The organism is Actinoallomurus sp. NBC_01490, from assembly GCF_036227085.1.
GTDB lineage: Bacteria > Actinomycetota > Actinomycetes > Streptosporangiales > Streptosporangiaceae > Actinoallomurus > Actinoallomurus oryzae.
The window spans coordinates 8,698,573-8,924,043 of record NZ_CP109433.1; the positions used below are offsets into that span (position 1 = coordinate 8,698,573).

At 71.8% G+C, this 225,471-nt stretch carries 214 protein-coding genes and 1 pseudogene (1 of these 215 only partly in view); 104 read left to right on the forward strand and 111 right to left on the reverse strand.

What is annotated here, in order from left to right; genetic code table 11:
• Window positions 1–104: 104 nt before the first annotated feature.
• The 6 genes and pseudogenes from OG417_RS54630 to OG417_RS40105 all read right to left on the reverse strand — a co-directional run bounded on the left by OG417_RS54630 (window position 105) and on the right by OG417_RS40105 (window position 4,314).
• Window positions 105–610: pseudogene (locus tag OG417_RS54630) on the reverse strand (DUF6069 family protein).
• 220 nt (window positions 611–830) lie between these two features.
• Window positions 831–1,175: a hypothetical protein gene (locus tag OG417_RS40085; RefSeq protein ID WP_329240331.1), complete on the reverse strand. Its 345-nt coding sequence runs from the start codon at window positions 1,173–1,175 to the stop codon at window positions 831–833.
• On the reverse strand, window positions 1,073–1,477 hold the full coding sequence (locus OG417_RS40090; RefSeq protein WP_329262953.1) for a sigma factor: 405 nt from the start codon (window positions 1,475–1,477) through the stop codon (window positions 1,073–1,075). The genes OG417_RS40085 and OG417_RS40090 overlap by 103 nt, the downstream gene beginning before the upstream one ends.
• Before the next feature lie 9 nt (window positions 1,478–1,486).
• Window positions 1,487–1,645: a hypothetical protein gene (locus OG417_RS40095; RefSeq protein ID WP_329240333.1), complete on the reverse strand. Its 159-nt coding sequence runs from the start codon at window positions 1,643–1,645 to the stop codon at window positions 1,487–1,489.
• Between the two features lie 935 nt (window positions 1,646–2,580).
• Window positions 2,581–3,999: an MFS transporter gene (locus tag OG417_RS40100; RefSeq protein WP_329240335.1), complete on the reverse strand. Its 1,419-nt coding sequence runs from the start codon at window positions 3,997–3,999 to the stop codon at window positions 2,581–2,583.
• A gap of 63 nt (window positions 4,000–4,062) precedes the next feature.
• Entirely contained in the window at window positions 4,063–4,314 is a 252-nt protein-coding gene (locus OG417_RS40105; protein WP_329240337.1) for a heavy-metal-associated domain-containing protein, read from the reverse strand.
• 90 nt (window positions 4,315–4,404) lie between these two features.
• Here OG417_RS40105 and OG417_RS40110 point away from each other — a divergent pair, with 90 nt between their 5' ends.
• Both OG417_RS40110 and OG417_RS40115 read left to right on the forward strand, forming a co-directional pair.
• Window positions 4,405–4,710, forward strand: coding sequence for a metal-sensitive transcriptional regulator (locus OG417_RS40110; RefSeq protein WP_329240338.1), 306 nt, complete (start codon window positions 4,405–4,407; stop codon window positions 4,708–4,710).
• 31 nt (window positions 4,711–4,741) lie between these two features.
• Window positions 4,742–5,122 carry a DUF6632 domain-containing protein gene (locus OG417_RS40115; protein WP_329240340.1) on the forward strand — a complete coding sequence of 127 codons (381 nt, stop codon included), beginning with the start codon at window positions 4,742–4,744 and terminating at the stop codon, window positions 5,120–5,122.
• A gap of 158 nt (window positions 5,123–5,280) precedes the next feature.
• Here the strand turns inward: OG417_RS40115 and OG417_RS40120 are convergent, their stop codons facing one another.
• Window positions 5,281–5,922 carry a phosphatase PAP2 family protein gene (locus OG417_RS40120; protein WP_329240342.1) on the reverse strand — a complete coding sequence of 214 codons (642 nt, stop codon included), beginning with the start codon at window positions 5,920–5,922 and terminating at the stop codon, window positions 5,281–5,283.
• A 150-nt stretch (window positions 5,923–6,072) separates the two neighbouring features.
• On the opposite strand from OG417_RS40120, the gene OG417_RS40125 reads away from it, so the two are divergent.
• The 4 genes from OG417_RS40125 (at window position 6,073) to OG417_RS40140 (ending at window position 9,836) form a co-directional block, all read left to right on the forward strand.
• Window positions 6,073–6,486, forward strand: coding sequence for a BlaI/MecI/CopY family transcriptional regulator (locus OG417_RS40125; RefSeq protein WP_329240345.1), 414 nt, complete (start codon window positions 6,073–6,075; stop codon window positions 6,484–6,486).
• A gap of 536 nt (window positions 6,487–7,022) precedes the next feature.
• The gene (locus tag OG417_RS40130; RefSeq protein WP_329240346.1) at window positions 7,023–7,586 is read left to right on the forward strand and encodes an RNA polymerase sigma factor; all 564 of its coding nucleotides are present in this window, start codon (window positions 7,023–7,025) and stop codon (window positions 7,584–7,586) included.
• Window positions 7,587–8,389: 803 nt separating this feature from the next.
• On the forward strand, window positions 8,390–8,758 hold the full coding sequence (locus OG417_RS40135; protein ID WP_329240347.1) for an STAS domain-containing protein: 369 nt from the start codon (window positions 8,390–8,392) through the stop codon (window positions 8,756–8,758).
• Window positions 8,759–9,299: 541 nt separating this feature from the next.
• Window positions 9,300–9,836, forward strand: a complete 537-nt coding sequence (locus OG417_RS40140) for a DUF6069 family protein (protein ID WP_329240348.1) — start codon at window positions 9,300–9,302, stop codon at window positions 9,834–9,836.
• Between the two features lie 70 nt (window positions 9,837–9,906).
• Here the strand turns inward: OG417_RS40140 and OG417_RS40145 are convergent, their stop codons facing one another.
• Both OG417_RS40145 and OG417_RS40150 read right to left on the reverse strand, forming a co-directional pair.
• The gene (locus OG417_RS40145; protein WP_329240349.1) at window positions 9,907–10,566 is read right to left on the reverse strand and encodes a DUF6069 family protein; all 660 of its coding nucleotides are present in this window, start codon (window positions 10,564–10,566) and stop codon (window positions 9,907–9,909) included.
• 21 nt (window positions 10,567–10,587) lie between these two features.
• Window positions 10,588–11,586: an RNA polymerase subunit sigma-70 gene (locus OG417_RS40150; protein WP_329240351.1), complete on the reverse strand. Its 999-nt coding sequence runs from the start codon at window positions 11,584–11,586 to the stop codon at window positions 10,588–10,590.
• Window positions 11,587–12,046: 460 nt separating this feature from the next.
• Here OG417_RS40150 and OG417_RS40155 point away from each other — a divergent pair, with 460 nt between their 5' ends.
• From OG417_RS40155 to OG417_RS40170, 4 genes are read left to right on the forward strand one after another with little or no spacing between them, the layout of a single operon-like run.
• A complete protein-coding gene (locus tag OG417_RS40155) occupies window positions 12,047–12,997 on the forward strand; it encodes an acetaldehyde dehydrogenase (acetylating) (protein WP_329240353.1) in 951 nt (316 codons plus the stop codon).
• Window positions 12,994–14,013, forward strand: coding sequence for a 4-hydroxy-2-oxovalerate aldolase (gene dmpG / locus OG417_RS40160; RefSeq protein WP_329240356.1), 1,020 nt, complete (start codon window positions 12,994–12,996; stop codon window positions 14,011–14,013). The genes OG417_RS40155 and dmpG overlap by 4 nt, the downstream gene beginning before the upstream one ends.
• Window positions 14,014–14,026: 13 nt before the next feature.
• Window positions 14,027–15,634, forward strand: coding sequence for a FadD3 family acyl-CoA ligase (locus OG417_RS40165; protein WP_329240358.1), 1,608 nt, complete (start codon window positions 14,027–14,029; stop codon window positions 15,632–15,634).
• Window positions 15,631–16,479, forward strand: a complete 849-nt coding sequence (locus OG417_RS40170) for an enoyl-CoA hydratase (RefSeq protein ID WP_329240359.1) — start codon at window positions 15,631–15,633, stop codon at window positions 16,477–16,479. The genes OG417_RS40165 and OG417_RS40170 overlap by 4 nt, the downstream gene beginning before the upstream one ends.
• 23 nt (window positions 16,480–16,502) lie before the next feature.
• On the opposite strand, the gene OG417_RS40175 is transcribed toward OG417_RS40170, so the two are convergent.
• From OG417_RS40175 to OG417_RS40190, 4 genes are all read right to left on the reverse strand, one after another.
• Window positions 16,503–18,044, reverse strand: coding sequence for an ABC transporter substrate-binding protein (locus OG417_RS40175; RefSeq protein WP_329240360.1), 1,542 nt, complete (start codon window positions 18,042–18,044; stop codon window positions 16,503–16,505).
• A gap of 79 nt (window positions 18,045–18,123) precedes the next feature.
• Complete coding sequence (locus OG417_RS40180; RefSeq protein WP_329240361.1) at window positions 18,124–18,978, reverse strand: ATP-binding cassette domain-containing protein; 855 nt, start codon at window positions 18,976–18,978, stop codon at window positions 18,124–18,126.
• Window positions 18,975–19,991 (reverse strand): ABC transporter ATP-binding protein, encoded by a 1,017-nt coding sequence (locus OG417_RS40185; protein ID WP_329240362.1) that lies wholly within the window; start codon window positions 19,989–19,991, stop codon window positions 18,975–18,977. Before OG417_RS40185 ends, OG417_RS40180 begins: the two co-directional genes overlap by 4 nt.
• Window positions 19,988–20,842 carry an ABC transporter permease gene (locus tag OG417_RS40190; RefSeq protein ID WP_329240364.1) on the reverse strand — a complete coding sequence of 285 codons (855 nt, stop codon included), beginning with the start codon at window positions 20,840–20,842 and terminating at the stop codon, window positions 19,988–19,990. The genes OG417_RS40185 and OG417_RS40190 overlap by 4 nt, the downstream gene beginning before the upstream one ends.
• Window positions 20,843–20,937: 95 nt before the next feature.
• Between OG417_RS40190 and OG417_RS40195 the strand changes: the two genes are divergently transcribed.
• Complete coding sequence (locus tag OG417_RS40195) at window positions 20,938–22,128, forward strand: RNA-guided endonuclease InsQ/TnpB family protein (RefSeq protein ID WP_329240365.1); 1,191 nt, start codon at window positions 20,938–20,940, stop codon at window positions 22,126–22,128.
• A gap of 42 nt (window positions 22,129–22,170) precedes the next feature.
• Here OG417_RS40195 and OG417_RS40200 read toward each other — a convergent pair whose 3' ends face one another.
• The 3 genes from OG417_RS40200 to hsaA (OG417_RS40210) form a co-directional block, all read right to left on the reverse strand.
• Window positions 22,171–23,115, reverse strand: coding sequence for an ABC transporter permease (locus tag OG417_RS40200; RefSeq protein ID WP_329240367.1), 945 nt, complete (start codon window positions 23,113–23,115; stop codon window positions 22,171–22,173).
• A gap of 63 nt (window positions 23,116–23,178) precedes the next feature.
• Window positions 23,179–23,913, reverse strand: a complete 735-nt coding sequence (locus OG417_RS40205; RefSeq protein ID WP_329240369.1) for an SDR family NAD(P)-dependent oxidoreductase — start codon at window positions 23,911–23,913, stop codon at window positions 23,179–23,181.
• Between the two features lie 17 nt (window positions 23,914–23,930).
• Window positions 23,931–25,085 carry a 3-hydroxy-9,10-secoandrosta-1,3,5(10)-triene-9,17-dione monooxygenase oxygenase subunit gene (gene hsaA / locus OG417_RS40210; protein ID WP_329240370.1) on the reverse strand — a complete coding sequence of 385 codons (1,155 nt, stop codon included), beginning with the start codon at window positions 25,083–25,085 and terminating at the stop codon, window positions 23,931–23,933.
• 163 nt (window positions 25,086–25,248) lie between these two features.
• On the opposite strand from hsaA (OG417_RS40210), the gene OG417_RS40215 reads away from it, so the two are divergent.
• Window positions 25,249–26,403 carry a Rieske 2Fe-2S domain-containing protein gene (locus OG417_RS40215; RefSeq protein ID WP_329240372.1) on the forward strand — a complete coding sequence of 385 codons (1,155 nt, stop codon included), beginning with the start codon at window positions 25,249–25,251 and terminating at the stop codon, window positions 26,401–26,403.
• A complete protein-coding gene (locus tag OG417_RS40220; RefSeq protein WP_329240373.1) occupies window positions 26,400–26,666 on the forward strand; it encodes a ferredoxin in 267 nt (88 codons plus the stop codon). The genes OG417_RS40215 and OG417_RS40220 overlap by 4 nt, the downstream gene beginning before the upstream one ends.
• A gap of 3 nt (window positions 26,667–26,669) precedes the next feature.
• Here the strand turns inward: OG417_RS40220 and OG417_RS40225 are convergent, their stop codons facing one another.
• The gene (locus OG417_RS40225) at window positions 26,670–28,154 is read right to left on the reverse strand and encodes an FAD-dependent oxidoreductase (RefSeq protein WP_329240375.1); all 1,485 of its coding nucleotides are present in this window, start codon (window positions 28,152–28,154) and stop codon (window positions 26,670–26,672) included.
• A 195-nt stretch (window positions 28,155–28,349) separates the two neighbouring features.
• Between OG417_RS40225 and OG417_RS40230 the strand changes: the two genes are divergently transcribed.
• The gene (locus tag OG417_RS40230; RefSeq protein ID WP_329240377.1) at window positions 28,350–28,907 is read left to right on the forward strand and encodes a flavin reductase family protein; all 558 of its coding nucleotides are present in this window, start codon (window positions 28,350–28,352) and stop codon (window positions 28,905–28,907) included.
• Here OG417_RS40230 and OG417_RS40235 read toward each other — a convergent pair whose 3' ends face one another.
• Together OG417_RS40235 and OG417_RS40240 are read right to left on the reverse strand one after the other, a co-directional pair.
• A complete protein-coding gene (locus OG417_RS40235) occupies window positions 28,908–29,792 on the reverse strand; it encodes a TIGR03619 family F420-dependent LLM class oxidoreductase (RefSeq protein ID WP_329240379.1) in 885 nt (294 codons plus the stop codon).
• Complete coding sequence (locus OG417_RS40240) at window positions 29,792–30,568, reverse strand: SDR family oxidoreductase (protein ID WP_329240380.1); 777 nt, start codon at window positions 30,566–30,568, stop codon at window positions 29,792–29,794. Before OG417_RS40240 ends, OG417_RS40235 begins: the two co-directional genes overlap by 1 nt.
• Before the next feature lie 137 nt (window positions 30,569–30,705).
• Here OG417_RS40240 and OG417_RS40245 point away from each other — a divergent pair, with 137 nt between their 5' ends.
• The gene (locus tag OG417_RS40245; RefSeq protein ID WP_329240382.1) at window positions 30,706–31,773 is read left to right on the forward strand and encodes a DUF1214 domain-containing protein; all 1,068 of its coding nucleotides are present in this window, start codon (window positions 30,706–30,708) and stop codon (window positions 31,771–31,773) included.
• A 6-nt stretch (window positions 31,774–31,779) separates the two neighbouring features.
• On the opposite strand, the gene OG417_RS40250 is transcribed toward OG417_RS40245, so the two are convergent.
• From OG417_RS40250 to OG417_RS40265, 4 genes are read right to left on the reverse strand one after another with little or no spacing between them, the layout of a single operon-like run.
• On the reverse strand, window positions 31,780–32,691 hold the full coding sequence (locus OG417_RS40250; RefSeq protein ID WP_329240384.1) for a VOC family protein: 912 nt from the start codon (window positions 32,689–32,691) through the stop codon (window positions 31,780–31,782).
• Window positions 32,692–32,717: 26 nt separating this feature from the next.
• On the reverse strand, window positions 32,718–33,902 hold the full coding sequence (locus OG417_RS40255) for an acyl-CoA dehydrogenase family protein (RefSeq protein WP_329240386.1): 1,185 nt from the start codon (window positions 33,900–33,902) through the stop codon (window positions 32,718–32,720).
• A 9-nt stretch (window positions 33,903–33,911) separates the two neighbouring features.
• Window positions 33,912–34,943: a ferredoxin--NADP reductase gene (locus OG417_RS40260; RefSeq protein WP_329240388.1), complete on the reverse strand. Its 1,032-nt coding sequence runs from the start codon at window positions 34,941–34,943 to the stop codon at window positions 33,912–33,914.
• 14 nt (window positions 34,944–34,957) lie between these two features.
• Window positions 34,958–36,646, reverse strand: a complete 1,689-nt coding sequence (locus OG417_RS40265) for an FAD-binding protein (protein WP_329240390.1) — start codon at window positions 36,644–36,646, stop codon at window positions 34,958–34,960.
• 154 nt (window positions 36,647–36,800) lie between these two features.
• On the opposite strand from OG417_RS40265, the gene hsaA (OG417_RS40270) reads away from it, so the two are divergent.
• The 3 genes from hsaA (OG417_RS40270) (at window position 36,801) to OG417_RS40280 (ending at window position 40,133) form a co-directional block, all read left to right on the forward strand.
• Window positions 36,801–37,973, forward strand: coding sequence for a 3-hydroxy-9,10-secoandrosta-1,3,5(10)-triene-9,17-dione monooxygenase oxygenase subunit (hsaA, locus tag OG417_RS40270; RefSeq protein WP_329240392.1), 1,173 nt, complete (start codon window positions 36,801–36,803; stop codon window positions 37,971–37,973).
• A gap of 50 nt (window positions 37,974–38,023) precedes the next feature.
• Window positions 38,024–38,875, forward strand: a complete 852-nt coding sequence (locus OG417_RS40275; RefSeq protein WP_329240393.1) for an IclR family transcriptional regulator — start codon at window positions 38,024–38,026, stop codon at window positions 38,873–38,875.
• Window positions 38,876–38,966: 91 nt separating this feature from the next.
• Window positions 38,967–40,133, forward strand: a complete 1,167-nt coding sequence (locus OG417_RS40280) for an NADH:flavin oxidoreductase (RefSeq protein WP_329240395.1) — start codon at window positions 38,967–38,969, stop codon at window positions 40,131–40,133.
• 6 nt (window positions 40,134–40,139) lie between these two features.
• Here the strand turns inward: OG417_RS40280 and OG417_RS40285 are convergent, their stop codons facing one another.
• From OG417_RS40285 to OG417_RS40300, 4 genes are read right to left on the reverse strand one after another with little or no spacing between them, the layout of a single operon-like run.
• The gene (locus tag OG417_RS40285; protein WP_329240396.1) at window positions 40,140–40,889 is read right to left on the reverse strand and encodes a glucose 1-dehydrogenase; all 750 of its coding nucleotides are present in this window, start codon (window positions 40,887–40,889) and stop codon (window positions 40,140–40,142) included.
• Between the two features lie 8 nt (window positions 40,890–40,897).
• Window positions 40,898–42,148 (reverse strand): sulfate adenylyltransferase subunit 1, encoded by a 1,251-nt coding sequence (locus tag OG417_RS40290; protein WP_329240398.1) that lies wholly within the window; start codon window positions 42,146–42,148, stop codon window positions 40,898–40,900.
• Entirely contained in the window at window positions 42,148–43,056 is a 909-nt protein-coding gene (cysD, locus tag OG417_RS40295; protein ID WP_329240400.1) for a sulfate adenylyltransferase subunit CysD, read from the reverse strand. Before cysD ends, OG417_RS40290 begins: the two co-directional genes overlap by 1 nt.
• A gap of 4 nt (window positions 43,057–43,060) precedes the next feature.
• Window positions 43,061–44,317, reverse strand: a complete 1,257-nt coding sequence (locus tag OG417_RS40300; protein WP_329240402.1) for a sulfotransferase family protein — start codon at window positions 44,315–44,317, stop codon at window positions 43,061–43,063.
• 314 nt (window positions 44,318–44,631) lie between these two features.
• Between OG417_RS40300 and OG417_RS40305 the strand changes: the two genes are divergently transcribed.
• Window positions 44,632–45,402, forward strand: a complete 771-nt coding sequence (locus OG417_RS40305) for an SDR family NAD(P)-dependent oxidoreductase (RefSeq protein WP_329240403.1) — start codon at window positions 44,632–44,634, stop codon at window positions 45,400–45,402.
• On the opposite strand, the gene OG417_RS40310 is transcribed toward OG417_RS40305, so the two are convergent.
• The 7 genes from OG417_RS40310 to OG417_RS40340 are packed head-to-tail and all read right to left on the reverse strand — an operon-like array spanning window position 45,399 to window position 54,175.
• The gene (locus OG417_RS40310; protein WP_329240404.1) at window positions 45,399–46,577 is read right to left on the reverse strand and encodes a sulfotransferase family protein; all 1,179 of its coding nucleotides are present in this window, start codon (window positions 46,575–46,577) and stop codon (window positions 45,399–45,401) included. The genes OG417_RS40305 and OG417_RS40310 overlap by 4 nt on opposite strands.
• A 30-nt stretch (window positions 46,578–46,607) precedes the next feature.
• Window positions 46,608–47,405 (reverse strand): SDR family oxidoreductase, encoded by a 798-nt coding sequence (locus tag OG417_RS40315; protein ID WP_329240406.1) that lies wholly within the window; start codon window positions 47,403–47,405, stop codon window positions 46,608–46,610.
• A complete protein-coding gene (locus tag OG417_RS40320; RefSeq protein ID WP_329240408.1) occupies window positions 47,402–48,976 on the reverse strand; it encodes an ABC transporter substrate-binding protein in 1,575 nt (524 codons plus the stop codon). Before OG417_RS40320 ends, OG417_RS40315 begins: the two co-directional genes overlap by 4 nt.
• Entirely contained in the window at window positions 48,973–49,419 is a 447-nt protein-coding gene (locus tag OG417_RS40325) for a nuclear transport factor 2 family protein (RefSeq protein WP_329240409.1), read from the reverse strand. Before OG417_RS40325 ends, OG417_RS40320 begins: the two co-directional genes overlap by 4 nt.
• A 27-nt stretch (window positions 49,420–49,446) precedes the next feature.
• The gene (locus OG417_RS40330; RefSeq protein WP_329240411.1) at window positions 49,447–50,295 is read right to left on the reverse strand and encodes an SDR family NAD(P)-dependent oxidoreductase; all 849 of its coding nucleotides are present in this window, start codon (window positions 50,293–50,295) and stop codon (window positions 49,447–49,449) included.
• The gene (locus OG417_RS40335) at window positions 50,292–51,824 is read right to left on the reverse strand and encodes an FAD-binding protein (protein WP_329240413.1); all 1,533 of its coding nucleotides are present in this window, start codon (window positions 51,822–51,824) and stop codon (window positions 50,292–50,294) included. Before OG417_RS40335 ends, OG417_RS40330 begins: the two co-directional genes overlap by 4 nt.
• Window positions 51,821–54,175, reverse strand: coding sequence for a sulfatase-like hydrolase/transferase (locus OG417_RS40340; protein ID WP_329240414.1), 2,355 nt, complete (start codon window positions 54,173–54,175; stop codon window positions 51,821–51,823). The genes OG417_RS40335 and OG417_RS40340 overlap by 4 nt, the downstream gene beginning before the upstream one ends.
• A gap of 122 nt (window positions 54,176–54,297) precedes the next feature.
• Here OG417_RS40340 and OG417_RS40345 point away from each other — a divergent pair, with 122 nt between their 5' ends.
• The gene (locus tag OG417_RS40345; RefSeq protein WP_329240416.1) at window positions 54,298–54,714 is read left to right on the forward strand and encodes a nuclear transport factor 2 family protein; all 417 of its coding nucleotides are present in this window, start codon (window positions 54,298–54,300) and stop codon (window positions 54,712–54,714) included.
• Window positions 54,715–54,718: 4 nt separating this feature from the next.
• Here OG417_RS40345 and OG417_RS40350 read toward each other — a convergent pair whose 3' ends face one another.
• Entirely contained in the window at window positions 54,719–55,687 is a 969-nt protein-coding gene (locus tag OG417_RS40350) for an alpha/beta fold hydrolase (protein ID WP_329240418.1), read from the reverse strand.
• A gap of 16 nt (window positions 55,688–55,703) precedes the next feature.
• Window positions 55,704–56,564, reverse strand: a complete 861-nt coding sequence (locus tag OG417_RS40355) for an alpha/beta fold hydrolase (protein WP_329240420.1) — start codon at window positions 56,562–56,564, stop codon at window positions 55,704–55,706.
• A 128-nt stretch (window positions 56,565–56,692) separates the two neighbouring features.
• Here OG417_RS40355 and OG417_RS40360 point away from each other — a divergent pair, with 128 nt between their 5' ends.
• A complete protein-coding gene (locus tag OG417_RS40360; protein WP_329240421.1) occupies window positions 56,693–57,439 on the forward strand; it encodes an SDR family NAD(P)-dependent oxidoreductase in 747 nt (248 codons plus the stop codon).
• A gap of 70 nt (window positions 57,440–57,509) precedes the next feature.
• Here the strand turns inward: OG417_RS40360 and OG417_RS40365 are convergent, their stop codons facing one another.
• The 4 genes from OG417_RS40365 to OG417_RS40380 form a co-directional block, all read right to left on the reverse strand.
• Window positions 57,510–58,040 carry a transposase gene (locus tag OG417_RS40365; protein WP_329240423.1) on the reverse strand — a complete coding sequence of 177 codons (531 nt, stop codon included), beginning with the start codon at window positions 58,038–58,040 and terminating at the stop codon, window positions 57,510–57,512.
• 1 nt (window position 58,041) lies between these two features.
• Window positions 58,042–58,188, reverse strand: a complete 147-nt coding sequence (locus tag OG417_RS40370) for a hypothetical protein (protein WP_329240426.1) — start codon at window positions 58,186–58,188, stop codon at window positions 58,042–58,044.
• A 103-nt stretch (window positions 58,189–58,291) separates the two neighbouring features.
• Complete coding sequence (locus tag OG417_RS40375) at window positions 58,292–59,074, reverse strand: 2-keto-4-pentenoate hydratase (RefSeq protein ID WP_329240429.1); 783 nt, start codon at window positions 59,072–59,074, stop codon at window positions 58,292–58,294.
• Between the two features lie 60 nt (window positions 59,075–59,134).
• Window positions 59,135–60,040: an SDR family oxidoreductase gene (locus OG417_RS40380; RefSeq protein ID WP_329240430.1), complete on the reverse strand. Its 906-nt coding sequence runs from the start codon at window positions 60,038–60,040 to the stop codon at window positions 59,135–59,137.
• Between the two features lie 47 nt (window positions 60,041–60,087).
• Here OG417_RS40380 and OG417_RS40385 point away from each other — a divergent pair, with 47 nt between their 5' ends.
• Genes OG417_RS40385 through OG417_RS40400 form a run of 4 tightly spaced genes read left to right on the forward strand, consistent with a single transcriptional unit; the run spans window position 60,088 to window position 63,456 of the window.
• Complete coding sequence (locus OG417_RS40385) at window positions 60,088–60,843, forward strand: enoyl-CoA hydratase family protein (protein ID WP_329240432.1); 756 nt, start codon at window positions 60,088–60,090, stop codon at window positions 60,841–60,843.
• 8 nt (window positions 60,844–60,851) lie between these two features.
• Window positions 60,852–61,679, forward strand: a complete 828-nt coding sequence (locus OG417_RS40390; protein ID WP_329262955.1) for a CoA transferase subunit A — start codon at window positions 60,852–60,854, stop codon at window positions 61,677–61,679.
• Window positions 61,676–62,401, forward strand: a complete 726-nt coding sequence (locus OG417_RS40395; protein WP_329240434.1) for a CoA-transferase subunit beta — start codon at window positions 61,676–61,678, stop codon at window positions 62,399–62,401. The genes OG417_RS40390 and OG417_RS40395 overlap by 4 nt, the downstream gene beginning before the upstream one ends.
• Window positions 62,398–63,456, forward strand: coding sequence for an NAD(P)H-dependent flavin oxidoreductase (locus OG417_RS40400; RefSeq protein ID WP_329240436.1), 1,059 nt, complete (start codon window positions 62,398–62,400; stop codon window positions 63,454–63,456). Before OG417_RS40395 ends, OG417_RS40400 begins: the two co-directional genes overlap by 4 nt.
• On the opposite strand, the gene OG417_RS40405 is transcribed toward OG417_RS40400, so the two are convergent.
• The 3 genes from OG417_RS40405 to OG417_RS40415 are packed head-to-tail and all read right to left on the reverse strand — an operon-like array spanning window position 63,440 to window position 66,023.
• Window positions 63,440–64,579 carry an acetyl-CoA C-acetyltransferase gene (locus OG417_RS40405; protein WP_329240438.1) on the reverse strand — a complete coding sequence of 380 codons (1,140 nt, stop codon included), beginning with the start codon at window positions 64,577–64,579 and terminating at the stop codon, window positions 63,440–63,442. The genes OG417_RS40400 and OG417_RS40405 overlap by 17 nt on opposite strands.
• Window positions 64,580–64,588: 9 nt before the next feature.
• Window positions 64,589–65,212 carry a TetR/AcrR family transcriptional regulator gene (locus OG417_RS40410; RefSeq protein ID WP_329240440.1) on the reverse strand — a complete coding sequence of 208 codons (624 nt, stop codon included), beginning with the start codon at window positions 65,210–65,212 and terminating at the stop codon, window positions 64,589–64,591.
• A 16-nt stretch (window positions 65,213–65,228) separates the two neighbouring features.
• Complete coding sequence (locus OG417_RS40415) at window positions 65,229–66,023, reverse strand: SDR family oxidoreductase (RefSeq protein WP_329240441.1); 795 nt, start codon at window positions 66,021–66,023, stop codon at window positions 65,229–65,231.
• A 40-nt stretch (window positions 66,024–66,063) separates the two neighbouring features.
• On the opposite strand from OG417_RS40415, the gene OG417_RS40420 reads away from it, so the two are divergent.
• The 3 genes from OG417_RS40420 to OG417_RS40430 are packed head-to-tail and all read left to right on the forward strand — an operon-like array spanning window position 66,064 to window position 68,881.
• Entirely contained in the window at window positions 66,064–67,194 is a 1,131-nt protein-coding gene (locus OG417_RS40420) for an acyl-CoA dehydrogenase family protein (RefSeq protein WP_329240444.1), read from the forward strand.
• The gene (locus tag OG417_RS40425; protein ID WP_329240446.1) at window positions 67,191–68,144 is read left to right on the forward strand and encodes an acyl-CoA dehydrogenase family protein; all 954 of its coding nucleotides are present in this window, start codon (window positions 67,191–67,193) and stop codon (window positions 68,142–68,144) included. Before OG417_RS40420 ends, OG417_RS40425 begins: the two co-directional genes overlap by 4 nt.
• On the forward strand, window positions 68,144–68,881 hold the full coding sequence (locus OG417_RS40430) for an SDR family oxidoreductase (protein ID WP_329240447.1): 738 nt from the start codon (window positions 68,144–68,146) through the stop codon (window positions 68,879–68,881). The genes OG417_RS40425 and OG417_RS40430 overlap by 1 nt, the downstream gene beginning before the upstream one ends.
• Here OG417_RS40430 and OG417_RS40435 read toward each other — a convergent pair.
• Complete coding sequence (locus tag OG417_RS40435; RefSeq protein WP_329240448.1) at window positions 68,860–69,678, reverse strand: MaoC/PaaZ C-terminal domain-containing protein; 819 nt, start codon at window positions 69,676–69,678, stop codon at window positions 68,860–68,862. The genes OG417_RS40430 and OG417_RS40435 overlap by 22 nt on opposite strands.
• Window positions 69,665–70,228, reverse strand: coding sequence for a CGNR zinc finger domain-containing protein (locus OG417_RS40440; protein ID WP_329240449.1), 564 nt, complete (start codon window positions 70,226–70,228; stop codon window positions 69,665–69,667). Before OG417_RS40440 ends, OG417_RS40435 begins: the two co-directional genes overlap by 14 nt.
• Before the next feature lie 53 nt (window positions 70,229–70,281).
• On the opposite strand from OG417_RS40440, the gene OG417_RS40445 reads away from it, so the two are divergent.
• Window positions 70,282–70,923 (forward strand): LysE family translocator, encoded by a 642-nt coding sequence (locus tag OG417_RS40445; protein ID WP_329240450.1) that lies wholly within the window; start codon window positions 70,282–70,284, stop codon window positions 70,921–70,923.
• Between the two features lie 62 nt (window positions 70,924–70,985).
• Here OG417_RS40445 and OG417_RS40450 read toward each other — a convergent pair whose 3' ends face one another.
• On the reverse strand, window positions 70,986–71,870 hold the full coding sequence (locus OG417_RS40450) for a LysR family transcriptional regulator (RefSeq protein WP_329240452.1): 885 nt from the start codon (window positions 71,868–71,870) through the stop codon (window positions 70,986–70,988).
• Window positions 71,871–72,039: 169 nt separating this feature from the next.
• Here OG417_RS40450 and OG417_RS40455 point away from each other — a divergent pair, with 169 nt between their 5' ends.
• The 3 genes from OG417_RS40455 (at window position 72,040) to OG417_RS40465 (ending at window position 74,251) form a co-directional block, all read left to right on the forward strand.
• Window positions 72,040–72,522: a PAS domain-containing protein gene (locus tag OG417_RS40455; RefSeq protein WP_329240455.1), complete on the forward strand. Its 483-nt coding sequence runs from the start codon at window positions 72,040–72,042 to the stop codon at window positions 72,520–72,522.
• A 397-nt stretch (window positions 72,523–72,919) separates the two neighbouring features.
• The gene (locus OG417_RS40460; protein WP_329240458.1) at window positions 72,920–73,900 is read left to right on the forward strand and encodes an NADP-dependent oxidoreductase; all 981 of its coding nucleotides are present in this window, start codon (window positions 72,920–72,922) and stop codon (window positions 73,898–73,900) included.
• A gap of 30 nt (window positions 73,901–73,930) precedes the next feature.
• Window positions 73,931–74,251: an NIPSNAP family protein gene (locus tag OG417_RS40465; protein ID WP_329240461.1), complete on the forward strand. Its 321-nt coding sequence runs from the start codon at window positions 73,931–73,933 to the stop codon at window positions 74,249–74,251.
• 59 nt (window positions 74,252–74,310) lie between these two features.
• On the opposite strand, the gene OG417_RS40470 is transcribed toward OG417_RS40465, so the two are convergent.
• Window positions 74,311–77,118, reverse strand: coding sequence for a helix-turn-helix transcriptional regulator (locus tag OG417_RS40470; protein ID WP_329240465.1), 2,808 nt, complete (start codon window positions 77,116–77,118; stop codon window positions 74,311–74,313).
• 168 nt (window positions 77,119–77,286) lie between these two features.
• On the opposite strand from OG417_RS40470, the gene OG417_RS40475 reads away from it, so the two are divergent.
• Both OG417_RS40475 and OG417_RS40480 read left to right on the forward strand, forming a co-directional pair.
• Window positions 77,287–78,201 (forward strand): MBL fold metallo-hydrolase, encoded by a 915-nt coding sequence (locus tag OG417_RS40475; RefSeq protein ID WP_329240468.1) that lies wholly within the window; start codon window positions 77,287–77,289, stop codon window positions 78,199–78,201.
• Window positions 78,202–78,246: 45 nt separating this feature from the next.
• Window positions 78,247–79,713, forward strand: coding sequence for a carboxylesterase/lipase family protein (locus OG417_RS40480; protein WP_329240471.1), 1,467 nt, complete (start codon window positions 78,247–78,249; stop codon window positions 79,711–79,713).
• A gap of 20 nt (window positions 79,714–79,733) precedes the next feature.
• On the opposite strand, the gene OG417_RS40485 is transcribed toward OG417_RS40480, so the two are convergent.
• Window positions 79,734–80,654, reverse strand: coding sequence for an alpha/beta hydrolase (locus OG417_RS40485; protein ID WP_329240475.1), 921 nt, complete (start codon window positions 80,652–80,654; stop codon window positions 79,734–79,736).
• A 175-nt stretch (window positions 80,655–80,829) separates the two neighbouring features.
• On the opposite strand from OG417_RS40485, the gene OG417_RS40490 reads away from it, so the two are divergent.
• From OG417_RS40490 to OG417_RS40515, 6 genes are all read left to right on the forward strand, one after another.
• Window positions 80,830–81,849, forward strand: a complete 1,020-nt coding sequence (locus OG417_RS40490) for a LacI family DNA-binding transcriptional regulator (protein WP_329240478.1) — start codon at window positions 80,830–80,832, stop codon at window positions 81,847–81,849.
• Between the two features lie 20 nt (window positions 81,850–81,869).
• Window positions 81,870–83,465: an FAD-dependent oxidoreductase gene (locus OG417_RS40495; RefSeq protein ID WP_329240480.1), complete on the forward strand. Its 1,596-nt coding sequence runs from the start codon at window positions 81,870–81,872 to the stop codon at window positions 83,463–83,465.
• A gap of 10 nt (window positions 83,466–83,475) precedes the next feature.
• Window positions 83,476–84,735 carry an ABC transporter substrate-binding protein gene (locus OG417_RS40500; protein WP_329240482.1) on the forward strand — a complete coding sequence of 420 codons (1,260 nt, stop codon included), beginning with the start codon at window positions 83,476–83,478 and terminating at the stop codon, window positions 84,733–84,735.
• Complete coding sequence (locus OG417_RS40505) at window positions 84,735–85,685, forward strand: carbohydrate ABC transporter permease (protein WP_329262959.1); 951 nt, start codon at window positions 84,735–84,737, stop codon at window positions 85,683–85,685. Before OG417_RS40500 ends, OG417_RS40505 begins: the two co-directional genes overlap by 1 nt.
• Window positions 85,675–86,496 (forward strand): carbohydrate ABC transporter permease, encoded by an 822-nt coding sequence (locus OG417_RS40510; RefSeq protein ID WP_329240486.1) that lies wholly within the window; start codon window positions 85,675–85,677, stop codon window positions 86,494–86,496. Before OG417_RS40505 ends, OG417_RS40510 begins: the two co-directional genes overlap by 11 nt.
• A gap of 65 nt (window positions 86,497–86,561) precedes the next feature.
• Window positions 86,562–88,490 carry a hypothetical protein gene (locus OG417_RS40515; RefSeq protein ID WP_329240490.1) on the forward strand — a complete coding sequence of 643 codons (1,929 nt, stop codon included), beginning with the start codon at window positions 86,562–86,564 and terminating at the stop codon, window positions 88,488–88,490.
• A 131-nt stretch (window positions 88,491–88,621) separates the two neighbouring features.
• Here OG417_RS40515 and OG417_RS40520 read toward each other — a convergent pair whose 3' ends face one another.
• Together OG417_RS40520 and OG417_RS40525 are read right to left on the reverse strand one after the other, a co-directional pair.
• Window positions 88,622–89,293, reverse strand: a complete 672-nt coding sequence (locus OG417_RS40520) for a response regulator transcription factor (protein WP_329240495.1) — start codon at window positions 89,291–89,293, stop codon at window positions 88,622–88,624.
• Window positions 89,290–90,492 carry a sensor histidine kinase gene (locus tag OG417_RS40525; RefSeq protein ID WP_329240498.1) on the reverse strand — a complete coding sequence of 401 codons (1,203 nt, stop codon included), beginning with the start codon at window positions 90,490–90,492 and terminating at the stop codon, window positions 89,290–89,292. The genes OG417_RS40520 and OG417_RS40525 overlap by 4 nt, the downstream gene beginning before the upstream one ends.
• Before the next feature lie 223 nt (window positions 90,493–90,715).
• Here OG417_RS40525 and OG417_RS40530 point away from each other — a divergent pair, with 223 nt between their 5' ends.
• Window positions 90,716–91,426: an ABC transporter ATP-binding protein gene (locus tag OG417_RS40530; RefSeq protein ID WP_329240503.1), complete on the forward strand. Its 711-nt coding sequence runs from the start codon at window positions 90,716–90,718 to the stop codon at window positions 91,424–91,426.
• A complete protein-coding gene (locus tag OG417_RS40535) occupies window positions 91,423–93,759 on the forward strand; it encodes an ABC transporter permease (RefSeq protein ID WP_329240506.1) in 2,337 nt (778 codons plus the stop codon). Before OG417_RS40530 ends, OG417_RS40535 begins: the two co-directional genes overlap by 4 nt.
• Window positions 93,760–93,786: 27 nt before the next feature.
• On the opposite strand, the gene OG417_RS40540 is transcribed toward OG417_RS40535, so the two are convergent.
• Window positions 93,787–97,002: a BTAD domain-containing putative transcriptional regulator gene (locus OG417_RS40540; protein ID WP_329240509.1), complete on the reverse strand. Its 3,216-nt coding sequence runs from the start codon at window positions 97,000–97,002 to the stop codon at window positions 93,787–93,789.
• A 118-nt stretch (window positions 97,003–97,120) separates the two neighbouring features.
• Between OG417_RS40540 and OG417_RS40545 the strand changes: the two genes are divergently transcribed.
• From OG417_RS40545 to OG417_RS40555, 3 genes are all read left to right on the forward strand, one after another.
• On the forward strand, window positions 97,121–97,768 hold the full coding sequence (locus OG417_RS40545) for a hemerythrin domain-containing protein (RefSeq protein ID WP_329240512.1): 648 nt from the start codon (window positions 97,121–97,123) through the stop codon (window positions 97,766–97,768).
• Window positions 97,769–97,809: 41 nt separating this feature from the next.
• A complete protein-coding gene (locus tag OG417_RS40550) occupies window positions 97,810–98,238 on the forward strand; it encodes a DUF4267 domain-containing protein (RefSeq protein ID WP_329240515.1) in 429 nt (142 codons plus the stop codon).
• A 170-nt stretch (window positions 98,239–98,408) separates the two neighbouring features.
• Window positions 98,409–99,713: an FAD-binding oxidoreductase gene (locus OG417_RS40555; RefSeq protein ID WP_329240518.1), complete on the forward strand. Its 1,305-nt coding sequence runs from the start codon at window positions 98,409–98,411 to the stop codon at window positions 99,711–99,713.
• Between the two features lie 78 nt (window positions 99,714–99,791).
• Here the strand turns inward: OG417_RS40555 and OG417_RS40560 are convergent, their stop codons facing one another.
• From OG417_RS40560 to OG417_RS40575, 4 genes are all read right to left on the reverse strand, one after another.
• Window positions 99,792–100,994: an epoxide hydrolase family protein gene (locus OG417_RS40560; RefSeq protein ID WP_329240521.1), complete on the reverse strand. Its 1,203-nt coding sequence runs from the start codon at window positions 100,992–100,994 to the stop codon at window positions 99,792–99,794.
• 207 nt (window positions 100,995–101,201) lie between these two features.
• A complete protein-coding gene (locus tag OG417_RS40565; RefSeq protein ID WP_329240524.1) occupies window positions 101,202–102,077 on the reverse strand; it encodes an NmrA family NAD(P)-binding protein in 876 nt (291 codons plus the stop codon).
• An 81-nt stretch (window positions 102,078–102,158) separates the two neighbouring features.
• The gene (locus tag OG417_RS40570; RefSeq protein WP_329240527.1) at window positions 102,159–102,758 is read right to left on the reverse strand and encodes a TetR/AcrR family transcriptional regulator; all 600 of its coding nucleotides are present in this window, start codon (window positions 102,756–102,758) and stop codon (window positions 102,159–102,161) included.
• 167 nt (window positions 102,759–102,925) lie between these two features.
• The gene (locus OG417_RS40575) at window positions 102,926–103,171 is read right to left on the reverse strand and encodes a hypothetical protein (protein WP_329240530.1); all 246 of its coding nucleotides are present in this window, start codon (window positions 103,169–103,171) and stop codon (window positions 102,926–102,928) included.
• 455 nt (window positions 103,172–103,626) lie between these two features.
• Here OG417_RS40575 and OG417_RS40580 point away from each other — a divergent pair, with 455 nt between their 5' ends.
• Window positions 103,627–104,490 (forward strand): alpha/beta hydrolase, encoded by an 864-nt coding sequence (locus OG417_RS40580; RefSeq protein ID WP_329240533.1) that lies wholly within the window; start codon window positions 103,627–103,629, stop codon window positions 104,488–104,490.
• A gap of 178 nt (window positions 104,491–104,668) precedes the next feature.
• On the opposite strand, the gene OG417_RS40585 is transcribed toward OG417_RS40580, so the two are convergent.
• Both OG417_RS40585 and OG417_RS40590 read right to left on the reverse strand, forming a co-directional pair.
• Window positions 104,669–105,709: a hypothetical protein gene (locus tag OG417_RS40585; protein ID WP_329240536.1), complete on the reverse strand. Its 1,041-nt coding sequence runs from the start codon at window positions 105,707–105,709 to the stop codon at window positions 104,669–104,671.
• The gene (locus OG417_RS40590) at window positions 105,670–107,130 is read right to left on the reverse strand and encodes a hypothetical protein (protein ID WP_329240539.1); all 1,461 of its coding nucleotides are present in this window, start codon (window positions 107,128–107,130) and stop codon (window positions 105,670–105,672) included. Before OG417_RS40590 ends, OG417_RS40585 begins: the two co-directional genes overlap by 40 nt.
• Window positions 107,131–107,307: 177 nt before the next feature.
• Between OG417_RS40590 and OG417_RS40595 the strand changes: the two genes are divergently transcribed.
• Window positions 107,308–108,501: a hypothetical protein gene (locus tag OG417_RS40595; RefSeq protein ID WP_329240542.1), complete on the forward strand. Its 1,194-nt coding sequence runs from the start codon at window positions 107,308–107,310 to the stop codon at window positions 108,499–108,501.
• Window positions 108,502–108,637: 136 nt separating this feature from the next.
• On the opposite strand, the gene OG417_RS40600 is transcribed toward OG417_RS40595, so the two are convergent.
• Window positions 108,638–109,462, reverse strand: a complete 825-nt coding sequence (locus tag OG417_RS40600) for an alpha/beta fold hydrolase (RefSeq protein WP_329240546.1) — start codon at window positions 109,460–109,462, stop codon at window positions 108,638–108,640.
• 11 nt (window positions 109,463–109,473) lie between these two features.
• A complete protein-coding gene (locus tag OG417_RS40605) occupies window positions 109,474–110,136 on the reverse strand; it encodes a DUF4097 family beta strand repeat-containing protein (protein ID WP_329240549.1) in 663 nt (220 codons plus the stop codon).
• 222 nt (window positions 110,137–110,358) lie between these two features.
• Between OG417_RS40605 and OG417_RS40610 the strand changes: the two genes are divergently transcribed.
• The 3 genes from OG417_RS40610 to OG417_RS40620 all read left to right on the forward strand — a co-directional run bounded on the left by OG417_RS40610 (window position 110,359) and on the right by OG417_RS40620 (window position 112,869).
• On the forward strand, window positions 110,359–111,093 hold the full coding sequence (locus tag OG417_RS40610; RefSeq protein WP_329240553.1) for a GbsR/MarR family transcriptional regulator: 735 nt from the start codon (window positions 110,359–110,361) through the stop codon (window positions 111,091–111,093).
• 188 nt (window positions 111,094–111,281) lie between these two features.
• Window positions 111,282–111,773, forward strand: coding sequence for an Lrp/AsnC family transcriptional regulator (locus tag OG417_RS40615; RefSeq protein WP_329240557.1), 492 nt, complete (start codon window positions 111,282–111,284; stop codon window positions 111,771–111,773).
• Between the two features lie 109 nt (window positions 111,774–111,882).
• Window positions 111,883–112,869: a DMT family transporter gene (locus OG417_RS40620; protein WP_329240560.1), complete on the forward strand. Its 987-nt coding sequence runs from the start codon at window positions 111,883–111,885 to the stop codon at window positions 112,867–112,869.
• Here OG417_RS40620 and ligA read toward each other — a convergent pair.
• The 3 genes from ligA to OG417_RS40635 form a co-directional block, all read right to left on the reverse strand.
• On the reverse strand, window positions 112,811–114,835 hold the full coding sequence (gene ligA, locus OG417_RS40625) for an NAD-dependent DNA ligase LigA (RefSeq protein WP_329240563.1): 2,025 nt from the start codon (window positions 114,833–114,835) through the stop codon (window positions 112,811–112,813). The genes OG417_RS40620 and ligA overlap by 59 nt on opposite strands.
• Before the next feature lie 75 nt (window positions 114,836–114,910).
• The gene (locus OG417_RS40630) at window positions 114,911–115,351 is read right to left on the reverse strand and encodes a YybH family protein (RefSeq protein ID WP_329262962.1); all 441 of its coding nucleotides are present in this window, start codon (window positions 115,349–115,351) and stop codon (window positions 114,911–114,913) included.
• A gap of 92 nt (window positions 115,352–115,443) precedes the next feature.
• Window positions 115,444–116,928 (reverse strand): serine/threonine-protein kinase, encoded by a 1,485-nt coding sequence (locus OG417_RS40635; protein ID WP_329240567.1) that lies wholly within the window; start codon window positions 116,926–116,928, stop codon window positions 115,444–115,446.
• Between the two features lie 193 nt (window positions 116,929–117,121).
• On the opposite strand from OG417_RS40635, the gene OG417_RS40640 reads away from it, so the two are divergent.
• Window positions 117,122–118,078 carry a DUF1259 domain-containing protein gene (locus OG417_RS40640; RefSeq protein ID WP_329240570.1) on the forward strand — a complete coding sequence of 319 codons (957 nt, stop codon included), beginning with the start codon at window positions 117,122–117,124 and terminating at the stop codon, window positions 118,076–118,078.
• A gap of 268 nt (window positions 118,079–118,346) precedes the next feature.
• On the opposite strand, the gene OG417_RS40645 is transcribed toward OG417_RS40640, so the two are convergent.
• The 5 genes from OG417_RS40645 to OG417_RS40665 form a co-directional block, all read right to left on the reverse strand.
• Window positions 118,347–118,715, reverse strand: a complete 369-nt coding sequence (locus OG417_RS40645) for a VOC family protein (protein WP_329240574.1) — start codon at window positions 118,713–118,715, stop codon at window positions 118,347–118,349.
• 91 nt (window positions 118,716–118,806) lie between these two features.
• The gene (locus OG417_RS40650) at window positions 118,807–119,511 is read right to left on the reverse strand and encodes a helix-turn-helix transcriptional regulator (protein WP_329240577.1); all 705 of its coding nucleotides are present in this window, start codon (window positions 119,509–119,511) and stop codon (window positions 118,807–118,809) included.
• Window positions 119,512–119,556: 45 nt separating this feature from the next.
• Window positions 119,557–120,555, reverse strand: a complete 999-nt coding sequence (locus OG417_RS40655; protein ID WP_329240580.1) for a cation diffusion facilitator family transporter — start codon at window positions 120,553–120,555, stop codon at window positions 119,557–119,559.
• A gap of 13 nt (window positions 120,556–120,568) precedes the next feature.
• Window positions 120,569–121,201, reverse strand: a complete 633-nt coding sequence (locus OG417_RS40660; RefSeq protein ID WP_329240584.1) for an amino acid-binding protein — start codon at window positions 121,199–121,201, stop codon at window positions 120,569–120,571.
• A gap of 69 nt (window positions 121,202–121,270) precedes the next feature.
• Entirely contained in the window at window positions 121,271–122,119 is an 849-nt protein-coding gene (locus OG417_RS40665) for an AraC family transcriptional regulator (protein ID WP_329240587.1), read from the reverse strand.
• Between the two features lie 77 nt (window positions 122,120–122,196).
• Between OG417_RS40665 and OG417_RS40670 the strand changes: the two genes are divergently transcribed.
• A complete protein-coding gene (locus OG417_RS40670) occupies window positions 122,197–123,045 on the forward strand; it encodes an alpha/beta fold hydrolase (RefSeq protein WP_329240590.1) in 849 nt (282 codons plus the stop codon).
• Window positions 123,046–123,063: 18 nt separating this feature from the next.
• Window positions 123,064–124,299, forward strand: a complete 1,236-nt coding sequence (locus tag OG417_RS40675; protein ID WP_329240593.1) for an FAD-dependent monooxygenase — start codon at window positions 123,064–123,066, stop codon at window positions 124,297–124,299.
• 31 nt (window positions 124,300–124,330) lie between these two features.
• On the opposite strand, the gene OG417_RS40680 is transcribed toward OG417_RS40675, so the two are convergent.
• Both OG417_RS40680 and OG417_RS40685 read right to left on the reverse strand, forming a co-directional pair.
• A complete protein-coding gene (locus OG417_RS40680) occupies window positions 124,331–124,834 on the reverse strand; it encodes a MarR family winged helix-turn-helix transcriptional regulator (RefSeq protein WP_329240597.1) in 504 nt (167 codons plus the stop codon).
• 22 nt (window positions 124,835–124,856) lie between these two features.
• A complete protein-coding gene (locus OG417_RS40685) occupies window positions 124,857–125,879 on the reverse strand; it encodes a PHP domain-containing protein (RefSeq protein WP_329240599.1) in 1,023 nt (340 codons plus the stop codon).
• A gap of 106 nt (window positions 125,880–125,985) precedes the next feature.
• Here OG417_RS40685 and OG417_RS40690 point away from each other — a divergent pair, with 106 nt between their 5' ends.
• From OG417_RS40690 to OG417_RS40730, 9 genes are all read left to right on the forward strand, one after another.
• Complete coding sequence (locus OG417_RS40690) at window positions 125,986–127,173, forward strand: sensor histidine kinase (RefSeq protein WP_329240603.1); 1,188 nt, start codon at window positions 125,986–125,988, stop codon at window positions 127,171–127,173.
• Window positions 127,170–127,826 (forward strand): response regulator transcription factor, encoded by a 657-nt coding sequence (locus tag OG417_RS40695; RefSeq protein WP_329240606.1) that lies wholly within the window; start codon window positions 127,170–127,172, stop codon window positions 127,824–127,826. Before OG417_RS40690 ends, OG417_RS40695 begins: the two co-directional genes overlap by 4 nt.
• A gap of 155 nt (window positions 127,827–127,981) precedes the next feature.
• Window positions 127,982–128,905, forward strand: a complete 924-nt coding sequence (locus OG417_RS40700) for an alpha/beta hydrolase (RefSeq protein ID WP_329240608.1) — start codon at window positions 127,982–127,984, stop codon at window positions 128,903–128,905.
• A gap of 184 nt (window positions 128,906–129,089) precedes the next feature.
• Window positions 129,090–130,211: a PucR family transcriptional regulator gene (locus OG417_RS40705; protein ID WP_329262964.1), complete on the forward strand. Its 1,122-nt coding sequence runs from the start codon at window positions 129,090–129,092 to the stop codon at window positions 130,209–130,211.
• A gap of 80 nt (window positions 130,212–130,291) precedes the next feature.
• Entirely contained in the window at window positions 130,292–131,221 is a 930-nt protein-coding gene (locus OG417_RS40710) for an ACP S-malonyltransferase (RefSeq protein WP_329240612.1), read from the forward strand.
• Window positions 131,218–132,183 (forward strand): beta-ketoacyl-ACP synthase III, encoded by a 966-nt coding sequence (locus tag OG417_RS40715; protein WP_329240615.1) that lies wholly within the window; start codon window positions 131,218–131,220, stop codon window positions 132,181–132,183. The genes OG417_RS40710 and OG417_RS40715 overlap by 4 nt, the downstream gene beginning before the upstream one ends.
• Before the next feature lie 53 nt (window positions 132,184–132,236).
• On the forward strand, window positions 132,237–132,488 hold the full coding sequence (locus tag OG417_RS40720) for an acyl carrier protein (protein ID WP_329240617.1): 252 nt from the start codon (window positions 132,237–132,239) through the stop codon (window positions 132,486–132,488).
• 44 nt (window positions 132,489–132,532) lie between these two features.
• Window positions 132,533–133,795 (forward strand): beta-ketoacyl-ACP synthase II, encoded by a 1,263-nt coding sequence (fabF, locus tag OG417_RS40725; RefSeq protein WP_329240620.1) that lies wholly within the window; start codon window positions 132,533–132,535, stop codon window positions 133,793–133,795.
• Entirely contained in the window at window positions 133,792–135,258 is a 1,467-nt protein-coding gene (locus OG417_RS40730; RefSeq protein ID WP_442875607.1) for an acyl-CoA carboxylase subunit beta, read from the forward strand. The genes fabF and OG417_RS40730 overlap by 4 nt, the downstream gene beginning before the upstream one ends.
• Before the next feature lie 336 nt (window positions 135,259–135,594).
• Here the strand turns inward: OG417_RS40730 and OG417_RS40735 are convergent, their stop codons facing one another.
• Together OG417_RS40735 and lnt are read right to left on the reverse strand one after the other, a co-directional pair.
• Complete coding sequence (locus OG417_RS40735) at window positions 135,595–136,089, reverse strand: DUF3145 domain-containing protein (RefSeq protein WP_329240623.1); 495 nt, start codon at window positions 136,087–136,089, stop codon at window positions 135,595–135,597.
• A 75-nt stretch (window positions 136,090–136,164) separates the two neighbouring features.
• On the reverse strand, window positions 136,165–137,796 hold the full coding sequence (lnt, locus tag OG417_RS40740) for an apolipoprotein N-acyltransferase (RefSeq protein WP_329240626.1): 1,632 nt from the start codon (window positions 137,794–137,796) through the stop codon (window positions 136,165–136,167).
• Window positions 137,797–137,935: 139 nt separating this feature from the next.
• Here lnt and OG417_RS40745 point away from each other — a divergent pair, with 139 nt between their 5' ends.
• The 8 genes from OG417_RS40745 to OG417_RS40780 all read left to right on the forward strand — a co-directional run bounded on the left by OG417_RS40745 (window position 137,936) and on the right by OG417_RS40780 (window position 146,177).
• Window positions 137,936–139,102: a S8/S53 family peptidase gene (locus OG417_RS40745; RefSeq protein WP_329240631.1), complete on the forward strand. Its 1,167-nt coding sequence runs from the start codon at window positions 137,936–137,938 to the stop codon at window positions 139,100–139,102.
• 151 nt (window positions 139,103–139,253) lie between these two features.
• Window positions 139,254–139,976: an alpha/beta hydrolase gene (locus OG417_RS40750; protein ID WP_329240634.1), complete on the forward strand. Its 723-nt coding sequence runs from the start codon at window positions 139,254–139,256 to the stop codon at window positions 139,974–139,976.
• Between the two features lie 53 nt (window positions 139,977–140,029).
• Window positions 140,030–140,833, forward strand: coding sequence for a class I SAM-dependent methyltransferase (locus OG417_RS40755; RefSeq protein WP_329240638.1), 804 nt, complete (start codon window positions 140,030–140,032; stop codon window positions 140,831–140,833).
• A 185-nt stretch (window positions 140,834–141,018) separates the two neighbouring features.
• The gene (locus OG417_RS40760) at window positions 141,019–141,885 is read left to right on the forward strand and encodes a DUF6282 family protein (protein WP_329262970.1); all 867 of its coding nucleotides are present in this window, start codon (window positions 141,019–141,021) and stop codon (window positions 141,883–141,885) included.
• Between the two features lie 147 nt (window positions 141,886–142,032).
• Window positions 142,033–142,557 carry an RNA polymerase sigma factor gene (locus tag OG417_RS40765; RefSeq protein WP_329240639.1) on the forward strand — a complete coding sequence of 175 codons (525 nt, stop codon included), beginning with the start codon at window positions 142,033–142,035 and terminating at the stop codon, window positions 142,555–142,557.
• 203 nt (window positions 142,558–142,760) lie between these two features.
• Window positions 142,761–143,222: a hypothetical protein gene (locus tag OG417_RS40770; protein ID WP_329240641.1), complete on the forward strand. Its 462-nt coding sequence runs from the start codon at window positions 142,761–142,763 to the stop codon at window positions 143,220–143,222.
• On the forward strand, window positions 143,215–145,710 hold the full coding sequence (locus tag OG417_RS40775; RefSeq protein ID WP_329240644.1) for a CHAT domain-containing protein: 2,496 nt from the start codon (window positions 143,215–143,217) through the stop codon (window positions 145,708–145,710). Before OG417_RS40770 ends, OG417_RS40775 begins: the two co-directional genes overlap by 8 nt.
• Window positions 145,711–145,805: 95 nt before the next feature.
• Window positions 145,806–146,177 (forward strand): DUF2203 domain-containing protein, encoded by a 372-nt coding sequence (locus OG417_RS40780; protein ID WP_329240647.1) that lies wholly within the window; start codon window positions 145,806–145,808, stop codon window positions 146,175–146,177.
• A 49-nt stretch (window positions 146,178–146,226) separates the two neighbouring features.
• On the opposite strand, the gene OG417_RS40785 is transcribed toward OG417_RS40780, so the two are convergent.
• Window positions 146,227–147,162, reverse strand: coding sequence for an SDR family oxidoreductase (locus OG417_RS40785; protein WP_329240649.1), 936 nt, complete (start codon window positions 147,160–147,162; stop codon window positions 146,227–146,229).
• 124 nt (window positions 147,163–147,286) lie between these two features.
• On the opposite strand from OG417_RS40785, the gene OG417_RS40790 reads away from it, so the two are divergent.
• Entirely contained in the window at window positions 147,287–147,871 is a 585-nt protein-coding gene (locus tag OG417_RS40790; protein WP_329240652.1) for a TetR/AcrR family transcriptional regulator, read from the forward strand.
• Between the two features lie 160 nt (window positions 147,872–148,031).
• Here the strand turns inward: OG417_RS40790 and OG417_RS40795 are convergent, their stop codons facing one another.
• The 4 genes from OG417_RS40795 to OG417_RS40810 form a co-directional block, all read right to left on the reverse strand.
• Window positions 148,032–148,850: a sulfurtransferase gene (locus OG417_RS40795; RefSeq protein ID WP_442875785.1), complete on the reverse strand. Its 819-nt coding sequence runs from the start codon at window positions 148,848–148,850 to the stop codon at window positions 148,032–148,034.
• Window positions 148,851–148,900: 50 nt separating this feature from the next.
• Entirely contained in the window at window positions 148,901–150,013 is a 1,113-nt protein-coding gene (locus OG417_RS40800) for an alkaline phosphatase family protein (protein WP_329240659.1), read from the reverse strand.
• Window positions 150,010–150,600 carry a DUF5998 family protein gene (locus tag OG417_RS40805; protein ID WP_285580151.1) on the reverse strand — a complete coding sequence of 197 codons (591 nt, stop codon included), beginning with the start codon at window positions 150,598–150,600 and terminating at the stop codon, window positions 150,010–150,012. Before OG417_RS40805 ends, OG417_RS40800 begins: the two co-directional genes overlap by 4 nt.
• 262 nt (window positions 150,601–150,862) lie before the next feature.
• Window positions 150,863–153,253: a bifunctional acetate--CoA ligase family protein/GNAT family N-acetyltransferase gene (locus tag OG417_RS40810; protein WP_329240662.1), complete on the reverse strand. Its 2,391-nt coding sequence runs from the start codon at window positions 153,251–153,253 to the stop codon at window positions 150,863–150,865.
• Window positions 153,254–153,393: 140 nt separating this feature from the next.
• On the opposite strand from OG417_RS40810, the gene OG417_RS40815 reads away from it, so the two are divergent.
• The gene (locus OG417_RS40815; protein ID WP_329240665.1) at window positions 153,394–154,287 is read left to right on the forward strand and encodes a carbohydrate kinase family protein; all 894 of its coding nucleotides are present in this window, start codon (window positions 153,394–153,396) and stop codon (window positions 154,285–154,287) included.
• Between the two features lie 44 nt (window positions 154,288–154,331).
• Here the strand turns inward: OG417_RS40815 and OG417_RS40820 are convergent, their stop codons facing one another.
• From OG417_RS40820 to OG417_RS40830, 3 genes are all read right to left on the reverse strand, one after another.
• Complete coding sequence (locus tag OG417_RS40820; RefSeq protein ID WP_329240668.1) at window positions 154,332–155,402, reverse strand: GvpL/GvpF family gas vesicle protein; 1,071 nt, start codon at window positions 155,400–155,402, stop codon at window positions 154,332–154,334.
• 208 nt (window positions 155,403–155,610) lie between these two features.
• Complete coding sequence (locus OG417_RS40825) at window positions 155,611–157,698, reverse strand: RecQ family ATP-dependent DNA helicase (RefSeq protein WP_329240671.1); 2,088 nt, start codon at window positions 157,696–157,698, stop codon at window positions 155,611–155,613.
• A gap of 57 nt (window positions 157,699–157,755) precedes the next feature.
• Window positions 157,756–158,085, reverse strand: coding sequence for an ArsR/SmtB family transcription factor (locus OG417_RS40830; protein ID WP_329240674.1), 330 nt, complete (start codon window positions 158,083–158,085; stop codon window positions 157,756–157,758).
• 208 nt (window positions 158,086–158,293) lie between these two features.
• Between OG417_RS40830 and OG417_RS40835 the strand changes: the two genes are divergently transcribed.
• Window positions 158,294–159,715 (forward strand): MFS transporter, encoded by a 1,422-nt coding sequence (locus tag OG417_RS40835; RefSeq protein WP_329240676.1) that lies wholly within the window; start codon window positions 158,294–158,296, stop codon window positions 159,713–159,715.
• Window positions 159,716–159,741: 26 nt separating this feature from the next.
• Here the strand turns inward: OG417_RS40835 and OG417_RS40840 are convergent, their stop codons facing one another.
• Window positions 159,742–160,881: a lactate 2-monooxygenase gene (locus OG417_RS40840; RefSeq protein WP_329240677.1), complete on the reverse strand. Its 1,140-nt coding sequence runs from the start codon at window positions 160,879–160,881 to the stop codon at window positions 159,742–159,744.
• A gap of 111 nt (window positions 160,882–160,992) precedes the next feature.
• Between OG417_RS40840 and OG417_RS40845 the strand changes: the two genes are divergently transcribed.
• On the forward strand, window positions 160,993–163,491 hold the full coding sequence (locus tag OG417_RS40845) for a DNA gyrase/topoisomerase IV subunit A (protein ID WP_329240680.1): 2,499 nt from the start codon (window positions 160,993–160,995) through the stop codon (window positions 163,489–163,491).
• Window positions 163,492–163,730: 239 nt separating this feature from the next.
• On the opposite strand, the gene OG417_RS40850 is transcribed toward OG417_RS40845, so the two are convergent.
• Entirely contained in the window at window positions 163,731–164,087 is a 357-nt protein-coding gene (locus OG417_RS40850) for a hypothetical protein (RefSeq protein ID WP_329240683.1), read from the reverse strand.
• A gap of 238 nt (window positions 164,088–164,325) precedes the next feature.
• On the opposite strand from OG417_RS40850, the gene OG417_RS40855 reads away from it, so the two are divergent.
• The gene (locus OG417_RS40855) at window positions 164,326–164,667 is read left to right on the forward strand and encodes a DUF5713 family protein (RefSeq protein WP_329240685.1); all 342 of its coding nucleotides are present in this window, start codon (window positions 164,326–164,328) and stop codon (window positions 164,665–164,667) included.
• Between the two features lie 28 nt (window positions 164,668–164,695).
• On the opposite strand, the gene OG417_RS40860 is transcribed toward OG417_RS40855, so the two are convergent.
• The 4 genes from OG417_RS40860 to OG417_RS40875 form a co-directional block, all read right to left on the reverse strand.
• Window positions 164,696–165,352, reverse strand: coding sequence for a response regulator transcription factor (locus OG417_RS40860; RefSeq protein ID WP_329240688.1), 657 nt, complete (start codon window positions 165,350–165,352; stop codon window positions 164,696–164,698).
• A complete protein-coding gene (locus OG417_RS40865; protein WP_329240692.1) occupies window positions 165,349–166,524 on the reverse strand; it encodes a sensor histidine kinase in 1,176 nt (391 codons plus the stop codon). Before OG417_RS40865 ends, OG417_RS40860 begins: the two co-directional genes overlap by 4 nt.
• Window positions 166,524–167,000: a hypothetical protein gene (locus tag OG417_RS40870; protein WP_329240695.1), complete on the reverse strand. Its 477-nt coding sequence runs from the start codon at window positions 166,998–167,000 to the stop codon at window positions 166,524–166,526. The genes OG417_RS40865 and OG417_RS40870 overlap by 1 nt, the downstream gene beginning before the upstream one ends.
• A gap of 216 nt (window positions 167,001–167,216) precedes the next feature.
• The gene (locus OG417_RS40875; protein ID WP_329240698.1) at window positions 167,217–169,310 is read right to left on the reverse strand and encodes a DNA gyrase/topoisomerase IV subunit B; all 2,094 of its coding nucleotides are present in this window, start codon (window positions 169,308–169,310) and stop codon (window positions 167,217–167,219) included.
• Window positions 169,311–169,477: 167 nt separating this feature from the next.
• Here OG417_RS40875 and OG417_RS40880 point away from each other — a divergent pair, with 167 nt between their 5' ends.
• The 4 genes from OG417_RS40880 (at window position 169,478) to OG417_RS40895 (ending at window position 172,764) form a co-directional block, all read left to right on the forward strand.
• A complete protein-coding gene (locus OG417_RS40880; RefSeq protein WP_329240701.1) occupies window positions 169,478–170,380 on the forward strand; it encodes an ABC transporter ATP-binding protein in 903 nt (300 codons plus the stop codon).
• A gap of 114 nt (window positions 170,381–170,494) precedes the next feature.
• The gene (locus tag OG417_RS40885; RefSeq protein WP_329240704.1) at window positions 170,495–171,559 is read left to right on the forward strand and encodes an ABC transporter permease; all 1,065 of its coding nucleotides are present in this window, start codon (window positions 170,495–170,497) and stop codon (window positions 171,557–171,559) included.
• 133 nt (window positions 171,560–171,692) lie between these two features.
• On the forward strand, window positions 171,693–171,926 hold the full coding sequence (locus OG417_RS40890) for a DUF7455 domain-containing protein (RefSeq protein ID WP_329240707.1): 234 nt from the start codon (window positions 171,693–171,695) through the stop codon (window positions 171,924–171,926).
• Between the two features lie 115 nt (window positions 171,927–172,041).
• Entirely contained in the window at window positions 172,042–172,764 is a 723-nt protein-coding gene (locus OG417_RS40895; RefSeq protein ID WP_329262973.1) for a YaaA family protein, read from the forward strand.
• On the opposite strand, the gene OG417_RS40900 is transcribed toward OG417_RS40895, so the two are convergent.
• The 5 genes from OG417_RS40900 to OG417_RS40920 form a co-directional block, all read right to left on the reverse strand.
• On the reverse strand, window positions 172,751–173,227 hold the full coding sequence (locus OG417_RS40900) for an NUDIX hydrolase (protein WP_329240710.1): 477 nt from the start codon (window positions 173,225–173,227) through the stop codon (window positions 172,751–172,753). The genes OG417_RS40895 and OG417_RS40900 overlap by 14 nt on opposite strands.
• Window positions 173,228–173,392: 165 nt before the next feature.
• On the reverse strand, window positions 173,393–175,024 hold the full coding sequence (locus OG417_RS40905) for an RNA polymerase sigma factor (protein ID WP_329240713.1): 1,632 nt from the start codon (window positions 175,022–175,024) through the stop codon (window positions 173,393–173,395).
• Window positions 175,025–175,213: 189 nt separating this feature from the next.
• Window positions 175,214–177,271 (reverse strand): SpoIIE family protein phosphatase, encoded by a 2,058-nt coding sequence (locus OG417_RS40910; protein WP_329240715.1) that lies wholly within the window; start codon window positions 177,269–177,271, stop codon window positions 175,214–175,216.
• Between the two features lie 749 nt (window positions 177,272–178,020).
• Window positions 178,021–178,590, reverse strand: coding sequence for an HhH-GPD-type base excision DNA repair protein (locus OG417_RS40915; protein ID WP_329240717.1), 570 nt, complete (start codon window positions 178,588–178,590; stop codon window positions 178,021–178,023).
• Window positions 178,591–178,667: 77 nt separating this feature from the next.
• Window positions 178,668–179,783 (reverse strand): MFS transporter, encoded by a 1,116-nt coding sequence (locus tag OG417_RS40920; RefSeq protein ID WP_442875786.1) that lies wholly within the window; start codon window positions 179,781–179,783, stop codon window positions 178,668–178,670.
• Between the two features lie 158 nt (window positions 179,784–179,941).
• Here OG417_RS40920 and OG417_RS40925 point away from each other — a divergent pair, with 158 nt between their 5' ends.
• The 9 genes from OG417_RS40925 (at window position 179,942) to OG417_RS40965 (ending at window position 187,282) form a co-directional block, all read left to right on the forward strand.
• Window positions 179,942–180,631 (forward strand): molybdopterin-dependent oxidoreductase, encoded by a 690-nt coding sequence (locus OG417_RS40925; RefSeq protein ID WP_329240722.1) that lies wholly within the window; start codon window positions 179,942–179,944, stop codon window positions 180,629–180,631.
• Window positions 180,628–181,263 (forward strand): cytochrome b/b6 domain-containing protein, encoded by a 636-nt coding sequence (locus OG417_RS40930; protein WP_329240725.1) that lies wholly within the window; start codon window positions 180,628–180,630, stop codon window positions 181,261–181,263. The genes OG417_RS40925 and OG417_RS40930 overlap by 4 nt, the downstream gene beginning before the upstream one ends.
• Before the next feature lie 75 nt (window positions 181,264–181,338).
• Window positions 181,339–181,590, forward strand: coding sequence for a hypothetical protein (locus OG417_RS40935; protein WP_329240728.1), 252 nt, complete (start codon window positions 181,339–181,341; stop codon window positions 181,588–181,590).
• 183 nt (window positions 181,591–181,773) lie between these two features.
• The gene (locus OG417_RS40940; RefSeq protein ID WP_329240730.1) at window positions 181,774–183,264 is read left to right on the forward strand and encodes a hypothetical protein; all 1,491 of its coding nucleotides are present in this window, start codon (window positions 181,774–181,776) and stop codon (window positions 183,262–183,264) included.
• Window positions 183,265–183,399: 135 nt separating this feature from the next.
• Entirely contained in the window at window positions 183,400–184,176 is a 777-nt protein-coding gene (locus tag OG417_RS40945) for a thioesterase family protein (protein ID WP_329240733.1), read from the forward strand.
• A gap of 124 nt (window positions 184,177–184,300) precedes the next feature.
• Window positions 184,301–185,095, forward strand: coding sequence for a putative hydro-lyase (locus tag OG417_RS40950; protein WP_329240735.1), 795 nt, complete (start codon window positions 184,301–184,303; stop codon window positions 185,093–185,095).
• Window positions 185,092–185,835 (forward strand): LamB/YcsF family protein, encoded by a 744-nt coding sequence (locus tag OG417_RS40955; protein WP_329240739.1) that lies wholly within the window; start codon window positions 185,092–185,094, stop codon window positions 185,833–185,835. The genes OG417_RS40950 and OG417_RS40955 overlap by 4 nt, the downstream gene beginning before the upstream one ends.
• Window positions 185,832–186,452: a 5-oxoprolinase subunit PxpB gene (gene pxpB / locus OG417_RS40960; RefSeq protein ID WP_329240741.1), complete on the forward strand. Its 621-nt coding sequence runs from the start codon at window positions 185,832–185,834 to the stop codon at window positions 186,450–186,452. Before OG417_RS40955 ends, pxpB begins: the two co-directional genes overlap by 4 nt.
• Window positions 186,449–187,282 (forward strand): biotin-dependent carboxyltransferase family protein, encoded by an 834-nt coding sequence (locus OG417_RS40965; protein WP_329240744.1) that lies wholly within the window; start codon window positions 186,449–186,451, stop codon window positions 187,280–187,282. The genes pxpB and OG417_RS40965 overlap by 4 nt, the downstream gene beginning before the upstream one ends.
• Window positions 187,283–187,291: 9 nt before the next feature.
• Here the strand turns inward: OG417_RS40965 and OG417_RS40970 are convergent, their stop codons facing one another.
• Window positions 187,292–187,555 carry a BON domain-containing protein gene (locus OG417_RS40970; protein ID WP_329240747.1) on the reverse strand — a complete coding sequence of 88 codons (264 nt, stop codon included), beginning with the start codon at window positions 187,553–187,555 and terminating at the stop codon, window positions 187,292–187,294.
• A gap of 449 nt (window positions 187,556–188,004) precedes the next feature.
• Between OG417_RS40970 and OG417_RS40975 the strand changes: the two genes are divergently transcribed.
• A complete protein-coding gene (locus tag OG417_RS40975; protein ID WP_329240750.1) occupies window positions 188,005–189,228 on the forward strand; it encodes a glycosyltransferase in 1,224 nt (407 codons plus the stop codon).
• Between the two features lie 46 nt (window positions 189,229–189,274).
• Here the strand turns inward: OG417_RS40975 and OG417_RS40980 are convergent, their stop codons facing one another.
• Window positions 189,275–189,871: an antibiotic biosynthesis monooxygenase gene (locus OG417_RS40980; RefSeq protein ID WP_329240753.1), complete on the reverse strand. Its 597-nt coding sequence runs from the start codon at window positions 189,869–189,871 to the stop codon at window positions 189,275–189,277.
• Window positions 189,872–190,013: 142 nt separating this feature from the next.
• Here OG417_RS40980 and OG417_RS40985 point away from each other — a divergent pair, with 142 nt between their 5' ends.
• Window positions 190,014–190,976, forward strand: coding sequence for an NAD(P)H-dependent flavin oxidoreductase (locus OG417_RS40985; RefSeq protein ID WP_329240756.1), 963 nt, complete (start codon window positions 190,014–190,016; stop codon window positions 190,974–190,976).
• A gap of 3 nt (window positions 190,977–190,979) precedes the next feature.
• Here OG417_RS40985 and OG417_RS40990 read toward each other — a convergent pair whose 3' ends face one another.
• Window positions 190,980–191,555 carry a TetR/AcrR family transcriptional regulator gene (locus tag OG417_RS40990; RefSeq protein WP_329240758.1) on the reverse strand — a complete coding sequence of 192 codons (576 nt, stop codon included), beginning with the start codon at window positions 191,553–191,555 and terminating at the stop codon, window positions 190,980–190,982.
• 94 nt (window positions 191,556–191,649) lie between these two features.
• On the opposite strand from OG417_RS40990, the gene OG417_RS40995 reads away from it, so the two are divergent.
• Both OG417_RS40995 and OG417_RS41000 read left to right on the forward strand, forming a co-directional pair.
• Window positions 191,650–192,063, forward strand: a complete 414-nt coding sequence (locus OG417_RS40995) for an ester cyclase (RefSeq protein ID WP_329240761.1) — start codon at window positions 191,650–191,652, stop codon at window positions 192,061–192,063.
• A 44-nt stretch (window positions 192,064–192,107) separates the two neighbouring features.
• The gene (locus tag OG417_RS41000) at window positions 192,108–192,785 is read left to right on the forward strand and encodes an ADP-ribosylglycohydrolase family protein (RefSeq protein WP_329240764.1); all 678 of its coding nucleotides are present in this window, start codon (window positions 192,108–192,110) and stop codon (window positions 192,783–192,785) included.
• A 33-nt stretch (window positions 192,786–192,818) separates the two neighbouring features.
• Here the strand turns inward: OG417_RS41000 and OG417_RS41005 are convergent, their stop codons facing one another.
• The 5 genes from OG417_RS41005 to OG417_RS41025 all read right to left on the reverse strand — a co-directional run bounded on the left by OG417_RS41005 (window position 192,819) and on the right by OG417_RS41025 (window position 198,911).
• Window positions 192,819–193,427, reverse strand: coding sequence for a hypothetical protein (locus OG417_RS41005; RefSeq protein WP_329240769.1), 609 nt, complete (start codon window positions 193,425–193,427; stop codon window positions 192,819–192,821).
• Between the two features lie 134 nt (window positions 193,428–193,561).
• Window positions 193,562–194,623: a DNA glycosylase AlkZ-like family protein gene (locus OG417_RS41010; RefSeq protein WP_329240772.1), complete on the reverse strand. Its 1,062-nt coding sequence runs from the start codon at window positions 194,621–194,623 to the stop codon at window positions 193,562–193,564.
• 248 nt (window positions 194,624–194,871) lie between these two features.
• Window positions 194,872–197,253, reverse strand: coding sequence for an AAA family ATPase (locus OG417_RS41015; protein ID WP_329240775.1), 2,382 nt, complete (start codon window positions 197,251–197,253; stop codon window positions 194,872–194,874).
• A gap of 279 nt (window positions 197,254–197,532) precedes the next feature.
• Window positions 197,533–198,165: an endonuclease gene (locus tag OG417_RS41020; protein WP_329240778.1), complete on the reverse strand. Its 633-nt coding sequence runs from the start codon at window positions 198,163–198,165 to the stop codon at window positions 197,533–197,535.
• Between the two features lie 38 nt (window positions 198,166–198,203).
• Window positions 198,204–198,911 carry a sugar isomerase domain-containing protein gene (locus tag OG417_RS41025; RefSeq protein ID WP_329240781.1) on the reverse strand — a complete coding sequence of 236 codons (708 nt, stop codon included), beginning with the start codon at window positions 198,909–198,911 and terminating at the stop codon, window positions 198,204–198,206.
• Window positions 198,912–199,037: 126 nt separating this feature from the next.
• On the opposite strand from OG417_RS41025, the gene OG417_RS41030 reads away from it, so the two are divergent.
• From OG417_RS41030 to OG417_RS41040, 3 genes are read left to right on the forward strand one after another with little or no spacing between them, the layout of a single operon-like run.
• Window positions 199,038–200,243: a sensor histidine kinase gene (locus OG417_RS41030; protein ID WP_329240784.1), complete on the forward strand. Its 1,206-nt coding sequence runs from the start codon at window positions 199,038–199,040 to the stop codon at window positions 200,241–200,243.
• The gene (locus tag OG417_RS41035) at window positions 200,240–200,845 is read left to right on the forward strand and encodes a response regulator transcription factor (protein ID WP_329240787.1); all 606 of its coding nucleotides are present in this window, start codon (window positions 200,240–200,242) and stop codon (window positions 200,843–200,845) included. The genes OG417_RS41030 and OG417_RS41035 overlap by 4 nt, the downstream gene beginning before the upstream one ends.
• 20 nt (window positions 200,846–200,865) lie before the next feature.
• A complete protein-coding gene (locus OG417_RS41040; RefSeq protein WP_329240790.1) occupies window positions 200,866–201,729 on the forward strand; it encodes a hypothetical protein in 864 nt (287 codons plus the stop codon).
• A 7-nt stretch (window positions 201,730–201,736) separates the two neighbouring features.
• On the opposite strand, the gene OG417_RS41045 is transcribed toward OG417_RS41040, so the two are convergent.
• Window positions 201,737–202,453, reverse strand: coding sequence for a ribonuclease HII (locus tag OG417_RS41045; RefSeq protein WP_329240794.1), 717 nt, complete (start codon window positions 202,451–202,453; stop codon window positions 201,737–201,739).
• A 246-nt stretch (window positions 202,454–202,699) separates the two neighbouring features.
• Between OG417_RS41045 and OG417_RS41050 the strand changes: the two genes are divergently transcribed.
• Window positions 202,700–203,512, forward strand: coding sequence for a DoxX family protein (locus OG417_RS41050; RefSeq protein ID WP_329240798.1), 813 nt, complete (start codon window positions 202,700–202,702; stop codon window positions 203,510–203,512).
• A gap of 45 nt (window positions 203,513–203,557) precedes the next feature.
• On the opposite strand, the gene pgi is transcribed toward OG417_RS41050, so the two are convergent.
• Entirely contained in the window at window positions 203,558–205,195 is a 1,638-nt protein-coding gene (gene pgi / locus OG417_RS41055) for a glucose-6-phosphate isomerase (RefSeq protein WP_329240801.1), read from the reverse strand.
• A 75-nt stretch (window positions 205,196–205,270) separates the two neighbouring features.
• Window positions 205,271–206,320 carry a lipoate--protein ligase family protein gene (locus OG417_RS41060; protein ID WP_329240804.1) on the reverse strand — a complete coding sequence of 350 codons (1,050 nt, stop codon included), beginning with the start codon at window positions 206,318–206,320 and terminating at the stop codon, window positions 205,271–205,273.
• A 131-nt stretch (window positions 206,321–206,451) separates the two neighbouring features.
• Here OG417_RS41060 and OG417_RS41065 point away from each other — a divergent pair, with 131 nt between their 5' ends.
• Window positions 206,452–206,940, forward strand: coding sequence for a MarR family winged helix-turn-helix transcriptional regulator (locus OG417_RS41065; RefSeq protein WP_329240807.1), 489 nt, complete (start codon window positions 206,452–206,454; stop codon window positions 206,938–206,940).
• A 77-nt stretch (window positions 206,941–207,017) separates the two neighbouring features.
• Window positions 207,018–208,469, forward strand: a complete 1,452-nt coding sequence (locus OG417_RS41070) for a DHA2 family efflux MFS transporter permease subunit (RefSeq protein WP_329240809.1) — start codon at window positions 207,018–207,020, stop codon at window positions 208,467–208,469.
• A 78-nt stretch (window positions 208,470–208,547) separates the two neighbouring features.
• Here OG417_RS41070 and OG417_RS41075 read toward each other — a convergent pair whose 3' ends face one another.
• Window positions 208,548–209,366 carry an isocitrate lyase/PEP mutase family protein gene (locus tag OG417_RS41075; RefSeq protein ID WP_329240812.1) on the reverse strand — a complete coding sequence of 273 codons (819 nt, stop codon included), beginning with the start codon at window positions 209,364–209,366 and terminating at the stop codon, window positions 208,548–208,550.
• Window positions 209,367–209,453: 87 nt separating this feature from the next.
• Entirely contained in the window at window positions 209,454–210,023 is a 570-nt protein-coding gene (locus OG417_RS41080) for a YceI family protein (RefSeq protein WP_329240815.1), read from the reverse strand.
• A 137-nt stretch (window positions 210,024–210,160) separates the two neighbouring features.
• Here OG417_RS41080 and OG417_RS41085 point away from each other — a divergent pair, with 137 nt between their 5' ends.
• The 3 genes from OG417_RS41085 (at window position 210,161) to OG417_RS41095 (ending at window position 213,765) form a co-directional block, all read left to right on the forward strand.
• On the forward strand, window positions 210,161–210,550 hold the full coding sequence (locus OG417_RS41085) for a winged helix-turn-helix transcriptional regulator (RefSeq protein WP_329240819.1): 390 nt from the start codon (window positions 210,161–210,163) through the stop codon (window positions 210,548–210,550).
• A 41-nt stretch (window positions 210,551–210,591) separates the two neighbouring features.
• On the forward strand, window positions 210,592–212,088 hold the full coding sequence (locus tag OG417_RS41090; protein ID WP_329240823.1) for a cryptochrome/photolyase family protein: 1,497 nt from the start codon (window positions 210,592–210,594) through the stop codon (window positions 212,086–212,088).
• A gap of 219 nt (window positions 212,089–212,307) precedes the next feature.
• Complete coding sequence (locus OG417_RS41095; protein WP_329240825.1) at window positions 212,308–213,765, forward strand: MFS transporter; 1,458 nt, start codon at window positions 212,308–212,310, stop codon at window positions 213,763–213,765.
• An 87-nt stretch (window positions 213,766–213,852) separates the two neighbouring features.
• Here the strand turns inward: OG417_RS41095 and fusA are convergent, their stop codons facing one another.
• Entirely contained in the window at window positions 213,853–215,946 is a 2,094-nt protein-coding gene (gene fusA, locus OG417_RS41100) for an elongation factor G (protein WP_329240828.1), read from the reverse strand.
• Between the two features lie 168 nt (window positions 215,947–216,114).
• Window positions 216,115–217,026, reverse strand: coding sequence for an AraC family transcriptional regulator (locus OG417_RS41105; RefSeq protein WP_329240832.1), 912 nt, complete (start codon window positions 217,024–217,026; stop codon window positions 216,115–216,117).
• A gap of 119 nt (window positions 217,027–217,145) precedes the next feature.
• On the opposite strand from OG417_RS41105, the gene OG417_RS41110 reads away from it, so the two are divergent.
• Window positions 217,146–218,264 carry a saccharopine dehydrogenase family protein gene (locus OG417_RS41110; RefSeq protein WP_329240834.1) on the forward strand — a complete coding sequence of 373 codons (1,119 nt, stop codon included), beginning with the start codon at window positions 217,146–217,148 and terminating at the stop codon, window positions 218,262–218,264.
• Here the strand turns inward: OG417_RS41110 and OG417_RS41115 are convergent.
• The 4 genes from OG417_RS41115 to OG417_RS41130 are packed head-to-tail and all read right to left on the reverse strand — an operon-like array spanning window position 218,251 to window position 221,709.
• Window positions 218,251–219,438, reverse strand: coding sequence for an ABC transporter permease (locus OG417_RS41115; protein WP_329240836.1), 1,188 nt, complete (start codon window positions 219,436–219,438; stop codon window positions 218,251–218,253). The genes OG417_RS41110 and OG417_RS41115 overlap by 14 nt on opposite strands.
• Window positions 219,435–220,133: an ABC transporter ATP-binding protein gene (locus OG417_RS41120; protein ID WP_329240838.1), complete on the reverse strand. Its 699-nt coding sequence runs from the start codon at window positions 220,131–220,133 to the stop codon at window positions 219,435–219,437. The genes OG417_RS41115 and OG417_RS41120 overlap by 4 nt, the downstream gene beginning before the upstream one ends.
• Window positions 220,130–221,203, reverse strand: coding sequence for a peptidoglycan-binding protein (locus OG417_RS41125; protein ID WP_329240842.1), 1,074 nt, complete (start codon window positions 221,201–221,203; stop codon window positions 220,130–220,132). Before OG417_RS41125 ends, OG417_RS41120 begins: the two co-directional genes overlap by 4 nt.
• Window positions 221,200–221,709, reverse strand: coding sequence for a hypothetical protein (locus OG417_RS41130; RefSeq protein WP_329240845.1), 510 nt, complete (start codon window positions 221,707–221,709; stop codon window positions 221,200–221,202). Before OG417_RS41130 ends, OG417_RS41125 begins: the two co-directional genes overlap by 4 nt.
• Window positions 221,710–221,852: 143 nt before the next feature.
• Here OG417_RS41130 and OG417_RS41135 point away from each other — a divergent pair, with 143 nt between their 5' ends.
• Both OG417_RS41135 and OG417_RS41140 read left to right on the forward strand, forming a co-directional pair.
• Window positions 221,853–222,509: a response regulator transcription factor gene (locus OG417_RS41135; protein ID WP_329240848.1), complete on the forward strand. Its 657-nt coding sequence runs from the start codon at window positions 221,853–221,855 to the stop codon at window positions 222,507–222,509.
• Window positions 222,506–223,738 (forward strand): sensor histidine kinase, encoded by a 1,233-nt coding sequence (locus OG417_RS41140; RefSeq protein ID WP_329240851.1) that lies wholly within the window; start codon window positions 222,506–222,508, stop codon window positions 223,736–223,738. The genes OG417_RS41135 and OG417_RS41140 overlap by 4 nt, the downstream gene beginning before the upstream one ends.
• A gap of 10 nt (window positions 223,739–223,748) precedes the next feature.
• Here OG417_RS41140 and OG417_RS41145 read toward each other — a convergent pair whose 3' ends face one another.
• Window positions 223,749–224,672 (reverse strand): helix-turn-helix domain-containing protein, encoded by a 924-nt coding sequence (locus OG417_RS41145; RefSeq protein WP_329240854.1) that lies wholly within the window; start codon window positions 224,670–224,672, stop codon window positions 223,749–223,751.
• Window positions 224,669–225,471, reverse strand: partial view of a hypothetical protein gene (locus OG417_RS41150; RefSeq protein ID WP_329240857.1) — the 3' portion only. It continues 187 nt past the right edge of the window; 803 of the gene's 990 nt are visible here — the last part of the coding sequence; its start codon lies off the right edge, out of view; the stop codon is at window positions 224,669–224,671. The genes OG417_RS41145 and OG417_RS41150 overlap by 4 nt, the downstream gene beginning before the upstream one ends.

Sequence of the window (225,471 nt, forward strand, 5' to 3'; positions counted from 1 at the left end):
CACCGCCTCCGCCGCCTGCCGCAGGGTCGACGAATAGGAGGTCAACCGGGGCCACGTGAGCGCCCGCACGTCCTTGCGCCGCGCGTTGTCCGGTTGCGGGATCGTCAATCGGTCCGGGTGCGGAGGCTCCGCGCCAGGGTGGGGATCATCACCGTCGCAGGGACGAGGTGTAGCCCGAGGAGGGCGCTGGTGGTGGCGGTGTTCGCGCCGGAGAGGAGGGGCGGGACCAACGAGATCGCGGTCAGCGACACTGCCGTCCACACGAATCGCGCGGCGGGGCGAGCGCTCCAACGAAGAAGAGCGACGGCAATGACGATGCCCACGACCGAGAAGAGCCGGTCACCACGGCGAACCCGGACAACGGGACCGACTCGCCACCATCGGGCACCTCGAAGTCGACGCCGACGGCCTGGGCAAGCGCAGCGGCGAGAGTGGTGGCCACCATCGCTGCGAGCGTGGCAACGAAGCCGGTGCCGACGAGCCCGCGGAACCGGTGGGTGTGGCTGGTCTGGCCCAATGCCGGGCCTGCGACGACCCCGGTGTCATTCATGCTGTTCATGTACTTCCTCCATCGTTCGGTAACTGGCGTACGGGGTGTGTTGACCGGCATGTGACGGAACTGGCCCTGGGCGTGAGGATGTGCTGGCCGTGCGACGGCCGGGGTTCCGCAGGGCGCGGACGCCGGTGCCGCGGAGCCAGAACCCGGCGTCGAGTCCGAGGACCGGCTCGGGCTCGCCGCCGCGCAGTTCCAGCTGCACCCGCCTGCGGGTGACGACGCCGAACGGCTCACACCACTCGGCCGCGACCACCCGCGAGCGTCCGCACCGGGACTACTCCGTGCCGTCCGCCGGCAGGCGCTCCGGCAGCCCGAGCCGCGGGAACCGGTCGTCGTGGAACGTGACGATCTCGGTGATCGCCCCTGCGGTGACGCGCAGGACGTCGATCGTCAGCGGCAGGTACGCGCCCTCCCGCTTCCGCCAGAGATAGAAGGCGACGGCGGGCTGCCGGTTCACCGAGGTGAGGACGGCCCGCAGGTGCTTCAGGCCCTCGAAGCCGCTCTCGACCCAGCCGTTCACCACCGTGTCGCGCCCGACGTACAGGCCCGGCGTGGGCGGCATCGAGAAGCGGACGTCGTCCCGCAGCAGTGCGGCGAGCCCGTCGACGTCCGTGGCCACGCTGGCGTCGGTATAGCGGCGCACCAGCTCGCGCGTCCCGGCGTCCTCCTCACCACCGGTCCAGCCAGCTCGATCGTCTCCCTCGCGACCGCGACGGCCTCCGGCTCCTCCACCTCGCCCACGGCCAACTCGTCGAGCAGCCCGTCCGGATAGGGCTGCAGCCACAACACCTCACCACCGGCCGCAGGCTCCGGGCGACACCTGGCGAGCAGATCCAGGCAGGCGTTGGTGGCGATCCGGTACAGCCAGGCCCGGAACGTCGACCGCCCCTCGAAGGTCTCCCGCCGCCGCCAGGCACGCAGAAACGTCTACTACACGGTGTCCTCGGCGTCCTCGAACGACCCGAGCATCCGGTAGCAGTGCACGTGCAGCTCCCGCCGGTGCCGCTCAGCCAGCCCCGAGAACGCCGGCTCATCGACCTCGCCCAGACCGCCCACGCCCAGCTCCTCCAGCCGCGTGTCCCCACTCATCACGTCATCCTTCCGCCTCGTCATGTCCCGTCGTAGATATGACGGATGCGGGCGCGACAACTCATCACCAGGCCCGGCCGGCACCGAGCGTGCCCCGGATAGCGTGCGCTCGCCAGGCGCAGACGGCGACGTCATGGCCGCTGTAGCTGAGAGGGCAAGATCAGCGAGGGCTTCGTCTGCCAGCTCGTAGGGCTGCCGCGATCAAGCGCCAGTGTCCGTCCTCTGGCCACCCAGTCGGCGTGGCCCATCCACGACGCTGGCCTTTCCACAACTGAGAGAACGCCCTGTTCCGCCAGGACGCCAATCTCGCCGATAGCGCCTCGATGAAGTGCTCCACTGCCACGGCCGGACTGTGCGACCTGCCAGATGTCCCTTGTCGGGCACGATGTCCCTACGATCCGCGGCCCTCGGACGAGCCTCAGACTGCACCCTCTCCTGATTACCGTGCCGATTAGTTGCCCAAATCCCGTCGGGGCTGACTGGATGTGTAAGTATTTTCGCAGGTCAGCGACGGTATCGGATCCTTGATCACACTGGTCTTACAAACCAGGAGTCGCTGGTTCGAATCCAGCTGTGCCCACGTCTTGATCAGCATGCGAAATGGCGCCTGACCTGCGACTTCGAGGTGAGGCGCCGTTTGTGTGAGGTTCGGCCGTCTCTGGCTGTGACCGGCTCCCGGCGGCCATCCGCGCCCAGGATGCGGAAGGCGAACTCCCCCATGTCGGTGCGGGTGTTCGTTGCCTCGGTGCTTGCCCTGATGGGGCCGGCCAGATGACCGGCCCCATCAGGCCACGCCGAACACCGTTGCCGGCCCGAGTGCGAAGACGCTCAGCTTAAACCGGGCCGGAGGCCAGGTCGACCTGGACATCGGTGACGCCGTTCAGCCGGCCGGGGGTATTGTCGCGACGTGATACCGGTCAGGCGATCGTTGCTGGTCAGACATTGACGGTCTCCGGGTCGGGTGTCGGTGCCGACCGTGGGGTGCGAAGTGAGATCAAGCCGAGGATCGCACCGGCGAGGGCGACGACGCCGGCACCGATGAAGGCGGCCTGGAATCCGTTCGTGAGAGAGTGCGGGTCGCCGAGGTGGCTCGCTCCCTTCGAGGTCGCGATGGCGGTCATGACGGCCAGGCCTACCGCCGAGCCGATCTGGTAGGTCGTATTGACGATTCCGGAGGCCAGCCCGCCCTGCTCCGGCGGGACGGCTCCGATCGCCGCCATGGTGGCCGGGATGAAGACGAGCGCCATCCCCACCGCGGAGATCAGTGAGCCGGGTAGCACGTCGGCGAGGAAGGTACCGTGCGCGCGGACGGTGGACAGTACGCCGAGCCCGCCGGCGAGCACGACCAGGCCGGTGACGATGAGCGGCTTGGTGCCGAAGCGGGCGATGAGCCGGCCGGTCACCCCGACCATCAGGATCATCATCAGCGCGGTCATCGGAACCAGCGCGGCGCCGCTGGGGAACGCGCCGTATCCGACGACCTGTTGCAGGTAGAGGTTGAGGAAGTACCACATCGGGATCCATGCCGCACCCAGCAGCGTCATCGCCACGTTGGCTCCGGCGAGGTTGGGCGTGCGCCAGACCGACAGCGGCATGAGCGGCCGTCGTACCAGTCGCTGGATGAGCACGAACGCGGCCAGCAGGACCACCGCGCCGGCGAGCTGGAGGATCGTCGTGCTCGTGCCCCAGCCGCGCTGGGGCGCCTGCACGATCGCGTACACCGCCAGCGCCAGGCCGCCGGTGACCGCGACGGCTCCGGCCAGGTCCAGACCCGCCTTCCGGCCCGGGACGGCCGGCAGCAGGGCTGGGGTCATCAGAAGGCTCAGCAGGCCGATCGGGATGTAGATGATGAAGACGTACGGCCAGCTCAGCCACTCGGTGATGACACCGCCGAGGAAGACGCCGGCGGTCCCTCCGGCCGGTGCGGCGGCACCGTAGAAGGCCATCGCCTTCGGCAGTTCGTTCGGCTGCCCGGCGAACAGAACCATCAATAGCGTCATCGCCGCAGGCGCGATCAACGCCGCTCCGACACCTTGGACGGCCCGGCCGGTCACCTCCAGCGCGGGACCGTTCGCCGCCGCCGCGACGACCGACCCGGCGATCAACGCCAGCCATCCGATGGCGAAGACGCGGCGGGCGCCGAGCAGGTCCGACAGCCGGCCACCCAGCAGTAGCAGGCCGCCGAACGCGACGACGTAGGCGTTGAACACCCACTGCAGGCCGCCCGGACTGAAGCCCAGGGCGTGCTGCATGTCGGGCAGGGCCACCCCGATGATCGAGGTATCCATGATGACCATGAACTGGGCACCGGCGAGCACGACCAGTGCCCACCAGCGCCGAGGATCAGCAGACATCCCAATTCCCTTCCGCGGGGCGCGGCGCGCAGGCCGCGCCCCGGATGAAGACCGCCGAAACGGTCAGATCGTGGCGATCTCGTAACCGGCGCCGGTGACGGCGCTGTGAATCGCGGAGTCGGTGGCGGTGCCCGCCACCGCGATGCGTCCGGCGGCCAGGTCGACGGTGACAGCGGTGACGCCGTCGACCTGCTCGACCGCCGCGGTGACCTTTGTCGCGCACGGTTGACAGGTCATGCCCGTGACCGTGTAGGTGCGGCCCGTCGATTCGGTCGGCGCGGCCGTCGAGGCGGCGCCGGTCTCACATGTGCACATGTCTGCTCCCTTGATACGGATACCCCCTACGGGTACTTGCCAGGACGAGAAGGTAACATACCCCTAGGGGGTAGAGGTACAGTGGGAAACATGACGCCTGCCAGCACCACCGCGCCGACTCGCGGCTATACCGCAACCAAGGACCAACTGCAGACTCGGTTGCGCCGCGTCGAAGGTCAGGTCCGCGGGATCCAGAACATGGTCGACGAAGACCGCTACTGCATCGACGTGCTCACGCAGATCTCCGCCATCCAGGCGGCCCTCGACAAAGTCGCCCTCGGCCTGCTCGACGACCACGTACGCCACTGCGTCAAGGAGGCGACCGCCGAAGGGCGCAGCGACGAGATGACGACGGAGATGATGTCGGCGATCGGACGCCTCATGCGACGCGGATAGTCTCGCGGCGGCCTGCGCGGAAGGTTCGTAAATGACTCAGGAGCGGCGCCTTCGAATCGCCCTCATCGCGGTCGGGATCATCTTTGTCGCCGGCGTGTATCCGATGATCAACCTTTGGCACGCCGGTTTCCGCTGGCATCCAGGGCAACCCGAGTACGAACAGATGATCGCGGTGGTCTACGCGACACTCGGAATCTTCCTGATCCGAGCTTCCCGCGACCCGTTCGGCCACCTGTCTCTGATCTGGTTCACCGTGTGGTCCAGCCTGGCGCACGCCGCCGTCATGGCAGTGCACGCCGCAATGGACCCCAACGCCTGGACCCATCTGATCGGCGACGTCCCCGCGCTGGTGATCGTGGTGGTGGTGCTTGCCGTACTCACTCCCCGGCGAGGTCCTTCGCAAGCGCCATAGCCCGCCGGAAATCGGGGTGCTGGAGGCGGGCGCCAAGGCCGGCACCGGCGAGGCCATCCGGGCGCTGCCGGGCATGCAGGCCCGTACCGCCCGGGTGGTGCGAGGCGGCGCCGACGATGGGCCAGGTTCGGGTCGGCCGGGCCTGTCGGACCCGGGCTTCAGCGGGTGCCGGTGAGGAGCAACCGGAGCGGCGTGCGTACGAACCAGTGAATCAGGTACGCGAGAGGCCGGCGCGTCAGCGGCCAGCCGCCGAAGGTGATGAGGGCGGCCAGAGCCAGTGCGGCCAGCACGTCGTGCGGGTAGTGCTGACCGAGGTAGACGCGGGAGAAGCCTTCCAGCAGGGCCAAGACCGCTGCGATCAGGCCGAGTCTGCGGCTGGCCAGCCAGATGCCCGCGGCGAGCGCGGCGGCGAGGGCGGTGTGGTTGGAGGGGAAGGCGTAGTCGCTCGGGCCTGGACAGGGCTGCACGGTGGTCACATGGGCGATCGCCAGACAGGGGCGGCCCTCGGCGAACACCTGCTTGAGCGCCGTGGCCACGGCGACGCAGACCAGAGTGCCGACCCCTGCCCACGCGACGGCGGTGATGGCGGCCAGGTCACCACGGCGGCGGGCGTTCCACCAGGCGAGGACCAGCAGAGCGCACAGCAGGAGGACGCCGACGGTGGTGTAGGCGGTCATCAGAGGCTGAAGCCAGGGAGTGCGCTGAGCGAAGCCGGTCATGCCGCGGTACCACGTGCCGTCGATGGAAGGCCCGTTCAGGGCGAGCAGGTGATCGGCGGAAGCCGCGGCAGGCGATGTCATCGGCGGACGGTCCTTGTTCTGACAGGAGGCCCCAGGGCCTGCGGTGGTGCGGCGGGTGGCCGAGCGTGACACACTCGGACAGCACGCTTCTTCTACTCAGGTGTAGAAGTTTGCTGCGACTGTAGAGGATGAACGGACGGTGATCAAACCGTGAAGGCGGGCAGCGGCGGGACGGCCGGCGGGCGACGACCCAATGGAGCGCTTGCCTCCGAGGTCCTTACGGTGCTGCAGGAGGCGTCCGAGGCGTTGACCGCTGGGCAGGTGCTGGAGCGCCTGGGCGGTGGCCTGGCCTACACCACGGTGGTGACCACACTTTCGCGGCTTTATGACAAGCAGGTCCTGTCGCGGGTCTCGTCCGGACGGGCGTTCGCGTACGCGCCGGTCACCGACGCCTCGGGGTTGACCGCGCGCCGGATGCATCAGGTGCTGGCCTACGGTCCGGATCGCGAGCAGATGCTGACGCGTTTCGTCAGCGACCTTGCGACCAGCGATGCGACGTTGCTGCGGGCCCTGCTGGAAAACGGCGTGGAGCGTGCGCCTGAACGGCTGGAGCGGGAGGAGTAATGCGGTTCGCCGTCTACCTGCCGTTGATTGTTCCGGTGGTGGCGGGGCTGACCAGGGAACCGACCAGAGGCAGGGCAACACCTGCCCGACGAGGGGGTCCACACCGGTCATATCCGCCACGGGCGGATAGGGGGACACGCGCTTCTGCTCCGGGGCATGGTGAGCGGTACTAAAGGACCGGCCACCCTGGCCTGCGTGGCGCCGCATGTACGGCCGCGGCAGGCCGGCCCCGCTTCCCCGGCCTGCCGCGCCCGTGACCGCACGACGCCTCGATGAGGAACCCGGCGCCGTGCGGCGCCTATCACTCCTCCACCGACACCTTCAGCGCCGAGGAACTCGCCGGTGTTACCGCTACGGTGGTGGCCAGCCGATACGGCTCATCCGTACGCCAGACCGCCAAGGCCCATGCTCCGTCAGGCCATCCGCACTCGCCGGTCGGCCCAAGGAATTCCAGGCAAGTTGCCCGGAAATGACCCATCATGGCGTCGATGGGTCACGTACACGGGCTCGACCGCGCACCTCGGCTGAGCAGCGGAGTGGACACCTCACCGCCGGTCGATCTCGACCGTGCTCTGGAAGCGGCGCGGGAGGGGGACGAAGAGGCCTTCCGCACGCTGTACCGCCAGGTCCAACCCCGACTCCTGCGCTACCTTCGGACGCTGGTCGGTCAGGAAGCCGAAGACGTCGCCTCGGAAGCATGGCTGCACATCGCCAAGGACATCGGCTCTTTCAGCGGAGACATCGACCGCTTCCGAGCCTGGACGGCGACCATCGCACGCCATCGCGCCCTGGACCACCTGCGCTACCTTCAACGCCGCCCGACCGAGAACACACCACACGGCCACCTGCCGGAACGGCCCGCACCCGAGAACCCCGAGAACCAGGCGCTGGACACCCTGTCCACCCAAGCCGCCCTCAGTCTGATCGCGTGCCTGCCACGCGACCAAGCGGAGATCGTCGTGCTTCGTGTCGTGGTCGGCCTGGATGCCAAGACGGTCGCGAGAATTGTCGGTAAGCGCCCCGGAACCGTACGCACGGCGGCGCATCGCGGGCTACGCCGCCTCGAGCGTCTTCTCAACGATGTGGGGCATCCGGTATGAACGAAAGCACGCTCACGCCGCGCCACTCCGCCTCGCTCACAACGGCCGGCAACGTCGGCCGGCATCAAAGCGATCCTGCTCACACTCACGGGAGGTATCACCGCGGCGGCCGCGTCATATCGTCTCCCCGGCCCGCTGGGCTACCCGCACACCCCGAGCACCCGTACCCCGGCGACGTCTCGAACGTTCGCGACCCACGCGTCGAACTGACCGCCCTCGCATCCCCTTCCGACACGACAAGCATGGAGAACGGCCACACGGTACGGCCCATGGCCAACGGCACCCGCACCCAACGAAGAAGCCGAAGACCGATCCGAAAAAGCCCCTGCCCCACAAGCCCAAGAAGTCGGTCCCTCACCCGGCAGACCGATGAACATCGCAGAGGCTCGACAAGCCGGGCCCTGCCCATCGAGGGCTCGAAGGGCAGGGCCCGCCACCACGCGTCCAAGCAAGCCGGCAGCTCCGACCTCGCGAGCGGTCACTGGGTCGAGCCGCCGCCGCGGGACTCCCTCGCTCCCAGCCGTGGCCGACACCGGGATGGAGACTCCGTCATATGAGGATCGCGCGTTGAGGCACAGCAGTTGATAGTGCCTCAATCGATTACACCGCCAGACCGGTCGGCCACGTCACCGTACGCGGCCTCGCGCCGAATCTCGAGCCGTCCCGCGCCCCTTCACCCTGCGCCCGGTGGACTCGCCGACTCCAGCAAGCCGGTGAACATCCACGGCCGCGCCCGGCTATCGAGCTGTTACGTTCTAGGCATCATGCCGTTTGGCTCACCGCCGAGGGCTGGAGGATCCCGCATGGATTTCGACGTCACCCACCATCTGGTCGGCGAGATCGCAGTCATCGAAGTGAGCGGATGGATCGAGATAGCGTCCGCACCGAAGCTTCGCGACACTCTCATCAACGTGATCGACGAGGGCCGCGTGCACCTGGTGATCGACCTGTCCGGCGTCGTCTTCCTGGACTCCACCGGGCTGGGCGTGCTCATCGGCGCGTTGCATCGCCTGCGCTCACGCGATGGCTCCCTGGCACTGGCCGGCGCCAGCGACCGCGTGTACAAGGTGTTCCACACCACTCAGCTCACCAAGGTCCTTACGATCACCGAGACCGTCGACGACGCGATCGCCGCCATCAACTCAGGCAAGGCGGGCGGCAAGGCGCCGTGAGCAGCCGACCTCACACGTACGCACACCGCCGGAACTCCGCACTGACGGACGGCTCCGCGTAACGGTCGGCCGCTCTCCATGCAGAGCGAGGACAGCCATCGGCCGGCGTTCGCCCTCCGTCGGACGGCTCCGCTCTGTGGGTGGCCACGGAACAACGACCGGCCTGTAACGGATCTGACCCGCGTGGCGCTGTAGGTGATGTGCGGCGGTCACCCCCTGTACCGCTTCGCATCCATGCTGTCCCGGGGTTTGCCCCCGTAACCCCGGGGCGGCCTCGCCCGCAACGGGACTCGAAAATCCGAGCAGCGGCCGGCGGATCACCCCGGGGCGCCGCAATGGGCACCGCCCGATCGGCTTGCCGGACGACGCGCGGGCGCCGGCCCACAGGCTCATGAGTCGAGTTCGCCGGTGCCACTGTGCGTTTGGGCGAGAAGTGAGTTACCACCGTGTTGACGTTGCGTAACGCTTCGACGCGCTGGTGACGTTCCGAACCGATGAGAGGCCAAACCCTTTAGGCACGGCCTCGCCTGAGGAGAGAACAATGCGATCGACCGACATGTCATGGGACGAGCAGACCCGCGCCGACGCGAGCCGGCTATGGGCCGGAGGCGCGGCGACCGCGCTCGTCGCCGCAGGCGTGGCGCTCATCGGCGTCATGGTCTTGCACAAAATCCTCCACGCGCCCATCCTCAGCCCCGGCGGCCTGCGACAGGCCGCCGACTACGCCATGTTCGCCTTCCCGGTCTCGGCCGCGATCCTGACCCTGCTCGCCACCGGCCTGCTGCACCTGCTGATGTCGACCACGCCTCAAGCCTCGCAGTTCTTCACCTGGATCGCCTCACTGTTCATGGTCCTCGTCGTCCTCCAGGTGTTCCTCCACGACACCGACCTGCTCACCCAGATGGAAACCGCAGCCTTCTACCTCCTGATCGGCATCGCCATCATCACCTCGCTGCTGGGCGTCTCACGCTCCGCCGTCCGGCACCACCGCCACCAGGCCTACCGGGACGACCACGCGGACGGGTACGCGAACCCGTACGCCGACCGGTCCGGGTACCGCCAAGAGCCCTGGCGGTAAACCGGCCTTCGCGAGGGCGGCACCGCCACCGACGGCGCCGGGCGGGGCGGGCGCAACATGCTGCGCGCCGTCACCGGCGGCGTCGACGAACTCGACCAGGCCACCCTGGGAGGCTCCGCGTCAGGGTGGGGATCATCACCGTCGCAGGGACGAGGTGTAGCCCGAGGAGGGCGCTGGTGGTGGCGGTGTTCGCTCCGGAGAGGAGGGGCGGGACCAACGAGATCGCGGTCAGCGACACTGCCGTCCACACGAATCGCGCGGCGGGGCGGGCGCTCCAACGAAGAAGAGCGACGGCAATGGCGATGCCCACGACCGAGAAGAAGCCGGTCACCACGGCGAACCCGGACAACGGGATCGACTCGCCACCATCGGGCACCTCGAAGTCGACGCCGACGGCCTGGGCAAGCGCAGCGGCGAGAGTGGTGGCCACCATCGCTGCGAGCGTGGCAACGAAGCCGGTGCCGACGAGCCCGCGGAACCGGTGGGTGTGGCTCGCTCGGTGACTGGCGTACGGGGTGTGTTGACCGGCATGTGACGGAACTGGCCCTGGGCGTGAGAATGTGCTGGCCGTGCGACGGCCGGGGTTCCGCAGGGCGCGGACGCCGGTGCCGCGGAGCCAGAACCCGGCGTCGAGTCCGAGGACCGGCTCGGGCTCGCCGCCGCGCAGTTCCAGCTGCACCCGCCTGCGGGTGACGACGCCGAACGGCTCACACCACTCGGCCGCGACCACCCGCGAGCGTCCGCACCGGGACTACTCCGTGCCGTCCGCCGGCAGGCGCTCCGGCAGCCCGAGCCGCGGGAACCGGTCGTCGTGGAACGTGACGATCTCGGTGATCGCCCCTGCGGTGACGCGCAGGACGTCGATCGTCAGCGGCAGGTACGCGCCCTCCCGCTTCCGCCAGAGATAGAAGGCGACGGCGGGCTGCCGGTTCACCGAGGTGAGGACGGCCCGCAGGTGCTTCAGGCCCTCGAAGCCGCTCTCGACCCAGCCGTTCACCACCGTGTCGCGCCCGACGTACAGGCCCGGCGTGGGCGGCATCGAGAAGCGGACGTCGTCCCGCAGCAGTGCGGCGAGCCCGCCGACGTCCGTGGCCACGCTGGCGTCGGTATAGCGGCGCACCAGCTCGCGCGTCCCGGCGTCCTCCTCGCCGCCGGTCCAGTCCTGCCGCTCGGCGGGCAGGTGCTCCCGCATTCCGGCGCGGGCCCGCTGCAGCGCGCTGTTCACGGAGTTGACGGAGTCCCCGAGGAGCTCCGCGACGTCCTTCGCCGGCCAGCCGAGCACGTCCCGCAGGATCAGCACGGCCCGCGGACGCGGCGCGAGGTGCTGGACTGCGACCAGGTACGCCAGCTCGATCGTCTCCCTCGCGACCGCGACGGTCTCCGGCTCGTCCGCGTCGCCCGCGGGCAGCTCGTCGAGCAGCCGGTCCGGGTAGGGCTGCAGCCACAGCACCTCGCCGCCGGTCGCAGGCTCCGGACGGCACTTGGCGAGCAGGTCCAGGCAGGCGTTGGTGGCGATCCGGTACAGCCAGGCCCGGAACGTCGACCGCCCCTCGAAGGTCTCCCGCCGCCGCCAGGCACGCAGGAACGTCTCCTGCACGGTGTCCTCGGCGTCCTCGAACGACCCGAGCATCCGGTAGCAGTGCACGTGCAGCTCCCGCCGGTGCCGCTCAGCCAGCCCCGAGAACGCCGGCTCATCGACCTCGCCCAGACCGCCCACGCCCAGCTCCTCCAGCCGCGTGTCCGCACTCATCACGTCATCCTTCCGCCTCGTCATGTCCCGTCGTAGGTATGACGGGCGCGGGCGCGACAACTCATCACCAGGCCCGGTCGGCACGGAGTGTGTCCCGGACAGCGTGCGTTCGCTCGGTGAAGTAGGTGCCGGCCTCGGGAAAGAACCGGGCCGCCGGCGCGCGTGTGGCCGGCGCGGTACTGGACGCCGCCGTGCAGGCCGTCGATGCGGTTCGCCACGGGGCCGCGATCTCACGGGCCTGGTTCCAGGTGACGCCGACCTCCCAGCCGAGCCGATCCGCCTGATCCCGAATCGGCCCCATCGCCGCGAACAGCCGCCTGGAGGACGAAGACGTCTCGCGATCCCGATGAGTGGAACTCCGGGCACACGTCCTTCCTCCGTCGAGTCAGGCTGTGCTGGCAGCCATGTCCACGCTCGGGGCGGTGCGGGCCCTGGTCACGACCTCGCGAAAGGATCCGAGATGAGCTCGACCGGCAGGACCAAGGTGGCGATCATCGGGTCAGGCAACATCGGCACCGACCTGATGATCAAGGTGGTGCGGCTTTCCGGATCCCTCGAGATGGCCGCGATGGCCGGCATCGACCCCGAGTCCGACGGGCTCGCCCATGCTGCCCGGATGAAGGTGCCGACGACCGCCGACGGAGTGGACGGGCTGGTCGCGATGGACGAGTTCGCGGACATCAGGATCATCTTCGACGCGACCTCCGCCAAGGCCCATGTCGCGAACGCGGCACGCCTGGCACCGTACGGGAAGCGGCTCGTGGACCTCACCCCCGCCGCCATCGGCCCATATGTCGTGCCGCCGGTCAACCTCGACGAGCATCTCCGGCACGACGCGGCCAACGTCAACATGGTGAGCTGCGGAGGCCAGGCCACCATCCCGATCGTGCATGCGGTGTCCCGCGTCACGCCCGTGCCGTACGCCGAGATCGTCGCCTCGATCGCCTCCAAGTCGGCCGGTCCCGGAACCCGGGCGAACATCGACGAGTTCACCGAGACCACCGCCGCGGGGATCGAGCGGGTCGGCGGCGCCGGCCGCGGCAAGGCGGTGATCGTCCTCAACCCGGCCGAACCGCCGATCATCATGCGCGACACCGTCTTCTGCCTCATCGGCGACGCCGATCACGAGGCGGTCAGCACCTCGGTCAAGGAGATGGTCGAACGGGTCAGGGAGTACGTCCCGGGCTACCGGCTCAAGCAGGAGGTCCAGTTCACCTCGGTCGACGGCGATCCGGTGCACACCCTCCTGCCGGACGGGGCCGGCCCGGTCACCACCAAGGTGACGGTCTTCCTCGAGGTCGAGGGCGCCGCGCACTACCTCCCGGCGTACGCCGGGAACCTCGACATCATGACCTCGGCCGCACTGCGCACCGCCGAGCACATCGCGAACCGCACGGAGGTGGCCCGGTGACCGCGCCGACGCTCTACGTCCAGGACGTCACCCTGCGGGATGGCATGCACGCGATCCGGCACCGGATCAGCCCGGAGAAGGTGGCGCGCATCGCGAGGGCCCTCGATCGGGCCGGTGTCGACGCGATCGAGGTCGCACACGGTGACGGGCTCGCCGGCGGCAGCCTCAACTACGGTCCGGGCAGCAATACCGACTGGGACTGGGTGGAGGCCGTGGCCGCCAACGTGGAACGGGCCGTGATCACGACGCTGCTCCTTCCGGGGATCGGCACCATCGCCGAGCTGCGGCGTGCCTACGCGCTGGGCGTCCGGTCGGTGCGGGTGGCCACGCACTGCACCGAGGCCGACGTCTCCGCGCAGCACATCGCGACGGCGCGCGAGCTGGGCATGGACGTCGCCGGCTTCCTGATGATGAGCCACATGGCCCCGGCCGGCGAGCTCGCCGAGCAGGCGCGGCTGATGGAGTCCTACGGCGCGCACTGTGTCTACGTCACCGACTCGGGTGGCCGGCTGACCATGGACGGCGTGCGCGAGCGGATCCGCGCCTACCGCGCCGTGCTCGACCCCGCGACCCAGATCGGCATTCACGCGCACCAGAACCTCTCCCTGGCCGTGGCCAACTCCGTCGTGGCGGTCGAGGAAGGGGTCACGCGCGTGGACGCGTCGCTCGCCGGCCACGGCGCCGGGGCCGGCAACTGCCCGATCGAGGCGTTCGTCGCCGTGGCCGACCTGCAGGGCTGGCGGCACGGCTGCGACGTCTTCGCCCTGCAGGACGCCGCGGACGATCTCGTACGGCCTCTACAGGACCGGGCGGTACGCGTCGACCGGGAGACGCTCACACTCGGTTACGCCGGCGTCTACTCCAGCTTCCTCCGGCACGCCGAGGCCGCCGCCGAGCACTACGGCATCGACGTGCGCACGATCCTCCTCGAGGTCGGCAGGCGCGGCCTGGTCGGCGGCCAGGAGGACATGATCGTCGACATCGCGCTCGATCTGGCCGCCGCCGGCGCCTCGTGAGACGGGAAGACGAATGGACACGCCTCGCACCGTGCCCGCCGTGCTGCGTGCGGCGGCGACCGCCCATCCCGCCCGGCAGGCGCTGGTCGACGACGAGGTGTCCCTGTCGTACGCGGACCTGCACGCCGAGGTACGGACGACCGCACGCGCGCTCGTCGCACTCGGTATCCGGCCCGGCGACCGGGTCGGCATCTGGGCGCCGAACTCCTGGCAGTGGGCGGCCTCGGCGCTCGCCGTCACCTACGCCGGCGCGGTGCTGGTCCCGTTGAACAGCCGGTACACCGGCCATGAGGTGGCCGACGTCCTCCGCCGTACGCGGGCCCGGGCGCTGGTGGCCGCCGACGGGTTCCTCGGCCGGAACCAGGTCGACGAGCTGCGGACGGCGGCGGGCGGCGGTGACGCGTCCCCGATACCCGGCCTTCCCGATCTGACCACGCTGATCCGGCTCCCCTACCCGGGTGCCGGCTCCGGAGGCGTCACGTACGCCGACCTGGCCAGGTTCGCCGGCAGCGTCCCGGCCGAAGACGTCGAGGCGGTCGCCGACGCGGTCTCCGCCAACGACATCGCCGACATCCTGTTCACCTCCGGAACCACCGGACGGAGCAAGGGCGCCTGCTCCGCCCACCGGCAGACGGTGAGCGCCGCCCGCGAGTGGGCCCGGCACGGCAAGGTCGGCCCGGACGACCGATACCTGATCGTCAACCCGTTCTTCCACAGCTTCGGCTACAAGGCCGGCATCCTGGCGTGCCTGCTGCACGGGGCGGCGATGCTGCCGCAGCCCGTTTTCGACGTGGCACAGGCGCTACGGAGGATCCGTCACGAGAAGGTCACCGTGCTCGCGGGCGCCCCAACGATCTTCCAGGCGCTGCTCGACGCCCCGGAGCGCGGCGAGCAGGACACCGGCTCGCTCCGGCTCGCCGTGACCGGCGCGACCATCGTGCCGGTCAGCCTGGTCGAGCGGATGCAGGCCGAGCTCGGCTTCGACCTCGTGCTGACGGCGTACGGGCTGACCGAAGCGGTGGTCGCCACCATGTGCCGGCCCGGTGATCCCGCCTCGTTGGTCGCCCGCAGTTCCGGGCGGGCGGTGGACGGCTACGAACTGCGCATCGGCCGGCCCGGTGGCAACGAGCCCCAGCCGGCCGGCGTCGAGGGCGAGGTACTGCTGCGCGGCGAGAACGTGATGCTCGGCTACCTCGACGACCCCGAGGCGACCGCGGAGACGATCGACCAGGACGGCTGGCTGCACACTGGCGACGTCGGCCGAGTCGACGGGCAGGGCTACCTGACCATCACCGACCGCCTCAAGGACATGTTCATCACCGGCGGCTTCAACGTCTATCCCGCCGAGGTCGAGCAGGTGCTGGCGCGGCTCGACGGGGTGGTCGAGTCCGCCGCGATCGGCGTGCCGGACGAACGGCTCGGCGAGGTGGGCAAGGTGTTCGTCGTACGGCGCGATGCCGGCCTCGCCGAGGCGGACGTGCTCGCCCACTGCCGCGAGCGTCTCGCGGGCTTCAAGGTGCCGCGTCACGTGACGTTCGTCGACGCGCTGCCCCGCAACCCGTCCGGCAAGGTCCTCAAACGGGAGCTCCGGCAGGCGACGAAACGAAAGGAGGGTTCATGACCGATGAGCAGGTCGTCACCTACGAGCGCCGCGGTGCCGTCGCGGTGGTGACGATGAACCGGCCGGAGTACGGCAACGCGCAGAACTCGAAGATGACGTACGCCCTGGACGCGGCCTTCACCCGCGCCGTCGACGACGATGAGGTCAAGGTCGTCGTCCTCGCGGGTGGCGGCAGGCACTTCAGCGGCGGCCACGACATCGGCACTCCCGGCCGCGACATCGACCAGACCTTCGACCGCAAGGCGGTGATCCACTGGGATCATGTCGGCAAGCGGGGCGTCGACTCGCGGTTCGCGCGCGAGTCGGAGGTGTACCTCGGCATGTGCCGCCGCTGGCGGGAGATCCCGAAGCCGATGATCGCGATGGTCCAGGGCGCCTGTATCGCGGGCGGGCTCATGCTGGCCTGGTCCTGCGACTTCATCGTCGCCTCCGACGACGCGTTCTTCTCCGATCCGGTGGTGCGCATGGGCATCCCCGGTGTGGAGTACTTCGCGCACCCGTGGGTGATGAACCCCCGTGCCGCCAAGGAGTTCCTCTACACCGGCGACCGGGTCGACGCGCAGCGTGCCCGTGAGCTCGGCATGGTCAACCATGTCGTGCCGCGTCAGGACCTCGAGACCACGGTCATGGGCATCGCGGAGCGGATCAGCGCCATGCCGCGACTCGGCCTGGCGCTGGCCAAGAAGGCGGTGAACCAGGCCGAGGATCTGATGGGGATGCGCAGCGGGATGGATTCGGTCTTCGGCCTGCACCACGCCGCCCACGCCCACAATGCCGAGGTCGGCCCGGACCCCTTGGCGGGCCTGGACGCCAGGGAAATGGCGAAGCGCGACGACCAGGGCTGAACCCGGACGGCCACGGAGCTCGGTCACCTGGTCAGGTAGACGTATCGAAAGTCCTCCGCTCCGTACGGGGCCAGGAAGCCCCGGCCCTGGTCGAGGCCCCGCACCCTGCCGGTGACGATGTATCCGGGAACGCCCTGCCACACCGGGGCGTACAGCGCGTTGGCCGTCGCGTACCGGTTCACCGCCGCGGCGCGGGACGCCCGTACCGGCTCGGAGACGCCGGGGTCGTCCGCCCCGGCGAACCTCGCGGCCAGTGACGTGGGCACGCCACCCGGCATCGTCAGCGGGTTGTCGTACAACCAGGTGAAGTCGGCTCCGGACTCGATCGATGGGAACGTGATGTAGGTGAACATCCCCGGTGCGCCGCTCCTGCTGTAGTAGGTGACCAGCTGACGCGTGTCGTAGAGCTTCAGCCTGATCCTCATTCCGATGTCGGCCAGGTCGGCCTGCACCGCCTGGGCGATGTGCGGGAACTGCGCCATGTTCGCCACCAGGAATTCGCCGGCGTCCAGGCCGCGGGGGTAACCGGCCTCGGCCAGCAGGGCCCTGGCCTTGCCGGGATCGTGGGGGTAGGTGTTCTCCAGCGCCGGGTCGAAGCCGCCCAGCACCTTCGGGAATGGCTGGACCCGCGGGGACGTCGTCGGCGCGAACGCCTTGACGATCGACGCGCGGTCGATCGCGTAGTTGACCGCCTGGCGGACCCGCTTGTCGTCGAACGGCCGCACGGTCTGGTTCATGAACATGCCGGCGATGGTCATCGTCGTCGGCAGCGCCCGTAGCCTCAGCCGGCGCGCGTCGATCTCGCTCCGCAGCTCACTGTCGTCGCCGCTGGACAGGACGATGTCGGCCTGGCCACTCCGTACCGCCGCGTACGCCGCGTCGGTGGATCGACTCGTGATCTCGACCCGGGCGACCTTGCCCGTCCGGCCGTCCCAGATCCCGGCGGAGTCGGTGCGCCGCTTGTAGGTGACCTGCTGGCCGGGCCGGAACGTGTCGATCACCCAGGCTCCCGTACCGACGGGGCGGGTGGCCAGGTCCCGGTTGTTCAGGGCGGTCGGACTGATCATGGCGCCGGGCGCCGGTGCGGCGAGCGCGTTCAGCACCGCGCGTGTCGGCCGCGTCAGGTGCAGCTTGACGACGTGGTCGCTCACCACGTCGACGGTCGCGATCGAGGCGGAGCTCTCCGCGACGGCCGGCGCGGTCTTGTAGCGGTCGATGTTCGCCTTCACGGCATCCGCGTCGAACTTCGTTCCGTCGGAGAAGGTGACCCCTCGCCGCAGGTCGAGCGTCAGCGTCCTGCCGTCCGCGGAGAACCGCCATTTCTCCGCCAGCATCGGCTCGTAGCGGGCGTCCTCGCTCACCTGCAGCAGGCGGTCGTAGACGGGCCACGTGGAGGAGAGCATCGCCGCGGCCCCGGGCGTCAGCGCCGGGTCGAGCGTCTGGGTCACCGGGAAGCCGACCCGCAGCGCCGCGTCCGGGTCCGTCGCGCCACCCGTACCGGTCGAGGCGGCACCGCCTCCGCAGGCGGCCAGGAGCCCGGCCACCAGGCCGAGCGCACATCCCATCGCGGCCCTCGTGCCGCGCCGCCCGGCCACCCTTGTCCTCCGGCCGCAGGCCATCCGCTCCTCCCGGTTCACGATGTCGTCAGCCGACGCCTGAGATCGGGTCGAGGCCCGGTGACCGCGGTGTCCCGCCGAACCTGCGGCTGCGCGGGCTCCGGCCGGGAATCGCCGCGAGCAGCTCACGCGTGTACTCGTGCTCGGGGTGGTCGAACACGCGCGCCGCCTCGCCCTTCTCCACCAGAGTTCCGCGGCGCATCACCGCGACCTCGTCGGCGATCAGCCGCACGAGCCGAAGGTCGTGGGAGATGAAGAGGTACGAGATGCCGCGCTCCTCCCTCAGGTCGTTGAGCAGGTTGATCACCTGTGCCCGGGTGGAGACGTCCAGCGCGGCCACCGGCTCGTCGCAGACGATGAAGGACGGATCAGTGATCAGCGCGCGTGCGATCGCCACCCGTTGCAGTTGCCCACCCGACATCTCATGTGGGAAGCGCTCCATGTGGGTCTCGCGGAGGCCGACGCGACGAAGCGTGTCCGAGACCTTCTCGCGCCGCCGCGCCCGAGTGTGGCCGCCGCTCACCAGCAGCGGCTCCGCCACCGAATCCTTGATCAGCATGCGCGGGTCGAGTGAGGTGTACGGGTCTTGGAAGATCATGGTCGCCGCCGCCCTCATGCGGCGCAGTTCCCGGCGGGACAAAGCGGCGATGTCGGTGCCGAGAAGGCTGATCGAACCGGCGTCCGGCTCGATCAGCCGCAGTATCAGCCGGCCGAGCGTGGTTTTGCCGGCGCCGCTCTCCCCGACCAGGCCGAGGGTCCGGCCGGCCTCGAGGTCGAGGTCGACGGCGTCCACCGCGGTGAGCGCGGGCCCGTGGCGCCTGAGAGAGCCGCCCGCGCGGCCGTAGACCTTGGTCAGTCCGCGGACGGAGAGCGCGGCGGTCATCCGGACACCCCCGGCAGGTCGAGATCGTCGGCGCGGGCACACCGGGTGAGGTGGGCGGGCGAGACCTGCCGCAGCGGGATCGGCCGGCCGCACACGGATCCGACGGCGTACGCGCACCGGTCCTCGAACCGGCACGTCGACGGGAAGAGATGGGGCGGCGGCACCCGCCCCGGGATGAAGCCGAGGGGCTCGCCGCGTACCGGCTCGAGCATCGACCGCAGCAGCGCGCTGGTGTAGGGACTCCCCGGATGGTGGAACAGCGTGTCGACGTCCGCCTCCTCGACCACCTGGCCTGCGTACATCACCGCGACGCGGTCGCACATCTCGGCGACCACGCCGAGATCGTGGGTGATGAGCAGTACGCCGAACCCGCGTTCGGCCTGGAGCCGGCGGATCAGTTCGAGGACCTGCCGTTGCACGGTCACGTCGAGTGCCGTCGTCGGCTCGTCGGCGATCAGCATCATCGGGTCGCACGCCAGCGCCATCGCGAGCATCACCCGCTGGCACATGCCTCCGCTGAACTCGTGGGGGTACTGCCTGACCCGCCGTACCGCCTCCGGGATCTCGACGAGCTCGAAGAGCTCCACCGTGCGCCGCATCGACCGTCTCCGTGACCAGCCTCGGTGCCGGCGCACCGACTCGGCCACCTGGTCGCCCACGGTGAAGGCCGGGTTGAGGCAGCGCCGGGGCTCCTGGAAGATCATCGCCACCCGGACACCGCGGACGTCGCCGAGCTCGCGCTCCCGCATGGCGGTGATGTCACGGCCCATCACCTCGACACTCCCCCGTCTCAGCCGGGCGTTCGGCGGAAGCAGGCGGAGCAGGGAGAGCGCGGTGATGGTCTTGCCCGATCCGGACTCCCCGACGAGCCCGACGATCTCGTTCCGGCGGACGGTCAGGTCGACGCCGTCGACGACGGTCACCCAGCCGTGTTCCGTCTTGACCTGCACCGTCAGGTCCCGGGCCTGCATCACCGCCTCGCCGGAGAACGTGCGGCCCGTCGCCCCTGTCATGCGCGGTCCCTGGGCCGGCGCCCGAGTGCGTCGCGCAGGCCGTCACCGAGCAGGGAGAGCGCGAGGATCGTGACGGCGACCATGATCGTCGGCGGATAGACGAGGTACCCGCTCGTCGTGATGTTGGATGAGGCGTCTTGCAACATGGACCCCCAGGTCGCCTGCGGTGCTCGCGCGCCGAGTCCGAGGAATGACAGGCTCGCCTCCGCCACGACGACCACCGATGCCGCGAACGATGCCTGCACCAGCAGCGGCGGCGCGACCGCCGGCAGAATGTGCCGCCAGAGGATCCGCCGGTTCGAGCAGCCCGCGGCGCGGGCGCTCTCGACGTACAGCTCACTGCCCGCGCTCTGCGTGGCCGCCCGGACCACCCGGTAGAGGCCCGGGACGATGAGGACGGCGATCGCAAGCATCGCGTTGCGCAGCCCCGGCCCCAGGATCGCGACGACAACCACGGCGAGGATGAGCGGCGGAAGCGTCATCAGCGCGTCGATCACGCGGCCGAGCAGCAGGTCGCTGACACCGCCGAAGTACCCGGCGGCGAGGCCCAGCGGGACCCCGATCGCCGCGGCGATCCCGACGGCCTCCAGCGAGGCCAGCAGGTCGACCCTGGTCGCCACGACGAGCCGGCTCAGCACGTCCCGGCCGAGTTCGTCGGTGCCGAGCCAGTGCTCCGCCGACGGCCCGGTCAGACGCACGCGGAGGGTCACCCGGTTCGGGTCCTGAGGCGCGATCAGGCCGGCGAAGATCGCCACCAGGACGAGGATGAGCAGCACGGCCAGCGATGTCATGGCGGCCCGGTTCCGGCACAGCCGTCGAAGGACCCTGCTCCGCCGCAAGGAAAGTCTCATCGGCTGTGCGGCGTGGAGACCCCGGCCTTCAGGCCGGGGAGGAACCGCCGCCGCTCCCTCCTCAGAATGTCGGTGGTGGTGGTTAGCGTGCGGGCATGCGCTTTCGGCTTCAGCCCACGCCCGCTCAGGAGGCGGTGTTGCTGGAGCACTGCGCGCACGCCCGATATGTTTGGAACCTCGCGGTGGAACAGCACCTGCATTGGCGGCCGGGGCGGGCGAGTGCGCCGGGTTATGCCGAACAGTCCCGGCAGTTGACCGAGGCCAGGAGAGAGTTCGCGTGGCTGGCAGCGGGGTCTCAGACGCTGCAACAGCAGGCATTGCGAGATTTCACCCAGGCCATGGGGCGTTTCCTCGCCGGCACGCATCGGCGTCCGAGGTGGCGTAAGGCGGGGGTGCACGAGGGGTTCCGGATCGTCGGCCGCCGTGGCGGCCAATGGGACGTACGGCGACTGTCCCGCAAGGTCGGTGAGGTTCGGATCCCGAAGGTGGGCTGGGTGCGGTTCCGCTGGTCCCGCGACATCCCCACCGAGGCCAAGTCGTTCCGGGTCAACCGGGACAGGGCGGGCCGCTGGCATGTCTGCTTCGCGGTGATCCCGCCGGTGATCGAGGGGCCGGGTACGGGTGCGGTCGTCGGTGTGGACCGTGGTGTGGCCGTCTCGGCCGCCCTGTCCACCGGTGAACTGTTGACGGTGCGCGGCCCGCGCGAGGCCGAGGCCAAGCGCCTGCGACGTCTGCAACGCCGGCTGGCGCGCGCCACGCCGGGGTCGAACCGGCGTAGGCGCATCAAGACCGCGATCGCCCGGTTGAAAGCCCGTGAAACCGACCGGCGCAAGGACTGGGTTGAGAAGACCTCCACCGATCTGGCCCGCCGCTTCGACCTGATCCGCGTCGAAGATTTGAAGATCAAGAACATGGTCCGTTCCGCACGCGGCACCATCGCCGCACCGGGGGTGAACGTACGGGCCAAAGCCGGACTCAACCGCTCCATCCACGCAGCCGGATGGGGCCACCTGGCCAGCCGCCTGGAGCACAAAGCCGCCGGCCGGATAGACAAGATCCGTCCCGCCTACACATCCCAGACCTGTCATGCCTGCGGGCACTGCGCAGCAGAGAACCGTGAGAGCCAAGCGGTCTTTCGCTGTCGCGCCTGCGGACATGTCGATCACGCGGACGTGAACGCGGCCAAGAACATCGCCGTCGGACGGACGGTGACAGCGCGGGGAGCCCTCCAGCCACCGGGCGGGGCCATGAACCGCGAACCTCAACCTGTTCCCTCCTCTGTGTAGGGGACCGGATTGGAATCCCCCGCCTTCAGGCGGGGGAGGACGTCAACTGGTCCTCAGTCTCGGGTTGAAGTAGCCGTAGGAGGCGTCGACGATGAGGTTCACCACCGTGACGACGACCGCCACAAGGAGCACCAGCCCCTGCAGCGTGACCAGATCGCCGTTGAGCACCGAGTCCACGCTCAACGAGCCGATCCCGGGAATGGCGAAGATCTTCTCCACGACGACCGCGCCACCGAACATCTGGATGACCACGAGGCCGAGGACGGTGACCACCGGCACCGCCGCGTTCTTGGCGGCGTGCTTGCCGACCACGACACGGCGTCGCAGTCCCTTGGCCCGGGCCGTCCGCACGTAGTCCTCGTCGAGCGCGTCGATCAGCGCGCCGCGCACCTGCCGGGTCAGCAGTGCGGCGGGGATGACGGCGAGGGACAGCGCCGGCAGGGTCATGAACCGCAGCCACGGCCCGACCCCGTCGGCGAGACCGGCGTACCCGGTGGCGGGGAAGATCGGATGGCTGACCGCCAGCAGGAGTACGAGCAGGACGGCGGCGACGAACGGTGGGATCGCCATGAGGAGATCGGCGATCGCGTTGGTGATCCAGTCCACGACGCGCCCCCTGCTGAGAGCGGCGATCGTGCCCAGCCCGACTCCGATCACTACGGTGAACACCAGCGCGAGCAGGACCAGGGACGCCGTGACCGGTAGCCGGAACATCAGGTCGGAGGAGACCGCCTGATGGGTGATCGGTGAGACACCCAGGTCCCCGTGCAGGGCGTGCCGGGCCCACTCCAGGTAGCGCGCCGCGAAAGAACGGTCCAGACCCAGCTCGTGGTGCAGCTCCGCGAGCCGCTGCGGAGTCGGGTCGTCGCCGGCGAGCGCCACCGCTGGGTCGGCCGGTGACAGCTCCACCAGCACGAAGACGAAAAGCGTCACCAAGACGACCGTCGGCACCGCCAGCAGGAGGCGCTTACCGATGAACCGGATCATAAGAGCTCACCATCGTCGCGGTCCGATGTGTTCCGTCGCTCGCCCACCGGGTCGGTCCGTGGCTCAGGCGGTCTGGCCGCCGTCGACCACGAAGTCCTGACCCGTGCAGTAGCTGCTCGCGTCGCTGGCCAGGAAGGCGACCATGGCCGAGACCTCGGAGGGCGCACCGACGCGGGCGATGGGCTGGCGGGCGATGGCGCCCCGGCCGGCCCGCGCCTCGTCGCTGATCATCTGGGTGTCGATCGCGCCCGGGCACACGCAGTTGACCCGGATCCCGTGGGCGCTCAGTTCCCGGGCCGCGGCCTTGCTCGCGCCGCGCAGCGCCCACTTGGACGCGCAGTAGGCGATCGCCCCCGGGTAACCACCGAGCGCGGCCGTCGAGGCGACGTTGATGATCGAGCCGCCCCGGTCGCGCATCAGCGGGACCACCCGCTGCATGCCCAGGACGGGACCGACCAGGTTGACCTCCAGCGCGCCGTCGATCTCCTCACGCCGTAGTCCGGCGAGCCCGCCGAGCCGGTACACCCCGGCGTTGTTGACCAGCACGTCGACCCGCCCGAACACGGCCTTCGTCCTCGCGAGCGCGTCGTCCCACGCCGCCTCGCTGCGCACGTCCAGGGCGACGCCGAGCGTCTCTCCGTCGATCTCCTCGGCGACCTTTCCGACCGCGTCCTCATCGAGGTCGGTCAGCACCACCCGGGCGCCCAGCCGGGACAGGACCCGGGCGTGCTCGGCACCCTGTCCGCCCGCGGCCCCGGTGACGAACGCCACTCTGCCGTCCAGCTCGATCAACGGCACGGATCACTCCTTCCTCGCTAGAAGAGGTTGTCCTCGACCGGCAGGCCGAACGCGCCACGGCCGTACATGGCCAGGGCCCGCTCGACGTCGTTGGCGACGTGGACGCCTCCGGCGTGGGCGTCACGCCAGGCCCGCTCGACGGGGTTGCCTCGCTTCAGGGAGTTGCCGCCCGCGGTGGTGAACAGGAGGTCGATGGCGTGAAGGGCCCGCTCGGTGCCGCGTACCTGGTCGCGACGGGTGCGCAACCGCAGCTCCAGCGGGATCTCGCAGGCCTCGACGGCGCACTCGTAGATCTCCGATACGTTCCGGTCCATCTGCAGGATCGCCGCGTCGATCTCGGACGCCGCTCGCGCGACGGCGACATGGGCGAACGGGTCGTCGGAGAAGCGGACGCCGCCGGGGCTCGTCCGGACCCGGTCGCGCATCGCGGACAGGTAGGCGCCGTAGCAGCCGGACGCCGCGCCGACCACGGGTGCCGTGACGGCCGAGGTGAAGATCGTGGCGAACGGCATCCGGTACAGCGGGCCGGTGTTGACCCGCTGGCCGGGGCCCCGCACACGCGCCTGCTCGTCGTTGCGGAGCGTACGGTGCTCCGGGACGAACGCCCGGCCGACCACGATGTCGTCGCTGGCCGTGCCCCGCAGCCCGATGACGTCCCACACCTCCTCGATCGCGTAGTCCGTCGCGGGCACGAGCACCGTGAGGAAGTCCTCCGTACCGGCGACCAGACCGCCCAGCAGGGCCCATGACGCGTGCCGGCACCCGGATGAGAAGCTCCAGTGACCGGTCAGCTCGTAGCCTCCCTCGACCGGCGTCAGCCGGCCGGCCGGCGCGTAGGAGGACGACACCAGCGTGTCCGGGTCGTGTCCCCACACCTCCTTCTGCGCCCGCTCGTCGAAGAGCCCCAGCTGCCAGGGATGGACACCGAGCACCGACGCGACCCACCCGGTGGAGCCGCAGACCCCGGAGAGCGCCCGGACGACCTCGTAGAAGCGCACGGGATGGCTCTCCGCTCCGCCGAAGCGTGCCGGCTGGAGCATGCGCAGGACGCCCGCCCCGGTGAGCTCCTCCACGGTCTCCGCGGAGACGGCGCCGTCGGTGTCCGCCGCGGTCGCCCGCGCGGCGATGCCGGGCAACAGCGCGCGCACTCGCTCCAGCACCTGGTTCGTCATGATCTCCGCTCCGTGACCGCCGGGTGAGGTGTCGCACCCGATCCTGCGTCCGGACCGGATCGCGGGGCCGGTGTGGTCCCGGCCAGTGGGACCGGGACCGCCCGGCGGCCGTCCCGCCCGTAGCGTGCGAACGCCACGGGAACGCGCGCCGAAGGACGGGACCATGACGATGACCACCGGAAGCGAAGTCCGCGCGATCGAGGCGGCCGCCGCGCCGAAACGCTTCGCCCGCGGCTGGCACTGCCTGGGCCTGGCCGACCGGTTCCGCGACGGGAGACCGCATCCGGTCAGGGCGTTCGGCCAGAAGCTGGTGGTCTTCCAGAGCGGCGACGGGAGGCTGAACGTCCTCGACGCCTACTGCCGCCATATGGGCGGTGACCTGTCCCAGGGCACCGTCAAGGGCGACGAGATCGCCTGCCCCTTCCACGACTGGCGCTGGGGCGGCGACGGGCGGTGCAAACAGATCCCCTACGCCCGCCGGGTGCCGCTGCGGGCCCGCACCGCGGCCTGGCCCACGCTCGACCAGGACGGCATGCTGTTCGTCTGGAACGACCCCGAGGGCAACCCGCCGCGCGAACAGGAGACGCCGCCGAGGATCGAGGGCGCCCTCGACGACGGATGGACCGACTGGATCTGGTACGAGACCACCGTCGAGTCGAACGTGCGCGAGGTGATCGACAACGTCGCGGACATGGCGCACTTCTTCTATGTGCACTTCAACTTCCCGACGTACTTCAAGAACATCTTCGAGGGCCACGTCGCCGCCCAGCACATGAACGGGAAGGCACGGGAGGACACCCGTCCGCACGTCGAGGGCACGCCGCGGTATCTCGGCAACACGTCGGTGGCGGCCTACTACGGGCCCTCGTTCATGACCGACGAGCTGACGTACGAGTACGAGGACATGGACATCCGGACGACGCTGATCAACTGCCACTATCCGATCGACGAGAACTCGTTCGTCCTGCAGTACGGCATCATCGTGCGCAAACAGGACGGCCTGGACGAAGAGGCCGCCATGGAGGTGGCGACCACCCAGGCCGAATACGTCAAGCGCGGGTTCGAGCAGGACGTCGAGATCTGGAAGAACAAGGCCCGGATCGACAACCCGCTGCTGTGCGAGGAGGACGGCCCGGTCTACCAGCTGCGGCGGTGGTACGAGCAGTTCTACGTCGACGTCGCGGACATCCGGCCCGAGATGGTGGAGCGCTTCGAGTACGAGCTCGACACCACCAAGCCGAACGAGATCTGGCAGAAGCAGGTCGAGGAGAACCTCGCCGCCCAGGCGGCCGCCGCGGACCGGGCGCCCGTCGCATGATCCGCTCGGACGACCGGCTCGCCGACCTGCCGATGACCCCGGTGGAGTGCCTGCGCTGTCATGCCACGGTGCAGGTCCGCAAGTCCAGTTGGCAGCAGACCAGCATCCAGTGGGACGAGGCCGGGGCCCGGGCCTGCCTGGAACGGCGCCCCGCCCTGGCCCGGGGCGACCTGTGCGCGGCCGACTTCCTCACCTGCGCCGGCCTGCGCGAGTCGATCGACCGGGCGGTCGTGTCGGGACGGATGCCGGTGGCCGAGGGCTGATGCTCAGCCGTCGCGCCGCCCGGCCGCCGCGGCACGGCCGGCGCGACGGCCGAAGAACGTGCCGTCACCCAGCGACGTGCCGCTGATGTAGCCCTCGCCGTGAATGCCCGCACTCGCCCGGCCGGCGGCGTACAGGCCGTCGATCACGTTTCCCGAGACGTCGAGGACGGCACCGTCCGTCGTGGTGCGCAGCCCGCCGAGGGTGAACCCGGAGACGCCGGTCGATGATCCGCCGCCCTCGCCTCCGGGCTCGAAGCCCCTGCGCGGGTCGATCGCGGCGAACGGCGGCCGCAGTGGACGCAGCCAGCGGGCGTTCTTGTGGAAGTAGGGGTCCTCGCCCCGCTCGGCGTGCTCGTTGTACGTCGCGACGGTGCTCTCGAGCGCGCCGGGCGGCAGGCCGAGATCCTTCTCCAGGCCGGAGAGCGTCTCGTCCACGAAGGCGGGCCGCACGTTCCACAGGTCACGCTGGGGAATGTCCTCGTACCCCTCCTGGTCGATGATCACCCAGTGCGGCGCGGGCTGATGCCGTACGGCGGCCGCACTCGCCAGGCCGGGGTAGACGTCCTCGTTGATGAAGCGCTGGCCGTGGGCGTTCACCAGCATTCCCCGGCAGATCATCGCGGGCAGGATCGAGGCCGCGATCTGCGTGACGGACATCCCCCGCGTGGCCGCCCCGATCGCCAGGCCCATCGCGATGCCGCTGCCGTCGTCCAGCCCGGCGCTCACCTTGCCGTGGCCCAGCAGGACCGGCGCGTGGTCGGCCAGCATTCCCTCGTCGTCGACGAACCCGCCCGTGGTGAGCACCACCGCCCGCCGCGCCCGGTACGTGACCCGCTCGCCGTACTTGCGCGCGACCAGGCCGACCACCGCCCCGCCGTCCAGGACCAAGCCGGTGGCGCGGGTGTCCGCGTGCTGCCGCGCGCCCGCCCTCGTGGCCGCGGCGACCAGCTTCTCCATGAGCATCCAGCCGCCGTAGGACTCGGTGGCCGGGCGGTGCCCGCGCGGGACGGCGTCGGCGACCACGTCGTAGGGATAGGCGTTCTCGCCGAGCCACATCAGGCCGTCCTGGGTCGGCGGCATCCAGCTCTGCCCCGCGTACAGGCTCGGGTTGAAGGTCAGCCCGCGCTCGCGGAACCACTCGAAGTGCTCCACGCTGCCGTCGCAGTACAGCCGGAGCTTCTCCTCGTCGGCGTGCGGTCCCAGCGCCACCTGGAGGAACGCGAACATGTTGTCCGCGCTGTCGTCGTACCCGCACGCCCGCTGGACCGCCGTACCGCCGCCGAGGTAGAGCTCGCCGCCGGACATCGCCGAGGAGCCGCCCGGCCCGCCGGCGCGCTCCAGGACCAGCACCTCCGCACCGGCCGTCGCGGCCTCGTACGCCGCGGCGGCGCCCGCGCAGCCGAAGCCGGCCACGAGCACGTCCGCCTCGTGATCGAAGGCGCCGATGTCGCCGGCGTGTACCGGGGTGAAGGAGCGCGCGGTGTCCATGGCCGGACGGTAGCGCGCCCACTCCCCCGGTGCCGGGCGATCCCGCCCAGCGAGATCGCCCCGCGGGGCTCGGCGCCCGCCGCCGGCCCGCGCTCGCGCGCGGGTTTCGCTGGACGGGACGCGACCGGCCGTACGGGCCGGACGCACCTAACGTTGGGGTACGGATACAGCCGACGACCGAGGTAAGGGATGGGTGTGACGACGTCACCGGTGACGGAGACCGGCCGTACGGGGCCGTCTCTCCAGGAGATGCGTCGCGCCATGGGCAGCTTCGCCAGCGGCGTCACGGTGGTCACCGGCCTGGACGAAGGCGAGCCCGTCGGCTTCGCCTGTCAGGCGTTCGCGAGCGTGTCGCTGGAACCGCCGCTCGTCCTGTTCTGCGCCGACCACCGCGGCCGTACCTGGCCCCGGATCCGCGCGGCGGGCCGGTTCAACGTCAGCGTCCTGGCGGAGGACCAGGGCGACGTCTGTGCCCGGTTCGGATCGGCCGCGGGCCGCAAGTTCGACGGGCTCGCGTGGCGTGAGTCCTCTTGGGGCACGCCGGTCATCGAGGGCACGCTGCTGCACGTCCACTGCGCGGTGGACGCGGTGTACGTCGCGGGCGACCACGACGTGGTGATCGGCCGGGTCCTCGCCCTCGACCTGCCCGGCGCCGAGCGGCGGCCGATGGTCTTCTTCCGCGGGGAGTTCGGCATCGGCGGGCCCACGGTCCCCGCGCCCGACCGGTGGGGCTGGGGCGACCACTGGGGCTGATCAGTAGCGGTCGATGACCTCCTCGCCGAAGCGGCGCACGGACGCCAGCCGCCCCTGCGCGGTGGGCTCCGCGCCGTAGATCCGCCACGGCACCACGCGGCACGTGGTGACGCCCGCCTTCTCCAGCTCCCGGTAGCCGTCGAGGTCGTGGACGTCGGTCGGTGAGACGTCGATCTCGAACGGCCCGGTCCTGCCGTACTCCGCGCGCAGTCCGGTGAGCCGGGAGACCGCGTCGGCCAGCCGCTCCGCCGTCGTGTTGACCGAGATCCAGCCGTCGCCGATCCGGGCGGCGCGGCGCAGCCCCGGCTCGCTGTGCCCGCCGACGTACACGGGCACCGGCCGATCCGGAGCGGGACTGATCATCAGGCGGTCGAAGTCGTAGTGCTCACCGTGGTACTCCACCCACTCGGGGCCCCGGCCGGCGCACACCGCCTTGATGATCTCGATGGCCTCGTCGGTGCGCCGGCCACGGGTGCGCATCTCGGTCCGGGTGAAGGTGAACTCCTCGGGGATCCAGGACAGCCCCACGCCGAGACCGAACCGGTTGCCCGCCATCACCGCCAGCGTCGCGACCTGCTTGGCGGTCAGCAGCGGGTCCCGCAGCGGCAGCTTGACCACGTTGGTCGTGAACCGCAGACGTTCGGTGACCGCCGCCATCGCGGCGATCGCGATGAACGGGTCCGGCATCGGGACGTCGCCCGTCCACATCCGCCGGCCGTCCGGGGTGTAGGGATAGTCCGCCGACACGTGTTCGGGATAGAACACCGAGTCGGGCATGCCGACGCTGTCGAAGCCCGACTCCTCGGCCGCCCGCGCGAGGTCCAGGAGTTCCCCGGCGTCGATCATCGCGCCGGACAGCGCCCACTTCATCCGGTCTCCGGGCATCAGAAGGTCTCCTCTCCACGCAGGGTGGCGTCCGCGCCGCCGTCGACGAAGACCACCTGTCCGGTCAGGTGCGTGTTCTCCGGGCCGAGCAGCCAGATCAGCGCGTGCGCGATCGCCTCCGGAGGCGCGTGCCCGTGCAGTGGCATCGGGACGGCCCGGTCCATCAGCTCCCGGCCCTCGGCGGTGGCGAGGAGGGGTTCGATCATGGGGGTGACCACGACACCGGGGGCGACGGCGTTGAGCGGGATGCCCGCGCCGGCCCACTCGGGCGTGACGCAGGTACGGCGGACCCACCGGGCCAGCGCCAGTTTCGAGGACGCGTAGAGCCGCTGACCGTGCCCGTCGGCAACGGTCTTCCGGGCGAGTTCGAGGGCGCGTTCCTCGTCCCGGTCGGCACAGGCCGCGACCACGTCGGCGTCGTGCGGCTGCGTCGCCGAGATCGAGGAGACCACCGCGGCGCGTGGCGCGGCGGCGCGTGCCAGGCCCGGCCGCAGCGTGTCGAGGAACTCGACCACGCCGAAGTAGTTGACCCGGATGGAGGCCTCGGTCGGCGCGGCGGTCCCCGCGCAGGCCGCGACGGCGTCCACCACGCCTCCGGCCTCGCCCAACGCGGCCTCGGCCGCGGCCCGCCGGCCCTCAGGCGTGGACAGGTCGGCCACCACCTCCGCGTCGTGCAGGTCGACGCCGATGACCGCGTCGCCCCGCCGGCGGAGCAGACCGGCCGTCGTCGCGCCGATACCCGATGCCGCTCCCGTCACGACCACCCGACGACCCATGCCGCCAACGCTAGGAATCCGGCGGCGGCGCACGAGCGCGAATCCCGCTGAACGGGATGTCCTGGCCAGCGGGACCACGCCGTCCTCCCGTGCCCCGCCGCTCGTACGATCCGGGCGACGACGAGCGGAGGCTTCGGATGGACGCGAACCGGATGTGGGACGAGTTCTGCGACGACCTGCGGGAGGCCGGGCGCGCCCTCATGGCGGAGTCCGCACCGCGGACCCCGCTGGACCAGGCCGAAGGCGTCCGGTACCTCATCCGCCTGCTCCGCTACGCCTCGATCAACGCGATCGAGTACGCCGATCCGCGGTGGCCGCAGTTCACCAACGCCCTCGATCCGCACCTCAAGTGCAAGATCGGCGCGGACAACCCCGACAACATCTACATGCGGGCCAACGTATCCGGCCGGTACCGCTACCGGATCAGCGGAACCCGCGGCACGGTGCCGCTGCTGACCTTCGGCTCGAAGGCCAACCGCTACCACGTCGACGGCACGATGGCCTCCACCGGCGAGCTGCACGGCGACGACCTGACGGTCGACGCCGACGGCCGGTTCAGCTTCATCGCGAGCGTCGACCGGCCCGAGTCCGGCGACTGGCTGCCCCTCACCGAGAAGACCACGAACATCACCGGCCGGCAGTCCTTCCAGGACCGCGCGTCCGAGATCCCCGCCGAGGTCGGCATCGAGCTGATCGGCCCGGTGCCGGAGCCCGAGCCGCTCGACCCCGACCGGTTCCGCGACCAGCTGCGGACGACGACCCGGTTCGTCCGGGGCACCGCGGCGACGTTCGCCGGCTGGACCCGGCGGTTCATGAGCCGGCCCAACGAGCTCCCGGACTGGGGGCAGGAGGGGTTCCAGACGGCCGGCGGCGACCCTGCCATCTTCTACCTGCACGGCTACTGGAGGCTCGCCGAGGACGAGGCGTGGGTCATCGAGACCGAGGTGCCCGACTGCGAGTACTGGAACTTCGTGCTGCAGAACCGGTGGATGGAGTCCCTGGACCACGACCGGATGAACACCTACGTCAACAACCACACCGGGCGGCTGAACGACGACGGCACGCTCACCATCGTGGTCTCGGCGATGGATCCCGGCTACGGGAACTGGATCTCCACCGGCTTCCACCCCGAGGGCACGGCCCTCCTGCGCTGGGTGGGCGCCAAGAGCCATCCGCTGCCCGCGACCAGGGTGGTCAGGCTCTGACGGCGATCACTCCGCGGGCGGGGTGAAGGCGGCGAGGGGCTCCGAGCCGGACCAGTCGTGGCCCCAGTAGGAGTCGGCGCTGATCTCCTCCGCCGTGTAGGAGGTCTCGTCCACCAGCATGCCGTCGGTGCCGTACTCGATGTCCCATCCACCGGGAGCACGCACGTAGAACGAGATCATCTTGTCGTTCGTGTGCCGCCCGAGCGTCGAGGAGAGGGCGAACCCGGCCTTGCCGATCCGGTCCAGGGCGCGGCCCACGGCGTCGAGCGAGTCCACCTCCACCATCATGTGGATCAGGCCGGGCGCACCGCCGTGCGGCGCCGGGCAGATCGCCAGGCTGTGGTGACGCCGGTTGATCCCCATGAACCGGATCCGCGCCGGCCCGGCCGTGCCCAGCCTCATGGCGCCGCGCGGGCGGAAGCCCAGCACCTCGGTGTAGAAGGTCACCGTCGCCTCCATCGCCGTGGTCGGCAGCACGACGTGCCCCAGGCCCTGCTCGCCGGTGACGAACCGCTGGCCCAGCGAGGTGACCAGCGGAGAGTGGTCGAGCAACGGGCCGAAGAAGACCTCGACGGGCACGCCCGCGGGGTCGGTGAAGGTGATCGCCTGCTCGACCCGCCGGTCCTCGCACTCGTCGGCGGACAGCGGTTTCACCGCCACACCGGCGGCCTCGACGGCGGCGCCGACGGCGGCGAGGGCGAACTGGTCGCGTACCTCCCAGCCCACCGACAGCACGTGGTCGGTCTCGCCGGGCAGCACGATCACCCGCGCGAACCGCTCGTCCATCCGCAGGTACAGGCCACCGGGCACCGGTCCGGCGCCCTCGCCGAAGCCCAGCGCGTCGACGGCCAGCTCACGCCATCGCGCGACATCGCTCGTCTGCACCCTGAGGTAGCCGAGTCCACGAAGTTCTGTCATCGCGTCGTCCCTTCCATGGGAAGTGTTCAGATCATCGAGCGCATCGGGCCCATCGGCGGCTCCACGCCGAGGTTCGTCAGCGCCGAGGCGTGGAAGACCGCCCCGGGGACGTGGATCGCGTGCACCAGGCCCATGTGCGCGTCCCGCCAGAACCGCTGGATCGGGCTGCTCATCCGCATCCCGTTCCCGCCGGAGCGGCCGACGATCTCATCGACCGCGCGCACCGCCCGCCACGCCGCCTGGACCTGGACCCGCCGGCCCGCCGCGCGCTCTTCGAACGTCGACCGCCGCCCGGCCTCCGCCTGGTCGTAGAACCGGCAGATGTTGTCGATCAGTGCCGTACGTGAGGCCGAGATCTCGGCGCTCGCCTCGCTGACGGCGTAGAGAACGTGCGGGTCGTCCTTGATCTTCGTGCCGGTGATCTGGGTCCGGTTCCTCTGGTACGCGAGGTGGTGCGCCAGCGCGCCCTCCGCGGTGCCGATCACCGCCGCGGTGATGCCGAGCGGAAACGCCTGGGAGAACGGCACGTGGTAGAGGGTGTTGGTCAGCCCGGCCTCGCGTGCCGCCGATCCGTCGGAGACCTTGGCGAACGGCAGCACCCGGTAGTCCGGGACGAACGCGTCCGTGACGACGACGTCCTTGCTGCCCGTCCCCTTGAGGCCGACCACGTCCCAGGAGTCGTCGACGATCTCATAAGAAGACCGGGGCAGGATCACGTGGAACTGCGTGGGCGGCATGATCGCCTTGCCCTCGGCGTCGCCGAGCATGCCGCCGAGGAAGATCCAGCGGCAGTGGTCCGTCCCGGAGGAGAACTGCCAGCGGCCGTTGAAGACGTACCCGCCGTCGACCGGACGCAGCACACCCATGGGTGCGTACGGCGACGCGATCCACGTGTCCGGGTCCTCGCCCCACACCTCGTCCTGCACGCGCCGGTCGGCCATCGCCATCTCCCACGGGTGCACCCCGACGACCCCGGCCACCCAGCCGGTGGAACCGTCCAGGGCGGCGATCTTCATGACCGTCTCGGCGAACTCCCGCGGATGCGCCTCGAACCCGCCGTGCGTCTTCGGCTGCAGCAGCCGGATGACCCCGGCCTCCCGCATGACCTTGACCGCGCGGTCGTCCAGCCGGCCGAGCTCCTCGTTCGCCGGTCCCAGCGCCGCGATCCGCTCGGCCGACTCCATCACCGTGTCGAGCACGTGGTTGCTCATGTCCGTCCTCTACTGGTCATAGGTCACCCGGACCCGCTCGCTGCGAGGGACCGCCTGGCACGCCAGCACGATGCCGTCGGCGATGTCCTCCTTCTCCAGCACCTCGTTGTGCTCCAGCTCGACCTCCCCGTCGAGCAGGACGCAGGCGCAGGCGCTGCACCTGCCCTCGCGGCAGGAGTACGGCGCGTCGAGGCCGGCGGCGAGGAAGACGTCGAGCATCCTGTTCGCCTTCGGCCAGGCCAGGGTCGTGGTCTCGCCGTCCAGCTCCACCTCGACGGTGCCGGCCGCCTCGGTGTCGAGCACGACGGCCGGTTCGGTGAACGGGTCCTCGGCCAGCGACGAGAACCTCTCGTAGTGCGTCCGGCCGGCCGGCACCCCGACCGCGGCGACGCCCTCGCCGACCGCGTCCATGAACGGCGCCGGGCCGCAGACGAACACGTCCCGCGCGGCGTACGGACGGGCCAGTTCGGTGAGCGTCTCCACCCGCGGGATGCCCTGCACCGACTCCAGCAGGTGGACGACGTGCAGGCGGCCGGCGTACTGCTTCTCCAGGGCCACGAGCTCGTCGCGGAAGATCACCGACCGCTCGTCGCGGTTGGCGTACACGAGCGCCACGCTCCCCCGGCCCGCGTGCAACGCGGACTTCAGGATCGACATCAGCGGGGTGATCCCGCTGCCGCCGGCGAACAGCAGGAAGTCGGTGTCCAGCGTGCGCGGCGTGAACGTGCCCGCCGGCCGCAGCGTCTCGATCTCGTCGCCTTCGCGGAGGTTGTCGCAGATCCAGTTGGAGCCGTAGCCGTCGGCGGTGCGCTTGACCGTGACCTTGAGCCGCTCGCCGAGCAGCGGGGAGCTCGACAGCGAGTAGCAGCGGGCCGCGCCGCCCTCCTGCTCCGTGGGAACGTTGAACGTGAGGTACTGGCCGGGACGGTGGTCGAAGCGGCCGACGTCGGCCTCGTCCGGTTCGAGCACGATCGAGTGGGCGTCGGCGGTCTCGCGGATCACCTCGACGACCCGGAGGCGGTAGGAGCGCTGTCGGTTCATGCCTCCCGCGCCGCCTACCCGATCCGCTCGGCGGAACCGGCGGGGGCCGCCGCCCTCTCGGCGGCGTGCCGGGCCGCGACGTAGCCGAACACGATGGACGGGCCGATCGTGCCGCCCGGACCCGGATAGTCGTGGCCCATGACCGAGGCCGAGGTGTTGCCGGTCGCGTACAGGCCCTCGATCACCGAGCCGTCGGCGCGCAGGACGCGGGACCGCTCGTCGCAGGCCAGCCCGCCCTTGGTGCCCAGGTCCCCGGCCTCGACCCGGATCGCGTGGAACGGAGCCTTCTCGATCACGTCCAGGGTGGGGTTCGGCAGCGTCGGGTCGCCGTAGTACCGGTCGTAGGCGCTGTCGCCACGGCCGAAGTCGGCGTCCTTGCCGGCGCGGGCGAACCCGTTGAAGCGCTCGACGGTCGCCGCCAGCACGTCGGCGGGGACGCCGATCCGGCCGGCGAGCTCGGTGAGCGTGCCGGCGCGGTGCGCGGTGCCCGCGTCGTAGAAGGCCCGCGGGATCTCCGCGCCGGGCAAAACCTGGGCGAACGGGTAGCGCGCACGTGCCTTGGCGTCCATCACGAACCAGAGCGGGACGTGCCCGCCCGCGAGCTGGTCGTGCACGAAGTTCACGTACGGCGCCGACTCATTGGTGAACCGCCGCCCGGTCCGCCCCGAGACGATCAGCGACGGCGGGATCGAACGCTCCGACACCAGCGGGATCACGGCGCCCGTGGGATGCCGCACCGACGGCATCCACCAGGCGTCGTCCATGAGGTCGACCGCCGCGCCGGCCCGGCGGCCGGCCTCGATCCCGTCCCCGAGGTTCTCCGGCACGCCGCCGCTGTGGTCCGGCCGGCCGGCCTCGGGCAGGTACCGCCGGCGCATCCCGGCGTTGTGCTCGAAGCCGCCGGTCGCCAGGAGCACCCCGCGCCGCGCGCGGATCCGCACCGTGCGGCCCTCGCGCTCGGCCACGACACCGCCGACCGCGCCGTTCTCCCCGGTGACCAGCTCGGTCATCGGCGTCTCCAGCCACAGTGGGACGCCGGCGTCCCGCAGCGCGAGGCGCAGCCGGGCGACGAGCGCGCGCCCGGTCGTCGCCATGTGCCGGCGCCGGACGAGGTTCGAGGAGACCCGCCACGCCGCGACCAGCGACGCGCGGCGTCCCCGCCACGTCCGCTTGGCCATCGCGAGGTCGTGGTAGTCCTTGGCCGTCACCCACAGGCCCAGCGGGCCCTTCATGCCGTTCGGCCGCAGGAACGCCTCGTCCTCACCCAGCCTGCGGGTGTCGAACGGCCGGGCCTCGATCGAACGGCCCAAGGCGCGTCCTCCCTCGACCTCGGGGTGGTAGTCGGCGTAGCCCTTCACCCAGAAGAACCGCATCCAGCGGCTCTTCTCCAGGAACTCCATCGCCGCCGGGCCGTGGTCGACGAAGGCGTCGATCCGCGCGTCCGAGACCCGGCCCGCGGTGATCAGACGCAGATAGGTACGGGCCGCGTCCCGGTCGCCGCCCTGTCCGCTGCGCCTCAGGGTCGGGTTGTCGGGCACCCAGATGCCGCCGCCGGAGATCCCCGTCGTCCCGCCGAAGTGCCGGCTCTTCTCGATGACCAGAGTGTCGAGGCCCGCGTCCGCCGCCACCAGGGCGGCGGTCATGCCGCCACCGCCGCTGCCCACGACGAGGAAGTCGACCTCACGGTCCCAGTGCGCGCTCATGATGGCTGGAACGTAACCATCTCCCGTCCCGCGAGAAGGCGGACATCCCGATGAGCGAGACCTCGGCGCATCGACGAGTCCGCAGGCCCGGATTACGCTGAAGATCCCTCTCCATGGACAGGGACGGAGTTCACCTCCCCGGAGGGAGCGCAGAGTGGCCAAGGACGTCCTCGAGTCCGTTCGTGAGCTGCTGCCGACCATCCGGGAGCGCGCGTCTCGCACCGAGTCCGAACGCCGGGTGCCGGAGGAGACGATGGCCGCGCTCATCGAGGCCGGCCTGTTCGGCATGCTGCGCCCCACGCGGTACGGCGGAGACGAGAGCGACCCGGTCGACTACTTCACGGCCGTACGATGCCTCGCCTCCGCGTGCCCGTCGACGGGCTGGGTCGCGTCGCTGCTCGGCATCACGCCCTGGCACGTGGCGCTGCTCGAACCGCGGATGGGCGAGGACGTCTGGGGAGCCGACCGGGACGTGCTGGTGTCCTCCTCCTACGCACCGACGGGTCGTCTGGTCCCGGTCGAGGGCGGCTACCGGCTGAACGGCGCGTGGCGCTCCGCTCCAGGCGCGGAGCACTGCGAGTGGATCGTGCTCGGGACCCTCATGATCGGGCCGAGCGGCGACCCCGTCGACTACACGGCGGTCGTGGTGCCGCGTTCGGACTACGTGCTCAAGGACGGCTGGAACGTCGTCGGCCTCCGCGGCACCGGCAGCCGGGACGTGCTGGTCAGGGACGCCTTCGTGCCGCCTCACCGGATCTACGGGGCCGAGGGCAGGCGGCGGATCGCCAAGGAGCAGCGCGCTCCCGGCGCCCCGGTGCTCTACCGCGTCCCGTTCGCCTCCATCCACAGCACGGCCATCACCGCGCCGCTGCTGGGCGCGGCCGAGGGCGCCTACGCGTACCACCTGGCCCGGATGCGCCGGCGGAGCAAACTCAGTCACGGCGGGCGCAGGTGGGCCGGTGAGGAGTTCGGGCCGGTGGCGGTGGCACGGGGAGCCAGTGAGATCGACGCGTCCGTCCTCCAGCTGGAGCGTGACCTGCGTGAGCAGATGGAACACGCCGTCCGTAACGAGCCGATCCCCATCGAGCTCCGGCTGCGCGCGCGCCGCGACCAGGTCCGGAGCGCCGAACGGGCGGTCGACGCCGTCGACCTGCTGTTCAAGGCCGCCGGTGGGCACGGCGCGCAGGCCGGGAACCCGATCGAACGCGCCTGGCGAGACGTGCACACCGGCGCGGCACACGTGGTCAACGACGCCGAGCAGGGGATGTCCCTGTACGGCCGGTGGGCTTACGGTCTCGGCGTGGACGACAGCTTGATCCTGGTCTGAAAGCGATCACACTCCCCGTCAGGTCCGGCCGACTGGAGGTGCACCCGAAAATGACCAGCGACACTTCGGGAAGGGCCACGGCCCCGCCGTCGATGATCGAGCGGATGACGCTGATCATGGAGGCGTTCGACGACCGTTCCGTCAGTCTGCGCCTGGACGAGATCGCCGCGCACACCGGGCTGCCGCGGTCGACCTCGCACCGGATCCTGGAGCAGCTCGTGCGGCTGGGCTGGCTGAGACACACGGAGGGCGGCTACGCGCTGGGGCGGCGTGCGTTGCAGCTCGGCGGCCCGGTCAGCGACCACGCGGAGATCCGGGCCGTCGCGGTGCCCCTCCTGGAGCAGTTGCACGCCCGTACCGGGAAGGTCGCCCATCTCGGCATCCTGGACTTCGCGGACGTGGTCTACCTCGACAGGATCGGCGGGATCGGCGCGGCGGCGTTGCCCTCCCGCGTGGGCGGACGCGCCCCCGCGCACGCCGTCGGCCTCGGCAAGGCGATGCTCGCCTGGCTGCCGCCCGAGGAGGCCGACACTCTCCTCGAAGGGGGCATGAAGGCGCGCACGCACAACACCATCACCGACCTGCTGGTGATGCACCAGGAGCTGCGCCGCATCCGGAGCCGGCACGGACTGACCTTCGAGCGCGACGAGTACGTCGCGGGCATATCGAGCGTCGCCGCGGCGATCCGTGGGCCCGAGGGCGTGGTCGCCGGGATCTCGCTGTGCGGCGAGACCGGCGGCGATCCGCTGGAGCGCTACGCCCCGTTGGTGCTCGACGTCGCCAAGCGCATCTCCCGGCGGCTGTTCCCGGAGACGTCTCCTGACGACATGCCCTCGACGGTGTGGTCGGACGGGATGATGGAGCGGATCCTCGGCCTCCTCGACGACGACACCCTGATGTGAGGGGTGTCCTGCTGATCGGGACGTCTCCCGCGTCGGCGGTGCCGCGCGCCTAGGGTCGTTCCGGTCCGCGACCCGTCGATGGGAGACGACCGTGCCAGACATCTTCTCCCCGGCGGCGCTGGGGCCGGTGTCCCTGCGCAACCGGATCATCAAGTCGGCGACCTTCGAGGGGCGGGCGCCGCGCGGCCTGGTCACCGACGACCTCATCGGCTTCCACCGCCGGTTCGCCGCCGGCGGGGTCGGGATGACCACGCTGGCGTTCTGCGCGGTCACGGCGGACGGCCGGCAGTTCGCGCCCATGATCCAGATGCGGCGCGAGGCCGTGCCCGGGCTCCGGCGGCTGACGGAGGCCGTGCACGCCGAGGGAGCGGCCGCCTCCGTGCAGATCGACCACGCCGGCGTGGTCGCCAACGCGAAGTCGACCGGGCTACCGGCGCTCGGGCCGGTCAAGCGGTTCGACGCGCAGAACCTGCGCTCCTGCAGAATGGCGACGAAGGCCGACCTGAGGCGCGTCGTGGCGGCCTTCGGTGACGCGACCGACGTCGCCGTCGACTCCGGCTTCGACGCGGTCGAGGTCCATCTCGGTCACGACTACCTGCCCAGCTCGTTCCTCAGTCCCCACCTCAACCGGCGTGACGATGAGTACGGCGGCTCGCTGGAGAACCGCGCGCGCTTCGCCCGCGAGATCACGCGTGCGGTGCGCGAGCGCGCGAAGGACCGGATCGCCGTCATCGCCAAGCTCACCATGGACGACGGCGTGCGCGGTGGCTTCTGGATCGACGAGGCGGTCCAGGTCGCCCGGTGGCTGGAGGCCGACGGTCACCTCGACGCCCTCGAACTGACCATGGGCAGCTCGCCGGGCAACACCATGTACATGTTCCGGGGCGAGCCTCCGATAGGTGAGTTCGCGGCCGCGATGCCCCAGCCGCGCAGGCTGATGGTGCGGCTCGGCGGCCGGCTGAAGCTCAGGTCGTACGAGTACCGGCCGCTGTACATGCTGGACGCCGCGCGTCAGATCCGGGCGGCGGTCGGCCTGCCGCTGATCCTCCTCGGCGGCATCACCGAGAAGGCGCACATGGACACGGCGATGGATGAGGGGTTCCAGTTCGTGGCCATGGGCCGCGCCCTGCTGCGCGAGCCCGACCTGGTGAACAGGATCCAGACGGACCCGTCCCACCGGTCCCTGTGCATCCACTGCAACAAGTGCGTGCCGACCATCTTCGCGGGCGGCACGCACTGCGTACTCGCGACGGGCTGAAGACGTTCAGAATCCGGCCCCGGCCGTCATCCCGCCGTCCACCACGAACTCCGCGCCGGTGCAGTAGCTCGATTCGTCACTCGCGAGGAACAGCACCATGTTGCTGATCTCCTGTGGACTGGCGTACCGCGGGATGGGCAGACCGGACATCACTCCGCCGGCCCGGTCCTCCAGGTCGTCGGCGTTCCGGCCGACCATGGGCGTCGCGACTCCTCCGGGGTGCACGGAGTTCACGCGGATCCTCCTGGGCGCCAGTTCGAGGGCGGCGGACCTCGTCAGGCCGCGCACACCGGCCTTGCTGGCGCTGTAACCGGTCAGCCCGGCGGCGCCGACCAGGCCGTTGACCGAGGAGATGTTGACGATCGAGCCGCCCTCGCTCATCACCGGTCCGGCGTGTTTGATCCCGAGCCACTGGGAGACGAGGTTGACCTCCAGGAACCTGCGGAAGTCGGCCACGGTCATGTCGGCGACCGGTCCGAACCCGAGGACGCCCGCGTTGTTGACCAGGATGTCGAGCCCGCCGAACGTGGCCGTCGCGCGCTCGACGATCGCGGACCAGCCCTCCTCCGTGGTCACGTCGTGGGCGACGAATCGGCAGTCGTCGCCGAGCTCCTTCTCCAGCGACCGGCCCTCGTCCCGCCGGACGTCGCCGAAGACCACCTTCGCGCCCTCGCCCAGGAACGTGCGCACGTGCGAGGCGCCCATGCCCCGCGCCCCACCGGTGACCAGGGCGACCTTCCCGTCGAGCCTGCCCATGGCGCCTCCTACTCCGCGTCGTTGATCATGCCGGCGCCGACGGTGACCCCCGTGACCTCGTCGATGAGGATGAAGGAGCCGGTGGCGCGGTTCCTTGAGTACGGATCGCACAGCAGCGGGACGGTGACGCGCAGCCGGACGCGGCCGATCTCGTTGAGGCCGAACTCGGCGGTGTCCTGGTCGCGGTGCAGAGTGTTGACGTCGAGGCGGTACCGGATGTCCTTGACCAGCGCCCGCCCGGTCCGGGTCGTGTGCTTGATCACGAGCCTCCGGCCAAGGCGCAGCGGCTCGGCGGTCATCCAGCAGACCATCGCGTCGATGTCCTGGCTCGGCCGGGGCGCGTTGCCGACGCGGGCGATCATGTCGCCCCGCGAGACGTCCACGTCGTCCTCGAGGCGCACGGTGACCGACATCGGGGGGAACGCCTCCGGGATCTCGTGGTCGAACAGGTCGATGGAGGCGATCCTCGACGTCATGCCGCTGGGCAGCACCACCACCTCGTCGCCCGGCCGCAGTACGCCTCCGGCGACCTGGCCGGCGTACCCGCGGTAGTCGTGGAAGTCGTCGGACTTGGGGCGGATGACGTACTGCACCGGGAGCCTCGCCGCGACCAGGTCACGGTCGGAGGCGACGTGGACGTGTTCGAGGTGGTGCATCAGCGAGGGGCCCTCGTACCAGGGCATGTGCTCGCTCCGGGACACGACGTTGTCGCCGTGCAGCGCGGAGATCGGGATGACCTGCAGGTCCGGGATGTTCAGCCTGGTGGCGAACGCGGTGAACTCGTCGTTGATCCGCTCGAACACGTCCGGGTCATGGCCGACCAGATCCATCTTGTTCACCGCGAGCACCAGGTGCGGCACCCGGAGCAGTGAGACCAGCACCGCGTGACGCCGCGACTGTTCGGTCAGCCCCTGACGGGCGTCGACCAGGATCAGCCCCAGGTCGGCGGTCGATGCGCCGGTGACCATGTTCCGGGTGTACTGCACGTGCCCGGGAGTGTCCGCGATGATGAACTTGCGCTTGGGGGTCGCGAAGTACCGATAGGCCACGTCGATGGTGATGCCCTGCTCCCGCTCCGAGCGCAGCCCGTCGGTGAGCAGGGCCAGGTCGGTGTAGTCGTAGCCCTTCGAGGCGCTCGTCGTCTCGATCGCCTCGTACTGGTCCTCGAAGATCGCCTTCGAGTCCAGGAGCAGCCGTCCGATCAGCGTCGACTTCCCGTCGTCGACGGACCCGGCGGTCGCCAGGCGCAGCAGATCCATCAGAAGTAGCCCTCTTTCTTCCGGTCCTCCATGGCGGCCTCGCTGAACCGGTCGTCCGCGCGGGTCGCGCCACGCTCGGTCACCCGGACCACGGAGAGCTCCTCGATGATCTTTTGCACCGTGTCCGCGTCCGACTCCACGCACCCCGTCAGGGTCATGTCCCCGACCGTGCGGAACCGCACCCGGCGTGTCCGCGGCTCCTCCCCCGGACGAGGCCGGACCGCGCCGGACACCGACAGCAGCATCCCGTCCCGCTCGATCACCTCACGGCGATGGGCGTAGTAGATCGACGGGACCTCGATCCGCTCCTGCCGGATGTAGTGCCAGATGTCCAGCTCGGTCCAGTTGCTCAGTGGGAAGATCCGCATGTGCTCGCCCGCGCGGATCCGACCGTTGTACAGGTTCCACAGCTCCGGGCGCTGCATCTTCGGGTCCCACTGGCCGAACTCGTGGGAGTAGATCCGCTCCTTGGCGCGGGCCCGGTCCTCGTCACGCCGGCCGCCGCCGAACGCCGCGGTGAAGCCGTTCTCCTCGATCGCGGCCAGCAGCGTGCCGATCTGCAGCCGGTTGCGGGTCGTCCGGCCGTCGTCGACGACGACGCCGTTCCTGATCGCCTCCTCCACACCGGCCACCACCAGCCGGACCCCCAGACGGCTAACCCAGTTGTCGCGCGCCTCCAGCACCTCGGGAAAGTCCAGGCCGGTGTCCACCTGCAGGACCGGGAACGGCAGCTTCGCCGGAAAGAACGCCTTCTCGGCCAGGCGCAGCATGACGATCGAGTCCTTGCCCCCGGAGAACATCAGGACCGGCCGCTCGAACTCCGCCGCGACCTCGCGGAAGATGTGGATCGACTCCGCCTCCAGATGGTCGAGCTGGCTCAGGCGGTACTCGGCCTGGACGGTTCCCATCGCGTCACATCACCTCGGGCTTGACGGGATACACGTCGAGGTAGAACCGGAACTTCTCGCGCACCTGCTCGGGAGTCACGCCGAAGTCCGCGCGGATGTCGTACGCGATGCTGCCGTGCTTGTCGCGCGGGTGGGCGTCCACGTAGGCCTGGATCTGGGTGCGTGCCTCGTCGGTGAACTCGATCCCGGCGCGTTCGTAGACCCCGGCGACCGTGCCCATCGGGTCGGCCATGTACGCGTCGAAGAAGACGTCGACCCGCCGGTCGGCCGGCACCAGGTGCGCGTCGCGGATCCCGGCGCGCCAGAAGCGCTGCGCCAGCTCGCTCCAGTACTCGAAGACGGCGTCCACGTCCGGCTCGCGGAACCCCATCCGTCCCATGAAGGCCAGCATCGTGGCGAACGACTGGACGACGCCCACGGGGTCGCGGTGGGTGACCACCACGGTGGCGTCGGGGAAGACCGACATCAGCGGCCCGAGGTTCTCCAGGTGCTGCGGGCACTTGAGCACCCACTGCCGCGGGCCGCGGTACCAGGTGAGCACCTTCAGCGCGGTCCTGAGCCACTCGTAGTGCGGGGTCTGGTCGTGCGCCAGGTAGTAGTCGCGCCACTTCGGCGCCATCTGCATGAGGGACTCGAGGTAGTAGCTGGAGAAGTCCAGCTGCATCAACGCCATGTCCTCGTCGATGTGGTCCGGGTTCATCGGGTGCCAGGCGGCGAGGAAGGGGTTGGTGGCCCGGTGGATCTCCCAGGCCTGCTCACAGCGTTTGAAGCGCGGATCGACCCCGTCGATGCCAGGACCTTCGCCGGGGACCGGGACCGGCTCGTCGGTCTCCCACAGCGGCATGGAGCGGAACCGCGTGTCCGACGCGAGCATGTTCACCAGGTTGGTCGTGCCGGTCCGCGGAAGGCCGGTGACGACGACCGGGCGCCGGATCTCGATGTCGTGGATCTCCGGATGCCTCGTCAGCACGTCCCGCATCCGCAGCCGGCCGCTCGCGTACTTCACGCACAGGGTGAAAAGCAGCATCCGGCTGTACTCGGTGCGGTTCGGGTCGCCGTCGATCTCCTCGATCCAGACCGCCAGGCGCTCCTTGAAGTCCTCCGGGCCGAAGTCGTCCAGCCCGGTCGCGTCGGCCGCGGCGGCGAGCACGGCCTCGACGGTGAGCTTCACCGGATTCTGCTCCGCGAACGTCAGGAAACCCTGCTGTGCCTCGGTCAGCACCGGGTCGCGGAGGTCCTTGATTCGTAGCGTCTCTCCCATGGCAGTGCCTCTCCGGCCAGCGCACCTCGATGGGGGCGGGATGGCGCTGGAGTAGCCCGGGTTTCCCGTTCCGGGTACCGGCCACGCCGCCCTCCGCGCGTCGGTTCGAAGGCGTCCGACCTGATCGCCGCACGATAATTCGGCCCGCACGGATCGCGGCCCCGCGATCTCAGTGGCCGGGATGGCGACCGGCACCCGGATACGACACCAGGCGCGTCGTGGTCCCGCTGATCGGGACGGACCGCCCGGTCACCGTACGCGCCCCGTACCGTCGGCTCTCCACACAGCGGGGGCCCGCACGGACGGAGCGCGTCATGAACCGGTTCGAGGGCAAGAACGTTCTGATCACCGGCGCGTCCGCGGGCATCGGCCAGGCCGCCGCCGTGCGGTTCGTCGCCGAGGGCGCCACCGTGTTCGGCCTGGCGCGCAACGTGGAGGGCCTGAAGGAGACCTCGACCCTGGTCGAGGACCCCGGACGGTTCGCCTTCCACCTCGTCGACCTGGCCGACGACGACGCGATCATCGAGGGGGTGCAGGCCGCGGCCGAGCGCCTGGACGGACGGATCGACGTCGTGTGCAACATCGCCGGCGTCACCCTGAAGACCCCGATCGACGACCTCGACATGGATCGGGTGCACGCCATCACCCAGATCAACTTCTTCGGCCCGATGCGCCTCATCTCCGCGGCCCTGCCGCACGTGCCCGCCGGCGGCGGCAGCTCGGTGATCAACGTCTCCTCGGTCTCCGCCACCCAGGCGGTGCCGTCCATGGGCGCGTACGCGGGCTCCAAGGCCGCGCTCGTCTCGCTCTCCCTCACCCTCGCCATCGAGCTCGCGCCCCGGCGGATCCGGGTCGTCGCGATCTCGCCGTCCGGGGTGAAGACGCAGATGATGTGGCAGATCTGGGAGCAGGTGAAGGACTACCCGGGCGACTGGTACTCCCGTCTTCTCCACCCGTGGGGCCAGGAGCACTCCGGTGACGCCGCGGACATGGCCGGGTTCATCGCCTTCGCCGCCTCCGACGAGGCCTCGTACTGGAACGGCTCGGAGATCCGCCTCGACGGCGGCGCCCGCGCGTCGTTCTAGGGCCGGCGGGCGGTCACGCGGCTCAGGTCGTCGAGGTACGCCGCGAAGCGCGCGGTGATCTGCTGGTCGGTGAGGCCGAAGTCGGACATGCGGTAGCGGTGCGCGGGCCGGCGTTCGCCGGCCCGGCTCGCGGCGTGGGCCGCTTCGATGGCCGTCCGCGCCCGGCCGGTCAGCTCCAGTCCGAACCGGTCGTAGATCGACTCGACGGTGGCCACGGGGTCGCGGACGAAGTCGTCGTAGCGGACGTCGACGAACCGCCGCGGATCGTGGCGTCTCCTTGCGGCCATGAAGGTCTCCGCGCCGCGCGCCCACAGGGCCAGGCAGTCCTCGCCCACCACGCGGCCGTGGAAGACCGTCGAGTGTCCGGCGCTCGCCTGCTGGTTCAGGCTGCTGACCGACGCGAGGATCGCGTGCGGGTCCCGATGGGTCTGGACGATGAGTGCGTCGGGGTAGGCCGTCATCAGCGCGTCGAGGGCGAACAGGTGCCCGGGGTTCTTGAGCACCCAGCGGCGTTCGCGATCGGGCAGGCCGATGAGCTGCAGGATGCGGCGATGGCGTTCGTACACCGGGGTCATGTCCTGTCCGGCCAGCCACCGCGAGTACGTCGGCAGGTGCGCCGTGTTCTCGAAGGTGACCGACCGCATCGACTGCCGCTCGAGCCGCCAGCACTCCTCCACCATGTCCGGGGCCATGAAGTGCGCGCCCTTGAGCCCCGGGTTGCCCGCGTAGCGGGCGTCGATCCATGCTCGTATCCGCTGGTAGCCCGGGTTCGACGACCAGCGGTCGCGGGGCGGCCGTGGCTGCGGAGTCTCGGTGAGCCAGTGTTCGAGTCCCTGGTGGGCCGGGTCCGCGCACAGCAGCCGGTGCAGCGCGGTCGTTCCCGTACGCGGCAGGCCGGTCACGAAGATCGGGCCCTCCGGCCGTACGTGCCGGTGCTCGGGGTGTTCCCGCCAGGACGCCTCCGTGTACAGGCGGGACTGGAGCACGGTGAGGAACATGGCGCGGATCCACTCCCGGCCCTGCTCCGTCAGCGCCGCCTCGGTCGCGTAGCCGTCGAGCAGGACGGCCATGCCGTCCAGGTAGTCGTCCGCCCCGAAGTCGGACAGGCCCGTGACCGCGCTCGCCACCTCGTGGAGTTCCTCGATCGTCCCGACGGAGGTGCGTGTCCCGGTCATCCCCTCTCCTTCCGGTCGTCGGCTCGGCTCTCAGTGATGCGTCTCGCCGCAGTTGACGTCCAGGCACTGACCGGTGATGGCGCTCGCCATGTCGGAGGCCAGGAACACCGCGGCGTCGGCGATCTCGTCGGGTTCGGGCAGCCGGCGCAGGTCGACGGCGGCGACCGCCTCCTCGTACACCTGCCGCGCGCTCACCCCGCGGCTCTCCGCGATCCGCCGGAAGTAGGCCTGCACCCGGTCCGCCCAGATGTAGCCCGGTGCGATCGAGTTCACCCGTACGCCCTTCGCCCCGAGTTCCACCGAGAGGCTGCGGGCGGCGGCGAGCAGGCTCGCCTTGGTCATCCGGTACGCGCCGAACCGCGGGAGACGGTTGCGGATCACCATCGAGTTGACCATGACCACCGCTCCGCGAGACGCGATGAGCGCCGGTGCCAGCCGCTGCACGAGCCGCACCCCCGCGAGGACGTTGACGTCGTACCACCTGGGCATCGCGTCCAGGTCCGCGTCGAGCAGCTCCTCCTGCGGCGGGTGCACGAACGCGCTGCTGAGCAGCACGTCCACGTGTCCGTACGCGTCGAGCGCGCGGTCGGCCAGAGCGGCCGACGACGCCACGTCGGTGATGTCGGTGGGAACCGCCAGCGCCCTGCGGCCCAGTTTCTCCACCTCGTCGGCGACGGCGCGGAGCGTCGACTCGGTCCGCGCGGCCAGCACCACGTCCGCGCCCGCCAGGGCGGAGCGCACCGCCAGCGAGCGGCCGAGGCCCGGGCCCACGCCCGAGACGAGCACCACCCGGCCGTCGAGCAGGTGGGTCCCGCCCGGCGCCGTCACCTGGTCATCCCGACGTTCCGGAAGTCCGCGATGCCGCCGTTGACCGACGCCAGCGCGTCCAGACCCTTCACCTTGGCGTCGGCGAGGTAACCGCCGACGCCCTGCCACAGCGGCGCGTACAGCGCGTCCGCGGTGGCGTGGTCGACGGCCGCGCCGATCCGGGCGGACCGCTGCGCGTCGGTCAGGCCCGGGTCGTCGGTGCCGCGGATCAGCCTGGCCATCTCCGGGTCGGGTCCCGCCGGGACCCACGTCGGGTTGACGAACAACCGCCGCAGCCAGGAGTAGGCGTCGATCGAGGGCATGCTCATGTACATGAGCTCGCCCGGGTCCTTCGACCGCGCCCACTGGGTGACCAGGCTGAGCACGTCGACCGTACGCAACTTGATCCTGATCCCGACCCGGGCCAGGTCCGCCTGCACCGCCTCGGCGGCCTGCGGGATCGCCTCCGCCTGCGCGACGAGGAACTCGCCGCCGTCGAAGCCGTTCGCGAAGCCCGCCTCGGCCAGCAGCGTCTTCGCCTTGGCCGGGTCGTACGGATAGTCGGCCTCACGTGCCCGGTCGAACCCGGGCAGGCCGGCGGGCCACGGCTGGACGCGCGGCGCCGACGAGGGCATGAACGCCTTGACGATCGCGTTCCGGTCGATCGCGTAGTTGATCGCCTGGCGCACCTTGATGTCGTCGTACGGCTTGACCGTGCGGTTCAGGTTCAGGCCCACCATGTTCAGCGCGGTGTCCAGCGCCCGTGCCTGGAGTTGCCCGGAGTCCAGGAGGGACTGGACCGGCTTCTTGTCACCGGGCCAGGTGACGATGTCGGCCTGCCCGCTCTTGACGGCGTTGTTCGCCGCGTCGCGGCTGGGATAGGTGTTGATCTCGATCGTGGCCGGGCCGCCGGTCCGCGTGTCCCAGATGCCGCCCTTGTCGGTACGCCGCTTGTAGACGACCCGCTGTCCGGGCCGGAACGAGGCGATCACGTAGGCGCCGGTGCCGACCGGGTGCGTCGCCAGGTTCTTCGCGTTCAACGCCTTCGGCGAGATCATCACCCCGCCCAGCGTGCTCGACAGCGCCGAGAGCACCGTGGTGCTCGGGGCCTTCAGGCGCAGGTTCACCACGTCGTTCCCGGTCACGTCGACGCGGGCGACGTCGGCGAGGTTCTGCTGCACGACCGTCCTGGCGGCCGCCATGGAGGCGTCCAGGTTCGCCTTGACCGCGGCCGCGTCGAACGGCGTACCGTCGCTGAACGTCACCCCGTGGCGCAACGTGAGCGTCAGCGTCCTCCCGTCGGCGGAGAACGCCCACCTGGTGGCGAGCATCGGCTCGTACCGCGCCTGCGGGCCGACCTGGATCAGCCGGTCGTACACCGGCCAGGTCCCGATCAGCAGCTGGGACGGCTCCGGCGCCTGCCGCGGGTCGAGCGACTGCGGCACCGGCATCCCGATCCGCAGGTTCGCGTTCCGGTCGACCGCGCCGTTCCCGGTGCCGCCGGTCGCGCCGCTACAGCCGGCCAGCACCAGCCCGGCCAGTACGGCGCACAGCCGCTGGGCCGCTCCCGTCCACCCCGTGTCCGGTCTCATCGCACGGTGAACGTCGGCAGGTCGTCGAGCGAGACCTCCGACTCGTAAAGCCGCCGGTAGGTGGTCCGCGCGATCCGCCAGACGCCGTCGCCGCCGCGCCGGTACCGGTCGCGGTAGATCGACGCGCCCTCGATCATCACCCGGTCCTTCGTGCGGATGACGCGGTCCATGAGCGCCCAGACGCCGGTCGCGGTGTCGCCGTCGATCTCGATCTCGGGCTGGTGCAGGTGGTGGACCGTGATCATGTTCTCGTCCATCATCCGGCTCAGGACGCGGACCAGGTCGGCCGCGCTGGAGAACGACAGCCGCTCGCCGTACACGGCGGTGACGTCGGGTTCGAGTGTGGCGGCGAGCAGGTCCCAGTCCTTGGTGTCCACCGCGCGCATGTAGCGGTACTTCAGCTCCTCGATCGCCCGGCACTCGATCAGATCCGTGACGTCCATCGGGCTTCCCTTCTCCGTGTCCGGGTCTCAGTCGACGATCGCGTCGTTGTAGGTCGTCGGGCCGCCGAGGAGCGGCCGGTGCGACGCCGGGGCCCGGCCGTCGACGTCCGTGACGCCGAGCGCCTTCCCCAGCTCGGCGCCGACCACGGTCTGGCCGCTCCAGCTCATCCGGTCCGGATGGCGGGCCAGCGCGGCGATGACCCGCCCGGTGAACTCGGGCGACTCGGTGGACAGCGCCCCGTAGCGCTCGGGCGCCGCCGCGAGCGCCCGTTCGGTCCGCTCGGTGCGCAGCAGGCCCATCCAGATCGAGACGACCGCCACGCCGAACGGCCGCAGGTCGACGGCCATGTCGTGCGCCATCTTGTCCACGCCCGCCTTCACCGCCCCGTACGCCGGGCCGTGCATGTAGCAGCCGCCGCCGAAGGAGGAGGTGAACGCGATGAGCCCGCCGGCGTCCGGGTCGCGGGTCAGCAGCGGCGCGGCGTGGTGACTCGCGGCGTACGACGACCGCAGGCCGACGTCGAACATGGCCTGCAGGCCGAGCGGCTTGGTCCAGAACGGGCCCTTGGCGGCCAGCCGGTCGGGGATCGCGCAGGCGTTGTTGACCAGCACGTCCAGCCGCCCGTGCGACGCGCGTACCCGGTCGAACAGGGCGGCGACCTGGGCGTCGTCGGCGTGGTCGCAGACCACGGGGACGCCGGTGCCGCCTCGCCGGGAGATCTCCTCGGCGGTGGCGAACACCGTGCCGGGAAGCGGCGCGTCCCCCTCGCGCCGGGTGCGCCCGGTCACGTACACGGTGGCGCCGGTCTCGCCGAGGGCGAGCGCGATCCCCTTGCCCGCGCCGCGACTCGCGCCGGTCACCACCGCGATTCTCATCGGCCCGCCATGTCCAGCGCCGCGAGGTGGGCGAAGACCATGCACGCCCCGATCGGGTTGCCGCCGCCCGGGTACACGGTGCCGCTGACCGCCGCCATGGAGTTGCCCGCGGCGTACAGGCCCTTGATCACCCGGCCGGAGGTGTCCAGCACCCGCGCGGTCGCGTCGGTGCGCAGGCCGCCCTTGGTGCCGAGGTCGGACAGGCCGAACGCCGCTGCGTGGAACGGCCCGGCCTCGATCGGCACGAGCGGTCCGCCGTCTCCGGCGAACGCCCGGTCGTACGGCTCGTCGCCGCGCCGGAAGTCCTCGTCCTCGCCGGCCTCGGCGAACGCGTTGAACCTCTTCACCGTCTCGGTCAGCGCGCCGGCCGGCACGCCGATCCTGCCCGCGAGCTCGTCGAGCGTGTCGCCACTGACCCACAGGCCCGCGTCCTCGTACGCGCGGGTCTCGCCCAGCGGGACGCTGGTCGAGCGGACCGGCGGGCGCGGACCGTCGCGGTCGTCGTAGATCATCCAGTACGGCAGGGTCAGCCGGCCCGTCGCCATCCGCTCGATGATCACCCGGCCGATCCGGTCGTAGGGCCAGGACTCGTTGACGAACCGCTCGCCATCGTCGTCGACGAAGATCCCGCCGGTGAACCACAGGGAGAAGGTCGAGGTGCCGTCCGGGTGCGTGATGCCCGGCGACCACCAGGCCTCCGTCATCAGGTCGGTGGCGGCACCCGCGTCGATCCCGGCCTGGATCGCCCGGCCGAGGTTGCCCTCCGGGCCCATCGCGTCCCTGGCCTCGCCGGGGACGCCGTACCTCGCCCGCATCTCCGCGTTGCGCTCGAAGCCGCCGGAGGCGACGAGGACGCCCCGGCGCGTACGGATCCGGTACCGCCCGTCCGGGCCGGTGACGACCGCTCCCGTCACCGTGTCGCCGTCGCGGACGAACCCGTCGCAGACGGTCTCCCGCCGCAGGTCGGCGGAGCGCTCGGTGAGGGCGAGCAGCAGCCGGCCGATGAGCGCCTGCCCGCCGCGTACGACGTCGGGGAGCGGATGCCCGGCGCGGTCGGTGCCCAGCGGTGGCCGGAGCGCGTCGCGCAGAGCACCGAGCCGCGCGGGTTCGAGCGGCTCGGGCATGATGTGCCGCCCGGTCGGGCTCGCCTTCGGCGCGGAGCCGAAGTAGTCGGGCCAGGGGTAGACCATGAAGGCGAAGGCGTCGTCGCTCTCGAGGTAGTCGACCAGCGGGGCCCCGGTCTCCAGGAACGCGTCCTGCAGCTCACGCGGCGTCCGGTCGCCCACGACGGCGTGGAAGTAGGTCTTCGCGTCCTCGATCGTGTCGGACGCGCCGGCCCGCCGGAGCACGGCGTTGCACGGGAACCACAGCCCTCCGCCGGAGTAGGCGGTCGTGCCGCCGAACCGGTCGGTCGCCTCGACGACGATCACGTGCAGGCCCTCGCGGGCCGCAGTGTACGCGCCGGTCAGCGCGCCTCCCCCGGAGCCGACCACGAGGACGTCGCACTCCTCGTCCCAGACGCCTGTCATTCGAACGCCATACCGATCTCCCGCAGTTTCGCCAGTGTCTCCGGCCCGGTCCCCGGCGCGGGGTCGCCCGGGGTCCAGGTCACCGAGTGGAGCGTGCCGGTGTAGGGAAAGGTGCCCTCGGCGTCGAAGCGGGCCCACGAGACCGGTGACCCGCGGTCGACGCCGACGTCGATGCCCTGGAACATGGCCATGCCCATCGGCATCGGCAGCGCGTCCGCCTTGCCGCGCACCTGGCCCCTGACCAGCACGCGCACGTCGACGTGGGTACCGCCCTCGAGGGCGGTGACGTCCAGCACGATCCGCTGCCGGCCGGCCGCGACGGCACCGAGCGCGAGCTCGGTCATCTCGGCCGAGTGGTTGTGGACGTAGGTCAGCTCGTCGCCGTCGACGGACATCGAGTAGCCGCCGCTCTTGCCGCCGTGCGCGAAGAGAACGCCTCGGTCGCCGGGCGCGAAGTCGAGGTCGACCGTGACGCGGAACGAGCGCCGGTAGACCAGCATGAGCGACCGGTAGCGCTCCAGCGTGGGCGTTCCCGGCACGAGCCGTACCGGCCGGGCGAAGGCCTTCTCCCGCTCCGGGCGCCGCGCCCGCTGGAGCCCGGAGCCCTCGTTCAGCGGGAAGACCTGGTTCTCCCACGCGGCCCGCTCCCACCGGGCGGCGAGACCGGCGACGAGTTCCGGGTACCGCGCGGCCAGGTCGCGGGTCTCCGTGGGGTCGGCGCGCAGGTCGTACAGCTCCCACTCGTGGTCGCCGAACGGCGTGAGCGGGACGTGCCGGGTGACGATCTCCCAGCCGTCCCGGTAGTAGCCGCGGTGGCCCTGCATCTCGTAGTACTGCTCGCGGTGCGTCTCCGGGACGTCGGGGTCCTCCAGCGAGCGCGCGAAGCCGTGCCCGGCCAGGGGCTTGAGGCCGACGCCGTGCCGGTGCCCGGCCGCGGTCGCGCCGGTCAGCTCCAGGATCGTCGGGAAGACGTCGGTGACGTGGACGTACTGACGCCGGATGCCCCCGGCGACCCCCGAGAGCCGCCGCGGCCACGAGACGATCGCGGGCACGGTGTGGCCGCCCGCATGCGTGTTGATCTTGTACAGCCGGAACGGCGTGTTGGAGGCCATGGCCCATCCACGCGGGTAGTGCGGCAGCGAGCGGGGTCCGCCGATCAGGTCGATGGCCTGCCGGTCCCGCTCGAACGCGCCGTCGAGGTCGCCCGCGCCGTGGTAGTGGCGCAGCACGTCGAAGTACTGGGTGCTGCCCTGTGCCTCGCCCTCGCGGGAGGCGCCGTTGTCGGAGGTGAACAGCACCACGGTGTCGTCCCACTCGCCGAGCTCCTCCAGCGCGGATCGCAGCCGGCCGAGTGAGGCGTCCACGGTCTGCACCACCGCGGCGTAGACCTCCATGTAGCGGGCGAAGACCTGTTTCTGGTCCTCGCTCAGCTCCTCCCACGGGCGGACGTCGTCCCCGGTCTCACTGTTGCGGGGGGCGAGCCGTGTCCCGTCCGCGACGACGCCGAGCTCGCGCTGGCGCCGGAACCGCTCCGCGCGAATCCGGTCCCAGCCGACTTCGTACGCGCCGCGGTGCCGTTCGATCTCCTCCGCCCGCGCGTTGAGCGGCGCGTGCACGGCGCCGTGGGCGAAGTAGAGGAAGACGGGCCGGGACGGGTCCGACGCCTTGGCCGAGCGCAGCATCGCGATCGCCTCGTCGGTGATGTCGTCGGTGAAGTAGTAGTCCTCGGGGTACTCCTCCGGCGTGACGCGGGTGTTGTCACGGTAGAGCGCGTGCGGGTGGAACATGTCCGTCAGCCCGTCGAGGATCCCGTAGAACCGGTCGAAGCCGCGCTGCAGCGGCCAGGACCTCCGCGAGCCCGTGTCGGTGGCGTCGGCGTCCTTGCACAGGTGCCACTTGCCGACCATCAGGGTGGCGTAGCCGTTGTCCCTGAGCACCTCGGCGATCGTGCTGACGTCGTCGGCGAGCTCCATCGCGTGTCCCGGGAAGCCGGGATCGGCGTGGGCGACGTAGCCGACACCGGCCGCGTGCGAGTTGCGCCCGGTGAGCAGCGCGGCCCGCGTCGGCGAGCACATCGGAGTGACGTGGAAGTCGGTGTAGCGCACCCCTTCGTCGGCGAGCCGGTCGATGTGCGGGGTGGCGATCTCCGAACCGAAGCAGCCGACGTCGGAGTACCCCAGGTCGTCGACCAGGACCACGACCACGTTGGGCGCGTTCGTCCCGGCCTGCGGCCGGGGCGGCCACCAGGGCTCCGACCCCGCCATGGTGCGCCCGATCCGTCCCTGAAAGCTTGCGTACGCCCGCGCCGCCTCGGGCAGATCGCCGGGAAGACCGTGAGCATCGACCGCCATGGCCACATGCTCACCGCACCCCGCGTGAGCGTGTGCCGGGGTCCCACTCATCAGGACCGCGACGACCGCGCGGTGGTCCCGCACTCCATCCTTGGGCCTCCGCACCACGCGAGGAGGCCCCCGTGCCGGACCTACGACGGCTGTCGGACCGGATGGAGATCGCCGACCTGATCACCTCCTACACCCGGGCGGTCGACACCGGCGAGTGGGATCGGCTCGACGCGGTCTTCACCGCGGACGCGTGGATCGACTACACGGCCTCGGGCGGGATACGAGGTGGGTTTCCCGAGGTCAAGGCGTGGCTGGCCGAGGTACTCCCGAGGTTCGTCCGCCGGCAGCACCTGATCGGGCAGCTCGAGGTCGTGCTCGACGGCGACGCCGCGACGGTGACCGCGTACTTCACGAACCCGATGGTCAGTGTGAGCGACGGCGCCGAGCGGCTGTTCGCGTGCGGCGGCCTCTACCACCACCGGCTCGTACGGACCGGAGCGGGCTGGCGGTCCCGGCGGCTCGTCCAGGAGATCGTGTGGACCCGGTGACCGTTCAGACCAGCGTGGCCAGGTACTCCAGCAGCACCGCGTTGACCTCCCCCGGGCGTTCCATCTGCATCAGGTGGCCCGCGCCCTCCAGAATGCGGACGCCGCGTACGTCCTCGTAGTGCTCGTGGAACCGCTTCAGCGGCTCGTCGCCGTGCCACACGGCCAGGTCGATGTCGTTCTCGCTGCCGATGAAGAAGTACGGGACCGCGATCCGCCGCCGGACGTACGCCTTGCGCTGCTCCCATCGCAGGTCGCCCACGCGGTACCAGTTGAGACCGCCCGTGAAGCCGCCGGCGCTGTAGTTCTCCACGTACAGCTCCAGCTCCGCCTCGCTGAGCCACGGCCACGGAAGGGGCGGCGGCTCGGGCAGCGCGTCGATGTACGTCGTCCCCGGCGGATGCCGCCAGGAGACGAGGAAGTCCGCCTCACCGGACAGCGCGTGGAAGACCTTCCGCAGGAACTCGCGGGGCGCGGCGTCGAGGTCGCGGTCGGCCACGCCCGGCTCGCTGAAGTAGTGGATGTGGTCGAAGTGTTCCCGCCCGGACTCGGCCGCGAGAGTGAGCGGAGGCTTGGCGGTCCGGTTGATGAACGGGTTCTGCAGGCCGATCAGCGCCGCGACCCGTTCGGGGTGCAGGTGGGCGAGGTCGTAGGCGGAGAACATGCCGAAGTCGAGGCCGCTGAAGATCGCCTGCTCGGCGCCGAGGTGGTCGAGCAGCCCGAGGAGGTCCCCGGTGATCGCGCCCACGTCGTACTCCCGGTGGTCTCGCGGCGCGGATGTGCGTCCCATCCCGCGCATGTCCGGAGCGACCACACGGAACCCCGCCTCGGCGATGGGCCCGATCTGGTGCCGCCAACTGAACCACAGGTGCGGGAACCCGTGCAGCAGCACGACCAGCGGCCCGCTGCCCTGCTCCACGTAGTGCACGTCGAGCCCGTTGATCCGGGCGAACCGGTGGGCCCATTCCGCCGTCACGACGCCGCACCGTCGTTCACGCCTCGTCCTTCCTGGTGAGGAAGGCGAGGACGACGCTCTCCCACGCGTCCTTCTGCTCGATCATCGCCCAGTGCCCGCAGTCGGGGAAGACGTGCAGTTCGGCGCCGGGGATGGTCCGCATCGGCACGATCGCCATGTCGAGCGGGCTGACCCGGTCGTCCCGGCCCCAGGTGAGCAGGGTCCTGGCTCTGATCTTGTGGAGCATCGCCCAGTACGGCGCGGTGTCGGCGGCCGCGGCCGCGCGGGCCGCGAGCGCCCCGCGGCCGTACATCCGGCGTGCGCTCGCGAGGGTCGCCGGGTCGGTCGCCTGCGCCCAGCGCTCCTCGACCAGCTCCTCGGTGATCAACGTGGGGTCGTGGACCATGGAGTACAGCCACCGCACGAGGTTGTCGCGGGTGGGGTCCTCGGTGAACTCGGCCAGTAGCCGGATGCCCTCGCTCGGGCCGGGCACGAACAGGTTCCGCCCCAGGCCGCCGATGGTCACCAGCCGACGAATCCGGTCGGGCCGCGCGATGGCGACCTGGGCGGCGACGATGCCGCCCATGGAATTGCCGATGACGTCGACCTGGTCGAGACCGAGCCCGTCGAGGAAACGCCCGACGGCCTCCGGCGCGGCGGCCATCGGGTGCTCGTCGGTCGGGTCGCTGACCCCGAAGCCGGGGAACTCCAGGACCAGGCAGCGGAACCACTCGGCGAACACCGGCAGGTTCCCGCGGAAGTTGCGCCAGCCCGTCACCCCCGGCCCCGAGCCGTGCAGCATCAGCAGCGGCGTTCCCTCGCCGGCCTCGTGGTAGCGCAGCACGCCGCGGTCGGTCCGCAGCTCGCGCAACGTGGAGTCGTACGTCAGTTCCGCCATCGTCGACCTCGGCTCATCACGGGCGTGTCGCCGGCAAGCCAACCAGCGCGGACGGCGACCCGCCGTGCCCGTCCCGATCAGCGGGACCCCGCACACCGCGTGCCCGGCCGGACGCTTGGATCGGGTGGGTGGATCGTCCCGACTTCGCCGGGCGGCGCGGCGCCGCCGTCGTGCTCGGCGCGAACGGCACGCTGGGCGCGGCGATCGCCCGGACGCTGGGCGACCGGGGCAGCGCCGTCGCCCTGACCTTCCGCCGCCGCCCTCCCGCGCCCGGTGAGAGGCAACGCGCGTACCGGCTGGACCTGACGGACGCGGAGGAGTGTGCGAAGGTCGTCGACGCGGTCGCCGCCGACTTCGGCGGGCTGCACACGCTCGTGTACGCCGCCGGTCCGCACGTGCCGATGGTCCACCTCAGTCGGGTGACGCCCGAGCGGTTCCGCGAGCAGATCCTCGACGACGCCGTCGCGTTCTTCAACGCGGTGCGTCCCGCGCTCCCCCACCTGCGCGCCGGCGGTGGCTCCGTGGTGGCGGTGACCACCTCGGCGACGAGCCGGTTCCCCGTACGGGACGGCCTCTCGGCGGCGCCGAAGGCCGCGGTCGAGGCGCTCGTGCGCGGCCTCGCCGCCGAGGAGGGACGGTTCGGCGTACGGGCCAACTGCGTCGGCCCGGGCATGCTGACCGACGGGATGGCCGAACGGCTCATCGCGTCCGGCGACCTGGACGACCGCGCCCTCGACGTCGCCCGCGCGCGCATCCCGCTGGCGCGGTTCGGGTCGGCGGAAGACGTCGCCGAGGCGGTCTGCTTCCTCGCCTCGGACCGCGCCGGATTCATCACCGGCCAGAAACTCGACGTCGACGGCGGCTACGGCGTCTGACCGGTCACGTCAGCTTCTCGGCCCGGAAGGGCCGAACTCGCAGCTCTGGCCCGTACCTGGCTGGTACGGGTCAGGCCGCGTCGTCGGCAGCGTGACTCACTGCCCAGTCCGCCGCACCGCGCGCGGCGATGTCGCGGGCTGCGTTGATGTCGGCGTGCTCAGCGAAGCCGCACGACATACATAGGAAAGTGGTCCAGGAGTGCAGGGTGACCCGCTGGGGCTTGCGGAGCCGTACCCTCTCGCGAATACCGCCCAGATCTTCCAGGGCGATGCCGCGACAGGTGCGTTCAGCCTCGGTCACCAGCTTCTTGGAGATGCAGTGGTTGGTGTCGGCCGCGAAACGCGCTTCCCGGCCCGACAGCTTCCGCAACAGCCGTTTCGCGGACTTGGTGCCCTTCTTCTGCAGCCGTTTGCGAAGGCGGCGATTGCGGTGCCGAACCTGGTTCACATGCTTGCCGGCGTGGACGGTGCCCTCAGAGGTGACGGCGATGTTCGCGATACCGAGGTCGGCGCCGAGGAACCCTCCCTCGGGCTCGCGTATGTCGGCCTCGGGGATGTCGCAGGTCGCGTACAGGCACCAGTTTCCGCCCCGGGACACCACGCTACAAAGACGCCTTTCCCGTGACGCCGGTGTCGAAAGCGCGACGGGAGGCGTAGTTCGCGGCGATGTTGCACAAACGCAGCGTCTCCCGCAGGGCCGCTTCGGTCGCCTCGTCCGGGAGCAGCTTCACCTGCACCACCAGCTTCACGGCCGGTATCGTTTGGCCGATATCTCTATGGTGGCGCTCCGAACACGGCACTCTCTGGAGCGATTCCTTGCGGCCGTGAACGGCCGGGACTCCTCGCAAAGACTCACTTGAAGCTCAGCGAGACCGCGCCCAGCGCGGTGAACTCGGCGGTGAAGCTCTGACCGCGCGCCACGTCGACGGCCCGGGTGCACGAGCCGGGCAGGACCACGTGTCCGGCGTGCAGGCGGACGCCGAACGAGGCGACCTTGCGGGCCAGCCACGCGACGGCGACGAGCGGGTCGCCGAGTACCGCGTCGGACCGGCCGCTGACAACGGGCTCGCCGTCGCGGTACAGCGTCGCGTCGATCGCGGTCAGGTCGAGCCCGGCCGCCGGGACGCCCGCCCCGATCACGAACCCGGCCGAGGAGGCGTTGTCGGCGATCGTGTCGGCCAGCCCGATGCGCCAGTCGGCGATCCGGCTGTCGATCAGCTCGATCGCCGGGACGACGCGCTCGGTCGCGGCGAGCACGTCGGCCTCGGTGCAGTCCTCGCCGGGCAGGCCGGCGCCGAGCACGAACCCGGTCTCGACCTCCACCCGCGGGTGGCAGTAGCGGTCCGCCGCCACCGGCACGTCCGGGCGCAGCTCCATGTCGGCGAGCAGATGGCCGTAGTCGGGTTCGTCCACGCCCATCATCTGCTGCATGACCTTGGACGACAGCCCGACCTTGTGGCCGCGCACGGTGCCACCGGCCGCCAGCCGGCGGCGGATGTTGATCAGCTGGATCTCGTACGCGTCCACGACGTCGATGTCCGCGCCGCTCTCGGTGAGCGGAGGGATCGGCGCCCGCTCCCGCTCCGCGGCCCGCAGCCGGTCGGCGATCTCCGTGCGCTGTTCGTCGGTCAGCATGCCCCGACGCTATCGGCGCGGGCCGGACATGGCCCGGCCGCATCCCACTGGCCGGGAACGTCAGGCGCCGTAGACCGGCTCGGGCGTCGCCGCCTTCGCCAGGAGGCCGGTCACCACAGGGCCCAGCTCGGACGGGTCCCAGCGGGCGCCCTTGTCGGCGGACGGGCCGTGCCGGAAGCCCTCCATCACACCGATCCGGCCGCCCGCGACGTCGAACACGCGGCCCGTGACGTCACGGGACTCGGCCGAGCCCAGCCAGGTCACCAGCGGTGAGACGTTCTCCGGCGCCATGGCGTCGAACGCGCCCGCCTCAGGTGCGGCCATGGCCGCGGCGAAGAGCTCCTCGGTCATCCGCGTCCGCGCCGCCGGCGCGATCGCGTTGACGGTCACGCCGTAGCGGGCGAGCTCCGCGGCGGCGACCAGCGTGAGGCCGACGATGCCCGCCTTGGCCGCCGAGTAGTTGGCCTGTCCGACATTGCCCATCAGGCCCGCGGCGGAGGAGGTGTTGATGACCCGGGCGTCCACCGGCCGCCCGGCCTTGGACTCCGCCCGCCAGTGCGCCGCGGCGTTCTTCAGCGGCAGGAAGTGGCCCTTGAGATGGACCCGCATGACCGCGTCCCACTCGTCCTCGCCGAGGTTGACCAGCATCCGGTCGCGCAGGAACCCGGCGTTGTTGACCAGGACGTCGAGCCGGCCGAACGCCTCGATCGCCGTGGCGACCAGCGCGGCGGCGCCATCGGCGGTGGCGACGTCGTGGCCGCTGGCCACCGCGCGGCCGCCGAGCGCCCGGATCTCGTCCACCACGCCCCGCGCCGGCTCTCCGTCCGCGGAGCCGTCGCCGTCGCGCGTGACCCCGAGGTCGTTGACGACGACGGCCGCGCCCTGCCGGGCGAACTCCAGGGCGTGCGCCCGCCCGAGCCCGCGTCCGGCACCGGTCACGATGACGACTCGTCCCGCGCAGATCATCGGCGGCCCTCCTTGTTCTAACAAACGTTTGATGGAAAGGTAACACCATGGGAGTCGCCACCACAGTCCGTCCCGACGGAGTCGCCGAGGTCGTCATCGACGCGCCGCCGGTGAACGCCCTCACCGTCCAGGGCTGGTACGACCTGGCCGACGCGATCACCACCGCGGGCCGGGACCGGCAGGTGCGCGCCGTGGTGCTGCGCGCCGAGGGCCGGGGCTTCAACGCCGGCGTGGACATCAAGGAGATGCAGCGGACCAAGGGCTTCGACGCGCTGCTGGGGGCCAACCGGGGCTGCTTCGCCGCGTTCGCCGCCGTCTACGAGTGCGAGGTGCCGGTCGTCGCCGCCGTCCACGGCTTCTGCCTGGGTGGCGGCATCGGCCTCGCGGGCAACGCCGACATCATCGTGGCCAGTGAAGATGCCACCTTCGGGCTGCCCGAGGTGGACCAGGGAGCGCTGGGCGCCGCGACGCACCTCGCCCGTCTCGTCCCGCAGCACCTGATGCGCGCCATGGTCTACACGTGCCGGACCGCGACGGCCGCGCAGCTCCACGCGTACGGCTCGGTGCTGGAGGTCGTGCCGCGCGAGGAGCTACGGGACGCCGCGCTGCGCGTCGCCGGGCGGATCGCCGGCAAGGATCCGCTGGTCATCCGGCGGGCCAAGGAGTCCCTCAACGGCATCGACCCGGTGGACGTCAAGCGCAGCTACCGGTTCGAGCAGGGTTTCACGTTCGAGCTCAGCCTCGCGGGCGCCGGCGACCGGCACCGCGACGCGTTCGTCTCCGGACGGGAGGGTCACGCGTGAGCAAGCTCATGACGGTCGAGGAGATGGCCGCCTCGCTGGAAAGCGGGATGACGGTCGGCATCGGCGGCTGGGGGTCGCGGCGCAAGCCGATGGCGCTGGTGCGGGCGATCTGCCGATCGCCGCTGACCGACCTGACGGTCGTCTCGTACGGCGGGCCGGACGTCGGCCTGCTCTGCGCGTACGGCAAGGTCCGACGGGTGATCGCCCCGTTCGTGACACTGGACTCGATCGCGCTCGAACCGCACTTCCGCACCGCCCGGCAGAACGGGACCATCGCGTTCACCGAGTACGACGAGGGCATGTTCATGTTCGGGCTGTACGCCGCGGCCCACCGGCTGCCGTTCCTGCCCACCCGCGCCGGGCTCGGCTCCGACGTGCTGCGGGTCAACCCGGACTTGAGGACGCTCCGTGACCCGTACGGCGACGAGGAACTGGTGGCCATGCCGGCGCTGGCCATGGACGTCGCGCTCGTCCATATGAACCGCGCCGACCGGCGCGGCAACGCCCGCTACCTCGGCCCCGACCCGTACCTGGACGACCTGTTCGTCAAGGCGGCGACCACCGCGTCGTACGTCACCTGCGAGCGCCTCGTGGACACCGCCGAGCTGCTCGGCGACGGCGGCGTCCCGTCGCTGCTGATCAGCCGCATGCACGTGACCGGAGTGGCCGAGACGCCGGGCGGCGCGCACTTCACCGCCTGCGAGCCCGACCACGACCGGGACGAGGCGTTCCAGAAGGAGTACGCCAAGGCCGCGACGGACCCGGCCGGGTGGGAGGAGTTCCGCGGGCGCTACCTCGACGGGGACGAGGCCGCCTACCAGGAGGCCGTCCGATGATCGCCACGCGGGCCGAGGTCTGCGTCGTGGCCTGCGCCGAGGCGTGGCGGGGCGACGGGGAGGTGCTGGCCGCGGCGATGGGCACCTGCTCGGTCCTGGGAGCGCGGCTGGCCCGGATGACGTTCGAGCCCGGCCTGCTCACCACGGACGGAGGCGCGCTGCTGACCGCCGAGGCGATCCCGCTCGGCGCGGATCCCGGCCCGGTCGAGGGCGGCCTGCCGTTCCGCGACCACCTGTGGCTGGTCGCCGCCGGGCGGCGGCACGTGATGATGGGCGCGAGCCAGATCGACCGGTACGGCAACACGAACATCTCGGCCATCGGCGACTGGGCGCGGCCGAAGGCGCAGCTGCTCGGCTCGCGCGGCGCGCCCGGCAACACCCGGTGCAACCCGACGAGCTACTGGATCCCCCGGCACTCGCCGCGCGTGTTCGTGGAGAAGGTGGACTTCGTCAGCGGCGTCGGCACCGACCGCGGAGCCTTCGACCTGCGCCGGGTGGTCACCGACCTGGCCGTCCTCGACTTCGGCGGGCCGGGCGGCACCATGCGGCTGGTCTCGGCGCACCCCGGCGTGACCGTGGACGCCGTGGTCGCGGCGACCGGCTTCGAGCTCACCGTGCCCGCCGAAGTGCCCTCGACCCGTACGCCGGACCAGGAGGAGCTGCGGCTCCTGCGCGAGTTCCTGGACCCGAAGGCGCTGCGCGACCGCGAGGTGCCCGGATGACTCTCCGTACCGCGCTCACCGAGCTCACCGGCGTACGGCATCCGGTCGTGCAGACCGGCATGGGCTGGGTGGCCGGGCCACGGCTCGTGTCGGCGGTGGCCGAGGCCGGTGGGCTCGGCGTGCTGGGGTCGGCGACGATGACCGTCCCGGAGCTGGCGTCGGCGATCGGCGAGGTCAAGGACCGTACGGGCGCGCCCTTCGGGGTGAACCTGCGGGCCGACGCCGGGGACGCTCCGGAGCGGGTCGAGCTGCTGATCAGGGAGGGCGTACGGGTCGCCTCGTTCGCGCTCGCGCCCAAGCGGGAGCTGATCGGGCGGCTGAAGGACGCCGGGGTCGTGGTCATCCCCTCCGTGGGCGCCCGGCGGCACGCCGAGAAGGTGGCCGGCTGGGGCGCGGACGCCGTGCTGGTGCAGGGCGGCGAGGGCGGCGGGCACACCGGCCCGGTGGCCACGACCGTGCTGCTCCCCCAGGTGGTGGACGCGGTGGACATCCCGGTGATCGCGGCCGGCGGCTTCTTCGACGGGCGCGGGCTGGCCGCCGCGCTGGCGTACGGCGCGGCCGGGGTGGCGATGGGCACCCGGTTCCTGCTCACCTCCGACAGCGCGGTGCCGGACGCGGTCAAGCGGGTCTACCTGGACATGGCGGAGACCGTGGTGACGCGGCAGGTGGACGGCATGCCGCACCGCGTGCTGCGGACAGGGCTGGTCGACGGACTGGAGACCCATGGGCGGGTACGGCGGCTCGCCGGGGCGATGAGGAGCGCCGCCCGGTTCCGCGCGCTGTCCGGGACGGGCTGGCGGGCGATGGTGCGGGACGGGCTGGTCATGCGGCGCGGCGCGGACCTGTCGTGGTCACAGGTGCTGATGGCGGCCAACACGCCGATGCTGCTCAAGGCCGCCATGGTGGACGGGCGTCCCGACCTCGGGGTGATGGCGTCCGGGCAGGTCGTCGGGGTGATCGACGATTTGCCGTCGTGCGCCGAGCTGATCACCCGGATCGTGGGCGAGGCCGCGTGGACGATCGACGGCCTCGTCGGGGTCAGAGGCGCTCGATGACGGTCACGTTGGCCTGGCCGCCGCCCTCGCACATCGTCTGCAGGCCGTAACGCCCGCCGGTGCGCTCCAGGTGGTGCACGAGCGTCGTCATCAGGCGCGCGCCGGTGGCGCCCAGCGGGTGGCCGAGGGCGATGGCGCCGCCGAGCGGGTTGGTGCGCTCGGGGTCGGCACCGGTCTCCTTCAGCCAGGCCAGCACGACGCTCGCGAACGCCTCGTTGATCTCCACCGCGTCGATGTCGCCGATCGTCATCCCCGCCTTCTTCAGCGCGTACGCGGTGGCCGGGATGGGCGCCGACAGCATCCGGATCGGGTCCTCACCCCGCGCGGAGAGGTGGTGGACGCGGGCGCGCGGCGTGAGCCCGTGGTCGCGTACGGCGCGCTGCGAGGCGATCAGCAGGGCGGCGGCGCCGTCGGAGATCTGTGAGGACACCGCGGCGGTGAGCCGTCCGCCGTCGACCAGGGTCTTCAGCCCGGCCATCTTCGCCGGCGAGGTGTCGCGGCGCGGTCCCTCGTCGGCCGTGACGCCCTCGTAGGGGACGATCTCCGCGTCGAACAGGCCCTCGTCGGCGGCCCGCAGCGCCCGCCGGTGGGACTCGTAGGCGAACCGCTCCATGTCCTCACGGCCGATGTCCCAGTCGCGGGCGATCATCTCGGCGCCGGCGAACTGGGAGACCTCCTGGCGGCCGTAGCGGGCGACCCAGCCCGCGGAGCCGTGGAACGGCCCCTCGGCGACCGTACGGCTCGCCGCCCCGATGGGCACCTGCGACATGTTCTGCACGCCGCCCGCGACCACCAGGTCCGCGGTGCCCGACAGGACGGCCTGGGCGGCGAAGTGCACCGCCTGCTGGGACGATCCGCACTGCCGGTCGACGGTGACGCCGGGCACCTCTTCGGGCAGCCCGGCGGCCAGCCAGCACGTACGGGCGACGTCCCCGGCCTGCGGCCCGATCGTGTCCACGCAACCGAACACCACGTCCTCGACGGCGGCCGGGTCGGCGCCGGTCCGTTCCATCAGCGCGCGCAGCACGTGGGCGCCCAGGTCGGCGGGGTGCGCGCCGGACAGGCCGCCGCCGCGCCGGCCAACGGGGGTGCGGACCGCGTCGACGATGTACGCCTCGGCCATGGTTTCTCCTCAGGTCGTGGCCTGGATCCCCTCCAGGACGATGGAGAGGTACTGGGTGCCGACCTCCTCGGCCGGCAGCTTCTCCCCCGGCTGGTACCAGCTCGCCGCGACCCAGACGGCGTCGCGGATGAAGCGGTAGATCAGGGCCGGGTCCAGGTCGGACCGGAACTCGCCCTCGGCGATGCCGCGTTCGATCAGACCGAGCCACATCTCCTGGTGCCGCCGCCAGGACTCGGCGAGGTAGCCGAAGCGCTCCCAGGTCGCCGCCAGGTAGCGCGACTCCTTCTGGTAGATGACGACGGCGGGCCGGTAGACGTCGATGCACCGGAACGACTCGGCGACCAGTGCCTCCAGGGTCTCCCGGGCGCCCAGGCCGGCCGCCAGGATGCGGTCGAAGCCGGCCCACATGTCGTCCAGGAAGGTCGAGAGGATCTCCTCCACCATCGACTCCTTGGAGTCGAAGTGGTAGTAGAGGCTGCCACCGAGGATGCCGGCGGCGTCGGCCACCTCACGGACGGTGGTGGCGGTGTACCCGCGCTCGGCGAAGACCTGGGCCGCCGCGGCGAGCAGTTCGGCGCGCCGTTCCGCGCGGGCGCTGGTCGTCCCTTCGGCGTCACGGCGTCGTGGGCTCATCGGGAAGGTTCTCCTACTACGGATGCTGGCTGGACACGGAGACGACCTCCCCGGTCAGGTACGAGGAGTAGCCGCTCGCCAGGAACACTATGACGTTGGCCACCTCCCAGGGTTCGGCCGACCGGCCGAACGCCTCGCGGGCGGTCAGCTCCTCCAGCAGCTCCGGCGAGGTCACCTTCGCCAGGTGCGGATGCATCGCCAGCGACGGCGACACCGCGTTGACGCGTATCCCGTGCTCGGCCGCCTCCAGCGCCGCGCACCGGGTCAGGGCCATCACGCCCGCCTTCGCGGCGGCGTAGTGGGACTGGCCGCGCTGGGCCCGCCAGCCGATCACGGAGGCGTTGTTGACGATCGCGCCGCCGCCGCGCCCGCGCATCGTCCGCAGGGCGGCCCGGGTGCAGCGCATCGTGCCGCCCAGCGTGACGTCCACGACGCGGTCCCACTGCTCGTCGGTCATGTCCACGAGCTCGGCCGTGCCGCCCAGGCCCGCGTTGTTCACCGCCACGTCGACGCGGCCGAACCGCTCCAGCGCGGCGGCGTACAGGGCGCGTACCTGCTCGTCGGAGGTCACGTCGCAGGGCAGGGCCGCGACTTGATCCGCGCCGAACTCTCCGGCCAGCGCCTCCCGTGACGCGGCCAGGCGCCGCTCGTGCGCGTCGCTGAGGAGGACCCGCGCGCCCTCCTCCAGGCAGCGGCGCGCGGTGGCGCCGCCGATGCCCGCCCCGGCCGCGGCGGTGATGACCACGACGCGATCCCGCAGCAGCCCGTGGGCCGGTACGTAGGCCGGCGGCCCCTTCTGCTGTCCGGTCACGTCGGTTACTCTACCAAACAGTTGTTAGAAAGAAGGATCCATGGACCTGGATTTCGGCCCGGCCGAGGAGGAGTTCCGCACCGAGATACGCGCCTGGCTGCGCACACACGTGCCCGCCGAGCCGCTGCCGTCCCTGGAGACCGCCGACGGCTTCGCGGCGCACCGGCGGTGGGAACGCACGCTGGGCGCGGACCGGCTCGTGGCGGTCGCGTGGCCGCGGGAGTACGGCGGCCGCGGCGTGTCCCCCCTGCAGTGGCTGGTCTTCGAGGAGGAGTACTACGCGGCCGGCGGGCCGGGGCGGGTCAACCAGAACGGCACCGACCTGCTGGCGACGACCCTGTTCCGGCACGGCACCGAGGAGCAGCTCGCCCGGATCCTGCCGCCGATCGCGGCCGGAGAGGTGATCTGGGCGCAGGCATGGTCGGAGCCGGGTGCGGGCAGCGACCTGGCCGGGCTGCGCTCGACCGCCACCCGCACCGACGGCGGCTGGCTGCTGAACGGGCAGAAGACCTGGAGCTCGCGGGCGCCGTTCGCCGATCGGGCGTTCGGCCTGTTCCGGTCCGACCCCGACGCCGGCCGGCACCGGGGCCTGACGTACGTGATGTTCCCCCTGGACGCCGACGGCCTGACCGTGCGCCCGATCGGGCGGCTCGACGGCAAGCCGGCGTTCGCCGAGCTGTTCTTCGACGACGTGTTCGTTCCGGATCACGACGTCATCGGGACGGCGGGCGAGGGCTGGACCGCCGCGATGAGCACCGCGGGCAACGAGCGCGGGCTGACCCTGCGCCCGCCGGGACGGTTCATGGCGGCGGTCGGCCGGCTGACGGAGCTGTGGCGGGAGCGGGCCGACCCGTCGGACACGGCCCTGCGCGACCGGGTGGCGGACGCCTGGATCCGGACCCAGGCCTACCGGCTCAAGGCCTTCGAGACCATCTCCCGCACCGAGGACGTCGGCATGGAGGCCAGCCTGACCAAGGTGTTCTGGTCGGAGCTGGACGTCGCGCTGCACGAGACGGCCCTCGACCTGCTCGGCCCGGACGGCGAGCTGACGTCACCGTGGCTGGAGGGCTACGTCTTCTCCCTGGCCGGGACGATCTACGCGGGCACCAACGAGATCCAGCGCAACGTGATCGCCGAGCGGCTGCTCGGCCTGCCGAGGGGGGCACGGTGAGGTTCGTCCTGAACGCCGAGCAGCGGCTGTTCGCCGAGACCCTGCACGCGCTGCTGGCCGAGGCCGGCACCGCGAAGGCGATCCGCGCCTGGGCGGCCGGGGACACCGGGCCCGGCCGGGCGCTGTGGGCCGCGCTCGCCGAGGCCGGGGTGTTCGCGCTGGCCGTTCCGGAGTCCTCCGGCGGGGCCGGGCCGTTGCCGGTCGAGCTCGTGCTCGCGGCCGAGCAGCTCGGCCGGCACGCGGTTCCCGGGCCGTACGTGGAGACGCTCGCCGCCGCCGAGCTGCTCGGGCACCTCGGCGACACCGCGGACCGGCTGCCGCGGATCGCCGCCGGGAAGACGCTCGTCTCGCTCGCCCTGCCGCCCGTGGTCCCGTACGCCCTGGACGCGGACGTCGCCGACCTTGTGCTGAGCGCCGAGGACGGAGTGGTGCGAGAGGCGGCGGCGGACGGTACGCCCATGGCCTCGCTGGACCCGGCACGCCGCCTGTTCCCCGTCGTTCCCGGAGATCCGCTGGCCTCCGGTACGGCGGGGCACGACTTCGGCACGCTGCTGTGCGCGGCGCAGCAGCTCGGGCTGGGCCGCGCACTGCTGGACGTCACCGTGGAATACGCCAAAGCCCGACGGCAGTTCGGGCGCCCGATCGGCGAGTTCCAGGCGGTGAAGCACCGGCTCGCGGACGTCCTGGTCGAGCTGGAGTTCGCCCGGCCGCTCCTGTTCGGCGCGGCGCTCGCGTACCGGACCCCGGAGTTCGCCCGTGACGTGTCCGCCGCCAAGGTCGCGGCGTCGGCCGCCTCGTACGCCGCCGCCCGCGCCGCTCTGCAGGTGCACGGCGCGATCGGCTACACCGACGAGTACGACCCGTCGCTGTGGATCCGCAAGGCGCGGGCGCTGTACTCGGCCTGGGGTTCCCCTGCCGCTCACCGGGCGCGGGTCGCCGAGGCGCTCTGATGCCGGACCTCGACGGCCGCGCGGCCCTGGTGACCGGCGGCACGCGGGGCATCGGCGCCGCGATCGCATGGTCGTTCCTGGACGCGGGCGCGCAGGTGGTGGTGTGCGGGCGCGGCGAGCCCGCGTCGCCGCCGTCCGCAGGCGACCGTACGGCCCGGTTCGTGGCCGCCGACGTGCGCTCGGCGGAGGAGGCGGCCGCGCTGGTGGAGCGGGCGGCCTCGCTCATGGGCCGGCTGGATGTGCTGGTGAACAACGCGGGCGGCTCACCGGACGCGGATGCGGCGACGGTGTCCCCCCGCTTCGTCGAGCGCGTCGTCCAGCTGAACCTGCTCGCCCCGTTCTACGTGGCACAGCCCGCCAACAGGGTCATGCAGGGCCAGCGGACCGGCGGGACGATCATCAACATCGGCAGCGTCTCGGGCACCGACCCCCAGCCGGGCACCGCCGCCTACACCGCCGCCAAGGCGGGTCTGCTGGCTCTCACTCGTGCCCTGGCACTGGAGTGGGCGCCCAAGGTGCGCGTCAACCACATCACCGCCGGCCCGGTCCGGACCGGGGCGACCGGTTACGAGGGTCTCGGCGGCGTGATCCCGATGGGCCGGCCGGCCGACCCGCAGGACGTCGCGAACGCCTGCCTCTACCTGGCCGGTGATCTGGCGTCGTACGTGACCGGCGCGGACCTCGCCGTCCATGGGGGCGGCGAGGTCCCGGCACGCTATGTCGTGACGCGGAACTGAGCCCGGCCGCCCGAGATCACCGTCGTCCCGCCGACCGCGGCTTCGAACAGCACCGCGTCCCCGTCGTCCCAGCCGATCACCTGGAGCCGGTCACCGGGGAACACCGCGGCGGCGAACCTCCCGTCCAGCGCCACCAGATCGGCCGGGTGCGCGCCGATCTCGCCGGACAGCGGCAGCGTGACCGCGGCCAGAGTGCACAACCCGTGCATGAACGGCCGGGGCATCCCGGCGGCTCTGGCGGCCTCCGGGTCGATGTGCATGGGGTGGCGGTCGCCGAGCAGCCGGTACAGCGCTGCCTGGCCGGGCGAGGTGTCAACGCTGAACTCGAGGTCAGGCGGGCCGTCGGGCCGTTTCCGGCCGGACGATCCGCGGTCGCCGTGAAAGCCCCCGCGGCCGGGCGCGAACAGTGACCAGGTGGCCTCGAAGTACTCGCACTCCACGACGACCTCGAAGATCGCGGCGGCGCCCTTGTCCCAGACTTCGGCGACGCGAGCGGTCAGTTCAAGCTCGCCCGAGGTCGGCAGCGGTCTTCGGACGCGCAGCCGCTGCGCCCCGTGGACGGCGGTCGTGACATCGAAGGCCCCCGCCGAGCCGAGGGCATCGGGCGCCCACTGCGCCCGGGTGAGAGCGAAGGTCGGCAGGACCCGCAGCCGGTGCTCGAACACCAGGTCGAGATCGGTCGCGGCCGCGCCGACGGCGAGCGCGTAGAGGATCGCGTCACGGTCGTCATAGCGGACCGTCCGGGTACCCAGGTCCCGGCCGCGCCAGCGCCCTGGGCTCGCCTCATCCAGATCCATGAAGGCCCCTGTCCTCGCCGGCCAGGGCCTGCGGGTGGCGCCGGCGTCCGCGGTGGCGACGGACCGCGTCGCGACTCCCGCAGCGCGGTGAGCAGTAGCGCTGAGTGCCGTTGCGTGAGACGTCGACGACGACGTTCTCGCAGGGGGTGGCGGCGCATCTGCCCAGGCGGTTCATGCCTCGTGTGGTCAGGTGCAAGGCTGTGCCGACGCTGAACACGGCGTGCAGCACGCCCGGCAGGTCGTCGACGTCTCGGTAGTGAAGGTGCCAGCCTTCGCCGTTGTGGTCGGTCAGCTGTGGGTAGGCGCTCGCGGAGGCCATCTGCTGGTTCAGGATGGCTGCTCGTTCGTTCGGGTCGTCGGCGTCGACGACCCGCAGCCACTCGTCGAGCACGGCCCGGCACTGGGCGTGGTCCCCGGGTCGCTCGGGGCAGACCATCGTCATCCCGAACTCGCGGGTCCGTTGGACGATCCCGGCCCGGGTATCGGGCCAGTCGTCCGCCAACGACCGGGCGAGGAGGACGGCGTACTCGCCGTAAGGGTTGAGATGCACAAGGCCATTACACCAAAGTGTGCGATATGCCTCTCACCTCGTTGTCGTCACCCGTGTCCTCTGCGTCTGTGCTGGGGATGTCGCTCACCGCGCTGGCGATGGTCCTCACGCCCGGGCCGAACATGATCTATCTCGTCTCGCGCAGCATCAGCCATGGCCGCGGTGCCGGTCTGGTCTCCCTGACCGGCACCGGGGTCGGCTTCGTCGTCTACATGTTGATGGCCAATCTCGGCCTGGCCGTCGTGTTCGTCGCCGTGCCCTGGTTGTTCATCGGCTTCAAGGCCGCCGGGGTGCTGTATCTGGCTCACCTCGCCTGGCAGGCGCTACGGCCCGGTGGTCGAGGAGTGTTCGAGGTCCGCGACATCCCCCGCGACGGTCCGGCGCGGTTGTTCCAGATGGGGCTCGTGACGAACCTGCTCAACCCGAAGGCCGCGATCATGTACCTGACCTTGATTCCGCAGTTCATCGATCCGCACCGCGGCCACCCGACCGCTCAGGGCCTGACGCTCGGGTCGATCCAGATCGCGGTGAGCCTCACGGTCAACGCCTTGATCGTCATCGCCGCCGGAAGCATCGCCCACTTCCTCGCGGACCGCCCGAGCTGGGCCGGCATGCAGCGCCGCATCACCGGCACCCTCCTCGGCGCAGTCGCTCTCCTCCTCGCCCGTGAGGTGCCCAGCCGAGCTCGAGTCTGAACCCGGCCCCTACCTGGAGCGGGCGGCGGCGATCAAATATCCGTTGAGTCGCGTGAACGCGATCACGGCGTTCTGAGGTGTGCGGCGAGCGCTGCCGCGGCTTCGGAGAGCCCGGACCAGCCTTGGCTGCACAGCAGCAGATCGCGCTTCGCCCAGGAATTCGTCAGGTCCACGGCCCGCAGGTCGTAGGCACGCTGCCAACGGGCGGCCGCGACCGCGGGAACCACGGCGATGCCGACCCCGGCCGCCACCGCACTGCAGATCGCCTCTGTGGTCGGCAGATGCGCCCGGTAGCGAGGCCGGAGCCCGAGCGGCTGGGTCTGCCCGCTCAGATGCTCCTGCAACGGGTTCCCCTCGGTGAAGCCGACGAAGGGGTGGCCGAGGCACTCGCTGAACGCGACGTCGGCACGCCCGGCCAGAGCATGGCCTGGCCGCACGATGACGACCAGCGGGTCGGGACGCAGGACCGCGCGTTCCAGCCGGCCCGAGTCCACGGTGTCGGCGATGATCCCCAGTTCCACCCGGCCGTCGGTGACGGCGGCGACGATCTCATGGCTTGGCCGTTCCTCCAGCTCCAGGTCGATGTCCGGGTGGTCGGCCATGAAGTCGACCATCACCGACGGCACGAGCGTTTCGGTTGCCGAAGTGTTCGCCAGGATCACCAAAGTGGACCGCAGGCCGTCGGAATACCGGGCCAACTCTGAACGCATCCGGGCGATCTGCCCAACGACTTCACGGGCATGGGCCACCAGCAGCCACCCTGCCGGTGATGGCACAACGCCACGGCGATGCCGGATCAACAGCGGCGCCCCCAGAGCCTTCTCCATCGCCTTGATCCTCGTACTGGCCGAAGCCAGCGACAGGTGTGACCGATCCGCCCCCCGGGTGATGCTGCCCTGGTCGACCACCTGCAGGAACAGCTGAAGATCGGTCAGGTCGTACGTCATGGTCGAGACGTTACCCGCACCGGCCCTACCGAGAAGCCTTCGGCTCAGCCGAAGGCTCACTCGCGAAAAGACTCATTGTGAACTCGATGTCAGACGTCCAGGCTTAAGGACACCAGACACCGTCTGACTAGGACGACGGGTATCCCGCCAATCCCTCTCGGAGGCACCAATGACATCTCGGGCCGAGCCAGCCGAAGTCGCCGAGAAACGCATCGCCACGGACCGGGGCCTGGACGAGTGGGCGGACCGGCTTGTCGAGCAGGCCGGAGTCGGAGTCACCATCGTGGACCGCCACGGAACGGTGATGTATTACAACAAGTGGGCATCGGAGCATCTCGACCGGATGCCCGAATACATCGGCAATGACGTCCGGAAGCGGCATCGCCGAGCGGTGACCAATCCCCGTTTCGACGCCATGCTCAAGCTGTTCGAAGACGGCCGCGTTGAGCCGGTGCGCTACGTCGCCAGGCCCTATGGGAAGACGACAATCCTGGTCACGGTCTCACCGATCCGGATCGAAGGCGAACTTGCCGGCTTGTCCCAGATCGTACTTCTCAAGGACGAGGTACAGGAACTTTGCGCGCGGTTCGACACGTCAGGACGCGCTTCGTTCGAGAGAGAAATGCTGCCTGACGGCCCACCGGCAACCTGAAAGCACGAGAAACGTCCGATGAAGTGATCTGACTGAGTCGAGCGACGCGTCGTCCCCACTGGTCGTCCACCCGCACGGCGGTCCAGCCGGCGCCCACCAGGACGGCGGGCTCCTCCAGCGGCAGTCCTCGTCCGTGCGCACCGGCCGGGCGCCGAGGGAGCAGGTGCTGACGGAGTCAGACGGGGTCCGTCCGGTTCACGGGCCTCGTTGAAGACCCGGGGCCGGGATGCCCAGGTCCAGCGGCGGAGCTCCGTCGAGGGCGAGAGCGGCAACCCGATGCGATATGGCCGGAATGGTACGACGGATGGCTTTCCGGCCACTCACCCGCCTCCGCGAGCACGCGCCACTCTTTCTTGCGCCGGACCGTGGTCGCGGCGAAAGAAAGAGTGAGACGGACATGAGCGAGGACGACATGAGCGAGCACATCATGCGGGCTGTCACCATCAGTGAGTTCGGCGGACCGGAGGTGCTGACCGTCGAGAAGGTCGCGCGGCCCGATCCGCTGCCGACCGAGGTGCTGGTGCGTGTGCACGCCGCCGGCGTCAACCCGGTGGACTGGAAGACCCGCGAGGGTCAGGGCATGGCGGGGTTGCAGACGTTCCCGCTGATTCTGGGCTGGGACGTCTCCGGTGTCGTCGAGGAGGTCGGCTTCGGCGTCACCACGCTCGCACCCGGCGACGAGGTGTACGCCATGCCGTGGTTCCCGCGCGCCGCGAGCGCCTACGCCGAGTACGTGACCGCACCGGCCCGCCAGTGGGCCCGCAAGCCGGCCACCCTTGACCACGTGCACGCGGCCGCCGTGCCGCTGGCGGCGCTGACCGCGTGGCAGACCGTGGTCGACGCCGCTCACGTGCGGGCCGGCCAGCGCGTTCTGATCACGGCCGCCGCCGGCGGGGTGGGCCACTTCGCGGTCCAGTTCGCCCGGCACCTGGGCGCCGACGTGATCGCCACCGCCAGCGCCGCCCGCCACCCCTGGCTCAAGGAACTCGGCGCCGACGAGACCATCGACTACACCACCACCCGTTTCGAGGACGCCGCCGCCGACGTCGACGTCGTCATCGACCTGGTGGGCGACGCGCATGACCAGACCAGCACCCGCTCGCTCAAGGTCCTGCGTCCCGGTGGCCTGCTGGTCACCATCCCGGCCGGTGTCTCCCCGGAACTGGCCCAGGCCGCCAAGGCGGCCGGCATGCGCGTCACTCCGTACCTGGTCGAGCCGGACGGCGCGGCGCTGACCACGATCGCGGGCCTGATCGACGCCGGTCAGATCGCCGTCGAGGTGGAGGAGACCTTCCCGCTTGAGGAGGCCGGCACGGCCCACGCCCGCGGCGAGGCCGGCCGCACCCGCGGCAAGCTCGTCCTCACCGTGACCGACTGACCACGCCCGCAAGCAGTTTGGAGGAGCACCGTGTATTACGAGATCCGCCGCTACCAGGCCCGGCCCGGACGCCGCGAGGAGTGGGTGCGCTACATGGAGGACGTGGTCATCCCGTTCCAGGCCTCGCTGGGCATGGACGTGACCGCCTCCTTCGTCGACGCTGAGGACGAGGACGGCTACGTGTGGATTCGCCGGTTCGAGGACGAGGCCCAGAGCGAGGCCCTGTACGCAGCCGTCTACCAGCACGACCGCTGGAAGAATGAGATCGGTCCGGTCGTCTACGACCTGCTGATCCGCGAGAGGACCGTCGTCACCCGCGTGGCCCCCACCCCGGCCTCACCCCTGCGATGACCCGGCTCCGAACCTCGAAGAGGAGCGCGGTGAGCGTCGGCTAACGGCCGGGCGTGCCGTCATTCCTGGTGGCCGGACGTGGCGAGGGTGCCCTCGATGAGGTCGCGCAGCTGGGATCGGGCGGTGACGCCCAGCTTGGGGAAGCTGCGGTAGAGGTGCGAGCCGACCGTACGCGGGGAGAGGAAGAGCTTCTCACCGATCTCGCGGTTGGTCAGTCCGTGGGCGGCGAGCCTGATGATCTGCTGCTGCTGGGGGGAGAGTTCGGCGAGCGCGTCGGGGATGGAGTCCGTGACGGCGAGGCCGGCGGCCCGCGACTCGGCCCGGGCACGCTCGATCCACGGACGTGCGCCCAGGCGGCGGAATGTCTCCAGGGCCTCGGTCAGCGGCACCCGCGCCTCCGCGATGCGCCGCCGGCGCCGCAGCCACTCGGCGAGGTCGAGCAGGCTCTGCCCGCGTTCGAAGGGCCAGTGCTCGAGTACCGGATCCGCCAGCGCCGCCCGGAAGTACGGTTCGGCGTCCTCGGGGCCCGCCAGCAGGGCACGGGCTCGGCTGATCAGCGCACGCAGGCGGGGAGATGCGTTCTCCGCGAGCGCCCGTGCGGCACGCTCGACGATCGGGCCGGCCTCCTCGCGGCGGCCGCAGCGCACAGCGGCGGCGGCCAGATCCGCGAGGGCCGGATAGGAGGCGTGGTAGTGCACGGGCGCGCCGTCCGCCGTGAAGACCATGCGGAGCTGGTCGTACGCGGTCTCGTACGCGCCTTCCGCGGCCGCCGCGGCGCCGAGCGCACGACGGGCATAGACGAACACCGAACGGCTCTCCAGCGGATCGATCAGGGTGAGCGCGTCCTCGGCCCGGGCCCGGGCCGCCGTCGTGTCACCCTGGTGGGCCAGTACGGTGGCGTCCACGGTGGCCGCACAGGCCACGGCGTGGTCGAGGCCGGCCGTCCGGCCGATCGCGGTGGTGCGGGCGCAGGCTTCACGGGCCTGGTCCCATCGCCCTCGTTCCACATAGGCCCAGGCGATCGCGCCGCCCAGCCCCTCGGGCAGCGCTCCCTGCAGCTTCCAACGGTCGAATGCCTCATCGAAGGCGCGGACGGCCTGCGGGGTCTCGTCGAGGAGCCACGCCATGATTCCGACGGTGGTGAGCTGCTCCGGCCGGGCCTCCGCCTCGGCGGACGACCGCGAGAGCAGGCGAACGAGTCCGGCCCGGTCGTCGAAGGGATCCGACACGGCCCGTACCCAGGTGCGCAGGCCCGCGTGTGAGGCGTCCTCGGGGAGGCGTTCCAGGATGTCCCGGACGCGGTGGCGCTGGGTGTCATCTCCGGAGTAGAAGCGGACCACGGCGGCGTCGGCCAGGAGATCCAGCGCGGCGGCGGGCTGGGAGACCGCCAGCTCCTCCGCGGCGCCGGTCAAGCGGGAGAAGACGGTGGTGTGGCGTCCGGTCAGGACCGCCAGCCGTCCGGTCTGCACGGCGGCGGAGGCCAGCAGCGACCGGTCATCCGTGCGCAACCGCGCCGCGGCGGCGAGTTCCTCGACCCAGGCGAGGTCTCCGGTGAACACGGCCGCTGAAGCGGCTTCGACCAGCAGCCGCGCGCTCTCCTCGCGCTGCGGCGCGAGTTCCGCGGCGCGCTGGAAGGCCTTGGCCGCCGCCGCGTGACCGCCGCGTCGGCGGGCCCGGCCGGCGGTCCGCTCCAGCTCCGCCGATACGGCCGCGTCCGGACGCGGGCAGGCGGCGGCCAGATGCCAGGCACGCCGATCCGGTTCGTCCCGCAGCATCTCGGCGAGCGCGAGATGAGCCTCGCGCTGGGCGCCCAGGGACGCCGCGTGATACACGGCGGACCGGACCAGTGGGTGACGGAAGCGGACGTCACGGCCGGTCCGCCGGACCAGTCCGGCCCGCTCGGCCGCCCGCCAGGCCTCGTCCTCGGCGTTCGGAAGCCCGGCCGAGGCGACGATCGCGGAGTCGACGCTGTCCATGGCGGCCAGGAGCAGCAGGGCCCGGGTCGTGGCGGCGGGAAGGCCGTCCAGCCGGGCGGCGAAGATCCGCTCCAGATGATCGGTGAGCGGGAGCGGACCTGCGGACGGCGGCCCCGGGGCCGTTTCGTGTGCGGTGGCCGCCCTCGTCAGTTCGACCAGTGCCAGCGGGTTGCCCCCCGCCTGGTCGAGTATCCGCGTCCTGACAAGGCCGGTGGGGCTCTTCGGCTGCAGGTCGAGCAGCTGATCGGCCGCGACGTCGTCGAGCGGTCCCAGGGTGAGCGTCGGCACGTGACGGTCGAATCCCGGGATCCGCTCGCCGCCACGGGCCGCGATCAGCGTCGTGACCGGTTCACCCTCCAGCCGTTTGACGGCGAACGAGAGTACGTCCAAGGAGGCACGGTCGAACCACTGCGCGTCGTCCAGCACCACGAGCAGGGGACGCCGGTCGCCCATGGCCGACAGCAGGCTCAGGACGGCGACCCCGATCGGCATGAGACCGGGTGCGCTCTGGCCCGGATGCCGCGGCGTGACCGGCCGGGCGCCGATGGCGTCCTGGAGCGCGGCGCGCTGCCCCTCCGGCAGCCCGTCCACCTCGGCCGGCACCGGCCGCAGCAACTGGTGCAGGGCGGAGAACGCCAGGCCCGACTCCGACTCGCTGCCCTCGGCACGCAGTACGCGAGCACCGTCGGCCTCAGCCCGGCGCACCGCGCGCTTCAGCAGCGCGCTCTTCCCGGTGCCCATGTCGCCGAGCAGCAGCAGAACCGGGTCGGCCGACGCCGAGTCCATCGCGCGGAAGAGGCGTGCCAGTTCCGCGTCCCGGCCGACGACCGGCTCCTCCTGATCCGGCTCCGGCCCCGTGACCGCACGGAGGGCGCCTGTGTGCTCGTCCACGGAGTCTCCAGGGAACATGGCTTCTCGATCGGAGCCGCCTTGCCGTTGCCTCAGGCTACAAGCCGCCGGACCCGGCCCATGCGCAGGTGCAGTCACGTTACGGATACCGCGCGCACGAAGGCCGCTCGTAGGGTCCGAGGAAATGCTCTCCGATTCGGAGGATGTCTCATGGACCAGATCACGCTCGGGAACGTCACCATCACCCGAGTATGGGAATACTACGGTTCCGTCGAAATGACGCCCGATACCTTTTTCCCGCAAAGTCCGAGGGAAGTGTGGGACGACGGATCCTCCTGGCTGACCCCGCACTTCTTGGATCGCGAAACCAATATCGTGAACTCCGCGATCCAGACCTGGGTGCTGCGCAGCGAGGGCAAGACCATCCTCGTCGACACGGGCGTGGGCAACCACAAGGAACGCCCGTACTCACCGGTCTGGAGCCACCTCGAAACGGACTTCCTGGCCAATTTGGCACGCGCCGGCGTCCAGCCCGAGGACGTGGACATTGTGATCAACACACATCTCCACGTCGATCACGTCGGCTGGAACACGTATCTGGACGGTCGGCGCTGGGTGCCCACCTTTCCCAACGCCACCTATCTGATGCCGAAGGACGACTTCGACTTCTGGAATCCGGCGAACGACCACGAGTCGGTACTCGGCCGGGGTAACCAGAACGTCTTCGAGGACAGCGTGGCCCCGGTGCACGAGGCCGGCCAGGCCCTGCTGTGGGAGAACGGCCACCAGATCGACGCCGGCCTCCGCCTGGACGCCGCTCCCGGGCACACCCCCGGCTCCTCCGTACTGACCCTTACCTCCGGAGCGGACCGCGCCGTATTCGTCGGTGACATGCTGCACAGCCCGGTCCAGATCCTCGAACCCGCCTCCAACAGCTGCTTCTGCGAGGACGCCGCGGCCGCCCGCGCCACCCGCCGCGAAGTGCTGGGCTGGGCGGCCGACAACAACGCGCTCGTGATCCCCGCGCACCTGGGCGGCCACGGCGCCGCGGAGGTGGCACGCCAGGGGGACAAGTTCGCCATCAAGGGCTGGGCCCCCTTCACCCCGTACACCGAGCAGCGCTGAGATCCGCAGGAAGGAACCACTGTGAACCACCATCCCGATCCCGTCGTGACCACAGCGCAGGGGGCCGTCCGCGGTCTGAGCAAGGGTGACACCGCCGCCTTCCTGAACATCCCCTACGCGGCCCCGCCCCACGGCGCCGGCCGGTTCGCGCCGCCCCGGCCGCACGAGCCGTGGGACGGTGTACGGGACGCGACCACGCCGGGGCCGAACGCCCCGCAGTCCGAGCGCAAGCTCGGCAGCGTGGACATGTCCCCCTACTTCGGAACCGGCTGGAGTCGCGGCGAGGACTATCTCACCGTCAACGTCTGGGCCCCCGCCGGGGGCGTCGGTGACCTGCCCGTCATGGTGTTCGTCCACGGCGGCGGATTCGTCGCCGGATCGACGCGGTCCGTGCTGCACGACGGTTCCGCCTTCGCCCGCGACGGTGTCGTCCTCGTCACCCTCAACTACCGGCTCGGCATCGCCGGATTCCTCGACCTCCCCGGCGCACCCGCCAACCGCGGCCTGCTCGACGTCGTCGCCGCGCTGCGCTGGGTCCAGGAGAACATCGCCGCCTTCGGCGGTGATCCGCGAAACGTCACCCTCTTCGGCCAGTCGGCCGGAGCGACCATCATCGGCGGCGTCCTGGCCCGCCCCGACGCCACGGGTCTCTTCCGCCGGGCGATCGTCCAGAGCGGCAGCGGCCTGGGAGCGTTCACCACCGAACAGGGCGCGCGCGTCACCAGGGCGGCAGCCGAGGCCCTGGGCGTCGAGCCCCACGCCGATGCCTTCGCGGACGTCTCCGACGACCGCCTGGTCGAGGCCGCCTCCCGGCTCGCGGGCATCGACCTGCGATCGGAGAGGCGCCGCGACCCACTGATCGGGCTCAGCCCCTTCAGCCTGGTCCTCGACACGCAGCCCGCCGAATCCGTCGCCGCCGGCCTCGGCACCGACGTCGACCTGCTCATCGGGACCAACGCCGAGGAGGGAAACCTCTACCTGGTCCCCGTGGGCAAGTACTCCACCTCGACCGCCGGGGACGTCGAGGACGCGGCGGCCCGCTCGCATCCGGATCCGGCGCGGCTCGTCGAGACGTACCGGAAGGCACGGCCCGAGGCGTCCTTCGCTGAGCTGCGCTCCGCCATCATGGGCGACGCGCTGTTCGGCGCGGGCAGCTGGGCCCTGGCCGGCGCACACGCCGCTCAGGCCCGGTCCGCGACCTACGCCTATGAGTTCGCCTGGCGCTCCCACGCCCTGGACGGAGAGCTCGGTGCCACCCACGCGGTGGAACTGCCCTTCGTCTTCGATCTCGCGCACCTGCCTCGGCTGCACGGCCCCGCCGCCCTGCTCGGCCCCGACGAGCCTCCCGCGCATCTCGCCGCCCGCATGCACGAGGCCTGGGTCCGGTTCGCCAGGACCGGCGACCCCGGCTGGGACCCGTACGACATCGAGCGCAGGGCCACCATGCGCATCGACGCCGAGTGGGCCCAGGTCGACGACCCCCGCGGCCAGGAGCGGCAGGCCTGGGGCTGACGCTCGTACGCCTCTGGAGGTCAGGGGGCGACGCGCTCGCGCAGAGCCCGGATCCGCTCCCGCACCGCGCGGCGGCTGAGGGCCGCGTCGGGCACAAGGGAGTCCCAGCCGTGGTAGGCGCCGGGGTACAGGTGGAACTCGGTCGGCACGCCGGCCTGGGCGAGGCGGCGAGCGTAGTCGAGGCACTCGTCCCGGAAGATGTCCACCTGGCCGACGTCGATGAACGCGGGCGGCAGGCCGGACAGGTCGGTGGCCCGCGCCGGCGCGGCGTACGGCGGCACCTCGTCGGGTGAGGGGCCGAGCAGGGCCGTCCAGGCGAAGACGTTCTCCCGCCGGCCCCAGGACGGGACCTCCATGAAGCTGGACGGCGTCTCGTTGCGGTCGTCGAGCATGGGGTAGCACAGCAGCTGGAACACCAGGTCGGGGCCTCCGCGGTCACGCGCCAGCAGCGCGGCCGCGGCCGCCAGGCCTCCTCCCGCGCTCGCGCCGCCGACGGCGATCGCGCCGATCCCGAGCTCGTCCGAATGGTCGGCGGTCCACACCAGCCCCGCGTAGCAGTCCTCCACCCCCGCCGGGTACGGGTGCTCCGGTGCCAGCCGGTAGTCGACCGAGACCACCACGCAGCCCGCGGCGAGCGCGTACTCGACGAGCCGGGCGTCGTCCGCCTCGACGTTCCCCATGATCATGCCTCCGCCGTGAATCCAGTACAGGCACGGAAGCGTCCCCGGCGGGCCGACCGGGCGGTAGATCCGAAGCCGGACCGGGGTATGGCGCTCGGTGATGGTGATCCGCTCGTCGGACGCCTCGGGAACCACGAGGGCCGCGCGCTCCTTCCGGAACGCCGGCAGGTCCTCGTACCGGACCTCGGACGCGTCGAACGGGCGGACCGGTGACGCGGCCAGGCCCGCGGCCAACTCGGGGTCCAGATACATCTCGGGCATCGCCGGCCTCCTTGCTCGAAGCGCGAGTTTCCCGGAGAGTCTCGACTCTCGGCGATCGGATGGTCAATGGCACAGCCGATCGCTAATTCGTATTAGCACCCTTGACGCGGTCCGTGCCCATCCTCCAAGATCCGTTCATTAGGCCAGGTTAATACGTATTAGCAGGAGGGGCCGGATGTCGGACGCGGCGTCGAGACGGATCACCCAGCGTGACATCGCGAGACTCGCGGGGGTCAGCCAGACGACCGTCTCTCTGGTGCTCAACAACCGGCCCGACGACGAGACCCGGATTCCCCGGGAGACGAGGGACCGGGTGCTCTCGGTGATCCGGGAGACCGGATACGTGGCCGATCCCGTCGCGCGACGCCTGGCGGACCGGCACAACCGGATCCTTGGCGTCTTCACGTACGAACCGGTCTTCCCCAGCGCCACGGCCGACTTCTACCATCCGTTCCTGGTCGGCATCGAGGAGTGCGCCGAAAGGCTGGGCTGCGACCTGCTGCTGCTGACCAGCGTGCCGGTCATCGACGGGCGGCGCCGCATCTACCACGAGGCCAACCGCCTTCGCCTCGCCGACGGCTGCATCCTGCTCGGCCGCTCTCTCGACCGCGACGAGCTCGCCCGCCTGGTCTCGGAGAACTTCCCGTTCGTCTCGGTCGGGCGACGCGACGACGCGGGCGGCCCCGTGCCGTACGTCGGGACCGACTACGGTCCGGCCGTCCGCGCGCTCGTCGAGCGGGCCAGGACGCTCGGACACACCCGCCTCGCCTACCTCGGCCATGGCGAAGGAGCCGAGTCCCTGGCGGACCGGATGGGCGGCTTCCTCGAAGGGGCGGGAGACCTGCCGGTACGCCACGTACGCCCGACCGCCGGCGGCCCGGCCGAGTGGCTCGACGCGCTGGAGGGGGTCACGGTCGTCTTCGCCGAGGAGTACGCGGACGCGGTGACGCTCGTCGACGAGGCCTTCGCGCGCGGTCTCTCCGTACCGGCCGACCTGTCGATCGTGACCCTGGGCGATCCGACGCGCCCGGCGCGCACCGACATCGACTTCACCGGCTTCCGCATCCCGCGCCGGGAGATGGGCCGGCAGGCCATCCAGGTTCTGACCCGGCTGCTGGAGGGCGGCCCTCTCGTGCAGCGACTGCTGCCCTGCGAACTGGTCGGGGGCTCGACACTCAGCGGCCCCGCGGCGTGAAAGGAGCCATGTTGACGGAGATGGAGACCGACGTGCTGGTCGTCGGGGGAGGGCTCGGCGGAGTCGCGGCGGCGCTCGCCGCGCTGCGCGCGGGGCGCCGTGTCGTCCTCACCGAGGAGTACGACTGGCTGGGCGGTCAGCTCACCAGCCAGGCGGTGCCGCCGGATGAGCACACCTGGGTGGAGCGCTTCGGCGTCACCGCCGGCTACCGGGAGCTGCGGAACGGAATCCGCGCGTTCTACCGGAGGCACTTCCCGCTCACCGAACGGGCCCGTGCCTGGCATGAGCTCAATCCAGGGGCCGGCTGGGTCAGCCCGCTCTGCCACGAGCCGCGCGTCGCCGTGGCCGTACTGGAGGCGATGCTCGCACCATACCGGGGCGGCGGCCGGCTTCTCGTGCTGCAGCCGTACCGGCCGGTCGCGGCGGAGACGGACGGGGACCGGGTGACGGCGGTACGGGTCGCCCACCGGCACGGCGGAGACGAGACCACGATCTCCGCGCCGTACGTCCTCGACGCCACCGAGACCGGGGAACTGCTGCCGCTGACGGGCACCGAGTACGTGACCGGGTTCGAGGCGGAGTCCGACACCGGCGAACCCAGCGCTCCCGCCGAGGCGCAGCCGCTCAACATGCAGGCGGTCTCCGTGTGCTTCGCGATCGACCACGTTCCCGGGGACCACACCATCGACCGGCCGCCGAACTACGCGTTCTGGCGCGACTACGCCCCGCCGTTCTGGGGCGGCAACCTGCTCGGCTGGCGTTCACCCCACCCGCGAACGCTGGAGAGCACCGAGCGGAGCTTCACCCCCAACCCGGACGACGATCCCCTGGCCGTCCGGGCCGACCAGCGGCGCAACCCCGGGGACGGCAACCTGTGGACCTTCCGCAGGATCGCCGCTCGCCGGCTGTTCACCGAGGGGGCGTACGAAAGCGACATCACGCTGGTCAACTGGCCGATGATCGACTACTTCCTCGGCCCGGTCTTCGACACCGACGACGCGGACCGGCATCTCCGGGGAGTCAGGGAACTGTCCCTGAGCGTGCTCTACTGGCTGCAGACCGAGGCACCGCGTCCGGACGGCGGCACCGGCTTCCCCGGCCTGCGACTGCGCGGTGACGTCACGGGGTCGCCCGACGGGCTGGCGCAGGCGCCGTACATCAGGGAGAGCCGCCGGATCCGGGCCGAACGCACCGTCGTCGAGCACGATCTGTCCATCGCCGTGCGCGGCGACAAGGGCGCCGTGCGCTACCCCGACTCGGTCGGCATCGGCATGTACCGCATCGACCTGCATCCCACGACCGGCGGCGACAACTACTTCGACGTGGCGAACAGCCCGTTCGAGATCCCTCTCGGCGCGCTCCTCCCCCAGCGTGTCGACAACCTGCTCGCCGCCGGCAAGAACATCGGCACGACGCACATCACCAACGGCTGCTATCGCCTGCACCCCGTCGAATGGAACATCGGCGAGGCCGCCGGCGCGCTGGCCGCCTTCTGCCTGGATCTCGGGACCACCCCCAGGGCGGTCCGTGAGGATCCCGGCCTGCTCACCGACTTCCAGGCCCGCCTCGAGGCCCAGGGAGTCGAACTCCACTGGCCGGACATCGTCGGCTACTAAGGAGCCCCCAATGAAGATCACCAGATTGCTGGGCCTCGGGCTCGCGATCCTGCTCGGCCTGACCGCCTGTGGGGGCGGCGGGTCGGGCCAGGACAACGGCAAAGTCTCGCTGCGCATGACCATCTGGACCAACAACGCCGACCATCTCAAGCTGTTCAACGGGATCGCCGACGAGTACCGCCGGACCCACCCGAACGTCACCTCCATCAGGTTCGACCCCTTGCCGGTGGAGACCTACAGCACCGCGCTGACCACGCAGATCGCCGGTGGCAACCCGCCGGACCTCGCCTGGATCCTGGAGAACACGGCGCCCGACTTCGTCGCCTCCCACGCGCTGCGCCCGCTCGACGACACGCTGCGGAAGTACCCCGGCTACCAGTACGGCGACCTGGCCGACGGCCCGACCCGGCTGTGGCGCCAGGACGGAAAGCTCTACGCCTACCCGTTCTCCACCTCACCCTTCGGCGTCTTCGTCAACACCGACCTGTTCAAGAAGGCCGGCCAGAAGCGCCCCGCCGCGGGCTGGACCTGGGACCAGGCGGTCGCGGCCGCGTCCGCGGTGCACCAGCGGACCGGCAAGGCCGGCCTGGTGGTCCGCGACTTCGACTACAAGGCGTGGGACAACCTGGCCACCGTGTGGGGCGGGTGGGGCGCCGAGGCGTGGAGCGAGGACGGCCGGACCTGCGGCTTCACCAAGCCCCAGATGGTCCAGGCGATGACCTTCCTGCACAAGGCGATCTTCGACCAGAAGGCGATGCCCGGCCCCGGCACGTCACCGGACTTCTTCGCCGGCGACGCCGCCATGACCATCACCCAGATCAGCCGGGCCGCCCTGCTCAAGGGCGCGAAGTTCCACTGGGACCTGGTGCCGCTTCCGGCCGGGCCGAACGGCGCGTACAACGTCATCGGCCAGGGCGGGATCGGGGTGCTGAAGAAGAGCGAGCACGCGGACGCGGCAGCGGACTTCCTGGCCTTCTTCACCGACCCGGCCAACTCCGCGAAGCTCGCGCAGTACTTCCCGCCGCCGCGAAAGTCGCTGCTGACCGCCGGCGCCCTGGCCAAGAGCAACCCGCTGCTCAGCTCCGAGCAACTGCAGAAGGTCGTCATCGACGGCGTCGCGAACGGCCGGGTCAAGCCCAACCACACGAGTGACGCCGAAATCGTCCAGACGGTGCGCGCCGCGCTCGACCCGCTCTGGCGGCCGGGGGCCGACATCCCGAAGGTGATGGCCTCGGTGTGCGGCTCCGTCCAACCGCTGCTGGCCAAGTGATGGCGGTTCGGACCTCCGCTCGTACGGCCGCCACCGGCCGTACGAGCGCCCTCCGAAGAACCGGGCGGTTCTGGACCGCCCGGCGCCGCGACCACCTCGTCGGCTACCTGTTCGTCGCGCCACAGCTCATCGGCAGCGTGATCTTCGTCCTGGTGCCCCTCGGCATGGTGGTCTGGTACAGCCTGAACGAGTGGAACGTGCTGGCGGGCACGTTCGACTTCGTCGGCGCGGACAACTACCGGCGGCTGGCCGAGGACCCCAAGCTTCCCTCCGTGCTCACGGCGTCGGCCCTGTTCTCGGCCGGGCTGGTCGTCGTCAACCTGACCCTGGCCCTGCTCCTCGCGGTCCTGCTCAACCAGAGGCTGCGCGGCACCGTGGTCTTCCGCACCCTGTTCTTCTCCCCGGTGGTCGTCTCGCTGGTGGCGTGGACCATCGTGTGGGGGTTCCTCCTGCAGAAGAACGGCGGGATCAACGGTCTGCTGTCCGTGGTCGGCGTGACCGGCCCCAACTGGCTGCGCACGGGCGGCGGGGCCGTGTTCTCCGTGATCATGGTGCAGGTCTTCAAGAACGTGGGCCTGAACATGGTGCTGTTCCTCGCCGCACTCCAGGACGTGCCCGCGTCCGTGTACGAAGCGGCGCGGATCGACGGCGCGGGGGCCTGGCGGCGGTTCCGCTCCATCACCGTGCCGCTGATCAGCCCGACACTGCTGCTCACCTCGATCATCACCGTGGTCGGCTCGCTGCAGGTCTTCGCCCAGATCGCGGTCCTCACACAGGGAGGACCGGGCACGTCGACCACGGTGCTCGTCTACTACCTGTACCAGCAGGCCTTCCAGTTCCACCAGTTCGGCTACGGGTCGGCCCTCGCGGTGTTGCTGTTCGCGATCGTCCTGGTGCTCACGCTGCTCCAGTGGCGACTGCGGAGGAGGTGGGTCTTCCATGAGACGTAAGACCGTGCTGTACGGGCTGCTCTGCGTACTGTGCATCCCGTTCGTCTTCCCGACCTGGTGGATGGTCACCTCGTCGCTCAAACCGGTCGGTCAGATCTTCGCCTCGCCGCCGTCGCTGTTCCCCTCCAGCATCGACGCCGGGGCCTACCGTCAGGTCTTCACCCTCCAGCCGTTCGCACGGCAGTACGTCAACAGTCTCTACATCGCCGCCGTCGTCACCGTCGGCACGATGGCGGTCTCCTCACTCGCCGGGTACGCGTTCGCACGCATCCGGTTCCGCGGCGCGAACGCGCTGTTCTTCGTGATCCTGGTCGGCCTGCTGATCCCCAGCGAGGTCACCATCGTGCCGCTGTTCCAGCTGTTCCACCGGTGGGGGCTGATCAACACGCACTGGCCCCTGATCCTGGTGCCCATCTTCGGCGCGCCGAGCGTGCTCGCCACGTTCATCATGCGCCAGTTCTTCCTGGTGCTGCCGAAGGAGCTGGAGGAGGCGGCCCAGGTCGACGGGCTGGGCCGGCTGGCCACCTTCTGGCGGATCGCGCTGCCGCTGGCACGCCCGGCGCTCGGCGCGGTCGCCATCTTCACCTTCCTGCAGAGCTGGAATCTCTACCTCGAACCGATCGTCTACCTCTCCTCACCGGAGAAGTTCACCCTCCCCCAAGCGCTCACCCAGTACGTCGACGCGTACGGCGGGCCGATGTGGAACGTGCAGTTGGCCGCGGCCTCGCTCACGGCCATCCCGGTGATCATCGTCTTCGTGATCGCACAGCGACAGTTCATCGAAGGGCTCTCGCACACGGGCCTCAAGTAACCGACTCGAACCCCTGACGTTCACCGCATCCCGGAAGTATTCCGTCCCCAAGGAGTTGGTCTTCCGTGAAACCGCACCCTCCCCTGCCCTCGAAACGCCCCCTGAGCCGCCGTGGTCTGCTCGCAGCGGCCGGTGGAGCGGCCCTGCTCGCCACCCTGCCGCTGAGCCGGGCGGGCGCCTCGGCGCCGGGCGCCCTGCCGGACCTGGCGCCGCTGCCTCCGGGAGCGCCGGACCGTACGCTGTTCGCCCCGGCCGAGCAGCGCTACGCGCCGTACCTGGTGACCCTCGCGCCGATGGTCGACGACATGGACGACGACGGCTTCTTCGCCGGCGGCTGGTGGCGGTCGCCCGCCGCGTCGTACAACGCTCGCGTCCAGGAGCACGTCTACACCCTGAGCTGGTTCTACGCGAACGCCCGGCGTTGGAACCCGTACGCCGGCGACTCCGCGCTGCTCGCCGCGCTGGACGCCGGCCTCGGCCACTACCTGGGCCTGCAGCACGACGACGGTTCGTGGCCGGAGTACTCCATCGGCGAGCACTCGATGCCGGCCACCGGCTTCGCCATGGGATACCTGAGCAAGACTCTGGCCATCCTGCGGAAGGCCCACGTCCTGTCCGAGCGCCAGGCTCAGATCCGGACGGCCCTGCGGTCCGCCATGACATGGTTTCTGGATCCGGCCACCACCGCGATCTGGCAGACGCCTCTGGCGTACGCCAACCAGGCCACCGCCGGACTGGCCGGCGCGTCCCTCGCGCTGAACCTCGACCCCGACGCGTTCCTGCGGCGGCGTCTGACGGACGCCATCGCACGACTCGCCCGTACGGGCCAGAGTCCCGCCGGGTTCTTCTACGAGCAGCGCGGCATGGACATGAACTACAACTTCGAGGTCATGCTGCCGGAGACGGCCGACGCCTATCACCAGACCGGGGACAAGACGTTCGTGTCGATGGCGCACGCCTTCGCCGACTGGCTCGGCTACAACCTGGTCCGCGAGCCCGACGGCTCCGGCTACATCGCCAACATCGCCCCGTCCACGCGCACCAGCAGCCGTTACTACGACGACATCCGGCCCGACCCCGATCGGACCGCGCTGAACTGGACGTTCGTCCGGGAGGTGCCTGAACTGGGCGCGTTCCTGACCGCGCGGGAGGACCTCGCCGCCGCGCGTGCCGCCTGGGCGGCCGACCCGGCACCGGTGCCTCCGCTGCGGAAGCAGGACACCTCGCCGCGCATCCTCACCCACGCGATCTACGGCGAGAGCTTCCCGACCAGGAAGGAGAGGAAGAAGGCCGTCGCGGACCTGCCGTACCTGAAGAAGACCCACTTCGTGGAGTTGCGCAGTGACCTGGGGCAGGACTTCCTGTACGTCCGGCGTCCCGGCCTCTACCTCGGCGGCTACTTCGGCACACGCGCGACGACCCGTACGCGTACCGGTCTGACCTTCCTGTGGCATCCCGCCGCCGGCATGGTGGTGCACTCGCTCAACGACAGTAACGAAGGCTGCTGGGCCACGGTGCTGAGCAACGGCAACCCGGACGCCGCGGCGAACCAGCCGGCGGAGTACTTCGACGGCGAGCCGGGCGGACCGGCCTGGACCGGGAGACACTCGACCGGCGAGGGCACGTTCGGGATCCGCTACCACACGGCGAGCTCCAGCATCCGGACCGACGTGGTCATCACCCGCGACACCGTACGTCGCTCGGTGCGGGCCACGTCGGCCGCCACCGAACAGATCCCGCTCATCCTGCACCCCACCGACGCGGTGACCTTCACCGACGGCACCCGCGCGAGGTACGGCGCCGACACCGGCGCGACCGCCACGGGCCTGGACCTACGCCGCGGAAACGTCCTGATCGCCATCCGCTGGGGCACGGCCCGGCCGGCCACTCTCCAGCACGGCGCGTCGACGTACTTCCGCGACGGCGAACGCCTCATCCACGTCCTGCGCATTCCTCATGAGGGCAGGCTGGACACCGCCATCAAGCTCGCCTGAAACAGCCTCTTCCGACTTCCGGGTGGCTCCCTCTCCCGCCACCGCGCATCCGCACGCGGTCCGGCGATGTGGGGCGGGAGCCACCTGGACGGACGGAATTTCGGCAGCAGCAACGTCCACGAGAGGTCGTCTCAGGCCTCCGAGCCCGGCGTCACGAGCCCTACCTCGTAGGCCAGCACGATCGCCTGGGCTCGGTCCCGTAGATCCAGCTTGCCCAGGATCCGGGTGACATGCGTCTTCACGGTCGTCTCGCTGAGCTGCAGGGTCTGCGCGATCTCGGCGTTGTTCTGGCCCCGGGCCAGGACCGTCAAGACCTCCAGTTCCCGGGCCGTCAGCGCGGACAGATCGCCGGTGAGGGGAAAGGACCGACGATCGCGCCGGGCATAGCGCTGGATCAGCCGACGCGTGATCACCGGTGCGAGCAGGGCATCGCCGGTCCGCACCAGTCGCACCGCCGCGACCAGCTGCTCCGGCGACACGTCCTTGAGCAGGAACCCGCTCGCGCCAGCGGCCATCGCGGCGTACACGTACTGGTCTAGGTCGAAGGTCGTCAGGATGACGATGCGCGGGGCCGGGCCACCACGGCCAAGGATCCGCCGGGTCGCCTCCAGTCCGTCGACCCGCGGCATCCGGATGTCCATCAACACCACGTCCGGGCTCGTTCGGCGAACGAGTTCGAGCGCTTCCTCGCCGTCGCCGGCCTGACCGACGACCTCGATGCCGTCCGCGACCAGGATCATGGTGAACCCGCTCCGCACCAGGGCCTGATCGTCGGCAATGACGACCCGGAGGGCGTCGCTCATCCGGCGTCCGTCGGGATCTGGGCCTCCAGGCGGTAGCCGCCGCTCGGCAGGTGTTCGGTCTCCAGGGTTCCTCCGTAGATCCCGATGCGCTCTCGAAGCCCGACGAGGCCGTGCCCACCTCCCATGTCGTCCATGCGGGTGCGCTGGGTCTCCCCGGCGCCGTTCGCGTTGCCGGCGGTGTTGGTGATGCGGAGCCGGACCGTCCGGGGAAGGTATTCGACCAACACGGTGACCTGCGAGCCCGGGGCATGCTTCAGGGTGTTGGTGAGCGCCTCCTGAACCACCCGGTAGGCCGCGAGGTCGACACCCGGCGGTAGCGGCGTAACGGGCCCGGTGACCTGCAGCTCCACGGTCGCGCCGGTGTCGCGTACCCGGCCGACCATATCCGCGATCTGATCGACGCCCGGCCGTGGTGCGAACATGGTCCCCCCGCTCTCCTGGCCTGCGCCGAGCGGCTCGATCCGGGCTTCGTCGCCGTCCATCGTGAGCAGCCCCATGACGTGCCGCAACTCGGTCATGGCGGCCCGGCCGCCGCTCTCGACGGCGAGCAGAGCCTCTCGGGCCAGTTCCGGCCGGCTGTCCATGACCTTGCGAGCGGCCCCTGCCTGTATCACGAGCACACTCACGTTGTGGGTGACGACGTCGTGGAGATCGCGGGCGATGCGCGACCTCTCCTCCTCGACGGCCCGCCGGGTGGCGAGTTGCTGCTGGAGTTCCAGGGCGCGGATCTGCTGCCTCCAGGTGTGGATGGTGGCCGCCGCCAGCACCACCGGCACGAAGAACCCGACCATGAGAATGCCAGGACGAACCGACGTCAGGTTGGGCCGGTAGTCGGCCAGCAGCACCACGGTGCCGAGCAGGACGCTGCTGATCGCCGGCATCTGGTATGGACTGTGCATCGCGGCGCTGTAGGCCGCGATCACCGTGGCCACCACCAGGAATGTCGGATCCACCCCTGAGGCGTGACGGCTGAAGTGCACCATGAGCAGGACCAGCCAGAACGTGGTCAGTGGCACCCGCCGTCGGAACACGAGGGGGGCCGCGACCGCGAGGCCGATCACGATCCCCCAGGCCCGCCTCGAACTGGCAAGGGCGGCCGTGGAGTCGGCCAGGTCGCCGTGGACGCCCGCGCGAGCGGCGATCAGGACGGCGACCAGCAACGCCAGCCCGCCGTCCAGCAGCAGGGCGCGGCGGGTCACCGGCCTGGCGGGGCCGCCCGGGCGCCCTAAGGTGGCGATATTCGCCCTCCATCGGCCAAGGACTTCGTGCACCTTGACAGTGTCGCAGGGGTGCCCGCCGGCACGCATCGCCCGCCGTGACCACACGGCCGGTCCGAGCGATGTACATCTTGAGGATGACCTCGGACGGGGTTCCACATCGCGGACGACGCGGCGGCCGGTGATCCGCTTCTAGCGTCGAGATATGGAGAAGACGACCAGCTCGGGGGCCGGCCCCCTCATTTCAATCAGTCATCTGACAAAGCGGTATGAGGCCGGGGATCCCGCGCTGAGCGACCTCACTCTGGAGGTTCGGCGCGGCGAGGCGCTGGCCGTGATGGGGCCCTCCGGCAGCGGCAAGTCGACCTTGCTCAACATGATCGCGGGACTCGACGAGCCCGACGAGGGCACGGTGACCGTGGCCGGCGTCCGTGTCGACCAGCTCGGTGAGACCGGCTCCGCCGAGTACCGGCGGGCGACGATCGGCATGGTCTTCCAGTTCTTCAACCTGCTGGACGACCTGACCGTCCAGGACAACGTGCTGCTGCCGGCCCAACTGGCCGGCATGCCCCGGGCCGAGGCCCACGAGCGCGCCCTCGAACTGCTGGCCGACCTCGGCATCGAGCAGTACCGGGGCACCTTCCCGGGGCGCCTCTCCGGCGGCGAGCGCCAGCGCGTCGCTCTGGCCCGTGCGCTCATGAACCGCCCGGCCCTGATCCTGGCCGACGAGCCGACCGGTGCGCTGGATCGTGCATCCGCCGGCGGCGTCGTCCGGCTCATCCGCGAGCTCAACGAACGCGGTCAGACCATCCTTCTGGTCACTCACGACACCGGCCTCGCGGCGAGCTGCGCCACGCGCACGATCGAGCTGGTGGACGGCCGGCTCGCCCGAGACGTCGCGACGGTCACCGGATGACCGGGGGCCTCGGCACCATCGTGCGCGCGGGCGTCGGGCGTCGGCGCGTCCAGACCGTGGTCATGTGCCTCACGGCCACGCTCGCAGTCACCGCGTCCGTACTGGCCGCCGGCCTGATCGTCGCGTCCGAGGGCCCATTCGACCACGCGTTCAACCGGAAGCACGGAGCCCACCTGTCGGCGCGCTTCGACTCGTCGCAGGCCACCTCGACCCAAGTGTCCGCCACCGCGCGAGCCCGCCAGGTCACGGCCGCCGCCGGCCCCTACCCGCTGGTGTCGGTCAAGCCGGCCCCGGTGGACACCGGCGGGGGTCTGCCGCCGGGCATCCGGCTGACGGACCTGACGGTCGTGGGTCGTCAACCCGGTGGCCCGGTCGACGACCTGACCCTCACCAAGGGGCGCTGGGCCACCAAGCCGGGCGAGATCGTGATGAGCGCCCACAACGAGCCCTTCGTCCTGGGCAACACCATGCGTTTCCCGGGGGTGCCGGGCGACCCGCTGTTCAAGGTCGTCGGCATCGCCCGTTCGGCCGGCGAGACGGCCGATGCCTGGGTCCCGTGGACGACGATTCCCTCGCTCACCGCCTCCGGCGGCCGGCCGGACTACCAGATGCTCTACCGGTTCAAGAAGGCTTCGACCAACGCCCAGCTGGACGCGGACCGGACCGCGGTCGCCGCCCTGGCACCCAAAAAGTCGCTGGTCGGAGTGCAGTCCTGGCTAAAGGTACGGCTGGCCGCGACCCGTGTCTCGGCGACGTTCGCGCCCTTCATCGTGGCGTTCGGCATCCTCGGTCTCGTCATGTCGATCCTGGTCGTCGGGATCGTCGTGGGCGGCGCGGTGGCGGCCGGCACACGTCGCATCGGGATCCTCAAGTCGCTCGGATTCACGCCCGGTCAGGTGGTGCGGGCCTACCTGGGGCAGGCTCTCATTCCCGGTGGTGCGGGAACCCTGCTCGGTCTGGTCTTGGGAAACCTCGTGGCGATCCCGGTGATGGGCGACACGGCAGAGGTGTACGGCGTCGGCCGAGCCGGCATCGCCCCCTGGGTGGACGTCCTCGTCGCGGCGGTGGCCCTTCTCACCATCGCCGCCGGCGCGTGGGCTCCGGCCCGCCGAGCGGGGAACCTGCGCACCGTCGAGGCCATCGCCGTGGGTCGCACGCCGAGTGGCGACCGGGGTCGCGTGGCCCGACGGGTGCTCGGGCGGCTTCCTCTCCCCCGCCCGCTGACGCTCGGCCTGGCTACACCGTTCGCGCGTCCCGGTCGCTCGGCGACGATGGCGGTCGCCGTGGCGATCGGCACGATCGGCGCCACGTTCGGAATCGGGCTGGCGCTCTCCCTCAACGGCGTTCAGAGCGGCATCAACCTCCGATCTCCGGGTGACGTGGTGGTCAGCGACCTGACCTCGCCCGTGAACACCGACAAGGTCGACGCCGCGATCAGCCGGCAGCCGGGCACCAGGCAGTGGTTCAACAGCGCCGAGGCGGATCTCGGGGTGGCCGGCCTGGCCGGCTCGACCACGGTGATCTCCTACCAGGGTGATTCCTCCTGGGCGTCATGGCAGATGATCCGGGGACGCTGGTTCCACGGGGCGGGCGAGGTCGTCGCGGCGTCCGGTTTCCTGCATGCGACCGGCACCCGCATCGGCGACGGCATCACGCTCATCAACGGATCCCGGTCGTCGACCGTCAAGATCGTGGGGGAAGTCCTGGACGTCCGCCAGGAGGGCATGCTCATCGTGCTCGACCGGACGTCGATCGCCGCGCTGCATCCGCAGATGGACCCTCTCTCGTACCGGTTCAACGTCCGCCTGAAGCCGGGCGTGAACCGTGACGACTACATCCAGGCGGTGAACCGGGACCTGGAGCCGTTCGGCGTCTCGGCGACCCGGAACGGCAACAAGCTCAGCGACACCGTGGTCTCCATGGATGCTCTGGCCGGCGCCCTCACCGTTCTTCTGCTCTCCGTCGCCGGTCTCGGGGTGCTCAACACCGCCGTCCTCGACACCCGCGAACGAGTACACGACCTCGGTGTTCTCAAGGCGCTCGGCATGTCACCGCGGCAGACGACAGCCATGATCATCACGTCCGTGAGCGGTGTCGGTCTCATCGCCGGTGTGGTCGGCGTTCCCATCGGCGTCGCCGTCCACGGCATCGTCATTCCGATCATGGGCCGCGCCGCGGGAACCGACATTCCGGCCGTCGACGTGGCGGTGTACGACCTGCCGCTCGTGATCCCGCTGCTCCTGGGCGGACTGGTGATCGCAACCGCGGGCGCTCTGCTGCCCGCCGGGTGGGCGACTCGCACCCGGACCGCCGTCGCCCTCCGCACCGAGTGACCGCCCAAGTCCACGTGTGGGAAGAGACTAGGTGGTCGTTCGCGACCGGGCCTCGGCGGCCCAGTGGGGTGCGTTCCACTGGTCGGCGATGGTGGCGGCCTGGGCGAAGTGGGCGGCGGCCTGGTGGTCGCGGCCGAGGAGGAGGGCCAGCTCGCCGAGGGTGTGGGCGACCGGGCGCAGCGCCACCGCCAGGCTCGTGGCGCCCGCCGGGGGGCCGTCGCGGTACGGAAGCAGCGTCGCGTAGATCTCCTCGGCGGCGTCGCGGTCGTTCAAGGCGACGATGGCCATCGCTCGCAACGTCGTGAGGAAGGTGAAGAAGAAGTCGGGGCGGATCGGGCCGGGTGACGCGCGGACCTCGCGGGCTTCGGTGTCCATGCCGTTGGCGTGGAGGGCCAGCGCGAGCAGGTCGGAGGTCATGGAGCCGAGTGCGGCGTGGAGGGCGCGCACGTCGTCCAGGTGCGCGCCGAGCGTGCCGTCGTTCAGCCAGATCGTAACCAGGGCGAGGGGGAGAAAGCCCGTAGCGTGCACCGATCCGGCGCGCCGCATGCCCTCGTCGGCCTTGATGTAGAGGAGTTCGGCGTCGGCGAAACGGCCTTCGATGAGCGCCAGGGCCGCCAGCGTTATCTCGGCGACGGCGGTCGCCTCGGGCATTCGGTAGGTGCGCGCGAGGTCGAGGGCCTCGGTGATCACCTGGTGCATGGTCACCGGGTCGTTGGCGTCGGCGGCGACGGCGGCATGGTTGAGCAGCCCGGTGACGCGGTAGACCGGCAGGTCGTGCTCGGTGCCGATCTTCACGAGTTCCCGGCAGAGCTCGGCGTCGCCGTGGATTTCGGCCAGGATCTCCAGTGCCGCGGCCCGCAGCCGGGGTTCGGTGGCGAGGTCGAGGGCCTCTTGCGCCGCCTCCAGAACGGTCGGGTCGTCCTCGCCGATCAGCTCTTTCGCGTACGCCGTCAGGAGCCGAGACCGCACCGAAGGGGTCAGTTCGCGCTTCAGCAGGCGGCTCAGGCGGTCGACGACGGGCCGGTCCACCGTCCCGTACGTACGGGCCTGCCAGGGGGTCGGCTCCGTCCACGCGGTGAACGCGGCGATCATCAGGTCGTCGCGGCCCAAGGACTCCGCGTACTCCACGGCTTCACGGCGTGTCTCGCGGGCGGCTGCGACGGCTCCCGCCCGGATCTGCGCGCGCAGCAGCCTGCCGAGCAGTTCGACGCGTTCGTCCGGTCCGGTCGCGTTGGTGACGGCGTCGGTGAGGAGGCAGGCCGCCACGTCGTGGGCGTAGCGGGCCTCGGCGAGCTCGGCGGCCCGGACGCAGTAGCCGACGGCCTTCGGCGAGCCGGCGCGCGCGTAGTGGTGGGCCAGCGCCGCGATGTCGTCGGTGCCTTCCAGGGCGTCGGCGATCCGGGCGTGCATCCGGGCTGCGCGGAGGCGGCTGAGGTCGGCGACGAGCGTGTCCCTGACGAGGGCGTGGACGAAGCGGATGATGCCTGGGCCGGGCTCGTCGAGGAGCCCGGAGATGACGCCCGCGTCCAGCGCGTCCAGCACGCCGTCCTCGTCGGTGTCGGCGGCCTTGACGAGGACGTCCACTGAACTTTCCCGGCCTGCGACCGCGGCGAGCCGGAGTATGGACACGCCTCCCTCGGGCAGGCGCGCGAGCCGGCGGCGGAGGACGTCCCGTACGCCTTCGGGGACCTCGGAGAGGGCGACCAGCGCACCTTCGCCGTTCAGCAGCCGGGCGCTTTCGCGCACGTAGAACGGGTTGCCGCCGGTGCGCTCGGCGATCCCGGCGATGGTCTCCTCGTCGGCCTCGCACTCGGTCCGAACGAGCTCCGCGACGGCCTCGTCGTTCAGCCCCGGCAGCGCCAGGCGGAGGGGCCTGGCCCGCGCGAGGGAGGCCAGCGTTTCGGTGAGGTGCCCGCTCTCGTCCCCGCGGTACGCGGCGACGACCAGGATCGGGGCCCGCATGCCGAGGCCGCCGCCGAGCAGCTCCAGCGTGGCGGCGTCTGCCCAGTGCAGATCGTCCAGCACGACGGCGACCGGGCGTTCCGTGGCGACCGCCGCGAGCCACTTCCACACGGCTTGGCGCAGCCGGAACCGTCCCGCGGTGGCGTCGGCGTTCACCGGTCCGGTGTCGGTGAGCAGCGGCGCGAGGTCGTCGGCGAACTCGCCCGGGGGCATGGTCGCGGCGACGGCTCTCAGCGCCTCGGTCCAGGCCCAGGCGGGCGGCGCGCTGTCGACCTCGGGGCAGCGGCCGGCGGCGACCAGCCAGCCGTCCTGTTCGAGCCGCCTGCCCAGGTGTTCCAGGAGCGTCGACTTGCCGAGCCCGGCCTCGCCGGTGACAAGGGCGATGCGCGTTCCGTCGGTGGCGGCCTCGGCGGCGGCCGTGACCAGTGCCGACAGCTGTGCCTCGCGGCCGACGAACGGCGCCTTGACGATCGGAGCCGGCCGCACCGGCGGTGCTGCCGGCGATGGCGGGGGCACGGTCTCGCGCAGGACGTCGGTGCGCTGGGTGAGGATCGCCTCCTCCAACGCCGTCAGGTCCGGGCCGGGGTCGAGCCCGAGCTCCTCGGCGAGGACGCCGCGGGCGCGGCGGAGCGTCGCCAACGCGTCGGCTTGGCGGCCACTGCTCCACAGCGCCAGCGCGTGCAGCCGCCAGCCCTCCTCGCGCAGCGGCTCGTCGCGGGTGAGCCGCTCGGCCTGGGGAACCACCGCGGCGGGGTCGCCGGTCCGCAGACCCGCCGCGACGTGCAGCTCGGTGGCGAGCAGGCGCAGCTCGTTCAGCCGGGCCGTCTCCGCGGCGGCCCACGGCTCGTCGGCGACCTCGGCGAACGCCGGCCCTCTCCACAGCTCCAGCGCCTCGGCGAGCCGAGCCCGGGCGGCGCGCGGGTCGGTGACCGTACGGGCCTGGTCGAGCAGGTCCTCGAACCGCCACGCGTCCACCGACTCCGGCGGCAGCCGCAGCGCATAGCCGGGCGACGCACTCACCAGCAGCCGGGCCGGCGTGCGTGGCGGACGTCCGGGCTCCAGCAGCCGGCGCAGGTTGGACACGTACGCCTGCAAGGACATCAGCGCTCGCGAGGGCGGCTCCCCGCGCCACAGATCCTCGATCATCCGGTCGACCGGCACGACCTGCCCACGCGCCGCCACCAGCAACGCCAGCACGCCCCGCTGCCGCGGACCGCCGAGGGGAACGGCCGCACCGTTCACCTCGGCCGCGAACGCGCCCAGCACCCGGATGAAGACCATGATCCGCCACATCGTACGTGGACTGTTCCAAGCCAGCTCCAAGTCCCCTCCAAACACCCGGGAGCAGCCTGAACACATCGCAACCGACCAGGCGCAAGCCAACAGAGGCGGGGAACAGATGAGCGTCGACACCCGGGATATGGAGATCGTCCACCGCGTGCTCCGCCGTGAGTCACGGCTGCTGGTGGAGCTCGTCGCGGCCGTCGCCCCGGGCGACACCGCGCGCGCCAAGGTGATCGCCGACCACTTCCGCGTCTACCGCGTGGGCCTGCACAACCATCATGAGGGCGAGGACGAGCTGCTGTGGCCGCCGCTGCTTTCCCGGGTGGACCTGGAGGCCGACATCGTCCTGCGCATGCAGGCCCAGCACGAACGCGTCGCGGCCACCCTGACCAGGCTGGACGCCGCCGTCCCCGCCTGGGAGGCCACGGCGGGCGCCGACGAACGCGACACCCTCGTGGCCGCCCTCGCCGAGCACCGCGCGGTCCTGCTGGACCACCTCGACGACGAGGAGGCCACCCTCCTCCCGCTCGCGGCCAAGCACATCACCGAACAGGAGTGGGCCTCCCTGGGCGACCACCTGGTGAACAACACCCCCAAGCCCACCCTGCTCACGCTCTTCGGCGCCGTCCTGGAGGACGCCGACCCGGCCGAGCGCGCCATCGTGCTCAGCGGCCTTCCCGCCTCGGTCCGCGTCATCTGGCATGTCATCGGTCGCCCCCGCTACGCCCGCCACATCCGCCGCGTTCGCCGCGTCCGCGGCTGAGCCCTGCCCCCGACCCGTCTGAACGCCAAAGGAGAAGAACCATGTCGCTGAAGAACCTCAACACCGTCCTGGCCACCGTCGTCGTCCTGTTCACCTTCTACCTCGGGGTGTCCTTCGTTCTGACGCCCGAGACGTCCGCCTCGGGCTTCGGCCTGCCGAGCCGGCCCTCTGGTGACGGCGGCGGCTTCCTCATCGTGAAGGGAACCCGCGAGATCTCGATGGGCCTGGGCATGGGCATCCTGCTGGTGACGGGCCACCGGCGCTCCCTGGGCTGGGTCGTGCTGATGGTGGCCGTCGCCCCGTTCGGCGACATGGTCACCGTCTTGGCCCACCACGGCTCCATGGCCGCCGCGTTCGGCATCCACGGCCTGACCTCGGCGCTGATCGCGGTCACGGGCCTGCTGATCCTCCGCGAGACCGGCACGGCCCAGGAGGCCGTCGCGCCGGCGCCCGCCGCGCAGCCCGTCTGACGTCTGCACGTCGCCCACCACGCCCCGGACCGTCACGGAAGCCCGGTCAAGACGATCGTGGCGGCCTGCCGGGCGGTAGGCGACCCGCCGCCCGCGAAGGCCCACGCTCCCTCGGACAACTGCGACAAGACCCCTCCCGAACACGCACTGAGAACTCGAAAAGGACGACGATGATGATCAACGATGCGCGCGGTGCCCTCAAGGGGCGTGTGCTCCTGCCCGGTGACGACGGCTTCGAGCAGGCGGCCACCGCGTGGAACCTCACCGTCAGGCAGCCGGTCGCGGCCGTGGTGGAGGCCGCGGACGCCGACGACGTGGCGGCGCTGGTGCGTTACGCGCGGCGGGCGGGCATGACGGTGGCCGCGCAGCCGAGCGGACATGGCGCCTCTGGTGATGTGGAAGGCCTGATCCTGCTGCGTACCGGCCTGCTGAACCAGGTGGAGATACGCGCGGAGGAGCGCGTGGCTCGGGTGGGCGCGGGCGTGAGGTGGGGGCAGGTGCTGGCGGCGGCCGGTCCGCTGGGTCTGGCCGGCCTGTCGGGCAGCGCGCCGGGGGTCGGCGTGACCGGCTACACCCTGGGCGGTGGGGTCGGCTGGTTCAGCCGCAAGTACGGCTTCGCCTCCGACAGCGTGCGGGCCATCGACATCGTGGACGCCGATGGCGAGCCCGGCCGGGTGACCGCCGAGTCCGATCCCGAGCTGTTCTGGGCGCTGCGCGGCGGTGGCGGGGACTTCGCGATGGTGACCGCCCTCGAACTCCAGCTGTACCCGGTGCCCACCGTGTACGGCGGGCGCGTCGTCTGGCCCGAGCACCGGACCAGAGAGGTGTACGACGCATTCCTGGAGATCACCGCCGAGGCGCCGCATGAGCTCAGTGTCTGGATCAACCGGTTTCAGCCACCCGGCGCGCCGCCGATGGTCACGCTGGATCTGACCTACCTGGGTGAGGCGGCTCAGGCGCAGGACCTGCTGGCTCGCCTCGACAAGATCGAGGACGCCATCTCCGACAGCCGCGGCGTCGTCCCGGTCGCCGACCTGGGTGACATCACCGCCGAGCCCACCGACCCGACCCCCTTCATCAGCTGTGCGGAGCTGCTCACCGGCCTGGACGCCGACGCGGTGGAGCTCCTGCTGGCCAAGCCGGTCGAACCACTCATCAACCTTCAGATCAGGCACCTGGGCGGGGCGCTCGCCGAGCCGGGCGGCGGCGCGAGCGGCGCGGTGGCCGAGCCGTACCTGCTGAGCCTGGTGGGGCTCGGCCTGCCGCACGTGGCCGATGCGACGCGCGCCAAGCAGGCCGAGGTCGTGGCCGACCTGGATGCCTCCATCAGCGGCCGCAAGCCGTACACCGTGCTGTCTCCTGGTGAGACGGCGGCCCAGGCCTTCTCCGGCAGCGCGCTCGCGCGGCTGCGGGAGATCAAGCGGGCCCGCGACCCGCACAACGTGTTCCGCGCCAACTACCCGGTGCTCGGATAGATCGGTTCCCATCAGGCCACGGCTCCTCCACCGGGAGGCGCGGCCTGCGCTGGGCGCACGACAGCGTCGAGCGCCGAATCACTCGGGCGCGGTCTCGCGGAGTTTCCGGAAGAACGTCCTGACGTCGCCGACCAGAAGCTCCGGTTGCTCCATCGCTGCGAAATGCCCGCCCTGCTCGTACTCCCTCCACTGCACGATGGTGTTCGTGCGGTCCGCGATATGCCGCAGCGGGAGGAAATTGTCCCGCGGGAAGACGGCCAGCGCGGTCGGCGCCGTCGACGGCTCAGGGGGCGTGCCCCAGTAGTCGGCGTGTGCCCGTTCGTAGTAGATGCGGGCCGAGGAGCCGGCTGTGCCGGTCAGCCAGTAGAGCATCACGTTCGTCAGCATCCGGTCGCGGTCGACGGCGTCCTCCGGACGGTCTTTGGAGTCCGTCCACTCCTTGAACTTCTCCGCGATCCAGGCCAGCTGACCCACCGGTGAGTCGGTCAGGCCGTACGCCAAGGTCTGCGGCCGGGTGGCCTGGAGGTCGGCGTACCCCTGGCGCTCACGGCTCCACGCCTTGAGGCGTTCCCAGGAGGCCAGCGTGCGCTCGCGCTCGTTGGGGGTCAGCGCCGCCAGTTCCTCGGCGTCGGGTTCTTGGGCCTGGAAGGAATCCGGCAACAGGTTCAGGTGGACACCGATGACCCGATCGGGCCGGGTACGGCCGAGCTCGCGGGAGATGACGGCTCCCCAGTCGCCGCCCTGTACTCCGTATTGTGCGTAGCCCAGACGCGCCATCAGCTCGGCGAACGCCGCGGCCACCCGCTTGAACTCCCAGCCCGGTCGCGTCGTCGGTCCGGACAGACCGAACCCGGGGATGCTCGGGAGCACCAGGTGGAACGCGTCAGCCGGGTCGCCGCCGTGCGCGCGTGGGTCGGTGAGCGGGCCGGCCACCTCGGTGAACTCGACGATCGAGCCGGGCCAGCCGTGCGTCATGAGCAGCGGGGTCGCATCCGGTTCCGGCGAGCGGAGATGGGCGAAATGGATGTTCGCACCGTCGACCGTGGTGGTGTACTGCGGCCATTGATTCAACTCGGCCTCCGCGGCCCGCCAGTCGTACACGTGCCGCCAGTAGTGCGCCAGCTCCTTGAGGTAGTCGCGCGGGACGCCATAGGACCAGCCCACACCCGGCAACTCGTCCGGCCAGCGGGTACGGTCAAGACGCTCATGGAGATCGTCCAGATCTCTCTGGGGGACGTCGATACGGAACGGGTGGACGCTCTCATCAGCCCATGTCGCCATTTCGTGCATGCTACGCCCGGGCTCGGGGGTTTCCGGCCTCGGCGGTGACGCGACCCAGGGGCGTGGGATTCGCAATCGGTGAAGCCCCTGGGCCCGTCTCCTCTCACGCGGGCGATTCGACCACCTCCGTGGTCACCTGGTCGCCGGTCGCTCTACTCACACTGGGCGGCCGGGCGATCGAGGCGATGGTCGCGTCCGGCCCGGGGGTCAGTGGCTGCTGTGGCTTCGTCCGGTGATGCGGTCGGTGAGCAGGTCGGCGACCGAGCGCGGGGCGCGGCCGAGGAGTTCGGCCAGGAGCGGGTCGACTCCGGCGAAGCGGCCCTGGCGGGAGGCCTGGAAGAGGGTGAGCAGCATGCGGGCCATGGCCTCCGAGGAGCCCGCTGCAACCTGGTCGGCGATCCACTGCTCGTCGTCGACGACGACCCGTTCGATGGCGCGGCCGGTGAGAGTGGAGGCGATCTGGGCGATGTCGTCGAACGTGACGGCGTCGGGAGCGGTGACGGTGATCGGGCCCTCGAAAGAGCGGTCTCCCGCGAGGATGAGCGCGGCGGCTTCGGCGGCATCGGCGCGGTCGGTCCAGGAGACGGGGCCGTCGGCCGGGGCGGTGATGGTTCCGGTCTGCTGCCAGGGGCCGAGGAACCAGTCCAGACTGTGAGCGTAGAAGCCGTTGCGCAGTGAGGTCCAGGCGATGCCGGTGTCGGCGAGGAGCGCTTCGGTGGCGGCGTGGTCGCCTGCGGGCGGGAACGGGCTGTCGAGACCGGCGGCCTGGTGGCTGGTGTAGAGGATGCGCCGCGCGCCGGCGGCGACCGCGGCTTCGATGGCGGTGCGGTGCAGGGCGACGGCGTCGGCGGTGGGGTCGTTGGAGGAGACCAGCAACACCTGCTCGGCGCCTTCGAACGAGTCACGCAGGGCGTCCGGGTCGTCGTAGGAGCCGCGCCGCACGCGTACGCCGCGGTCGGCGAGGTGCTGAGCCTTGGCGACGTCGCGCACGCTGACGCCGATCTGGTCGGCGGGGACCAGCTTGAGCAGGTGTTCGACGGTGGCGCCGTTGAGCGCGCCGGTCGCGCCGGTGATGACGATCATGATCAGTTCTCCTGTCGGTGGTCTCACGGGACCGCGGCGGTCACGCGCCGGGACCACGGGCCCGGGTGTGGCGGGTGGCGGCTATCGCCTTTGGAGTAGCGGGAGGAGGACGTCGTCGACGAGGTGCTCCAGGAACGGCCGGTCACAGGGCCGGCCGGCGAAGATGAGCCGGTGCACGATGACGGCCGGGGCGATCTCGGCGAACAGCTCGGCCGCACCGGGCACCAACCACTCACCGCTCTCGATGGCGCTGCGGAACGGCGCCTCGGTCATCGCCGCTTCATCCCGGCGCAGGATCCGCCGCATCTCCGCGGCGAGGCCGGGGTCGTTGCGCATGCCGGTGAACAGAGCGCCGAGTAGCCCGATCTCCTGTTCGGCGATCTGATCGGCCAGCCACCGCACGGTCAACAGCAGTGCCGCACGCAGATCGCCCGGCGGGGTGGCCGGAGGCGTTCCCGGCACGCGGTGTTCGACCGCCGCGGCCACCAGAGCGGCCTTGCCCGGATAGCGCCGGTAGACCGTCGGCTTGCCGACCCCGGCCCGGGCCGCGACCGCATCGATCGTCAGCCGGTCGTATCCGACCTCGGTCAGCACCAGCAGCGTCGCCTCAAGGATCGCGACGTCACGACCGGCATCCCGAGGCCTGCCGCGCGCCGGCGCGGGCCTGCGCCCCTCCGACATCGCCCAACCCCCTCGATTAGCGAAACGAAACTGGAACGTAACGTAAATTAGCGAGGGATGGACGTCCGGTCAAACTCCGCACTCGCCGCTGCAAGACCTTCGGGAGTCCTGGGCCGTGACGGCGAGCAACAGCTCTGCCGGTCCCCACCGGCCGGTGCTCGGCTCAGTCAGAAGGGCGAGTCGTCGGCGAAGCGCCTTGGCACGCGCCGGTAGTCCTCACCGTCCACGCGCTCCAGGTCGTCGGCGAGCATCCACACGTCGACTCCCCGCCACGTGACCTGCTCGCGGGCCAGCCAGGCAACATGCCCCCACCAGCGGCCGTACTTGTCACGCTTCCACGCCAGCAGGAACACGAGCCGCCCGCCGCGCTTGACGCGGACGCCCGGCGCAAGCCACTCCGATTCTCGCGCCACATTCGAACACACTATCGAATATGCGGATTGCCGACGAAGGACACCCGTGCCGCGTCCACTTGGCCGCCTGGGTTGGAACGCTCCGGCCTGAAAGCCGGCCAGGGCGGCTGGGTCCAGCACCGGGCTTGGCTGGATGTGGTCAAAGGCTTCACCCGGGGTGCGGCGCGGCAGACGATCACGGCGGCACCGGTCGACGCGAGGCGGCGAGAACGGTGCGCCGAGCCCGCGTCAGCGCGGGGAGAACGAGGAGGCCTCGGATGAGTGCGGATCGTCGGGAAGCCCGAACGCCGAGGTCGGCGCGGGGTCACGGAAGGCGCGCGGCCCCACGGCTGGCCGGTCTGGTGATGGCCGCGGCGCTGGCGTGCCTGACCGCGGTGGCAACGCCGGCCAGCGCCGGCACCAGGCCTCATGCGGCTCCGCCCAGGGTCGCCGCCGCTGACGATGGGGCGCATGTCGTGGCGCGGCAATGGATCGACGAGCGCACGCTCGACCTGACCATCGATTCGCCGGCGATGGCGGGCGATGAGCAGGTGCGGCTCCTCCTGCCCCCCGACGCGGAAGCCCGTCCGCACAAGCGCTGGCCGGTCCTCTACCTCCTGCACGGATGCTGCGACAGTTACGTCAGCTGGACGCGCTCCACGGACGTGGAGCGCCTGACCGCCAGGACGGACGTACTCGTGGTCATGCCCGAGGCCGGCACCGACGGCTTCTACTCCGACTGGTGGAACGGGGGCAGCGGCGGCTCGCCTCGCTGGGAGACGTTCCATCTCACCGAGCTACGCCAGATCCTGGAACGCGGGTTCGGGGCCGGCCCGAGACGGGCGGTCGCCGGCCTGTCCATGGGCGGGTACGGAGCGATGAAATACGCCGAGACGGGCCTGTTCCGCGCCGCCGCCTCCTACAGCGGCGTCCTGGACCCGCTCAGCGATCCCGACGGCGTGCTCGCGTACCTCTACCCGAATGCTCTCTGGGGCGACCCCGTCGCTCAGCGCGCCGTCTGGAAGGCGAACGACCCCACCGATCACGCTGATCTCCTGCACGGGGTCAAGCTGTTCGTCGCGTCCGGCAACGGGCAGCCCGGCGGCCCGTACGACGGGTCCTCGCAGACCACCGACCGCACCGAAGCCGAGGTCTACGCCGAATCCCTCAACTTCGTCCACGCACTGCGGCAGGCGCACGTGCCCGTCACCACCGACTTCTACGGACCAGGCCACCACGCCTGGCAGTACTGGCAGCAGGACCTGCACCGGTCCTTCCCCATGCTGATGCACGCGATCGGCGCCCAGACGGCCCCGGCCGGACAAGCCGCAACCCGCTGAATCCTCCTCTGTCAGGTCGACGGGAGCCCGCGGGGATGTCGTCGGGTTCCGGGCAGGCGGTCGCCTGGGTGAGCAGGAAGTGCTTGACGACGGCGAACAGCGCGGCATGGTCGGGCGCCTGCGTCGCGTACCCGCTCAGCAGTGGCTTGGCGCCTTGGGCAGGTCCCCTGCTCCGGGGTCAGGGCCGGTCGGCCAGGTCTCGCCAGGTCCACGGCGGCGACGGTGCGACGCCGGGCAGCCGCCCGTACGTCCGCAGGTGCTCCGCGTCCTCCGGACCGGCCACACCCTCGATGCGGTCGCCGAAGACGTGGCCGGCGTCGGCCAAGCGGCGCCCCAGCACCCGGGCCGCCCGGTCGGCTCCCAGTTCCTTCATCCGGTGCAGGAGGGTGCCGATGTCCGGCTGGCCGAGGGCGATCCGTGCGGCGGCGCGGTCGGCGAGTCTCACGACCGCCTCGCGCGTGTCCTGCTTTCGCCCGCCTTCGCTGAGTTCGTTCAGCGAGATCAAGAGGTTGTGGACGTCCAGCGCGTGGTCGAGGGCGACGTGCGTGGCGGGGTCGCGGGGCAGCAACGGCTCCAGTATGTGGTCGAACCAGTTGGGCTCCCCCATCACGCGCGAGAACGTCTCGTGGTCGTGCTCGACGAGTTTCCGGCGCAGGCGGTCGTTGTAGATCGCCAGCGCCACCCGCTCCCTCATCTGCTTCAGCTTGGAGAGCAGGAACCAGAGTCCGTCCGCGTCTTCCAGGTCGACCTGGGCGGCCGGGTCGCGGGCCACCAGTTCACTCACGGCTCGGGGGTCGGCGCGCCCGTAGTGGAGCCAGCTCAGCAGAAAGGCGAAGTTCTTCGGGTCGCCGATGGGCTGTTCGGCGATTCGCCTGCTCAGCGCCGTCAGCGCCTCCTTGGCACCGATCTTCCGCAGTGCGGCCATGAGGTCGCTGATCCCGGAGTACGAGGTGAAATCGAGGTCGACCTGCGCGGCCGGATCCCGGGCCAGCAGCGCGGCGACGGCCTCGTCGGCTCCGCACTCCGCCAGCTCCTTCAGGAGATGACCGACCGCGTGCGGCTTCGTCAGGGCGACCTGGCGAGCGGGGTCCCGCGCCAGCAGCGCCGCGATCTGCTCGCCGGCTCCGCGGCCGCGCAGTGCCGCGAGCAGGTCGGCGACTCCCGCCGGATCGTCCAGGCTCACCCGGCGCGCCGGATCGCGGGCCAGCAGGGCCGCCACGGTCTCGTCGTCCCCGAACAGACCGGCCGCTTCCAGCAGGTACGTGACGGCCTCGGGGTTCGCAGAGGCGCCTCGCGGACGGCCCGCCGCACCAACGCCGCGCGGTCGTCCTTGGCGATCGTCATGTCCCCCATCACACGCCGGAGAGCCCGCGGATCGTCGAGCGGGTAGTGCTCGTGCCGGCCGAACAGGGCCCTCGCCAGGCCGTCGTCGGTCTTCGTGATCGGCTCGAACCACGTATCGGCGTAAGCGGGGTCGATCAGATCCAGAAGACCGGAGATGGTCCGCGGATCGTCGGCGACGTCGGCGACGATCCGATCGACGAGGATTTCGGCGGCGCCCTCGGCCCCGCACGCCCTCATCTCCGACAGCAGGGAATGGATGTCAGCGTGTTCGTGCACCTGCCGCGGACCGTCGTGGCCGATTTCGAGGGCCACGTCCGCGGCCATGCGATCGGCGACGGCGACGGCCGCCTCCGAGGCCCCGGCCTTCCGCAGCTCCGCCAGCAGGTCGCCCGCCATCCAGGTGCTGTCACAGGAAACCTCGACGGCCATCCGCCGGGCCACGGCCGCGATCGCCTCCGAAGCCCCGACCGCACGCAACGCCTTCAGCAGACACCCGGCGGAGTAAGCGTCGTCGAGGTACACACGCTCGGCCAGGCCGCGCGCCGGCAACCTCGCCACCTGGTCATCCGCCCCGGCCTTCTTGAGCGCCTCGAGCAGCGTCGCCAGTCCCGCGGCCCAGTCCATGTCGACCCGGCCGGCCGGATCACGGTCCAGCAGCAGGCGTACGGCCTCCTCGGCGCCGGCCTCGCAGAGGGCGTCCAACAGGTAGCCGACGTCCGCCGGGTTACCGAGAGCCACCTGCCCGGCCGGCCACCGGCCTGCGACGCGGGCCTCATCCGCGCCGAGCCGGCGGATGAAGCGGAGGAGATCGCGCGCCGTGCGGGCGGAGCCCCCCGTCTCCACGGCCCGGCGCCACAGCATCGCCGTGTGCCGGTACAGGCCCCGCCTCCGCGCGGCCTTGCCCAGGCGGTACAGGTCCTCAGGTCCGGTGGTGTGCGTGGCCAGGGCGTCCCAGAGGGACGCCGGCCCCAGGACCTCCTGGCGGTGCCCGCGGGCGTACCGGTCCAGGTCAGGGTCGGGCTCGTAACGGCGTTCCGTACTCTCCGACGCACCCACCACCGTCAGCGCCCCGAGGCGTTCGAGCGCGGCGGCCGCGTCGGTCACGACCGGAAGAGCGACCCGCTCGCTGAGATAACCGTCGACGGCGGCCACCAGCAGAGACTCCGGAATCGGCGCGTCATGGCCCAGGCGGCGGACGTCCAGCGCCGCCGTCAACAGCGCCCGCTCCACCGGCGTCAACGCGTCGCCGTCGAAGAAAGCGCGAAAGGGATCCGCGCGTTCCCCGTTCAGCTCCATATCCAGCGACATCCTTTCAGGGCTGCGGGCCACGGCTGCAACATATAAAACCGGCATTCACCTCGACCGCTTCTTCGCACGCGAGCAGCCGTGGCGCTCATGTACCGGGCATATACCGGATCTATACCGGCGCTGCGTACGCTGAGCCGCCCGTTAGGCCCGGAGGAAGGGCAGGGTGTGGCCGACCAAAACGCGAAAAGGCGCGCGGGCTGCGTCGGTTGTTCGATCGTCGCCGTAGCGGTCGTCTTGACGCTGTACATCAGTGCACTGCAGACGGTGGCCAGCGCCGTACTGCCCATCTCCCTGGCGTTCGTGTTCCCCGCCGCGGCGGTCAGGAGGTACGGTCGCCGCCGCGGTCACTTCCCGGTAGGCCTCGCGGTCGTAGCGGGCGTGGCGGCCCTGGGCACCGCGCTCAGCCTGTTCGCGCTGTTGGGCTTGGCCGTACGGTACGGCGACGAAGCAAACTACGACCGAAAATACGGAACCCCCGTCACGGTGCATTACCAGTTCGGCCGTTGCCGCTACACGGTGACCGTCCACACGCATAAGCCAAGCGATCCCGACTGCGGCGGAGCGACCTGGACGAGCAAGGACGGCCATGTCCACAGCGGCACGTTGAAACTGTCCTGGACTGACTACGAAAAGGCCGGACCGAGCGGAACTATTCGCGGATATGCGGGACACGGCAGCAGGGTCTACACCGAGCACAAGGCCTCTGCCGTGAGCACACCATGGGTTTATCTGGGCCGGATTCCGTTGTGGACGATACTGCCGGGCGTGCCGGCCGCGGTCCTCGGCTGGCTGGCGCTGGTGCTGTCCGGTCGCAAGGAGGAGAAGGCAGGTGGCACGGCGTCCCCGGTGCGGGCTCCGGCGCCGGCGGCGCACCCGGTTCCCGATTCCGCGCCGGAACACGCCACGGACGCGGACTTCGAACGGCTCGCCCGCGAGCAGGGCTGGACGGCCCGCCCGCCGATCGGGTCCATGACCAGGGCGGCGGACTGGTTCGGGCGGCCGCTGGGGCTTCTGCAGGGCCACCTCGATGGGAGGCAGTTCGTCGTCTCCCGGTACGCCCGGACGACGCAGATCACGGTCCTCCTGCCCCGATCGCTGCCCGACCTGGACGTCGACGGCCGAAACGACGGTCAGCCACGGATCACCGGTGGCGCCGGCCTCGGCGAACCCGTGCTGCGGCAGATCCGCGACGTCGCCCGACGCGGGAACACCACCAAGCTCTGGATCCGCAAGAACGGACTCCATCACACCTATGCCGGGGCCCTTGGCCCCGGGGCGGTCGTCGAACGGCTCCGGGAAGCCGTCGCGCTGGCCGGCACGCTGAGCGCGGAACCGTTCAAGGAGACACCGCCGGGTTGAGCGGCCGGCGCGCCCGCCACCGCCCGAACGCTGGTCTTCTGACCGGCGCTGACATCGCGGTGACGGGCTCGTCTTCGGCGGAAACGGCGGTGGGGATGGAGCCGGCCGGCTGATCGTCCGTCTGCTGATCAGGTTTTCAGTGCTCCTCGTGGTCGAGGGCGGCGACCTCGCGTACGGCCTCGGCGACGGCCCGGAAATCCTTCTTCAGGATCGCACCGTGGTTGCCGGCGACCTTCGCACTGATCTTGATGTTCGCGTTGCGGGCGGTCACCTTGTCCAGGCTCGTGCGTATCTGTTCCTGCTCGTCGCCGCGGCTTCCGAAGGAGGTCCCCGATGCGACCACATACCGCACCGGGACGGTGATGTCGTCCAGCACGGGGCCCAGTTCGCGCTCGCGGGAGAGCCTGCCGAGCTCGATGTTGCTGTCCGCCTGCTGTTCGGCGGTCATCCGCGGGGTCAGGCCCGTCGGGCGCAGCAACGGCGTGAACCAGCCCATCCGCCGGAACAGCTTCCGGATCCGCTGCTCCATGGCCTCGTCCCCCCAGTCGTACGGGAAAGCGCCGTCGACCAGGACCGCGCCCACGGTACGGCCGGGATTCCGCCTGGCCCAGTGCGCGGCGACGCATGCTCCGTAGGACCAGCCCACCAGCAGCGCCCGGTCCACCCCCCTGGCCGCCATAACGGCATCGACATCCCGGACGGCGGCCTCGAAGGAGTAGTCGGCCGAACGCTTCGATCTGCCGCGGGCCCGCTCGTCGTAGGTGATGTGCCGCCACCCCGTCCCGAGTTCGGCGAGGACCCGCCGCCAGTACCCCTGAGTGGCGAACTGGCCGTTGAGGTAGACCACCGGCGTCCCGGGACCGCCGGTGTCGGTGACGGCCAGGGCCGTGTCGTCGACCGGCACCATGCCGGTCCACCTCGAACCGGTCGAGGAGGTGTCGTTGTCCGTGGTGTTCGTCATGGTGGTGCTCCTCAGAGGCTGCGGGCGGTGATGTCGCCCTGAGAGGTGGTCGCGTGGATGTCGAGCTCGGCGGTGCCGTCGTTCTTGAGGGAGTTGCTGACGCGGCCGTAGGACGTGCCGGCGTCCAGGGAGGCCGAGACTCCGGCGGCGGCGCCGATCGAGATGTCGCCGGACTGGGTGCGCAGCACGACCGTGCCGCGCACGGCCTCGGCGATCCGGATGTCGCCTCTCGCGGTGCTGATCTCCGCGGGGCCGCCCAGCCGGCCGACCTCGACGTCGCCGTCGGTCGCGGTGAGGCGGACGCTCGCGGCCTCGTCGATCTTGATCTGGTGATACGCGCCGTCGAAGACGACGTCGCCGAGCCGCCCCACGGCCCGGACTTCGGCGCTGGCCGCCTTGGCCTCGACGCGGGAGCCGGCGGGCAGCTGGACCGTCACCTCGATGGATCCGGAGGGGCCGACGTACTGGTTCTTCGCCGGAGTCTCGATCCGCAGGACGCCGTCGGCGTACTCGACCGTGGTCTGCTCCGCCGCCTTCACGTCGCGGCCCTTGGCGGCGTTCGCGGGCAGGACCTCGACCGCGGTGTCGGTCCGGTCGGCGGCGATGAGCTGGACGCGTCCGGCCGGGATGTGGAGGACGGCGGCGATCGGTGCGGGGGTGTCGAACTTCTGCATCGTGTGCTCCTGTGCTCGTTGTTTCGAACACTGGAAACGCTACGTTGCCTTCACTTATTGGACAACTAGCCCTTTGCATGAAAGTCACATACGTGCAGGTCACAGCCAACTAATCGTTGCAGTGGCCATGAAAGGTAATGCAACAAGGGCCATCTGTTCGTTGCAATGGATTGAAGGTTAACGCTAAGGTGGAGGCGTCGGAGGAACACGAGGGAGATCGCGATGCCCGGAGGCAGGCTCACCCAGCAGGACCGCCAGCAGATCGCGCTGGGGCTGGCCGACGGCCTCGCCTACGCCGAGATCGCCAGACGCCTGGACCGGCCCACCTCCACGATCACCCGCGAGGTGATGCGCAACGGCGGCCCCACCGGATACCGCGCCGACCTGGCCCACCGCGCGACCGAACGCCGCACCCACCGGCGCAGGCAGGCCGCGCCCCGGGAGTCGCAGGCGGCCCCGCAGCCCCACGGACGCGACCCCGAAGCCGTGCGCGAGTACGAGGAGATGCTCACGACCGTCTTCATGCAGTCGGGCCTGCCGAAGATGATGGCCCGGGTGCTGGGCTGCCTCTACACCACCGACGCGGGCAGCCTCACCGCCTCCGAACTGGCCCAGTGCCTTCACGTCAGCCCCGCGTCCATCTCCAAGGCGATCGCGTTCCTGGAGAGCCTGGACCTCGTCCGCCGTGAGCGCGACGAACGCCGCCGCGAGCGCTACGTCGTCGACGACGACCTCTGGTACCAGTCGATGATCCGCAGCGCACGGGACAACGCCCAGCTCGTCGAGACCGCACGCAAGGGCGTCGGCGTCCTCGGCCCCGACACGCCCGCCGCCACCCGCCTCGAGAACATCGCCCGCTTCCTCGACTTCGTCACCGAGAGCCTCACCCGCGCCGCCGAACAGGCCCGCGAAGTCCTCCACACCAAACCCGCGCCCCACGAGCCCGACGCCCAGTGACCAAGCGCCGCCAGGTGGTGCGTACGCGGCGGAACCGCGGCCCCACGTCGCGGAGAACCCGCCGAAGCACCCCTGGCGCCGCGCTCGGAGCCTCTCCCACCGCCTCCGGGACGGCCGAATAAAATTCGGCGATGGCGGCGGCGAGCCGACGTCGCGCGTACGGAGTTCGGCGTGTTGGAGGGGTTTTCGTGGACGCGGTGGACCGGGAGATCCTGCGCCGGTTGCAGCGAGACGGCCGGCAGACCAACCGGGAGCTGGCCCAGGCGGTGGGGATCGCCCCGTCGACCGCCCTGGAGCGGACGCGCGCCCTGCGCGAGCGCGGAGTGATCACCGGTTTCCACGCCGGGGTGGACATGACGGCGCTCGGCCGCAGCGTCCAGGCGCTGATCTCGATCCGGATCAGGCCGCAGTCACGGGAGGCCATCGAATCGGTGCGGGACAGCATGGCCAAGCTCCCCGAGACGCTGGGGGTGTTCGTCGTGACGGGCAACGAGGACCTCCTCGTTCACGTCGCGGTGCCCAGCACTCGCTACCTGCGGGACTTCGTCCTCGACCGCCTCGCGCGACGCAAGGAGTTCGTGGACGTGCGCACCACCGTGGTGTTCGACTACGTACAGCCCGCCGAGCAGTCCGAACTTTCCGACGTCGTGGAGCGGGATCACCGAACGTCGTACGGCTGAACGCGGCGTGAGGCGGCGAGCGCCGAACGAGTGACGGTCGCGGAGTATCGGCGCGAACGAAGTTCGGCCGACGGTCTGATACAGCGCACTTCTCACTAGCGTCGCGGCCATGGAGCAACGAAACGACGTTTCCGGAGTGCTGCTGGTGCTCATGGCCGGGATCCTGTGGGGCACCGTCGGTCCGGCCCAGCTGCTGGCCGACGTCCCCGCGGGTCCGGTCGCCCTGGGCGGTGCCCGGATCCTTCTCGGCGGCGTCGTGCTGGCGGTCACCGTTCTGGTGACGGCTCCCGGCGCGTACCGCACGCTGTCCCGGACGTCGTGGCCGCCGCTGCTGGCCGCCTCCGCCGCCACCGCGACGTTCCAGGCCGCGTTCATGACCTCGGTCGCGCGGACGGGGGCGGCGGTCGCGACCGCCATCGCGTTCGGGATCGCGCCGGTCAGCACCGGCGTCTGCGAACGGCTGGTGCTCGGCACCCCGCTGACACGGCGCTGGATCGGCGGCACGGCGTTCGCGATCGCCGGCTGCGCCCTGGTGATGACGCCGGCCGGCCCCGTACGGATCGACGCGTACGGCGCGGCGTTCGGGGCGTTGGCCGGGGGATGCTTCGGCGTCTACACGGTGTCGGCCAAGCGGCTCATCCACGGCGGCGTCGGCATGCCGGCCGCCGTCTCGGTGACGCTGCTGGCCGGTGGGGCGGTCCTCGCTCCGTGGACCCTGGCCGGGCTGCCCGCGCTCGGCACGGTACGCGGGCTCGCCCTGGTCACGTGGCTCGGCCCGGTGACCGCGGCGCTGGCGTACTGGTTCTTCGTCACCGGCCTGCGCCGCGTCACCGCCGCGACCGCCGGCACGCTGTCACTGGCCGAACCGCTGGTCGCCACCGTCCTTGCCGTCTCCGTCCTCGGCGAGCGCATGTCCGCGCCGGTGACCGCGGGTTCCGTCCTGCTGCTCGGCGGGCTCGTCATCGTCTCGCTACCGTCGAGGCGGCCGCCCGCGGCGAAGGCACCGCCGCGCGGACACCGGGGCTTTGACACACGCCCTAAAGCACGCCGGCCTCGGCCAGCCACTGCCACAGCTCCTCCTGCCGGACGACCGTGACGCCGAGCTTGTCGGCCTTGCCGGTCTTGGACGCGCCGACGTTCTCGCCGGCGAGCAGGTAGTCGGTGTTGGCCGAGACCGACGAGGCGGTCGTCGCCGCCGCCTGCTCGACCAGGCGCGTGACGTCCGGGCGGCTGATCTTCGCGCCCGAGCGCGGATCGGTGAAGGCGCCGGTGATCACGACCGACCTGCCCTTCAGCGGCGAGTCGTGCGCTGCTGCCGCGTCGAGCGGCCGGTCCTCGTCCAGCACGTCGAGGTTCACGCCGCGCTCACGCAGCCGGGCGATTTCTTCCTTGACCTCCGCGCGGGCGAAGAAGGCGACGAGGCTCGCGGCGGCCTTCGGGCCGATGTCGCGGATCGCCACCAGGTCCTCGGCCGTCGCCGCCGCGACGTCCTCGATGCGCTCGTAGCCGGCCAGGCACAGGCGCTTGGCCGTGCCCTCGGAGGCCATCGGGATCGCCAGGCCGATCAACGCGCGCCGCAGCCCCATGCCCTTGGAGGACGCGATCGAGTCGACCATGTTCTTGGCGCTGACCTCGCCCATCCGCTCATAGCCGAGCAACTGCTCAGCCGTCAGATCGTAGAAGTCGCTGCGGCGCTTGAGCACCCCGTCCTCGGCGAGCTTTTCGATCCAGACGTCACCGACGCCCTCCATGTCGGCCGCCTGCCGCGAGGCCCAGTGCATCAGCCGGCGCGTGACCTGCGCCGGGCACTGCAGATTCACGCACCAGCGCTCCTCACCGGTGCCACGGACCTCCAGCTCCGAGCCGCACGACGGACAGTGCACCGGCGGGACGATCTCGACCTCGCTCCCATCACGCTGCTCGGGCAGCGAGCGGCCGGCGAACGGGATCACATCGCCGCGCCGTACGACCGCCACCGTGTCCCCGATCCGCAGATCGCGCTCACGGATCAACCTCGGGTTGTGGAGGGTGATGTTCTCCACGGTCACTCCGCCGACGAACACCGGCTCGACCCGCGCCCGCGGCGGAACCCGGCCGATCTTGCCCACCGGCCACTCCACCGACAGCAGTTTCGTCAGCTTCTCCTCCGGCGGATACTTGAACGCGATCGCCCCGCGCGGCTCGGCGCTGTTGAAGCCCGCCGCGTCGAACGCCGCCGGCTCGTGCAACCGCACGACCGCGCCGTCAATGTCGTAGTCCAGCCCGTCACGGCGCCCGCCGATCTCATCGATCGCGGTCAGCACCTCCTCGGCGCTCGCGCACACATACTGGGCGACCGGCTCGAACCCCGCCGGGACCTCCAGCGCGACGCCGTCACGATCGGCACCGAACACGAAGAACCGCAGCAGCCGCTCGGCCTTCGCGGCCGCCACGGGGTCCTTCAGCACCAGCGTCCCCGCCGCGCCCGACCGCGGGTTGGTCAGCGTCCGGTCCGGGTGCGCCTCGTTGTAGGCGGCCCACACCGACCGCAGCATCACCGCCTCGCCCCGGACCTCCACACGCCCCGGCACCTCGATCTCGACCGGCAGACCGGGAATCACATGGCGCACCTTCTCGGTCACCAGTTCACCGACCGCGCCCGTGCCGCGCGTGGCGACGTAGTCCAGGCTGCCGTCGACGTAGACCACGCTGAGAGAAAGCCCGTCGAGCTTCTCCGACACGCGGAAGACCTGGCCGCCGAAGCGCCCGCAGAACGTACGGATCTGCTCCTCATCGGTGGCCTTCGCCAGCGAGAGCATCGGACGCGCGTGCCGCACGGTCGGGCCGGTCAGCTCCGCCGGCGCGTTGACCTTGCCGAGCGGGCTGTCGGCCGGCTCCAGCTCCGGGTGCTCGGCGACGAGCGCCGCCAGCTCGTCCTTCAACGCGTCGTAGTCGGCGTCCGGCAGCGGGCTGTCGCCGGTGCCGTAATACAGGTCGTTCAGGCGCTTGACCTCAGCGGCCAGCTCAGCGATGCGCTCACCAATGTTCACGCCCCGATTAAACGTCAAGCCACCGACATCCACGCCCTGCCCGGAGCCCGGCCCCCGCGGGCGGCATCGCGCGACCCGAGTCCCGGAAGGCGTGCGTCACGGGATCCGTCAGGGCTCGAGGTCGGCCACCCCCTTGCCGCTCGCGACATCGAACGGCACGGAGGCCTGGTCGTGCGTGATCAACCAGCGGCCGTCGAGCTTCCGGAAGCAGAAGGTGCCCCGGACCCACATCCCGCTCGTCGCCGTTCCGTTCTTCAGGGTGCCGCCGAGCCGGCCGAAACCGTGCGCGAACGCCACCTCATCGCCGACGGTGAGTGTCAGGTCGCGAAGCTCATAGGTCACGTCCTGGAAGAACGCGAACACCCTCGCCCAGTTGTCCAGCTTCGCCGCTACCCCTACATGCTGCAGCGGCGGCTCGACGTTGAAGGACACGACGTCCGTTGCGTAGATCCGCCTGAGGCCGTCGAGGTCCTTGGCCCGGATTCCTTCGATGATCTTGTCGAGCTGCCGCCTGATCCTGGCTTCGTCTTCCTCGCGTCGCGTGGGCATCTCCACCCACCCCTTCCCATCAGTGTGGAATCTCGGCATCCACCAGTACGACGACGCAGCGCCTCGGAGTGTCAGGCGCGGTCGGATCCGGCCTAATGGGTGAGCAGTCCGTGCCCGGTGGGATCGCTGAAGGAATAGTCGACTCGCCGGCCGGTCCGGTACCTGAGTGTGATCACCGTGTCGTCGACGCAGTTGGCCTGCCCCGTCGTGATGTGCTCCTCGACCATCAGACGGCCGGTGGAGGCTTTGGTGAGCTTGAGCTCTCCGCCGCATCGCAGCGTCGGGTACGAGGAACGGCCGACGACGGTGCCGACCCGGCCCTGGGTGAGGGTGAGTACCACGGGGTACGGGCTGTTGAGTGAATCCTCCTGGTCGACCGAGCCGTGCCACTTTCCCAGGAACTTGGCCGGCACGTCACCTCTGCCCCGCCCCGACGTGCCCGGTGAGGCGGTCGCCCCTGACTTCCGGGAGGACGAACGATCGGCCGATGATCCCGAATCCGGCACCAGCATCGTCACCGCCACGATGACGACGGCCGGCACGGCGACGATCGCCAGCAGGCCGATGACCAGGCAGGGAAAGCGTTTCCGTGGACGTGGCGGAGGCGGAGGCGGAGGCGGCGGAAACGGCACATGTGGCATGCGGTGGGGGCGCACGACCGGCTGCCCGTGCATCGTGATGGTGGGCGACTGTTGCCGTCCGCTCGTGGAAGGGCCCGGTGGGTTCGTGGAAGGGTCCGGTGGGTGCGTGGAAGGGTCCGGGGTGTCCGGGCTGTGGCCGGTCAGGCGCGTCAGTAGTTCGGGGACGCCGGGGCGGGCCTTGGGGTCCTTGGCCAGCGACGCTTCGACGATGCCGCGCAGCGAGGGGTCGAGGCCGTCCAGGTCCGGCGGCTCGTAGACCACGCGGTGCAGGATCTCCGGGAGCGTACGGCCGTTGAAGGGGTCGCGTCCGGTGCCCGCGAAGGCCAGGACGCATCCCCAGGAGAACACGTCGGCCACCGGGGTGACCTCGCCGCCGGTGATCAGCTCGGGCGCCAGGTACGCGGGCGTGCCCACCAGTTGTCCGGTCCGGGTGACCGCCGTACGGCTGTCCAGAGCCCGGGCGATCCCGAAGTCGATGACGCGGGGTCCAAAGGATGAGAGCAGGACGTTGGTGGGCTTGAGGTCCCGGTGCACCAGTCCGGCGTCGTGGATGGCCGACAGCGCGGTCGCCATTCCCACGGCCAGGCCCTCCAGGTCCGATCCGCGCAACGGCCCCTCGGACTCGACCGCGTCCTGCAGAGTGGGGCCGGTGATGAACTCGGTGACGACGTAGTAGGGAGGGCGATCGATTTCGGCGTCGAGTACGGGAGCCGTGCAGAACCTGCGGACGCGGCGCGCCGCCCGGACCTCCTGCCGGAAGCGCTCGGCGAAGGCGGTGTCGCTGGCGAGTTCCTGGTTGATGACCTTGATCGCGGCCTGCCCGCCGTCATCGTTCTCGCCCAGGTACACCGTCCCCATGCCACCACGCCCCAGCCGGCTCAGCAGGCGATAGCCGCCCAGACGTCGAGGGTCGCCGGGCTGAAGATCCTCTGGCATGCGCGGTCCGTCCAAGGGCGAGGCGGCGTCATGATCAGACTACTGACCGCACCCGGCCGGAGGGGCGGATCCGCTCGCGTCCGGGCTCCGGCGAGCACCCGCTGACCGTACGGGGGCGGTACGCGCCCCCGAAACCGGGGAATGGCTCACCTACCGGACTCCAACACCTCGGTCCGCGGGGGGGAGGAAGACGATGACCGGTCCATGCTCGCGGCGGGTACGCGCCTCACCGGCGTCGGCACACGGGTTCCGGCACCGCGCGCCGATCCTGGCGGCGGCCGCCGCCGTGCTCGCCATGAGCGGCGGGCCGGCCCTGGCGAAGGCCGGTGACGTCGACTGGAACGCCGTGGGCCGCGCCATCGGCCGGCCGCTCCAGACCGAGGCCGGTGATGTGCACACCGCCGAGTGGCTGCGCACCGACCTACGGGTCGTCAACGCCGGCGTACGGGAGAACCCCGGCATGGAGCTGAACGCCGAGGCCTCCTTCCACCGGACCGGCCCCGGCAAGGCCCTGATGATCGGCGAGGTCACGCTCAAGAGCTCCGAGGTGAACAAGGTCGCCGACGCCCTGCGGCAGGGCGGTGTTGAGATCACCGCGCTCCACAAGCACATCCAGGACGAGACCCCGCGGCTCTGGTGGATGCACTACTGGGCGCTGGGCGATCCCGTCCGCATCGCCCGTACGCTGCACACCGCTCTCGCGCGGACCGGCATCCCTCTCAACCAGCCGGAGACCACCGAACCGCCGGTCGCCCTGGACACCGCGGCGCTGGACCGCGTCATCGGCGCCAAGGGCGAGGACGAGAACGGCGTGCTGCAGTACCACATCCCCGTCGCCCAGAAGGTCACCGACACCCGCGCCCACATCACGCTGCCGTACCTGATGGAGGCCTCGACCCTGCTGATGTTCCAGCCTCTGGGGGGCGGGCGCGCCGCGGTCAACGGCGACTTCACCATGACCGCCGACCAGGTCAACCCGGTGATCAACGCCCTGCGCTCGCACGGCATGACCATCGTCGAGCTGCACAACCACATGCTGTACGAGCAGCCCCGCCTGTTCTACATGCACTTCTGGAAGACCGGGAACGCCATCGCACTCGCCCGCGCCCTCCGCGCGGGGCTCGACCAGGTCCACGCGCCCCACCACTGACGCGACGCAGGGCTGGGACCTGAACGACGGACCTGGCCTTCTCCCCCGACGGGGCGCTGCCGGCCGCCGCGCACCGCGACGGTGACGTCCACGTCTGGGAGGTCGCCACCGGCCGGCACCATCGGCGGCTGCGCGGGACGCGGGAATCCATGACCTCGGTCGTCTTCACCGACGACCGCCGGCTCGCCGCCGCGGGCCGCGATGTCGACGCCGGCCCGCCCGTCCACCTCTGGACGCTTGACTGACCGGCGCCGACGCAGGCACCGGATCAGGCCGTGGGCGGCGGGGTGAAGATGCCGAAGTGGTTGCCGGTCGCGTCGCGCAGCTGGGCGAAGACCAGACCGTCCGGCGTGGTCGTCGCCGGCACGATCGCCTTGGCGCCCAGCGACTCCGCCTTCGCCAGCGTCCCCGCCACGTCCTCGACCGTCACGTAGAAGATGGCGTAGCCGGGGAACCGGCCCTCCGTGTCGGAGAGGCCGCCGCCGGCGTGGTCCGCGCCCGGCGCCGTGATCTCCTGGTACGGCCCGTCGCCGGCGAACGTCCAGCCGAACAGCTCGCCGTAGAACCGCCGGGCCTCCTCCGGCCGGTCGGTCGCGACCTCGAACCATTCCACCGCGTTGTACTGCCGAGCACTCATCATCGTCGCCTTCCGGTATGGGACTCCGCGCGGATCCGCGCGGACGACACGTACGATCCCGTCCGACGGCGACAGCCCTATGTCGGTGTTTTCAGCCGAGTTGGAGCGCGTGCGCCACCAGGTCCGGAACGCGCGGTGCCATGTCGCCGAAGTCGCGTACGGGCGCCGTCTCATCCAGCAGGGACGCCCGCCGGATGCGGTCCATGCGGAACAGGCGCGGGCCCTCGCGCAGGCGGCACCAGCCGACCAGGTACCAGTCGCGCGCGCCCGACACGAACGCGACCGGCTCGACGTCGCGCTCGGTTTCGGCGCCGGCCCGGTCGACGTAGCTCAGCCGCACCACCTGGCGCAGCGCCACGGCCTCCTCGACGACGGCGGGCACGGCGGCGCGGTCGTCCTGCGTGCCCGGCACCAGGAACTGGATCCGTTCGGCCAGTTCACGCGCCTCGGCGCTGTCGGCGGCCGACATCGCGGCGACGATCTTCAGCAGGGCGGTGCGCGCGGAGCGGGCGAACGGGGCTCCGGTGGCCTGGCCCAGCGCGATGCCCACGGCGACCGCCTCCGCCGGGGTGAAGTTCATCGGGGGCAGGGTGCGGGTGCGGTCGAGGGTGTAACCGCCGCCGCGCCCGGTGTCGGCGTAGATCGGCACTCCCGCCTGCTGAAGCGCGCTCACGTCCCGTTCGATGGTGCGGACGCTGACGTCGAAACGGTCGGCGAGCGAGCGGGCGGTGCGCCGGCCGGGTGAGCTCGCCCGGAGTTCTTCGACGATCGCGTAGAGCCGGTCGGTACGGTTCACGCCCCGACGTTAGGCCGCGACACCGACATTTACCGGCGAACGCGGTCAGCCGGTCTCGTCGGACACGACCTCATGTTGCCGGCCGTACCGGGCCAGAACGCGTTCGCGCAGGCCGGAGTCGTCGCGGGGCACGGGTTCGAGGAAGACCTCATAGACCTCGCGGTACGTCTCGTGCAGCTCGCCGTCGAGCCGCGCGCACGCGCGTTCGACGTCGGCGGCGCCGAGTGAGTCGTCGAAGTCCAGCCGGGCGCAGACGAGGATCTGGTCGGTGCCGACGTTCATCGTCAGCAGGTCGACGAGCTCTTCGACCTCGGGCGCGTCCGTGAGCATCCGGCGCATGCCCTCGAGCACCTCGGGCCGTGCCTGGCGCCCGACGAGGAGTTCCCGGTTCGTACGGCCGAGCAGGAACGCGACCAGCGACAGCATCAGGCCGATGAGCAGCGAGGCGACGCCGTCGCCGACGGCCGAGCCGGTCAGCTGGTGCGTCAGCAGGCCGAGAGCGGCGAAGGCGATGCCGAGCAGCGCCGCCGAGTCCTCGAAGAGCACGGACTTGGCGGTCGGGTCGTCGGTCGCGCGGAGGAACTCCAGGAAGCCCTCGCCGCGCTCGCGCGCGTGCTGCCGGGTCTCACGGAACGCCTGCCTCCACGAGACGGACTCGAGCACGGCCGAGATGGCCAGCACGATGTAGCCGACGAGCGGGCTGGCCTCCTCGGCGCCCTTGCCGAGAAGCGCCCCGAAGCCCTGGAGGAAGGCGAACAGCGCCCCCATCCCGAAGATGCACACGGCGACGAGGAGCGACCAGAAGTAGCGCTCGGTGCCGTGGCCGAAGGGATGCCGCGAGTCCGCGGGCCGCTCGCTGCGCCGCAGCGCGGTGAGGAGGAGCAGTTCGTTGACCGAGTCGACGAACGAGTGCCCCGCCTCGGCCGCCATCGACGCCGAGCCGGTCATCAGCGCGGCGACCGTCTTGGCCAGCGCGATGCCCAGATTGGCCGCGAGCGCCAGCAGGACGGTCAGCAGGCCTTGCTGTTTTTTTACCTTCGCCACGCGCCATAGAGTGTCACGCCGCAGTTGAAACGCCCAATACGGCCTCGGCGGCCGTCGCGAGCTGGATCAACCGCTCGACCTCCATCCGGTGGAACGGCGGGGCCGCCACCCGGGCCAGGAGCAACGTCCGCGTGGCGCCGCCGACCGGCACGCAGGCGTACCGGACCCCGTCCTCGCCGGTGAAGGCGCGCCCGGCGGAGACGGGGAGCGGCGGCGGCACCACCGGGTCGGGCGCCTGCCGGCTCGCGTGCACCACCGTGCCGTCCGGGGCGAGCATGACCGCCCAGTCGGCGCCGAAGATCTTGGGCACCGCCTCGACCAGCGCGACGACCCCGTTCGGCGGGTTCGCGGCCATCTGGCCCACGATCTCGACGTCGGAGAAGACCCCCGGTGCCTCGCTCGTACGCCAGACCCCGTCGACCACGACGCCGCGGACCGAGTCCAGCGCGTCGCACAGGACGTCGAGCGAGACGCCGTCCGGCCAGGTGACCGTGACGTCGTCGATGGCACGGCCCGCGGCGCGCTCCAGGACCACGACCTGGACGATGTCGGCGCCGGCGGCGCCCAGCGTACGGGCGACCGTTCCGAGCGACCCGGGACGGTCCGGAAGCTTGATTCGGATGCGCAGGAGCGACAAAACGCTCACCTCCCTGACAGGCAAGATGCCTTACCGACATTTCCGGCATGTTGCCTGCGTGTGTCCATGCAGCTACCGCTACGGCGTGGCGCGTGTTCCCCGGGTGGGCCAGGCGATGTCGTCGACGGCGAGGAAGGGCTCGCCGGCCACGGTCGCGGGGGTCGCCCCGGTGAACGCCACGACGTCGCGGTGCAGGTGGGACTGGTCGGTGTAGCCGGCGTCGGCCGCGACCCGGGCCGCGCCCTCGCCGGCGACCAGGCGGTGGGCGGCGTGGTCGAAGCGGACCAGCTTCACGGCGCGCTTGGGCGGCAGGCCGAGCTGCGACCGGAACCGGGACCACAGCCGCTTACGGCTCCACCCGACCTCGGCCGCGAGTCCGTCGACCCGGGTCAGGCCACGGCTGCCGACGATCCGGCGCCAGGCCCAGGCCACCTCCGGGTCCACCGGCGGCCCCGTCTCATGCCGGCGGGCGAGCAGCGCGTCCAGCAACGCGAAGCGATCCTGCCACGACGAGACCTCGCCCAGTCGCTCGCGGATCCGGGAGACCTCCCGGCCCCACAGGTCATCGAGGGCCACCACGGCGCCGTCGAGGTCGGCGGGGGCGACGCCCAGAACCGCGCGTGCGATCACCGGGGACAGGCGCACCTGCACGCACTCGACGTTCTCACCGCGCGCCCAGACCGCGCCTCCGGACCCGATCCCGGGCCCGGCCACGACACTTCCCCGCTGCTGCCGCCCGGCGGCGTCGTCCACGACGGGCGAACCGGCGCCGAACTCCAGAAGCAGCGTCACGGCGGGGTGCGGGACCATCCGGAGCGCGTCCAGGGTACGGACACGGAACCCGGCCATGGTGATACCGGCGACCCGGCTGGGCCGCCGCGGGGACGCGACGCCCCACACAGCCGCATCGTGCACGAACGTCCGCACCGTCCCATGCTAACGAGCCGGCGGAGGGGGAACATTCGTACAATCCTCCGGCGCGTGCCGGCGGCGACAGTGGGCGCATGACTGTTTCCGACGGCGGACCGCAGCGGGGCGGCGCCACCGAGAGTTCGACCCTGCCGATGGACGACGGCGACATCCACGTGTGCCAGGACGGCCCCCGCGACGCCCCCGCGCTCCTGCTCATCCACGGGTCCGCGTCCTCGACCCGATCGTGGGATCCGATGGTGCCGCTGCTGACCGGATCTCACCGCGTCATCCGGATCGACCTCCTCGGGCACGGCCGGTCGGCCAAACCCGCCGAGCGCGGCTACGCACTCCCGGACCAGGCCGACCGGGTGGGCGCGGCCCTGGACCGGCTCGGCGTCGAGCACGCCGTGGTCGTCGGCCACTCCAGCGGCGGCGCGGTCGCCACCGCCCTCGCCGAACAGCGTCCTGACCTGGTGACCGCGCTCGCGTTGATCAACACCGGTCCCCGCCTGGACGCCTTCATCGCACCGGGGTCCGCCGCGGCCGGACCGTCGCAGTGGCCGCCGGCCGACGAACAGCTCCGGCGGTTCGCGAGCACCGCCTTCAGCCGGGCGGGCTACCGGATCCCACCCGAGCTCCTGGACGACGTGCGCGCCATGACATACCACACGTTCACCGCGACGATGCAGGCCACCCGCCACTACCTGGAGCAGCGTGCGCTCCCGGATCGGCTGGCGGTCCTGGGCAAGTCGCTACTGGTGATCTTCGGGGAGGACGACCGCAGATGGCGCTCCTCGTCCGCCTCCGACTACCGCGCCGTTCCGGGGGCGAAGGTCGAGCTGCTGCCCGGTCTCGGGCACTCGCCCCTGCTCGAGGATCCGCCGCGGACCGCCGCTCCCCTGCTGGCCTTCGCCGCGACCCACGCCGTACGGGCGGACTGAATGACGAGGAGGGGAGCCATGCGGATTCTCGTCTCCGGCGCCAGCGTCGCCGGTCCGGTGCTGGCCTACTGGCTCACGAGACACGGCTTCGAGGTCACCGTCGTGGAACGGGCCCCCGTGCTGCGCAAGACGGGCGGGCACGCGGTCGACCTGTTCCGGCCCGCGATGAACATCTCGGAGAAGATGGGCGTGCTCCCGCGCGTCGAGGAGCGGGCCACCGGCACCAGCCGGATGACCGTTCACCAGGAGGGCGCACGGCGTCCCGTCCGGGTGAACCTGTCCAAGATCTTCAGTGCCGCCTCCGACCGGCACGTCGAGATCATGCGCGACGACCTGAGCGAGATCTATCACGACGCCACGCGCGACGACGTCGAGTACGTCTTCGGCGACTCGATCAGCGCCATCTCACCCGACGGCGAGGTGCGGTTCGAGAACGCCGCGCCGCGCCGCTTCGACCTCGTCGTCGGCGCGGACGGGCTGCACTCCAACGTGCGCCGCCTCGTCTTCGGCGAGGAGTCGCGCTTCAGCGCCTTCGTCGGGGCCTACCTCGGGGTGCTGACCCTGCCGAACGTCTTCGAGCTCGACGGCGAGCTCCTCATCCACGTCGGCGTCGGACGCACCGCCGGCATGTACGGCGCGCGGCACCTCGGCGACGCACGGGTGTTGTTCCTGTTCCGGAGCGAGCGCGAGTTCGACTACCACCACCACGACGTGCCCCGGCAGAAGGAGCTGCTGCGCGGTGCGTTCGACGGCATGCACCCCGACGTGGACCGCTGGCTGGACGAGCTGGACCGCACCCCGGCGTTCTACTTCGACTCGATCACCCAGCTCCACATGGACACCTGGTCGCGGGGCCGGGTGACGCTCGTCGGCGACGCGGGCTACTGCCCCGGCCCGGCGGTCGGCGGCAGCACCAGCCTGGCCGTCGTCGGCGCCTACGTCCTCGCCGGGGAGCTGGCGCGGGCGGGCGGTGACCACGAGCGCGCCTTCCCCGCCTACGAGCGCGCGATGGCGGAGCACGTACGCGGCAGCCACGCGGCCGCGCTGAGCGCGGCGAAGACCCTGATCCCCACCTCACGCCTCGGCGTACGGGGACTGGCCCAGGGCGCCCGCCTGATCTCCGCCCTGCCCGCGGGGGCCGGCCGCGCCCTCCTCCGCCTCACCACCGGGAGCGCGCGCCTCTACAACTCCATCACCGTCGACGACTACCCGCCGTCACCCGCCGCATCACGGGTCGGGCTCGGGGCGGAGTAGGCCCGCCGACGACAGGGGATGCGAACCGTGATCATTCGATCAGCCTGGCCAGGACACCGCCGAGGCGCCTACGGTCGGCCGGCGCCAGGCCGCGGATCATCGGCGTGAGCAGGTCGGCGACCTTCTCGGTGATGACGCCGGCGAGGCGCCGTCCGTCCGGGGTGAGGGCGACCCGGACGGCTCGCCCGTCCTTCTCGCTGGCGTCGCGGCGCACGAGCCCACGCCGGACGGCGCGGTCGACCGGCCCGCTCACCGCGGACCGCTCCAGCCCCAGGTGCGCCGCGCGCTCGACCATCATCGGCTCGCGGTCCCGCAGGATCGCCAGGACCCGCAGCTGCGTCAGCGACAGGTCGTGCTCCACCCGATGGGCGCGATGGCCGAGCGGACGGTCGTCGACCTGCGCCGCAGCGTCACCCCGCCCGAGGGAGGCGACCCGGTGCTCATCGCCGCGGCCATGAACCCCGCCATGTCGTCGTGGGTCGCCCTTCGCCGGCGTCGAGGCCGCCTGGCGGGACACCGGCGGCGGCCGGCGCACCGTGATCACTCCCTGACCGGTGTCAGCCGGCGGTCCAGGCGAGCAGGTCGTCCAGGCTCATCGTGTTGACGACGCGCTCCGGGGGCACGCCGCACCGGGCGGCGCGCTCGCATCCGAACGGCTGCCAGTCGAGCTGTCCCGGCGCGTGGGCGTCGGAGTCGATGGAGAACCGGCAGCCCGCCTCCAGCGCGGGCCGCAGCAGGCGTTTGGGCGGATCCAGCCGGTCGGGCCGGGAGTTGATCTCCACCGCGACGTCGTGCCGTACGCAGGCGGCGAAGACCTGTTCGGCGTCGAACTCCGACTCGGGGCGCTTGCCACCGCGCCGGCCGCCGGCCGCCACGATGCGGCCGGTGCAGTGGCCGAGGACGTTGACGCGTGGGTTCTCGATGGCGCGCAGCATGCGCGGGGTCATCTCGGCCGACGGCATGCGCAGCTTGGAGTGCACGCTGGCGACGACGACGTCGAGCTCGGCCAGCAGCTCGGGGTCCTGGTCGAGCGAGCCGTCGTCGAGGATGTCGACCTCGATGCCGGTCAGGATGCGGAACGGCGCGAGCTCCTTGTTCAGCGCCGCGACCACGTCGAGCTGCGAGCGGAGCCGCTCCGGCGACAGGCCGTTCGCGACCTTCAGCCGCGGCGAGTGGTCGGTGAGGGCGACGTAGTCGTGGCCGATGCCGATCGCGGCGGCCGCCATCTCCTCGATCGGCGAGCCGCCGTCGGACCAGTCCGAGTGCGTGTGCAGGTCGCCGCGCAGCGCCGCGCGCAGCGCCTCGGTGGCCTCGTCGAGCGGCCGCCCCTCGGTCGCCTCGAGCCTCCGCAGGTACACGGGCGTCTCTCCGTCGAGCGCCTCCTTGATCACCAAGGCGGTGACCTTGCCGACGCCGGACAGGTCCTCCAGCGTGCCGGCCCGTGCGCGGGCGGCCAGCTCGTCGGCCGGGGTCCGCTCGACGGTCGCGGCCGCCCGGCGGAAGGCGCGCACCCGGTAGGTCGCCTCGCCGGCGCGCTCCAGCAGGAACGCGATGCGTTTGAGTGCCTCGAGCGGATCCATGACCTCCTTTCTACCCGTGCCCTGTGACACCCCCTACCGGAGTAGTACCCGAGGGATCACCCGGACGGCCGACGTCTCCGGGGCACGCGGCACCTAGGCTCTGCGCATGACCGATGAGCCGAGCGCCCCGGCGCCGCGGCGTGGGCGCATCCGCTCCCGCCTGCGAATGGGCCCCGTCGACATCGTCGTGGCGCTGGACTTCCTCATCGCCCTGCTGTTCTTCGCCATCGACAACGCCGTTCCGCGCTCGCCGAACCCCTCCCCCGGTCACCCCTCCGGCGTCCTGCTGATCCTCACGTCTTTCATCACCGCCGCGCCGCTCACGCTCCGCGACCGGCGGCCGCTCGCCGCGTGGCTGTGCTCGGCCGGCGCGATCCTGACCGCCCGCGCCCTGCTCCTCGCGCAGGGCCTCTCCCTGCCGTACCTCCCGGGCGCCGTCGTGATCTACCTGCTGTGCCTGTACGCGGTGGGGGTCCGCGGCGGCAACCGGGTCACGGCCGGCGCCGCCGTGGTCACCGTCGTCGGCGCGGCGGTGGTCGACGCGTCCACCGCGGCGGTCGCGGTCGTCATGCTGGTGCCCCTCGTCGTCGGCCATCTCGTACGGATCCGGCGCACCACCCGCGAGGCGCTCGCCGAGCAGGAGGCGCGGCACGCGGCCGAGACGGCCGTGCTGGAGGAGCGCCAGCGGATCGCGCGTGAGCTGCACGACGTCGTCGCCCACCACATGTCGGTCATCGCGATCCAGGCCGAGGCCGCGCCGTACAAGGTCACCGATCCTCCGCCCGAGCTGGCCGAGAGCTTCGCCGAGATCCGCGCCAGCGCCCTGGCGGGGCTGACCGAGCTGCGCCGGGTGCTCGGCGTGCTCCGCACCGGCCACACGCCGGACACCGCGCCGCAACCCGGCCTCGACCGCCTCGAGGAGGTCGTCGCCTCCGCCCGGAGCGGCGGGCTGACCGTCGAGGTCCGCTCGACCGGCGAGCCGCCACCGCTGCCCCAGGGCGTGGCACTGTCGGCGCACCGCATCCTGCAGGAGGCCCTCAGCAACGCCATGAAGCACGCGCCCGACGCGTCGGTGACCGTGGACATCGCCTACCGCGCCGGCAGCCTGCGGCTGCGGGTCGTCAACGGTCCCGGCACCGCGCCCCGGCCGGTCGCCGAGAGCGGCGGCGGCCACGGTCTCGTCGGCATGCGCGAGCGTGCGAGCATGCTCGGGGGGAGCCTGGCCGCCGGTCCCGAGCCCGGCGGCGGGTTCGCCGTCACCGCCGTCCTTCCGTACGAAAAGGCCCCAGCGTGATTCGTGTGCTCATCGCCGACGACCAGGGCATGGTCCGGTCCGGTTTCTCCATCCTGCTGAACGCCCAGCCCGACATCCAGGTCATCGGCGAGGCGGTCGACGGGAGGGAGGCCGTGACGCGCGCGGCCGAGCTCCGTCCCGACGTGGTGCTGATGGACGTCCGCATGCCCGTGATGGACGGCCTGGCCGCCACCCGGGTCGTCACCGCGGGCGAGGACGCGCCGAAGGTGCTGGTCCTGACCACCTTCGACCTGGACGACTACGTGTACGAGGCGCTGCGCGCGGGCGCCAGCGGATTCCTGCTGAAGGACGCCTCGGCGAGTGAGCTGGCCGACGCCGTACGCGTCGTCGCGGCGGGCGACGCGCTGCTCGCCCCGGCGGTGACCCGCCGGCTCATCGCCGAGTTCGCCCGCATGGGCGCGCCGCGGGGACCCGACGGCCGGCGCGCCGAAGGGCTCACCGAACGCGAGAGCGAGGTGCTCGGCCTGGTGGCGCGCGGCATGTCCAACGCCGAGATCGCCGCCGAGCTCGTCGTGGCCGAGCAGACCGTGAAGACGCACGTCGGGCGCATCCTGATGAAGCTGGACCTGCGCGACCGCACCCAGGCCGTGGTCTACGCGTACGAGACCGGCCTCGTACGCCCGGGCGGGTAGCACGAACTCGGGTCACTCGTACTCCCACGACCTACCTGAGAGGTACGCGCGGATGCGCTCCCGGGAGGGACGCGCGCCACGGCCGCCCGTCCGTAACTTCCTGTCCCGCCGTCCGGCCGACCCGGCCGGACGGCGTGGACCGGAGGGAGACCGGAATGAAGGCCGGACGGGTGACCCTGCTCGCGCTCACGGGCGCCGCGCTCGCGCTCAGCACCGCCGCGGCGGGCGACGCCTCGTCCCGGCCGCTGCCCCTGCGGCCCCTGCCCGCCCTGACCGGCCGGGCACTGGCCGCCCGGTACGCGGCCGAGCGTGCGGCGATCGAGAGCGCCGCCCGCGGCACCGAGGACCCGCGCACGTCACAGCGCCTGCGCGCCCTCGCCGCGCCCGGCCGTACGTTCCTCGACTTCGACCCGCGCGGCCGGGCGGTCGAGGTGATCGGCGACCTGGCGACCGCGCGGCGTGTCGCCGTGCTCGTGCCCGGCGCGGACACGACTCCGGCCACCTTCGACTCCCGGGGGACCGCGTCGCCCGGCGGGGGCGCCCGAGCCCTGTACGCCGAGGCCGAACGCCTGTCCCCGGGCGCGCGGCCGGCCGTCATCGCCTGGCTCGGGTACCCGGCCCCGGCCACCATCAGCCCCGCCGTGCTCACCACCGGCCACGCCGACCAGGGCGCCCGGGCGCTCCGGCCGCTGGTCTCATGGCTGAACGCCCGCGGCGCCGGCGTCGCGCTGCTGTGTCACAGCTACGGCACGGTGGTCTGCGGGCGCGCCGCGAAGGGCCTCGACGCGACCGACATCGCCGTGTTCGGCAGCCCGGGGATGACCGTCTCCTCCGCGGCCGGGCTGCACACGCGTGCGCGGCTGTGGGCGGGACGCGCCTCGGGCGACTGGATGCGGTACACGCCGAACGTCCGGGTGCTCGGCGTCGGATTCGGCGCGGACCCGGTCGCGGCGGGATTCGGCGCCCGGCGGTTCGCGGCGGGGGACGGCGGGCACAGCGACTACCTCCGGCCCGGCGGCGTCGCGCTGCGCAATCTGGCTCTCATCACCCTCGGCCGCGTCGGCGATGTGACGCGTTGACCAGGACCTTCCCGACACTTCCACAACAAAAGGCGGTTACCGTCACAGGTGACGTATCGCCGCCGGCGGCGACGTGCACGGCCCCCGCCGATGCTCTCATCCGCCGGCCGGGGGTGGGAGGGTGGAGAATGTGAAGAACGACGGCGACATCCGCGAAGAGACGACCGAGCGGCTCGAGCAGGCCATGGGATCGCTCGGCACCGCCGCCACGGCCAGCATGGAAGAACGCCTGCCGTGGTTCCGCGCGATGTCGGCGGAGTACCGCTCGTGGGTCGGCCTGGTGGCCCAGGCGGGAATCGCCGGGTTCGTCGAGTGGTTCAAGCACGAGGAGAAGATCCGGCCGGCCATCGCGGGCGAGGTCTTCGGCACGGCGCCCCGCGAGCTGATGCGCGCCGTACGCCTCCAGCAGACCGTCGAGATCGTGCGCGTCGTCATCGACGTGGTCGAGGCGCAGGTGAACAAGCTCGCGGCGCCGGGCGGCGAGACCCAGCTGCGCGAGGCGATCCTCCGCTACACCCGCGAGGTCGCCTTCGGCGCCGCGCAGGTCTACGCGCGGGCGGCCGAGACGCGCGGCGCGTGGGACGCGCGGCTCGAGGCGCTCATCGTCGACGCCCTGCTGCGCGGCGAGGTCGACGAGTCGCTGCACTCCTGGGCGGCCGCGCTCGGCTGGGCCTCGACCTCGGTGGCCGTCATGGCCGGGCACACGCCCGACGACGAGCCCGAGGCCATCATCGACGACATCCGCATCGCGTCGCGCCGCGCGCGCGTCGACGTGCTCGCCGGGGTCCAGGGCAGCCGCCTCATCATCATCGTCGGCGGCGTGGAGGACGATCCGCTCGCCGCGGCCAAGCCGTTCACCTCCAAGTTCGGCGCGGGCCCGGTCGTCGTCGGCCCGCGGGTGGAGGACCTGTACGCCGCCACCGGATCGGCGCGCGCCGCGCTCGCCGGGCTGCAGGCCGTGGCCGGCTGGCCGGACGCGCCCCGGCCGGTGCTCGCCAGCGCGCTGCTGGCCGAGCGCGCCCTCGACGGCGACGATGACGCGCGGGCGTTTCTTGTGGAGGAGGTCTACGAACCGCTGCGCGACGCCGGCGCCCCGCTGCTGGACACGCTGACGACCTATCTGGAGCAGGGCTCGTCGCTGGAGGCCACCGCGCGGCTCCTGTTCGTCCACCCCAACACCGTCCGCTACCGGCTCAGACGCGTCACGGAGCTGACCGGATACGTGCCCGCCGACGGCCGCGCCGCCTTCACGCTGCGCATCGCGCTCGTGCTCGGCCGCTTCATGTCGCGTCCGGCCAACTTGTAGGACCCTCACAAGGCGGGCCGCCCCAACTTCGTACCTCACCGCATGAACACGGCGCATCCCCACGAGGCACTGTGGGATGCGTGCTCGCCATCACCGCGCCCGGGCAGGGCGCCCAGACACCCGGATTCCTCGAGGCCTGGCTCGAGCTCCCGGGGGTGACCGAACGCCTCACCTGGTGGTCGGCCGTCACCGGGCTCGACCTGATCCGCTACGGGACGACCGCCGACGCCGACGAGATCCGCGACACCGCCGTCGCGCAGCCGCTGCTCGTCAGCGCCGCTCTCATCGCGTACGAGGTGCTCGACGTCAGGCCCGGCCTCGTGGCGGGGCACAGTGTGGGTGAGCTGGCCGCGGCCGCGATGGCCGGCGTCATCTCCCCCGAGGCGGCGCTCGTTCTCGCGCGTGAGCGCGGCCGGGCCATGGCCGAGGCGGCGACCGTCACCGAGACCGGCATGACCGCGGTGCTCGGCGGCGACCCGGGCGAGGTGCAGACGGTCCTGAAAGAACACGGCCTCACGCCGGCGAACATGAACGGCGCCGGGCAGGTCGTCGCCGCCGGCACGATGGAGCAGCTCGCCGCGCTGAAGGACCGGCCGCCGTCCGGGGCACGGTTGCGCAGTCTCCAGGTGGCGGGCGCGTTCCACACCGAGCACATGCGGCCCGCGGTCGACACGCTCCAGCGCATCACGCCGGGCATGCCCGTGGCGGACCCGGGTATACAGGTGCTGTCCAACCGCGACGGCGCCGTCGTGGGGCGTGGAGAAGACTTCGTCGCCCGTCTCGCCGAGCAGGTCAGCAACCCGGTGCGCTGGGACTCCTGCATGGAGACGATGACGGACCTCGGCGTCACGGCCATCATCGAGCTTCCGCCGGCCGGCACTCTCGCCGGTATCGCTCGCCGTGCGCTGCCGGGGGTCGAGGTGGTCGCGCTCAAGACGCCGGACAAACTCGACCAGGCTCGCATCCTGGCCGAGGCCAGCCCCAGTGACGACACATTGGAGAACGCGTGACGTCCTTCCAGCTCCGTACCGGCGCCCCCGGGGCGCGCATCCTCGCGTTCGGCCACTACCAGCCGTCCAACGTCGTCACCAACGACGACATCGCCAAGACCGTCGACACCAACGACGAGTGGATCCAGAGCCGGGTCGGCATCAAGCAGCGGCGCATCGCCGGTCCCGACGAGTCGGTGGTCGACATGGGCGTGCAGGCCGGCGGCAAGGCCCTCGCCAACAGCGGTCTGTCCCCGGCCGACATCGACCTGGTCATCGTCGCCACCTGCACCCAGGAGGCGCAGATCCCCAACGCGTCGGCGCAGGTCGCCAGCCGTCTGGGCATCGTCGCGCCGGGCGCGTACGACGTCAACGCCGCCTGCGCGGGCTTCTGCTACGCCCTGTCCAACGCCTCCGACGCGATCCGCGCCGGTTCGGCGCGCAACGTGCTCGTGGTCGGCGCGGAGAAGCTCTCCCAGTGGGTGGACTGGACGGACCGTTCCACCTGCATCATCTTCGCCGACGGCTCGGGCGCGGCGGTCGTCGGGCCGTCCGAGGAGACGTCGGTCGGGCCGGTCGTGTGGGGCAGCGCCGGCGACATGGCCGAGCGGATCTACATCAAGGACCGGAACAGCTTCCTCTACCAGGAGGGGCAGAGCGTGTTCCGGTGGACCACCACGTATCTTCACAAGGTCGCCAGGGAAGCGTGCGACCGCGCCGGCGTCGACCCGTCGGAGCTGGCGGCGTTCGTCCCCCACCAGGCCAACCTGCGCATCGTCGAGGCGATCGCGCGCAAGCTCAAGGCGGACAACGCGGTCGTCGCCGACGACATCGTGGAGGCCGGCAACACCTCGGCCGCCTCGATCCCGCTCGCTCTCTCCCGACTCATCGAGCGCGGCGACGTGCCCTCCGGCGGTCCCGCCCTGCTGATGGGCTTCGGCGCCGGGATGACGTACGCGGCCCAGGTCGTCGACATCCCGTAACCCCCGTTCCTCACCCACCTTCAGTACAACCGATTCAGAGGAGTAATAGCACCATGGCACTGTCCGACCAGGAAATCCTCAAGGGCCTCGGCAAGATCATCGAGGAGATCGCCGGTGTGCCGGCGTCCGACGTCACCCCCGACAAGTCGTTCGTGGACGACCTCGACATCGACTCGCTGTCGATGGTGGAGATCGCCGTCGCCGCGCAGGACGAGTTCGGCGTCGAGATCCCCGACGACGAGCTGAAGAACCTCAAGACCGTCAAGGACGTCGTCGTCTACGTGCAGGGCAAGGACGCGGCCTGAAAGACACGTCCAGCGACGAGAACATCAAAGGAGAGCGTGACCGAATGAGTACCTCCGTCGTCGTGACCGGACTGGGCGCGACCACGCCACTCGGCGGCGACGTGGCGTCGACCTGGTCCGCTCTGCTCGCGGGCCGTTCCGGCGTCAAGCCGATCGAGGCGGACTGGGCCAAGGACCTGCCGGTGAGGATCGCCGCGAGGATCGCGGTGGAGCCGTCGGAGGTCCTGCCCAGGCACCGGCTGCGCCGTCTCGACCGGTGCCAGCAGTTCGCTCTCATCGCCGCGCACGAGGCCTGGCGCGACGCCGGCCTCGCGTTCGGTGACGAGGAGTCGGCGGAGGGCTTCCGGGTCGACGGCGACCGGCTCGGCGCGGTCGTCTCCAGCGGCATCGGGGGGATCATCACCACCCTCGACAACTACGACACGCTGCGGGAGAAGGGCTGGAAGCGCGTCTCGCCGTTCGCCGTGCCGATGCTGATGCCCAACGGCGCCGCCGGCCAGGTGAGCATCGAGTTCGGCGCCCGTGCGGGCGCGCACGCGCTGGCGAGCGCGTGCGCCTCCAGCGCCGAGGCCATCGGCTACGGCATCGACATGATCCGCTCCGGCCGTGCCGACATCGTCATCGCCGGTGGCACCGAAGCGGCCATTCACCAGCTCAACCTCGCCGCGTTCGCGTCGATGCGCGCCATGTCGACGCGTAACGACGAGCCGGAGCGCGCGTCGCGGCCCTACGACAAGAACCGCGACGGTTTCGTGCTCGGCGAGGGCTCGGGCATCGTCATCCTCGAGTCCGAGGAGCACGCCCGTGCGCGCGGCGCGCGGATCCACGGCGTCGCCGCCGGCGTCGGGTACTCCGCCGACGCCAACGACATCGTGCAGAACGACGCTGACGGCATGTCCAAGGCCATGAAGCGCGCGCTGGCCGACGCGGGTCTCGAGCCAGGAGACATCGTCCACATCAACGCACACGGCACGTCCACCCCGATCGGCGACGTCGGTGAGATCAAGGCGATCAAGAAGGCGCTCGGCGACGCGGCCGGGCAGATCATCGTGACGAGCACCAAGTCGATGACCGGGCACCTGCTCGGTGGCACCGGCGCGGTGGAGTCGATCGCCACGCTGCTCGCGCTGCGCGAGGGCCTGGTCCCGCCGACCATCAACATCGACGATCTCGACGACGAAGTCGACCTCGACATCGCCCAGGGCGAGCCGAGGAAGCTGCCCGGCGGCCCCGCCGCGGCACTGAACAACTCGTTCGGCTTCGGTGGCCACAACGTGTGCGTCGCCTTTAGGAGGCATGAGTCGTGACCGTTGTCGACAGTCGTACCCCCGCTCCGGCGGCCGACGAGATCCCCCAGCAGGCCGAGGCCGAGCTCGAGGCCGAGGCCGCGCCGGATCCCCGGGACCCGCGCGTCCGTCTCGAAGCGCTCTTCGACGAGGGGTCGCTGCGGCTCCTCACCGAAGAGGACGACAGCGGCGCCATCGCGGGCGTCGGCCGGATCGAGGGCATGCCCGTCGCGGCCTTCGCCAGCGACCCGCGCGTCCAGGGCGGCGCCCTGGGCGCGGCGGGCTGTGAGCACATCGTGCACGCGTACGACCACGCGGTGCGCGAGCGCCTGCCGATCATCGGCCTGTGGCACTCCGGCGGTGCCCGCATCGCCGAGGGCGTCGAGTCGCTCCACGGCGTCGGCCGGATCTTCGCCGCGATGACCCACGCCTCCGGCGTGGTGCCGCAGATCTCGGTCGTGCTCGGTGCCGCGGCCGGCGGTGCGGCGTACGGCCCGGCGCTGACCGACATCGTCATCCTGTCCGAGGGCGGCCGCATCTTCGTGACCGGCCCGGACGTCGTCCGCTCGGTCACCGGCGAGGACGTCGACATGGCGGCGCTGGGCGGTCCCGAGCCGCACAGCAAGCGCAGCGGTGTCGTGCACATCGTGACCAAGACCGACACCGAGGCCCTGCTCAAGGCCCGGCGGGTCGCGGCGCTGCTCGGCCACCAGGGCCGGCTGCGGCCCGAAGAGGTGGACGAGGTCGACCTGGGCGGCATCCTGCCGGACAACCCCCGGCGTGCCTACAACGTCAAGCCGATCGTGACCCGGCTGCTCGACGAGGGGTCGGAGTCGATCGAGCTGCACCCCAAGTGGGCGCCGAACATCACGACCACGCTGGGCCGCCTCGGCGGCCGGACGGTCGGGGTCATCGCCAACAACCCGATGCGGCTGGGCGGCTGCCTGGACGCGACGTCGGCGGAGAAGGCGGCGCGGTTCGTCCGGATGTGCGACGCGTTCGGGGTGCCGCTCATCATGGTGGTCGACGTCCCCGGCTACCTGCCGGGCGTGGGCCAGGAGCACGACGGCGTCGTACGGCGAGGGGCCAAGCTCCTGCACGCGTTCGCCGAGGCGGTCGTGCCGCGGGTGACGCTGGTGACCCGCAAGCTGTACGGCGGCGCGTACATCGCGATGAACTCCCGCGCCCTGGGCGCGACGCGCGTCTTCGCCTGGCCGACCGCCGAGGTCGCGGTGATGGGCTCGGTCGCCGCGGTCCGCATCCTGCACCGGCGCAAGCTGGCCGCCGTGCCGGAGGAGGAGCGCCACGCGCTGGAAGAGCAGCTCGCGGCCGAACACGAGAAGATCGTCGGCGGCCTCGACCGGGCGCAGAACATCGGCGTCATCGACGAGGTCATCGAGCCCGCGAAGACCCGCCGCGCGATCGCGCAGGCGATCGCCGAGGCCACCCCGGCCCGCGGCGCACACGGCAACATCCCTCTGTAGCAGTGGACCCGGGCACCGCCCGGAGACCCCACATACGGCACGCCCCGTCCAGGCCCGTCCTGGACGGGGCGTTTCGGGTTCGTGGCCCGTACGGCTGTGACCACTGATCCTCGTTGCTGGTACCTCCCGGAAAGGGCGGTATCGGCGACGTCCGCGCCCGGCCGGTCTCGTCTCGCCGAGGCCCCGGGCCGCGGCCGTACGGCGGCGCGTCCCCGTGTCGCTCCCCGCGGGGGACGGCCGTCTCCCACCGGCCGGGCCGGCGGGCGCCGGGCGGACTCCGGCCGGCGCGGCCCGACGGTCGGCCGCTCCGGTCCGGTCACCCGGCTTCGTACGTGATCAGCCGGCGGCGTGCAGCCAGCGGACCGGGGCTCCGTCGCCGGCGCGACGGAACGGCTCCAGCTCGTCGTCCCACGGCTTGCCGAGGAGCCGGTCGACCTCGTGCTCGAAGGTCGCCTTGCCCGCCATGGCGTTGGCCATCGCCGCGCGCAGGCGGTCTTCGGGCACGTGGACGTCGCCGTTCGCGCCGATCACGGCGGTGAAGGCACCGAGGGAGGGCGTCACGCTGTAGCGGACGCCGTCGCATCCGGGCGTGGCGTCCTCGGTCACCTCGAAGCGCAGCAGGCGCCAGTCGCGCAGCGCCGACACGATGCCGGCCGCTGTGCCGGGGCGACCTTCCCAGCACAGCTCGGTGCGCATCGTCCCTGGCGCCGCGGGCTGATCGCTCCACGGCAGTGAGACGGGCACACCGAGAACGCCTGCGGCGGCCCACTCGATGTGAGGGCACAGCGCAGGCGGCGCTGAGTGGACGTAGAAAACGCCACGTGCGGACACCGGACCTCCTGGGAGCGTTGCGAGGTTCGTCTTCCCCAACGTCCTCGCACCAGACCGGACCGAATGACCGCATGGTCATTGTGCCTCATGCTCATCACTCGCACCAGACCGCATACCGCGTAGGAATGAGTCGGACCTACCAGATCGGCCTCGTGGGTGTCGCCGGCGCCACGCCTGGAGGCCGGCTCCGGCCGCGATCACGACGGCGAGCCAGGGCACGTAGTCGCCGTAGCGGTCGTACGGCGTGCGCCCGCGTGACGGCGTGACCTCCACGACGACCGAGCCCCGCCGGGGCGTGTCCATCCAGGCGATCCGCCGTCCCCGCTCGTCGAACGCGGCCGACACCCCGGTCAGCGCGGCCTGTACCGCGGGCCGTCCCGTCTCGGCGGCCCGTACGGCGCCGAGCGAGGCGTGCTGCGGCGGCGCCCAGCTGCCCTGGAACGTCGAGGTCGCCGACTCGTACACGAGGACGCGGGCCCCGCGGTTCACGACCGTGCGGGCCAGGTCGGGGAAGGTCGACTCGAAGCAGATCAGCGGTCCGAAGTCGACGGCGCCCGCGCGCATCATCACGACGCCCGTGCCGGGCACGCGGTTCTGATCGGCCGCCTTGCTGACGCGGGTGAGCCAGCCGAGGGTGGTCCGCAGCGGGATGTACTCGCCGAAGGGCACGAGGCGGTTCTTGACGTACCGGGCCCGCTCCCCGTCCGGCCCGATGAGAACGGCGCTCTTGGAGATGCGGCCGGTGGCGTCCCGCGCGTCCTCATTGACGAGCAGCGGGCCGTGCGCGCGGGCGAGGGCCGTCAGCCGGGCCATCAGGTCGGGTCGCCGGCGCAGGTCGAAACCGACGCTGCTCTCGCCCCAGACCACCAGGTCGACCCTGGGCAGCGCGGCGGTGATCCGCTCCCCCGCGTCGAACCGCGTGCCCGCGCCGACCACGACGCCCGGCTGCACGAGCGCCACCTTCAGCGGACGGCCGGCGGGCGCGGACCAGGACCGGTACGTCAGCGGTCCGGCCGCCGCGATCAGGGCGGCGAGCAGAACGGCGGCGAGGGGACGGCGGACCGGCCGCCCCGCGGGCGGCGTGTCCCCGGCGCGGCGGAACCAGGCGCCGGCCGCGATCGCCAGCGCGGTGTTGACCGCCACGAGGGCGAAGGTGACGAGCCACACGCCGCCGACGGAGGCCAGGCTCAGCACCGCGGGATGCCGCCACTGTGTCGCGCCGTACAGCGCCCACGGGCCGCCCAGCGACTGCCAGGAGCGCCCCCACTCCGCCGCGAGCCACACGCTCGGCACCACGACGACGGCGGCGATGAGGCGGCCGGGCCGCAGGAGCGCCCAGGCCGCGTAGCCCCACGGCGCCCAGAGCGCGCCGGCGGCCACGGCGAGCAGGAGCACACCCGGCCCGACGGTGGGGAACAGCCAGTAGAGCGCGGCGAGGATGAACCCGGCGCCGAACCACCAGCCGCGCTTGGCCGCCTCACGGCCGGTCGGCGCGGAGCGGGCGAGCAGCAGGCCGGGCGTGAGCGCCACCCACGCGAGCCAGTCGAGCCCCGGACGCGGGAAGGCCAGCACCGGCAGCGCGCCCGCGACGAGGGCCGGCGCCCGGCGGCGCAGGAGGGCGAGGGCCCTGGCGCGCCGGGTGACGGAACGGCCGCCGTCCGCCGACGGGTCTCCGCTGGATCCGATCACCTCCGCCGCGGCCCTCACCCCTCAAGAGTGATCGTCCACGGGGACGTAAGGCAAGGGGGCCGGTTCCCCCGTTCCGCTGGCCGTACGCGACATGTCACGGCACACTGCGTAACGTCCACTCGCTCTGCGTGAACGACCGGTGCTGCGGAGGTACGCGGTGTTCGACGAGATCGTTCAGGCGGCGCGGCTCGAACGCCTGCTCGCCCGCCACCGCGACGCCGTGGTCGCCGAGCCGGTGCGTGGGCGCCCCTCCCTCGTACGCCGCGACCAGATCCTCGTCGCCGGCCAGGACGTGCCGGCGGTGGAGGATCTGGTGCGCCGCTGGCGCGACACGACGGAGGAGGGCCCGGGCGCCGCCCGCGTGCACCTGCGGGCGCCGGCGGGTGTCGACGTCTGCGAGCTGGCCGCCGAACTGCACGGGCACCACGGGCTGGCGGTGGCGCCCAACCACCTCGTGCACGGCCAGCCGATGTGGTGGACGGGCCCGGCCGGGCGGCCACGGCCCGCCGCGCCGCCCGCCCCGCCCGCCGCCCCGGGCGCGGGGCGGCGCCCGGTCACGGTCGCGGTGCTCGACACAGGGATGTCGCCGCACCCGTGGTACGAGACGACGGACTGGTACGCCGCGCAGCGCGCGGAGGTCACCGAGGTCCTCGACGCCGATCTGGACTACGAACTCGACGCCCAGGCGGGGCACGGGACGTTCATCGCGGGCGTGCTCCTGCGGCACGCGCCCGGGGTCCGGATCCGTGCCCTCCGGGTGATCGGCGGCGACGGCGTCGGTGACGAGCTCGGCGTCCTGCGCGCGCTGGCCTGGCTGTCGGACTGGGGACGGGCCGACGTCGCCAACCTGTCGCTCGGCTGCCACACGTACGACGACCGCCCGTCTCCGGTCGTCGCCCGCGCCGTCGCCGCCCTCGCCCGGCGCACGGTCGTGGTGGCGTGCGCCGGCAACCACGCGAGCGACCGGCCGTTCTGGCCCGCCGCGCTGAAGCACGTGGTCGCCGTCGCCGCACTGGACGGTGAGGAGCGCGCCTGGTTCTCCGACCACGGCTGGTGGGTGGACGCCTCCGCGCCGGGAGTGGACGTCACGAGCTGCTTCGTGCGCTTCGACGGCCCGCGCCCACCGGTGCACGGAATCGACCCGGACGCCTTCGCCGGCTACGCGACGTGGAGCGGCACCTCGTTCGCCGCGCCCGCGGTGGCCGGCCGGATCGCCGACCTGGCGGCCACCGAGCGGATCCCCGCCCCTCTGGCGGCCGCCCGCCTGCTCGACCCCGCCGGCCGGCGGGTCTCGCCGGAACTCGGCGTGATCCTGACGCCTTAGGCGCACCGGCCGGGCTCCGCGACCACCGGCGTCACTCGCCGCTCCGGCCGCCGCACCGCCGGGAATGTCGGTGCCGTCGCCTACCGTCAGTCGCATCCAGAGCCGGACGGCAGGCGGCTGATCGGGGATCGCGGCAGCGGGAGGGGACACGGTGGCCACATTCGTCTTGATCCACGGCGCCGGCGATGTCGGCTGGTACTGGCATTCGGTCGAGGCCGCACTGCGGGCGCGAGGCCATGACACCGTCGCGCCGGATCTTCCCTGCGACGACGACTCGGCGGGCCTGCCCGAATACGCGGACACCGTGGTCGAGGCGGTCGGCGACCGGACCGATCTGATCGTCGTCGCCCAGTCGCTCGGCGGCTTCACGGCCCCGCTCGTCTGCGACCGGGTGGCGGTGAAACTGCTCGTCCTGGTCGCGCCCATGATCCCCGCGCCGGCGGAGGCGCCCGCCGACTACTGGGCCCATACGCGATACGACCAGGAGGCGCGCGACCACTACGACGACACGATCGCGCTGTTCTACCAGGACGTCCCGCCGGAACTGGCCGCCGAGGCACTGAAGCGGACGCGCGGCCAGTCCGAGGCCCGGATGGCGGAGGCCTCGCCGCTTCGGGCCTGGCCCGACGTCCCCACGCGGGTCTTGATCTGTCGCGACGACCGCCTGCTCCCCACGGCTTTCCAGCGCCGCGTCGCCCGGGAGCGCCTGGGCATCACCCCCGACGAGATCGACGGTGGGCACACCCCCGCGCTGAGCCGCCCCCGCGAGCTGACGGACCGCCTCGAGGCCTACGCCGCCGAGCAGGGGCTGCTCGGTGACCGCGACGAGCCGGCCGCCTCCCGGAGGCCGGGCGGCGGGATGCCGTCCCGATGAACACCGGTCACCGACGGCGCCCGGACGACCCCGACCGTGGTGAGGGGACCGCGATGCGAGACGCCGCGAGCGAACACACGCTGGACCCCGGCGGCTACGAGGCCGAACTGCGGCGACACGACCAGGTGCTGCGCCGGACCTGTGGCGTCCGGCTCCACGACCACGTGCTCGACGTCGGATGCGGCGCCGGGCAGACGACCCGGCAGGCCGCGCGCACGGCCCGGGCAGGCGGCGCGCTCGGCGTCGACATCTCCGCACCCGCCATCGAGCGTGCCCGTGAGCTCGCCCGGGCGGAGGGGCTCCGCAACGTCACGTTCGAACACGCCGACGCGCAGGTTCAACGCTTTCCGCGACAGCGCTTCGACCTGGCGATCAGCAGGTTCGGCACGATGTTCTTCGAGGACCCCGTCGCCGCGTTCACCAACATCGGCCGGGCGCTGCGCCCGGCCGGGCGCCTGGTGATGATGGTCTGGCAGTCCTCCGAACGCAATGAGTGGATCGTCGCGATCCGCCGGGCCCTCGCAGGCCCCGAAGGGTCCGGGGCCGCCGCTTCCGCCGGACCGGATCCGTTCTCGCTCGCCGACGCGGCGACCGTGAGGCAGACGCTGGACGCCGCGGGGTTCGCCGACATCGCCTTCAGCGAGGTCCGCGAGCCGGTCTACTACGGTCCGGACGTGGCCGCCGCCCTCGACTGGGTCCGCGGCTTCACCTGCACCGGCGAGACACTGAACGGGCAGGACCCCGCCGCGGCGGCGCGTACGGTCGCGCGTCTGCGCGAGACGCTCTCCGCACACCTGCGCGACGACGGCGTCTGGTTCGACTCCCGCGCCTGGATCATCACTGCTCGTCGCCCCTGAGAGGGCTCGCCCAGACCTCGGGTCGATCGCGCGAGCGCCCCCGGCGGCGGTACGCCGGAACCTAATGCAGCCACTTATGCCCCGATCGCGGAGAGACCGCATGAAATCGCCGCGCGCCATATTCGCGGAGACCGGGGTGATCCGCTCTTTTGAGCTCGCGCATCACCGCGGGCGACGGCGTCGACATGCACACACACCCCGGGCCCAGCCCGTTTCCACGCCGCATGTCGATCCTCGACGCCGCCACGGACGCGGCGCGTGTCGGATTCCGTGCCATCGTGGCCGAGTCGCACCACCACGGCATGCAGCCCGACATCCTGGCGCTGGAGAGCGCCGGCCTGCGGGACGTGCCGGTCAAGGTCTACGGCGGCATCGCGCTGAACCGGACCGTCGGCGGCCTGAACCCGTACGCGGTGGAACTCGCGCTTGGCCTGGATGGCAAGGTGGTGTGGTCCCCGACCATCTCCTCCCCCGCCCACATCGAGTTCCACCGGCACAACCACCACAGCGGCTTTCCCGTCTCCGGCGTGCCGCTGCGCGACAACGAGCCGATCAGCATCCTCGACGAATCCGGCGGCCTCGTCGACGCCGCCCGCGACGTCGTCGACGTGATCAGAAAGGAGTCGGTGGGACGCCGGCCCGCGGAACGGCCCATGAAGAAGATCGCCGACTACTACCGCGCGGCCGGCCCGGAGCGCACGATCTTCTCCTCCGACCTCGGGCAGCGCGGCAACCCGCTGCCCGTCACGGCGTACCGGCGGATGGTGCGCGCCATGCTCGAGAAGGATCTGCCCGCCTGCCGGACGCGAGGCCTGTGCCGCATCCGCATCCCCGCCGTGGACGGCGTCGTCCTGGCCGCCGCCATCTTCGACGAGCACGACATCGCGGTCACCGTTGCCCTGGTCGGCACGACGTCGTCTCTGCCGGAGGAGGCGTCGGCGGCGGAGACGACGCTGTTACGCACCGCGTACCTGATCACCGAGGAGATGAACGGCCTCCGAACCCGGCGGCGGGCATTGACGGACCCGTCGACGACGTTCCTGGACGCCTGAGAACCCTGGCACGGCCGTCACCGCGACGTCGCGCGGTCCGCGTGCACCGTCGTTCGGGCGAGTGCGGCAATGCCCACACCGGACGGTCTTTACGACTTAGGGTAATCGAGCGGTAACGATCCGCTAATATCCGCGTCTGTGGAGGAGATGAGCACGGGCGATCTCGTACGGCGGGCGGGGCAGGGAGACGCGGAGGCGTGGCGGGCACTCGTCGGCCGTTACTCCCGCCTTCTCTGCTCGATCGCACGCTCGTACGGGCTGAGCGGCGCCGACGCCGAGGACGTGGTGCAGACGACGTGGCTCCGCCTGGTCGAGCGCCTCACCCTGCTGCGCGACCCGGCGCGCGCGGGGGCCTGGCTGGCGGTCACGGCGCGGCGCGAGAGCATGGCCACGCTCCGGCGGGCCGGGCGCGAGCGGCCTCTCAAGGGAACCGGACCGACGGTGACCGGGCCCCACCACGTGGTGTTCGGCCGCGATCTGGCCGCCTCCGTCGGGGCCGCGCTGGAGACGATCCCGCCGCGCTGCCGCGAGCTGCTGGAGCTGTTGGCCGGCTCGCCGCGGCTCAGCTACGCGGAGATCTCCGCGGCGCTCGAGATGCCGGTGGGCAGCGTGGGTCCGACGCGTGCGCGCTGCCTCACCCACCTGCGCCGTCGCCTCGGCGGTCGCGCGTGAACGAGCGAAACGGGCGACCGAACAGGCACAGCGGCGTTTCGCTCATGGGTCCGGCCAGGGAGGCCCCATGAGCGAACGCAGTGAGCGAATCGACAACACAGCGCCCATGGTCACTCCTCCGACGAAGGAGGGCCCATGAGCGAACGCAGTGAGCGAATCGACAACACAGCGCCCATGGTCACTCCTCCGACGAAGGAGGGCTCATGAGCAGGCGAGGCGACGGGCACAGCGGCTCCGCGCCCGGTGAACCGAGCGATCAGGAGCTGACCAGGGCGCTGCGCCGGGCGTTCCCTCCGGTGCCGGAGCGGGTGATCGCGCTCGGGCAGGCCGCGTTCGACTGGTTCGAGCCGGCCGCCGCGCTCGCCACGCTCACCTCCGAGACCATCGCGGCTCCGGCGGGCGTCCGCGGGGGCGGCTCGCGGCTGCTCACCTTCTCCGGGGCCCGCGTCAGCGTGGAGATCGAGGTCTGCGGCCGGGAGATCGTCGGCCAGCTCGCGCCCCCGTCGGCCGCCGAGGTGATCCTGCGGTCGCCCGGTGGTGAGCGCGGCACGCGGACCGACGACGCGGGGGCCTTCGCCCTGACCGGGGTTCCGGCGGGCGTGGTCAGCCTGCTGTTCCGGCTGGCCGACGCGACGTCGGTCGTGACGAGCTGGATCCGTGTCTGATCGCCTGATCACGGCGGCGGCGGCCGATCCGCGGCGGGCCTACGACACGGCTCTCGCGCTGGTGGACGATGGTGACCCGGCGCTCCGCGTGACCGCCCGGCGCGCGCTGGGCCTCGCCTGCAAGGAGCTCGGCCGGCTCGGCGAGGGGCGTGCGCACCTCGCCGAGGCCCTGCGGGTCGCCGAGTCCGAGGGGCTGGCGTACGCGTCGGCGCTGGTCAAGATGAACCTCGTCGGGCTGCTCGTCGCGGCCGGCGACGTGGACGGCGCGCTCGCGGCGGCCGACGAGGCGGCGCCCGTGCTCACCGGGGCCGACGCCGACCGTCTCCTGGCGAACCGCGCCTGTGCCCTGGCCCGTGCCGGGCGCATCGAGGAGGTGGCGCGAATCGCGCGCACGTGCCGCGATCCGGAGGTGGCGATCGGCCTGCGGGTCAACGTCGGGCTCGCGCGGGTGTACGCCGGACGGCTCGGGCGCGGTGAGGCGGACCTGCGCGGTGCGCTCGCGCTGGCCGAGCGCGCCGGACTGCGGCACCAGGCGGCGATGGCACGCCACAACCTCGCGGTGGTCGCGCTGCGCCGTGGCGACCTGCCGCGGGCGCTCGCGATCTACGACGAGGTCGAAGCGCGGCTCACCGGTGTCGGCGAGCGGCTGTGCCAGCTTCACCTCGACCGCTCGGAGGCGCTGATCGCGGCCCGGCTGCCGGGCGAGGCGCGCGTGCTGCTGGCGCGGACGCTCGAACGCCTCGACGGCGCCGGTTACCGCTGTGACACCGCCGACGCCCTGCTGCTGCTCTCCCACGCCGAGCTGGCCGACGGCGACCCGCACGCCGCGGCCGCGACCGCCGAGCGGGCACGGGCCGCGTTCGGCCCCGGACGTCCGGGGTTCGCGCTGCTGGCCGGGCAGGTCGGGCTGCGGGCCCGCTGGGCCGGCGGCGACCGGTCGGCCGCGCTGGCCGCCGAGGCCGAGCGCGCCGCCGGGCGTCTGGAGCGCGCCGGCTGGGCGTCCGCGGCGGCCGAGACACGTGCCCTGGCCGCCCTGGTCGCGCTCGCGCGGGGCCGGCGGGAGCACGCGCGGCGCCTTCTCGCCCAGGCCCGCGAGGGCGGCACGGTGAGCACGAGGGTCGCCGTCCGGCACGCCACGGCGCTACTGCGGATCGCCGACGGCGACCGGCGCGGCGCGACCGCCGCGGTCCGCGCGGGCCTGCGGGCGGTGGACGAGCACGCCGCCGCCCTCGGCGCGGCCGAACTGCGCGGACGCGCCGCCGGCTGGTCCGCCGAGCTGGCCGCGCTCGGCGTACGACTCGCTCGTGGGCCACGGGAGCTGCTGCTCGCCGCCGAACGCGGCCGGGCCATCGCCGACCGGCCGCCCGCCGTACGTCCGCCGCGCGACCGGCGGCTGGCCGGGCTCCTGGCCGAGCTGCGCCGGGTCAGCGCCGAGGTGCCGCACCGGCCCGCGCTGCTCTCCGCGCAGGCGCGGCTGGAGGACACCGTCCGCGCCCGTACCCGGCGGCTGACCTCCACTCGGCCGGCGGTCCGCGGCTGGAAGTGGCTCGTGCCCGCGCTGCGGGAGACCCTCGGCGACCGGGTGTTCGCCGAACTGGTCCGCGACGGCGACGACCTGCTCGCGGTGACCGTGGCGGACGGCCGCTGCCGCCGCGTGGCGCTCGGCCCGTACGCCGGTGCCGAGCACGACGTACGGCTGCTGCGCTTCGCCGTGTCGCGCCTCGCGCGGGAGGCGGACGGTGAGGCGGCGGAGCGCGGCCTGGTGGCAGCGGCGGGGCGGCTGGACGCGCGGCTGCTCGGCCCGCTGCGGCTCGGCGACCGGCCGCTGGTGCTGGCTCCCACCGGGGCGCTGCACGGCCTGCCGTGGGCGGCGCTGCCGTCGCTGGCGGGACGGGCGGTGACCGTCACGCCGTCGGCCGCGGGCTGGCTGCGGGCGCTGGGGGCGCCCACGTCGTCCGGGCACGTGACGCTCGTCGCCGGGCCCGACCTCGGGCATGCCGCCCGCGAGGTGGCCGCGGTGCGCGAGCGGTACCCCGGCGCGGTGGTGCTCGAGGGCGCCGCCGCGACGGCGGGCGCGGTCCGTACGGCCCTGGACGGCGCCGCGATCGCCCATCTCGCCGTGCACGGTGAGTTCCGGGCCGGCAACGCCCTGTTCTCCGGCCTCCGCCTCGCGGACGGCCCGCTCGTCGCCTACGACCTCGACCACCTGCGCCGGCCGCCACGGCTGATGGTCCTGTCCGCGTGCGACGCGGGGCGGGCCGACGTCCGGGCGGGCGAGGCGGTCATCGGCATGGTCGGCTGCGCCCTGGCGTACGGCGCCGCCACCGTGATCGCCGGCGTCACCCCGGTCGGCGACGCCGCCGCCCGGGAACTCATGGTCGGCCTGCACACGCGCCTGGCGGCGGGCACGCCCCCGGCAGAGGCCCTCGCCGGCGCACCCCGGCCGCGGGCCGCCCTCGGATTCGTCTGCTTCGGCGCGGGCCGGTGAGCCGCGGGCCGGCACGGCGCGAGCCGCGGGAACACGGGCCGGTGAGATACGGGCTGGTGAGGCACGGCGGCGGGACCGCCCGGTAGCGTACGGGCGTGACCGAGCGGATCTTCACCCTCAGTGAGGCACGCGCGCTGCTTCCCGAGGTGCGCGCGCGGGTCGACGCGATCGTGGCGGCACGTGCCGACCTCGCCGAGCTGTCGTACGCGCTGCGGTCGGGTCAGTCCTCGCGTCTCGGCGGCAAGCCGGAGCAGAAGGGATACGAGGCGCGCATCGACGAGGCCGTGGGATGGTTCACCATCCAGGGCATCGAGGTGAAGAGCCTGGCCCCCGTGCTCATCGACTTCCCCGCGTACCACGCGGGCCGGTCGGTGCGCCTGTGCCTCCTGGAGGGCGAGCGGGAGCTGACCTGGTACCACCGGACCGAGCTCGGCTTCGCCGGCCGCCGCCGTCTGCCGGGCGCCTGACCGGCGACCTGTCGCCGACGCCGTCGGCGAAGCGGGCTTCCGGGGGTGCTCAGGCGAAGTAGTGGTCCTCCTTGAGATCGGCGATCAGCCCCGGGCGGGCCGGCTGCCACCCGAGCAGATCACGGGTGATCCGCGCCGAGGCGGGGCCGTCGAATCCCCAGAAGTGACTGAGCCAGCCGACGTACTCTCCGGCCTGCTCGGGGGTGACGGAGACGGCGGGGACGCTGAGCCGTGCGGCGAAGATCTCGGCGACCTCACGGATCGGGACGCCCTCGTCGCCGACCGCGTGCAGCACCGAGCCGGCCGGCGCGGACTCGAGCGCCAGGCGGAACAGGCGCGCGGCGTCGTCGCGGTGGACCGCCGGCCAGCGGTTGGTTCCGTCGCCGACGTAGGCCGCGGCGCCCTTCTCCCGAGCGAAGCCGATCACGGTCGGGATGAACCCGTTGTCGCCGTCACCGTGAGTGGCCGGTGGTATCCGCACGACCGAGGAGCGCACTCCGCGGTCGGCGAGCGCGAGAGTGTGGTGGGCGTTGGCGATCCGCCCGTTCGCGCCGCTGATCGGAACGTCACGGTCGCCCGTGCCGGCGGGCAGGCCGTCGCGTTCGGTGGCGACGACGCCGGGCGGGAGCCCGAGCACGCCGAGGATGCCCGAGGCGATGACGAACGGCTTGCCGGAGCCGGCGAGGGCCTCACCGAAGGCCTCGATCGCCGCGCGGTCGGCGGCGGTGGCCCCGGCGTAGTCGCCGGCGAAGGCGATGTCGTGCTTGAACGCGAGATGGACGACGCCGTCGGACGAGGCGGCGGCGTCGCGCAGGGTGTCGAGGTCGTCGAGCGAGCCCGGGCGGACCTCGGCGCCCGCGGCCCGCAGGGTCTGGGCCGCGGCGTCGGAGCGGGCCAGTCCGGTGACCTTGTGGCCGGCGGCGGTGAGCTCGGGGACGAGCCCGCGGCCGATCCAGCCCGACGCTCCGGTGACGAAAACTCTCATGGAAGACCTCCAGGACGTGGGTGCCCGCCGAGCGGTCCGCGGCGCGCACCCCTTGATGTCAGCCCCTATTCTTTGTACGGTCGTACTAGAAATGTCAAGCCGAGATGGACACCTGGAGGCAGCGATGGCGGGGCGGCCGGTCGACCATCAGCGGCGGGCCGAACTGCTCGACGCGGTGGTCGACTACACGGTCGAGCACGGCTTCTCCGACCTGTCGTGGCGGCCGGTCGCCGCCGCCCTCGGGGTTTCGCCCACGACGCTGGTGCATCGCTTCGGCACCAAGGAGCAGATGCTCGTGGCGATCCTCGGGCGCTTGCGGGAACGCATCTTCGCGGCCACGAACGACGCGATCGGCGAGAAGCCCGACCTGGCGACGGCGGCGCGCGCGGTCTGGACCCGGACCTCCGACCCGCGACGGGGAGCGGAGTTCAGGCTGTTCTTCGCCGTCTACGGGCGCGCTCTGCAGGCACCGGAGCAGTTCGCGGGATTCCTCGATCGGGTCGTCGCCGACTGGATGAACGCCCTACGCGACGCGCAGGGGCCCGGCACCGACCCGGCGACCGCGACGCGCACGGCCACGCTGGTGATCGCGACCATCCGCGGGCTGCTGCTCGACCTGCTCGCCACCGGCGACCGCGACCGGGTCCAGGACGCGGCCGAGAGCTTCCTCGCCACCCTCGAACACCGGGACGCGGGCCACCGCCGCTGAGCCGCCGGGCGCGCGGCGGTGACCCATCGGGCGGCCGAGCCGGTGGAGGGTGGGACCGGCCAGAGGGCGGATGCCGGACCGGCCCCACGCCCCCCCCGGACGCCGCCGGCATGGCCGCCGTGCCCACCGCGCGGCGGCCGGGGATGGTGAGAGACGGGCCCTAATCGCTCGTTTCGACCGGGCGGGCGGGGTCGGTGATCCAGTCGGACCACGAGCCGGCGTACAGGGCGGCCGGCACCCCGGCGATGGTCAGGGCCAGGATCTCGTGGGCGGCGGTCACGCCGGAGCCGCAGTACGCGCCCACCTCGGCCGCGTCGGTCGCGCCGAGGCCGGCGAAGCGTTCGCGGAGCAGGCCGGCCGGCAGGAAGCGGCCGTCGACTCCCACGTTGCCGTGCGTCGGCGCGTTGACCGCGCCCGGGATGTGGCCCGCGACCGGGTCGACCGGCTCGACCTCGCCGCGGTAACGCTCCGGCGCGCGGGCGTCGAGCAGCACGCCGTCCTTGGCCACGGCCAGCGCGCCGTCCGCGTCGAGGAGCGGCAGATGTCCCGGCGTGGCGGTGAAGTCGCCCTCCTGCACCGTGGGCACCTCGGTCGTGACGGGCTGTCCGGCGTCCACCCAGGCGTGGTAGCCGCCGTCGAGGACGCGCACCCGCTCGTGCCCGAAATAGCGCAGAGTCCACCAGGCGCGGGCCGCGGCGGTGGCGTCGGCGTCGTCGTAGACGACGACGAGGTCGCCCTGGCCTACGCCGGCGCGCCGCATCGCCTCCTGGAAGGCCGACGCGTCGGGGAGCGGATGGCGGCCTCCGGCGCCGGGCGGCGCCGCGAGATCGTGGTCGAGGTCGATGAAGACCGCGCCGGGCAGGTGACCACGCCGGTACGCCTCGATGCCGGGCGGACCGCCGAGACGCCAGCGGACATCGAGGAGGGCCACGCCTCCTCGGGTCCGGACAAGTGACGGAACGTCGATGAGAGGGTGCACACCGCCAGTCTGACCGGTGACCGCACCGTCCGCGAGCGTCGGCTCCTCGTTCATGATTCCCCCGTGAAAGTGAGCAGAGGCACGAGCTGTTCGGCCGGCACCAGAGAGCCGTGCATGCCGACCAGCGAGGACTCCAGCGGCTCGGCCTGAGTGGCGACGATCGCCAGGTCGGCGTACGGCACGGCGACAACGTCGCCGACCCGGTCCGCCATAGTGGCCGAAACCGGCCCGAAAAGGCCGACCGTTATCGCCTCGTCCCGTGTCATCACCCACGCCTGCCCCGCGAACCGCTCCCGCCACACGGCGAGCACGTCGGGGGCCGCGCCCTCCCGCGCGTACAGGTGCCGGGCCCGCGGCTCGCCGCCCAGCAGCGCCACGCCCTCGCGCAGGGCGGGCTCGGCGTCGACGTCGACGCGTGCGGCCGGGTCGGTCATGCCGTGGTCGGCGGTGACGTAGAGGGCGGCGTCCGGTGGCATCACCTCGGCGAGGCGGCGGACGAGCAGGTCGACGAAGGACAGATGGTGCCGCCAGGCGGGCGAGCGCGAGCCGTGGAGGTGGCCGGTGGCGTCCAGCTCGCTGTGGTAGACGGTGACGAAGGACCGCTCCCCCTGGCGTACGGCGTGCTCGGCGCCGGCGACGAGCGGGCCGAGCGCGTCCGCCGGCACGTAGCGCGCGCCGCGGTACACCGCCCGGGTCAGCCCGCTGTGGGCGAACGCCCGCGTCGAGACGTGCGCCGCCGCGACGCCCGCGGCGGCGGCCCGTTCGTACACGGTGGCCGACGGCTGCCAGGCGAGCGGGTCGACGCCGTCGTCCCAGCGCAGGCAGTTGAGCAGGCGCCCCTCCCCCGGGATGGCCACCTGGTAGCCGAACAGGCCGTGGCCGCCCGGCGCCCGGCCGGTGCCGAAGGAGCCCAGGCTGGTCGCGGTGGTCGACGGGAAGCCGGCGGTCAGCTCGTGCCCGGCGAGGGAGGACAGGAACGGCGCGGCGCCGGCGTGGGCGCGCAGCAGCTCCCACCCCATGCCGTCGACGAGCAGCACGCAGGCGCGCGGCAGCGCGGGCAGACCCAGGATGTTCACGTGCCCTGGGACGCCCAGCGCGGCCAGCACGGACGGCGTGAGGTCGGCCAGAGATCGGCGGCCGTACGCGGGAACGGGAAGGCTCATCGCTCGCGCTGCGCGATGACCTCCGAGAGCGCCTGGGCGAAGGCCAGGGCCTGCTCGACCGCGTCGGCGCCGTCGGCCGCCTCGCTGACCCGCAGCGAAAGATCGTCGGCGGTCAGAGTGCCGGTGTAGCCGTGGTCGGCCTCGCAGGACTCGTCACCGCAGGAGGCGGGCTCCAGATCGACGTGAGAGATCACTCCCCAGCCGATGGTGACCATCACCTCGGTCGGCGGGACGCCGGGGACGTAGGAGGCGGGTTCGGGCACGACGCGCGTCACCGCCACGGACTGGACCCGGCCGAGGCGGACCGCCTCCGTCGTGGTCGAGGCGTGCGGATGCGGCATCGCCTCGGTGGGCGGATGCTCGTCGGTGTGACAGACGAGCAGGCGGGTGGGCGACAGGACGAGCACGGTGACATGCCGCCGTACCTCCATCGCCGGATCGAACGTCGCCTCGTGGTGGACGACATACGCGATCACGGACTCGGTGCCCAGAACCGACTCGACGGCGTCCGCGACGAGCGCGGGGTAGTAGCCGCTCCGCTCGATCGCCGTGCGCAGCCCGTGAGCCATCGCTCGGGTTTCCCTCATGACCCCATCCTGCACTGCCCGGGCGTCACACGCACACGTGCGGGTACAGAAGCGGCATGACTGGTACAGCGGCCTCCCCCACTCCGCCGATGCCCGAGCCCCCGATGCCCCCGCCGGAACCCCCGACACCGCCGCCGGAGCCGCCGCCGGGACCCGTGCCGCCGGCCCCCGGACCGCCCCAGCCGGTCCCCGAGCCGACCCCGAGCCCGATCCCGCCGGTCCCCGAGCCCGTGCCGCCGCCGCAGCCCGAGGAGACCCCCCTCTAGGGACCCAGGTTCCTGAGCCGGCGGGCGTCCTCGGCGGGCCGCAAGTGCGGTCCGGCCAGGCGCAGGCGGGCGCCGCGTACGACCGCGCCCGCCGGGCCGGCCAGCACCGGTTCGAGGTCCAGGCGGGCGACCTCGGGCAGGTCGTCGGCGAGCCGCGACGCCCGGAGCAGCAGGTCCTCCAGCGCCCCGGTGTCGACCGGCTCGGCGCCCCGGTGGCCCAGCAGCAACGGGGCGGTGCGCACGGCGCGCACCATCTCGGCCGCCTCGACGTCGGTCAGCGGCGCCAGCCGGTACGCCCGGTCCTCCAGGAGCTCGGCGGTCACGTCGTCCAGCCCGAACGACACGATCGCGCCGAACGAGGGGTCCTCGGACGTGCTGATCCGCGTCGCGATGCCGTGCCCGTCCTCCCGGACCGTGATGCCGTAGCAGGCCAGCAGCGCGGCGGTCTCCTCCGGTGAGGGCGTCTCCTGCCCGGCGAGTTCGCCGACGAGCGCGCGGGCCCGGTCCCGGTCCACCCCCGGCAGGTCCGGGATCCGCCCGTGCGGCCGGCGGCGCCAGCCCGCGTACCGGACGGCGTACGCGAGGGCGCGCACCGCGCTCTCCGGCGCCGGGTACGACGGGACGGACCCGTGCAGCAGGCCGCGTTCGCCCAGGTAGGCCGCGATGACGGGCGTGTCCGCGCCGTCGGCGGCGGCGACGATCGCGGCGGCGACGTCGGCGGTCCTGGTGCCGTGGACGGCCGGGGCGAACACGGTGACGACGGCGTCGATCCCCTCGTCCGCGAAGGCCTCCTCCAGCGCGGCGGTGAAGTCGCCGGGCCCCGCCTCGGGCCCGAGGTCGACCGGCCGCCGCGGGCGCAGGCCCGCGACCGTGGCCGCGTCCTGGACGAGGAGCCCGATCGAGTCGGAGTTGCCGACGATCGCGACCCGGTCGCCGCGCGGCAGGGGCTGGTACGCGAGGAGCTGCGCGACGTCGAACAGCTCCCCGAGCGAGTCCACCCGCACCAGCCCCGCCTGCGCGAACAGGGCGCTGACGGCGTGGTCGGGCAGGCTGAGGGCCTGAGCCGCGTGGCCCAGCGGCACGCCCTGGGTCGTCCGTCCGCTCTTGACCGCGACGATCGGCTTCCGCAGGCTGATCCGGCGGGCCAGCCGCGTGAACTTGCGCGGGTTTCCGATCGACTCCAGGTAGAGCAGGACGACCGCGGTGTCCGGATCCTCCTCCCAGTACTGCATCAGGTCGTTGCCCGAGACGTCGGCGCGGTTGCCCGCGGACACGAACGTCGACAGCCCGAGATCGCGCTCGGCGGCCCACTTCAGGATCGTGATGCCGAGGGCGCCGGACTGGGAGAAGAACCCGATGGGTCCGTGGCGCGGCAGCGTCGGCGCGAGGGTGGCGTTCAGCCCGCCCGCGTTGTTGGCGATGCCCAGGCAGTTCGGCCCGACCACGCGCATGCCGCCCGCCCGCGCCAGGCGTACGAGCTCGTTCTGCCGCTCGCGGCCCTCCGGGCCGGTCTCGCCGAACCCGGAGGACAGGACGACGAGGCCGTGCACGTCCTTGGCCGCGCACTGCGCGACCACGTCGCCCACCGCCTCGGCGGGCACCGCCACGACGGCGAGGTCCACCTCACCGGGCACGTCGCCGATGGTCTTGTAGGCCCGGACGCTGGAGACGGCGGTGGCGCTGGGGTGCACGGGGTAGACGGGCCCGGCGAAACCGCCCGCGAGCAGGTTGCGCAGCACGCTCTGGCCCACGCTGTGCTCCTCGCGGCTGGCGCCGATCACCGCGACCGAGCGCGGCGACAGCAGCCGGCCGATGGAGCGGGACTCGGCCCGGTGCTCGCGGGCCGCCATGACCTCCCGGGAGGTCTCGGTGGGCTCCAGGTCGAGGGTGAGGGTCAGGACGCCTTCCTCGTACCGCTGCTCGGCCTTGTAGCCCGCATCGCGGAAGACCTTGCTCATGCGGCGGTTCTCGGGCAGGACGTCGGCGATGAAGCGGGTGATGCCGCGTTCGCGCGCCGCGGCGGCGATGTGCTCCAGGAGCACGCTGGCCACCCCGCGGCCCTGGTGGGCGTCCTCGACGAGGAACGCCACCTCGGCGGTGTCCGCTCCGGAGCGCAGGCGGTCGTAGCGGACGACGGCCACCATCGCGCCCCCGATGGTCGCGATGAGCGCCACCCGGTCGTCGTAGTCGACCGTGGTGAAGTGCTCGACCTCCCGGTCGGTCAGCCGCGGGCGCGGGGAGAAGAACCGGTAGTAGATAGACTCCGGGGAGAGCCTGGCATAGAACTCGCGTAGCAGTCCGGCGTCATCCGCCCGGATGGGGCGAAGATGCGCTGTTCCCCCATCGGCGAGGACGACGTCGGCCTCCCATTGGTCGGGATACGGCACAGGTCGAGAGTAATGCGAGATGCTGAAATCGCGTCTCGTTCGATACCCATCCGGGTACCCGGAGCTGTTAGGTTTTTGCTCCGGGTCGCAGCTCCCGCTCGCCCACAAGGGCGGCGACCGCAGAACAGGGTGGTGACGTCATGACGCGCGTGGTCGTGGTCGGTGATCTTATGACCGATGCCGTCGCGCGGGCAGCATACCCGCTGGCGAAAGGCGGCGACACGCCCGCCAAGGTGACGATGCACGGCGGCGGTTCCGGCGCCAACGTCGCGTCCTGGCTCGCCGTCGAGGGCGTCGAGGCCGCCTTCGTCGGGCGCCGCGGCGCCGACATCACGGGCCGCAACCGTGACATGGAACTCATGGGCTACGGCGTCGACGCCCGGCTCGTCATGGACCCCGAACGCGCCACCGGCACCTGTGTGGTCATGGTCACCCACAAGGGCGACCGCACCATGCTGTCGGACCCGGGGGCCAACGCCGCGCTCCTGCCCGAGGACATCCCGCAGGATCTGTTCGCCCCGGGCGCGCACCTGCACGTGTCCGGATACTCCCTGCTCAACGAGGGGTCCCGGCAGGCGGCGCTGCACGCCATGAAGCTCGCGCAGAGCGCCCAGATGTCGATCACCGTCGACGGCGGTGCCAACTCCCTGCTCAAGCGGGCCGGCGCCGAGCCGTTCCTCGACTGGTCCCAGGGCGCCCGGCTGCTCATCGTCAACGCCGCCCAGGCCGAGGCCTTGACCGGCCGGGACAACCCCGAACAGGCCGCCAAGGTCCTGACCGCGTGGTACTCCCAGGTCGTGGTGAAGCTCGCCGAGGACGGCGCGCTCTGGTACACCAACGGCCGCGCCGAGCCCGTGCGCGTCCCGGCGGAGCCGGTCGAGGAGGTCATCGACGGCACGGGCGGCGGCGACGCGTTCACGGCGGGCTTCCTGCCGGCGTGGCTCGACGGCAAGCCCCCGGCCGAGGCCCTGGCGGCGGGGTGCCACCTCGCCGCCCGCGCGATCGGCCACCTGGGCGCCCGCCCGATCCTCTGACCGCCGACCCGGCGTTCCCGTACGGACCTGGCGGCCGGTAAGGCTCAGCCGCGAGGGCCGTCCGGTGGTGAGGGCACGAAGTCGTACGGTGCCAGCGGACCCAGGACACGGAGTTTGATCCGGCCCGCCCAGCGGTAGCCGAGTTCGTCCACGGCCTTGCGGAAGCTCGCCTGGTCGTCCTCGGAGACGAGGAAGGCCGCGTCCGCGGCGGTGTCCTCGTCGACCGGGGGGCGCGGGGCGACGGAGACGGCGTGGGGCGACAGCGTCTGCACGAGTTCTTCGGTGTCGACCTCGCGCTTGGCGTCGAGAGCGTGGATGATCAGCTCGCCGAGGTGGACGCGGTCGTAGTACGCGGCGGCCTCCGGGAGCCCGCGCAGGCTCTCCCTCAGCCGCATGAGCTCCGGCTCCTCGGCGAGGACCTCGCGCAGCACCGTGTCCTGGACGTAGGTGGCCGACACGCTGAACTCCGCCCGGCCCTCCAGGTCGGCGAGGACGCCGGTGAACCAGTCGTAGTACGGCTCGAGCATCTTCTCCACCACGCCCGCGGCCGTGGTCACCACGGCACTGAACCGCAGCGGCAGCATGGTGGTGTGCCCCGTCAGCGACGCGACGACGTTCTCGTGCGCGAGGAGGTCCTCGCGGGTGCCCAGCGCCCCGGTGGGCGGAATCTCGCTGATCACGCCGGCGAGGTCGCCGTGCCGGACCAGGCGGACCCGGCAACCGCCGGCGCCGAGCAGGCCATCGGGAACACGCGTGGACGCCGGCACGACGCCGTACACGTAGCAGACCCGCGTCTCCGGGTACTCCGCCTCGGCGTCCCGCGGTTCGGTCACGACGCGCCCTCCCTCCAGGGCGGCGAAGTGCGGGACGCCGGTCTCGTCGGGCCCGCCGTCGGAGGGCTCGCCGTCCTCCGTACGGGCGGACGGGACGCCGGCCGGACCGGCGAGGCCGGGCACGGGTGGACCGGTGTGCGCGGGTACACGGGCGACCGGGACACAGAAGGCACCGAACACCGGTACGGCCGTCGGCGCCGGACCCGCCACCGCGACGGCAGGCCGCATCCTCCGGGTCAGCCCGAACAGCCGGGCCCCGCGGGCCGCTCCCTTGGTGTTCATACCCTTCCCCCGACGACCAGTGCCCGACGAAGCCGGACACCACTGGCCACAAACCGCAAAACCCACTTTACCTGCGAAGATAGCGGCGAAAAGGGCCGTTTCGGATTCGCGAATCGCGCCGGGCCACCGCCGTTCAGCCCCTACCGGTCACCGCCGCTCAGCCCCCGTAGCGACCGTGCCCGGGCTCAGCGTGCCGGTCGTGTCAGGGTCAGGACGTCACCGCGAGTGCGAGCGGCAGGACCGCCGGGGCGCCGGCCTCCCGCAGCAGCTTCGCCGCGACGGTCACCGTCCAGCCGGTGTCGACCTGGTCGTCCACCAACAGCACCGGGCCGGTGAGGTCGCCGAGACCCTCCGGGACCGCCATGGCGTTCCAGAGTGTGCGTACCCGCTGGGCGCTGTTGTGCCGGCGAGGCCCCGGGCCGCCGGCGGTGTAGGCGATCTCGCCGAGATAGGGAAGCCGGCCGATCGTGGCGACGCGCCGCGCCAGGTCGGCGATCATGCGGGGGCGGGTCGCGGACGCCATGGCGACCACCGCGGCCGGGCGTTGCTCCCAGTCCCACGCGGACAGCACCGAGACGACCGCGGCGAAGATCTCGTCGGTCACCGGGGCGTCCGGCGCGCCCTCGGCCAGGACGCCGCGCAGCCGGTTGCCCCAGCCGAGGTCGGTGAGCCGTCCCAGCGCGCGGCCGGGCTCGGCCTGCAGGCCCGGGGGGATCCGGCCCGCGATGCCCTCGGCCTTCATTCCCGTCGGCCACATGCGGCGCGGTGTCACCTCGACGCCCGGGCGGCTCAGCCGGTCGCGGGCGGACGCGGCGCCGGCGTCGGAGACCTCGGCGGAACGGTGGTGGCCGGTGCAGTTGTCACAGCGCCCGCACGGGGCGGCCTCGGGATCGTCCAGTTCGCGGCGGAGGAACTCCATGCGGCAGTCGCCGGTCGCCTCGTAGTCGAGCATGGCGCGCTGCTCGCGGGAGCGCTCGGCCGCGACGCGCTCGTAGCGCTCGCGGTCGTAGGCCCACGGCTCGCCGGTAGCGGTCCAGCCGCCGCGCACCCGGCGTACGGCGCCGTCGACGTCGAGGACCTTGAGCATCATCTCCAGGCGGCTGCGCCCCAGGTCGACGCGGGTCTCCAGGGCGGCCGTGGACAGCGTGCCCTCCTCCTCCAGCACGCGCAGCGCCAGGCGTACGACCTGCTCGGAGGGGAAGGCCAGGCCGGCGAAGTACGCCCAGATCTCGCGATCTTCGGTGCCCGGCAGGAGGATCACCTCGGCCCGCTCGACACCGCGGCCGGCGCGGCCGATCTGCTGGTAGTAGGCGACCGGCGACTGCGGCGCGCCCACGTGCACGATGAAGCCGAGGTCGGGCTTGTCGAAGCCCATGCCCAGGGCGCTCGTCGCGACGAGCGCCTTGACCTTGTTGTCGAGGAGGTCCTGCTCGGCCTGGAGGCGCTCGGCCTGCTCGGTCTGGCCGGTGTAGGCGGCGACGGCGTATCCGCGGTCACGCAGGAACGCGGCGATCTCCTGCGCCGCCGCGACGGTGAGCGTGTAGACGATGCCGGAGCCGGGCAGCTCGGCGAGCCGCTCGGCGAGCCAGGCCAGCCGGTGCTCGGCGCCCGGCAGGCGTACGACGGACAGGCGCAGGCTCTCGCGGTCGAGCGGCCCGCGCAGGACGAGCGTCTCGTCTCCGGCGCTGAGCTGGTCGGCGACGTCGCGGGTCACCCGAGCGTTGGCGGTCGCGGTGGTGGCCAGCACGGGGATGCCGGGCGGCAGGTCGGCGAAGAGCGTGCGGAGCCGGCGGTAGTCGGGCCGGAAGTCGTGGCCCCAGTCGGAGATGCAGTGCGCCTCGTCGACGACCACCAGGCCCGCGCCGGCCGCGAGCTTGGGCAGGACCTGGTCGCGGAAGTCGGGGTTGTTGAGGCGCTCGGGGCTGACGAGCAGCAGGTCGACGGCGCCGTCCTGGACGTCGGCGAAGACCCGCTCCCAGTCGTCGGTGTTGGAGGAGTTGATCGTGGCGGCGTGGATGCCGGCCCGCTCGGCGGCGGCGATCTGGTTGCGCATGAGGGCGAGCAGCGGGCTGACGATCACCGTCGGGCCGGCACCGCGCTCCCGCAGCAGGGCGGTGGCGACGAAGTAGACCGCCGACTTGCCCCACCCGGTGCGCTGGACGACGAGGGCGCGCCGCCGCTCGACGACCAGGGCGCGGATCGCGGTCCACTGGTCCTCACGGAGCCGGGCGTGCTCCCCGGCGAGCTCGCGCAGGCGCGCCTCGGCGCGCTCCCTCAACCCGATGTCGTCGACCATGGGTTCCTTGGTATCAGCACCCACCGTCGGTTGTGACGCCGCTCGGGAGATCGCGGCTCAGCGGCTCGCGGCGAACTCGGGCTGGATGACGGCGTCGAGCAGGCCCGGGAACCGGGCGTCGAGGTCGTCGCGGCGGAGCGTGAGGAGGCGCCGGGCGCCCTGGACCCGGGAGTGCGTGATGCCCGCCTCGCGCAGGATGCGCAGGTGGTGGGACATCGTGGACTTGCTGACCTCGAGCCCGGCGTCGTGCTGGATCTGCCCGCAGGAGGACTCGCCGACGCGGGCCAGCGTGCGCACGGTCGCCAGGCGCGCGGGATCGGCCAGCGCCGCCAGCACCTTGGGCATGCTCAGCTCCTCCGCCGGAGGGTGGATCACCTCTTCGCTCACGGCGCCTCCTTCGTCGGCGCCGCGAGCGAAACGCTGCCGCGCCTGCCCGTTCGTTCGCTCCGCTCACTCACGTTGTCAAGCATAAATCAGATTTGCCAGAAGTTCGACTTCCGTCGTACTGTTCGACAACCTTCAAACTCTTCGACGACCATCGAACTTCGGGAGCGACGTGTCTTCATCCCTCTCCACTCCTGATCCACGCCGTTGGATGATGCTGCCGGTCATCCTGTCGGCGACGTTCATGGCGATGTTCGACTTCTTCGTCGTCAACGTCGCCGCCCCGTCCCTCGAACAGGATCTGAACGCCGGCCAGGCCGCGCTGGAACTCGTCGTCGGCGGCTACGCCTTCACGTACGCCGGCGGCATGGTGACCGGCGGACGGCTGGGCGACCTGTTCGGCTACCGGCGGCTCTTCCTGACCGGCATGGCGGCCTTCACCGTCGCCTCGCTGCTGTGCGGCCTGGCCCGGTCGCCGGGCGAGCTCGTCGCCGCGCGGCTGCTCCAGGGGCTCACCGGGGCGGCCATGGTGCCGCAGGTACTCGCTTTGATCACCGCGACGTTCCCGGCGGGCGAGCGGGCGCGGGCGATGTCGTGGTTCGGCGTGACGACCGGGGTCGGCTCGATCGCCGGGCAGGTGCTCGGCGGCCTCCTCCTCGAAGCGAACGTCCTGGGCCTGGGCTGGCGGGTCATCTTCCTGGTCAACGTGCCGGTGGGCATGGTCGCGCTGGCGTTCGCGCTGCGGCTGCTGCCGCACCACCGGGCGTCGCGGCGGCCACGGCTCGATCCGCTCGGCGCGCTCGGCATCTCGGCCGGGCTGGCCCTCCTGCTCGTGCCGCTCATCCTCGGCCGCGAGGAGGGCTGGCCGGCCTGGACCTGGCTGTCCATGGCGGTGTCCGTGCCGCTCCTGGCCGCCACTCTGGCCTGGGAGCTGCGGCTCACCCGCCGGGGCGGTGAGCCGCTGCTCGACCTGTCGCTCTTCCGCAACCGCGCCTTCGCGGCCGGCCTGCCGGTGAGCGTGGCCTTCATGTCCTTCTTCGCGAGCTTCATGTTCGTGCTCACGCTGCTGCTGCAGGGCGGGCTGGGCCTGTCGCCGCTGGAGGCGGGCCTGACGTTCATGCCGATGGGCGTGCTGTTCTCGGTGACCTCGCTCCTGGGCCGTTCCCTGGCCGCCAGGTACGGCCTGCGGGTGATGACCGTGGGCGGCTCGATCACCGCGCTGGGCATCCTGGTGTTGATCGTCGAACTCCAGGCGCTGGGCGGAGCGATCACCCCGGCGTGGCTGCTCGCGCCGATGGCTCTGGTCGGCCTGGGCAACGGGCTGATGCTGCCCACGCTCATCGGGGCGGTGCTGGCCGGCATCGACCCGCGGCACGGCGGTGCGGCGGCGGGCGTACTGACGACGACACAGCAGTTCGCGAGCGCGGCGGGGGTCGCGGTGCTGGGCGCGGTGTTCTTCGGCGGCCTGGGGGACCACCCCTCACGAGAGGACTTCGCCGCGGCGGCGGAGGCGGTCGCGTTCCTGGCCCTGGCCCTGGTGCTGACCGCGACCGCCCTGATCCTGCTCCTCCCCCGCCCGGCGGCACGCCGGGCACCGGCGGTGGAGCCGGAACCCTCCCTGGAGGCCGCCTGAGCCCGGTCGTCAGGCGGCCGGTGCGCCTACTCCGCCTGAGGAACGTTCTGCAGGATCTCCAGGGACGGTGAGGTCACGTCGCCGTGGCCGGACAGCCGCAGCGTCAGCTCGGTCTCGGCGAGCAGGCACCGCAGCACGTGCCGTACGCCCGCCTCGCCCGCCAGCGCCAGCCCGTACGCGTACGGGCGGGCCACCAGCACCGCCCGGGCGCCCAGCGCGAGGGCCTTGACCACGTCCGCGCCCGAGCGGATGCCACTGTCGAACAGCACGTCGATCTGGTCGCCGACGGCGTGGGTGATGGGCGGCAGCGCGTCCAGGGCGGCGATCGCGCCGTCGACCTGGCGTCCGCCGTGGTTGGACACGACGATGCCGTCCATGCCCGCGTCGACCGCGCGGCGGGCGTCTTCGGTGTCCTGGATGCCCTTGAGCGCGATCGGGCCGTCCCAGTGCTCCCGCAGGAAAGCGAGATCGTCCCAGGTCAGCGACGGGTTACCGAACAGCGAGACCCAGTGCAGGATCGGGTTGTCCCCCGCTCTGGCGGAGAAGACCGGGTCGGCGAAGTAGTTCTGGTTGCCCAGGCCGCGCAGGAACGGCAGGTAGGCGTTGTCGAGGTCGTGGGGCCGCCAGGCGAGCATGAAGGTGTCCAGCGTGACGACGAGCGCCGTGTAGCCGGCCGCCTTCGCCCTCTCGAGGAAGCTGATCGCCAGGTCCCGGTCGTTCGGCCAGTACAGCTGGTACCACCGTGGCCCGGCCGCCTCCGCGACCTCCTCCAGCGTGTGCGAGGCGGCCGTGCTCAGCACCATCGTGACGCCCATCGCCCCGGCCGCCCGCGCGACCGCCAGCTCGCCGTCGGGGTGCAGCTGGCGCAGCACGCCGACGGGGCCGAGGAGCACCGGAGCGGGCAGCGTCTCGCCGAGCACCCGGGTCGTGAGGTCGCAGGTCGTGTGGCCGGCCAGCATCCGCGGCACCAGCCGGCGGCGCCGGAACGCCTCGCGGTTCTCCCGTGCCGTGTCGCCCGTTCCGGCCGCCCCCGCGACATAGTCGTACGCCTCGCGGGAGAGCTTCTCCCTGGCCAGGGGTTCGAGCCGGGTCAGGTCGGTCGGCAGGGAGGGGAGGATGTCGGTGAGGCCGTTCAGATAGATCTCATTCTGGAAGTCGGCGTACATGCGGCACTCCCCAGCTCATAGACGAATCCGTCCGCCATCTTCCACCATGGGTCCGCGGCACGCCGACGTTCACGGCGCAAGCTGTCGGGCCGACCCGTCACAATGACAGTTATGGCACGACGCGGCACGCAGACCCCTCCCCCGCCGGACTTCGAAGAGAACATCGTCGACGTCGATGTCTCAGAGGAGATGCGGGGCAGTTACCTCGAGTACGCCTACTCGGTCATCTACCAGCGGGCGCTCCCCGACGCGCGCGACGGGCTCAAGCCCGTGCAGCGCCGCATCCTCTACTCGATGAACGAGATGGGCCTGCGGCCCGACCGTGGCCACGTCAAGTGCGCCCGGGTCGTCGGCGAGGTGATGGGCAAGCTCCACCCCCACGGCGACTCGGCGATCTACGACGCGCTCGTACGCCTGGCGCAGCCCTGGTCGATGCGGATGCAACTCGTCGACGGGCACGGCAACTTCGGTTCGCTCGGCGGCGACGACTCGCCCGCCGCGATGCGGTACACCGAGGCCCGCATGTCCCGCGAGGCCGCCCTCATGGTGGCGAGCATCGACGAGGAGACCGTCGACTTCCGCCCCAACTACGACGGCCAGGAGCAGGAGCCGGAGGTGCTGCCCTCGGCGTTCCCGAACCTCCTGGTCAACGGCAGCTCCGGCATCGCGGTCGGCATGGCGACCAACATGGCGCCGCACAACCTCGGCGAGGTGATCGCCGCCGCGCGGCACCTGATCGACAACCCCGAGGCGTCGCTCGATGACCTGATGCGGTTCGTGCCCGGCCCCGACCTGCCGACCGGCGGCAAGATCGTGGGCCTGGACGGCATCCGCGACGCGTACGAGACCGGCCGCGGGATCTTCCGCACACGCGCCACCGCCCACATCGAGAACGTCACGCCGCGCCGCAAGGGCATCGTCGTCACCGAGCTCCCGTACGCCGTGGGCCCCGAGCGCGTGGTCTCCAAGATCAAGGACCTCGTCAACGCCAAGAAGATCTCGGGCATCTCCGACCTGAAGGACCTCACCGACCGGCAGCAGGGCCTCCGCCTGGTCATCGAGATCAAGAACGGCTTCCACCCCGAGGCGGTGCTGGAGGAGCTCTACCGGCTGACGCCGATGGAGGAGACGTTCGGCATCAACAACGTCGCCCTCGTCGACGGGCAGCCGCGCACGCTGGGCCTGCGCGACCTGCTCCAGGTGTACGTCGACCACCGCATCGACGTCGTACGCCGCCGCAGCCTGTTCCGCCGCAAGAAGCGCGAGGACCGCCTGCACCTCGTCGACGGCCTCGTCATCGCGCTGCTCAACATCGACGAGGTCATCCGGGTCATCCGCGAGAGCGAGGACTCGGCCGAGGCGAAGACGCGGCTGATGTCCGCGTTCGAGCTGTCGGAGATCCAGGCGCAGTACATCCTCGACACGCCGCTGCGCCGCCTGACCAAGTACGACCGGCTGGAGCTGGAGAACGAGAAGGAACGCCTCACCCGCGAGATCGCCGAGCTGACCGAGATCCTGGAGTCGGAGGCCAAGCTGCGGGCGCTGGTCTCCGGCGAGCTGGCCGAGATCGCCAAGACGTACGGCACGCCGCGCCGCACCGTCCTGCTGGAGTCCTCGGGCCAGGCCAAGACGGCCGCGGTGCCGCTGGAGGTGGCCGACGACCCGTGCCGGGTGCTGCTGTCCTCGACCGGCCTGCTGGCCCGTACGACGTCGATGGAGCCGCTGCCCGGCGAGGGGGCGCGCGCACCCCACGACGTGGTCGTGTCGATCGTGAGCGCGACCGCGCGCGGCCAGGTCGGCGCCGTGACGAGCGCGGGCCGGATGATCCGGGTGGACGTCCTCGACCTGCCCGCGCTGCCCTCGTCGGCCGCCCCGCCGTCGCTGGCGGGCGGCGCGCCGATGGCTGAGTTCGTCACGCTGGAGAAGGACGAGACCGTGGTCGGCCTGGCATCGCTCGACTCCCCCGGACTGACGCTCGGCACCGAGCAGGGCGTGGTGAAGCGAGTCGCCCCCGACTACCCGAAGAACGCCGACGAGTTCGAGGTGATCGGCCTCAAGGACGGCGACCGGGTCGTCCGCGCGCTGCAGCTCGAATCCGAGGACCACGAGCTGGTGTTCATCACCAGTGACGCGCAGCTGCTGCGCTTCCCCGCGTCCAGCGTCCGCCCGCAGGGCCGCGGGGCGGGCGGCATGGCGGGCATCCGGCTGAGCTCGGGCGCCCGGGTCATCTGGTTCGGCGCCCTCGACGGCGACCTGGAGTCCCGCGTGGTCACGATCGCGGGCAGCTCCACCGCCCTGCCCGGCACCCAGACGGGCGCCATCAAGGTCGCCGACTACGCCGAGTACCCCGCCAAGGGCCGCGCCACCGGCGGCGTCCGCGCCCACCGTTTCCTCAAGGGGGAAGACGTCCTGATCCTCGCCTGGGCCGGCCCGACCCCGGCCAAGGCCTCGGGCATGACGGGCAAACCGCTGGACCTTCCGACCGAACTGGGCCGCCGCGACGGCTCGGGCGTGAAGCTCCCGTCCCCGATCACCGCGATCGGCGGCCCGGTCGGCACGTCCGGCGACGCACCCGCCCAGACGACGGAGCCGGCGGAGGAGACCGAGTAAGAGCCCGCGCGGACAGGGGCGCAGCTCCTGTCCGCGCGGGCTCTGACCCGCCCGGTGCGGGCCGGGAGCCCCCGGCCCGCACCGCGGGGCACGCCCCGGCGGCTCCCCGCCGCCGCAGGCCGAGTCATGCCCTGCCGGGCGGAGCGATGAGGTTCGCCGGCGGGTCTGGGCGCACGACCGGACGGCTCCGTGCCTGTCGGCGTCTCGGCCTGGGCCGTGGCGCCTGAGCGGGTGGTGGCTCAGCGGTGCAGGGGCTGCTCGCCGTCGCGCTGGGCGGGGATCTTCGGAGGCTCGGCCATGGCCGCGATCGCTTCGAGGAGGTCGTCCGGGGTGCCGCTCGATTCTTCGTAGTGCCAGAAGCGGACGATGCGCTCGGCGGGCAGCGGGAGGCGGAACTCCTTGTCGGTGAAGGTGCCGGCCGCGTGGAGACGGTCGATGACCGGCGCGTCTTCGGGAAGCTCGGCGGCGTACGCGGCGGCGTTGAGCAGCGCGACCGCGCTCCGCGCGTTGCGGCCCTCGTCGTGGTCGTCGGAACGGTTGAGACGCCACCAGGCGTAACGGCGGAGGCATTCAGCGATCATGAAGGTCTTTCGCACGCCGGTTCTCCTTGAGAAAGCATTCACATAGAGGCATAACGCACAGTAGTCGACTGATCACTTCTTGTCCTCTCGCGTCGCCCTGCGCCGCAAGGATCTACGCGCTCTTGCCCAGGCCCGTACGTATTCGCGGCTCACGGGCCCATACGTCCGGCGCCCGGGCGCACGCCGACGCATTGTCAGTGGCGTGGTGCACCATCGACGGGTCGGTACGGAACACGACCAGAGGAGATCAGGGGTGTCCCCCACCAACCAGCGGATAGCCGGCCATTCCTTTCTGGAGGGGATGTACGACGACGACTACTTTCCCGATCACGTCGTCGACAAGGGCAAGGCGATCCTGCTGAGGCTGTGCGAGCGGATCGAGGCCGAACGCCCGGCGGATCTCGCGGCGCTGTACGCGCTCACGAACGCCGCCACGGAGGAGTTCAACGCGCTGGAGGCCGACTTCGAGGCCGCGGACAGCGAGCTCGAGACCGTCGCCCGCGAGCTGATCGGAGAAGAGTTCTGGTTCGTGGCATCGGCGTACGGCTTTCCGGAGGCGGACGCCGAGATGCTGATCGCCGCCCGGGAGTGGTGACCGTCGCGGGCCGCACGGCGTGAGGGGGTCAGTCCAGGTCGGCGAGGCCCTTGCGGTACGCGTAGGTCACGGCCTGGGCACGGTCGCGTAGGCCGGCCTTGGCGAAGAGGTTGTTGATGTGGGTCTTGACCGTGGCCTCGCTGATGAACAGGTCGCGGGCGATCTCGGCGTTCGAGCGGCCCGCCGCGATCAGCGTCAGCACCTCGGCCTCGCGCTGGGTCAGGCCGTCCGGAAGGTCTCCCCGGCGGCGGCGCGACGGCTGCCCGCCGGAGGCGAGGGCGTCGACCAGGCGACGCTGGACCGACGGGTCGAGCTGGGCGTCGCCGCCGCGCACCGCGTCGATCGCTCGCGCGATCTCCTCCGCTCCCGCGTCCTTGGTCAGGTAGCCCCGGGCGCCCGCCTGGAGCGCGGCGAACACCGACTCGTCGTCGCTGTAGGTGGTCAGGACGACGATCTGCACCGCCGGGTAGTCCTTCTTGATGCGCCGGGTGGCCTCGACGCCGTCCACGCGCGGCATGCGGAGGTCCATCAGGACCACGTCGGGGCGGTGTTCGGCGACCAGGCGCACGGCCTCCTCGCCGTTTCCGGCGGAGCCGACGACCTCCAGGCCCGGCAGCAGGCCGAGCAGCAGCACCAGCCCGTCGCGTACGACGGTCTGGTCGTCGACCACCAGTACCCGCGTCACAGCGGCACCCGCAGCAGCACCCTGAACCCCTCTTCCACCGGACCCGCCTCCAGTGTGCCGCCGATCAGCTCGGCGCGCTCACGCATTCCGACCAGACCGTATCCACCGCCGCTCCCCGCGAGCGGGCCGGGCTCCCCGCCCTCGTCGGTGACCTCCAGTTCGCACCACCCGTCGGTGTAGCGCAGCGCGACCGTGACCGCCGCTCCCGGCGCGTGCTTGCGGACGTTCGTCAGCGCCTCCTGCGTCGTACGGATCACGGCGAGGCCCGCCCTCGCGTCCAGGTCCCGGGGTTCGCCCTCGACCTTCAGCTCGCAGACGGCGTCGGCGAGAAGCCGGTGCTCGTCGGTGAGCTCGCGCAGCACCACGTCCATCGGCGGGATGTCGCCGCGCAGGGTGGCGAGCGCGCGCCGCGTCTCCTCCAGGCCGCTGCGGGCCAGGCCGCGGGCGCGTTCGACCCGGGCGAGCGCCTCCTCCGTGCGGCCGCCGACCATGAGCAGCCGCGCCCCCTCCAGGTGGACGAGCTGGGCGGACAGCGAGTGCGCGAGGATGTCGTGGATCTCCCGGGCGATGCGGGAGCGCTCGGCGAGGATGAGGTTCTGCTGCTCGGTCAGCCGCGCCGCCTCGCGCGTGTGGTTCGCCCGGATGCCGGTGAACATCCCGAGCATCCCGACGATCGTCCACAGCTCCCCCGCCGGACGCCCCTGGGCGAGGATGCCGACCGTCATCCCGATCGATCCGACGGCGGCCACCGGGACCGAACGCCACAGCGAGCCGGTCGAGCCCGCGAACCCCACACAGGCGAAGATCAGGGCGCTGCCGGGGCGTTCGGGCGCCGCGGCGTACAGCGCTGCCCCGGTGGCGGCGCCGGCCATATAGAGGATCCAGGCGTACGCCGGGGCGCGGCGCCTCATGACCACCGCGACGGCGAAGCAGATCACCCCGCAGAGGACTCCCGCGGTGAGCGCCAGGTCCGCGCCGTGCAACCCGGCATGCGGGCCCGACCGGTCGTGGTCGCGCAGCATGGCGTACGCGAACCAGGTGGTCGCGCCGGTGAGGATGAGGACCCGCAGCAGGAGCCCTTCTCGCCGGGTCCCCTCCGCCGAGCCCGGCGAGGCGCCCGGCCGGCACTGAGGCCGCAACCGGGCGCCGAGCCGACTCCGAAGCTCTGCCATCACGGTTGCACGCTAACCCTGCCCGGGAGTCCGCGGGACCGCCGGCCGATGACGGCGTTCTGGGCGAGCAGCCACGCCGCGACCGAGATGAGCACCGTTCCGCTCCCGGGCCGGACTCCCGCCGCGTACCCGAGGCCGTACAGGCCACCGCGTACGGCGATGGACGCCACGAACACCCCGAACGTCGCCCAGGTCCCCCGGCTCCACAGCGAACCGTCCGCCTCCCGCCACACGCGCATGGTCGCCCCGAGACCGAGTCCGAGCAGCAGAGCCGCGACGATCTCGACGGCGAGCAGGCCGGTGCTGAGCCCGGCGTGATGCGCGTCGATCACGTTGCCCTGCCCGATGCCGATGGCACCGATGACGAGCGGAATCACCAGCAACCGCCGTTCGTCGACCCGCCGCCGGGTGAACCGGCGCACGATGACGAGTACGACGACGGCGAGGACGATCAGTCCGTTGAGAGCCTCATGCATGGTCTCGACACTAGGAATCGCCGGGCCCGCACGGATCGGCGCGCGGATGGAGCTTGCCCGCCTCCACCCTCGGGTGGACGCCGTTCGCCGAGACCCGCACGCCGTTCGCCGAGGCCCGGCGGGCGCGCGGGGTCGTGCTCACGCCGCGCCCGCCGGAGAGGCGTGACACCGCCGCCGGAGGCCGGGCCGGGCTCCTGCGGGAGGTGCTCGCCTGCGTCAGATGTCGATGCGGGCCTCGTCCAGCTCTGACGCGCCGCCCGAGATGAACTCGCGTCTCGGCGCCACCTCCGAGCCCATCAGCAGGTTGAAGATGGCCGCGGCCTCCTCGGCGTCCTCGATGCGGATGCGGCGGAGCATGCGGTGGCGCGGGTCCATCGTGGTCTCGGCCAGCTGGTCGGCGTCCATCTCGCCGAGGCCCTTGTAGCGCTGGATGGGTTCCTTCCACCGGACGGAGCGGCGCTCGAACTCCACGAGCTTCTTGCGGAGCTCGGCGTCGGAGTAGGTGTAGACGTGCTTGTCCTGGCCCTTTTTGGGGTTGGTCAGCTCGATGCGGTGCAGCGGCGGCACGGCGGCGAAGACGCGGCCCGCCTCCAGCATCGGGCGCATGTAGCGGTAGAGCAGCGTCAGCAGCAGGGTGCGGATGTGCGCGCCGTCGACGTCGGCGTCGGCCATCAGGATGATGCGGCCGTAGCGGGCCGAGTCGAGGTCGAAGGTGCGGCCCGAGCCGGCGCCGACGACCTGGATGATCGAAGCGCACTCGACGTTCTTCAGCACGTCGGCCACGGAGGCCTTCTGCACGTTGAGGATCTTGCCGCGGATCGGCAGCAGCGCCTGGAACTCGGAGTTGCGCGCCAGCTTGGCGGTGCCGAGCGCCGAGTCGCCCTCGACGATGAACAGCTCGCTGCGGTCGTCGGCGGTGCGGCAGTCGACCAGCTTGGCCGGGAGCGCGGAGTTCTCCAGGGCGCTCTTGCGGCGCTGGTTCTCCCGCTGCTGGCGGGCGGCGATGCGGGCCTTGGACGCGGAGACGACCTTCTCCAGCACGGCGCGCATCTGCTGCTTCTGGCCGCGCTTGGGGTTGTCGAACGCGTCCTTCAGCTCGCGGCCGACGACCTGGGAGACGATGCGCGTCGCCGCGGAGGTGCCCAGGACCTCCTTGGTCTGGCCCTCGAACTGCGGCTCGGGCAGGCGCACGGTCACCACGGCGGTCAGGCCCTCGAGGACGTCGTCCTTGATGACCGGGTCGTCGCCGTTCTTCATCAGCTTGGTGGCGCGGAGCTGGTCGTTCAGCACCTTGACCAGGGCGCGGTCGAAGCCGGCGACGTGGGTGCCGCCCTTGGGCGTGGCGATCACGTTGACGAACGACCTGGTGATCGTGTCGTAGCCGGTGCCCCAGCGGAGCGCGACGTCGACGTCGATGTCGCGCTCGACGTCGGTCGGCGTCAGGTGGCCCTGGTCGTCGAGGACCGGGACGGTCTCGGTGAAGTGGCCGCGGCCCTGCAGGCGCAGCACGTCGGAGACCGGCTCGTCGGTGGCCAGGTGGTCGCAGAACTCGCTGATGCCGCCGTCGAAGCGGAACTCGTGCTCGGCGACCTCCTCGCCGCGCTCGTCCCGTACGGCGATGGTCAGGCCCGGCACGAGGAAGGCGGTCTGGCGCATCCGGTCGACGACGACGTCACCGCTGATCGACGCGTCCTTGAGGAAGATCTGACGGTCGGGCCAGAAGCGGACGCGCGTGCCGGTGATGCGCTTGGCCACCCGCTTGATCTGGTGGAGCCCCTGCCGCTTGGCGGGCTTCTTGGTGAACTTGGAGTCGGGACCGTCGCCGGCGAAGTCACCGGGCAGCCCGCGCTTGAAGCTCATCGCGTGGGTGTGCCCGTCGCGGTCGACCTCGACGTCAAGGCGTACGGACAGCGCGTTGACCACCGAGGCGCCCACGCCGTGCAGGCCGCCGGAGGCGGTGTAGGAGATGCCACCGAACTTGCCGCCGGCGTGCAGCCGCGTCATCACCAGCTCGACGCCGGTCAGCCCGGTCTTGGGCTCGACGTCGACGGGGATGCCTCGCCCGTCGTCGCCGACCTCCATCGAGCCGTCGGCGTGCAGCGTGACCTCGATGCGCGAGCAGTGCCCGCCGAGAGCCTCGTCGACGGAATTGTCGATGATCTCCCAGAGGCAGTGCATCAGCCCGCGGCTGTCGGTCGACCCGATGTACATTCCGGGCCGCTTGCGGACGGCCTCCAGTCCTTCGAGCACCGAAAGGTGCCGCGCGGTGTAACCGTGCGAGTCCTCAGCGGCGATAGTGGCGGCGGTCAACGGCTTTGCTCCTCGGGGGTAGGACGTGCGGCAGCAGGCTACCCGTCAGCGCCGACAGTAGCCGACCGGCGCGCCGTTCCGTCCGCCCTCCACCGGTGGTTGCAGATCGCGAACCTCCACCTTTCGTAGGTGGCTATGCCCGGATACGCACCTCTAATGTCCTGCCCATGTCCAACACGATTGTCGCCAATGACCTGCTCAAGCGCTATGGCGACGTGAATGCCGTCGACGGGGTGTCCCTGACCGTCGAGGCCGGGGAGTTCTTCGGCATCCTGGGCCCGAACGGGGCCGGCAAGACCACGACACTGGAGATCATCGAAGGCCTGCGGCAGGCCGACGGCGGGGAGATCTCGGTGCTCGGGCACTCCCCCTGGCCGCGCAACCCCGCGCTGCTGCCGCGGATCGGCGTGCAACTGCAGGCGTCGGCCTTCTTCGAGCGGCTCACCGCGCGGGAACAGCTGCGGACGTTCGGCTCCCTGTACGGCGTGCCCGGCCGCAAGGCGGACGCCATGCTCGAGACCGTCGGCCTGGGCGACAAGGCCGACACCCAGGTGGAGAAGCTGTCCGGCGGACAGGCGCAGCGCCTGTCGATCGCCTGCGCGCTCGTGCACGAGCCGGAGCTGGTGTTCCTGGACGAGCCCACCGCCGCGCTCGACCCGCAGGCCCGCCGCAACCTGTGGGACGTCCTGCGCGCGATCAACACCGACGGCCGGACGATCGTCCTCACCACCCACTACATGGACGAGGCCGAGATCCTCTGCGACCGCGTCGCGATCATGGACCGCGGCCGGATCCTGCGCAGCGGCGCGCCGGCGGCGCTCGTACGCGACCTGGACGCCGCCGCGCGCGTCAGCGTGTCCAGCGGGACGCTGAGCGTCGACGAGGCACGCGCGCTCCCGGGCGCCGACGAGGTGACCGACGACCAGATCTCGCTGACCATCTCCACCCAGGACGCACCCAAGGTGGTCCGCGCGCTCGCCGAGCGCGGCGCCCTGGACGGGGTCCAGATCAAGGGGTCCACGCTCGAGGACGTCTTCCTCGACCTGACCGGACGGGAGTACCGCGCATGAGCGAGCGAAGCAAAGGCACGCGCCAGTGGTCACCCCCTCCGACGAAGGAGGTCTCGTGAGCGGGCGAACCGGCCGTACGTCATCCATGCTCTCTCCTTCGAGGAAGGCGACGTCGTGAGCAGCTTCAAGAGTCTGGCGCGGGCGATGTTCCTGGGTTTCCGCCGCGACCGGGGCGCGCTGTTCTTCACGATCGCGCTGCCGCTGCTGTTCCTGGTGGCCATCGGCGGGCTGTTCGCCCAGCAGTCGACGCCCCGGTCGAAGGTGCTGGAGATCGGCGCGGTGGACGTCGTCGACCAGATGCCGGCGAACATGCGCGCCGACTTCGGCAAGTCGCTCAAGATCACCAAGACCACCGATCGGGCCGCGGCGCTGGAGAAGGTCAAGAAGGGCGACTACGACGCCGCGCTCGAACAGACCGGCGACCAGGTCGTCATCCACTTCTCCGCGGCCGACCAGGTGAAGTCGGGCACCGTCCAGGGCCAGGTCAACGGCCTCGTGCAGGCCGCGAACCAGGCCGCCTCCGGACAGGCCCCGAAGTATCGCCTGCGGGCCGAGCAGGTGGAGGACAAGTCCCTGAAGGCGATCCAGTACATCACCCCGGGTGTGCTCGGCTGGGCGCTCGCGTCGGCGGGCATGTTCGGCGCGTCCGCCACACTTGTCACATGGCGCACGAAAGGCATCCTGCGCCGCCTCCGGCTGTCGCCCGTGCCGATCCGTACGGTCTTCGCCGCGCGGGTCGCGGTCAGCCTGGGCACGGCCCTGGTGCAGACCGTGCTGTTCATCGGGGTGGCCACGCTGCCGTTCTTCGGGTTGAAGCTGTCGCACTACTGGTGGATGGCGATCCCGATCGTGCTGTGCGGGGTGCTGGCGTTCCTGGCGATCGGCATGCTGATCGGGGCGTGGGCCAAGACCCAGGAGGCCGCGCAGGCGGTCAGCCAGATCGTCGTGCTGCCGATGGCGTTCCTCGGCGGGTCGTTCTTCCCCGTCGATCAGGCGCCGAAATGGCTACGTGTCGTCTCGGAGATCTTCCCTCTGCGCCACCTGAACGATGGCATGCTGAAGGTCATGGCCCGAGGCGCCGGACCGGCCTCGGTGCTCCCGCAGATGGGCATCCTGCTGGGCTTCGCGCTGGTCGCGACGGTCATCGCGGTCCGCGTCTTCCGCTGGGAACAAATCTGAACATTGATCGCGAGGGTGACCTTTGTCACCTCCGGGGGTATTCCGCTCTCGGCGTACACAGAACCCGCATGGGAACGCTCACGTCCGGTTAGATGTTGTCCTAAGCGACCGACCCCGAGACGAGGAAGGCGACGTGACTGGAGCTCTTGCCCCGACCAAGCCGCTGACGGCCGCGGACCGCTGCGACCGCTGCGGTGCCCAGGCCTATGTCCGCGCGGTCCTCGCGGGCGGCGGCGAGTTGCTGTTCTGCGCCCACCACGGCCGCAAGTACGGTGAGTCCCTCCGTGCCGCGGGCGCCGAGATCCACGACGAAACCGACCGGCTGCTTGAGACCCCTGCCACCGCAACTCCTGACGAAGAGCGGTAGGCCAGGCGAGCCGTATCCATAACCGACGAGACGGCGGCCGCCCGCACGGGTGGTCGCCGTCTCAGCTTCTCTTTTTCGCGTGCTCTGGACCGCAGGCCGGGGCGCTGGGGGGACGATGCTGATCCTGCTGCCGCCGTCCGAGGGCAAGGCGACCGAGGGAGACGGGCCCCCGCTCGACCTGGCGGGCCTGAGCCTTCCCGAGCTCACCCGGACACGCGAGCGCGTGCTCACCGCCCTGGAGAGGCTCTGCGCGGGCCGGGAGACGCGCGCACGTGAGGCGCTGGGCCTGTCGCCCGGCCAGGCCGGGGAGATCGCACGCAACCGCGAACTGCGGCACGCTCCGACGCTGCCGGCGTCCCGGCTCTACACGGGCGTGCTGTACGACAACCTCGGCCTCGCCGACCTCGACCCCGACCGCGTGGCCCGCTCGGTCCTGATCTTCTCCGGCCTCTGGGGCGCGCTGAGGGTCACCGACCGCGTCCCCCCGTACCGACTGGCCATGGGAGCACGGCTGCCCCGTCTGGGCGCTCTGGCGGCCGTCTGGCGCCCTGTGCTGACCGACGCGCTGCCGGCCGACGGCCTCATCGTCGACATGCGGTCGGCCCCGTACGCGGCCGCGTGGCGGCCGGAGGCGGTGCGGATTCGCGTCTTCCGCGAGCGCGAGGGCCGGCGGACGGTGGTCAGCCACATGGCCAAGGCCACCCGCGGCGCCGTGGCCCGCGCCCTGCTGAGCAACGCCGCCGATCCGACGACTCCGGAGGAACTGGTGAAGGTCCTGGCGGACCTGGGGTACGCGGCCGAACTCAACGGGAGTGACGTCGACGTCATCGCCGACTGAGGCCCTTTGCGGATTGAGGCCCCACAGGATCACCGTGGGACTGGCTACTCCGCCGTCGGCGGCCGTACCAGTCCCGGACAGAGCGCTTGTAACCGTCCGGCATGGTCAGTTTCGGCACCTCGGTCTCGGTGAACAGGCCGATCTCCTTGTGCTCGTGACTCAGCACGGGCGGCCGGTCAGTGTCGAGTCGGCACCCGTAGGTGACGATCAGGACGTCCACGTCCTCGGCGATGTGGTAGAGCCAGCTGTCCAGGATCGCCTGGACCGTCACCGGCCAGGAGGCCTCCTCTTCGATCTCCCGCGCCACGCATGCGGCCGGGTCCTCGCCGAGCTCCAGTTTGCCGCCTGGGAGTTCCCACTCATCGCGTTCGTTCCGGAGCAGCAGCACCCGGCCGACGGGGTCGATGACCACGCCTTTCACGCTGACCGGGAAGCGATGCGCCGCGTTGTCGGTGGCGGCCACCATCGGCCCCCTGACCTCGCCCATGGCCCCAGCCCAACACGCCTCGTTGATGCACACCACAGCCACTGGCATCTGAAGCGAAATCGTGACCGTACCCGGCGTGTAGTACAGAAGAAGGCCCGATGGCCCGCGGCCGCGCGGGTCATCGGGCCTTCTCTGGTCGACTCAGTCGAGGTAGTCGCGCAGCACCTGCGACCGGGAGGGGTGCCGGAGCTTCGACATGGTCTTCGACTCGATCTGGCGGATGCGCTCGCGCGTCACGCCGTAGACCTTGCCGATCTCGTCGAGGGTCTTCGGCTGCCCGTCCGTGAGGCCGAACCGCATGGAGACCACGCCCGCCTCGCGCTCGCTGAGAGTGTCGAGCACCGAGTGCAGCTGCTCCTGCAGCAGCGTGAAGCTCACCGCGTCGGCCGGCACGATCGCCTCGGAGTCCTCGATGAGGTCACCGAACTCACTGTCACCGTCCTCACCGAGAGGCGTGTGCAGCGAGATGGGCTCACGGCCGTACTTCTGGACCTCGACCACCTTTTCCGGTGTCATGTCGAGCTCCTTGGCCAGCTCCTCCGGGGTCGGCTCGCGGCCGAGGTCCTGGAGCATCTGGCGCTGGACGCGGGCCAGCTTGTTGATGACCTCCACCATGTGGACCGGGATGCGGATCGTACGGGCCTGGTCGGCCATCGCACGGGTGATCGCCTGCCGGATCCACCAGGTGGCGTAGGTGGAGAACTTGTAGCCCTTGGTGTAGTCGAACTTCTCGACGGCGCGGATCAGACCGAGGTTGCCCTCCTGGATGAGGTCCAGGAACAGCATGCCGCGGCCGGTGTAGCGCTTGGCGAGGGAGACGACCAGGCGGAGGTTGGCCTCGAGCAGGTGGTTCTTGGCCCGGCGGCCGTCCTCGGCGATCCACTCGAGGTCGTCGAGCACCTGGAACTCCAGGGACTGGCGTTCGAGGGCGAGCTTCTCCTCGGCGAACAGGCCGGCCTCGATGCGCTTGGCGAGCTCGACCTCCTGCTCGGCGTTGAGGAGCGGGACCTTGCCGATCTGCTTGAGGTAGTCCTTGACGGGGTCGGCGGTCGCACCGGCGGCGGCGATCTGCTGCGCCGGGGCGTCTTCGTCGTCGTCGCCGATGACGAACGACTCGTCCTCCGACGTCGGACCCTTCTTCTCCGCGGTGGGAGCGGGGGTCTCCTCCGGCTCGGACTCCGAAGCGGCGTCGTCGCCCTCGTCGGCCTCGTCGGTCTCGATGTCGGCGGCCTCGACGTCGTCACCGAGGTCGTTCAGGTCCGCCTCGTCGATGTCGGCGACCTCGAGGTCGACGTCGGCGACGTCGTCCCCGTCCTCGGGCTCCTTCGCGGCCTTGCCGGCGGGCTGGGGAGCGGTCTTCTTCGTCGGGGTGGCCTTTTTGGGCTTGGCGGCCTTGGCGGCACTCTTCTTGGCGCGAGCAGGCTTCACCGGCACCTCGGAGGCGTCCTCCTCGACGACGGCGGTCACCGAGTCCTGCTCTTTGGTGGCGGCGGTCGTCTTGGTCTTCTTGGTCGCGGGCGTCGCACGCTTACTGCTGTTGCGCGCGCGCTTCGGCGCCGCGGAGTCGGCAGCGCTCACCATGACGGTCACACCCTCCTTGCTAAGACTCCGCAAGATGCTCGAGGCCTTCGACACGGGAATGTCGGCCTCCTCGAACGCACGGCGCACATCGTCAGCCTCGAGGTAGCCCTGGTTTCGCCCACGCTCGATCAATTGCCTGACAACGCTCTCGTGCAGCTCGGACGGCTTGGAGGTCGAACTCGCAGGCGACACAAACACCTCTCGAACGAACGTGTGGCTATGTTGACCCAGTGCTGTATCGGGCGCCGGCCCCTTGGAAGCTTTGCGTTGAGCAGCGTACCCCTCTCGATCTAGCATTCTGGCACGCCTGCCTATTCCGCACGGTGGAGTCCGGCCCGGTGACCACCACCTTAGAGGGCTCGGGGTGGTCCTTCGTACGTGCTACGCCGTCTTCGGCGGAACATGTAGGGCAAGTACGGTCACGTCATCATCATGGTCATACCCGGCCAGCATCCGATCCACCAGGAAGTCGACAAGTATCTCAGGATCCGCGAGCACCTCGGGCGGAGCATCGGCGGCGATGGCCACGAGTTCGTCGAGGCCGGCGTCGAGTCCCCGTCTTCGGTTCTCCACAAGTCCATCGGAGTAGAAGACCACAGTGTTGCCGGGTGGAACGGAAAACTTTGTCTGATGTCGCTGTGAGGTCCACCCGAGCGGGGTTCCGGCCTCCGCCGAACCGACCTCCGGACGCCGGTCCGGGTAGATCAGCAGCGGCGGCAGATGGCCCGCGTTGCTGATCACGCCCTCGCCGGTGGCCGGGTCGATCACGGCGTACGCCAGCGTGGTGATCTGCTCCAGGTCCTCGGTGGCCGAGAAGAGCCGGTCGAGGCCCGACAGGACCGCGGCGGGCCGCGGATCGTTGAGCGCGAGCGCCCGCAGGGCGTGGCGCACGCGGCCCATTCCGGCCGCGGCCTTCACCCCCTTGCCCATGACGTCGCCGACCACGATCGCCACCCGGTCGTCCTGGAGCGGGAACGCGTCGTACCAGTCGCCGCCGACCTGTACGTGACGTGTCGCGGGCTGGTAGCGGGCGGCGAGCCGCATGGGCGGAAGCTGGGGCAGCCGGTCCGGTAGGAGGCTGCGCTGGAGCGCCTCGGCGGTCTTGTGCTCGCGCTCGAACAGCGTGGCGCGCTCGACCGCCAGCGCGCACTGGCCGGCGAGCGCCTCGAGGAAGACCCGCTCCTCCTCGGTGATCTCGCGCGGCCGGGTGAAGGAGAACCGGAGGGCGCCGAGCGCGCGGCCGGCGGCCAGCAGCGGCAGGCCCACCCAGGCGCGTTCGTCGGTGACCTGGACGAACGCGTCGATCTCCTCGGCCTGGATCTGGAGGCGCAGGCTCGTGGGGTTCTCGGCCAGGAACGGGCGCCGCTCGCGTACGGCGACGGACATGACGCTCGGGTCCTCGACGCCGATCTCCTCGCGGGCCGGGCCCGGAAGCTCGGGGATGCCGCCCGGCGTGATCGTACGGAGGCGCACCTTGTCGTCGTCGAGAAGCGCCACCGCGGAACGGTCGGCGCCGATCGCGGACCGGCCGACCTCGGTGATCACGGCGACGACCTGGTTGACCGTCAGCGCCTCGGCCAGCATCGAGGTGGCCTGCTGGAGCCGGGCGGTGCGCAGCGCCGCGGCGGAGAGCTGCTCGGTGAGCCGCCCGCGCATCTCCTCGGCCTCGCGCTTGCCGGTGACGTCGGTGTTCGCGCCGACCCACTCGACGATCTCGCCGTCGCGGCGGATCGGCACCGCGCGCACGTCGTAGTTGCGGTAGCCGCCGGCCCGGGTGCGGATGCGGTAGGTCGCCTCGAAGATCCGGTCACCGGCCACGCAGGCCTGCCAGGCCTCGTCGATGCGGGAGCGGTCCTCGGCGTGCACGGCGCCCAGCCAGCCCTCGGCGGCGTACTCCTCGTGCGTCTGGCCGGTGATCGCGCGCCACTCGGGGGCGTCGTCGACGACCTTGCCGGTGGGCGTGGTCACCCAGACGACCTGGGAGCTGGCCTCCACCAGGGAGCGGTAGCGCTCCTCCTTGCGGCGGATCGCGGCCTCGGCGAGCACGCGGTCGGTGACGTCCACGACGAGGAGGACGACACCGGTGATCTCGCCGTCGGCGGCGTGCGCCGGAAACCAGCAGTGCGCCCAGTGCCGCCCGCCGATCTCCAGATCGACGTCGAGCGCCGGACGGTCTTCGTCGACGACCTTGCGCACGGCGGTCTCGACGATCTCGCCGAACTTCTCGGAGAGCACCTCGGACGGCTTCTTGCCCTCCAGGTCGGCGACGGTGACTCCGTGTAGCCGGGCCAGCGACTGGTTGGCCCGCTTGAAACGCAGGTCGGTATCGAAGAGCGCGAACCCGATCGGAGCCTCCCGTAGCAACGTGGCGAACAACGCCGAGTCCGACGCGTCGAGACCGGAGATCCGGGGATGCGGCACGGACGTATCGGCGCTCATGCTAGACACCTCCGTCGCGCGCCCGGCCCTACTGCTAGGCATTTCCGCATCACTATGGGTGAATGGGAGCAGGCTAGCGCTCCCGTCCTCCATCACAACACCGCTCGGAGTCAGGTTTTCATCATCTCGATGGTTCGCCGCCGACGGAAGTCCCGTCCGGCATCGTTATCGTCAGCCGCTGACGAACACGGCTCATACCCGCCCGGCCGGCGGCACGGCAGGAGACCGCGCATCCGGCAGGAAGAAGATGATAAGCGCCAGCGGGTGCGTGGCGGGCGAGATCTCCGATCTCGGCGAGTCCCGCGTCCGGCGCGGAGGCGACTTCATCAGGACGGATGCTGCGCGATACCAGATACGGACGTCGCAATGGCGAATATCGGTAATTCTCAATTACCTCATCTTTTCGCCGATGGCCCTGCGCAGACGCGGAATGACGGCCATGACCTCGACGACCGCGTTTGTACAAGTGTGCTTGCACGTGCATACGCACGTTCCTCTTTCCGGGTCGCACGCATACGGTGACAGACGGTAGGCCAATGAATCGCCGGGCGTGTCTCGCGGCCCGGTGTGGCCGCGACCGGACACAATGGCCCGGAAACGATGCCGCCGAGCCCGGCCGAGCCTCGGCCGATCTCGGCCCGGCCCCGGCCGACCCGGCCAGGCCCGGCCCAGATCGGCCCAGACCGGCCCAGATCGGCCCAGATCGGCTCGGCCCGGCTCCGCTTCGGCCCGGCCGGCGCGGATGCGGGCTACTTCTTCTTCGCGGCGGCCTTGAGCTGCTGTTTGTAGCTGCGTACGAGGCCGAGCGACTCCTCGTCGACGATGTCGGCGACCGAGCGGTGGGCGGACTCCTCACCGTACGGGCCGGCCGCCTCGCGCCAGCCCTCCGGGCGTACGTCCAGCCGCTTGCCCAGCAGCGCGACGAAGATCTTGGCCTTCTGCTCGCCGAAGCCCGGCAGCTCTCCCACGCGCTTCAGCAGATCCAGGCCGGTCGCGGCTTCCGTCCAGACCCGGGACGCGTCGCCGTCGTAGCGGTCGACCAGCACCTGGCACAGCGCCTGCACCCGCGCGGCCATCGCCTTGGGGAAGCGGTGCAGCGCCGGGCGTTCGCCGAAGACGGCCACGAGCTTGTCCGGGTCGTGGTCGGCCAGTTCTTCGGCCGACGGGTCGTGGCCGAGCCGGCGGGCCAGGTCGGCCGGGGCCGCGAACGCGCGTTCGAGCGGCACCTGCTGGTCCAGCAACATCGCGATCAGCAGGGCCAGCGGGCTGCGGTTGAGCAGCGCGTTGGCCTCCGGCGCGATGGGCAGCGAAACCGTCACGGCGTCCTCCAGAAACTCGCGTTCTCGCCCATCATCCTTCCAGAGGCCGCCCGGCGGCCCTCGCCCCGGCGTATGGCTCAATCCCGGCTCCGCCACATGACGATCGCCACGAACACGTACGGCACGGCCGCCAGGGCGAACAGCGGCCCGGCACCGAGCCGGGAGGAGCCCAGCCCGTAGCCGGCGAAGGTCAGGACCGCCACGACCTCGGTGCCGAAGCCCGCCACCGAGGTCAGGGTCGCCCGCGCGCCGTCGGAGACGCGTTCCTGCAGCCTCAGGTCGGCGGCGACGATCGCCCACTGGAAGGCGCCGAACGCCACCGCGACCGCCACCAGTCCCACCGGCCGGCCGGACCCGGCGCCCACCGCCAGGAGCGCCGCCGCCACGGCCAGGACCGGTCCCGCCCACGCGGTGCCCCGGCCGCCCAGCCAGCCTCCGGCCGTGATGCCGGCCGTGACGATGAGCACCAGCAGCGGCACGTTCGCCGCCCCGGCGCCGGTCGCCTTCGCCAGCAGCGGGATGTACTCCTCCAGCGCGTCCACTCCGGACACCAGCGCGACGACGAGCATGCCGCGCCGGATCCCGGGGGCTCCGCGCAGTTCGGCGAGGCCCGAGCGGAGCACCGCGCCGTACCGCTCCTCCCGTTCTCCCTCGCCCCCGTCGCCGCGCGACTCGGGGAAGGAGCGGCCCACGGGCACGCCCAGCAGGGCGACGGCCACGCTCGCGAGGCCGACGGCCCGGTATCCGCCCGCGTGCAGCACCGGGGACGCCAGGGCCGTCGCCGCCATGACGGCGGTCATGGCGATGGCACGGGACCGGCCCATGAGCCGCCCGTACGCGTCGGAGCGGCCGAGGCGGGTGAGCTCGTCGTAGACCAGCGCCTGCAGGGCCCCGGAGCGTACGGCTCCACCCGCGCCCCACAGCACGAAGCCGAGCGCGAAGAACGGGTAGGACGGCAGGAACGTCCAGAGCGCGTAGCCGGCGGCGGTCAGGCCGGGAGCCACGGTCAGCAGCAGGCGCCGGGAGTAGGCGTCCGCCCAGATCCCGGACGGCACGTCGATCAGGAACGAGCTGACCGACCACAGGATGAACAGGGACGAGATCTCCGCCCCGGACAGCCCGGCGTCGGCGAACAGCACCGCGTACACCGGGTAGAAAAGGACGAAGTCCTCGAAGAACGCGTAGGCGTACAGCCTGCGCGCGAGCGAGGATTCAGGTGAAGATCAATGTCGCCATGTCACGATCGCAGCCTACGGGGCCGGTCCGGAGAACGCACCACGAATATGACGGTTTTCTGACGTCACCTCGCGATCCATGGGCGTACGGCCCGGCGAGTGCTCGAATAGAGGACGTGAGCAGCGAAGGATCACCGGTCGGGCGTCGTGTCGTCCTCGGCATGGTCGGTCTCGGTGCCCTCGGCGTCGTGACGGGCGCGCGGGTGCAGCGGGGCGTGAACCGCGCGCTCGGGCCGGTCGGCTCGGGGATCTCCGGCATCGTGCCGGCCGCCGGCGGGTTCCGGTTCTACACCGTGACCGGCTCGGTGAAGCGGATCGCGCCCGCCGACTACCACCTCAGGGTCCGCGGCCTGGTCGAGCGTCCGCGCTCCTACAGCTTCGCGGATCTCCAGCACGCGCTACCGCAGACGCGGATGACCGACACGTTCCACTGCGTCACGGGCTGGAGCGTGCCGAACGTCGCGTGGGAGGGCGTCGCGCTGCCGGACCTGCTCGACGCCGTCGGGGTACGGCCCGGCGCGAAGGGCGTGCGGTTCACCTCCTTCGACGGCGCGTACACCGAGAGCCTCACGATGGAGCAGGCGCGCCGCCGCGACGTGATCGTCGCGACCGGCATGCTGGGCGGCCCGGTCAGCCACGACCACGGCGGCCCGGTGCGGATGTACGTCGCGCCGATGTACGGCTACAAGTCGACCAAGTGGCTGAGCGGCATCGAGGTGGTCGGCGAGGTGCGTCCGGGCTACTGGGAGGAACGGGGCTACGACGTGGACGCCTGGGTGGGCCGCTCGAACGGGTACAGCTCATGATCCGGGTGAACCGGTTCGAACGCCCGGTGCGCTGGATCCACCACACGACGGCCGTGCTGATGCTGGCCTGCCTCGTGACCGCCGCGGTGCTGTACATCCCCGCGTTCGCCGAGACGGTCGGGCACCGGCACCTGGTCCGCACGATCCACGTCTACGCGGGGTTCGCGCTGCCGGTGCCGGCGCTGCTGGGCTGGGCGTCCCGCGCGTTCCGCGACGACCTGCGCCGGCTGAACCGCTTCTCCCCCGGCGACTGGGCGTGGCTGCGGGGACGCGACCGCCGCGCCACCGCCGGCGGGCGCGGCATCCATCCGGTCGGCAAGTACAACGCGGGCCAGAAGCTGAACGCGGCGTTCGCGGGCGGGGCGATCCTGGTGATGCTCGGCACCGGAACGATCATGACGTTCCCGCACCCGTGGCCCGACTCCTTCCGCGGCGGCGCGACGTTCGTCCACGACTGGCTGTTCTTCGCGATCCTCGTCGTCGTGATCGGTCATCTCTGGTACGCGCTGCGGGATCGCGGCGCGCTCGGCGGCATGTTCCTGGGGCACGTTCCGGAGGACTGGGCGGCGCGTCACCACCCGGCGTGGCTGGACGAGCGGAAGGGACGGGATCGTGTCGCCGGGAAGTCTTGACACCCCTGACGCCAGAGTCGAGATTCGGAGCCGACGCGCACGTCCCCGGATCTTCTGTGGCGGGAGGGTGTCCGCATGTCATCGACGCAGCTCATCTCACGACTGGACGTCTCACCGGCGATCGTGAGGCGGCTCTGCCGCGACTTCGCCGGGCTCTCACGGGAGACCGTCGAACGCTGTGTCGCGGACGTCGGCCTGCGCGGCCGGCATCTGGGTGTGGCCCTCACCCCGGAGGTCGTCGAGCTCCTCGCCCGCGAGCACCTCGTGAGCATGGTCAAGTCCGAACCACCCTCCGCACGACGAGCCGAACCTTCTTCGGGCGAGTAGGGTAAGTGGCCGGACACCGGACCACTCCTCCCTCAGGCGCCGCTCCCCGGCCGCGCCATGGGACGTATTGCGAAAAGGTAGCTAGGTGAGCGACCTGCGCGAGCCGCTGGATGCGCGAGCACCGCTGGGAGGGCTCATGAGCGAACCGACCGGCGTCCGCCCGCCGTCACGTGGTGAGGTTGCATGACACGGCGCCGCGCACAACCTCCGGAGGCCGTTTTTCAGGAGATGCTCCGCGCCGCGCGTGAGCTGTTGGCCGTACGCAGCCCCCTCGACGCCGAGCTCATCGTGAGCGAGATGCTCGGCGCCTGGTGGGGCAAGCGGCTGGCGTACGACGACGTCGAGGAGCTCGTCGGCGAGGCGCTGGTCGACCACGCGGCGAAGGCGGGCACGCCCGCGGCTCTGGCGCTGCTCACCGGCATCGCCTACCTGGGCACGCCGCGGCAGGCGGCCAAGGCCGAGCGCGCCGCGCTCCCGCTCATGGAGGCGGGGGTCGCGCGGCCGGGCTGGGCGGGGCGCGTCGGCATGGTCGTGCCCGACGACTGCTACGTCTCCCGCGACATCTACGGCGATCAGGACTCGATCGTCTGCACCTACACCTACGGCGGTGAGGAGCACCACGCCCTCGTGGTCGTCATCGACCACAACGAGCGCGGCATGGTGGTCGACGCGTGGGTGTCCTCACAGGTGGAGAAGCTGCTCGGCTACTGCCGCAAGGAGGCCGAGGACAGCCCCCTGATGATCTTCGAGCCGCTCCCGGCCAGCCGCGCCCGCGCGATGCTGGAGAAGGCGCTCGCGGTCACCGACGACACCGACGAACCACCGGTCAAGGACACCTTCGGCTCCTACCACGCGTTCGTACGCGCCCGCATCCGCGCGCTGCCGCCCGGCGGGCGGCGGCCCGCCCCGCCGGTGCACAGCCGCGACCGGCGCGCGACCATGGCGGCGCAGTTCCTCGCCTCCGACGAGGCCGAGGGGCTGTCGGACCGCTCGGCCGCGAGCCGCTGCGTCGACCGGATCATCGACTACGGCTGCGATCACGACTTCGGCCGTCCGCTACGGGTCAGCCCTATCAAGTGCGAGACGTTCTTGCTCCACTACCTGCCGCGCAAGGTCATGCTGTCCCCGGGCGAACAGGACGCCATGCCGCATGTGCTGGCCGCATGGGTGCGCTGGGCGAGCCGGCGCACTCGCCTCCACGAGGAGGGCGTCCGCCAGACCCTCGACAAGGTCTGGGACATCACCGGCAAATTCGCCGAGGCCTACCGCGACCCGACGACGTTCGGCCTCGACCGCGAGCTCGTCGAGCGGCTGCTGCCCGACGGCGACCTGGAGGCCCTCGCCCGCCGGGCGTTCGCCTTCCCGTTCCTGACCGCGGGCAACGCCGAGATCGACCTCACCCGGCTCGACCCGGCCGACGACCACGACCGCTATCAGCTGCTGGAGTTCGAGCATCCCGACCCGGACCGGGCGCACATCGAGGCGCACCTGCGCCTGGCGCGGCGGCTGTGGGACGGCGACCCGCCCCAGCTGTGGACGATCGCCGAGTACCTGCTCGACAAGGGCCACGACCGCCACGACATCCTTCATCGCCTCATGCTCATCGTCGACGAGGTCGGCGACGACCCGCGTGCGCTGCGGTCCGCCCTGCGCAGCCTGCGCGACGAGGTCTGACCCGGCGCGCGGCACCCTCGCCCGCCGGCCGGCCGGCCGTCACGGGGGATCCCCGATTCGGCGCGAATCGTGGTAGAGACGTGACGTGCCCGTTCATCCCCGTTCGGGCGTCCGGCTCGTGCTGAAGGGACCCGTATGGCCGACAGCCTCTACCGTCCGCTCGGTGACGGTCGCTTCCAGGCGACCGAGCTGACCCAGGGGCCGTGGGATCCGCGGCACCAGCACGGCAGCCCACCGGCGGCGCTCCTCACGCGCGAGCTGGAGCGCACCGACCCGCAGCCCGACCTGACCGTCTCCCAGCTCGCGATCGACATCCTCGGGCCGATCCCGGTCGGTGAGGTCGCCGTGCACACCGAGGTCGTACGGCCCGGGCGGCGGGTGCAGTCCGTCGCCGCGGAGATGGTCGCCGACGGCCGCCCGGTCGCGTACGCACGCGCCTGGCGCCTGCGGCGCGCCGACACCGAGGTGATCGCCTCCGAGACCGCGGCGGCGCGCTTCCCCCTGCCGGAGACCGCCCTGACCGAGTCGCCGCTGCCCGACTTCGGGTACTTCCACGCGCTCGAGTGGCGGTTCGCCGAGGGCGGCGTCCTGCTCAACGGCCCGGCCGTGCTGTGGACCCGGCTCGCGGTCCCGGTGCTGCCGGACGAGGAGCCCACGCCTCTGCAGCGGGTCGCCGGGGTCGCCGACACCGCCAGCGGCATCAGCTCCGAGCTGAGCTTCGCGGCGTACACGTTCTCCAACGTCGACTTCACCCTGCACCTGCTGCGGCCCCAGGCCGGCGAGTGGACCTGCCTCGACGCCGCCACGACGATCGGCCCGGCCGGGAGCGGCCTGTGCCGGACGCGGCTGTACGACGAGCGGGGCGACTTCGGCAGCGTGGCACAGACGCTCTTCGTCGACCGGCGCGACTGACCGTCCGGCGCGGAGCACGGCGGAGGGCCGGCTCGGTCCTCCGAAGAGTCACCACCGCCCGCCTCACGGTCGATTCGGCGCCCGGGGGCGGGCTGTCCGCGCTTGGAGCGGGCATGACTGTTGCATGACCGCTCTCGAGCAACCCGGCATCCTCACCCCCTCCCAGGCGCGCGAGGTCTTCCGCACCGGCGAGGTGCCCGCGACCACGAGCGGCTGGTGCCGGGGGTACGTCCAGGCGAACCTGCTCGCCGTGCCGCGTGACCTGGCCTTCGACGCGCTGCTGTTCGCCCTGCGCAACCCCGGGCCGTGCCCGCTCCTGGAGGTCACCGATCCCGGTGATCCCCACGTCCGCGAGATCGCCACCGCGGACCTGCGCACCGACCTGCCGGCGTACCGGGTGTACGAGCACGGGCGGCTCGTCGCCGAGGTCGCGGACGCCACCGACTACTGGCGCGACGACCTGGTCGCGCTGCTGATCGGCTGTAGCTTCACGTTCGAGACGGCGCTCGCCACGGCCGGTGTGCCCCTGCGCCACGTCGAGCAGGGCCGCAACGTGCCGATGTACGTCACGTCCCGGCGGTGCCGGCCGGCCGGGCGCCTGGCCGGGCCGCTCGTCGTCTCGATGCGGCCGGTGCCCGCCGGCCTCGTCGCCACGGCCACGGAGGTCACCGCGGGTCATCCCCTGGCGCATGGCGCGCCCGTGCACGCGGGCGACCCCGCGGAGCTGGGCATCGCGTCGCTCGACCGGCCCGACTTCGGCGATGCCGTGGAGTTCACGGACGGCGACGTCCCGATGTTCTGGGCCTGCGGCGTGACCCCGCAGGCCGTCGTCATGGCGTCGGAGGTTCCCTTCGTGATCACACATTCGCCCGGCAGGATGCTCATCACGGACCGTTCGGATGAGAACCTGGCGCAATGATCGACTTGAACGCGGATCTGGGTGAGGGGTTCGGGCCGTGGCGGCTCGGCGACGACCTCGCCCTGCTGTCCATCGTCACGAGCGCGAACGTCGCCTGCGGCTTTCACGCGGGCGATCCCCTGATCATGCGGCGCACGTGTGCCGCGGCGGTGGAGCGGGGCGTGGCGATCGGCGCACAGGTGTCCTACCGCGACCTGGCGGGGTTCGGCCGCCGGGAGATGGACGTCGCGCCGGAGGAGCTGACCGCCGAGGTGCTCTACCAGATCGCCGCGCTCGACGGCATCGCGCGCGCCGAGGGCGGACGGGTCCGGTACGTCAAGCCGCACGGCGCGCTGTACAACCGCCTCGTGCGCGATCGCGCGCAGGCGGAGGCCGTGGCCGCGGCGGTCCTCGCTTACGACCCGTCGCTGCCGCTGCTGACGCTGCCCGGTTCGGCGCTGCACCGGGTGGAGGGCGTCACGGTGGTCGACGAGTGCTTCGCCGACCGCGCCTACAACCCCGACGGCACCCTGGTGTCGCGGCGCGAGCCCGGCGCGGTGATCGAGGACGAGAGCCGGGTCGCGGCCCGCGCCGTACGGATGGCCGTCGACGGCGCGGTCGAGGCGATCGACGGCTCGGAGGTACGGGTGGACGCGCGGTCCATGTGCGTGCACGGTGACACGCCGGGCGCGGTCGGGCTGGCCAGGGCCGTCCGGACGACGATGGAGCGCGCCGGCGTTCAGCTGGAGCCGTTCGCGTGAGGGTGCTCCGGGCGGGCGACGCCGCCCTGCTGATCGAGACCGAGGCGCCGCACCGGCTGCACGCCGCCGTCCGCGCGCTCGGCCGGGCCGAGATCGTCGACGTCGTCCCGGGCGCCGGCACCGTCCTGGTGACGACCGCGCCGGGCACCGACCTCGGGCCGCTCGGCAAGCTCCTGGGCGGGCTGCCGCTACCGGAGACGAGTACGGCGGGCGGCGAGCTGCGCGTACCGGTCGTCTACGACGGCGCGGACCTGGAGGAGGTCGCCTCTCTCACCGGCCTGACCCGCGCGCAGGTGATCGAGCGGCACGCGGCGGCCGAGTACGTCGTGGCGTACCTGGGCTTCTCCCCCGGGTTCGGCTATCTGACCGGGCTGGACGAGAGGCTGCACGTGCCGCGCCGCGACTCCCCGCGCACCGCGGTCCCGGCCGGGTCGGTCGCGATCGCCGGACCGTACGGCGCGATCTATCCCTCCTCCTCGCCCGGCGGGTGGCGGCTGCTCGGCCGTACGACGCTGCGGCTGTGGGACCCCGACCGCGAGCCGCCCTCGCTGCTCCAGCCCGGCACCCGGGTCCGCTTCGAGGTGGGCACTGCCGACGCCACGGAGCCCCGCCCATGATCGAGATCGTGCGGCCCGGGCCGCTCGCCACCGTCCAGGATCTGGGCCGCCCGGGGTACGGGCACCTGGGCGTGCCGCACTCGGGCGCGGCGGACCGGCCCGGCCTGCGCCTGGCCAACCGCCTGGTCGGCAACGACGAGGGGGCGGCCGGGCTGGAGCTGACCTTCGGGGGCGCCGCGCTGCGGTTCGACGCCGGGGCGTGGGTGGCGGTCACCGGCGCGCCGCTGCCCGTACGGCCGGGGACGATGAACGCGCCGTTCCACGTTCCGGCCGGCACGGTCGTGGAGTTCGGCACGCCGTCCTCGGGGGTGCGCACGTACGTCGCGGTCCGCGGCGGCGTCGAGGCGGAGTCGGTGCTCGGCAGCCGCTCCACCGACGTGCTGTCGGGGCTCGGCCCGCCGCCGCTGTCCGCCGGCGACCGGCTGGCCCTCGGCCGCGCGACGGGCCCGATCGTCGTGGACGTCGCGCCCGTGGCCGAGCCGGCCGAAGAACCGGTGCTGCGGATCGTCCCCGGGCCGCGCGACGACTGGTTCGAGACGCTCGCGCCGCTGACCCGCGCGGCGTACGAGGTGACGGCGCAGAGCAACCGCGTCGGCGTGCGGCTGGCGGGGCCCGCGCTGGCCAGGCGCCGGGAGGGCGAGCTGCCGAGCGAGGGCATGGTCACCGGCTCCCTGCAGGTGCCGCCGAACGGACTGCCGATCATCTTCCTCGCCGACCATCCGACGACCGGGGGTTACCCCGTGGCGGCCGTGCTGGCCGCGGACGACGTCCCGCGCGCGGCCCAGCTGCGGCCCGGCCAGCGCGTGCGGTTCCGGCTCATCAGGGGGTGACCGGCGCGGTCACCACGAGGCGCCGTCCGTGCGCCGCTCCTGCTGCGACAGCTCGACGACGGCGACGTCGTTGGCGATGCGCAGGCCGGCCGCGGACTCGCGGGCGACCGCCTCGATCAGCGCCCTCCGCCGCGCGGTGGCCACCTGACCCCGCAGGACGATCACATCGTCACGGACGACGACGTCGATGCCGAACTCGACCGTACGGGCGTCGGAGGCGAGCCGGTCCCTGATGCGAACCGCGAGAGGATGCGAAGCGTTGTCGGTGGCCATGCGCGCTCCCTTCCCGTGGCTCGTCGTCTCCCGCACGATGGCACAACCGGGCCGGTTCCGCGCTCGGGTCCGAGAAAGGCAGTGCAACTTTCACGCGGGACCGACCTCGCCGTCTGTTCCCGGGCGGCGGCCCGGCAAACACGTCCGCCCCCGCGGCGGAGGACCGCGACCCTCGCCTGCGTTTCCCACGCGTTAATTCCTCGCCGCGAGAATAGTAATAATTGCCCAATTGTTACGGCAATCAGGGCGCCCATCGTCGCAGCTCAGCGGCCTGATGATGTTTGAGCACCGTCCGGCGGTGCGACATGGGGTTGAGGCGGCGCACGGCGGATCGCACCCGGCACGAGCGACCGCAGGAATATCCGATTTTGCCCAATCTGTGGCGAGTTTGGCGACATTGTCGTTGTGGCAAGGCTCTTACCCATAGGCCACCGCGTAAAGGAGCACATTTGAGAATCGACATGGTCTCCGAGCACGCCAGCCCGCTCGCGACGCCCGGCGGCGTCGACGCCGGCGGGCAGAACGTCCACGTGGGCGCCCTCGCCACCGCGCTGGCGCGGCGCGGTCACGAGGTCACGGTGCACACCCGGCGCGACGACGTCGCGCTGCCGGACTCGGTCGGCTACACGCCCGGCGTCACCGTGGAACACGTCCGGGCCGGACCCGCGCGGCCGGTCGCCCGGGACGAGCTCCTGCCGTACATGGCCGAGTTCGCCGAGCGGCTGGCGGGGCGATGGGGCACGGACCGGCCGGACGTCGTGCACGCGCACTTCTGGATGAGCGGGCTCGCGGCGCTGGGCGGAGGACGGGACCTGGAGCTCCCGGTGGTGCAGACGTTCCACGCGCTCGGCAGCGTCAAGCGCCGCTACCAGCGGGACGCCGACACCAGCCCGCCCCAGCGGCTCCGCGTCGAGGCCCAGGTGGGCCGGGACGCCGCGGCGGTGATCGCCACGTGCGCCGACGAGGTGCGGGAGCTGGAGTCGTACGGCGTCCCACCCGGTGCGGTCCACCTGGTGCCGTGCGGGGTCGACGTCGGCCACTTCCGCCCCGACGGGCCGGTCGCGCCGCGCGGGGACCGGCCACGCCTGCTCACGGCCGGTCGCCTCGTGCCCCGCAAGGGGGTGGACACCGTCATCGAGGCGCTGTGCCACGTGCCGGACGCGGAGCTGGTCGTGGCCGGCGGTCCCCGCCACGCCGACCTCGGACGCGACCCCGAGGCGCTGCGCCTGCGGCGCCTGGCGCTGGCGCGGGGCGTCGCCGACCGGGTGCTGTTCACCGGCGCGGTCCGGCACGAGGACATGCCGGCGCTGATCCGCTCCGCCGACGTCGTCGTGTCCGTGCCCTGGTACGAGCCGTTCGGGATCACGGCGATCGAGGCCATGGCGTGCGGCGTGCCGGTGGTCGTCTCCTCCGTCGGCGGTCACCTGGACACGGTCGTCGACGGGGTGACCGGCCTGTACGTTCCGCCGCTGGTGCCCAGCGCGCTGGCCGGGCGGCTGCGGCGGCTGCTGACCGATCCCCGCCTGGGCCCGTCGCTCGCCGCCGCGGCCGCCGTGCGGGCGCGCGAGCGGTACTCCTGGAGCCGGATCGCCGCCGAGACGGAGGCGGTCTACAACCGCGTGATCGACGGCCGGGCGGACGCCATGGTCACGACCGGCGACGCACGCTCGTGAACCCCCAGCCCGCCGTCAACCGAGGCGGGGAGCACCGGCGCCGGGCCTATCCGGCCTCGTGCCGGTCCGTGCGCCGCGCGGGACGGTGCGTCCGGTGCGCCGGGTACAGCCATCCGCGGAACACCCGGCTCAGCCCCGGCATGAACGCGTACGTGAGCGCGGGCACGACGACGAGGGGGAACAGCGCGGCACGGAGCGGCAGCGGCCAGCTCTGCGTCCACGGGGCGAGGAGCCCCTGGAAGAGGAGGCTGAGCGGATACACCGCGAGGAGAGTGACCAGCACCATCTTCGTGCGTGCGGGCGGAGGCACCGCCTCGCCCGGGAGGCTGAACCACGTCTCGAGGCCCGTGGTGTGGTGGCGGTGCTCCCTCGCGATGCCGTCCAGGCGCTCCAGCCACTCGTCGCGCTCGTCGGAGTTCAGCCACGTCTCCAGATGCTCCTCGTCGAGGAAGTTCAGGACCGTGTAGTAGCGGTGCCGCGACCCCTCGGCGCGCAGCCAGGTCGCCCCGCGATGGCCGGGGAAGTCCGCCGCGGTGTCGTTGACGCCGTGCGCCCACGTCTCGAACTCCGCCTCGCGGCCCGGGGTGACGTCCCAGGTGAACACGACGGTGGCAGGGTGGACGTCCTGCTCGGAACCGTTCATCCGGGTGGATCTCACCGCTCAGGCGGCGTCGAAACAGCGCGCAGGTCAGCGCACGTCGCCGAGCATGCCGCGGCCCCGGCGAGCTGGATCCGTAGCGGCGATGTACGTGCCGTCCGCCGGCTTCGGGGCGGATGATGGGGGCATGGCGTTGTCGACGGCGTTCACGGAGTTGTTCGGGGTGCGGCATCCGATCGCGCTGGCCCCGATGGGCGGGTCGGCCGGCGGTGTGCTGGCGGCGGCGGTCTCGCGCGGCGGCGGTCTCGGGCTGCTCGGCGCGGGCAATGGGGCTCGGGCCTGGCTGGAACGCGAGCTGCCGATCGTGGCCGAGGGCACGGACGCACCGTGGGGCGTGGGGTTCCAGACCTGGGCGGTCGACGCCGGGGCGATCGAGCTGGCGCTGGAGCACGGCCCGCGGGCGGTGATGCTGTCCTTCGGCGACCCGAGCCCGTTCGCGGAGCTCATCCGCCGGTCGGGAGCCGTGCTGGTCCTCCAGGTCACCGACCTGGAGGAGGCCCGGCAGGCCGTGGACCTGGGCGCCGACGTCATCGTGGCCCAGGGCACCGAGGGCGGTGGGCACGGAGCCCGGCGCGGGCGGTCGACGCTGCCGTTCGTGCCGGTCGTGGTGGATCTGGCGGCGCCGGTGCCGGTGCTGGCGGCCGGCGGGATCGCCGACGGCCGCGGCGTGGCGGCGGCGCTGGCTCTGGGCGCGGCCGGGGCGCTCATCGGCACCCGCTTCCAGGCCACCGCCGAGGCACTGGCCGATCCCTCGATCACCAAGGCGATCGTCGAGAGCGGCGGGGAGGACACCGAGCGCAGCAGCGTGCTGGACATCGTCCGCGGCTCCCGGTGGCCCTCGAAGTACACCGCCCGGACCCTCGGCCATCCCCACCTCGACCGATGGCGCGGCCGGGAGGACGAACTCGCCGCCGACGCCTCCGCGCGGCAGGAGTACGACGACGACGTGGCACGTGGCGCCGTCCCTCCGCTGCCGGTCTGGGCGAGCGAGGCCGTCGACCTCATCACCGACCTGCCCTCCGCGGCCGACCTCGTGACCACCCTGGCCACCCAGGCCGAACACGCACTGGCCCGGGCCGGAAGGCGCTGATCGCTACCCGGTCGCGCCCCGGCGCACCAGGTCCAGCAGGCGGCGGGTCCGGGAGTCTCCCGTGCCGGTCAGGGCGATGCCGTTGGCCAGCGCCAGCAGGTCGGCCGCGTCCACGCCGGGGTGAACCGCCCCCGACCTCCGCGCCCGGTCCAGCAGGGCCTCGGCGATCGCGCGCATCGACTCGTGCCAGCCGTCGAACAGCTCCGAGCGTCGGCCGGCGCGGTCGTCGGTGAGGGCCAGCGCCAGCTCCCGCTTGGTCGCGACGTGCGCCACGAACGCCTCCAGCCAGGTGAACAGCGCGTCGCCCGGCGGCTCCGCCGCGAGCAGCGCCTCGCCCCGCGCGCACAGCTCCGTCACCTCGTCGGAGTAGACGGCGATGAGGAGTTCCTGACGCGTCGGGAAGTGGCGGTACATCGTGGCGTTGCCCACCCCGGCCCGGCGCGCGACGTCGTCCAGGGGCGCGCCGGCACCCCGTTCGGCGAAGACCTCCTTGGCAGCGGCCAGCAGCAGGTCGTGGTTGCGCCGGGCGTCGGCCCGGCGCGGCCGGCCCTGCGGCTTGGCGGGCTCACGCGGCGGCATTCCCCTCCCTTGCTAACCGGGGCACTCCCCGGTTAATTTATCGTGAGTTTCGAAACGGGGAGTTCCCCGCTTATTCGCGACAAGGAGAACGACGATGACGGATGTCACCCCGGGACCGGGCGAGGTCCACCGGCGCGTGGTCACGATGTACGGCGAGGTGCTCGCCGGACGGCTCGACGAGGCGCTCGCGCTGATCGACCCGGACGTGATCGACCACCGCGGCGGGTCCTCCGGCGACCACCACGGCATCGGCGCCTGGCGGCGCAAGTGGGAGAGCTTCGGCGAGGGCGGCCCGTTCCACGACGTCTCGGTGACGATCGAGCAGAACGTCGTGGCCGGCGACACCTCGGTCAACCGCTACACCACCCGCGGCACGCACACGGCCTCCGGACGGCGCTATGAGGTCCTCGGCATGGACATGGTCCGCGTACGGAGCGGCCGCATCGTCGAGCACTGGGCCCTGCGCGACTCCGACGCGATCCGCCACCAGCTCGGCCAGGACACCTGACCCCGGATGGGCGAGCGGAGCGAGAACATCGTGAGCGCGGGCAGGTGGAGCGCGACGCGCTCGCGGCGGCGTTCGCCGAGCGCCACGACCCCTACCGCGGTTACGGGCCCGGCACCATGGTCCTCCTGCGCGCGCTGCGCGATGGGGAGCCCTGGCGGTCCGCCACGACCGCGCAGTTCGGCGGGCGCGGATCGATGGGCAACGGCGCGGCGATGCGCGTCGCGCCGCTCGGTGCTTACCACCCCGGCGACCTGGAGCGCGCCGCGCTGGAGGCCACCGCCTCCGCCGTCGTGACGCACGCGCACCCCGAGGGGGTCGCCGGTGCCGTCGCGGTCGCCGCCTTCTGCGCCGCGAGCGGCGGCACTCCGGGCTGGTCGACGCGGTCCTCGCCCACACGCCGCCGGGCCGGGTCCACGACGGTGTGCGCCGGCCTGCTGGACCGCACGCGCGAGGAGGTCGCGTACGAACTCGGCAACGGTGCCCGCGTGCTCGCGCGGGACACCGTGCCCTTCTGCGTCCGGATCGCCGCGCGCCACCTCGGCGACTATGAGCGAGCCGTACGCGACTGCGTCGCCGTCGGCGGCGACATCGACACGACCGCCGCCATCACGGGCGGCATCGTGGCCGCCCACGTCGGCGCGGAGGGCGTGCCACGCGCCTGGCGCGACGCCCGTGAGCCGCTGCCCGGCTGGCTCTCCCCCGCCACCCGCGAGCCGGGATGAGCGGATCGAGGCGGGTTACGAGGCGGTGGCGGGTTACGAGGCGGTGGTCTCCTGCGGACGTGTCTCCAGCCATGGCGCGGCCCGCTCGCGGTCGAGCAGGTCGGGCCGGCGCAGCTCGCTGAGCATGAGGTGGACGAGCGGCGCGGCGTCCTGGGTCCAGGCGTAGCACCGGCGTGCCGAGTCGCAGTGGGTCGCCGCGCGGCTCTGCGCCACCGCGACGATCTCCGGCGCGTCGGCGCGGACCTGTTCGACGTCGGCGGCCACGTCCGCCGGCGGCATGCCCGCCCGCTCGGCGACGGCCCCGATGTCGGACAGCTGTTCGTGCAGCCAGTCCCACGGCGTGGACTTGATCACGTCGGCCCAGTTGCGCTCGCACGGCTCCACGCCGTCGAAGCGAGGGTGGAAGTGCGCGGCCTCGAACGCCCCCGGCGTGCCGTCGATGCGGTCGAACAGGTCGGCACGCCAGACCGGCCGGTCGATGACGATCCGCTGCGCCGCCGACTCGCTGCCGCGAAGCGGCTGCGGCTCACGCAGCCGCAGCTCCAGCCGTACACCGTGTTCGAGATGGCTGTCCTTGAGGCTCACCTCGAACCAGTGCCGGACCAGGATCGCTGTGTCGTTGTACACGAAGGCGTGCAGCACCTCACCACTCCTTGGTCGTCTTCCGGGCCCGGTCCGGCCAGGCACCGGAACGCGGGAACCGGTAGAGCGTTCTCTACCCGCGCCGACCGCACGGTAGTCGGACGAACACCTCTTCCACCGGAAGAAGTCGCCTTTCACCCCAGGAGCACCCTCAGCGCCGCATGACGGGACATCTCAGCATTCACCGCCGCCGCGGGCACGTCCTCCCACAGCGTCACCCCGCCGTCGCCCCAGACTCCCGCCACGCGGCCGCCGTGCAGCACGACCGGGGAGATCCAGCCGCCCGCCCGGCTCACCTCGGTGCGCCGCCCGCGCGGCACGATCTCGGGCGCCGTCGTGCCGCTGCCGAGGACGTAGGCGTCGAACGCGCCCAGCAGGCGCACGGTCTCGCCCGGCTCGATGGCGAGCAGCTCCTCGGCGTGCGCGGCGAGCATGACGCGGCGCTCGCCCTCCACGTCGACCTCGGTCAGCTCGCCCTCCAGCGCGGCGAACCAGCTTCGTACCACGGGCCTGCGCGTGGTGCCCCGGCTGAGCCAGACCTTGTCGAACAGCTCGGGTGTGGTCGGGCCGTACGCGCCGAGGAAGGCGCGCAGGACCGTGCTGGCGGGGTCGGCGACCTTGGGCAGCCACCGCGCCGAGGTGAACGTCACGCGGTTGCCCTTCGGCGGGCCGAAGCAGAGGACGCCCCACCAGGCGAGCGGTTTGAGCAGCGTGCCCCAGCCGGAACCGAGCAGCTCGGCCAGGTGCGTGGAGCCGGTGCGCCCGACGATCTCGGCGGTCAGCTCCTCGCGGGTGAGCACGGCGTCGCCCGCGAGCGCCTCGGCGGCGGCGGCCGCGATCGCCTCCAGGTCGGCCGGTGTCGCGCCGAACGACCGCTGCCAGCTCGCCCTCTCCCAGTTGCGGTGCGCGGAGGACAGCTCCAGGTAGGCGGCGGCCTCGTCGGCGGGCAGCAGGTGGAGGGTGCCGCGCATCGCCCAGGTCTTGACGAGCGTGCGGCCGGCGAGGGCGGCGGAGACGGCGCCCGGCTCCGGGTCGGCCTGCCGCAGCGCGACGGTCAGTTCGGCGGCCGAGGCCACCTGTGCCTGGACTCCGGCCAGCCGGCGGGTCACCTCGACCGGTCCGCCGCCCGCGACCGGGTCGAGGAAATGCCGCCGCATCCGCCAGGTCAGCACCTGCGCCCACGTCACCGTCTCCACGCGGGCACTCTAGGGACCGCCGCCGACACAACGCGGCCACGGGCACGGCGGCGGGCCCGCGGACGCCGATCCGCACCGAGAGCGTCCCCTATCCGGACACGCAGACCGCGCCCGTGCGCCTGTGGGCTGCTCGCGACGGCACACCGGCCGAGGTCTCGGCGATCGTCGAGGAGGTCACCGGCGGTCCCGGACGCACCTACGCCCAGTGGGCGGCGGACCACGCCGGCGACGTTCGCCGACCCGCTCCGTCAGGCGCGGCGCTGGGCGAACTCGGCGTACGCCGAGCGGACGTCCTCGCCGGTCAGCGTGGTGAGGTCGGCGGTCGTGGCCGCTGAGCCGAGGGAGGCGATCCGCAGGTCGCGGAACCCGCACGCCTTCTCGTACAGCGAGCGCACGAAGCGGCCGTTGCCCAGCTCGTCGATGCGGCCCTGCCCGCGTACCCGCTGGAAGACGCCGGCGAGGTCGTCGAGCGCGGTCTCCTCCCACGAGTCGCCGGCCGAGGCCGCCAGGCTCACCGCGATCTCCAGCAGCTCGTCGGGCGTGTAGGAGGGGAACGCGACCCGCTCGGAGAACCGCGAGGCGAGGCCGGGGTTGGAGCGCAGGAACCGGTCCATGTCGGCGTCGTAACCGGCCAGGATGACGACCAGCCGGTCGCGGTCGTCCTCGGCGCGCTTCAGCAGCGTCTGCACGGCTTCGGCACCGAACGCGTCGCCTCCGGCGTAGCCGGGGTTGACCAGGGAGTACGCCTCGTCGATGAACAGCACGCCGCCCAGCGCCGAGTCGATCACCTTGTTGGTCTTCAGCGCCGTCGAGCCCAGGTGCTCCCCCACCAGGTCGGCACGCTGCGCCTCGACCACCTCGGGCCGGGCGAGCAGGCCCAGCGCCGCGAAGATGCGGCCGAGCACGCGGGCGACCGTGGTCTTGCCGGTGCCGGGCGGCCCGGCGAAGACGAAGTGCCGCATCGGCGGATGGGTGGCCAGGCCCTGCTCCTGCCGGAGCTGCGCCACGCGCAGCTGGGCCGTGATGGCGTGCACCTGCCGTTTCACCGGTTCGAGGCCGATCATCGCGTCGAGTCCGGCGAGCGCCTCCTCCAGCGTCGGCGTCTCGGCGTAGCCGCGGTAGCGCTCGGTCACCTCGGCGAACGCGAGTTCGATGTCGGCCGCTCCGATCGTGACGAGCTCCTCGGGCGTCGGCTCGGGGGTCTCCGCGGCGCTCCGGGCCCCGTGCCGCCAGCCCCCTCCGACGATCCGCACGTCGCGGGCGCGCGCCGCCCCCTCGATCAGGGAGCGGACGAAGCGGCCGTTGCCCAGCTCGTCGACGATGCCGCGCCGGCTGACCTCCTCGAAGCGCGCCCAGAGCGTGGGCGCCGCGTCCGGGCCGAGCCGGTCGCCGCGCAGCGCGGCGTGGTATTCGGCGATCTGGAGGAGCTCGGACGGTTCGTACCGCGGAAAGCTCACCCGCGTGCCGAACCGGGATGCCAGGCCGGGGTTGGAGGACAGGAACGCGTCCATCTCGTCCTCGTAGCCGGCCAGGATGATCACGATGTTCTCGCGGTCGTCCTCGGCCCGCTTCAGCAGCGTCTGCACGGCCTCGTTGCCGAACCGGTCGGGCTGCCCGTCGGTGGCGTTGACCAGGCCGTACGCCTCGTCGATGAACAGCACGCCGCCGAGGGCACGGTCCACCAGGTCGTTGGTCTTGATGGCGGTGGCGCCCAGGTACTCGCCGACGAGGTCGGCGCGCTGTGCCTCGACGACCTCGGGCGTCGGCAGCAGCGCGAAGGCATAGAAGATCTTGGCGACGACGCGGGCGACGGTGGTCTTGCCGGTGCCCGACGGGCCGACGAACACGAAGTGCCGCATCGGCTTCTCGGCGGCGAAGCCGGCCTCCGCGCGCATCCGCGCCGCCTCGATCGACGCCGCGATGGCGCGGACCTGCCGCTTCACCGGCTCCAGGCCGATCATGCCCTCCAGCTCGGCGAGCGCCTCGTTCACCGAGATCTGGGGGACCTCCTCGACGGCGCGCCCGTGCGCCGGAGGGGGGTATTCGTCCGGCTCCTGGTAGTCCTCCTGCGCCCAGCCGGTGTCGTACGCCTCGGCCGGCACGATGCGGCGGGCCTGCCACCAGCGGTGGCACAGCACGACCAGCGCGGTCGCCCACGCCGGGGCGGCGTTCAGGGCGGGGAAGGGATGCGCGAGGGCGGCGGCCACGATCCCGGCCAGCGTCAAGGCGGCCAGGGCCGTTCGCCATGGGGCGTACGCGCGGATGCGGTGGGCGAAGAAGGCGACCGGGAGCGCGAGGGCGGCCAGGAAGACCGCCTCGTGGCCGCCCGGCGGGTAGAGGCGGCTGACCGGGAGGACGGCGGCCAGCCAGCAGATCACGATGAACGCGGTCGCCATGCCGCTGGGCGAGCGTAGGGTGAAGTCGATGACGAGCAGGATCGTGGCCGCGAAGACGACCGTCGTCAGCAGTGGCCATCCGGTGACGACGGCGACCGCCGCGGCGCCGACGACGAGCACCAGAAACGTCAGCCGCCGCACACCCGCCTGGATCTGGAAATAACGCCAGCGTGCGCGTTCGAACACATCGCGCGCGATCTGCGGGTGCGATCGGGATCTGCCGAACGGTCGCATCGCCCTCCCCTCACGCCTGCAGACGTGTATAGCGCAGATTCACCATGTAATGGCAGAACCTATTGTCTGGCGTGCCCCAATCAAGACGGTTACCGTCCGGCGACAATGGGCGGGATTCAGGGCCCGCCCGGTAGTCCCCGTCCGTAGCGAGTGGTGTCCGGGCGGCGCGCCGTGAGGCGGAGAAGGGAGCCGGCCCGGTGCGGCCGGCTCCCGGCGAAGCGGCGTCGCCCGGGCACCGCTCAGTATGACAGCGGGGCTTCGCGAGGGGTCCCGTGCCGGCTAGGCTCCGACCAGCCGGTCGGCCAGTTTCTTGTCCTTGGCGACCCGGACCAGCGCGGACGCGAGGCGAGCGAGTTCGCGGTCGCTGACGAGCTCGGCGAGGCGTTTGGGGTCGGTCGGCAGGCCGAGGCGGTCGGCGCCCTTGAGCGCGAGCGCGTCGAAGGACGGGCGCAGCCACGGCCAGACCGCCTGCGCCTCGCGGCAGAAGATCTCGGCTCCGACCGGGCCGATTCCGGGGAACTCCTGGAGGGCCTCCCGGGCCCGCTCGGCGTCCCGCCCGACCTTCTGCGGCAGCCGGCGCAGGTCACCGCCGTAGTCCTCCATCACCTTCTCGGCCATGTCGCCGAGCCGGGTGGAGGTGCTCTCGTCGTAGCGCACATAGTGCGCGCGGCCCAGCGCGTCGACGCGCTCCTGCCAGCCGAGCTTCGCCAGGCCGCGCGGCGTCCCGCCGCCGGCCTCGAACAGCTCGTGCGCCGCCGCGACCGCGATGTCCGCGTTGATGCGGGTGCTGAGCAGATTCGTCAGAACCAGGAGCTTGAAAAGGGCCGCCGGCTGGTCCTTGAGCGTGATTCCGGCGTCCTCCGCATAGGTATGGCCCGCTTCGGAGAGCAACGTCTTGGTCGTCTTGTCCATGGGCCACCTCCACTTATGGCGGGCAGGTACGCATTTCCTTACCCCGTGAAGGACCGTCTTAGTGCGGGCACGCGGACGGAGTATCGCTCCAGCAGGTCGGCGTTGCGCTCGTCGCCGCCGGGAACGTTGGCGCTCGCCCACAGCGGAAGCTCGGCGCGGTCGGCCATCCGCGCCAGCAGCAGGTTCCACAGGTACACGCAGGCCAGCGACGACAGGGCCGCCGTACGCGGCGCCCCGGCCGGGTAGGACGCGTCGCCGGGCGGGACGAGCGTGTCGATGATCAGATCGGCGACCTCGCCGAGCTTCACGCCGGCGCGGGCGGGCGCCGCCGCCATCGACGGGCCGGACACGAACGCGATCACCGGCAGGTCGTACGAGCGGGCCGCGCGGGCCAGCTCGACCGGGTAGGGGTTCGCACCGCTGTTGGAGAAGATCACCACGACGTCGCCGGCCCGGGGCGCCGCCGCCTCCATGATCGGCGCGGCCAGGCCGGAACGGCGTTCGGCCTCGGTCGCCGGCCACGCGCCGTGCAGCGGTGAGATCTCCGGCGCGTACAGCGGATGAACGCAGGCCAGGCCGCCGGCGCGGAAGAAGCCCTCCAGCACCATCGCGAGCGAGTGGCCGGACCCGCCGACGTAGACGAGGCCGCCGCCGGTCACCGCGGACAGGAGGATCTCGGCCGCCTGGTCGAGTGCGTCGGCGTTGTGCCGCTCGACGCGGTCGAGGTGTTCGTGCATCCAGTTCATGGGGGATCGGTTTACCAGGCCGCGCCGGCCTCATCCAGGACGCGACCTCATCCAGGACATTTGTCCCGCCGAAGAGTGGATCGACGGCCATGTCCGGCAGGTTCGCCGCGCCCGTAGGGTGTGCCCGTGACCGACAGTGACGGGGCGCCGGACGCGCGGGAGGACGACGCGGCGTGCGGGGATGAGCGAACGGCCCACCGCGGCGCGGGTGTCGCCGGGCGGATCGACGACGGGCCCGGCCCGTTCGGGATCTATCCGTGGCTGCTGATCGGGATCGGTGCCGTGTCGGAGGTCGTGCACGGGCGGGCGCGGCCGGTCTGGGCCTCGGCGCCGCTGCTGGGCCTGTTCGTCGTGCTGGTCCTCGCGGCGATCTGGTTCGGCTTCCGCCGCGGGCAGGGCGATCGGCTGGCGATGGGCCTGCTCGCGGCGCTGACCGTGGACGCCTTCGTGCTGAGCGGCTGGTTCGGGCACGGCATGCACATGCTGTTCGCGCTGGTCGCGATGGCCTGTGGCGTGGTGGTGCCGTGGGCGGGGCGGCCGTGGCCGGTGATCGCCGTGGGCACGCTGTCGGTGACGGCCGGCGTTGCCGCCTGGCTCAGAGGCGCGTCGCCCGGCGACGCCTTCACCGTCTGGTACAGCACGCTGATCTCCGGCTTCATCGTCTCGATCATCCTGCTGCTGTTCGGCGCGATCCGCGAGCTCCGCGAGACCCGCGAGGAGCTGGCCCGGACGGCCGTGTCCGAAGAACGGCTCCGGTTCGCCCGCGACCTGCACGACCTGCTCGGCCACACGCTGTCGGTGATGGTGATCAAGGCGCAGGCGGTGCGCAAGCTGATCCCGCGCGACCCCGGCCTGGCGGCGGACCAGGCGGCCGACATCGAGACGATCGGCCGGGACGCTCTGCGGCAGGTGCGCCTCGCCGTGAGCGGCTACCGCGGCCGTGGGCTCGCCGCCGAGATCGACGGGGCGCGTACGGCACTGCGGGACGCGGGCATCGAGCCGACCGTCCGCCAGGAGGGCACGCCGCTCCCGGAGGAGACCGGCTCGCTGCTCGGCTGGGCGGTGCGCGAGGGCGTCACCAACGTCATCCGCCACAGCGGCGCCGCCACCTGCGAGATCTCGGTGCGCCGCGGTGCGGGTACGGCCGTGCTGTCGATCCGCGACGACGGTCGCGGCGGATCCGCGGTCCCGGGCAACGGCCTGCGCGGGCTCACCGAACGCGTCGGCGGCGCCGGCGGACGGCTCCACGCCGGCCCCGATGAGCTGGGCGGGTACGTGCTCACGGTGACGGTGCCGTTGAATACGCTCCCGGTGAAGGGAGACATTTCTTGATCAAGGTACTGCTGGCCGAGGACCAGGGCATGATGCGCGGCGCGCTGGCGCTGCTGCTCGGCCTGGAGGAGGACTTCGAGGTCGTCGGCCAGGTCTCCACCGGCGACCGGATCGTGCCCACCGCACGCGAGGTCCGCCCCGACGTCGCCGTCCTCGACATCGAGATGCCCGGCCGCAGCGGCCTGGACGCCGCCGCCGACCTGCACGCCGAGCTGCCCGACTGCAAGATCCTCATCGTCACGACGTTCGGCCGCCCCGGCTACCTGCGCCGCGCGATGGAGGCGGGCGCGAGCGGCTTCCTCGTCAAGGACGGTCCGGTGGAGGACCTCGCCCGCGCGATCCGCCGGGTGCTCGCGGGCGAGCGGGTGGTCGACCCGGAGCTGGCCACGGCCGCGCTGAGCGCGGGCCCGAACCCGCTCACCGCCCGTGAGCGCGACGTGCTGACCGCCGCGGTCGACGGTTCCACCATCGCCGACATCGCCGGGCGCCTGCACCTGTCGGAGAGCACGGTCCGCAACTACCTGTCCGCGGCGATCGGCAAGACCGGCGCACGCAACCGCATCGAGGCCGTACGCACCGCGCGTCACAACGGCTGGCTCTGACCGCCCGGGACAATCGGCTGGTGTCGAACATCTTCACGGACTTCATCCGGGTCTACGCGCAGCCCGGCCGTCGCATCCATGAGGTCGAGGCGCAGTGGATCGCCTGGACGCTACTCGGCCCCGACGGCTCGTACTGGGTGCCGGTCCACATCCGGTGCGGGCCTGAGGGGAGCTACGCCGAGATCCAGTACGGCTCGGGGAAAAGTCCCGACATCGTGGACTTCTGCGAGAACCACGTTGGCTACTGGCGCTACAGCACGATCTGGGGGCGCCACTTCAACGAGGGCGGCGACCAGGATGTGATCTGGCAGGAGAACGTCAACGACGGACCGCGCCGGTTCTGCCGGTACGGCTTCGACGAGGTCCGCGTGACCACCGTCGACGGGCGACCGCCGACGCCGCCGGAGGCACCGTGGCAGCGGCGTCCCGACGGTTCCTGGCGGCTGGAGGTCGCCGGCAGCTACCGCACCGGCAACGACCGTTCCGCCGACGTCGGGCCCTGCGCCACGCCCACGACGGACCTGCAGGACCCGGACCCGGACGCCCTGCCGCTGTCCACGCCGACCACCCCGACCATCGGCGACGAGGAGACGACGGCCATCGATCCGCCCTGGCTCGCGGCTCTCACCGGCGGTGAGTCGGCCGCCTCGCTGATCGAGTATCGCTGGCGGGGCCGGCTCGTGCACCGGGCCTCGTTCCAGGTCATGGAGCGTTACTACGAGACGACCCCGGACTGGCACCACCGCAGTGCCGACCACTGGGACAACTGCCTCGACCCGGACTTCCTCCGCTTCACCGGCGCGACCGACCTGCTCGCCGCCGAGAAGACGTACGAACGCGACCGGAGGGACTGGGAGGCGGCCACCTGGTACCACCGGCGATGACCGGCCGTCAGATCAAGGAGAGCTGTCCTTCGATCTCGGGCCGGTGCTTGCGCAGGTGCCGCCACTCGGGCAGGTCGTCGAGGTAGGACCAGGACAGCCGGTGGTGCGGCGTGGGCCCGAGCCGCCGGAGCGCGTCCTGGTGCACGGGCGAGGGGTAGCCGGCGTTGGCCGCGAAGCCGTACTCCTCGTGTCCCAGCCCGGCCATCAGCGTGTCGCGGTGCACCTTGGCCAGCACGGACGCCGCCGCCACCGACACCGACCGCAGGTCGGCCTTGATCTCGGTGCGGACCGGCCACGGCCGCCCGTCGGAGGCCGCCCGGTCGCCGAGGAAGTTGTGGGCGCCGTCGAGGATCACCGCGTCCGGGCGTTCGGGCAGTGCCTCCAGCGCGCGTACGGCCGCCCGGCGCAGCGCCTCGGTCATGCCCACGTCGTCGATCTCCTCCGGGCTCGCGGCGCCGAACGCGTAGGCGGCGAGCCAGTCCTCGAGGACCTCGGCGATCGCGGCGCGGCGGCGCGGCGTGAGCATCTTGGAGTCGGTGAGGCCCTCCGGCGGGGCGTCCATGCGGGTGACGGCCGCGCAGACCACGACCGGCCCGGCCCAGGCTCCCCGGCCGACCTCGTCGACGCCCGCGACGCATGCGGCCCCGGCGGCGATCAGCTGCTCCTCGACGGCATAGCCGGGGCCGCTCGGGGCAGGCGTGTCCTCGGTTCGCGTGCCGGTCATGAAACCTCCTTCGTCGGGGGGAGTGACCACAGGGCCGTGCCTTCGATTCCCTCGCTTCGCTCGGTCATGATGGCAGGTTCACGGGTCGCGTTCGCCGTCTCGGCGCAGCGCGTCGCCTCGCCCGTCATGGGCTCCGCGGATCCGGGCGTGCAAATTCACGATCGGGCAACGGCGGACCTGACCGAGTGGACGCCGAATCGGTCCGGAGCGGATGATCTGACGGATACGTCCGCAGGAAGGATTGTCATGCGTAATCGGCCGATATACGACGTCGTCGCGCTGCTCGCCCGATGTGGTGTCGGCACGGTGTTCCTGGCCCATGGGTGGCAGAAGATCCAGGTCGGGGTGACCGCCACCGGGCGGAACCTCGACGCGATGGGCACCCCGTTGCCGACCGCCGCGGCGGTCTACTCGACGTTCGTCGAGCTGCTGGGCGGCGCGGCGCTGATCCTCGGCATCGCGCTGCCGGTCGCCGGGACGCTGCTCTTCCTCGACATGGCGGGTGCCCTGATCTTCGTGCACGCCGAGCACGGCATCTTCCTGGTGGACAACGGGAAGGTCCAGAACGGTTTCGAGCTGGTCCTCGTCCTCGGCCTGGCGTCATTGGTGTTCGCGGCCGGCGGAGGCGGGCGCGTAACGCTGGACCAGCGGCTGTTCGGCGGGCGGAGCCGTACGACGGACGAGGACGACGAGGCGCCGCCTCCCTGGCGTCCGGTTCCCGGCACGGCGGAGGAGACGCCCGTCGCGCCGCGCGCCGAGCGCGGCATCACGGCGGGCGCGTACCCCGAGCCGCCGCCGAGCGAGGACAAGCCCGCGGCCCGGCCCCGGACGGCCGCCGAGATCGTGACCGACACCTCCCGCGACGTGATCGTCGCCGGAGGGAAGAAGCCCGAGCCGTCCGCGGGCGACACGGCTCCGCTGCGGACCCGCAAGAAGCCGCCCGAGGTGTCCGCCGACACGACGTCCGCGCGGACCCGCAAGAAGCAGGCCGGGCCGTCCGGCGACGACACCGCTCCCACGCGGACCCGCAAGCGGCAGCCCAAGCCGTCCGACTCGTGACGCGTGCGGACGCCCGGCCGGCGGGCCGGGCATCCGCCGCGGCGCTCAGCGTCCGCGCAGCCGCCGGTAGCGCTCCACCAGGGTCGCGGTCGAGCCGTCCAGGTCGCCGGTGTCGGCCGCGCCGGTCAGCCGGGGCTCGAGGTTCTTGGCGAGCACCTTGCCCAGCTCGACGCCCCACTGGTCGAAGGAGTTGATCCCCCAGATCGCCCCCTGGACGAACACCTTGTGCTCGTACAGGGCGATCAGCTGGCCGAGCACCGACGGCGTCAGCTCGGTGGCCAGGATCGTGTTGGTCGGCCGGTTGCCGGGGAACGTGCGGTGCGGCACCTGCTCGGCCGGCACGCCCTCGGCGGCGACCTCCTCGGCGGTCTTGCCGAACGCCAGCGCCTGTCCCTGCGCGAAGAGGTTGGCCATCAGCAGGTCGTGCTGCCCCTTCAGCTCGTCCAGCTCGTCGATGGGCCGGGCGAAGCCGATGAGGTCGGCCGGCACGAGCTTGGTGCCCTGGTGGAGCAGCTGGTAGTAGGCGTGCTGGCCGTTGGTGCCCGGCGTGCCCCACACGACCGGACCGGTCTGCCAGGTCACCGGCCGGCCCGAACGGTCGACCGACTTGCCGTCGGACTCCATGTCGAGCTGCTGGAGGTAGTCGGTGAACCGCGACAGGTAGTGGCTGTAGGGCAGCACGGCGTAGGTCTGGGCGTCGTAGAAGTCGTCGTACCAGATGCCGAGCAGGCCGAGCAGCATCGGCAGGTTCCGCTCCGGCGGCGCCGTACGGAAGTGCTCGTCCATCAGGTGGAAACCGTCGAGCATCTCGCGGAAGCGCTCCGGGCCGATCGCGACCATCAGCGACAGGCCGATGGCCGAGTCGAAGGAGTACCGGCCGCCGACCCAGTCCCAGAAGCCGAACATGTTGGCGGTGTCGATGCCGAACTTGGCCACCTGGTCGGCGTTCGTGGAGACGGCGACGAAGTGTTTGGCCACGGCGTCCTCGCCGAGGGCCGACACCAGCCACTGCCGCGCCGAGGTGGCGTTGGTGATCGTCTCGACCGTGGTGAAGGTCTTGGAGGAGATGATGAACAGCGTCTCGGCCGGGTCGAGGTCGCGGACGGCCTCGTGCAGGTCGGCGCCGTCGACGTTGGACACGAAGCGGAACACGCGCGTCCGGTCGGTGTACGGGCGCAGCGCCTCGTACGCCATCTTCGGGCCGAGGTCGGAGCCGCCGATGCCGATGTTGACGACGTTGCGGATCGGCCTGCCGGTCGCCCCGGTCCACTCCCCCGACCGCACCTGCGCGGAGAAGGCGGCCATCCGGTCGAGGACCTCGTGCACGGCGGGCACGACGTTCTCCCCGTCCACCTCGATGACCGCGTCGCGCGGCGCGCGCAGGGCGACGTGCAGCACCGCGCGCTTCTCGGTGAAGTTGATCTTCCTCCCCGAGAACATCGCGTCGCGCAGCTCGGTCACCTTGCGGGCGGCGAGGAGCTCACGCAGCAGCCGCAGCGTCTCGTCGGTGATCCGGTTGCGCGAGTAGTCGACGTACAGGTCGCCGGCCTCCAGCGAGTACCGGCTCCCGCGCTCGGGGTCGGCGGCGAACAACTCGCGCAGCTGCAGCTCGTGCGTCTCCTCGTAGTGCCGCCGCAGCGCCCGCCACTCGTCGGTCTGGTCAAGCCGCACGCTGTCGGACATCCCTTTGCCTCCGTCTCATCTGGCTACCCGGCCATCCAATCGAACGCGCGGCGCCCGCGCGCATCGAACCCTCGTTCAGGGCACCCGGGCGGTCCACTCGTCCGTGCCGAACTTGCCGGCCACTCTCTTCTCGGCGGCGCCCAGCTCCTCTTCGGTGAGCCGGTCGCCGGTCAGCCCGTACCGGCCGCGGAAATGACCGATCATCCGGTCGATGATCTCCGACCGCGGCAGGCCGGTCTGGCGCCGCAGGGGGTCGACGCGCTTGCGCGCGCTCTTGATGCCCTTGTCCGACAGCTTCTCCCGGCCGATCCGCAGAACATCGAGCATCTTGTCCGCGTCGATGTCGTAGGACATGGTCACGTGGTGCAGGACGGCGCCCGAGCTGAGCCGCTTCTGCGCGGCTCCGGCGATCTTGCCCTGGTCGGAGGTGATGTCGTTGAGCGGCTGGTACCAGGCGCGGATGCCGAGCTCGCCGAGGGCGCCCAGCACCCAGTCGTCGAGGAACGCGTAGCTGTCGGCGAAGCTCATGCCCTGGACGAGGGTGGCCGGGGCGTACAGCGAGTAGGTGATCGTGTTGCCCGGCTCGATGAACATCGCGCCGCCGCCGCTGATCCGCCGGACCACCGTGACCCCGTGCCGGCGCGCCGCCTCGGCGTCCACCTCGTTGCGCAGCGACTGGAAGCTGCCGATCACCACCGCGGGCGCGGCCCACTCCCACACGCGCAGCGTCGGCGGCCGGCGTCCGGCGCCGACCTCCTCGGTGAGGACCTCGTCGAGCGCCATGTGCAGCGCGGGGTCCTGCGGGGGTTCGTGGACGAGCCGCCAGTCGTAGTCGCGCCAGTCGCTCGCGTCGGTCAGCGCCCGGCGTACGGCGATGCCCACGGCCTCGGCGGAGAACCCGAGCATCATCGTGCCCGGCGGCAGCTGCGCGTCGATGCGGGCGGCGATGTCGCGGGCCTCCAGGTGGGCGGGCAGGCCGTTCAGCGCCGTGGTGATCCGTTCCAGGGCGTGGTCGGGTTCGAGGAAGAAGTCGCCGCTGACCAGCGCGTGCCGCAGCCGGCCGTCCTCGAGGTCGAAGTCGACGACCACGAGCTTGCCTCCGGGCACCTTGTACTCACCGTGCATGTCGGTATCCCCGCTCCGTGTGCTGGCGTCCCCGTGACGCGATCACCTCAACCCCTCCGGCGCGTCCGCGATTCCATCGATCGGTCCGTCGTGGATAATCCGGCTCCGATCGGACCGCATAGACTCCGAGCATGACCGCGAGCGCCCCGAGCCGGACCGTCGTCGACCTGTCCTTCCTGTTCTCCCAGGCCAGCCACGTGCTCGAAACGCAGATGGCGGCGGCCTTCACCGAGATCGGCATCACACCGCGCGAGTACTGCGTGCTGTTCCACGCCCAGGAGGCCGAGCGCACCCAGATCCAGCTCGCCAAGATCTCCGACCTGGACAAGACCACGATGGTGGTGACCGTCGACGAGCTGGAGAAGGCCGGGCTCGCCGAGCGCCGGCCGTCGAGCACCGACCGGCGGGCGCGGATCATCGCGGTGACCGAGGCGGGCGAACGCGCCGTCGCCGCCGGGATGAAGATCGCCGACCGGGTGCACCGTGAGGTGCTCGACGCGATCCCCGACGAGCAGCGCGAGGTGTTCCTGAACGCGCTGACCGGGCTGGTCACGGGCCATCTGTCCACGCCCGTGGAGAGCGAGCAGCCGGTGCGGCGGACGCGCCAGAAGAAAATTTAGATCCACTCGGGATCGTCTACTTCAAAACTATCTGTTACGGTCTCTCCTGTCGCCCACGCGAACAGGAGCCGTTCTCGATGTCTCGCCCCTCCCGTACCGCCGCACTCGTCGCGCTCTGCGCCGCGATGCTGATGATCGTTCTCGACGGCAGCATCGTCACCGTCGCTCTCCCCGCGATCCAGAGTGACCTGCGCTTCTCCGCCTCGAACCTCACCTGGACCGTCAACTCGTACATGATCGCCTTCGGCGGTCTCCTGCTGCTGGCGGGACGCCTCGGCGACCTCGTCGGGCGTAAGCGGATGTTCGTCGCGGGCCTGGCGGTCTTCACCGTCGCGTCCCTGCTCTGCGGCGTGTCCACCGGCCAGGACATGCTCATCGCCGCCCGGTTCGTCCAGGGCGTGGGCGGGGCGATGACCTCGGCGGTCAGCCTCGGCATGATCGTGACGCACTTCCCCGAGCCGCGTGAACGTGGCCGGGCGATCGGCGCCTACGCCTTCGTCGGCGCCGCGGGCGCGTCGATCGGCCAGGTGCTCGGCGGGGTCCTCACCGAGGCCGTGAGCTGGCACTGGATCTTCTTCATCAACCTGCCGATCGGCGCCGCCGCCGCGCTCCTGGCCGTACGGGTGCTGGAGCCCGACCAGGGCCTCGGCCTCCGCGCGGGAGCCGACCTGCCCGGCGCCCTGCTGGTGACCGCCGGACTGATGCTCGGCGTCTACACGATCGTGGAGACGAGCCGGTACGGCTGGGGCTCCGCGCACACGCTCGGCTACGGCGCGCTCGCGCTCATGCTGCTCGCCGGGTTCGTCGTACGGCAGGCCACGGCGGCGGCGCCTCTCCTGCCCCTCGAGATCTTCCGGTCGCGGACCGTCGCGGGCGCCAACGCCGTCCAGGTCCTGATGGTCTCGGCGCTGTTCGGGTTCCAGATCCTCATCGCCCTCTACCTGCAGCAGGTACGCGGCTACGGGGCGGCGGGGACCGGGCTGGCCATGCTGCCGGCCGCCCTGGCGATCGCGACCGTCTCGCTGGTCCTGTCCGCGCGGCTCAACGCGCGCTTCGGCGAGCACCGCGTGCTGCTCGCCGGGATCGCCCTGCTGGTCGTCGGCATCGGGCTGCTCACCCGCCTGCCCGTCCACGCCGGCTACGCCGTGGACCTGCTGCCCACGATGCTGCTGGCGGGCGGCTTCGGCCTGGCGACCTCCGCGCTCACGACCCTGGGCATGTCCGGCGCGGGCGCCGGCGACGCGGGCCTCGTCTCGGGGCTGTTCAACACCTCCCAGCAGGTCGGCGGGGCGCTCGGCGTGGCGGTGCTGTCCACGTTCGCGGCGGCGCGCACGCGAGGGCTGACCGGCGCCGGGCACGACCGCGCCACGGCCCTGACCGGCGGCTTCCACGTGGCGTTCGGCATCGGCGCCGGCCTGCTGGTCGCCGCGCTCGTCCTCACGGCCGCGGTCCTGCGGCGGCCCCCGGTTCCGGTCGCGGAGGAGCAGGCGCGGCCCGAAGAGGCCCCGGCGCCCTCCCCCGCCGCCTGAGAGACCGTCGGGAGGCCTGGCCCGCCGCGCGGCGGGCCAGGCCTCCCGACGGTTCCGCGCCGGTTTCGGGGTGAGCGCTCATCCGGACAGGGCGTTCAACTCGCCATAGTCCAGAGCGTCGGCGAGTTCGTCGTACGTGCCGCTCGACAGCACCTGGCGTGCGGCGCGCCGCACGACCGCGTAGGCCGCCTGGGCGATCGAGGACCCCAGGCTGATCCGCGAGACGCCGAGTTCCGCCAGCGTCGCGACGTCGGGCGCGCCCGGCCCGGCCATCACGTTCAGGGGCAGCGTCGTCCCCTCGGCGAGCGCGGCCACGGTCCCGGCGTCGGTCACGCCCGGGACGAAGATCCCGCTCGCGCCCGCGTCGGCGTAGGCCGCCGCGCGGATCAGCGTGTCGCGCAGGCGGGTGTCCGGGTCGCCGACGCCCCGGAGATAGGTGTCGATGCGGGCGTTGAGGAAGAGCGGAACGTCCGCGGCGTCGGCGGCCCGGCGGGCGGCCGCGATGCGTTCGGCCTGCTCGGCGAGGTCGCGCAGCGTCGCCGGGCCGGCGGCGTCCTCGAGGTTGACTCCCACGGCCCCGGCCGCGAGCACCCCCTCGACCGTCTTCGCCACTCCGTCGGGCGTGTCGGAGTAGCCGCCCTCGACATCGGCGCTCACCGGGACGTCGACGGCGGCGGCGACCCGGGCGATGAGGCCGACGGCCCGGTCCCGCCCCAGGGCGTCGCCGTCGGGGGCGCCCAGGCTCCAGGCGACCCCGGCGCTCGTGGTGGCGACCGCCCGGGCGCCGGCGTCCGCCACGAGGCGGGCGCTGACGGCGTCCCAGGCGTTGGGCAGGACCAGGAGCCCGTCGTGCAGCGCGTGGAAGAGCTCGGCCCTGGCCTTGATGTCAGATGTCATGAGGGCAGTCCACCAGCCGTACACCGGCGATATCCGGCGGGAATCCGACATCGACGTCCGATCCGGCCTCGCGCGGCTCCCGGCGCCTCAGCCGCCGGTTTCGAGCGCCGCCTCGATCTCCAGGACGATCTGAACCTTCTCCGAGACGAAGACACCGCCGCCGGGGACGGGGCTGTTGAAGCTGACCCCGAAGTCCATCCGGTTGATCTCCCCGGTGGCGGTGAAGCCGGCGCGCGTGCCGCCCTCGTTCATCGGGTCGGGACCGAACCCGTTGACCTCCAGCGTGAGCGGCACCGGGCGGGTCACGCCCTTGAGGGTGAGCTCGCCGTCCAGCACCAGGTCGTCGCCGTCGCGCCGGATCCCGGTCGAGCGATACGTCATGGTCGGGTACTTCTCGACGTCGAAGAAGTCGGCGGAACGGATGTGGGCGTCCCGCTGCTCGTTGCTCGTGTCGATGGACGCCAGGTCGATCGTCGCGGTCACGCTGGACTCCAGCGGGTTCTCCGCGGTGACGACCCGGCCCTCGAAGCTCGTGAAGTGGCCGCGCACCTTACTCACCATCACGTGCCGGACGACGAAGCCCACGTCCGAGTGGACGGGGTCGACCGTCCACGTGCCGGCCACATATCCGGGAATCTCCACCAGCTCGACCGTCATCGTCTCTCCCGATTATGAAAAGTGCTTTGGTTACGTTTCGAGAAATGGTTCCTGACTGGAACTGGATCTATCCTGGGACGACCCGCCAGACCGCACAAGAAGGCATGTTTTTCTGCCTCAGGCACCTGGAGATAACCATGGCCCGACCTGCCGCGGCACAGACTCACGCACCGGAACCCCCGCCGTCGGTCACCTGTCAGGCACGCGACATCCTCGGCCGGATCGGCGACAAGTGGTCCCTCTACGTGGTCTTCGTGCTCGGCGAGCGAACACTGCGGTTCACCGAGCTCAAGCGCGGCGTCGAGGGCATCAGCCAGCGCATGCTGACCGTCACCCTGCGCGGCCTCGAACGCGACGGCATCGTGTCCCGGACCGTGTACCCGGTCGTGCCGCCGCGCGTGGAGTACGCCCTGACCCCGATGGGGCGCACCCTGCTCGACACGGTGGGCACGCTCGTGCGCTGGGCCGATGACCACGTCGCGCAGATCGAGCGCGCCCGCACGGCCTACGACACGCGGGAGGCGTAGCGCAGGCGTCCGGGCGCGCCTGAGCGGTAACACTCCTGGTCATGGGGGACGAAACGCCACTGTGGCTGTTCGGGGACCAGCTCGGCCGGCACTTCCACGCGACGCCGGAGAACCGGGGCCGGGAGGTGCTGCTGATCGAGTCGGAGGCCGCGCTGGCGCGGCGGCCCTTCCACCGGCAGAAGCTGCACCTGGTCCTGTCGGCGATGCGGCACCTCGCCGGGGAACTCGGTGACCGGGCGACGCTGGTCCGGGCGCGCACGTACCGGGAGGGCCTGGCGCGGTTCGGGCGGCCGGTCGTCGTGCACGAACCCGGCTCCCACGCCGCGGAACGGCTGGTCGCGGGCCTGATCGAGGAGGGGCGGGTCGAGGCCGAGCTGCCCACGCCGGGATTCATCCGGTCGAGGAGGGACTTCGCCGCCTGGGCGGACGGGCGGGGACGCCTGGTGATGGAGGACTTCTACCGGGACCAGCGGCGCCGGTTCGCGATTCTGGTGGAGCCCGACGGCGACCCGGTCGGCGGGACGTGGAACCTCGACCGCGACAACCGTGAGCCGCCGCCGCACCGGGCCGCCCTCGGCGTGCCGAGGGCCTACCGGCCGCGCGAGGACGAGGTCGACCGGGGCGTACGAGACGACCTGGACCGGCTGCTGCGCGCCGGGCGGATCCGCCCGGTCGGCGTGGACGGGCCGCGGCTGTTCGCCGCCACCCACGACGAGGCGCGGCGGGCGCTGCGGAGGTTCCTCACGACGCGGCTCGCCTCGTTCGGACCGCACCAGGACGCGATGCTCGCCGGCGACTGGACGATGTCGCACGCCCTCCTCTCGGCGCCGCTGAACCTCGGCCTGCTCGACCCGCTCGCGGTCGTCCGCGAGGCCGAGGCCCGCCTGCGGAGCGGCGAGGCGCCGTTGAACAGCGTGGAGGGGTTCGTCCGGCAGATCCTGGGCTGGCGGGAGTGGATCTGGCACCTGTACTGGTACCTGGGGCCGTCCTACCTCGGCCGCAACGCGCTGGACGCGCGCACCCCGCTGCCGGACTGGTGGCGGCGGCTGGACCCGTCCCGGGTGAGCGCCCGCTGCCTGCGCACGGCGCTGGCCGGGGTACGCGACCGCGCGTACGCCCATCACATCCAGCGGCTGATGGTGCTGGGCAACTTCGCCCTGCAGCGCGGCTTCGCGCCGCGCGCGCTCACCGAGTGGTTCGCCACCGCCTTCGTCGACGGCCACCCGTGGGTCATGCCGGCGAACGTCATCGGCATGAGCCAGTACGCGGACGGCGGCGTCGCGGCGACCAAGCCGTACGCCGCCGGGGGCGCGTACATCAACGCGATGAGCGACTACTGCCGGGACTGCCGGTACGACCCGCGGATCCGGCTCGGGCCGGACGCCTGCCCCTTCACCGCGGGTTACTGGGCCTGGCTGGACCGCAACGCGACCCGGCTGGCGGGGAACCGCCGCATGTCCCGGCCGCTGAGCGGGCTGCGCCGCCTCGCCGACCGCGAGGCCGTCGTCGAGCAGGAAGAGCACCGGAGGCGCTACTGAGAAATCGCGCCCGGCACTTTTTCTCCGGTTCTCCGGCCGATGGTCGCCGTCGTTTCAGGCCGCGGGAACGCCGTCCGCGGCATTGACATCTTTGTGGAACCGCTTGTGAATGTAGAGCCGCTCGCCGAGCGACTCACAGCGCCGCCGTACTTGACGACTTGACCTCAATATTGGTTGAGGTTTCAGGATGGTGGCCTCATCGACGACGGGGAGGGATCTGTGGGCACCATCAGTGTCGGCGCGCGGCCCGCGAGACGGGTGAGCCCGCCGGTGACGGCGGTCACCGTGCTGCTCGGCGTCCTCGCGCTGGCCATGTCGATCGCGGGCACCGCCGTGGCGGTCCCCCGCATCGGCGACGACCTGGAAGTGTCGGGGCCGGCCCTGCAGTGGGTGGTCGCCGGATACAACCTGACGTTCGCCGCGTGCACGCTCGTGTGCGGCTCGCTGGCCGACCTGTTCGGCCGCCGCCGCGTCTTCACGCTCGGCGCGGCCCTGTTCACGGTGGCCGCGCTGGCCGGCGCGGTCGCGAACGGCATCTGGCTGCTGGACGCGGCACGGCTGCTGGCCGGCGCGGGGGCCGCGGGGATGATGGCCGCGGGTGGGGCGATCCTGGCCTCAACGTTCGACGGTGCCGCGCGCACCCGTGCGTTCGCCGGAATGGGCACCATGGCGGGCGTCGGCATCGCGATCGGCCCGAGCCTGTCCGGCTGGATGATCGGCGGGTTCGGCTGGCGCGGCACGTTCGGCGCCTACGTGGTCGTCGGCCTGCTGGTCCTGGCGGGCAGCCGGTTCGCTCCCGAGTCGCGGGCCGGGGAGCGCCCCCACGTGGACAGCGCGGGGATCACCACGTTCGTCGGCGGGCTCGCCGCACTCATGTTCGGCGTCATGCGAGGCCCGGAGCAGGGCTGGAGCGCCGCGCCGGTGCTGGTCGCGCTGGTCGCGGGAGCCGTCCTTCTGGTGGCCTTCGGCGTGGTGGAAGGCCGCGGCGGCCACCCGGTGCTGGACCTGACGCTGATCCGGAACCTCCCCTTCATGGGCTGGTGCCTGGGCACCCTGGCGACCTCGATCGGATTCGTCGGTGTGCTGGTCTTCCTGCCCACCTACCTGCAAGGCGTGGACGGAGTGCCGGCGAGCGAGGCGGGCGTGACGATGCTCATGCTGACCGCGCCGGTCCTGGTCGTTCCGCCGCTGGGCGGCTGGCTGGTGACCCGCGGCGTGCCCGGCCGGGCTCTGATCACGGTGGCGCTGGGCCTGGTCGCGGCGGGCAACGCCTGGCTGACCGTGCTGCATCCCGGCATCGGCACGGCCGGGCTGCTCGGCCCGCTGTCGCTGATCGGTGTCGGGATGGGCCTGTCGTTCGGAATCACCGACGGCCAGGCCATGAACATCGTCGAATCCGCCCGTGCCGGGACGGCGGCGGGCTTCCTCAACACCGTGCGCGGTGCGGCCGAGGCCCTGGTCATCGCCGTGTTCGGAGCGGTGCTGGTCAGCCTCATCCAGGACGAGACCGGATCGTCGGCCGCGGCGGCGCGGATCGCGGCGGGCGAGGTCGCCCCCGCGGAACGCGCCGCCTTCACCGACGCCTGGCACTCCGCCCTCAGCGGCGTCGCCCTGGTCACCGCCCTGTGCGCCGTCGTCGTCTTCGTCCTGCTCCGGCCACGCCGCGCCTCCGCGTGACCGGTGGCGAAGCCGAACGCGGCGGGTGCGGGCATGCTGCCGGCACCCGCCGGGTGCGTTCCGCCGCTCGCGGCGGAACGCACCAGGTCACGCCTTGGCGATGATCGCCTCGGTCAGGCCGCGCGGGACCTCGGCGTAGGAGTCGAACTGCATCGAGTGGCTCCCCCGGCCCGAGGTCCGGCTGCGCAGATCACTGACGTAACCGAACATCTCCGACAGCGGCACCAGTGCCCGGATCAGGCGGGCGCCGGCCCGCTCGTCCATGGCCTGGATGTGGCCGCGGCGTGCGTTCAGGTCGCCGATGACCTCGCCCATCGCGCTGTCGGGCGCGATGACCTCGACCGCCATCACCGGTTCCAGGAGCACGGGTGCCGCCTGGCGGGCGGCCTCGCGGAACGCGTGGTACCCGGCCTGCCGGAACGCGAGCTCGGAGGAGTCCTGCTCGTGGAAGGCGCCGTCGAGAAGCGTGACGCGTACGCCCGTCATCTCATGCCCGGCCACGATGCCGGCCTGCATCGCGTCCTGGCAGCCGGCGTCCACCGACGGGATGAACTCCTTCGGGATGCGGCCCCCGGTGACCTTGTTCACGAACTCATAGCCGTCCGCGATCGGTTCGATCGAGATCTGCACCTTGGCGAACTGTCCCCTGCCTCCTGTCTGTTTCCGATGCGTGTGGCCGACCTGCGCGACCGGTCTGCGGATGGTCTCCCGGTAGGCGACCCGGGGGCGGCCGAGCTCGGCCCGTACCCCGAGGTCCCGCGCCATCCGGTCGACGAGGATCGACAGGTGCAACTCGCCCATCCCGCCGATGACGGTCTGGCCGGTCTCCCGGTCGGTGCGCACCCTGAAGGACGGGTCCTCCGCGGCGAGCCGCTGGAGCGCCGGCAGCAGCCGCTCCTCGTCCGCCCTGGACGTGGGGCGCACGGCCGCCTCGATGACGGGTTCCGGCAGGTCCATGGACTCCAGGACCACCGGGCGCCGGTCGTCGCACAGCGTGTCGCCGGTCGTGGTGGCCTTCAGCCCCATGAGGACGACGATGTCGCCGGCGCCCGCCGAGTCCAGCTCCTGCCGCCTGGCCCCGTACATCCGGAAGATCCGGCCGATCCGTTCCTTCCGGCCGCTCGCGGAGTTGAGCACCGTCGCGCCCGGTTCCAGCCGGCCGGAGTAGATCCGGACGAACGCCAGCGCGCCGAGGTGCCGATCGGTCACGATCTTGAACGCCAGGGCGGCCAGCGGCTCGTCGTCGGACGGCGCGATGCGGCCGCCTCGCTCGTCGTCGAGGACCTCGACGTCGAGCGGTGACGGCAGATAGCGCACGACCGCGTCGAGCAGGGGCTGGACGCCCTTGTTCTTGAACGCGGTGCCGCACAGCACCGGCGTGACCGTGACGCCCGCCGACGTGCCGGAGGCGATGGTGACCCGCCGGATCGCCGCGTGCAGGCGCTCCTCGGACGGCTCCCGCCCTTCGGCGTACAGCCGCATCATCTCCTCGTCGTGCTCGGCGACCGTCTCCAGTAGCCGGTCGCGCCACTCTCCGGCGGCCCCGGCGTACGCGGCCGGGATGTCGATGACCTCGTACGCCTCACCGAGGCGGGCCTCGGCGTGCCAGACGCAGGCCTTCATGCGGACCAGGTCGACGACACCGGTGAAGCCGGCCTCGGCCCCGATCGGCAACTGCACGACCAGCGGCACCGCCCCGAGCCGGTCGGCGATCATGTCGACACAGGCCGGGAAGTCGGCTCCCGCGCGGTCGAGCTTGTTGACGAAGCAGATCCGCGGCACGCCGTACCGGTCGGCCTGGCGCCAGACGGTCTCGGACTGCGGCTCCACGCCCGCGACCCCGTCGAACACCGCCACGGCGCCGTCGAGCACCCGCAGGCAGCGCTCCACCTCGACGGTGAAGTCGACGTGGCCCGGAGTGTCGATGATGGTGACGGCGTGCTCGGCGCCGTCGACCGTCCAGTGACAGGTGGTCGCGGCGGACGTGATCGTGATGCCGTGTTCGCGCTCCTGTTCGGTGTGGTCCATCAGCGTGTCGCCGTCGTGGACCTCGCCGATCCGGTACGAGACGCCGGTGTAGTACAGAATCCGCTCGGTGGTCGTCGTCTTGCCCGCATCGATGTGGGCCATGATCCCGATGTTGCGGACCGCGGCCAGATCCAGACGAGTCGTGGCGGCCATGGGCTTCGATCCTTTCTACGCTCGATGGGTGAACGACGACCGGTCGTACCAGCGCCCAAGTATCAGGGCGCGGCTCTCACCGGCGCACGCCATTTTCCGGCCTCGGCGAGGACCCGCCCGCGGAGAAGCCGTCGCCGTCGTGACCCGCGCTCCGCTCTGCGACGGGTCTCAGGGCCGCTGCTTCCGGTAACGGCCGGGGGCGAGCCCGAACGCTCGTTTGAAGGCGCCCGCGAACGCGTACTCCGAGCCGTAGCCGACCCGTGCCGCCACGGCGCTCAGCGGCAGGTCGGAGTCGCGCAGCAACCCGGCGGCGAGAGTCATCCGCCACCAGGTCAGGTAGCCCAGCGGCGGCCTGCCGACCAGCGCGGTGAACCGCCGGGAGAAGGCCGCGCGGGACATCCCCGCCCGGGCCCCGAGCTCCTCGACCGTCCACGGCCGGGCCGGATCGTCGTGGAGCGCGTTCAGGGCCGCCACGATGCGTGGATCGCGTAGCGCCGCGGTCCAGCCGGCCGCGTGTTCCTCCGGCTGCTCGTCGAGCCAGCCGCGCACCATGTAGACCAGTAGCGCGTCGAGCAGCGACGGCAGGACGGCGTCCGCTCCCGGACGGCGCCGTTCGAGTTCGGTGCCGAGCAGGTCGATCGCGGCGCGCAACGACGGATGGCACCCGACGCGGGCCGGCAGGTGGATGATCTGCGGAAGCTCGTCCAGCAGAGGGTGCCGGCGGGTCCCGTCGACCAGGTAGGCGCCGCAGAGCAGCACGACGGAGTCGCCGTGGCCGTCCAGCGAGACCTGGTCCTCGACGTCGGCCAGCGAGGTGACCGGAGGATCGGCCGGCGGATCGGTGAAGCCGTCGGCGAGCTCGTGGGCGCTCCCGTGCGGCAGCAGCACCGCGTCGCCCGTACCGAGCATGATCGGCGGGCCCACGCCGGAGGTCAGCCGGCACGCTCCCCGCAGGACCACGTGGAAGCCCGCTCCCGCGAACGACGAGTGGCGTACGGCCCACCGGCCGCGCCTTCCGGTGCGCGCCGAGTGCGGCCTTCCCGACCGCATCGCGGTGATCGCGTCACTGAGCACGTCCATGAAAGTCACCGTAACGCCGATGATCGAGACGCTGGAGTATTCATCGAGCATTCTCGCGCATTGATCGTCTCAAGGCCGGTTCCTAGCGTTGACCCATCCGAACGCGAGGAGAGAACCACATGAAGATCGCCGTTTATGGGGCGAACGGATATACCGGAAGGCTCGTCGTCGCCGAGCTGGCCCGACGGGGCATCGGCACCGTGCTGGTGGGGCGCGGCCTCGCCCGCCTCCGCGAGGCGGCGGCCGAGGCCGCGGCGGTGGAGGCCGAGACGCACGTCGCCGGTGTCGACGACACCGCCGCGCTCGCCGGCGCCTTTCGCGGCTGCGACGCGGTGATCAACTGCGCGGGCCCGTTCATCGCGTCCGGTGAGGCGGTGGTGCGCGCCGCGATCAGGGCCGGCTGTCACTACGTGGATATCGCGGGCGAACAGCTCTACCTGAAGCGGATCCACGACACGTTCGCGGCGGAGGCCGCGAACGCCGGGGTGACCGTGGTGCCCGGCGTGAACGACGACGGCCTGCCCAGTGACCTCATCGCACACCTGGCCGCCCGGCGGGTCGCGCCGGTCACCGAGCTCGTCATCGCCCTGGACCTGACCCGCAGCGGCGCCGCGCCGTCTCGCGGCACGCTGCGCTCCGCGCTCGCGAACCTCGGCACGTTGACCGGCGGTGGCCTCACCTTTCGCGACGGCGACTGGCTTCCGGACGTCCCGGTCCGGAAAACGTCGGTCGTCTTCCCGTGCGGTCCGGGACCGGTTCCGGCCGCCCGGTTCCCCCTGCCCGGTGTCGTCACCGTTCCCCGGCACGTGCCCGCCCGGTACGTGGAGGGGGTGGTCGGGGCGGAACTGGTGGCCGCCTTCTCCGCGGTCACTCCCGAGCTGGTGGACAGCGTGCCCGACGGACCGTCCGAGGACGCGCGCCTCGCCGGGCGGTGGACCGTCGTGGTCGAGGCCACCGGCCGCGACGGGCGGTCGGCCCGTGGCGTGGTGTCGGGGCCGGACACGTACGGCTCCACCGCCGTCATGGCGGTCGAGAGCGCGCGGCGGCTCGTCGTCGACGGAGCCGAGCCCGGCGTACCGGCCCCGGCCCAGGCCTATGACCCGATCGGCTTCCTGGACTTCCTCACCGGGCACGGCGCCACGTGGACCCTCGAGGTCGAACCGGCGGGCCGTGACGAGGGTCGCCCCGTGCCCGGTGGGACGAGCCCGCCGGGCACGGGGCGGGTCAGGTCGTGCTGAGCGCGACCGTGGGCGAGACGCGGGCGGCGCGGACGGCGGGATAGAGGCCGGCGACCGTCCCGACGAGCAGGGTCGCGGCGAACGCTCCGGCGAACACCTGCCACTGCAGCGCGACCGGAAGGCCGCGCGTCAGCGCGTACGCGATCGTGACGATGGCGCCGAGCAGCCCTCCGGCGACCCCGCCCAGGGCGGACAGCAGGAGCGACTCGGTGAGGAACTGGGTACGGACGTGCCCTCGGGTGGCGCCGAGCGAGCGGCGCAGGCCGATCTCGTGGCGGCGTTCCAGCACCGAGATGACCATGGTGTTCGCGACGCCGACCCCGCCGACGAGAAGGGCCACCGCACCGAGCCCGAGCAGCGTGTCGGTGAACGCCGCGTTCGCGGCGGCGCGTGCGTCCAGCGCGTCCGACGGGCGGCTCACGTCGACCTCTTCGGGGTTCTCCGGGTCGATGGTGCGGGCGAGCAGCGACTGCACGGTCGTCACCTGGCCGGGGTCGGAACGCTCGTAGATCGTCGTGGGGTGGCCGTCGAAGTCGAGATACTCCCGGGCGGTGTCCCAGCCGACGAGGGCGGAGCGTTCGACGTCCGGAGCCAGCGGGGCCGGGCCGAGGACGCCGATGACGGTGAACCACCGGTTCGCCACCCACACGGGCGCGCCCGGCTCGTCGACGCCGAGCCGCCGCGCCGCGACCGAGCCCAGGACGATCGCGGGATAGCGGGACGTGGCCCCGTTCAGCCACGTGCCCCGGGCGACCGTCACCCGCAGCGTGCGCGGCAGGTCGGGCGTTGCCGCGGTCACCACGAGCCCGCCGGTCTCCTCTTTGGGGATCTTGTCGGTACGCCGGATCGCGGCGTCGGTGTCGCCGGTGGCCGCGACGGCCCGGACGCCGGGGATCCGCCCGGTCATGTCGGTGGCGGTGTCCGGCAGCGTGGCCTTCTCCCCGGTCAGGGCGTCGCCGGGCGAGGCGGTGAGCAGGTTGGTGCCCAACCGGTCCAGCTGCTCCAGCAGGTCGGCGCGGCCCGACTCGGAGATGCCGAGCACGGCCACCATGGTCGCGATGCCGATCGCGATGCCGAGCGCGGACAGCAGCACGCGCGTCGGCCGGGTGCGCAGGCCGGTCGCGCCCACCCGCAGGGCGTCGCGGGGCCGTAGCCGGGCCGGGATGAGTCTCATCGCGGCTCACCGCCGGCGGTCATGGCGCGGTCGTCGGCCACCACCGCGCCGTCGCGCATCCGCACCCGCCGGGGCACGGCGCCGGCGACCTCCAGGTCGTGGGTGATGATCACGACGGTGGTTCCCGCGGCGTTGAGCGCGGTCAGCAGGCGCAGCACCTCGGCGCCCGAGGCGGTGTCGAGGTTGCCGGTGGGCTCGTCGGCGAGCAGCAGCCGCGGCTCGCCGACGACCGCGCGGGCGACGGCCACGCGTTGCCGCTCACCGCCGGACAACTGGCCGGGCCGGTGCCGAAGCCGGTGGCCGAGGCCGACCCGCTCCAGGGCCTCGGCGGCCCGCTCGCGGCGTACGCGCAGGTCGGGCCCGGCGTACAGCAGGCCGTCGGCGACGTTGTCCAGCGCGCTCACGCCGTCGGCCAGGTGGAACCGCTGGAACACGAAGCCGATGAACCGCGCCCGCAGGGCGGACAGCTCCCGGTCGCCGAGCCGGCCCACGTCGTGGCCGACGACGCGCACGGTGCCGCGTGAGGGCCGGTCGAGCGTGCCCATCAGGTGCAGGAGCGTCGACTTGCCCGACCCGGACGGTCCGACGATGGCCGTCAGCTCCCCGTCGCCGATGGACAGCGACACGTTTTCGAGCGCGGTGACCCCTCCGGGGTAGTCCTTGCCGACGCCTTCCAGTTCGACCGCGGCGGTCATTTGCCCGGCACCCCCACCTTCACGCCGGGCGCCAGTCCCGGCCCGCCGACCTCGACGCGCCCCTGCGCGTACAGGCCGGTGCGCACCGGCACCACGTCGACCCGGCCGTCCCGGACGACCTGCACGCCGTAGCCGCCCTCCCTGAGGGCGAGCAGCGCCTCGACCGGTACGGACAGCACGTTCTCGTGACGCTCGCTCCGCAGCTCGACGCTGACCGGCGCCTTGTCGAGCCGCCCGGCGTCCCTGGGGTCGTCGAGGGCGATGTCCACCTCGATCGTCGACTCCGCGGAGGACGAGGAGGAGCCCGGCTTCTTCGCCACCGCGACCATGCCGACCTTGGTGATCCTGCCGGACGCCGTCTTGCCGCCCGGCAGTTCGACGGTGACCGCCGCGCCCTTGCGCGCCAGTTGCTGGTCGTCGGTGTCCAGGTCGACCCTGATCTGACGCTCGGTGCCGGTGACCTCGAACACCGGCTTGCCCGCCACGGTACGGCCGCCGAGCTCCGCCTTGCGTTCGGTGATCCGCACCGCTCCGGGCGCGAAGATCACCTGTGCCCCGTCGACCGCGCCGGTCTGCTCCAGCCCGCGGTCCTGCTGCCACTTCTCGACCGCGCTCGCGGTGGCCGCGGTGAAGTGGTCGTCGACCGTGACGCCCGCGTCGTAGCCGAGGGCGTCCAGGTTGCGTTCGAGCTGTTTCACGTCGGGACCGTCGCTGGTCCCCTCCGACAGCGTCCGGTACATCGGCTCGTCGCCGTACATCAGCGTGACCGGCTCGTTGTTCAGGTCGTACAGCCGTCCCCCGCGTTTGACCGTGGCGCCCACACCGGCGATCCAGGTGACCGTCCCGGACGCGGCTCCGACGAGCGTCCGCTCGTCGCCGTACCCCAGCGTGCCGTCGACCGTCTCGGTGTCGATGAGGTCGCCGCGGGTGACGGTGCCGGTGGCCGCGGGCAGGTTCCGCGCGCCGGGCGCGCCGCCGTCGCCGCCGGTCATCGCGGTCGCCATCGCGACGCCGCCGCACCCGACGGCCACCAGCGTGACGGCCGCCACGGCCGTCTTCCGGCGTTTCACCGCACCAGCCCGGGGAGCTCCTTGCGGCACTTCTCCGAGGCCGTCTTGTACTCGGGCGAATCGCGGTCAACGTCTCCGAAGTCGGGCCGGCCGTTCTTGGGGTCCGGCATGTCCACGCCGTTCTTCCGCATGCACTGGGCGAACTTCAAGAGCAGGTCGTCCTTCTTCGCGGGGTCGGTGGCATAGGCCTTGATGCCGGGCGGCAGCTTGTCCTGGCACTTGGCCATGGCGCCGGACTTGCGCAGCCGGGACGCGTCGACGCCCGTGCTCTCGATCCACTCCGCGAGGCCCTGCCCCGCCTTGGGATCGGCGACGTCGACTCCCTGGCCGCGCAGGCACTTGGCGAACTCCACCAGCTGGTCCGTGTCGGCGCCCGCCGAGCCACCGCCGCTCGCGGGCCGGTCAACGCCGCCGCTCGAACCACCGCCGCAACCCGACAGGGCCACGGTCGCGGCCACGCACAGCACGGCGGCGGCCATCGGCGTCGAACGGATTCCGGGGACCATGTCTTCCTCCCTCGTTTCACGGGTCGTACGAGGAGGAGTAGAGCGGTCGCGAGGTAACCAGGGCGTTACCCGATCCGGATTAACGCCGAGGTCACACGGCGCCTGACACGATGGGGACGAAGCGGCGGAAAGGGGCCGACGACGTGCGGATTCTGGTCGTCGAGGACGAGAAGCTGATGGCGGACGCCATCGCCGAGTGGCTGCGCCGCGAGGCGCTGGCCGTGGACGTGACCTACGACGGGGAGACCGCCCTGGAGCGCCTCGGGGTGAACGACTACGACGTCGTCGTCCTGGACCGCGACATTCCCGTCGTCCACGGCGACGAGGTGTGCACGGCGGTGATCGAGTCGGGCGCGCGGACGCGGATCCTGATGCTCACCGCCGCCGGGACGTTACGGGACCGGGTGGAGGGGCTCGGCCTGGGCGCCGACGACTACCTCCCCAAGCCGTTCGCGTTCGCCGAGCTGTCGGCCCGGGTGCACGCGCTCGTCCGGCGGGCCCGCCCGGCCGCTCCGCCGGTGCTCCGCCGGGCCGGCCTCCGCCTGGACCCGGCGCGGCGGGAGGTCCACCGCGACGGCCGCCCCATCGCGCTCGGCAACCGGGAGTTCGCCGTCCTGGCCGAGCTGTTGCGCGCCGACGGAGCCGTCGTCTCCGCCGAACAGCTCCTCGAACGCGCCTGGGACGAGCACATCGACCCGTTCACCAACATCGTCCGGGTCACCGTCATGAAGCTGCGCCGCAAGCTCGGTGACCCTCCCGTCGTACGGACCTTGCCGGGAGCGGGGTACTACATCCCATGAAGACGCTGATCCGGGCCCGCTGGACCGTACGGGTCCGGCTGACCGCACTCCACGCGGCCCTCTTCCTCGTCGCCGGCACCTTGCTGCTCGGCGTGACCTACCTGCTCGTGCAGCAGAGCCTGGACCACCGCGACGGCCTCCTCAGCCGGCGAACGTCGATGATCAAGGCCGCGTCCCTGCCCGCCGACCTTCGGGTGGAGCTCCAGGACGGCCGGTGGGTGAACCCGCAGCAGTTCGTCGGGGAGGTCGAGGCCGAGCAGCACCGGCAGCACGAGCACCTGCTGGAGTCCTTCCTCACGCGCGGCGCCATGGCGCTGGGCGGTGTCGGGATCATCGCCACCGCGCTCGGCTGGATGCTCGCCGGACGCGCGCTGCGTCCCGTACACAGGATCACCGACACGGCGCGGCGGATCGCCGGAGCGGACGGGGCCGGACGCGGGCTGCACGAACGCATCGCGCTGCACGGGCCGGCCGACGAGGTCAAGGAACTCGCCGACACGTTCGACGTGATGCTGGAGCGGCTGGACGGCTCCTTCGACGGACAGCGCCGGTTCGTCGCCAGCGCATCACACGAGATGCGCACTCCGCTGGCGATCAAACGGGCGCTCATCGAGGTGGCGATCACCCGCCCCGGCGCCTCGCGTGACGCCCGTGAGCTGGGCGAGAGCCTGCTCGAGATCAACGCGCGCCATGAGCGCCTCGTCGACGGCCTGCTCACGCTCGCCGACAGCGAGAACCGCCCGGCCGAGGTCCGCCCGGTCGACCTGTCCGACGTGGCCGCCAGCGTGATCGAGGACGCGGCGACGCCCGCGGGCAAGGCGCGGGTGGACCTCCGGCCGCCGGACCTGGCCTCCGCGCCCACCACCGGCGACCCGTACCTCGTCGAAAGGCTCGTCCACAACCTCGTGGAGAACGCCATCCGGCACAACCACCCGGACGGCGGCTGGCTGTCCGTACGCACCTGGCAGGCCGACGGCCGCGCGATGCTGCGGGTCACCAACTCCGGGCCGGTGATACGGGACTACGAGACGGAGACCCTCTTCCAGCCGTTCCGCCGCCTGCGGGACCGGCGGGCCGCGGCGCGCCCGGGCGCCGACCGCGGCTTCGGGCTTGGCCTGTCCATCGTGCGGGCGATCGCCACCGCCCACGGCGGCACGGCCCACGCCGAGCCCCACCAGGGCGGCGGCCTGGTCGTCACCGTCGCCCTCCCGCAGGCCCCACCGCCCTGACCGGCGAGGTTCAAAGATCCTGTCCGGAGGACGCGGCGGAACGGAGGGCGGCGATCAGCCACTGGAAGCAGGGAACGGCCGACGGCGGTGGCGCCTGGCCGTCGATGATCGCCAGTAGCTGCCAGTACCGCTCCACCCGGGCGTCGGTGAACGTCTCGAGCTGCTCGAGTATCCGGGCCCGCCGTACGGCCGGGGTGTCCGGGGCGACGATGCGGTCGAGCACGGCTCTGCCCTGGGCGGAGCCGGGCTCGACTCCCTCCGCCAGCGCTCCTCCGGCGTGTTCCACGACCGCGTGGTGGTCCGGGCCGAACTCCAGCTCGTCGGCTCCCCGTCCGGCGACCGCCATGGCGCGCACCCGGCGCCGGAAGTCCTCGTCCGCGACGAGTTCACCGAGCTCGATCCAGGCGTCCACCTGTTCGGGCGCCGGGTCGTCGGGCAACGCGGGCAGCCGCCGCATGCTGTCGGCGATCCCCATGGCGGGGGCGTCGGGGTCGAGGTCCGCCACGACGTACTGGACGAACTCATCGATGATCTGCTGCCGCTCCTGGGCGGACATCTGGGCCAGCTTGTGCATCAGCAACGTCTCCTCAATCGTGCTCGCGCGCTCGGCGACGGTGCTGAGCACCGCCCGGCGCAACCGCAGCGTCCGGATCTCCACGTCGAGCGCGGCGACGTGCGCCGACGCCACCTCCCCCACGGTGACGGCCTTGGACAGGACCGCCTCCACCACGTCCAGCCCGAGACCCAGGTCCCTGAGGGTGCGGACCAGCTCCAGCCGGGCCACCGACTCGGCGTCATAGAGGCGATAGCCACCCGCGGACCGGCCGACGGGTGGCACCAGCCCCGCGTCGGACCAGAACCGGATCGTCCGCGCCGGCAGTCCGCACCTCTCGGCCAGCTGTCCGATGGTGAACAGCCCCGCGCTCGTACTCATGGAGACGACTGTGCACCTTCCACCCGCTGGAACCTCAAGCCGAGGGCGGCGATCAGCAGAGCGAGGCCCGTGCCGATGCTCAGGGCGTGCTCGATCACCCCGACGACGGGCAGTTCGGCCGCGGCGTAGCCCGAGGGGCGGATGACGTCCAGCGGAAGCTTCCAGCAGCCCCAGGCGAACAGGGACCCGGAGGCCGTGAACACCAGCGTCATCGGGATCCACAACGGCAGCCGGGCGGGACGACGGCGGACAAGTGCCGAAAGGCTCCAGCCGCCGATCAACGCCCACAGTCCCGTGTTGCCGATCAGCAGCCGCCCGTTCAGATCCCAGCGGTCGCGAAGGGCGGGGTCCAGGCCGATCGTCCCGCCGAACGCCCAGTACAGCCAGAGCAGCCCCAGCGCCGCGGCCACGATCATCCCCGGCCGGGCCGGCCACGGGGCGCGAGACCGGTGCCCGCCGATCCGGCCCAGGAAACGGCTCGGCCACCTCTCCCGCAGATAGATCGGAAGGGCCACGGCCAGTCCCAGCGCCATGCCGGCGAAACCGATACTGATGAAGACCATCTCCCACCCGGGCGCGGACGTGGAGTGTCCGGATTCGCCGCCGTGCCGGCCGACGCCGGCCGCGCCGAGGATCCCGGTGGTCACCGTGTACGGCAGCATCGGAACCAGGAAGCCGGCGGCCATCCAGGAGAAGAAGATCACCGGAAGCGCCGGCAGCCGCCGCCCCCAATGCTGGGCCAACGCGAGTCCCAGCATGACCCCGACCGCGGACATCCCCACCGTGACCGCGTTGAGCG

What these genes read in the sequence shown, in the direction of transcription:
- OG417_RS40095 (WP_329240333.1), bottom strand. Translation starts at nt 1,645, where the DNA reads ATGAGTGGGGACACGCGGCTGGAGGAGCTGGGCGTGGGCGGTCTGGGC.
- OG417_RS40100 (WP_329240335.1), bottom strand. Translation starts at nt 3,999, where the DNA reads ATGTCTGCTGATCCTCGGCGCTGGTGGGCACTGGTCGTGCTCGCCGGT.
- OG417_RS40105 (WP_329240337.1), bottom strand. Translation starts at nt 4,314, where the DNA reads ATGTGCACATGTGAGACCGGCGCCGCCTCGACGGCCGCGCCGACCGAA.
- OG417_RS40110 (WP_329240338.1), top strand. Translation starts at nt 4,405, where the DNA reads ATGACGCCTGCCAGCACCACCGCGCCGACTCGCGGCTATACCGCAACC.
- OG417_RS40115 (WP_329240340.1), top strand. Translation starts at nt 4,742, where the DNA reads ATGACTCAGGAGCGGCGCCTTCGAATCGCCCTCATCGCGGTCGGGATC.
- OG417_RS40120 (WP_329240342.1), bottom strand. Translation starts at nt 5,922, where the DNA reads ATGACATCGCCTGCCGCGGCTTCCGCCGATCACCTGCTCGCCCTGAAC.
- OG417_RS40135 (WP_329240347.1), top strand. Translation starts at nt 8,390, where the DNA reads ATGGATTTCGACGTCACCCACCATCTGGTCGGCGAGATCGCAGTCATC.
- OG417_RS40140 (WP_329240348.1), top strand. Translation starts at nt 9,300, where the DNA reads ATGCGATCGACCGACATGTCATGGGACGAGCAGACCCGCGCCGACGCG.
- OG417_RS40150 (WP_329240351.1), bottom strand. Translation starts at nt 11,586, where the DNA reads ATGAGTGCGGACACGCGGCTGGAGGAGCTGGGCGTGGGCGGTCTGGGC.
- OG417_RS40155 (WP_329240353.1), top strand. Translation starts at nt 12,047, where the DNA reads ATGAGCTCGACCGGCAGGACCAAGGTGGCGATCATCGGGTCAGGCAAC.
- OG417_RS40165 (WP_329240358.1), top strand. Translation starts at nt 14,027, where the DNA reads ATGGACACGCCTCGCACCGTGCCCGCCGTGCTGCGTGCGGCGGCGACC.
- OG417_RS40170 (WP_329240359.1), top strand. Translation starts at nt 15,631, where the DNA reads ATGACCGATGAGCAGGTCGTCACCTACGAGCGCCGCGGTGCCGTCGCG.
- OG417_RS40175 (WP_329240360.1), bottom strand. Translation starts at nt 18,044, where the DNA reads ATGGGATGTGCGCTCGGCCTGGTGGCCGGGCTCCTGGCCGCCTGCGGA.
- OG417_RS40180 (WP_329240361.1), bottom strand. Translation starts at nt 18,978, where the DNA reads ATGACCGCCGCGCTCTCCGTCCGCGGACTGACCAAGGTCTACGGCCGC.
- OG417_RS40185 (WP_329240362.1), bottom strand. Translation starts at nt 19,991, where the DNA reads ATGACAGGGGCGACGGGCCGCACGTTCTCCGGCGAGGCGGTGATGCAG.
- OG417_RS40190 (WP_329240364.1), bottom strand. Translation starts at nt 20,842, where the DNA reads ATGAGACTTTCCTTGCGGCGGAGCAGGGTCCTTCGACGGCTGTGCCGG.
- OG417_RS40195 (WP_329240365.1), top strand. Translation starts at nt 20,938, where the DNA reads ATGCGCTTTCGGCTTCAGCCCACGCCCGCTCAGGAGGCGGTGTTGCTG.
- OG417_RS40200 (WP_329240367.1), bottom strand. Translation starts at nt 23,115, where the DNA reads ATGATCCGGTTCATCGGTAAGCGCCTCCTGCTGGCGGTGCCGACGGTC.
- hsaA (WP_329240370.1), bottom strand. Translation starts at nt 25,085, where the DNA reads ATGACGAACCAGGTGCTGGAGCGAGTGCGCGCGCTGTTGCCCGGCATC.
- OG417_RS40215 (WP_329240372.1), top strand. Translation starts at nt 25,249, where the DNA reads ATGACGATGACCACCGGAAGCGAAGTCCGCGCGATCGAGGCGGCCGCC.
- OG417_RS40220 (WP_329240373.1), top strand. Translation starts at nt 26,400, where the DNA reads ATGATCCGCTCGGACGACCGGCTCGCCGACCTGCCGATGACCCCGGTG.
- OG417_RS40225 (WP_329240375.1), bottom strand. Translation starts at nt 28,154, where the DNA reads ATGGACACCGCGCGCTCCTTCACCCCGGTACACGCCGGCGACATCGGC.
- OG417_RS40235 (WP_329240379.1), bottom strand. Translation starts at nt 29,792, where the DNA reads ATGCCCGGAGACCGGATGAAGTGGGCGCTGTCCGGCGCGATGATCGAC.
- OG417_RS40240 (WP_329240380.1), bottom strand. Translation starts at nt 30,568, where the DNA reads ATGGGTCGTCGGGTGGTCGTGACGGGAGCGGCATCGGGTATCGGCGCG.
- OG417_RS40245 (WP_329240382.1), top strand. Translation starts at nt 30,706, where the DNA reads ATGGACGCGAACCGGATGTGGGACGAGTTCTGCGACGACCTGCGGGAG.
- OG417_RS40250 (WP_329240384.1), bottom strand. Translation starts at nt 32,691, where the DNA reads ATGACAGAACTTCGTGGACTCGGCTACCTCAGGGTGCAGACGAGCGAT.
- OG417_RS40255 (WP_329240386.1), bottom strand. Translation starts at nt 33,902, where the DNA reads ATGAGCAACCACGTGCTCGACACGGTGATGGAGTCGGCCGAGCGGATC.
- OG417_RS40260 (WP_329240388.1), bottom strand. Translation starts at nt 34,943, where the DNA reads ATGAACCGACAGCGCTCCTACCGCCTCCGGGTCGTCGAGGTGATCCGC.
- OG417_RS40265 (WP_329240390.1), bottom strand. Translation starts at nt 36,646, where the DNA reads ATGAGCGCGCACTGGGACCGTGAGGTCGACTTCCTCGTCGTGGGCAGC.
- OG417_RS40275 (WP_329240393.1), top strand. Translation starts at nt 38,024, where the DNA reads ATGACCAGCGACACTTCGGGAAGGGCCACGGCCCCGCCGTCGATGATC.
- OG417_RS40285 (WP_329240396.1), bottom strand. Translation starts at nt 40,889, where the DNA reads ATGGGCAGGCTCGACGGGAAGGTCGCCCTGGTCACCGGTGGGGCGCGG.
- OG417_RS40290 (WP_329240398.1), bottom strand. Translation starts at nt 42,148, where the DNA reads ATGGATCTGCTGCGCCTGGCGACCGCCGGGTCCGTCGACGACGGGAAG.
- cysD (WP_329240400.1), bottom strand. Translation starts at nt 43,056, where the DNA reads ATGGGAACCGTCCAGGCCGAGTACCGCCTGAGCCAGCTCGACCATCTG.
- OG417_RS40300 (WP_329240402.1), bottom strand. Translation starts at nt 44,317, where the DNA reads ATGGGAGAGACGCTACGAATCAAGGACCTCCGCGACCCGGTGCTGACC.
- OG417_RS40305 (WP_329240403.1), top strand. Translation starts at nt 44,632, where the DNA reads ATGAACCGGTTCGAGGGCAAGAACGTTCTGATCACCGGCGCGTCCGCG.
- OG417_RS40310 (WP_329240404.1), bottom strand. Translation starts at nt 46,577, where the DNA reads ATGACCGGGACACGCACCTCCGTCGGGACGATCGAGGAACTCCACGAG.
- OG417_RS40320 (WP_329240408.1), bottom strand. Translation starts at nt 48,976, where the DNA reads ATGAGACCGGACACGGGGTGGACGGGAGCGGCCCAGCGGCTGTGCGCC.
- OG417_RS40325 (WP_329240409.1), bottom strand. Translation starts at nt 49,419, where the DNA reads ATGGACGTCACGGATCTGATCGAGTGCCGGGCGATCGAGGAGCTGAAG.
- OG417_RS40330 (WP_329240411.1), bottom strand. Translation starts at nt 50,295, where the DNA reads ATGAGAATCGCGGTGGTGACCGGCGCGAGTCGCGGCGCGGGCAAGGGG.
- OG417_RS40335 (WP_329240413.1), bottom strand. Translation starts at nt 51,824, where the DNA reads ATGACAGGCGTCTGGGACGAGGAGTGCGACGTCCTCGTGGTCGGCTCC.
- OG417_RS40340 (WP_329240414.1), bottom strand. Translation starts at nt 54,175, where the DNA reads ATGGCGGTCGATGCTCACGGTCTTCCCGGCGATCTGCCCGAGGCGGCG.
- OG417_RS40355 (WP_329240420.1), bottom strand. Translation starts at nt 56,564, where the DNA reads ATGGCGGAACTGACGTACGACTCCACGTTGCGCGAGCTGCGGACCGAC.
- OG417_RS40375 (WP_329240429.1), bottom strand. Translation starts at nt 59,074, where the DNA reads ATGCTGACCGACGAACAGCGCACGGAGATCGCCGACCGGCTGCGGGCC.
- OG417_RS40380 (WP_329240430.1), bottom strand. Translation starts at nt 60,040, where the DNA reads ATGATCTGCGCGGGACGAGTCGTCATCGTGACCGGTGCCGGACGCGGG.
- OG417_RS40385 (WP_329240432.1), top strand. Translation starts at nt 60,088, where the DNA reads ATGGGAGTCGCCACCACAGTCCGTCCCGACGGAGTCGCCGAGGTCGTC.
- OG417_RS40390 (WP_329262955.1), top strand. Translation starts at nt 60,852, where the DNA reads ATGACGGTCGAGGAGATGGCCGCCTCGCTGGAAAGCGGGATGACGGTC.
- OG417_RS40395 (WP_329240434.1), top strand. Translation starts at nt 61,676, where the DNA reads ATGATCGCCACGCGGGCCGAGGTCTGCGTCGTGGCCTGCGCCGAGGCG.
- OG417_RS40400 (WP_329240436.1), top strand. Translation starts at nt 62,398, where the DNA reads ATGACTCTCCGTACCGCGCTCACCGAGCTCACCGGCGTACGGCATCCG.
- OG417_RS40405 (WP_329240438.1), bottom strand. Translation starts at nt 64,579, where the DNA reads ATGGCCGAGGCGTACATCGTCGACGCGGTCCGCACCCCCGTTGGCCGG.
- OG417_RS40410 (WP_329240440.1), bottom strand. Translation starts at nt 65,212, where the DNA reads ATGAGCCCACGACGCCGTGACGCCGAAGGGACGACCAGCGCCCGCGCG.
- OG417_RS40420 (WP_329240444.1), top strand. Translation starts at nt 66,064, where the DNA reads ATGGACCTGGATTTCGGCCCGGCCGAGGAGGAGTTCCGCACCGAGATA.
- OG417_RS40430 (WP_329240447.1), top strand. Translation starts at nt 68,144, where the DNA reads ATGCCGGACCTCGACGGCCGCGCGGCCCTGGTGACCGGCGGCACGCGG.
- OG417_RS40435 (WP_329240448.1), bottom strand. Translation starts at nt 69,678, where the DNA reads ATGGATCTGGATGAGGCGAGCCCAGGGCGCTGGCGCGGCCGGGACCTG.
- OG417_RS40450 (WP_329240452.1), bottom strand. Translation starts at nt 71,870, where the DNA reads ATGACGTACGACCTGACCGATCTTCAGCTGTTCCTGCAGGTGGTCGAC.
- OG417_RS40455 (WP_329240455.1), top strand. Translation starts at nt 72,040, where the DNA reads ATGACATCTCGGGCCGAGCCAGCCGAAGTCGCCGAGAAACGCATCGCC.
- OG417_RS40460 (WP_329240458.1), top strand. Translation starts at nt 72,920, where the DNA reads ATGAGCGAGGACGACATGAGCGAGCACATCATGCGGGCTGTCACCATC.
- OG417_RS40475 (WP_329240468.1), top strand. Translation starts at nt 77,287, where the DNA reads ATGGACCAGATCACGCTCGGGAACGTCACCATCACCCGAGTATGGGAA.
- OG417_RS40485 (WP_329240475.1), bottom strand. Translation starts at nt 80,654, where the DNA reads ATGCCCGAGATGTATCTGGACCCCGAGTTGGCCGCGGGCCTGGCCGCG.
- OG417_RS40490 (WP_329240478.1), top strand. Translation starts at nt 80,830, where the DNA reads ATGTCGGACGCGGCGTCGAGACGGATCACCCAGCGTGACATCGCGAGA.
- OG417_RS40495 (WP_329240480.1), top strand. Translation starts at nt 81,870, where the DNA reads ATGGAGACCGACGTGCTGGTCGTCGGGGGAGGGCTCGGCGGAGTCGCG.
- OG417_RS40500 (WP_329240482.1), top strand. Translation starts at nt 83,476, where the DNA reads ATGAAGATCACCAGATTGCTGGGCCTCGGGCTCGCGATCCTGCTCGGC.
- OG417_RS40505 (WP_329262959.1), top strand. Translation starts at nt 84,735, where the DNA reads ATGGCGGTTCGGACCTCCGCTCGTACGGCCGCCACCGGCCGTACGAGC.
- OG417_RS40510 (WP_329240486.1), top strand. Translation starts at nt 85,675, where the DNA reads ATGAGACGTAAGACCGTGCTGTACGGGCTGCTCTGCGTACTGTGCATC.
- OG417_RS40520 (WP_329240495.1), bottom strand. Translation starts at nt 89,293, where the DNA reads ATGAGCGACGCCCTCCGGGTCGTCATTGCCGACGATCAGGCCCTGGTG.
- OG417_RS40530 (WP_329240503.1), top strand. Translation starts at nt 90,716, where the DNA reads ATGGAGAAGACGACCAGCTCGGGGGCCGGCCCCCTCATTTCAATCAGT.
- OG417_RS40535 (WP_329240506.1), top strand. Translation starts at nt 91,423, where the DNA reads ATGACCGGGGGCCTCGGCACCATCGTGCGCGCGGGCGTCGGGCGTCGG.
- OG417_RS40540 (WP_329240509.1), bottom strand. Translation starts at nt 97,002, where the DNA reads ATGGTCTTCATCCGGGTGCTGGGCGCGTTCGCGGCCGAGGTGAACGGT.
- OG417_RS40545 (WP_329240512.1), top strand. Translation starts at nt 97,121, where the DNA reads ATGAGCGTCGACACCCGGGATATGGAGATCGTCCACCGCGTGCTCCGC.
- OG417_RS40550 (WP_329240515.1), top strand. Translation starts at nt 97,810, where the DNA reads ATGTCGCTGAAGAACCTCAACACCGTCCTGGCCACCGTCGTCGTCCTG.
- OG417_RS40555 (WP_329240518.1), top strand. Translation starts at nt 98,409, where the DNA reads ATGATGATCAACGATGCGCGCGGTGCCCTCAAGGGGCGTGTGCTCCTG.
- OG417_RS40560 (WP_329240521.1), bottom strand. Translation starts at nt 100,994, where the DNA reads ATGGCGACATGGGCTGATGAGAGCGTCCACCCGTTCCGTATCGACGTC.
- OG417_RS40565 (WP_329240524.1), bottom strand. Translation starts at nt 102,077, where the DNA reads ATGATCGTCATCACCGGCGCGACCGGCGCGCTCAACGGCGCCACCGTC.
- OG417_RS40570 (WP_329240527.1), bottom strand. Translation starts at nt 102,758, where the DNA reads ATGTCGGAGGGGCGCAGGCCCGCGCCGGCGCGCGGCAGGCCTCGGGAT.
- OG417_RS40590 (WP_329240539.1), bottom strand. Translation starts at nt 107,130, where the DNA reads ATGGAGCTGAACGGGGAACGCGCGGATCCCTTTCGCGCTTTCTTCGAC.
- OG417_RS40600 (WP_329240546.1), bottom strand. Translation starts at nt 109,462, where the DNA reads ATGACGAACACCACGGACAACGACACCTCCTCGACCGGTTCGAGGTGG.
- OG417_RS40605 (WP_329240549.1), bottom strand. Translation starts at nt 110,136, where the DNA reads ATGCAGAAGTTCGACACCCCCGCACCGATCGCCGCCGTCCTCCACATC.
- OG417_RS40610 (WP_329240553.1), top strand. Translation starts at nt 110,359, where the DNA reads ATGCCCGGAGGCAGGCTCACCCAGCAGGACCGCCAGCAGATCGCGCTG.
- OG417_RS40620 (WP_329240560.1), top strand. Translation starts at nt 111,883, where the DNA reads ATGGAGCAACGAAACGACGTTTCCGGAGTGCTGCTGGTGCTCATGGCC.
- OG417_RS40630 (WP_329262962.1), bottom strand. Translation starts at nt 115,351, where the DNA reads ATGCCCACGCGACGCGAGGAAGACGAAGCCAGGATCAGGCGGCAGCTC.
- OG417_RS40635 (WP_329240567.1), bottom strand. Translation starts at nt 116,928, where the DNA reads ATGCCAGAGGATCTTCAGCCCGGCGACCCTCGACGTCTGGGCGGCTAT.
- OG417_RS40640 (WP_329240570.1), top strand. Translation starts at nt 117,122, where the DNA reads ATGACCGGTCCATGCTCGCGGCGGGTACGCGCCTCACCGGCGTCGGCA.
- OG417_RS40645 (WP_329240574.1), bottom strand. Translation starts at nt 118,715, where the DNA reads ATGAGTGCTCGGCAGTACAACGCGGTGGAATGGTTCGAGGTCGCGACC.
- OG417_RS40670 (WP_329240590.1), top strand. Translation starts at nt 122,197, where the DNA reads ATGACTGTTTCCGACGGCGGACCGCAGCGGGGCGGCGCCACCGAGAGT.
- OG417_RS40675 (WP_329240593.1), top strand. Translation starts at nt 123,064, where the DNA reads ATGCGGATTCTCGTCTCCGGCGCCAGCGTCGCCGGTCCGGTGCTGGCC.
- OG417_RS40685 (WP_329240599.1), bottom strand. Translation starts at nt 125,879, where the DNA reads ATGGATCCGCTCGAGGCACTCAAACGCATCGCGTTCCTGCTGGAGCGC.
- OG417_RS40690 (WP_329240603.1), top strand. Translation starts at nt 125,986, where the DNA reads ATGACCGATGAGCCGAGCGCCCCGGCGCCGCGGCGTGGGCGCATCCGC.
- OG417_RS40700 (WP_329240608.1), top strand. Translation starts at nt 127,982, where the DNA reads ATGAAGGCCGGACGGGTGACCCTGCTCGCGCTCACGGGCGCCGCGCTC.
- OG417_RS40705 (WP_329262964.1), top strand. Translation starts at nt 129,090, where the DNA reads ATGGGATCGCTCGGCACCGCCGCCACGGCCAGCATGGAAGAACGCCTG.
- OG417_RS40720 (WP_329240617.1), top strand. Translation starts at nt 132,237, where the DNA reads ATGGCACTGTCCGACCAGGAAATCCTCAAGGGCCTCGGCAAGATCATC.
- fabF (WP_329240620.1), top strand. Translation starts at nt 132,533, where the DNA reads ATGAGTACCTCCGTCGTCGTGACCGGACTGGGCGCGACCACGCCACTC.
- OG417_RS40755 (WP_329240638.1), top strand. Translation starts at nt 140,030, where the DNA reads ATGCGAGACGCCGCGAGCGAACACACGCTGGACCCCGGCGGCTACGAG.
- OG417_RS40760 (WP_329262970.1), top strand. Translation starts at nt 141,019, where the DNA reads ATGCACACACACCCCGGGCCCAGCCCGTTTCCACGCCGCATGTCGATC.
- OG417_RS40765 (WP_329240639.1), top strand. Translation starts at nt 142,033, where the DNA reads ATGAGCACGGGCGATCTCGTACGGCGGGCGGGGCAGGGAGACGCGGAG.
- OG417_RS40770 (WP_329240641.1), top strand. Translation starts at nt 142,761, where the DNA reads ATGAGCAGGCGAGGCGACGGGCACAGCGGCTCCGCGCCCGGTGAACCG.
- OG417_RS40785 (WP_329240649.1), bottom strand. Translation starts at nt 147,162, where the DNA reads ATGAGAGTTTTCGTCACCGGAGCGTCGGGCTGGATCGGCCGCGGGCTC.
- OG417_RS40790 (WP_329240652.1), top strand. Translation starts at nt 147,287, where the DNA reads ATGGCGGGGCGGCCGGTCGACCATCAGCGGCGGGCCGAACTGCTCGAC.
- OG417_RS40800 (WP_329240659.1), bottom strand. Translation starts at nt 150,013, where the DNA reads ATGAGCCTTCCCGTTCCCGCGTACGGCCGCCGATCTCTGGCCGACCTC.
- OG417_RS40805 (WP_285580151.1), bottom strand. Translation starts at nt 150,600, where the DNA reads ATGAGGGAAACCCGAGCGATGGCTCACGGGCTGCGCACGGCGATCGAG.
- OG417_RS40815 (WP_329240665.1), top strand. Translation starts at nt 153,394, where the DNA reads ATGACGCGCGTGGTCGTGGTCGGTGATCTTATGACCGATGCCGTCGCG.
- OG417_RS40820 (WP_329240668.1), bottom strand. Translation starts at nt 155,402, where the DNA reads ATGAACACCAAGGGAGCGGCCCGCGGGGCCCGGCTGTTCGGGCTGACC.
- OG417_RS40825 (WP_329240671.1), bottom strand. Translation starts at nt 157,698, where the DNA reads ATGGTCGACGACATCGGGTTGAGGGAGCGCGCCGAGGCGCGCCTGCGC.
- OG417_RS40835 (WP_329240676.1), top strand. Translation starts at nt 158,294, where the DNA reads ATGATGCTGCCGGTCATCCTGTCGGCGACGTTCATGGCGATGTTCGAC.
- OG417_RS40840 (WP_329240677.1), bottom strand. Translation starts at nt 160,881, where the DNA reads ATGTACGCCGACTTCCAGAATGAGATCTATCTGAACGGCCTCACCGAC.
- OG417_RS40845 (WP_329240680.1), top strand. Translation starts at nt 160,993, where the DNA reads ATGGCACGACGCGGCACGCAGACCCCTCCCCCGCCGGACTTCGAAGAG.
- OG417_RS40865 (WP_329240692.1), bottom strand. Translation starts at nt 166,524, where the DNA reads ATGGCAGAGCTTCGGAGTCGGCTCGGCGCCCGGTTGCGGCCTCAGTGC.
- OG417_RS40870 (WP_329240695.1), bottom strand. Translation starts at nt 167,000, where the DNA reads ATGCATGAGGCTCTCAACGGACTGATCGTCCTCGCCGTCGTCGTACTC.
- OG417_RS40880 (WP_329240701.1), top strand. Translation starts at nt 169,478, where the DNA reads ATGTCCAACACGATTGTCGCCAATGACCTGCTCAAGCGCTATGGCGAC.
- OG417_RS40895 (WP_329262973.1), top strand. Translation starts at nt 172,042, where the DNA reads ATGCTGATCCTGCTGCCGCCGTCCGAGGGCAAGGCGACCGAGGGAGAC.
- OG417_RS40910 (WP_329240715.1), bottom strand. Translation starts at nt 177,271, where the DNA reads ATGAGCGCCGATACGTCCGTGCCGCATCCCCGGATCTCCGGTCTCGAC.
- OG417_RS40930 (WP_329240725.1), top strand. Translation starts at nt 180,628, where the DNA reads ATGATCCGGGTGAACCGGTTCGAACGCCCGGTGCGCTGGATCCACCAC.
- OG417_RS40935 (WP_329240728.1), top strand. Translation starts at nt 181,339, where the DNA reads ATGTCATCGACGCAGCTCATCTCACGACTGGACGTCTCACCGGCGATC.
- OG417_RS40940 (WP_329240730.1), top strand. Translation starts at nt 181,774, where the DNA reads ATGACACGGCGCCGCGCACAACCTCCGGAGGCCGTTTTTCAGGAGATG.
- OG417_RS40945 (WP_329240733.1), top strand. Translation starts at nt 183,400, where the DNA reads ATGGCCGACAGCCTCTACCGTCCGCTCGGTGACGGTCGCTTCCAGGCG.
- OG417_RS40950 (WP_329240735.1), top strand. Translation starts at nt 184,301, where the DNA reads ATGACCGCTCTCGAGCAACCCGGCATCCTCACCCCCTCCCAGGCGCGC.
- OG417_RS40955 (WP_329240739.1), top strand. Translation starts at nt 185,092, where the DNA reads ATGATCGACTTGAACGCGGATCTGGGTGAGGGGTTCGGGCCGTGGCGG.
- OG417_RS40965 (WP_329240744.1), top strand. Translation starts at nt 186,449, where the DNA reads ATGATCGAGATCGTGCGGCCCGGGCCGCTCGCCACCGTCCAGGATCTG.
- OG417_RS40970 (WP_329240747.1), bottom strand. Translation starts at nt 187,555, where the DNA reads ATGGCCACCGACAACGCTTCGCATCCTCTCGCGGTTCGCATCAGGGAC.
- OG417_RS40980 (WP_329240753.1), bottom strand. Translation starts at nt 189,871, where the DNA reads ATGAACGGTTCCGAGCAGGACGTCCACCCTGCCACCGTCGTGTTCACC.
- OG417_RS40985 (WP_329240756.1), top strand. Translation starts at nt 190,014, where the DNA reads ATGGCGTTGTCGACGGCGTTCACGGAGTTGTTCGGGGTGCGGCATCCG.
- OG417_RS40990 (WP_329240758.1), bottom strand. Translation starts at nt 191,555, where the DNA reads ATGCCGCCGCGTGAGCCCGCCAAGCCGCAGGGCCGGCCGCGCCGGGCC.
- OG417_RS40995 (WP_329240761.1), top strand. Translation starts at nt 191,650, where the DNA reads ATGACGGATGTCACCCCGGGACCGGGCGAGGTCCACCGGCGCGTGGTC.
- OG417_RS41015 (WP_329240775.1), bottom strand. Translation starts at nt 197,253, where the DNA reads ATGCGACCGTTCGGCAGATCCCGATCGCACCCGCAGATCGCGCGCGAT.
- OG417_RS41020 (WP_329240778.1), bottom strand. Translation starts at nt 198,165, where the DNA reads ATGGACAAGACGACCAAGACGTTGCTCTCCGAAGCGGGCCATACCTAT.
- OG417_RS41025 (WP_329240781.1), bottom strand. Translation starts at nt 198,911, where the DNA reads ATGAACTGGATGCACGAACACCTCGACCGCGTCGAGCGGCACAACGCC.
- OG417_RS41045 (WP_329240794.1), bottom strand. Translation starts at nt 202,453, where the DNA reads ATGACCGGCACGCGAACCGAGGACACGCCTGCCCCGAGCGGCCCCGGC.
- OG417_RS41050 (WP_329240798.1), top strand. Translation starts at nt 202,700, where the DNA reads ATGCGTAATCGGCCGATATACGACGTCGTCGCGCTGCTCGCCCGATGT.
- pgi (WP_329240801.1), bottom strand. Translation starts at nt 205,195, where the DNA reads ATGTCCGACAGCGTGCGGCTTGACCAGACCGACGAGTGGCGGGCGCTG.
- OG417_RS41060 (WP_329240804.1), bottom strand. Translation starts at nt 206,320, where the DNA reads ATGCACGGTGAGTACAAGGTGCCCGGAGGCAAGCTCGTGGTCGTCGAC.
- OG417_RS41065 (WP_329240807.1), top strand. Translation starts at nt 206,452, where the DNA reads ATGACCGCGAGCGCCCCGAGCCGGACCGTCGTCGACCTGTCCTTCCTG.
- OG417_RS41070 (WP_329240809.1), top strand. Translation starts at nt 207,018, where the DNA reads ATGTCTCGCCCCTCCCGTACCGCCGCACTCGTCGCGCTCTGCGCCGCG.
- OG417_RS41075 (WP_329240812.1), bottom strand. Translation starts at nt 209,366, where the DNA reads ATGACATCTGACATCAAGGCCAGGGCCGAGCTCTTCCACGCGCTGCAC.
- OG417_RS41080 (WP_329240815.1), bottom strand. Translation starts at nt 210,023, where the DNA reads ATGACGGTCGAGCTGGTGGAGATTCCCGGATATGTGGCCGGCACGTGG.
- OG417_RS41085 (WP_329240819.1), top strand. Translation starts at nt 210,161, where the DNA reads ATGGCCCGACCTGCCGCGGCACAGACTCACGCACCGGAACCCCCGCCG.
- OG417_RS41090 (WP_329240823.1), top strand. Translation starts at nt 210,592, where the DNA reads ATGGGGGACGAAACGCCACTGTGGCTGTTCGGGGACCAGCTCGGCCGG.
- fusA (WP_329240828.1), bottom strand. Translation starts at nt 215,946, where the DNA reads ATGGCCGCCACGACTCGTCTGGATCTGGCCGCGGTCCGCAACATCGGG.
- OG417_RS41105 (WP_329240832.1), bottom strand. Translation starts at nt 217,026, where the DNA reads ATGGACGTGCTCAGTGACGCGATCACCGCGATGCGGTCGGGAAGGCCG.
- OG417_RS41110 (WP_329240834.1), top strand. Translation starts at nt 217,146, where the DNA reads ATGAAGATCGCCGTTTATGGGGCGAACGGATATACCGGAAGGCTCGTC.
- OG417_RS41115 (WP_329240836.1), bottom strand. Translation starts at nt 219,438, where the DNA reads ATGAGACTCATCCCGGCCCGGCTACGGCCCCGCGACGCCCTGCGGGTG.
- OG417_RS41120 (WP_329240838.1), bottom strand. Translation starts at nt 220,133, where the DNA reads ATGACCGCCGCGGTCGAACTGGAAGGCGTCGGCAAGGACTACCCCGGA.
- OG417_RS41130 (WP_329240845.1), bottom strand. Translation starts at nt 221,709, where the DNA reads ATGGTCCCCGGAATCCGTTCGACGCCGATGGCCGCCGCCGTGCTGTGC.
- OG417_RS41140 (WP_329240851.1), top strand. Translation starts at nt 222,506, where the DNA reads ATGAAGACGCTGATCCGGGCCCGCTGGACCGTACGGGTCCGGCTGACC.
- OG417_RS41145 (WP_329240854.1), bottom strand. Translation starts at nt 224,672, where the DNA reads ATGAGTACGAGCGCGGGGCTGTTCACCATCGGACAGCTGGCCGAGAGG.